The following is a 228,811-nucleotide window of genomic DNA, read 5'->3' on the forward strand; positions in this document are numbered from 1 at the left end:
ACCGTCTCTGGCGGGGCGTTGGGTGCGGGCGTCCTGCATTTTGATGCCCCCCCCACCACGGTGCCCCTCATCCCCCACCGCGGGCCCCCGGCGCTGGGCCGCCCCCCGCTTCTCGCTGCCCACCCACTTATTTCACGGCGTGAACTCCCTTTCGCCGAAAAGACTTTCTCGACTTCACCTCTTGACGGCCGGAATGACAGAGAGCACATTGACCGCGCAAGCGCTGTGAGAGCGCTCTCAAAGAGGCTCTCAAGGCCCCACCCGCGCACCTCACTCCGTACCCGAAGAGGCACCCATGCGTGAAACTTCCGGCACACCTGTCAGACGCGCCCCACTCCGGCGCATCCTCATCGCCGTGGTCAGCACGATCGGTCTGGCGGCCGCCGCCACCGCCGTCACCCTCCCCGCGAACGCGTCCGCCCCCACTCCCCCCGCCGGCTGGTCCCAGGTCTTCCTCGACGACTTCGACGGAGCCGCCGGATCCGGCGTCAACACCGCCAACTGGCAGTACACGACGGGCACGAGCTACCCGGGCGGGCCCGCCAACTTCGGCACCGGCGAGGTCGAGACGATGACCTCCAGCACCAGCAACGTCTCGCTCGACGGCACCGGAAACCTCCGGATCACGCCGCTCCGCGACGCCGCGGGCAACTGGACCTCGGGCCGTATCGAGACGAACCGCTCCGACTTCCAGCCGCCGGCCGGCGGCAAACTGCGCGTCGAGTCCCGCATCCAGATGCCGAACGTGACCGGCGCCGCGGCATCGGGTTACTGGCCCGCGTTCTGGATGCTGGGTGCCCCCTACCGCGGCAACTGGTGGAACTGGCCCGGCGTCGGCGAGCTGGACATCCTGGAGAACGTCCAGGGCATCAACAACGAGTGGGCCACGATGCACTGCGGCACCAGCCCGGGCGGGCCCTGCAACGAGAAGTCCGGCATCGGCGGCCAGAAGGTCTGCGAGGGCACCACCTGCCAGGGCGGCTTCCACACCTACGCCGTCGAGTGGGACAGGTCGACCAGCCCCGAGGAGATGCGCTTCTACCTCGACGGCGTCAACTTCCACACGGTCAGGCAGAGTCAGGTCGACGCGACGACCTGGACCAACGCCACCAACCACGGCTACTACATCATCCTGAACGTCGCGATGGGCGGCGAGTTCCCCGCAGCCTTCGGCGGCGGTCCCGACGCCGGCACGGTTCCGGGCCACCCGCTCGTCGTCGACTACGTCCAGGTCCTTCAGTCCACCGGCGGAGGCGGCACCACCCCGCCTCCCACCACCCCGCCGCCCTCGGGCAACCGTGACGCCTACAGCGCGATCCAGGCCGAGTCGTACGACGGCCAGGCAGGCGTGGGCACCGAGTCGACCACCGACACAGGCGGCGGCCAGAACATCAGCACGCTCGCGAACGGCGACTACGCGCTCTACCAGGGCGTCAACTTCGGTTCCACGGCGGCCAGGCAGTTCTACGGCCGGGTCGCGAGCGGCGCGGCCGGCGGGGTCAGCGGACTCGTCGAGGTACGCCTGGACAGCCGTACGAGCGCATCGATCGGGAGCTTCGCGGTGGGCAACACCGGTGGCTGGCAGGCCTGGCGGACGGTCCCCGCGAACATCGGCTCGGTGACGGGAACCCACGACGTCTATCTGACCTTCACCAGCGGCCAGCCGGCGGACTTCGTGAGCGTCAACTGGTTCGACTTCGGTCACTGACACGGGGGTTGAACCCATGACCACACGCTCCTCGGCCAGGCCGAGCGCACCACGCCCCGAGCTGCGGCGGCTGGTGACGGCCGTCCTGACCGCCCTCGCCACGGTGCTGGTGCTCGGCCTGGCCGGGGAGGTGTCCGCGAAGGCCGCCGCCGACTACACCAAGGGCGTCACCCCGTCCGGCTCCGGCTCCGTCCGGATCTGGTTCGACCCGACCACCCCCGCGTCCCTGGTCGACGTGCACTCCCTGTCGTCCGGCGCCGGCCGGCAGAGCTTCCGGATGACGGACAACGCGGGGATCTGGCAGCAGAACGTCAGCGGCCTGCCGAGCGGCTCCACTCTGGAGTACTGGTTCACGTACAGGATGGGCGGCCCGCTCCACGACACCCCGCACTTCACCTACTCCGTCGGCAGCGACGGAGGGGGTGGCGGTACCGGCAGCCTCCCGATCACCTTCCGGAACAACACCCGTGGCGCGTACGCCGATTCACAGATCCCCGTATCCCCGACACCGCGCTCGGTCAGGTGACACCCGGTCAGCGGTCGTACATGAAGGCCGACGGGACCGTGGCCCACGCGAACCCGCCCACCGGGCTGGCGCTCGGCATCGGTCGGTGATCCACCGGCGGGAACGAGGGGGCGGCCCCGGCGGGTCCGCCCCCTCGCTCAGGCCAGTTCCGCCCTGAACCCCGCCGGACTCGTGTCGGTGTGCTGGTGGAAGAACTTGGAGAAGTTCGCGGAGTCCGGGAAGCCCACGGCGACGCCGATGCGCCCGATGGGCAGGTCCGTGTGGGCCAGCAGCCGCTTGGCCTCCAGGATGACCCGCTTGTCGATGAAGCCCTTCGGGGTCTCGCCGGTGGCCGCGCGGACCGCTCGGACGAGGGTGCGGCGTGAGTAGCCGAGGGCGTCGGCGTACGCGCTGACGCTGTGGTTGGTGGCGAAGCCCTTCTCGACCGCTTCCCGGAACCGGGTGAAGGTGGTGTCGGTCTGTTCGCGGGCCGCTTCGGCGGAGCTGGCCGCGAGGTGGGCGAGCCGGAGCAGGAACGCGGTCAGGGAGTGCCGCAGCACCGAGGTGTGCAGGCTGAGCGGCAGCGTGGTGGTGTCGACGTACTCGCGTTCCAGCTGGGCGAGTGAGTGCTCCAGAGCGGCCAGTTGTTCCGGGCCGGGGCGCAGCAGCGGGGGCTGGTCGTAGCGGTAGAGGCCGGCCGCCTCGACGGTCGCCCGGGGGAGGAAGCCGGGCTGCATGGTCAGCGCGGTGCCTTGGTAGTCGGCGGGGGAGAAGCGGTGGACCTGACCGGGGCGGATCCACAGGATGTCGCCTGCGGAGACCTCGTACTCGGCGAAGTCGATCATGTGCCGGACGGGGCCGGAGTGAAACAGCATGACGACGTGGAAGTCGATGCGGTGTACGCGCTCCAGCAGTGCCTTCGCACGCCAGGTGCGGCCGCTTCCCATCGCGCCGACCTGCATTCCGACGCCGGAGAGGCTCAGATCGACCGGAAAGGGGAAGGTCCTGATCCCGTCGATCTCCTGGCCGGCTCCGCCTTCGCCACCGACACTGCCGCCTTGGGTGCTTCTGTCCGCCATGTCCCTCTCACGTCGGCTCGGTCTCACCGTGGGTGTCCCACTTTCACCGAAGGCTGACACACGGGCACCTTCCCCGGCAAAAGTCAGACTTTTAAGTTTGAAGGCGTCAGAGCAGTTTCCCGCTCTTATCGAGGACTTCTTGAAGATGAGTACGCAGCAGAGCCCGCAGACACCTGCCGGCTTCTCCGACGGATTCGAGTGGACCGAGCTGGACCGGCGTGCCGTCGACACCGCCCGGCTACTGGCGGCCGATGCCGTGCAGCAGGTCGGAAACGGCCACCCCGGCACCGCGATGGCCCTGGCCCCGGCCGCGTACACCCTCTTCCAGAAGGTGCTGCGACATGACCCCGCCGACCCGGAGTGGACCGGCCGCGACCGTTTCGTCCTCTCCCCCGGTCACACCTCGCTGACCCTCTACACCCAGCTCTTCCTTTCAGGTTATGAACTCGAACTCGATGACCTGAAGGCGTTCCGCACCCACGGGTCCAAGACCCCGGGCCACCCGGAGTACGGCCACACGGCGGGCGTCGAGACGACGACAGGGCCGCTCGGCCAGGGCGCTGCCAACGCCGTGGGCATGGCGATGGCCGCCCGCTACGAGCGCGGTCTCTTCGACCCCGAGGCGCCGGAGGGCGAGTCCCCCTTCGACCACACGATCTGGGCGATCGTCTCGGACGGCGACCTGGAGGAGGGCATCTCCGCCGAGGCCTCGTCCCTGGCGGGCCACCAGAAGCTCGGCAACCTCGTCTTCGTCTACGACGACAACCACATCTCCATCGAGGGCGACACGGCGACGGCGTTCTCCGAGGACGTGCTGGGGCGCTACGAGGCGTACGGCTGGCACGTGCAGCGGATCGCGCCCTCGGCCGACGGCGACGTCGACGTGCACGCGCTGCACACGGCGCTCAACTCGGCGCGGGCGGAGACCGCACGCCCCTCCATCATCGCGATGCGCACGATCATCGCCTGGCCCGCGCCGGCCGCGCAGAACACCGAGGCCTCGCACGGCTCGGCGCTCGGCGCCGACGAGATCGCGGCCACCAAGCGCGTCCTCGGCTTCGACCCGGAGAAGACCTTCGAGGTCTCCGACGAGGTCCTCGCCCACGCCCGCCGGGCCCTGGACCGTGGCGCCGAGGCACACACCGCCTGGGACAAGCAGCTCGCCGAGTGGCGCACCGCGCAGCCCGAGCGCGCGAAGCTCTTCGACCGTGTCATGGCCGGTCAGCTGCCCGAGGGCTGGGAGTCCGCGCTGCCGTCCTTCGAGGCGGGCACCTCGGTGGCCACCCGCGCCGCCTCCGGCAAGGTCCTCCAGGCGCTCGGCGGTGTACTCCCCGAGCTGTGGGGCGGTTCCGCCGACCTGGCCGGCTCGAACAACACCACCATCGACAAGACCAGCTCCTTCCTCCCGAAGGGCAACCCGCTGCCGGAGGCCGACCCGTACGGCCGTACCGTCCACTTCGGCATCCGCGAGCACTCGATGGCCGCCGAGATGAACGGCATCGCGCTGCACGGCAACACCCGTATCTACGGCGGTACGTTCCTGGTCTTCTCGGACTACATGCGCAACGCCGTACGCCTCTCCGCGCTGATGCAGCTCCCGGTGACGTACGTGTGGACGCACGACTCGATCGGCCTCGGCGAGGACGGCCCCACCCACCAGCCGGTCGAGCATCTCGCCTCGCTTCGCGCCATCCCCGGCCTGAACATCGTGCGCCCGGCCGACGCCAACGAGACGGTGATCGCCTGGGCCGAGATCCTCAAGCGGCACGCCACCCACCCGGCCCCGCACGGCCTGGCGCTGACCCGCCAGGGCGTGCCGACGTACCCGGCCAACCCCGAGGCGGCGAAGGGCGGTTACGTCCTCCAGGACGCCACGACCAGCGCGCCCGACGTCATCCTCATCGCCACCGGCTCCGAGGTGCAGCTCGCCGTCGCCGCGCGCGAGCAGCTGGAGGCCGAGGGGGTGGGCACGCGGGTGGTGTCGATGCCGTCCGTGGAGTGGTTCGAGGAGCAGTCCCCCGAGTACCGCGCCTCCGTGCTTCCGCCGTCCGTGAGGGCGCGGGTGGCGGTCGAGGCAGGCATCGGCCTGACCTGGTACCGGTACGTCGGTGACGCGGGACGCATCGTCTCACTGGAGCACTTCGGCGCCTCCGCCGACGCCAAGACCCTGTTCGCCGAGTTCGGGTTCACCCCGGACAACGTCGCCGCCGCCGCCAGGGAATCGCTGGCCGCGCTCCGCGGTTGATCCGATCGCACAAAGGAAGATGATCACCGTGACCGAAGCAACCACACCCGCGGCAATCCTGAAGCGCCTCTCCGACGAAGGCGTCTCCATCTGGCTGGACGACCTCTCGCGCAAGCGGATCACGTCCGGCAACCTCGCCGAACTCATCGAGACCAGGCACGTGGTGGGCGTCACCACCAACCCGTCCATCTTCCAGGCCGCCATCGGCTCGGGAGAGGGTTACGAGGAGCAGCTGGCCGACCTCGCCACCCGCGGCGTGACGGTCGACGAGGCCGTCCGCATGATGACGACCGCCGACGTCCGCGCCGCCGCCGACATCCTGCGGCCGGTGTACGACGCGACCGGCGGCCGGGACGGCCGGGTCTCCATCGAGGTGGACCCCCGTCTGGCCCACCGCACCGCCGCGACGATCGCCGAGGCCAAGCAGCTCGCCTGGCTGGTCGACCGCCCGAACGTGATGATCAAGATCCCCGCGACGAAAGCCGGCCTCCCGGCGATCACCGAGGTCATCGGTAGGGGCATCAGCGTCAACGTCACGCTGATCTTCTCCCTGGAGCGCTACCGCGAGGTCATGGATGCCTACCTGGCGGGCCTGGAGAAGGCCCAGGCCGCGGGCATCGACCTCGCGACCATCCACTCCGTCGCCTCCTTCTTCGTCTCCCGCGTCGACAGCGAGATCGACAAGCGCCTCGCGAAGGTCGGCACCGACGAGGCGCTCGCCCTCAAGGGCAGGGCGGCGCTCGCCAACGCCCGGCTCGCGTACGAGGCGTACGAAGAGGTCTTCGCCTCCGCACGCTGGACGGCGCTCGCCCCGTCCGGTGCCCACAAGCAGCGCCCCCTGTGGGCCTCCACGGGCGTGAAGGACCCGGCGTACAAGGACACCCTGTACGTCGACGAGCTGGTCGCACCCGGCACGGTCAACACGATGCCGGAGGCGACCCTCAACGCCACCGCCGACCACGGCGACATCCACGGCGACGCGGTGACCGGCGGTTATGCCCAGGCCCGCGCCGACCTCGCGGCCGTCGAGCGGCTCGGGATCTCCTACGACGAGGTCGTGAAGCAGCTGGAGGACGAGGGCGTCTCGAAGTTCGAGGCAGCCTGGGTGGATCTGCTCGACGCGGTGGCGGCCTCCTTGCGTGGCAAGGGAGTTGAGGGGGAATGACCAAGCATGAAACGCTTCCAGACCGTGCCCCGCAGACTGCGCCCGCCACGCCGAAGGGACCTGGTGACGCGGCCGTGGAACCGGCCGCAGTGAGCGCGGACGAGACCACGGCGACAGACGCGAACGGGACCACCGCCGGGGACGCGGCCGAGACCACTGCTGTGGACCTCGACTGGTCCAACCCCCTCCGTGACCCACGGGACCGTCGCCTCCCCCGTATCGCGGGTCCCTCGGGCCTCGTCATCTTCGGCGTCACCGGTGACCTGTCCCGCAAGAAGCTGATGCCCGCCGTCTACGACCTCGCCAACCGCGGTCTGCTGCCACCGGGCTTCTCGCTCCTCGGGTTCGCCCGTCGCGAGTGGGAGGACCAGGACTTCGCGCAGGTGGTGCACGACTCGGTGCGCGAGCACGCGCGTACGGAGTTCCGCGAGGAGGTCTGGCAGCAGCTCGCCGAGGGCATGCGGTTCATCCCGGGCGACTTCGACGACGACACGGCTTTCAGGCAACTGCGCTCGGCCGTCGACGAGTTGGACTCCTCGCGCGGCACCAGTGGCAACTACGCCTTCTATCTCTCCGTACCGCCGAAGTTCTTCCCCAAGGTCGTCCAGCAGCTCAAGAAGCACGGGCTGGCGGACGCGCCGGAGGGTTCCTGGCGGCGCGCGGTCATCGAGAAGCCGTTCGGGCGCGACCTGGACAGCGCGCGCGAGCTGAACAAGATCCTGCACGAGGTGTTCGACCCGGAGCAGGTCTTCCGCATCGACCACTACCTCGGCAAGGAAACCGTCCAGAACATCCTGGCGCTGCGCTTCGCCAACCAGATGTACGAGCCCATCTGGAACCGGTCGTATGTCGACCACGTCCAGATCACCATGGCCGAGGACATCGGCATCGGTGGCCGGGCGGGGTACTACGACGGCATCGGCTCCGCCCGCGACGTGATCCAGAACCATCTGCTCCAGCTGATGGCGCTGACCGCCATGGAGGAGCCCGCCGCCTTCGACGCCGAGTCGCTGCTCACCGAGAAGCTCAAGGTGTTCAAGGCCGTGAGGCTGCCGGAGGAGCTGGGCGAGCACACCGTGCGCGGGCAGTACGCGGCGAGCTGGCAGGGCGGCGAGCAGGTGCGCGGCTATCTGCAGGAGGACGGCATCGACCCCGGGTCGACGACCGACACCTATGCGGCCGTGCGGCTGGAGGTCGACAACCGCCGCTGGGCGGGCGTCCCCTTCTATCTCAGGACCGGCAAGCGCCTGGGCCGACGGGTGACGGAGATCGCGGTGGTCTTCCAGCGCGCGCCGCACTCCCCCTTCGACTCGACGGCCACCGAGGAGCTCGGCGCGAACGCGATCGTCATCCGTGTCCAGCCCGACGAGGGCATGACCGTGCGCTTCGGATCGAAGGTGCCGGGTACGTCGATGGAGATCCGGGACGTCACGATGGACTTCGCTTACGGCGAGTCGTTCACGGAGTCCAGCCCGGAGGCGTACGAACGTCTGATCCTGGACGTTCTGCTCGGCGACGCCAATCTCTTCCCCCGTCATCAGGAGGTGGAAGAGTCCTGGAAGATCCTCGACCCCATCGAGGGCTACTGGGAGAAGGACGGCAAGCCCGCGCAGTACCCCTCGGGCAGCTGGGGCCCGGGGGAAGCCGACGAGATGCTCGCACGAGACGGACGGAGCTGGCGCAGGCCATGAAGATCGACCTCACCGACACCACGGCAAGCAAGATCAACAAGGCGCTCGTGAAGGGGCGCCGCGCAATCGGCACACCTGCCGTGGGCATGGTCCTCACGATGGTCATCGTGACCGACGAGGAGAACGCGTACGACTCCATCAAGGCGGCCGAGGACGCCTCTCGCGAGCACCCCTCGCGCACCCTGGTCGTCATCAAGCGGGTCGCCCGCACCCCGCGCGACCGCACGCAGTCCCGGCTGGACGCGGAAGTGCGGGTCGGCTCGGACGCGGGCACCGGTGAGACGGTCGTCCTGCGGACGTACGGCGAGGTGACCGACCACGCGGACTCGGTGGTCCTGCCGCTGCTGCTGCCCGACGCGCCGGTCGTCGTCTGGTGGCCGGTGGACGCCCCCGAGGTCCCGGTCAAGGACCCGCTCGGTGCCCTCGCGCAGCGCCGGATCACCGACATGTACGCCGTCGAGAACCCGCTGGGGGCGCTGGAGGCCCGCGCCGCCTCGTACGCGCCGGGCGACACCGACCTGGCGTGGACCCGGCTGACGCCGTGGCGCTCGATGCTGGCCGCCGCGCTCGACCAGTCCCGTACGAAGGTGACCTCGGCGGCGGTCGAGAGCGAGGCCGACAACCCGAGCGCCGAACTGCTGGCCCGCTGGCTGGAGGCCCGCCTCAAGGTCCCGGTCGAGCGTGTCGTCACCGCGGGGCCCGTGGTGACCGCCGTACGGCTCGGCACGAAGAGCGGCGAGGTCGTGATCGACCGCCCCGAGGGCCCGCTGGCCACGCTGACCCTGCCCGGACAGCCTTCCCGCACCCTCGCGCTGAAGGTGCGGCCCACCTCCGAGCTGATCGCCGAGGAGCTGCGCCGCCTCGACGCGGACGAGATGTACGCCATCGCCCTGCGGGGCGAGGGCACCAAGGAGACCTTCCGTCATGTCTGACTCTCCCAAGCTCACGCGGCGCCCCGAGTGGGTGGCCCTGGAGGACCACCGTGCCGGTGCACTCCTGCACCCGCAGCTGCGTGAGCTGTTCGCCGCCGACCCCGCTCGCGCGGAGCGTTACGTCGTACGCGTCGGTGACCTGCGTATCGACTACTCCAAGCACCTGATCACCGACGAGACGCTCGCCCTGCTCCAGGAACTGGCCACCGCCACCGGTGTGTTCGGCCTGCGGGACGCCATGTTCCGCGGCGAGAAGATCAACGTCACCGAGCGGCGGGCCGTCCTGCACACCGCGCTGCGCGCGCCGCGCGACGCGGTCGTCGAGGTCGACGGCGAGAACGTCGTCCCCGCCGTGCACGCGGTCCTCGACAAGATGACCGACTTCGCCGAGCAGGTCCGCTCGGGCAAGTGGACCGGGCACACCGGCCGGCGCATCCGCAATGTCGTCAACATCGGCATCGGCGGCTCCGACCTCGGCCCGGCGATGGCCTACGAGGCGCTGCGCGCCTTCACCGACCGCGAGCTGACGGTCCGCTTCGTCTCGAACGTCGACGGAGCCGATCTGCACGAGGCCGTCCGGGACCTGGACCCGGCGGAGACGCTGTTCATCGTCGCCTCGAAGACCTTCACGACCATCGAGACCATCACCAACGCGACCTCGGCCCGGACCTGGCTGCTCGCCGGTCTCGGGGGCGACTCCGACGCCGTGGCCAAGCACTTCGTCGCACTGTCCACGAACTCCGAGAAGGTCGCGGACTTCGGTATCGACACGGCCAACATGTTCGGGTTCTGGGACTGGGTCGGCGGGCGGTACTCGTTCGACTCGGCGATCGGTCTGTCGCTGATGATCGCGATCGGCCCGGACCGGTTCCGCGAGCTGCTGGACGGGTTCTTCGTGGTCGACGAGCACTTCCGTACGGCGCCGCCGGAGGCCAACGCGCCTTTGCTGCTCGGCCTGTTGGGTGTCTGGTACGGCAACTTCCACGACGCCCAGTCGCACGCGGTGCTGCCGTACTCGCACTACCTGTCCAGGTTCACCGCCTACTTGCAGCAGCTGGACATGGAGTCCAACGGCAAGTCCGTGGACCGGGACGGTCACCCCGTGGAGTGGCAGACCGGTCCGGTGGTGTGGGGCACGCCCGGCACCAACGGGCAGCACGCGTACTACCAGCTCATCCACCAGGGCACGAAGCTGATCCCGGCCGACCTGATCGGGTTCGCCAATCCGGTCGGCGAGCTGAGTGACGAACTCAAGGCCCAGCACGACCTGTTGATGGCCAACCTCTTCGCGCAGGGACAGGCCCTCGCCTTCGGGAAGACCGCCGACGAGGTCCGTGCCGAGGGGGTCCCCGAGGAGCAGGTGGCGCACCGCACCTTCCGCGGCAACCACCCCACCACGACCATTCTGGCAGCCGAGTTGACGCCTTCGGTGCTCGGCCAGCTGATCGCCCTCTACGAGCACAAGGTGTTCGTCCAGGGGGCGATCTGGAACATCGACTCCTTCGACCAGTGGGGCGTCGAGCTCGGCAAGGTCCTCGCCAGGCGCGTGGAGCCCGCCGTCACCGAAGGCGCCGACGTGCCCGGCCTCGATCCCTCCACCGCCGCCCTCGTGGCCGCCTACCGCACTCTCCGGAAGAAGTGAACGACATGCAGCTCGGACTGATCGGCCTCGGTAAAATGGGCGGCAACATGCGCGAGCGGATCCGCCGCGCAGGCCACACCGTCCTCGGATACGACCGCAATCCCGACCTCGCCGACGTGAGCAGTCTCGCCGAACTCGTGAGCAAGCTCGAAGGCCCACGGGTGGTGTGGGTGATGGTCCCGGCGGGTGCCGCGACCCAGTCCACCATCAACGAACTCGCCGCCCTGCTGTCGCCCGGTGACGTCGTCGTGGACGGCGGGAACTCCCGCTGGACGGACGACGAGAAGCACGCCGTCGAACTCGGCATCAAGGGCATCGGCTTCGTCGACGCAGGCGTCTCCGGCGGCGTGTGGGGCCTGGAGAACGGCTACGCCCTGATGGTCGGCGGCGACGCGCAGAACATCGCCAAAGTCCAGCCGATCTTCGACGCCCTCAAGCCCGAGGGCGACGCCGGCTTCGTGCACGCCGGCAAGGTCGGCGCGGGCCACTTCTCCAAGATGGTCCACAACGGCATCGAGTACGCCATGATGCAGGCCTACGCCGAGGGCTGGGAACTCCTGGAGAAGGTCGACTCCGTCACGGATGTACGCGAGGTCTTCCGCTCCTGGCAGGAAGGCACCGTCATCCGCTCCTGGCTGCTCGACCTCGCCGTCAACGCCCTCGACAAGGACGAACACCTGGACAAGCTCCGCGGCTTCGCGGAGGACTCCGGCGAGGGCCGCTGGACCGTCGAGGCGGCCATCGACCACGCGGTGCCGCTCCCCGCGATCACCGCCTCGCTTTTCGCCCGCTTCGCGTCCCGCCAGGACGACTCGCCGCAGATGAAGATGGTCGCGGCACTGCGCAACCAGTTCGGCGGCCACGCCGTCGAGTCGGCGAAGTAACCGTCATGGGGGACCTGTTGCTGGTCCGCCACGGCGAAACCGAGTGGAGCGTGTCGGGCCAACACACCAGCTGGACCGACCTGCCGCTCACCCAGCGCGGTGAGGAACAGGCCAAGTCCCTCGCCCCGCTGTTCGCCGACCGGACCTTCGCGCTCGCGCTCACCAGCCCGCTGGGCCGCGCGATACGCACCGCGGAACTCGCCGGCCTGTACGGGGCCGTACCCGATCCCGATCTGCACGAGTGGGACTACGGCGCGTACGAAGGCGTCACGACCGTCGAGATCCACCGCACCCGGCCCGACTGGTACCTCTGGAACGACGGGGTCCCGACCGGACCCGCGGGGCACCCCGGCGAGTCGCCGGCGGAGGTGGGACGGCGCGCCGACCGCGTACTGCAACGCATCGTCCCGGCGCTCGACGGCGGTGACGTGGTCCTCGTGGCGCACGCCCACTTCCTGCGCGTGCTCACGGCCCGCTACCTGGAGCTGCCGGCCGCGGACGGCCGCCTCTTCCAGCTCGCGACGGGTACGGTCAGCCGGCTCTCCACCGAGCACGACCGTCCCGTGATCGCCGAATGGAACGCCACCGCGGTCGCCACGCCCGTTCACCCGTGAGCAGCTCCGGGACCAGGGCGGAGACGGCACGACGCAGCCGATGAGGTCGATGAGGAGGGGGCCGGGCTCGATACGAGCCCGGCCCCCTTCTCATCCCCGAATGATTGCCTTATGCATACCGCCTTTTGGTTTTTGTATGCATATGTCCTTTTTATGCTGGTAGGAGATCAAGCCTGGCACGCAACAGGACCAGTGCACTCTCGACCGGATCATCGGAGGCCAACGTGACCACCGAACACCAAGTTCGTCCCACCCTCACCACCGAGGCGGGCGCACCCCTGGCGGACAACCAGAACACGGAGACGGCCGGTCCCAGCGGGCCGATGCTGCTCCAGGACCAGCAACTCTTCGAGAAGCTCGCACACTTCAACCGTGAGCGGATCCCGGAGCGCATCGTGCACGCACGCGGCGGCGCCGCGTACGGCACCTTCACACTCACCCGTGACGTCTCGAAGTGGACCCGCGCGAAGTTCCTCTCCGAAGTCGGCAAGCAGACCGAGACCTTCCTGCGTATGTCCACGGTGGCAGGCAACCTCGGCTCGGCGGACGCGGTGCGTGACCCACGCGGTTTCGCGCTGAAGTTCTACACCGAGGAGGGCAACTACGACCTCGTCGGGAACAACACGCCGGTGTTCTTCATCAAGGACGCGAGCAAGTTCCCGGACTTCATCCACACACAGAAGCGCGACCCCTACACGGGATCCCAAGAGGCCGACAACATGTGGGACTTCTGGGGTATGTCGCCGGAGTCGACGCATCAGGTGCTGTGGCTGTTCGGGGACCGGGGGATCCCGGCGTCCTTCCGCCACATGAACGGTTACAGCTCGCACACCTACCAGTGGAACAACGAGGCCGGCGAGATCTTCTGGGTCAAGTACCACTTCAAGACCGACCAGGGCATCAGGAACCTCACGGTGGAGGACGCCGTGGAGGTCGCCGGTCGCGACACCGACTCCCACCAGCGCGACCTGCGCCTGTCGATCGAGCGCGGCGAGTTCCCGTCCTGGACCGTGCAGGTGCAGATCATGCCGGAGGCCGAGGCGGCGCACTACCGCTTCAACCCCTTCGACATGACCAAGGTGTGGCCGCACGCGGACTATCCGCCGATCGAGATCGGCAAGCTGGAGCTCGACCGCAACCCGGACAACGTCTTCGCCGAGGTCGAGCAGGCGATCTTCAGCCCGGCCCACTTTGTCGCCGGCATCGGGCCGTCCCCGGACAAGATGCTCCAGGGCCGTCTTTTCGCCTATGCGGACGCCCAGCGCTACCGCGTCGGCGTCAATGCCGATCTCCTGCCGGTGAACCGCCCGCACGCCACCGATGCGCGGACCTACGGACGCGACGGCGCGCTGTACGACGGTCGCCACGGCGGCGCCAAGAACTACGAGCCGAACAGCTTCGGCGGACCGGTGCAGACCGACCGGCCCCTGTGGTCGCCCACCACGGTCGACGGCTACACCGGCAACCACGAGGCTCCCCCGCACGCCGAGGACAACGACTTCGTGCAGGCCGGCGACCTCTACCGACTGATGCCGGACGACGCGAAGGATCGCCTGGTCACCAATCTCGCGACCGCCATCTCCGGTGTGTCCGCCGAGCGCGACGACATCGTCGACCGGGCGGTCGGCAACTTCGCCCACGCCGACGGCGATCTCGGAAGGCGACTGGAACTCGCGGTGAAGGAACTGCGCGGCCGGCACAACTAGCCTTGCCGTGAAGCCCTTTGCCCCTCAGCCTCGCCGCAAGGCCGTCTGTTCCTGAGCCTTGCCGTAAGACCGCCGTCTGCTCCAGAGCCTCGCCGTGAAGCCCACTGCCCCTCCCGGCCACTGGGACGTCAGTTCAGGCTCTCACCCGCAGCGACCTCGTCACCAGGGCCCGCCCCTCCTTCAGGCGCGCCCTCAGCCCCGGCGGTCACCTCATCCAGCCGACGAACAGCCCCTGCCCGCCAGTCTCATAAGGACGTGAATCATGGCTGCGCATGTTGATTTCCTCCCCCGTTTCCATCTCAACACCGACCGACGCACCGCCCGATCCGCGGCCCACAGCGTCGTCGGCGCCTACCTGGCGGAGTTCACCGGGACCTTCATCCTGGTGTTCGCCATCACCGCGACCGCCACCTCCGCCGGCCTGGCCCAGTCCGTCGCCGGATCGGCCTATGGTTCGCTGGCCATCGTGCTGGTCAACGGGATCGCGCTGGCCGCGCTGGTCGGCGGTCTCGCCCATGTCTCCGGCGCGCATTTCAACCCGGCCGTGACGATCGCGATGGCCGTCGTCCGCAAGTTCTCGTGGCGGCATGTCCCCGGCTACATCGCCGTCCAGATGGCGGGTGGCATCGTCGCCGCCCTCGCCACGTGGGCCATTCGCGGTGACACCGCGCGGACCGTCATGCATCTCGGCGCGACCAACCCGAAGCCGGGTGTGAGCGACGGGCGGGCACTCCTCGTCGAGTTCCTGATCACCTTCATCCTGGTCTTCGTCGTCAGCGCCGCCGCCACCGACAGGCGCTTCCCGGCCCCTGCCGCCCCTCTCGTCATCGGGTTCGCCCTCGCCACCGCGGTCTTCATCGGAGGTCCGACCGACGGCGCGGCCGTCAACCCGGCCCGCGGTCTCGGCCCGATGATCGTGTCCGGTTCCTACGGCGGCTGGTGGGTGGACATCGTCGGCCCGGTACTCGGCGGTGTCGTCGCCGCGGTTCTGTACCAGGCGTTCGTCCGCAAGGGCCACGTCCCCGTGGTCGAGCGAGCACCCCACGACGCCCGTGACCTGGAGTCCCACGCCCACCACCCGGTCCGCTGACCGTCCGACGCGGCGACGGAAAGTAGACGGAAAGTACCCGCGCACCACCAGTCACCGAGGTCCCGCTTGTCCATCCACAGCGGGACCTCGGCACCATGAACACCCGCCGTCCTGTCCCAGCGGTGATCCAGGTCCATCGACGTCTGTCAGAAGTGGGTGGCGATCCCGAAAGCCTGCCGGAGGCGGGCCATGTCGTGACGGTCGTGGTCGGCGGGTTCGTAGCCCTGATGGAAAGCGACCTGCTGCTCGGGCGACAGGCACCGGACCGTGGTCCCCCAGACGGTGCCGGTGACGAAGCACGGGGCGGGGTAGACGAACGGACGTCCCGGGTCGGGCGAGGCCTGCACGGCGGAACCGTCCGCGGCGAAGACCAGCGGGTGCAGATCGATCTCTCGTCCGAGCGGGTCGGTGACCACGAATCGCACGGGGCGCTGATCGAGCGTCTCGACGAATCCCGCAGCTCCCAATGCGGCCACGACGGCCGACTCCTGCTCCCGACGGTGCATCAGGTCCAGATCGCGGTGCGGGCGCGTCTGTTCACCGAGCAGAGCGTCGACGCCCCAGCCGCCGCCGATCCAGATTTCAGCATCCGCCTGCCTCAGCAAAACCAGGACGGACAGTACGTCGTCGGCTGTCATCACTCCGCGCACGTTAGCGGCGACCACCGAACCGGGCGACCGCTTATTCCGCCGCAAGGGCCGCCGTTCCTCCTCGCCACCAACTCCCAGGCGGCCAAAAGGCGTTCGGTGACTCGCGCGTTCCCACCGAGTCCCTCCGGACACGTTGGAGCTCGCGTCGACTACGGTTGCCCGATCACACGAGTGGTGCCCGGCCTTGAGCTGGGCCGACGGGCGCGGGGGGCGGTGTACGGGCGTGGGGCGGGACGGATGGATACGGGTGCCGGTCGGAGACGAGGCGGCCCGGTGGGCCACGCGCGGAAGCGCCAGCCGCGTCCTGTTCGTCGTGCACAACGTCACGTCCGCCACCCGGCTCCTGGACGTCCTCCCCCTGTTCCACGACGACTTCCGGGTGCAGTTGCTGGTGACGTGCACGGAGTCGTCCGCATTCCGCTCGGGTGTCGCCGAGCTGCTCGCCGACACCGCCGTGCCGGTACTGCCCTGGGAGCAGGCCGTGGAGACCCCCGTGTCCCTGGTGATCTCCGCGAGCTTCGGCGGCCAACTCCAGGCGTTTTCCGGCAAGTTGACCGTCTTGTCGCATGGCGTTGGCTATACTAAGAGGCTGGCGATACCGGATACCGGATACCGGATACCGGATACCGGATACCGAGAGCCCGTGCCCTCGCCGGTGTTCGGGATGTCCCGCGAGTGGCTGCTCGCCGAAGACGGGGAACCGGTCGCCGACGCACTCGTTCTGTCGCACCCCGAGCAGTACGAGCGCCTGCGCGTCGCCTGCCCCGAGGCGGCGCCGACGGCCGTGCTCGCCGGGGACCCCTGCCTCGACCGCATCCTGGCGGCCCGGCCCTACCGCGACCGCTTCCGCCGCGCCCTCGGCCTACGCACCGGCCAGCGGCTGATCCTGCTCAACTCCACCTGGAACCCGGAGTCACTCTTCGGGGACGGCGGCGGAGCTGACGTACTCCCCTCGCTGCTGCCGCGGCTGACCGCGGAGTTCCCGGCCGACGAGTACCGCCTCGCGGCCGTGCTCCACCCCAACATCTGGCACGGCCACGGCCCCGGTCAGATCCGTGCCTGGCTCAATCGGGCCCGGCGCGCAGGACTGGCCCTCGTCGACCCGCTGGAGGGCTGGCGCCAGTCCCTGCTCGCGGCGGACGTCGTGATCGGCGACCACGGTTCGGTCACCTACTACGCCGCCGCGCTCGGCACGCCCGTACTCCTCGGCGCCGCACCCTTGGACGGCCTCGATCCGGGCGCGCCCGTGTACGACTTCGTACGGGACGCTCCACGGCTCGACACACGGGCCGAACTACGCCCCCAGGTCGAGTCGTTGCTCGCCACCCACCACGCCCTGCCCGGTCCCGCCGAGTTCGCCAGTTCCATGCCGGGCGAGTCCGCGGCCCGGCTGCGCCGCCTCTTCTACGAGTTCATCGGCATCCCGGAACCCGACGGGCCCGCGCTCCTCGAACCGCTCCCACTTCCGCCGTACGAGCCTCCGTCACGCACCGTGCCCTTGCACGTCCTGACGCGGCTCCTCGGCTCGGGCGAGGTCTCGGTCGTACGCCATGCCGGCCACGACGGTGAACCGGAGGGGGCCTGGGAGGCGCACACGGCCGTACCCGAGGACACTCGCGATCCCGGCCAACTCGCCCTCGCGGATCTCGTGTTCAGGTACGGCGAGGCAGCCGATCCGCGGTTCGGCTCCCCGGCGAAGTGGACCCGGGAGGTGCTCGCCCGGCTCCCGGAGTGCGCGCTCGCCTGCTACGTCACCGGGCCCGACCACTGCACCGTCGGCACCCGCGCCGGGGACCTCCTCCACCTCACCGGCGCACCGTCCGAGGCGGATGCCGACCCTGCCGCGTACGCCTCCGCCCTGCACGCCTGGCTGGCGGCCGGCAAGTCGCTCGGCGAACTGGTCGACCGGGGCATGACCGTGCGCACCGGCCCGACCGTCCATCGCGTACGGATCACTCCCGAAGGATCGCGCACGGATCATTCCTGAAAGATCGTGCTCGGAGCGCTCCTGAAAGATCGCGTACGGGTCAATCCTGAAGGCCCGCAGCGCTGACGCACCGCTCGCGCAGCGTCCGCAGAAGCGCGATGTGATACGCCGCGTTCTCCTTCGCCAGCGCCGTGACCGCCTCGTCGATGAGGGACAGGGCATCCGTGAACTGACCGCCGTCCAGGCGGGTTTCGGCGAGGTCGGTGAGGGCGCGGGCCGTGTTGTACGCCTCGCCGCTCTCCCGGAAGAACCGCAGGGCGCGCTCCAGCCGCTCCCGTGCCTCCTCTCGGCGGCCGAGGCCGCGCAGGGCGCGCCCCCGGTGGCGTTCCAACAGGGCGCGGGCACGCGGCAGATCACCGGCGCCCTCGTCGTCGGGGCCGATGCCGTCGAGGATGCGGTCGGCCTCGTCGAAGGAGTCGTAGGCCTCCTGCCAGCGCCACTGGCGCAGTCGCAGCAGCCCGAGGATCTCGACGGCGGAGGCGTGGCCACGCAGGTGTCCGGCGGCGTGTTCGTCGCGCGCCGCCGCGAGCGCTTCGGGTTCGGCCTCGTCCCAGCGGCGCAACTCGGTCAGCGTGTGGGCGAGTTGGACGTGCAGTGATCCCGCCGTCCGGGTGCCGGGAAAGTGGGCCTCGGCCGTGCGCACGCCGGTCCGGAGGGCGGGCAGGAGGACGTCGTGGTGGCCCGCCTTGAGCTGGAGCGGCCACAGTGCCTGACAGAGTTTCGCGACGGTGTCCCAGTCGTGGAACTCCTCGGCGGCGTACACCGCTTGGACGAGATTGCGGGATTCGGTGGCGAGTGCGGCCACGGCCTCGCCCCGGTCCGCGTACCGGAGCGCGGAGGCGCCGGTCGGGACCCGCCAGCTCTCCGGGAGGGCCGCCTGGGCAGCCCCGACCGCCAGGTGCAGATAGCCCTCGACGGTGCGGGACACGGCGGCCGAGCAGGCGGCGATGCCGTCGGTGGCGGCCGCGGTGGCTTCGGCGTGTGCGCGAACGACGGGGCGGTAGTGGTAGCGGCCGGCGCCGGTGCGCTCCAGCAGCAGCGCGTCGGCGAGTTCCTCCAGGAGCGTGGCCGCCTCGGTCTCCTCGATGTCCGCCGTTCGGGCGGCGGCCGTGGCATCGAAGGCGGGCCAGTCGTAGAGGCCGGTCAGCCGGTAGAGCCGGGCCGCTTCGGGGGGCAGCAGACGGTAGGAGTCGTCGGCCGCGGCGCGCACCGGATCAGCACCGGACAACGGCGGCTCCGCCACCGGGAGTTCGGTGAGACGGGGTGCGGCGGCACGGAGGGCGTAGGGGGAGCCACCGCAACGCTCCAGTACGGCGGGCAGCGCGGCCTTGGCCGCGGCGATCGCGGGTTTGCCGGCCAGCTCGGTGAGCAGCCGTACCGCGTCGCGGCGGGCCAGGGGGCCGATCTGGACCGGCAGGGCGTCGATGCCGGTGAACGGACGGCGGGTGACGACGACCGTGAACACGCCGGGCGCGGGGGCCAGCAGGGGGCGGATCTGCGCGGCGGACTGGGCGTGGTCGAGCACGAGCAGCAGGCGCCGGTCGGCGATGTGCCGTCGGAAGCGGTCCACGCGGTCGTCGGCGGAGGGCGGTATCTCCTCGTCGGGCAGGCCGAGTTGACGCAGCAGTGAGCTCAGGACGGCCCCCGCGTCGGTCACGCCGGGGCCGCGCAGGTCGGCGTAGAGCTGTCCGTCCGGGAAGCGGTCCGCCCGGCGCCAGCCCCAGTGCACGGCCAGTGTGCTGGTGCCCATGCCCTCCCGGCCGTGCAGGAGTGCCACCCGGGGGCTTCCGTCGAAGGCGCGCGCCGCCTCCTTGTCGAGGAGTTTCAAGGCGTCCTGACGGTCCGTGAAGAACCTTGTGGAGGGGGGCAGGCGGGGGTGTGCGGGCCGGGGAGTGGCTCCGGACGTGGGTAGGGCCTGGGCGAACAGGGCCCAGGTGCGGGCAAGTTGCTGATCGCTCCGCAGACGCTCGTGCACCAACTGCGCCACTTCGGTGAGCTGTTCGGCGCTGTTCGGTGCCGTGACCTCCCGCCCCACGATCCGGCGGACCAGTCCCCCGGTCGACTCCCAGGCCCACCTGCCCGCTTCGTTGGCCATTCCCGAGCCGACGGTTCCCAGTACCGCCGTGACGGCCGCCAACGAGATGGGATCCAGCATGCCCGCACTCCCCCGCTTCCGACGCCTCTGCCCAGCTGGGCGCCTTGCACCTCACACCCGTGTCGGGTTCGACCCTACGCGGCGGGCCGTGCGTCCCGGCGGCACAACCAGCCTTTTCCGGCAGCCAAGTTGACCCGCATCCCCTCTCACTCACTCAGCCCCTGGTTCGTCGTTCGCGCCCGGTCCAGCAGCGGGCCGAGCTCCCTGGCCACGGTCGTCAGGGCACGTACGTCCCGCTCGGTCCTGGCGATGAGGACCGCCCCCTCCAAGGCGCTGATCATGAGCGTGGCCAGCGGCTCGGCCCGGTCGCGCGGTACGCCCAGGTCCGTCAGCGCCTCCGCCACCGGGCGGTTCCAGCGGGCGAACGCGGCGGCGGCAGCGCCCCGGGTGGACTCCACGGACTCGGCGCAGTCCACGGTCGCCGCCGCGACGGGGCAGCCCGAGGCGAACCCGGCCGTCCGGAACTCCTCGGTCCACTGCCCCACCATGGCCGCGAACAGACCGCTCGGCGTCGGGTCCGGCAGCTCGGCGAGGAAGCGGGCGACGCGCTTGCCCGCATAGCGACCTGCCCAGTCCACGGCCTCGTTGACCAACTGCTCCTTGCCGCCCGGGAAGTAGTGCTGGAGCGAGCCGCGCGGCGCCCCGGCATGCGCGGCGACCTCCCGCATGCCGGTCGCGGCGACCCCGTCGCGCCGGATGAGCTGCGCCGCGCTGAACACCATCCGCTCGCGCGGCCCGCGCCCGGAACCCACCATCGTCGACCTCCCGCTCCGTCTGCCGTACGCACTGCTCGTACGTACCCGGTTCCACTATGACAGGCGTCATAGCTCCCGCTACTATGACGACTGTCATGGGCAGCAGTGGGGGGCTGGCCCGGCGCGCACGCCGGGCGGAGACGGCGGTGCGGTGTGTACGTGGGTTTCATCGGCCTCGGAACCATGGGGCAGCCCATGGCGCTCAACCTGGCCCGGGCGGCCACCCCTCTCGTCGTCTGGAACCGGACGCCCGCCAGGGCCGAGCCCCTGCGCGCGGCCGGCGCCGAGGTGGCGTCCCGCCCCGCCGAGGTCTTCGAGCGGGCCCGCGTGGTGTTCCTGATGCTGGCGGACGGACCCGCGATCGACGCGGCCCTCGGACGTGGCACCCCAAACTTCGCCGAGCGGATCGCCGGACACACCGTCGTCCACATGGGGACGACCTCACCGGAGTACTCGCGCGAGCTGGAGGCCGAGATCCGCGCGGCGGGCGGTCGGTACGCCGAGGCCCCCGTCTCCGGCTCGCGGGTCCCGGCGGAGGCCGGTCAACTCGTGGCGATGCTCGCCGGTGACCCCGAGGCCGTCGAGGAGGTACGCCCACTGCTCGGGCCGATGACTCAGGAGACGTTCGACTGCGGGCCGGTGCCGAACGCCCTGCTGATGAAGCTCTCGGTGAATCTGTTCCTGATCACCCTGGTCACCGGCCTCAGCGAGGCGTTCCACTTCGCCGACCGCCAGGGCCTGGACCGGAAGCTCTTCCTGGAGGTGCTGGGCGCAGGACCGATGGCCAGCGCCGTCTCCCGGATGAAGGCCCCGAAGCTCCTTGAGCGCGACTTCGCCGTACAGGCCGCGGCTCACAACGTCCTGATGAACAACGAGCTGATCGCCGAGGCCGCCAGAAAGTCCGGCCTGGCCTCCCCGCTCCTCGACGTCTGCCACGCTCTCTTCGAGGAGACCGTGGCACTGGGACACGGCGGGTCCGACATGGCGGCCGTGCTCCACGCGATCGAGGCCCGCACCGACGCCGTGAGCGGGGACGGTTCAGCGTCCGCGGGGGATGCCGTACGCACGCTCCACGTGGAGTCGTAGGACGAGTCGACGGTCACGGACCATGGCGGCCCGGTAGTCGTCCCAGTCGGGGTGCTCACCCTGGACGTCCCGGTAGAGCCGGATGAGTTCCTCGACGGTCTCATCCTGCGGATCACCGGCGACGGGCGTCAGCTCGGCGGTGCCCTCGGCGACCGTGTACGCCCAGCGGTCCTCGCTGGTCACGTGGTACGTGGCCCGCGGATCCCGGCGCAGATTGCGCGTCTTGGCCCGGTCGTCCGTGAGTGAGACCCGGACGATCCGCTCGTCGGGGTAGTAGGCGTGGGCGACGTTCGACAGCTGGGGCCGGCCGTCCTTCTTGAGGGTGACGAGCACCCCGCCCTTGTACTCGGAGAGCAGTTTCACCAGTGCGTCCTGCGTCGCGTCCTGAGTCATGCCTCGATCAACGCTTCGGACCGGGCGGGACATTCCGCGTAGACACTGTCTACGGAATCCTGGTAGACAGTGTCTATGACCAGCGAGGAAGAGGCAGGGCTGCGGGCCCGCCTGATCGAGGCCGGAGTGGACCTGGTGACCAGGGAGGGGGCCCAGGCGCTGTCCCTGCGGGAGATCGCCCGGCGGGCCGGGGTCTCCCACGGAGCTCCGCGCCGCTATTTCCCCACCCACCTGGAGTTGCTGTCCGCCATCGCCCGCCGGGGCTTCACCGAGCTCGGCACGCGGGCGGCGGAGTCGGTCGCCGGCAGCGGGGCGTCGTCACCCCGCACGCAGCTCACGACGCTGGGGCGGGTCTATCTGGACTTCGCGCTGAGCAACCGCGGAATGTACGAGCTGATGTTCCGTCACGACCTGCTGGAGAGCAAGCGGTTGGGGCTCCGCGAGACGAGCCTTCCGCTGTTCGGCGCCCTGGTGGACCTAATCGGCCAGGTGCGTCCCGAGGCCGACGCCCCGGTCGTCGCGGGCGCGTTCTGGGCGAACCTGCACGGGATCGCCCAGCTGTGGAGCTTCGGCAGCCTCCAACTCACCACCGGCGCCGAGGACTTCGTACCCCTTCTGCATGCGGCGCTGGACGCGCACCTCGGGCCCGACCCTCGGTGAACGCACACCCACGTCGTCGGCTCATGCTCGCGAGCAGTGTCACCGGTGCCGTGATCGTCGCCCTGGACGGCACTGTGCTCACCGTCGCGCAGCCCACCTTGCAACGCGATCTGCACGCCACGTTCGCGCAGGTCCAGTGGACGAGCACCGGCTATCTCATCGCGGTGGCAAGCCTGTTGGTGTTCGCGGGCCGGCTCGGGGACCGGTACGGGCACCAACAGGTCTTCGCCGTGGGGATCCTGGGCTTCGGCGCCGCGTCGGCGGGGATCGGGTGCGCAACCGGGATCGGCTGGGTGATCGGACTCCGGGTCGCGCAGGGCGTGTTCGGCGCGCTGCTGCAACCCGCCACGCTGGGGATGCTGCGCACCGCGTACCCCGCCGACCGGCTCGCGATGCCGATCGCGCTGCGCACCAGTGCCATCGGTCTCGCGGCCGTCGCCGGTCCGGTGATCGGCGGGGCACTGGTCACCGCCCTCGGCTGGCGCGCCGTCTTCTTCCTGAACGTCGTGCCCGCGCTGGTCATGGGCGGGTCGGCGCTCGCCGTCCGGGGCCCGGCGCGCGACCGGGCCACCGCGGGCGGGCTCGACATACCCGGGGCCTGCCTGCTGGCGGCGGCCCTGGTGAGTCTCGTACACACGCTGGTCGGGATACCGCAGACCGGCTGGACGACCTCATCCGCGCTCAGGCTGCTCGTGGTCGTGGCCGCGGGAGCCGCGTTCGTACGTCACGAACGGCGCACCACGAGCCCGTTGGTGCCCCACGACGTGCTCGGCTCCGCCACCGTCGGCGCGGCGCTCGGCATATTGGTGGCCGCCTCGGCGGCGATGCTGGGCTCACTCTTCGTCGGCAGCTATTACCTCCAGGAAGTTCTCGACCTGGATCCCCTTCAGACCGGTCTGCGGGCGCTGCCCGGAGCCGTGATGATGGTGCTGGGCGCGCCGGTCGCGGCCGTCCTGCTGCGCCGACAGGGTGCGCGCCGGACGACCCTGGCCGGGATGACCGCCCTGACCGCCGGGGTCCTCCTGCTCTCCCGGCTCGGCCGGGCCTCGACCGCCGTGCCGATCGGCAGCGGATTCCTGCTGCTCGGCGCCGGTTTCGCGACCGTGATGGTCACCGCGACGGCGGTCCTCGTACGGCACGCCTCAGCGGAGTCGGCAGGCGTGGCGGGCGGGCTCCAGCAGACGGCGATGAATGTGGGGCCCACGCTGGGCATCGCGGCGGCGACCCTGCTGATGACCCGCACGACCGGTGTCACCATCGGCCCACCGCTCACGGCACTCGCGGCCGTGTCCGCGCTCGGAACTCTGCTCGCGCTGAGGCTGCCGGGGGCCGCGGGGACGCCGGTGCGCAATCGCAAGGAGTCCACCAACAAGTACGGGGCAGACGACGGTTCGTGAATCCGTAGGGGACCATGAAGCGAGTCAAAACAAGAGCCGCAGCCCGGAGGAGAGCCAAATGGGACATCTGCGACAGGAGGTCGAGCCGCACGAGGCCGGCCTCGATCCGAAGGCGCTTGCCCGTCTCGATCAGCACTTCGCCCACCTGGTGGACGACGGCAGACTCCCCGGGTACCTGGTGTCCGTGTCCCGGCACGGCCGTATCGCGCACCTCACCAGGTACGGCTGCCGCGACCGCGAGGCCGGACTCCCCGTCGAGACCGACACCTTGTGGCGGATGTACTCGATGACGAAGCCGGTCACCTCGGTAGGCGCGCTGATGCTCCTCGAAGAGGGCCGCCTCCGGCTCGACGACCCCGTCGCCGACTTCCTCCCGTCCTTCGCCGAACCACAGGTGTACGTCGACGGATCCGGCCCGGACGCCAGGACCCGCCCGGCCGCACAACCCATCCTCGTCCGGCACCTGTTGACCCAGACGGCGGGTCTGACCTTCGGCTTCTACCACGCGCATCCCGTCGACGCGCTGTACCGGAAGGCCGGACTGGAGTCGTCCGTTCCGGCGGGCGCGGATCTGGCCGAGACCTGCGAGGCGTACGCCCGGCTGCCGCTCCAGTTCGAGCCGGGCACGCAGTGGAACTACTCGGTCGCCACCAATGTCCTCAGCCGCGTCATCGAGGTGGCCTCCGGCCAGGACCTCGACGCGTTCCTGGCCGAGCGGATCTTCGCACCGCTCGGTATGAAGGACGCCGGGTTCTGCGTCACGGACGAGCAGGAGGGCCGGCTGGCCGAGTTGTACGGGGAGGACGACGAAGGCGGGATCACCCCGATCGCCGGGCTGCCCCTGCACGGCCGCCCCCGCTGCGTGTCCGGGAGCGGCGGCATGGTGGCCACCGCCCACGACTACCACCGCTTCATGGAGTTGCTCCGCCTGCGCGGTGAACTCGACGGCATCCGCCTGCTGAAGCCGGAGACGGTGGACCTGATGGTGTCCAACCACCTCCCCGACAACGCCGACCGCCGCACCTTCGGCAGCCCCGTCCACCGGGAACCGGGCAACGCGGGCCTCGGCTTCGGCCTCGGCGTCTCCGTGGTGGTCGATCCGGAGATCACCCTGTCCCCGGCCGGCCAGGGCGCGTACGGCTGGAGCGGCGTGGCCAGTACGACCTTCTGGATCGACCCGGTCAACGACCTGACCGTGCAGTTCCTGACCCAGGTCCGCCCCACCTCCTCCCACTCGATCTTCCGTGAGCTGAAGCGGCTGGTGCAGGAGGCGTTGCTGGACTGAGCGCGCTCACCCCACTCGCCCGGGTCACCCAGCCCGGAACGTGAAGTCCACGCCGTCCTGGGCGAGTTCGGCCAGCCACGTCTCGGACCGCTCCGCCGTCCCGGCGGCCCGGCTGAGGCCCGCCGGGAGCGTGCCGTCGAGGATGTGGCGGACACCGAGGGCCAGGGTGCGGGAGACACAGCGGGCCATGGCGCTCTCGTCGGCGGTGCCCTCCAGGTCGAGGAGGTAACGCCCCGACCAGACCTCCCCCGGGCCCGGGCCGCCGCGTACCTCCAGCGAAACGGCGAGGACGACCCGGTCACGGTCGGCCTCGGTGGTCGGGTAGGCCGCCGCCAACTCCTGTGCGAGGGCGGCGATGCGTCGGTCGTCGCCCGCCTTCAGCTCCTCGAAGACGGCGTCCCAGGCGCGCAGCCAACCGTCGAGGCGCAGGGTGCCACGCACGAAGGTGCCCGGTTTCCAGGCCTCGGGCAGCCCGTACTGGTCCAGGAAGGGAACGCTGTCCCGGTTGGGGTAGACCTCGAAGGTCTCGGCGTCGATCTCGTGGGGGCGGGTCGCCTCCCAGGGGCGGACGGCCGTCGTCACCGCACCGCCCTCGACATAGCGGGCGGGCGAGCGCAGGGCACCCAGCACCCCCGCCGGTGCCCAACTGAAGCGGTACCTGAAGTCGTTGGGCACGGCCGGGATACCACCGCAGTACGAGGTGAGGCTGTACGAGGCGGCCGTATCGGCGCCGATCGCCTGCTGGGCGCGGGCGACCAGACTGTGCGCGAAGAGATGGTCGATGCCCGGGTCGAGCCCACACTCGGTCAGCACCACGACACCCGCCTGATCGGCCGCCGGTACCTGCTCCAGAACCGCGTCCGACACATAGCTGGAGCAGGCGAAGTGAGCGCCGCGCGCGACGCAGGCGGCCAGCAGCGGGGCGTGTTCGGGCGCGGGCAGCATGGAGACGACGATGTCTCCGGGGGCGAGTTCGGCGGTGAGCGCGGGGAGCGTGTAGGCGTGTGGCTCGGCGCGCCCGGTCAGACCCCGGGCGGCCAGGCTCCGTTCGGCACGCTCCTCGGTGCGGTGCCACAGTCGTACGCGGGTGGCGGCGTCGCAGGTCGCGGCGAGACCGCTTCCGGTGGACAGGCCCGCACCGATCCAGTGCACGGTGCCGCTCGCGCGCGTCGCCTCAGTCATCGCCGAACTCCCCATCTCTTGTACCTCGTCAGCCGATTTCACCGGAGGCTCGGTGGAAGCGGTCGAGACCGCGACCCCACGCCCCACCCGTCTCGAAGTCCAGGAGCAGCGGCAGCAGCGCCGCCGAGAAGTCGACGCTCGCCTCGCGCGGCAGCAGCGACGGCAGATTGTCGATGGCGATCAGATCCAGGGCCCCGGGCTGCTCGCGCAGTCGCCGGACGGGATCCGTCCAGTCCGTCGTGGTGTCGTAGATCGGCAGGACGTTCAGGGGCGAGCCGACATCGCAGGTGACATCGCACAGGGTGCGCAGCCGACGGCCGGGCTCGTCGAGGTCCTTGTCGGTGAGGAAGGGCGGGATCGGCCGGGTGGTCAGCACGGTGTTGACCATCAACTCGTGTGCCAGCAGGGCGGGTCGGTCCAGGTCTCGGGTCTCTTCGAGGTCCCAGCAGGTGGGCTCGACCCCGGCCGTCTCCAGCGCGTCCCGCGCGCCCCGGCCGCTGCGGCCCAGGGCGCCGATCACCAGCGCCTTCACCTCCGGTCCTTCTCCGGCCAGTTCCGCGTCCAGTTCCTCCTTGGAGGTGGGCCGCAGCGGGGTCCGGAGCCTGCCCCTGTGATGCAGTACGGCCAGGGCGGCGCCGAGATATCCGGCCCAGTAGCCGAAGGCGGCGAGCCTGCGCCCGTTGTCGTCCACCAGGTATTCGAGGTCGAGCAGGACTCCGCCACCTGCGAGGAACCTGCGCAGCAGGGCTTCGGCTCCGGGCTGCTGCTTGTAGGCGTGCCCGAAGAAGATGTGGCGGTGGGTCAGTGCGGCCGGCTCGTCGGGGAGTTCCTTGAGTCCGAGGACGACCGCGTCCGGCGGCGCCGAGACCCAGGATCCGGTCTCGGCGACACGGCAGCCGGCCTCCTCGTACGCCTCGATCGGGAAGACCCGCTGCGGTGACCGCTCGACGGTGAGGGTCACGCCGCTCTCGACGAGTCGTCGGGCGTCCGTGGGCACGATCGGCGTGCGCCGTTCGGTCGTACGGGTCTCGTGGCGGAGCCACAAATGCAGGGCGTTCATACGCAGTTGATCTCCGGGCGCAGGGCGTCGGCGGCGAAGCGTTCGGCGCTGAGGGGGCTGATGTCGACGAAGGGTACGCGGCCCAGGTACAGGTCGCGGACCACCTCGCCGACCGCCGGTGCCTGGAGGAATCCGTGGCCGGAGAACCCCGTCGCGTACAGGAAGCGCGCGCACGAACCCGCCTCGCCGATCAGTGCGTTGTGGTCCGGTGTCATCTCGTACAGGCCCGCCCAGCCGCCCGTACGGCGGAGGTCGAGCAGGGCGGGGGCGCGTCGCTCCATGGCCTCGCCCAGGCGGGGGATCCAGCGGTCGTGGGTTTCGGTGGCGAAGCCGGGGGTCTCGTCGGGGTCGGACATACCGAGCAGGAGGCCGGGGCCCTCGGTGTGGAAGTAGAGGCTGCTGGTGAAGTCGATGGTCATGGGGAGGTCGGGCGGCAGCCCCGGGACGGGTTCGGTGACGGCGATCTGGCGGCGCAGCGGCTCCACCGGCAGGTCCACGCCCACCATCGCGCCGACGGCCCGCGACCAGGCGCCGGCCGCGCAAACCACCGTGTCGGTCTCGATCCGGCCCCGGCCGGTGAGCACCGCGGTGATCTCCCCGCCACGCAGTTCGATGCCGGTGACCTCGCAGTGCCGCAGCACGGTCGCGCCGTGCCGACGGGCCCCGGCGGCGTAGCCCTGGACGACGGACTCGGGCGTGCAGTGTCCGTCGTCCGGTGAGAAGGCCGCCGCGAGCAGCCCGTCGGTGGTGATCAGGGGCGAGAGCCGGCGCGCCTCGGCCGGGTCGATCATGCGGCTGGGCACGCCGAGGGAGTTCTGGAGCCGTACGCCCGCTTCGAAGGACGCGACCTCTTCGGGTGTGGAGAGCAGGAACAGATAGCCGACCCGGTGCAGTCCGATGTCCTGGCCCGGGTCCTCGCCGAAGCGGGCGAAGGCCTCCAGACTCCGGGCGCCCAGCTGGATGTTGAGCTCGTCGGAGAACTGCGCCCGGACGCCGCCCGCGGCCCGCGAGGTCGACCCGCAGGCCAGTTCGTCGCGCTCGACGAGCACCACGTCGGGTACGCCCGCACGCGCCAGGTGGTAGGCGATGCTCGCGCCCATCACCCCGCCGCCGATGACGACGACGCGCGCCGTCCGGTTCACCGGCGCGCCCCCTTCGCGCGGGCCGCGTGGATGACGGCCCAGGCCGCGGCGGCGTCCTGGATGCCGAGCCCGACGCTGTTGTAGAAGATGATGTCGTCGGGGTGCCTGCGGCCCGGGTGCGTGCCGGTGAGCACGCCGCCGAGCGGAATCAGGTCCCCCGGGGCGAGCCGTCCGTAGCGCAGCGCGTCGACGACCGGACCGGCGTGCTCCGCCGCCGTCGCCGGATCGTCGACGACCACCACCGCGGCCCGCCGCAGGACCGCCGCGTCGACCTCGCTCCTGCTGGGCTCGAAGGAACCGACGCTCACGACCGTGCAGCCCGGCGCCAGCCACTCGCCCCGCACGACGGGCGTACTGCTGAGCGTGCAGGCCGCGACCATCGGCAGCCCCACCACGGCTTCCTCGGCCGTCTCGACCGCCTTGACGGCGACACCCAGTTCGGCGGCGAGGCGGTGCGCCGCGTGCGCCCGGCGACCCGGGTCCGGGCTCCACACTCGTACGGACCGCACATCCCGTACCCGGGCGACTGCCCGCGCGTGGGCCAGGGCCTGCGTGCCGGAGCCGAGCAGACCGAGCTCCGCGCTGTCGGCGCCCGCGAGTACGTCGAAGGCGACGGCGCTCGCCGCGGCGGTGCGCAGGGTCGTCACCGCCGTGCCGTCCATGACCGCCGCGAGCTGCCCGGTGACAGGGTCGAGCGCGTTGATCACCGCGTGGACGGTCGGCAGCCTGACCGCCGCGTTGCCCGGGTTGACGCTGCCGAACTTGGCGACGGCGCCGGTGTCCGCGGACAGCCGTGCGAGGTAGGCGAAGACGACGCTGTCGTCGAAGCGGCTGGGATGCATGATCTTTCCCGGCAGCTCGGCCGTGCCGTCGCCGAGCGCGGTGAAGGCCGCGCGCTGCGAGGCGATCGCCGTATCGGCGTCGAGCAGCTCCCGCACCTGCTCGCGCGACAGATACAGCGGACCTGGGTCGGCAGTGTCCTCAGCGGCGTCGTCTTCTCTCATTCCTCAGTGATAGCCGTCTTTGCCGATCCGCAAAAGATCGCGGTCGACCAAGTGGCCGCCGTTCAGCGGCGGCCCGCCCAGGTGGACGCCGTCCAGGTGCGGGAGGTGGTGGTCCATGCGCTCGCGCTTGGTCAGCAGGTAACTGAGGTTCTCCTCGCACGGCGGGATCAGCAACGGGACCTGCTCGGCGACCCTGATGCCGTGGCGCAGCAGCGCCTCGCGCTTGCGCGGGTTGTTCGACATCAGCCGTACGGACCGCACGCCGAGGTCGTGCAGGATGTCCGCCGCCACCCCGTAGTCGCGGGCGTCCACCGGCAGGCCCTGCGCGAGGTTCGCCTCCACGGTGTCCATGCCCTCCGACTGGAGCTGCATCGCCCGGAGCTTGGCGAGCAGGCCTATGCCCCGGCCCTCGTGGCCCCGGAGGTAGACGAGGATGCCGCGCCCCTCCGCCACGATGGCACGCAGCGCGGCGGCGAGTTGGTCGCCGCATTCGCAGTGCATGGATCCGAAGGCGTCCCCGGTCAGGCATTCCGAATGCAGTCTGGTGAGTGTGTCCCCTGCACCGATGTCGGCCAAGTCGCCGTGCACCAGGGCAACTTGTTCCTCTCCCCGGTCATGGTCGAGGTAACCGACGGCGTGGAAAGCGCCGTAGACGGTGGGCAATGGGGCAATCACGACGCGTTCGACACCTGTGCGGTGGGCATTCCCGCCGAGTGCTCCAGAGTTATCTGTCATGATCTGATTCCTAAGCAGAGTCGAAAGGCCGTGAAAACATGAGTGGTTCGGGAACGCGCTCGACGGTATCCGGTCTGTTGCCGGTTGACACCACGGAGGACGTACGGGCGCGGGGGGCGGGTGTGTCACGGCAGGTCGCCGTGCTTCCCGTCGGCAGCTTCGAACAGCACGGTGCGTTCCTGCCGCTCGCGACGGACACGCTGGTCGCATGTGCCATCGCGCGGGAGGTCGCGGCCGCGTATCCGGTCCATCTCCTTCCTCCGGTGACGATGTCCTGCTCGCACGAGCACGCCGCGTGGCCGGGGACCGTCAGCATCTCTTCCGTCACGCTCCACGCGGTGGTCAGGGACATCGCCGACTCGCTCCGCCGGTCGGGCGTCGACACCTTGGTGGTGGTCAACGGACATGGCGGAAACTACGTACTGGGCAATGTGGTTCAGGAATCGGCGGGCAGCGGTACGCGCATGGCGCTTTTCCCGGCGATGGAGGACTGGGAAACCGCGAGGGAGCGTGCCGGAGTAGAGACCTCGCTGCTCAGCGATATGCACGCGGGGGAAATTGAGACCTCCATTCTTCTGCATGCCCATCCTGAATTGGTCAGGCCTGGATATGAGACCTCCGATTTCCTCGCGGACGACCGTCGGCACCTGCTCACTCTCGGCATGTCGGCCTATACCGAGTCCGGTGTCATCGGCCGGCCCTCGATGGCCAGTGCGGGGAAGGGGAAGGCGCTGCTGGCCGCGCTGACCGAGTCGTTCGGGGCGTACTTCTCCCTGGTGACGTCGGCGAGGCTGCCTTTGGAGGTGGAAGATCCGGAAACCGGGATGACGGAGACCGGTACTACGGAGACCGGGACTTCGGCGGTCGTCGATCGTCGGCATTGATCGTGCCCTCCTGCGCTCTCCTCCCGGGGGCGCCGGAGCGCCGCCGACCACCGGACGACCAGGACGGCCACGCCCGGCAGGCTCGCGACGAAGCTGAGCACTCCGTAGACCACGGCAACAGTCAGGCCCATGCTCGCGCCGAGCCCCGCGGCGCCGAACGCCCAGGCGGTGACGCCCTCCCGCGGGCCCCAGCCGCCGACGTTCAGGGGCAGGCCCATGGCGAGCAGGGCCAGCAGCGCCAACGGCAGCAACTCGGCGGCGGACGCGGTGGATCCGGCGACGCGGGCGGCGAGCAGGAACATGGCCAGGTGACCGGCCATCACCACGACCGACGAGAGCGCGAGGCCGGGCCAGCTCTCCCGGGCGAGCAGGGCGCCGCGCGCTTCGACGAGCGTGGCGCGGAGAGCCGTGAACCGCCGGGAGCGGCTGGGGTTCCGCACCCTGCGCACCGCTCCGAAGGTCACCACTGCGCCCACCGAGGCGATCGCCAGGACCAGGGCCCCGCGGCGCATCTCCGTGAGCACCGGGGAAGGCTGGGTGAGCAGCACCGTCACCCCGACGACCATGAACACGGCCTGGCCCGCGGTCCGTTCGAGGACCACCGCCCGTACGCCGCGACTGATGTCCCCTTCGCTCCGGCCGTGCCGTACGGCGCGGTGCACGTCGCCGAGGATCCCGCCGGGCAGCGCCGCGTTGAGGAACAGGGCGCGGTAGTAGTCCGCGACGGCCGGCACCAGGGGCAGTCGGATCTTCAGCCCGCGCGCCACCAGACACCAACGCCAGGCGCTGAACACCGTGGTGAGCAGCCCGAGCCCGAGCGCGGCGAGCACCGTCACCCCGTCGATCCGCCGCAGCCCGTCCAGAAAGACACCGGTACCGAGCCGCCAGAGCAGCACACCGAGAATCGCGGCACCGGCGACCGTGCCGAGGTGGGTGCGGATCCGGCGGGAGTCGAAGCGGACGGGCCGGGAGTCCGTGCTCACGTCCGCCGCCGCGCTCACAGCGCTCCGCCCGTCGGTCGGGGCAGCGCCAGCACATCGCTGTGGTGGACGACCACCCGCAGCTCGCCCGCGGCGATCGCGGCCACACGGGAGCGCAGATACGGCTCAGCACCGGCGGCGAGGTCGGGGCGCTGCTCGCAGGCCGCGGCGACCCAGCCGCGCAGCCACTCCTCGGTCAGCGCGGCGGTGTCGGGGCCGAGCCGCCACGGGCTCGGGTGGGCGCGGACCGTCGCGCCGTAGCGGGCGAAGGCCTCGCAGGCGGCCGTGATGGAGTCCGGGCCGAGCAGATCACCGCGGCGCTGGTGGGCGTTGAACGCCTCGGTGAACTCGGCGTCGAGCGGGTCGGCCGGTGCGAATTCGACCCGGCCGACGACGGAGAGCGTCAGCAGGGCCGGGACTCCGGCGCCCGCGCACGCCGCCGCGAGGCGGTCGATCTCGTCGCCGGTGAGGACGTCCAGGAGCGCGGACGCGGTCACCAGCGAGGCTCCTGCCAGGGCCTCGGCGGTCAGCCGGCCGATGTCACCGCGCTGGGTGGTGACGGTGACCCGGCTGCCGTCGGCCGCCGCGCGCGGCGCACCCACGGTCGCGAAGTGCAGGAGATAGGGATCCCGGTCGTGCAGGATCCAGTGCTGGCCGCCGTCGAGCCGCGGTGCCAGCCAGCGGCCCATGGACCCCGTGCCGCAGCCGAGGTCGTGAATCACCAGGTCGTCGCCGCGCCCCGGCCGGTTCGCGAGCCGGATGCGCAAGGGGTCGAGCAGGTCGGACGCCCGCGCGGCGGCATCGGCGCCCTCGCGCAACTGCAGCCACTGGGGCGCGTAGCGAGGGGCGTCGTCGGCACCGAACGCGTCGACGCGCTCCCCCGGCGCACCCGCCCGCACCTCGTGCCCGGAGACGTCCGGCAGGTCGGGCACGTCCGGCACCTCCGGCGGAGTGAGAGCCGTACTCATGCCGCCCTCCGGGGTTCCCGCGGCAGCCGTGCCAGGACGCCGGCCAGGGTGCGGGCCGTGGTGGCCCAGCCGTTGAGCGCGGCGCGCCGGCCGCGGGCGGCCGCCTTCAGACGGCGGCGTACGTCGGCCTCGCCGAACCAGCCGCGCAGCTCCGTGGCAAGAGCGGCCGGGTCCTCCGGTGGTACGAGGATCCCGGGCACGCCGCCGTCGGGCGCACGGCCGACCGCCTCGGGAAGCCCGCCGACGTCGGTCGCCAGCACCGGGATGCCGCGCGCGAGCGCCTCGGTGACGGCCATGCCGTACGTCTCGGCGTAGGAGGTGAGGACCATGAGGTCGGCGGCGGCATAGCTGGCGTCGAGTTGCGCGCCCGCCTGCGGTCCCGCCAGGTGCAGTCGGCTGCCGAGGCCGTGCTGCTCGATCAGGGCGCGGATCCGGGCGACGTACGCCGGATCCTGGCCGAGTCCGCCGACCAGGACACAGCTCCAGGGCAGGTCGGTGACGGTCGCGAGGGCCTCGACAAGGCGGTGCTGCCCCTTGCGCGGGGTGACCGCGGCGACGCACAGCAGCCGCGAGACCCCGTCGGTGCCGGAGGCGAGTGGCGCGATGTCGGCGCCGGGCTCGGCGACGTGGACGCGCTCGGGGGCGAGCCCGTGGTGGGCCACGAGCCGGCGCACCGCCCATTCGCTGGTGGCCACGACGGCGGACACGGCCCGCAGCGTCGTACGTTCCCTCGCGTCCAGCTCGGCGGCGACGGCGGGTGCGAGTCCCGTCTCGTCGGCGAGCGGCAGGTGTACGAGGACGGTGAGGGACAGCCGCTCGGCCTCGGGGATGATGATCTCGGGGACGCCGCAGGCCACGAGCCCGTCGAGCAGCACGGTCGTGCCGTCCGGCAGCTCGCTGAGCGTACGGGCGAGTTGCGTACGGGCGGCGGCGCCGGGGCGCGGCCACTCTCCGGGGACGGCGTGCCGGTGGACCTGCCAGCCGAAGCCGGGCAGGTCGAGGCAGAGCCGCCGGTCGTAGGCGTTCCCGCCGCTGGGCGCCGCCGGGTCGTCGACACCGCCCGGCATGACGAAGTGCACGGAGCTCAGGGACATGGGGATGATCTCGGCCTTCTGGAGAGCCGCGTTCTGCACCGGCACGTAGTTCAGGGAAGCCTGGTTCCCGTTCACGGACGCCTGGTCGATGGTCGTGTCGGTCACAGCGCACGCTCGTAACTCGCCCAGGCGATGTGCGACTCGTGCAGGGTGACGGTGATGCCCACGAGCCCGTGAGCGCCCTCGCCCAGTGCCCCGGCGTGCACGCGGTCGGCGAGGCGGTCGGCGATGACCTTGGCCAGGAACTCCGTCGAGGTGTTCGTGTCCTTGAAGACCGGTTCACTGTCGAGGTTGCGGTAGTTCAGGTCGCTCACTACAGCTCCGAGCTCCTGCGTGGCCAGCCCGATGTCGACGACGATGTTGTCGTCGTCCAGCTCGGTACGCCGGAAGGTGGCGTCCACCAGGAACGTCGCCCCGTGCAGGCGCTGCGCGGGTCCGAAGACCTCGCCACGGAAGCTGTGGGCGATCATCAGGTGATCGCGAACGGTGATGCTGAACAACGGACGACCCTCCAGGTGCGGTGCGTCTGATCCCCTGCCGGGACCGTGCCGTGTAGTACGGCTGGTCCGTTCTCCTTGTTCAGCCGCATGTTCCCCTTTCTTCGGAGGTCAGGCAGCTTGTTCCGGACTCAGACCCCGTCGTAGACCACGCGGTGACACAGAGCGGGTATCGAACCGGACGACAATTTCGCCATCACGTCGGGCAGTTCCTCGAATCGGCACTCGCCCGTGACGAGCGCGTCGAAGGCGGGTTCGGCGAGCAGTTCGAGGGCGAGTGCGAACCGGTCGGCGTAGGTGCGGCCCGCTCGGCGCGCCGGGGAGAGGGAGCCCACCTGGCTGCTGCGGATCGTCAGGCGCCGGGAGTGGAAGGCCTCGCCCAGCGGCAGGCTGATCCGCCGGTCGCCGTACCAGCTGAGTTCGATCACGGTGCCTTCCGGGGCGAGGAGTTCCAACGCCCTGGTGAGCCCGGCCTCGGTGGCGCTGGCGTGCACGACGAGGTCGAGGTCGCCCGCCGCGTCCTCGGGAAGCGCGAAGTCAGCGCCGAGTGCCCGTGCGATGTCACCGCGTGCCGGATCAGCGTCGACGAGCTGGACCCGTACGCCGGGGAACCGCGCGAGGAGCGCGGCGACGGAGCAGCCGACCATGCCGCCGCCCACCACGGCGATCCGGTCGCCGATCAGCGGGGCGGCGTCCCACAGGGCGTTCACCGCGGTCTCCACGGTGCCGGCGAGCACGGCGCGCGAGGCGGGCACGGAGTCCGGTACGAGGGTCACGGCGCTCGCGGGGACGACGTAGCGCGTCTGGTGCGGATAGAGGCAGAAGACGGTCCGGCCGAGCAGCTCCGGGGGCCCCTGCTCGACCTGGCCGACGTTGAGGTAGCCGTACTTCACGGGTGCGGGGAAATCGCCGTCCTGGAAGGGTGCGCGCATCGTGGCGTACTGGTTCTCCGGTACGCCGCCGCGGAAGACGAGGGTCTCGGTGCCCCGGCTCACTCCCGAGTAGAGCGTGCGCACCAGCACCTCGTCCTCGGCGGGCTCCGGAAGGACGACTTCCCGTATCTCGCCGTGGCCCGGCGCGCCGAGCCAGAACGCGCTGGCTGTGAGTTTCATGAGCGTCCCCTGAACGATCCGGCAGATCTTCACGTACGGAGCTGTGACAAGCCGCGCACTGTACGCGGCGTTGATCGACTCTGTCATACGGCCGGAGGACTAGCGGTGGCCCTGAACAACACATACGACCTGAGGCTCCCCCAGCAGGAGACCATGGTGGGAGCGGGAGTGCAGCTCCTGGTCCTTGCCCTGCTGGGCTCGGCGATCGGCATGGGCCCTGCGGGCTGGCTGACGGGCCTGGTCTTCGCGATCGCCACCTGGGCAGTGCTGAACCGCGCCCTGCGCCGCTCACGGCCCCGCTCCTTCGGGCCCGCCAACCGCGTCACCCTCGGCCGGGCCATCCTCGTCGGCGGCGTCACCGCCCTGGTCGCCGACTCCTTCCGGAGCTCGCCGCCGGTCACCCTCCTGGTCGGTCTGACGGCGGTCGCCCTGATCCTGGACGGCGTCGACGGCAAGGTCGCCCGCCGTACCGGCACCTCGTCCGCGCTGGGCGCCCGCTTCGACATGGAGGTCGACTCGTTCCTGGTCCTGGTCCTGAGCGTGTACGTCTCCATGTCGCTCGGTCCGTGGGTGATGCTGATCGGCACGATGCGCTACGCCTTCGTGGCGGCGTCCTGGGTGCTGCCGTGGCTGAACGCCCCGCTCTTCCCCAGCATGGCGCGCAAGACGGTCGCCGCCCTACAGGGGATCGTGCTGCTCGTCGCGGCCGCGGGACTGCTGCCGTACGAGGTGATGGCCGGGGCTGTGCTGGTGGCACTCGCGGTGCTGGTCTGGTCGTTCGGGCGCGACATCGGCTGGCTGTGGCGTTCGGGAGCGCAGGGCGAGCGCGCCTTCGAATGAAGCCCGGCAGGCTGGTCCGCCCGCCGGTGACTAGTGTGTGCGGTGCCCACGGCAGGCGGGCGACGGTGGTGAGGAGCTGAGGGGCATGAACGAACGGCCGGCGGGCGGAATGGTCCCGATCAACTCCTCGGTGGCGCATCCCGCGCGGGTCTACAACGCCTGGCTGGGCGGCAAGGACAACTACCCGGCCGACCAGGAGGCCGCCGAGCTGGCCGCCGCCGCCAATCCGGAGATCATCCCCGCGGTCCGCGCCAACCGGGCCTTCCTTGGCCGGGCGGTGCGCGAGCTGGCCGGGGTCGGCATCCGGCAGTTCCTCGACATCGGTACCGGCATACCGGCCGCGGACAACACCCACGAGGTGGCGCAGCGGGTCGATCCCGGCGCCCGGGTGGTGTACGTCGACAACGACCCGGTCGTGCTGGCCCACGCCCGGGCCCTGCTCGTCAGCACCCCGGACGGTGCGACGGACTACCTGAACGCGGACCTGCGCGAGGTGGACCACATCCTCACCGCCGCGCGGGACACGCTCGACCTGTCTCAGCCGGTGGGCCTCATGCTGGTGGCGATCCTGCAGTACATCCCGGACGCCGACGACCCCTACGCCATCGCCCGCCGCCTCCTCGACGCGCTCGCCCCCGGCAGTCACCTGGTCCTCTCCCACCCCGCGTCGGACATCGGGGCGGACGAGGTCGCCGAGTCGATGCGCGTCTACAACGAGCGGGCCGCCGCACACGCCGCCGCGACACCCCGCTCGCACGCCGATGTCACCCGGTTCTTCGACGGTACGGAGCTCCTGGCCCCCGGAGTCGTCCACCTCCCCCAGTGGCGCCCCGGCCCGGACGACGTGCCGCCCGCCGGCGCGCTGCCCATGTGGTGCGGGGTCGGACGCAAGGGACAGGCCTAGGACACGACCGACCGGACCTCGTTGGCCAGCACCCGGCCCGTGTCCACCCGGGGAGAGACCAGCCGGGTGCGGGTGAGGGCGAAGGAGAGGCCGCGCTCGCGATCGGCGAAGGCGATGCTGCCGCCGCTGCCGTGGTGGCCGAAGGACGTGAGTTCACCGGCCATTTCGGGCAAGCCCAGGAAGTAGCCGAGCCCCTTGGCATGCCTGCTGAGCAAGGTCTTGTCCTTGCCCTCGACGGCCACCGCGGAGGCGAGCCGCAGCCGCTCCGGGGTGAACAGCCGTACGCCGTCGACCTCACCGAGGAGCGCGGCGTACATGCGGGCCGCCGCACGCGCGGTGGTCGTACCGTTGGCGGGCAGGTCCGCCAGCAGGCAGTCGCGGCGGTTGGCCAGTTCGGCGGTGGTCCACACGCTGGGGTTCGGTGCGACGAGCCGGACGAAGGGCACCGACGGCGGCAGGCTCGCCAGATACGCCGCCCAGCCGCCCTCCACCAGCGGTGCCGTGCGCGCCAGTTCACTCTCGGGCAGCCCGAAGAAGAGTTCGTCGGCGACGCCGAGCGGCTCGGCGACGTACACACGCAGCGCCTCGGCCGGTGTCAGGCCGGTGATCCGGCGCACGGTCTCACCGAGGATCCAGCCGAACGTCCAGCCGTGGTAGCCGCTGGCGGTGCCGGGCTCCCACAGCGGTTCCTGCGCCGCGACGATCGCGCACATCGTGTCCCAGTCGCACAGCTCGGCCGGGGTGACGGCGGCGGGCAGCTGCGGTACGCCCGTCGCGTGCGTCAGGGCGTGCCGTACGGTCGCGCGGTCCTTGCCGTGGGCCCCGAACTCGGGCCAGTAGTGGGCGATCGGGGTGTCGTAGTCGATCAGTCCGCGGTCAGCGAGGACATGGACGAGGGTCGCGGTGAAGCCCTTGCCGAGCGAGAAGCTGTGGATCAGCGTGTCCGGTGCGAGGACGCTGCCCGTGGAGGCGTCGGCCACACCGGCGCACGCGTCGACGATCAGCTCGCCGTCCAGGTACACCGCCAGCTGGAGACCGTTCTCCTGCCCCGACTCCACGAGCCGTTCGAGGACGGCGCCGACCCGCGCCCGCATCTGTGCACCCACGTCGTCGCGATTCACCTGGGCATCATTGCACCGGGCTTCGCCTCTGTGCGCGACCCTTCCTCGGAGGAGGCACGGGGCGTGCCGGAGACACGCCGGGCGCGCTGGACCGGTACGAGGAGTGCCGCCAGTGCCGCGGCGAGGCAGAGCAGGGCGAGCAGCGTGAATCCGTGGGTGTATCCGGAGGCGTACGGAAGGCCCGAGGGCTGGAGGTGGCCGGTGACCAGGACGCTGGTCACGGCCGCGCCGATGGAGCCGCCGATGGTGCGGATGTTGGCGTTCATCCCGGTCGCGGCGCCGGTCTGCTCGGCCGGGACGCTGCCGACGATCAGGTTGGCCATCGAGGCGAAGGCCAGTCCGATGCCGAGGCCGAAGATGCCCGCCGCGACGGCGACCTGCCACTGCTCGTCGTGCCAGAGGGCGAGGAAGCCGCAGGCCACGGCGCCGAGCGCGGCGCCCGTCGTGAGAAGTTTCTTGGCGCCCAGTACGGGTTCCAGGCGGCCGCTGAGCACACCCGAGCAGAACATCGCGAGGAGCATCGGCAGCATGAGCAGTCCGGCGGCTGTGACGCTGGCGCCGAAGCCGTAACCCGCCGAGCTGGGGGTCTGTACGAAGCCGGGGAGGAAGGACCAGATCGAGTACATGCCCGCGCCGAACAGCAGCGCGGTGGCGTTGGTGGTCCACACGGCGGGCAGCCGCATGATGCGCAGGTCGATCAGCGGGGAGCGGGAGCGTGCCTCGGCCAGCAGCCACAGCGCGAAGAGCAGCACGGCGGCGGCGAACAGCCCGATCACCCGGGCCGACCCCCAGCCCCACTGGCTCGCCTGGCTGAGCGGGAGCAGCAGGGCCACCAGCCAGCCGGAGAGCAGGACCGCGCCCAGCCAGTTGACGCGTCCCTCGGCCCGGCTGGGCGACTCGGGGACGTAGCGCAGGGCGATGAGTGTGGTGACGGCGACGATGCCGACGGGGAGCCAGAACAGCCAGCGGTAGTCGAGCGCGGCCACGATGGGGCCGGCCGCGACCATGCCGACGCCGCCGCCTGCGGCGATCACGGCGGACAGGTTGCTGATGCTGGGGCTGACCTCGGCCGGGGTGAACTCGTCCCGGATGATGCCGAAGGACAACGGGAACAGCGCGCCGCCGATGCCCTGGACGACGCGGGCGACGATCAGCAGGCCGATGGTCGGGGCGAGCGCGGCGAGCAGGCAGCCGATGGTCACGGTCACCAGGACGGCGACGAGGGTGCGTTTCTTGCCGATCAGGTCGCCGACGCGGCCGAGGATCGGGGTGAAGACCGAGGCGGACAGCAGGTAGGCCGTCATCACCCAGGTCGCGGTGGACTGCGAGGTGTGCAGGGCGTGCTGAACGGTCGGCAGGGCCGGTGCGATCAGCGACTGGAGCATGGAGAACACGCCGGCACCGGTCGCGAGGACCGCGAAGGTGAGGCGGGTGGACTTGCTGGGCATCAAAGAGCCTCTCCGAGCAGAACAGAGCGGAGCTGAAGAGCGGAGCCGCATCGCCGCGGGCAGCGGTGGGCATGGCGGCGACCACGTCGAGCGGTCGCCGAAGGACGGTGAGGGCGGGCGGTGCACAGAAGGCAGGGCCCGGTATGCGGTCGAGACGGGGGCGGCGTCGATGATGCGTGCGGCCGCACGCATCCACGCGGAACACACCCCGACTGGTAAAGTGGAGGTACGCCTCCACTGTAGCGGAGGCCCACCTCCGCTTCAACCTCGGACCGCCCCGGGAGGCAGCAGTGACGGCTCAGCCGTTCCCCGTCAGCGAGATCGTCGCGGCCCGGCGCCCGCACCGTAAGGACGCCGCACGCAACTACGACGCCCTATTGGCCGCCGCCCGTGAGGCATTCGCGGAGAACGGCGCCGAGGCCTCTCTGGAGGACATCGCCCGCCGCGCGGGAGTGGGCATCGGCACGCTCTACCGGAACTTCCCCACCCGCCGCCACCTCTTCGAGTGCGTCTACGCGGCCGAGGTGAACGACCTGTGCCGGGTCGCCCAGGACGTCGCCGCACTGGAGCCGTGGGAGGCGCTGGCCTCGTGGCTGCGCCGTTTCGTCGACTACACCGTGACCAAGCGGGCCATCCGCGAGGCGCTCAACAACGAGTCGGAGATCTTCCTGGCCTGCCGCGACTCGATGTACGCGGCGGGCGGCCCACTGTTCGAACGGGCGCAGCAGGCCGGCCAGGCGCGTACCGACATCGCCTTCGACGACATCCTGCGGATGGTCGCCGGAATCACCTCGACGAACTTCCTCGACGACGCCCAGCGCGACCGCGTCCTGGCCGTCGCCCTCGACGGCGTCCGCACCGCCCGCTGACCCGCCCGGCTTCCCGATGGGTACCGCGTCCGGCGCAAACCCCAACTGGCTAGACTGCGCACCCTCGTACACGTGATCGACCACGTGCGAGCCTGCGCTCCCCGAAGGGTTTCGACGCTTGATAGCCATCGAAGATGTCAGCAAGCGATACGCCGACGGCACTGTGGCCATCGATCGCCTGTCACTGCAGATACCGAACCACTCCATCACCGTGCTCGTCGGGCCTTCGGGGTGCGGCAAGACCACCACGCTCCGCATGATCAACCGCATGATCGAGCCCAGCAGCGGCACGATCAGGGTCAACGGCGAGGACATCCGGCACAAGCCGGTCAACGCCCTGCGCCAGTCGATGGGTTACGTCATCCAGAACGCGGGGCTCTTCCAGCACCGCACGATCGTCGACAACATCGCCACGGTGCCGCGACTGCTCGGCTGGTCCAAGCAGCGCTCCCGGGCCCGTGCCGCCGAACTCATGGAACGGGTCGGCCTCGACAAGGACATGGCCCGCCGCTACCCCTACCAGCTCTCCGGAGGCCAGCAGCAACGGGTGGGCGTCGCCCGTGCGTTGGCCGCCGACCCGCCGGTGCTTCTGATGGACGAGCCGTTCTCCGCGGTCGACCCGATCGTCCGCCGGGGCCTCCAGGAGGAGTTGCTCCGTATTCAGGGCGAGTTGGGCAAGGCGATCGTGTTCGTCACCCACGACATGGACGAGGCCATCAGGATCGGCGACCAGGTCGCGGTGTTGCGCACCGGCGGCAGGCTCGCCCAGTTCGCCGCTCCTGACGAGCTGTTGTCCTCGCCCGCCGACTCCTTCGTCGAGGAGTTCCTGGGCGCCGACCGGGGCATCCGCGGTCTGTCCTTCCTCTCCACGCGCGACCTCCCCCTCGACCGCTCCCGGGTCCTCCCGGTCGGCACCGACTGGCAGGAGACCGCCCTGCGCATCGGCAAGGAGGCCCCGGTCCTGGTCACCGACGCGGGTGGCAGGCCGCTGGGCTGGGCCGATCTCACGACGTGGGCCGATGACGTCACATCCCTTGAACCGTACGGGCAGACCTTCGAGACCGGGCGGGACTCGCTGCGGGTGGCCCTGGACCGGGCGGTGCTGTCGCCCACCGGGCAGGCGGTCGCCGTGGACGGCGCGGGGAAGGTGCTGGGCCTCGTCGGGCAGGAGCGGATCGCCGCGGCGATCCGCGCGGCCCGGCAGCAGCGGGCGCTGGACTCGCCAGAGCGTCCTTCGCAGGTGAAGGTCGCGCGATGAACGGCTTCTTCGACATCCCGAGCGACCTCCAGAGCAGCTATCTCGGCCTGATCTCCACGCATATGCAGGAAGCGCTGGTCCCGATGCTCGTCGGCCTCCTGCTGGCGCTGCCGGTCGGCCTGCTGTGCATCCGCTTCAACTGGATCTATCCGCCGGTCCTCTGGTTCACCACGGTGCTGTACGCGATCCCCTCGATCGCCTTCTTCGTGGTGCTCATCGACTACACGGGACTCAGCAAGACGACCGTGATGATCCCGCTGTGCCTCTACAGCCTGGTGATTCTGGTACCGGCGGTCGTCGACGGCGTCCGTTCGGTGCCCGAGGAGACGAACGCCGCCGCCGCGGCGATGGGCATCGGTCCCGTGCGCCGCTACCTCCAGGTCCAACTCCCCATCGCCGTACCGGCGATCATGGCGGGACTGCGGGTGGCGACCGCGTCGAGCATCAGCCTGGTCAGCGTCGGCGCGCTGATCGGCAACGAAGGCGCGCTCGGCAATCTGCTGACCACCGCGATGCTCTACCACCGCCCGCTCCTCGCCGTGAACTCGGTGGTCACCACCGCCGTCCTCGCGGTGCTGGTCGACACCGTGCTCGTCCTGCTGCGGCGCGCGCTCACCCCCTGGCAGCCGCCCACCGGCCGCAGAACCGCACGCCGTACGTCCACGACAGCGGGCGCCGCCCGCATCCCGGAGAGCGTCTCGTGAACGTACTCAACTACATGCAGTCCTTCTTCAGCGACGGGTCGCACTGGCACGGGTACGACGGGATCCCGCAGCGTGTGCGGGAGCACCTTCAGTACACCTCCTCGGCGCTCGCGATCGCCACGGCCGTCGGCCTGCCCATCGGCCTCGTCACCGGACACACCGGCCGCGGCGGCAACGCACTGGCGTTCGTGTCCTCGGGGGCCCGGGCGCTGCCCACCTTCGGCCTGCTGGTGCTGATGTTCGTCTGGCTGGGCCTCGGCATCGTGCCCGTGATGATCCCGCTGGTGGTGCTGGCGATCCCCCCGATCCTCATCACCACCTACGAGGCGATCCGCACCCTGGACCCCTCCCCCGTCGACGCCGCCCGCGGCATGGGCATGTCGGAGGGGAAGATCCTTTTCCGGGTCGAGGTGCCGGCGGCGCTGCCGCTGATCCTCAGCGGTCTGCGCTCGGCGACGATCCAGATCGTGTCGACGGCCACGATCGCCGCCTATGTGGCCCTGGGCGGGGTCGGCCGGTACATCCTGGACGGCCTGTACCAGCGCGACTTCGAGAAGGTGGCCGGCGGCGCCGCCCTCACGGCCATCCTGGCGCTGCTCGTCCTCGCACTGTTCTGGGCGGTGGCCCGGGTGGCGGTGTCCCCGGGGGTGCGCAGGCGCCGTACCGCCTGACGGAGAAGCGAGAGCGGAAAAGCGGAAGGGGCGACGGACGCAGGTCCGTCGCCCCTTCCTCCGTTCACTTCTCCACAGCGGCCAGGGCGTGTTCGAGGACCACGAGGAGCGCGTCGCGTACCGATCCGCGGCTGCGGGCGTCGAAGACGGTGAGCGGTACGTGCTCGCCGACGTCGAGGGCCCACCGTACGTCGTTCAGGTCGTGCTCGACCTTGCCGTCGAAGGCGTTTATGGCCACCGCGAACGGGATCTGGCGGTGCTCGAAGTAGTCGACCGCCGCGTAGCAGTCGTCCAGGCGGCGGGTGTCGACGATGACGAGCCCGCCCAGCGCGCCCTCGATCAGGTCGTCCCACATGAACCCGAAGCGCTCCTGGCCGGGGGTCCCGAACAGGTAGAGCTTCAGGGTCGGGTCGAGGGTGACGCAGCCGAAGTCCATGGCGACGGTGGTCGTCACCTTCTGCGGCGTGTGGGAGAGGTCGTCGACGCCCGCGGCGACCGAGGTGATGGACGCCTCGGTGGTCAGCGGCTCGATTTCGGAAATGGCGCCCACCGTCGTGGTCTTGCCCACGCCGAATCCGCCCGCGATGACCATTTTCACCGGCAGCGGCGGCCGGACACGCCCGGTGTCAGCGCTCACGGATCGCGCCCCGGGAGTCGGGGATAGCTCGGAGACCATCGATAACCCTTCGCAATACGGTGGCGTCGCGGGCGGAGTCGGCCTGCGGTGCGTACAAGGCCAGTTGACCGTCGGCGCGCAGATCGTCGGCGAGCACCCTGATCACATTCAAGTGCATGCGCAGTTTCGCCGCGATCTCCGCCAGCGACTGCGGCTGACGACAGACCGCGATGATGTCGCGGTGCTGGTCGAAGACGAAGGCATCGAGCGCGGCCAGACCCGTGTCGGTCGAGACCACCTGGGTCTCGATCGGCATCGGTGGCACGAGGCTGTCGCCGCCCGCGATCCGTCCCGCCGTCAGCAGGAAGGGCCGGACGACCGACGCGGGAGCCTCCGCCCCCCACGCGGTGTCGTCGTCGCCTGATGGCTCGCCGGCCGTCGTCACGTCCTGATCCCTTCGCCTCGCGGGTCGTCACGGACCGGCGACGTCCTCGTCGACCGTCAACCGTTCGGGGCGATACCCACGGTGTTCTTCAGTTCCATGACCAGTTGAGGGCTCAGGACGGCGCCCGCGCGGTTGGCGAAGAGCGTCATCTCGTACGCGATGTTGCCGAGCTTCGCCTCCTTGGAGGCGACCACGCCGAGCACCGCGCCCGCGCCCAGCGCCGACACGAGGACGTGTCCCTCCTCCAGGTCGATGATGACCTTGTTCAGGCCCCCGAGCCCGTAGTTGCCGGACGCCCCCATGGCGAGGCTGGTGATGCCGGAGACGATCGCCGCGAGCCGCTCCGAGTCGGCCTGGCCGCGCAGTTGGGACACCGCGAGCAGTAGTCCGTCCGAGGAGACGCCGATGACGTCGACGACCCCGGCCGTCTCGGTGGCGAATCGATTGAGCAGCCAATTGAAGTCGGCAGCGGCGGCCTTGACGTCCGTCACCGGTTCCGCGGCTCCGGATTCCGGTTTGCCTGTCCACATGGTCACTTGCTCGTGCCTTCCGGGAATGAGGATCTGTTGCTCTGAGTGGTCTGTTCGGGCGGTGCCCCGAAGCGGTGCGCGCCGAGGTCCATGTCCAGCGCGCTCTCGCTCTGGGCCCGCAGGACCGCTGCCTCGAACTCGTCGAGCTCGGAGCGTGCGGCATCGGGGTCGACGGGCTGCCAGGCGGGCGGCCGTGGCGTCGGCATGGGCTGCTTGGGCAGCCGGGTCGAGGCCGTGGTGGACGACAGGGTCGCACCGCGCACCCGGCGCCGCAGCGAACCGGCGCCTTCGACGGGGTCCGAGGGGGCCGCGCCGGAACCGCCGTTGCCGCGCGGCCGGCCGAGTCCGTTCGTGGGATGGGCCAGGGCGTCCTCGCCGCCGGTTCCCGTCGCGGGTTCGGGCCTGCGCGTGTGACCGGGGAATTCCTCGCCCGGGCGGGCCCGGACCCTGCGGGGCAGCGCCGAGGCGCCGGGCGCCGGCTCCACCGTCGCGGAACGCGGCTCGGGCGGCCCGGAGCGACGGGCGGCCGGCATGATGTGCGGGGCCCGCGTCGCGGCTCCCGTCGGGTCGGCGAGCAGCAGATGCGAGGGCGGGATCGCGACGGTGACGGTGACACCGCCGCCCGGGGTGCGGGACAGCACGACCTCGATGCCCCAGCGCCGGGACAGACCGCCGACCACGAAGAGGCCGAGGACCTCGGTGGGCGCCAGGTCGAGTCGTTCGCGGCGGATCAGCCGGGCGTTCTCCTCGGCCAGCCGCTCGGGGCTCATCCCGAGGCCGTGGTCGATGATCTCGACGAGAGCGCCCCCGGTGGAACCGTGCCGCGGCCGCAGAACCACTTCCACGTTGCTGGAGGCCGGGGAGAACATCACCGCGTTCTCCAGCAGTTCGGCGAGCATCAGCGTCAGGTCGCCGACGATGTCCGGGGCGATGTTGACATCGCCCTCGGCGTGCGGCGTGACGCGCTGGTAGCCCTCGATCTGGCCGAGCGCGGCGCGGACGATGTTGCTGAGCCGCATGGGACCGGTGCTGAGGCCGCCCTCACGGATGCCGGCGAGCAGCATCAGGCTGTCGGCGTTGCGCTGCAGGCGTACGGCGATGTGGTCGATGCGGTAGAGGCGTTCCAGTACCTCGGGGTCCGTCTCACCGCGCTCCACCGAGTCGATCAGCGCGAGTTGACGTGCCGTCAGGTTGCTGACGCGGCGGCCGACGTTGCCGAACATGACGGCGATGTTGCGGCGGCTCACGACCTGGCGTTCCAGCAGGGCGGTCGCGGTGACCTGAACCTGGTTGAAGGCCTCGGCGAGTTCGCCGATCTCGTCGCGGACCGGCACGGGTACGGCGTCCAGGCGCGGCGGGCTCGCGTCCTCGGCGTCGTCGTCCGCGACCCTGGCCAGCTCGGTCCCGGCCGCGGCGGCCACGTGCTGAGCAGCCCCAGTGAGTGCCCGCACGGTCCGCAGCACGGAGCGGCGGACCAGCACGGAGAACAGGAACCAGGACACCAGGGCGAGCACGGTGCCCGAGATCAGCCAGGTCACGCCCCACCAGGCGTCGGTCGACGCCTCGTCGGCCTGGGTGGCGAGTTGTCCGATGAGCGACTGGGTGATCTTCAGTCGGCTCTCGGCCTGGCGCGCGTATGTCGGCTCGGCAGTCAGCGCGTCGGAGAGGGCGACGCGCAGCTCGGCCGGGGTTCCGGCGATCAGCGCACTCGGGTCGACCTGGAGCTGTGCGAAGTGCTGCGCGATGACGCCCTGGTACGGGTTGTGTTCCATCCCGTCGATCGCGGCGGCCTGGTCCGGTCCGGCGAACCGGGTGAACCGGTCGGCCTGGGAGAGGTACTGGTCGTAGTCACCGACGGCGCTGGTGAACTCGATGAGCGCGTTCGCGTCCCCGGTACGGGCCGCGAAGACGCTGGTCTCGAAGGACGCGTGGGCGGTGTCGGCACGCAGCAGCGCATCGAGCAGACTGGCCGCGGAGGTCGAGGACGTTTCGACCTGGCCGAGCCTGAGACCGTTGATGAGGCCGTCGATCACCGATCCGTAGGCCGGGTCGATGTTGTCGGCGGGGATGGGCCCCTGCTCGACCGTCTGGCGGAGGGTGTCCAGGCCGTCCAACTCCCTGAGCACCTGGGCCTCGGCCACGGGCATCCGGTCCCCGAAGGCGGAACGGACCGCGTCTGCCTGGATGTTGACCTTCTGCTGCGCGTCGAGGTACGCGGAGGTGTCGGGCGGGCCGTCGCCGTCGCTTGCGGCCTCGTAGCGCAGGGAGACGAGGAGCGCCTGCCGGTGCTCGGCCTGCACGCTGTCGATGAGCTTGGTGACCTGTGCGCTGTCCCGCACCACTTGGGCGGTGCCGGCGGCGGTGAGGGCCCGGTCGACCTGCGCGTAGATGACGTAGGAGAGCATCGCCGAGACGACCGCGAGCGGCACGATCACCAGGACGTTGAGCTTCCGACGGAAAGGCCAACGGTCAAGGAAGGGCGGAGTCCGGCCTGTTCGGGGGGCCGCTGACGGCTCCTCCAGGACGGCTTTCCTGTGCGCGGGCACCAAACCTCCTTGACTTCATTCCATGGAAGCCCGCTGTCCGGGCTTGGTGAGTTCGGGGTCGCGACAGCGCACTCAGGCCGGCAAGTGGAACAAGGCCCTCGACTCGGCCAACATTAGCGGCTGCCGGAAGCGTTCGGCCATGATCAACCAAACTTCGACAGGCCGAGACGTCGGGTTCATTCACATACTGGTCACATTGTGCCCACGGGATGAAGCCAGCCGGTTTCCAAAGGTGATGGTGAGTTGATCCCGCGGTGACCCTATGGTCTCTGTCAGTGATCAATTCGTGTCTTGACGGTGCGTAAGCAGGGTCGGTTTGATCGTCTGGACCATCGCCGCGCCGTGCGTTTCGGCCGCCATCCCCGCCCGATGCCAAGTCTGGATGACCAACGTGACCTTCGCCCGAAGCACCCGAACGTCCGCAACGTACGCTGTTTCCCTGCTGGTTGTGGCCGTAGCCGTTCTGACGGGCTGCGGCTCCTCCGACGCCAACAGCGCCGACCCCTTGCAGGATGACGCGACCGCCGGCGGGACGGTCGTGGTCGGTTCCAACAACTTCCCCGAGAGCATCCTGCTCGCCGACATCTACGGCGAGGCTCTCAAGTCCAAGGGCATCAACGTCAGTTACAAGCTGAACATCGGTAGCCGTGAGACCACGTACGGGTTGATCAAGAACGGCACGATCACGGTCATGCCCGAATACAACGGCGCTCTGCTGTCGTATCTGAATCCCGACGCGGTTCCGACGTCGACCGAGGACGCCACCAAGCTCATCAATGCCGATCTCGACTCGAAGCTCGCCCTGTTGGAGGCGTCCAAGGCCGAGGACAAGAACGCGATCGGCGTCAACGAACAAACCGCCAAGCAGTACGGACTCACCAGCGCGTCGACGATCGCCGACCTCTCCAACGTGGCATCCGACCTGGTCATCGGCGGGGCGCCGGAGTTCCAGACCCGTCCGCAGAGGCTGCCGGGCCTCAAGTCCGAATACGGCCTCGAATTCAAGTCCTTCAAGGCGCTGGACGCGGGCGGTCCGCTGACGGTCGCGGCCCTCAAGGGAAACAACATCCAGGTCGGGGACATCTTCACGACGGACCCCACGATCAAGGCGAACAAGTTCGTCATCCTCAAGGACCCGAAGAACCTCTTCAGTTTCCAGAACGTGATTCCGCTGACATACAAGAGCGATCTCCCGGCGGAGGGAGTTTCCGTGCTCAACGAGATATCGGCGAAGCTCGACACGGACGTCCTGATCGATCTCAACAGCCAGGTGCAGACCGACAGCATGGACCCGCTGGACGTGGCCAAGGCGTGGCTGTCCTCCGTCGGGCTGTCCTGACCGACGTGCGGTCGGCCGGGCCAATGGAGTCGCCGAACTGTATGCAGTATGCTGACGGCTCCAGCGGCCCAGGCTCGGAGGAGACATGGAAGATCTGGATCCCGAGGTGGTGCTGGGAATGGCTGCCCAGGCACCCGACGGCATAGTGATCATCGACCGCGAAGGGCTGATCCGCTACTGGAACCGTGGGGCGGAGCGCATCTTCGGGTTCACCGCGGGCGAGGTCGCCGGGCGCAGCCTGGACATCATCATCCCCGAGAAGCACCGCCGACGTCACTGGGACGGCTTTGTGACGGCCATGGAGCAGGGGACCAGCCGGTACGGGGATGCGGACCTCCTCGCGGTTCCCGCGCTGGGGGCGGACGGCCGCAAGCTCTCCATCGAGTTCAGCGTCGTGCTGCTGACCGATCCCGACGGCGGCGCGGCGCACTGCGGCGCGGTCATCCGGGACGTCACCGCGCGCCGGGCACGGGAGAAGGAGCGGATGCGCCGTAGCGAGGCAGCCGCGGAACACACCACAGCCTGAAACAGCCTGAGACAGACGCACCACCGAGACACCGGGCCACCGCCGCGACACGCGACGGTGGCCCTCCCGCGTCCTACCCCCGCGCGCCCCCGCACGCCCTGCCTGGGCCCTGCGTACGGCCCTCACCGCCCGCGTCACACGTCAGGGCCCCTGACACCCCGCACCACACGCCGGCCGCCTGCGTACGGTCCTCACGCCCCGCACCACATGCCGGTGCCCTGCGCACGGGTTCTCGCGCGCAGGGCACCGGAGCATTTCAGCGGGGTCAGGTCAGGCGACGACCTTGCCCTCGTGCAGCTTGCGGATGTCGTTGGCGTCGTAGCCGAGGTCTGCGAGCACCTCGTCGGTGTGCTCGCCGAGCAGCGGCGCACCCTCGATCTCGGGCTTGAAGCCGGAGAACTTGATCGGGCTGCCCACCGTCAGGTAGGTGCCGCGCTCCTTCTGCTCGACCTCGACGATCGTGCCGCTCTTGCGCATGTCGGGGTCGGCGGCGAGCTCCTTCATGCTGAGCACCGGGGCGCAGGGCACGTCGAACGTGCGCAGGATGTCGACCGCCTCGTACTTGGTCTTGTCGGCCAGCCACACCTCGATCTCACCGAAGATGTCCATGATGCGCGGCTGGCGGGCCAGGGCGGTGGTGTACTCCGGGTCCTCGGCCCACTCGGGCTTGCCGATGGCCTCGCAGGTACGCACCCAGTTCTGCTCCTGGATGGTGAAGTAGATGTAGGCGTTGGGGTCGGTCTCCCAGCCCTTGCACTTCAGGATCCAGCCCGGCTGGCCGCCGCCGCCGGCGTTGCCGCCACGGGGCACCGCGTCGCCGAACTCGCCGTTCGGGTACTGGGGGTACTCCTCCAGGTAGCCGAGCTTCGCCAGGCGCTGCTGGTCACGGAGCTTGACCCGGGTCAGGTTGAGCACGGCGTCCTGCATGGACACCGATACCTTCTGGCCCAGGCCCGTCGCGTTGCGCTGGATGATCGCGGTGAGCAGGCCGATCAGCAGGTGCATACCGCTGTTGCTGTCGCCGAGGGCCGCGCCGCTGATGGTGGGCGGGCCGTCCCAGAAACCGGTGGTGGACGCGGCGCCGCCGGCGGCCTGGGCGACGTTCTCGTAGACCTTGAGGTCGTTCCACTTCGAGTCGTCGTTGAAGCCCTTGACGGAGCCGAAGATCAGCCGCGGGTTGAGCTCGTGGATGTACTCCCAGCTGAGGCCCATCCGGTCCATGGCGCCCGGCGCGAAGTTCTCGACGAGGATGTCGGCCTCGCGGATCAGCTTCTCCATGACCTCCTTGCCCTCGGGGGCCTTGGTGTTGATGGCCAGCGAGCGCTTGTTGCTGTTCAGCATGGTGAAGTAGAGGGCGTCGAGGTCCGGGATGTCACGGAGCTGACGGCGCGTCACATCTCCGCCGTTGATGCGCTCGACCTTGATGACGTCGGCGCCGAACCAGGCGAGCATCTGTGTACACGCGGGACCGGCCTGGACCCCGGTGAAGTCGATCACCTTGATTCCGGCGAGCGGCTTTTCACTCATGATGTATTCCTTCTCCTGATTGCTCTCGGTGCGAGAGTCGGCTGTGCGGGGGCAGAAGTTCGGGGTGGAGCTTCCGGGTGGAGTGCTCGGGGTCGAGGCGCTCCGTCTCCGAGGGGTGACTCACTTCTTCTTCGGCGTGATGTTGCCGACGGTGATGCCCTTCGGGTTGAGGTGCGCGATGTGGCCGCTCTCGGTGCCGGCCGAGGGGTCGATCACGCAGTCGATGAGCGCGGGGCCGCCCAGGGCCAGCGCCTCCGTGAGAGCGGCGGTGACCTCGGCGGGCGTGGTCGCGCGGTAACCCTTGCCGCCGAACGCCTCGATCATCAGGTCGTGGCGTGCCGAGAGCATCAGGGTGGTCGGCGACGGGGCGTCGTCCAGGGGGTTCACGTCATCGCCGCGGTAGACACCGCCGTTGTTCATGATCACGGTGATCACGGGCAGGTTGTAGCGGCAGATCGTCTCCAGCTCCATGCCGCTGAACCCGAAGGCGCTGTCGCCCTCCACGGCCACGACCGGCTCGCCGCTCTCGACCGCGGCGGCGATCGCGTAGCCCATGCCGATGCCCATGACGCCCCAGGTACCGCTGTCGAGGCGGTGCCGCGGTACGTGCATGTCGATCACGTTGCGCGCGATGTCCAGCGCGTTGGCGCCCTCGTTGACGATGTACGTCTCCGGGCGCTCGACCACGATGTCGCGGATCGCCTTGAGCGCGCCCATGAACTGCATCGGGTGCGGGTCGGCCTTGAGTCGCTCCGCCATCTTGGCGACGTTCTGCGCCGAGCGCGTCGCCAGCTCCTCCCGCCAGGCGGTGGGGGCGGCGATCTGGCCGGGCTTGGTCCGCTCGGCGATCGCGTCGAGCACGGACTCGATGTCTCCGACGAGCGGGGCCGCGATGGGCTGGTTGCTGTCCAGCTCCTTGGGCTCGATGTCGATCTGGATGAACTTCGCGTCGGGGTTCCAGCTCGGTGCTTCGCCGTGGTTCAGCAGCCAGTTGAGGCGGGCGCCGACGAGCACGACGACGTCGGCCTTCTTCAGCGCCAGCGAACGCGCGGTGGCCGCCGACTGCGGGTGGTTGTCGGGCAGCAGGCCCTTGGCCATCGACATCGGTACGTAGGGAATGCCGGTGGACTCGACGAACTCGCGAACCTTGTCGTCCGCCTGCGCGTACGCGGCGCCCTTGCCGAGCATGATCAGCGGCCGCTGTGCCCCCGCCAGCAGCTCGATCGCCCGGTCCACCGCCTCGGGCGCGGGCAGCTGACGCGGAGCGGGGTCGACGAGACGGCTCAGCGTCTTGGCGCCGGCTTCCGCGTCCATGATGGAGCCGAGCACCGCGGCGGGAATGTCGAGGTAGACACCGCCGGGACGCCCGGAGATCGCGGTGCGCAGCGCGCGGGCGATGCCACGGCCGATGTCCTCGACCCGGCTCACCCGGTACGCCGCCTTCACGAACGGCTGCGCCGCGGCGAGCTGGTCCATCTCCTCGTAGTCGCCCTGCTTCAGGTCGACGAGGTGGCGCTCGCTGGAGCCCGAGATCTGGACCATCGGGAAACAGTTCGTGGTGGCGTTCGCCAGCGCGACCAGCCCGTTGAGGAAGCCCGGTGCGGACACCGTCAGTGCGACGCCGGGCTTCTTCGTGAGGTAACCGGCCGCCGCGGCAGCGTGTCCCGCGTTGCTCTCATGGCGGAAGCCGATGTAACGGATGCCCTGCGCCTGCGCGAGGCGGGCCAGGTCGGTGATCGGGATGCCGACCACCCCGTAAATGGTGTCCACGTCGTTCAACTTGAGAGCGTCTACGACCAGGTGGTACCCGTCGGTGAGCTCCGTCGGAACGTCGGCGGTCGCCGCTGTCTCCAGTGTCGAGGGGGCGGTCATGATCCGAGGTCCTCCTTGGGCAGGTCCTGCCAGTGCGGCTTCTCATCTCACCATCCTGACCTGGGCTCCGCGCGTCCAAGACCCATCGACGACCAGCTGATAAACAGCATCTATCGATGGCAGGTGGCAGGCACCTGACCTGCCGGGCAAGCTCTTGATAGACGCCTGCTATCGGCCGTTCGCCAGTGCGTATTGGACGCACACCGCACACCCCCGCAGGCTCGCAGTGGACTGGTACATCAGACGTGGCGCGGGAGGTGGGGTCATGGCCGTTCCGGCAACGGCATCCGTGTGCGACGCGGACCGGTACGGGCCACCCTCGGTGACGGGCCTGGTCGATCTCCTCGACCGGCACGTCCGCGAGCGTCCGCACGCCCGGGCCCTCGTCGTCACCGGGGACCGGGTGCACCTGTCCTACCGCGCTCTCTCGGCCCTGGCCGACGACGTGGCGGCCCGGCTCGGCGCCACCGGGCTGCGGCGCGGCGACGCGATCGGGCTGATCTGCGCCAACAACGCCGAGTTCGTCGTCGCGCTGCTTGGTGCGGCGCGGGCCGGTCTGGTGCTCGCTCCGCTGGACCCGACGCTGCCCGCGACGCAGCTGTCCGACCGGCTCGAAGCACTGGGCGCCCAGGCGCTCCTGCTCGGTCCTTCCGTGAACGACGCCCCGTTGGCCGCCCAGGTGCCCGTCCCGACCTGGCCGCTCCGCGTCATCGCCTCCCGTGCCGGGACGGCGACTGTCGCCCTGGACACGAGCGCGCCTGCCGTACGGGAGGTCCGGGGCGCGGCCGGCGAACTCTCGACGCAGGACGCCCTCGTCCTGTTCACCGCGGGTACCACCGCCCGCGCCAAGATGGTCCCGCTGACGCACGCCAACGTGGCCGCGTCCGTGCAGGGCATCTGCGCCACCTACGAGCTGGGGCCCGGCGACGCGACAGTGGCCGTGATGCCGTTCTTCCACGGCCACGGCCTGTTCGCGGCGCTGCTGGCCACGCTGGCCAGCGGCGGATGCGTACTGCTGCCGGAGCGCGGACGGTTCTCGGCGCACACGTTCTGGGACGACATGCGGGCCGCCGGAGCCACCTGGTTCACCGCGGTCCCGACCATCCACGAAATCCTCCTGGACCGGGCGGGGACCGAGTACCCGGGTCCGCAGACACCGCCGCTGAAGTTCGTCCGCAGTTGCAGTGCGCCTCTCAACACCGCGACGCAGCGGGCACTGGAGCGCACGTTCGGCGCTCCGCTGCTCTCCGCGTACGGGATGACCGAGTCCACGCACCAGGCCACCAGCGAACCGCTGCCGTCGCGCGGGCCGCTGAAGCAAGGGTCGGTCGGCAGGTCCACCGGAGTGGAGCTCCGGGTCGTCGACCCGAGCGGGCGTACGTCCGCGGTCGACACCGAGGGCGAGGTGTGGGTGCAGGGTCCGACCGTCGTCCGCGGCTACCTCGGCAACCCGGGCGAGACGGCACGCAGCTTCACCGACGGCTGGCTGCGCACCGGTGACCTGGGTGTACTGGACAAGGACGGGTATCTGTCCCTCACCGGGCGGATCAAGAACCTCATCAACCGGGGCGGCGAGAAGATCTCGCCCGAGCATGTCGAGGACATCATCGCCGGTTGCCCCGGAGTCACCGAGGCGGCGGTGTTCGCCATCCCCGACGCGGTCTACGGGCAGCGGGTCGGCGCGGCCGTGGTCGTCCGCGAGGGAGAGAGCATCGGGTCCGAGCAGATCCTGCGCTACGCCCGTGACCGGCTGGCGGCCTTCGAGGTGCCCGACCGGCTCGAACTCGTCGCGGCGCTGCCGCACACCGCCAAGGGAGCGCTCGACCGGCTGGCGGTGGAGGCGAAGTACGGGCAGTGAGAGCCGGGCTCAGCGCACGCGGTGCTCGGTGGGCAACGATTCGTTGAAGAAGTCGTCCAGCGCGAGTCCCGTCGCCGCGTTGACGAAGGCCCGGGCGGCGACCGAGCCGGGGGTGGCCGCGTGGATCGCCACCGAGACCTGCGCCCCGGCCTCCGGGTCGATCAGGTGCAGCGCTCTGGTCCGCCCGATCACCGGCATCGCCCGCAGCCACGCGTGGGGCACGATGCTCGCCCACTCGCCGCCGCCCACGTGGGCGTAGAGGGAGGCGATCGAGTCCGTCTCCACCTGCGGAGTCACCACGAACCCCTTGTCCGCGAAGACACTGTCGATGATCTGGCGGATCCGCATGTCGGGCGTGAGCAGCGCGAGCGGCAGCTGGGCCGCGTCCGCCCAGGTCATGGTGGAGGTGGTCTGCGAGGTCAGCTGATCGGCGGAGATCAGCAGCATGTACCGCTCCTGGTACAGGGGGACGACCTGGAGGCCCTCCTGGTCGCCGGGGTCGAAGTGGGCGATCGCCACGTCCAGCTCGTAGTCGCGCAGCTGGCGGTGCAGTTCCTTCGTCGACAGCCGGGAGCGGACCTGCACCTTGGCCAGCGGGTGCGCCGCGCAGAACGCGGCCACGGGAAGCGCCAGGGTGGTCGACGCGGTGGGGTCCGTGCCCAGCCGCAGCGTCCCGGTGATGCCGGACTGTACGGCGGCCACCTCGGCCTTGAACGCGTCCTGCTCGGCGAGGATGCGCTTGGCCCACACGACGAGCCGTTCGCCCTCAGGGGTGAGGCCCTGGTAGTTGTGCCCGCGGTTGATCAGCGTGACGTTCAGCTCGCGCTCCAGCTTGGCGATCGCCGCCGAGAGCGCGGGCTGCGAGACGTAGCAGGACTCCGCCGCCCGGGCGAAGTGCCTCTCCCTGGCCACCGCTACGAAGTACTCCAGCTGACGAAACAGCATGAACGACTCCTCGCTGGTGCCATGTGATCACCCAACCCTACCCAGCCCGAGCGATCACGCCGTCCTCCCGCCCCGCGCCAGCAGGTCGGTGGTGGCGTGGACCGCTCGCAGGGTGGGTGCCTGGGCGCCCGAGATATCGGCCATCTCCACCACCGCGGTCACGATGGCGTCGAGCTCCAGCTGCTTGCCGGCCTCCAGGTCCTGGAGCATCGAGGTCTTGTGGTGCCCCACCCCTTCGGCGCCGCGCAGCCGCTTCTCGATCGAGATGTCGGGCGTGCTGCCGACCCTGGACGCGATGTCGAGGGTCTCCTCCATGAGCAGGGTGACCAGCCGCCGGGTCGGCGGGTGTCCGCAGATGTCGGCCATCGTCGCCCGGGTGAGCGCGCTGATCGGGTTGAAGGCGACGTTGCCCATGAGCTTGATCCAGATGTCGTCGCGCAGGTTCGGCTCCACGGGGCTCTTCAGTCCGCCCGCGACCATGGCCTCGCTCAGGGCCGTACAGCGGTCGGAGACCCCGCCCGCCGGCTCGCCGATGGAGAATCTGGTGCCCTCCAGGTGCCGGATGACGCCGGGGGACTCGATGACCGTGGCGGGGTAGACCACACAGCCGATCGCCCGCTCCGGCGGCAGCACCCGGCTGGTGGCACCGGCGGGGTCGACCGCCTCGATGCGGCGGCCTTCGTAGGGACCGGCGAGTTTGTGGAAGTACCACCACGGAACGCCGTTCTGGCCGGCCACGACCGCGGTCCGTTCGCCGAGCAGTGGGGCGATGAGCGATCCGCTGGACGGGTAGGAGTGCGCCTTCAGCCCCAGGAACACGTAGTCCACGGCGCCGACCTCGGCCGGGTCGTCGGTGGCGTGCGGGTGGGCCACGAAGTCGCCGCGCGGGCTGTTCACCCGGACCCCGTGGGCCCGTATCGCCTTCAGATGCTCACCTCGCGCGATGAGGTGGACCTCGGCGCCACCACGGTGCAGGGCCGCTCCGACATAGGCGCCGATCGCACCTGCTCCGAGGACTGCGATTTTCATGGTGGCTCCTCTCAGCGGGGGACGTGATGAATACTGTATGCAGTATCCTCAAGGGATGTACAGACTCGTGCACGCAGAGCGAGAGGGGCGGTTCTTGTTGGCCGAAGCGAAGGGGGACGGCTCGTGCTGATCGATACGTACGGCCGGATCGCCACCGATCTGCGGGTTTCACTGACCGACCGCTGCAATCTGCGGTGCACCTACTGCATGCCGGAGGAGGGCCTGCAATGGCTGCCCAAGCCCGAGCTGCTCACGGACGACGAGATCGTGCGCATGGTCTCGATCGCCGTGACGGAGCTGGGCGTCACGGAGGTGCGCTTCACCGGCGGCGAGCCCCTGCTCCGGCCCGGCCTGGTGGGTATCGTCGAACGCTGCGCCGCCCTCGACCCGCGCCCCAGGCTCTCCCTCACCACCAACGGCATCGGCCTGGCCCGCACCGCCGAGGCACTGCGCACCGCCGGGCTCGACCGGGTCAACGTCTCACTCGACACCCTGAACCCCGAGGTCTTCCGCACCCTCACCCGCCGCGACCGGCACCACGACGTCATCGCGGGCCTCGCCGCCGCCCACGACGCGGGCCTCACCCCGGTCAAGGTCAACACGGTCCTCCTCCGCGGCGTCAACGACGGCGAGGCCGCCGACCTGCTCGACTGGGCCCTGCGCCACGCCTACGAGCTGCGGTTCATCGAGCAGATGCCGCTCGACGCCCAGCACGGCTGGCAGCGCGAGAACATGGTCACCGCCGCCGAGATCATCGAACGGCTCGCGGCCCGTTTCGCCCTCACCCCCGAGTCCTCCGCGGTTCGCGGCTCCGCGCCCGCCGAGCGCTGGCTGGTCGACGGCGGACCCGCCCGGGTCGGAGTGATCGCCTCCGTCACCCGGCCGTTCTGCCGCGCCTGCGACCGCACCCGGCTCACCGCCGACGGGCAGGTCCGCGACTGTCTGTTCGCCCGCGAGGAGACCGACCTGCGTGCAGTCCTGCGTTCCGGTGCGCCGGACCGGGAGATCGCCGACAGCTGGCGCACCGCGATGCGCGGCAAGAAGCCAGGATCCGGCCTCGACGACCCGTCCTTCCTCCAGCCACAGCGCCCGATGTCCGCGATCGGCGGCTGACACCGCCCGACTGCCCGGGGCCGGAGAGCCACACCGCACTCAATCGCCCGGCACCGGCGGGCCGCACCGCACCCCACTGCCCGGCGCCGGCGGGCCGCACCGGCACCGAGCACCGGTGCGGCCCGCCGTTCACCGCATCAGCCTTACCGCGGCAACCACCAGCGGGTCGAGCCCGTCCGCCCCGGCGTCGACGAACTCGTACAGCCGGTTGCGCATGCGCGGGTCCCAGAACCTGCCCATGTGCCCCGCGATCGCCTCGGCCGCCGCCTCGCCCGTCAGGTGGACGTGGTTCGCCGCGATGTCGTTGGCCATCCGCGACTCCGGTGGCACGGTGCCCGCCATCTCAGTCCACCACCGTGACGAGTTGGTGGTCGTCCTCGGCTTGGTGATCGTCCTCGACGACCTCCGTGTCGCTCTGCCCGAGCGGATGCACGAGGCCGACCTGTACGGCGGTCACCTTGTACTCCGGGCAGTTGGTCGCCCAGTCGGAGTTCTCGGTGGTGACCACGTTGGCACCCGTCACCGGATGATGGAACGTGGTGTAGACGACGCCCGCCGGCATCCGGTCGGAGATCTCCGCGTGCAGCGTCGTCTGCCCGACCCGGCTGGCCAGGGTGACCAGGTCGCCGTCCCTGATGCCGCGGGTCTCGGCATCGTGCGGGTGCAGCTCCAGGATGTCCTCGGGGTGCCAGGCGACATTGCCGGTACGACGGGTCTGCGCGCCCACGTTGTACTGGCTGAGGATGCGGCCCGTGGTGAGGACCAGCGGGAAGCGCCGGGTGCTGCGCTCGTTGGTCGCCACGTAGCTGGTGACCACGAACTTGCCCTTGCCGCGCACGAATTCGTCGACGTGCATGACCGGCGTGCCCTCCGGAGCCGACTCGTTGCACGGCCACTGGACGCTGCCGAGCTTGTCGAGGACCTCGAAGGAGACACCGGTGAAGGTCGGCATGACCGTGGCGATCTCGTCCATGATCTGGCTCGGGTGGTCGTAGGACATCGCGTAGCCCATCGCGGTGGCGATCTCGCTGATGATCTGCCACTCGTGCTTGCCGGTCTTCGGCTTCATCACCGCGCGCACCCGGTTGATCCGGCGCTCGGCGTTGGTGAAGGTGCCGTCCTTCTCCAGGAAGGACGCGCCGGGCAGGAAGACGTGCGCGAACTTGGACGTCTCGTTGAGGAACAGGTCCTGTACGACGACCAGTTCCATCGCTTCGAGCGCGGCGGTGACGTGCTTGAGGTTCGGGTCGGACTGGGCGATGTCCTCGCCGTGCACGAACAGACCCCGGAAGGTGCCGTCGATCGCGGCGTCGAACATGTTCGGAATCCGGAGCCCGGGCTCGGACAGGAGCGTGCCGCCCCAGAGCTTGTCGAACACCTCGCGTACGGCGTCGTCGGAGACGTGCCGGTAGCCGGGCAGCTCGTGCGGGAACGAGCCCATGTCGCACGCGCCCTGCACGTTGTTCTGACCGCGCAGCGGGTTCACGCCGACACCGTCACGGCCGATGTTGCCGCACGCCATCGCCAGGTTGGCCATTCCCATGACCATCGTCGAGCCCTGGCTGTGCTCGGTGACGCCGAGGCCGTAGTAGATGGCCCCGTTGGGTGCCGCCGCGTACAGCCGGGCGGCGGCCCGCAGTTCCTCGGACGGTACGCCGCTGACCTCCTCGGTGGCCTCCGGGCTGTTCTCCGGGCGGGCGACGAACTCGGCCCACTCGGCGAACCCTTCGCACCGCTGCGCCACGAAGGCGAGGTCCGCCAGGCCCTCGGTGACCACGACATGCGCCATGGCGTTGACGACGGCGACGTTCGTGCTCGGCTTGAGCTGGAGGTGGTGCGCGGCCTCGATGTGCGGCGAGCGCACCAGGTCGATACGGCGCGGGTCGACCACGATCAGCTCGGCGCCCTCACGCAGCCGGCGCTTCATCCGGGAGGCGAACACCGGGTGCCCGTCGGTGGGGTTGGCCCCGATCACCATGATGACGTCGGCCTCGGCCACCGAGCGGAAGTCCTGCGTTCCCGCCGACTCGCCGAAGGTCTGCTTGAGTCCGTATCCCGTCGGGGAGTGGCAGACCCGGGCGCAGGTGTCGATGTTGTTGTTGCCGAAGGCCGCGCGCACCATCTTCTGTACGACGTAGACCTCTTCGTTGGTGCAGCGCGAGGAGGAGATGGCGCCGATCGAACTCGGTCCGTACCGGCCCTGGAGTTCGCGCATCTTGGTGGCGACCGTGCCGATGGCCTCTTCCCACTCGACCTCGCGCCACGGGTCGGTGATCTTCTCGCGGACCATGGGCTTGAGCACCCGGTCGGGGTGCGAGGCGTAGCCGAAGGCGAAGCGGCCCTTCACGCAGGAGTGGCCCTCGTTCGCGCCGCCGTCCTTGTGGGGCACCATCCGCACCAGTTCGTCGCCGCGCAGCTCGGCCTTGAAGGAGCAGCCGACACCGCAGTACGCGCAGGTGGTGATCACCGAGCGCGTGGGCATGCCGAGTTCGACGACCGACTTCTCCTGGAGCGTCGAGGTCGGGCAGGCCTGCACGCAGGCCCCGCAGGAGACGCACTCGGAGTCCATGAAGGTCTCGCCGGCGCCGGCCGACACCTTGGACTCGAAGCCGCGCCCCTCGATGGTCAGCGCGAACGTGCCCTGCACCTCGCCGCAGGCCCGCACACAGCGGGAGCAGGCGATGCACTTGGACGGGTCGAAGTCGAAGTAGGGGTTGGAGGTGTCCTTCTCGGCGTCGAGGTGGTTCTCGCCCTCGTAGCCGTAGCGGACCTGCCGCAGCCCGACCACGCCTGCCATGTCCTGCAACTCGCAGTCGCCGTTGGCCGGGCAGGTCAGACAGTCCAGCGGATGGTCGGAGATGTAGAGCTCCATGACGCCCTGGCGGAGCTTCTCCACCTTCGGCGTCTGTGTCCTCACCTGCATGCCGTCCGCGCACGGCGTGGTGCAGGACGCCGGGGTGCCGCGTCGGCCGTCGATCTCCACCACGCACAACCGGCACGAGCCGAACGGCTCGAGGCTGTCGGTGGCGCACAGTTTGGGTATCTCGATCCCGGCCTGCGCGGCGGCGCGCATCACCGACGTGCCCTCCGGGACGGTCACCGGCATCCCGTCGACCTCCACCGAGACAGTCGCCTCGCCGGGCCTCTCCGGGGTACCGAAGTCGGGTTCCTTGAGCAGTGTCATGCCGTGCCCTCCGTCCTCAAGCCGGTCGCGGTTACGGGTTGGATCCCCAGGCTGCGACGGCCGCCGAGGAAGTCGTCAGGGAAATGGGTGATGGCGCTGCGTACGGGCATCGGCGTCAGACCGCCCATGGCGCACAGCGAGCCATCGGTCATCAGGTCGCACAGATCCTCGAGCAACGCCAGGTTCTCGTCCCGGTGTTCACCGGCGACGATCTTGTCGATCACCTCGACACCGCGCACCGAACCGACCCGGCACGGCGTGCACTTGCCGCAAGACTCCTCGGCGCAGAACTCCATCGCGAAGCGCGCCTGGGCGGCCATGTCGACGCTGTCGTCGAACACCACGAGTCCGCCGTGGCCGACCATGGCGCCGGCCGCCGCGAACGCCTCGTAGTCCATCGGCAGGTCGAACATCGTCGTCGGCAGATAGGCGCCGAGCGGGCCGCCGACCTGCACCGTGCGCACCGGGCGCCCGGAGAACGTGCCGCCGCCGTAGTCCTCGACGAGTTCGCCCAGGGTCACGCCGAACGCGGTCTCCACGATGCCGCCGTGCGCGATGTTGCCGCCGAGCTGGAACACCTGGGTGCCGCGGGAGCGTTCGACGCCGAGTTCCTGGTAGGCCTTGGCGCCGTCCGCGAGGACGACGGGCACGGTGGCCAGGGTGAGGACGTTGTTCACGACGGTCGGCTTGCCGAACAGGCCCTCGATCGCGGGGATCGGCGGCTTGGCGCGGACCGTGCCGCGCTTGCCCTCCAGGCTCTCCAGCATGGAGGTCTCCTCCCCGCAGATGTACGCGCCGGCGCCGACGCGGACATGCAGGTCGAAGCCGAGCGCGGAGCCGAGGATGCCCTTGCCGAGCCAGCCGTGCTCGCGGGCGATGCCGATCGCCGCGCGCATCGTGGCCACCGCGTCGGGATACTCCGAGCGGATGTAGAGGTAGCCCTCGCTCGCACCGACCGCGTGGGCGGCGATCGTCATGCCCTCGATGAGCATGAAGGGGTCGCCCTCCATGACCATCCGGTCGGCGAAGGTCCCGCTGTCGCCCTCGTCCGCGTTGCAGCAGACGAACTTGAGCTCGTCCGTACAGCCCAGCACGGTCTTCCACTTGATGCCGGCCGGGAATCCCGCGCCGCCGCGGCCGCGCAGTCCGGAGTCGGTGACCTCGGTGACCACGTCCTCGGGAGCGAGCGCCAGGGCCGCTCGCAGCCCCGCCAGTCCGCCGTGCGCCACGTAGTCCTCGGTCGACAGGGGGTCGGTGACGCCGATCCTGGCGAAGGTGACGCGGGTCTGGCGGGCCAGCCAGGGCAGTTCGTCCACGAGGCCGAGCCGCAGCGGGTGCTCGGCGCCGTCGAGCATGCCTGCGGCGAGGAGACCCTCCAGGTCCGAGGGAGCCACCGGTCCGTAGCCGACGCGGCCCTGCGGGGTCACCACCTCGACCAGCGGTTCCAGCCAGAGCATGCCGCGCGATCCGTTGCGTACGATCTCGATGTCGAAGTCACCGCCGACGGCGGCCAGTTGAAGGGCGTCCGCGACCTCGTCCGCGCCGACGGACCTGGCCGCCGAGTCACGGGGGACGTAGACCTTCGCCGTGGCGTCCGGCTTCGCCCTGGCGTCCGGAGAGTCGTTCATGATGAGACCGCCCCATTGAGGATCGCGCCCAGCTTGGCCGGGCCCACTCGTCCGTGCAGCCTGCCGTTCACCTCTACCGTCGGCCCCAGAGCGCAGTTGCCGAGGCAGAAGACCTGCTCCACGGTCACCGCGCCGTCCGCCGTCGTCTCCCCCAGCGCCAGGCCGGCCTCGCGGGCGTAGCCAATCAGGCTGTTCGCGCCCAGGGCCTGGCAGGCCTCGGCGCGGCAGATCCGTACCGTGGTGCGTCCGGCGGGTTCGCGGCGGAAGTCGTGGTAGAAGGTCACCACTCCGTGGACGTCCGCTCGGGAGAGGTTGAACTCGTCGGCGAGTACCGGTATCGCTTCCTGCGGCACATGGCCCAACTCGGCCTGAACGGCGTGCAGTACGGGCAGCAGCGCGCCACGCTCGCCCCGGTGACGGGCCGCCACCCGCCGCACCACGTTCTCGACCGTCACATCACTCCTGCTGGTCGTCATGATCGCTCTCCAAGAGCCGATAGCGATGCTTGCAGGGGACTGAGACAATACCCCATACAGGCTTCTGTATACAGAACTCGGTCACACTCCACCGCGGGACAGCGGCCGCCATCTTGCATACCAAAACCTGTATGCTGAAGTCGCCGTCGGCAACCCTCTCGGCAACCACCACTTGGCAAAGCCGTCGGCCCCACAGGCCCGGCGACAGAACGGGGCAGGCAATCATGCGCGAGGCACTCAACGCGGCCGCGTCCCGGCGCGTCACCCGCCCGGCGCCGCTGCGCCAGGCCGTCTACGACGCGCTGACCGAACTGATCGTCAGCGGCTCCCTCAAGCCCGGTCAGCATCTCGTCGAGGCCGAGCTCGCCGCACACCTCGGTGTCAGCCGCCAGCCGGTCCGCGAGGCCCTGCAACGGCTCCAGACCAACGGCTGGGTCGACCTCCGTCCCGCCCAGGGCGCCTTCGTACACTCCCCCACCGAGGAGGAGGCCGCCCAGCTCCTCAGTGTCCGTGCGGTCCTTGAGACCTACTCGGCCCAGCTCGCCGCCGGGAACGCCAAGCCCGAGGACATCGAGCGGCTCTGGGAGCTGCAGGAGGAAGGCGTCCAGGCGCTCACCGAGGGTGACGTCGAGCGTCTCGTCTCGGCCAACACCGCACTGCACGCCTTCGTCACCGTCATTGCCGACAACGCCGTACTGTCCGAGCTGATCTCGCTGGTGGGCCAGAAGGTGCGCTGGTACTACACGCCCATCGCCCAGCCCCGCGGCAAGGAAGCCTGGAACGAGCACTCCCAGCTCATCAAGGCCATCGCCAAGGGAGACGCGGACCGCGCGAGCGAGATCATGCGCACCCACACCGAACACACCACCGACTTCTATCGCCGGCAGATCGCCGCCGGGGCCATCCAGGACTGACCCGACGAGCGTCCCCACGGGCCACCCCACGGCCGGACTCAGGACGCCGCGAGGGAGTCGGCGCCCCGGTGGGCGGACCGGAGCGGGACATCGGCCACCGCCGGATGGACGGCCTCGGCACCGACGGCCGCCTGGAGTTCGAGCAGCCACGGCAGGACCGTACGCAGCACGATGTCGAGCCCGCCGCCGTCCCGCCCGAGCATCGCGTCGGCGGGAACCAGCACGGGATCGGCGAACACCGTGGAGGTGGCGCTGCCGCCCGGTCCTCCCCCGTCGGGCCGGGCCGGCACGAACAGGTCCGGGGCATGCGCCGGAACCACCCAGAGCGTCAGCCCGTCGGCCGCGGTGAGCGGCCGGGAGGACCAGACGTAGCTGTCCGCCTCCCCTGCCGCGACCACCTGCTGTTTACGGGCTCGCAGGGCGACCACGTCACCGGAGCGGGCGGCGGTGGAACGCGACGCCCAGAACTCCCCCTGCGCGCCCTGTTCACCAGGGGCGTCCTCGGCCAGGGCGAGGCTGCCGAGATGGCGTCCGGCGGCGACCTCGCCGCGGATCCAGGTGCTGCCGTACGACTCGATGACGGCGACCGCCGCGTAGTGGGACTGGAGCACGGCCGCGGTCGCCGGGCAGACGCGGGCGATCCGCGCCACCACCTCGGCGGCGTCCGACAGACCCGTCCCGCCGCCGCCGAACTCGGTGGAGACGGTGAGCCCCAGCAGTCCGGCGCGGCCGAGGGCCGTCACCGAGGCGCGGGGGAATCTCGCCTTCGTGCCGGTCGCTTCGGCGGTCGGCTCGATGACGGTACTCAGAACTTCAGAGAGAGCGGTGCGGTACGACACGGGGTGACCCCCTCCTCGGGAGCGCGGCTCCACTGGGCAGCGCGTATGATTGCATACAGTATTCTGCATCCGACCAGATGCGCCAGGGGTGCGGAGAGAGCAATTGGCGAACGAGGTGATTTCCGCGATATTCGCGTCACGGGCGGCGCTCAAGATGGCTATTGCATACTAAAGTCAGTATCCCGAAGCCAATGGTTGTGGATCAGCAGTCCAACGCGGATCGGCGACCCAACGGGGATCAGCAGTCCAATGACGGGGAGGGTTCCATGCCCGACACACCCACCGTGACAGCCCGCGGCCCGATCGCCCGGCCCGCGCCGCTGCGCCAGGCCGTCTACGACGCGCTGACCGAACTGATCATCAACGGCTCCCTCAAGCCCGGTCAGCACCTGGTCGAGGCCGAGCTCGCCGACCATCTCGGCGTCAGCCGCCAGCCCATACGCGAGGCGCTGCAACGGCTGCACACCACCGGCTGGGTCGATCTGCGGCCCGCACAGGGCGCCTTCGTGCACTCCCCCACGCCGGAGGAGTGCGCCCAGCTCCTCAGCGTCCGCGGCGTCCTCGAAACGCACTCCGCGCGGGGGGCCGCGGAACACGCCACGCCTCACGACGTCGAGCGCCTGTGGGAACTGCAGCAGGTCGGGCTCACCGCCCTCGCGGCAGGCGACGCCCGCGCCATCGTCGAGGCGAACGCCGCCCTGCACGGCCACATCACGCACCTGTCCCGCAACGCGGTCCTCGCCGAGCTCATCCCCCAGGTCGACCGGCGCGTGCGCTGGTACTACATGCCCATCGCCAGGCCGCGCGGCACGGACGCCTGGAGCGAGCACGCCCAGATCATCCATGCCATCGCCGACGGCGACCCCGAGCGTGCCGAACACCTCATGGGCCGGCACACCCGGAACACCGCCGACTTCTACTGCGCGCAGATCGCCGCGGTGACCGCCCGCCCCACCCGCTGACCGGGGCGAGAGCGGCTCACCGGCCCGGGTGTATCTCGCGCAGCAGCCCTGTCGACACGTCGAAGACGAACCCGCGTACGTCGTCGGTGTGCGGGAGGAACGGCGAGGTGCGCACCCGCTGGATCGACTGGCGCACGTCCTGATCGACGTCCGTGAAGGACTCGACGGCCCACGCCGGCCGCTGCCCGACCTCCATCTCCAGCTCGACCCGGAAGTCCTCGGTCAGGCTCTGCAGCCCGCAGCCGGTGTGGTGGATGAGGACGACACTGCGGGTGCCGAGGGCGCGTTGACTGATCGTCAGAGAGCGGATGGTGTCGTCGGTGACCACACCGCCCGCGTTGCGGACGGTGTGGCAGTCGCCCAGTTCGAGGCCGAGCGCGGCGTGCAGGTCGATCCGGGCGTCCATGCAGGCCACGACGGCGACGCGGAGGACCGGGCGGGCGCCCATACCAGGGTCGACGAATCCGGCGGCGTAGGCGCGGTTGGCCGCCAGGAGCCGGTCGGTCACCGTCCCGCCGTCGGGAGTCGTGGTGGTGGGCTGAGCGAGACGGGTTGCTGGTGTCGACATGCTGAGCTACCTCACTCCGGTCGAGCGCCTGAAGAAGACGATCTGCCTTCAGGCCTGTATACGGTATGAAGTAGCCAGTATTCGTAATCCCGTGGCCCCTTGTCCAGGGTGCGTGCAAGGGTTCAGGCGGCCAGCGCGGGCTCCAGCCGGACGACGACCCCCTTCGACGTGGGGGTGTTGCTGATGTCGGCCACGCTGTCCAGGGGCACCAGCACGTTGGTCTCGGGGTAGTACGCCGCGGCCGAACCGGGGGTGGTCGGATAGGCGACCACCCGGAACTTCTCCGCGCGGCGTTCCACACCGTCGCGCCACACGCTCACCAGGTCCACCTCGCTGCGGTCGGCGAGCCCGAGCGCCTCCAGGTCGACCGGGTTGACGAGGACCACCCGGCGGGCGTTGTGGATGCCCCGGTAGCGGTCGTTCATGGCGTACGGGATGGTGTTCCACTGGTCGTGCGAGCGCAGGGTCTGGAGCAGCAGGTGACCCGCGGGTGCGCTCAGCATCTCGAAGTCGTTGCAGGTGAAGACGGCCTTGCCGCTCGAGGTGGGGAACACGCCGGAGTTCACCGGGTTGGCCAGCCGGAAACCGCCCGGCCGGTCGACCCGGACGCTGAAGTCGTCGAAGCCGGGGACGACCCGGGAGATCCGGTCGCGGATCGTGCCGTAGTCCGCCTCGAACTTCTCCCAGGGGATGGACGGGTTCTCACCCAGGGTCCGCCGTGCCAGCCGGGAGATGATCGCCACCTCGCTGAGCAGGTGCGGTGAGGCCGGGTGCAGGCGGCCCCGGGAGGCGTGTACCTCGCTCATGGAGTCCTCGACGGTGATGAACTGCTCGACGCCACCCTGGATGTCCCGGTCGCTGCGGCCCAGCGTGGGCAGGATCAGCGCGGTGTCGCCGCAGACGGTGTGGGAGCGGTTGAGCTTGGTGGAGATGTGCGCGGTGAGCCGGCAGCGCCGCATCGCCCGCTCGGTGACATCGCTGTCAGGAGTGGCACGGACGAAGTTGCCCGCGACGCCGACGAAGACCTTGGCCTCGCCGTCGCGCATGGCCCGGATGGCGTTCACCGAGTCCAGGCCGTGCGCGGTGGGCGGGGTGAAGGCGAACTCGCGCTCCAGGGCGTCCAGGAAGCTCTGCGGCATCCGTTCCCAGATACCCATGGTCCGGTCGCCCTGCACATTGCTGTGGCCGCGCACCGGGCAGACGCCCGCTCCGGGTTTGCCGATGTTGCCGCGCAGCATGAGGAAGTTGACGACCTCACGGATGGTGGGGACGGCGTGCTTCTGCTGGGTGAGTCCCATCGCCCAGCAGACGATGATGCTCTCCGCGGCGAGGACCCGCTCACCGACGACCTCGATCTCCTCGCGGGTGAGTCCGGTGGCCTCCAGGATGTCGTCCCAGTTGGCCTTGCGGGCCTGCGCGGCGAACGCCTCGAAGCCGATCGTGGAGACGTCGATGAATCCGTGGTCCAGGACCGTTCCGGGATTTGCTTCCTCCGCCTCCAGGATCAGCAGGTTCAGCGCCTGGAAGAGCGCGAGGTCGCCGCCGGGGCGGATCTGGAGGAACTGGTCGGCGATGGCGGTGCCTCGGCCGACGATTCCGCGGGGCTTCTGCGGGTGCTTGAACCGCATCAGTCCGGCCTCGGGCAGCGTGTTCACGGCGACGATGTGGCCGCCGTTGAGCTTGGTCTCCTCCAGCGCGGAGAGCATCCGCGGGTGGTTTGTCCCCGGGTTCTGGCCCACCACGAAGACGAGGTCGGAGTGGTGGATGTCGTCCAGGCTCACGCTGCCCTTGCCGATGCCCAGCGTCTCGTTGAGCGCGGAACCGCTGGACTCGTGGCACATGTTGCTGCAGTCGGGCAGGTTGTTGGTGCCGTACGCCCGGGCGAACAGCTGGAGGAGGAAGGCGGCCTCGTTGTTGAGCCGGCCCGAGGTGTAGAAGAGGGCTTCGTCGGGCGAGTCGAGCAGGCGCAGTTCCTCGGCGAGCAGGCCGAGCGCGTCGTCCCAGCCGATCGGCTCGTAGTGGTCGGAGCCGGGCCGCTTGACCATGGGTTCGGTCAGCCGGCCCTGCTGGTTGAGCCAGTAGTCGGACTTCTTGTCCAGCTCGGACACCGAGTGTTCCCGGAAGAAGTCGGCGGTGACGCGGCGCGAGGTCGCCTCGTCGTTGATGTGCTTGGCGCCGTTCTCGCAGTACTCGTTCTTGGCCCGGTGGCCCGGCGCGGGTTCCGGCCAGGCACAACCGGGGCAGTCGAAGCCCTTGGTCTGGTTGATGTTCAGCAGGGTCAGGGCGGTCCGCCGGACCGAGGTCTGGCCCAGCGAGTACTCGATCGCGTGCGTGACGGCGGGCAGTCCGGTCGCCCAGGTTTTGGGCGGAGTGACTTCCAGCCGGTCTTCCGGGTCCTCGATGGTGCTCATGATCTGGCCTGTGCCTCTCTGCCACTCGCGCGCGCGACGGAGCCGGCGCCACGACGGGAATCGAATTCCCGCTCTAGATCAGCTTCGGCCAGGCCGCGAGAAGTAGTCAAAGAGACATCAACTTCTACGTGATAAACGCCGCCTATCAAGCGGGCGGCACCCCCGTTGACCTGCACGGACGACAATCGTCCGGCGGGCGGAAGTCGGTCAGATCACACCTTGGGCCCTGAGCAGCGGCAGCTCCTCGTGCGAGATGCCGAGCTCCTGGAGGTAGATCTCCTCGTTGTGCTCGCCGAGCAGCGGCGACCGCTCCACCTTGACCGGGGAGTCGGAGAGTTTCAGCGGATTGCCGACCGTGACGTACGAGCCGCGCTCGGGGTGCTCGACCCTGACGACGATCTCGTTGGCGGCGAGCGAGGCGTCCTCGATGATCTCCTTGGTGGACAGGACGGGTCCGCAGGGGATGTGGTGGGCGTTGAGCGCCTCCAGGACCAGCATTTTGGGAAGCGTGCGGGTCCATTCCTCGATCAGCTGGAACATCTTGCCGAGCTTGGGCAGCCGGGCCTCGGGGGTGGCCCACTCGGGGTCCTCGGCCAGCTCGGGCCGGCCGATGAGCTCGCTGATCGGCTTCCAGCCGACGGGCTGCACGATGACGTACACATAGTCGTTGGGGCCGCCCGGCGCGCATCTGACCGCCCAGCCGGGCTGGCCACCGCCGGACGCGTTGCCCGAGCGCGGCACCTCGTCGCCGAAGTCCTCGTTCGGGAACTCCGCGAGCGGGCCGTGCGCGAGCCGCTGCTGATCGCGCAGTTTCACCCGGCAGAGGTTGAGCACGGCGTGCTGCATCGCGACGTTGACCCGCTGGCCGCGGCCGGTGTGGGTGCGCTGGAAGAGGGCGGCGAGGATCCCGGCCACGGCGTGCATACCGGTCCCTGAGTCGCCGATCTGGGCGCCGGTCGCGAGCGGCGGGCCGTCCTCGAAGCCGGTGGTGGACATCGATCCGCCCATGGCCTGGGCGACGACCTCGTACGCCTTGTAGTTGGTGTACGGGCCTTCGCCGAAGCCTTTGATGGACGCGTAGATGATCCGCGGGTTGATCTCGCGGATGCGGTCCCAGCTGAAGCCCATGCGGTCGATGGCGCCCGGCCCGAAGTTCTCGACCATGACGTCGGAGGTCCGGATCAGCTCGGTGAGGATCTCCTTGCCGCGTTCGGTCTTGGTGTTGAGGGTGATGCTGCGCTTGTTGCTGTTGAGCATCGTGAAGTAGAGGGAATCGACGTCCGGGAGGTCGCGCAGCTGCGTGCGCGTGATGTCACCGGTCGGCGCCTCCAGTTTGACCACGTCGGCGCCGAGCCACGCGAGGATCTGCGTCGCGGACGGGCCGGACTGAACGTGCGTCATATCCAGGACGCGCACGCCCTCAAGAGCCTGCGTCATGTTCGCCGCCTCACTTTGTACGTGGTCCGGTTCAGGAGTTCGGAGCACCCATACTGTAGATTGCATACCGTATGGAGTTGCTTCATGGTTGCGGCACACGCGAGGGATGTCCAGAGGGCGTGGACAAGATTTCGCGTCGCTGAAGTGCCTCGACGCCGAAGCTGCGGGCTCTTACTGGCCTGTGTCCGCCGAACCACCCGGCGAGATCAGTCCGGTCTCGTAGGCGAGGACAACAGCCTGTACCCGGTCACGCAGGTCCAGCTTCGACAGGATACGGCCGACGTGCGTCTTGACCGTGGTGGGGCTGAGGAACAGCCGGTCCGCAAGCTCGGCGTTGGTGAGGCCCGTCGCGAGCAGCCGGAGCACTTCCAGTTCACGGGGGGTCAGACCGGAGAGGTCGCGGTGTGAGATGGCCGCCCGGTCCTCCACCCGGTGCGCGAAGCGTTCGATCAACCTGCGGGTGATCGCGGGCGCGAGCAGGGCGTCGCCCGACTGCACCAGGCGTACGGCGGCCACCAGATGCTCGGGGGTGACGTCCTTGAGCAGGAAGCCGCTGGCGCCGGCGGTGAGCGCCGCGTAGACGTAGTGGTCGAGGTCGTACGTCGTGAGGATGATGATCCGGGTCTCCTCCCCCGGTCCCGCGCCGGCGAGGATCCGCCGGGTCGCCTCGATGCCGTCCATCCGCGGCATCCGGATGTCCATGAGGACGACGTCGGGACGAGTGCGCCGGACGGCGGCGACCGCCTCGTCCCCGTCGGCCGCCTCGGCCGTCACCTCGATGCCGTCGGCGGCGAGGATCATCCCGAAGCCCGTCCGCACCAGGGCCTGGTCGTCCGCGATGACGGCGCGCAGCGTTGGCCTGTTCACGTGGTCCGCCACGGGACGCGGGCCTTGATCCGGTATCCGCCGGCGAGGGTCGGCCCGGCCGTGAGTTCACCGCCGTACACCGCGAGGCGCTCGCGCAGCCCGATCAGCCCGCGGCCGTTGCCGTCCGCCGACGGGGAGTCGTGGTCGGTGGGCGGCGAGTCGTGGGCGGCGCCGTTGTCCATGACCTCGATCTCCAGGCAGTCGTCGGCGTAGCCGATCGTGACGAAGGCGTCGGCGCCCGGCGCGTGTTTGATCGTGTTGGTGAGCGCCTCCTGCACCACGCGGTACGCCGCCAGCTCCACCCCGGGCGGCAGCGGGTCCGGCGGCAGGGACACCGCGACGCCGACCGGTGTCCCCGCGGCGCGTACCCGCTCGGTCAGCGCGTCGAGCTGTCCGAGGCCGGGCTGCGGTTCAAGTCCGTCGGCGGGGCTGTCGGCGCGGCCGGTGTCCGGAGCGGCCAACAGGCCCATCACATGCCGGAGTTCGGCCATCGCGGCGCGGCCCCCGGCCTCCACCGCCAGCAGTGCTTCCTTCGACCGCTCCGGCGCCGCGTCCATCACCTTGCGTGCCGCCCCCGCCTGGATCACCATCACGCTCACATTGTGGGTCACGACGTCGTGCAACTCGGCGGCGATCCGGGCGCGTTCCTCCTCGACGGCCCGGCGCATGGTCTCCTCCTGCGCCTTCTGCAGCTCCGTGAACCGGTCACGGCTGGCCGCAAGACGCCGCCGCGAGAAGCGGACGAGGCCGGCCCCCACCCCGGCGACCAGCAGCACGACCGCGGGACTCGACCACCCCGGCAGCATGGGCTCCGCCTCCCGGAAGGCCAGGCCGGCCAGTACGGCGGCGACGACCAGGCCGGCCAGTGCGCCCGCCCGGTAACGGCTGTACATGACCGCGCTGTAGGCGCCGATGACGATGGTGAACACGTTGATCCAGGAGGCGTCGCCGCCGATGGCCAGCGCCGCGGCCATCACCACCGCGAACACGGTCAGCGGATACCTGCGCATGGCCGCCAGCGGCAGCGCCGACAGGACGACCAGGAACCAGGGCACGGACGGGATCTCACCCTTCGCGGGTCGCTCACCGGGGGCGGGCGGCCGCGGCGGGGCCGGGAACCCGTACTCGTCCTTCGAGACGATGCGTACCGGCCCGTCGCCCGGATAGCGCGCCGCCACGATCAGCGCGACGACGGTCAGTACGACCGCCAGCACCACGTCGGCGCGCACCGCCCGCCGTGACAGCGGGGCGGGCTTCGCGTCCGGGCGCAGCGCGCCGCGCAGTTGCTGACGCCATCCGCGCCGGTCCTCCGTCTCCGTCCCCATCAGCACATTGTGTGGCCCTCTCGCCCTGCCCGCGTCCGCCTGCGCGACCAAGTCACTGCCCCGGAGGCGTACTTCGCAGGGATGACCCTGCGGCCGGGTCCTCCGCGGGGAGGGCCGTATGTCGGTGCCACGGCCGACGCGCCCGGTCGGCGCCCGCCCCTACGTTCGCTGAGCCCGGCAACACACCCCTTCACGAGCCCAAGGACGGACGACTCCCATGACCCAGGTGATCCAACTGGAGAGCGTGGCCAAGCGCTACGACAGCTCCGGCACACCCGCGCTCGGACCGCTCACGCTCTCGGTCGAGAAGGGCGAGGCCCTCGCCGTGACGGGCCCCTCGGGCAGCGGCAAGTCCACGCTGCTGAACCTCGTCGCGGGCCTGGACAAGGCGACCGAGGGAACCGTGTCGGTGGCCGGCCGGCGGCTGAACGAACTGAGCGAGCACGCGCTGGCCCGGTTCCGCCGCGAGCAGATCGGCATGGTGTTCCAGTTCTTCAATTTGCTCGACGACCTCACCGTCACCGACAACATCCAGCTCCCCGCCCAACTGGCGGGCAGCGCACGGCGAAAAACGGCGGCCCGTGCCGCTGAGCTCATGGAGGCCCTCGGCATCCAGAAGCACGCCCGCGCCTACCCGGGCCGACTCTCCGGCGGCGAACGCCAGCGGGTCGCGGTCGCCCGGGCGCTGGTCAACCGGCCCGCGCTGCTGCTCGCCGACGAGCCGACCGGCGCCCTCGACACCGCCTCGGGCCAGGACGTACGGGAGCTGCTGGTGGACCTGCACCGGGGCGGCCAGACCATCGTGCTGGTCACGCACGACCTGGCGCTGGCTCAGGCGTGTGCGAGCCGCACCATTCATCTGGTCGACGGCCATCTCGCCCTCGACACCCACGCGGAGGCGGTCCGATGAGCCGCTTCGGCAGCAGATTCGGCACCGGCGCACTCGGCCGGGTCGTACGTTCCGGGGTGGGGCGGCGCCGGGTGCAGACCGTGGTGATCGCCATCGCCACGATGATGGCCGTGGCCTCCGCCGTGGTCGCCGGATCGCTCATGGTCGCCGCGAGCGCGCCCTTCGACCACGCCTTCGCGAAGCAGCACGGTGCGCACCTCACCGCGGAGTTCGACCCGTCCAAGGTGAGCGCTGACCGGCTCAAGGCCACCCGGCAGTTGGACGGAGTCACCGCGAGCGCGGGGCCGTACCCGACCACGGTGATCAACGGGCCGAATGCGCCGACGCTGACCGTCGTCGGCCGGTCCGGGCCCCGGAGCGACGTGGACGACCTGGAGCTCAGGTCGGGCCGGTGGGCGGCGAAGCCGGGCGAGATCGTGCTGTCCGTGGAGTTCGCCGGACCCGCGTTCAAGCTCGGCACCACCCTGCGGACCTCGGACGCCGCGGACGCCGAGACCCTGACGGTGGTCGGACTCGCCGTGTCCGCCAGCAAGACGGCCGACGCGTGGGCGACCCCCGCGCAGGTCAGGGCGCTGGGATCGAAGGACAGCCCGGTCACCAGCCAGATGCTGTACCGCTTCGACGCGGCAGGGACGAAGGCGCAGATCGCCGCAGCCCGCAAGACGCTCGCCGCCGCCGTGCCGTCCGGGGCGCTGATCGGCACCACGTCCTATCTGGACACCAAGCGCGCCGCCGACCAGGGCGCGGCCGCGACCATCCCCTTCCTCCTCGCCTTCGGTGCGCTCGGCATCGTCATGTCGGTGATCATCGTCGGCAGTGTGGTCAGCGGGGCGGTCGGCACCGGCCTGCGCAGGATCGGCATCCTCAAGGCCATCGGCTTCACACCGCTCGAGGTGGTGCGCGCCTACGTCGCCCAGGCGCTGATCCCGGCGGTCGCGGGTATCGCACTGGGGGTCGTCCTCGGAAACCTGCTGGCCGTGCCTTTGCTGGAGGACACCGAGCGGGCGTACGGCAGTGTCTCGCTGACCGTGGCCTGGTGGGTGGACGTCGTGGTGGCGGCCGCCGCGCTGGCCGTCGTCGGGATCGCGGCGCTGGTCCCCGCACTGCGGGCGGGAAGACTGCGTACGGTCGAGGCCATCGCCGTCGGCCGGGCGCCGCGTACGGGGCGCGGACAGTGGGCGCACCGGGCGGCGGGGCGGTTGCCGCTGCCGCGGGCGGTGACCTACGGCCTCGCGAGCCCGTTCGCGCACCCGGTCCGCACCCTCGCGATGCTGCTCGCGGTGGCCTTCGGCACGGTCGCGGCGACGTTCGCGGTGGGGCTGACCCAGTCGCTGACCGCGGTCGGCAATGCGGCGGATCCCGAGGAGAGCGCCGCGGTCACCGTGGTCAGCGGCGGGCCGCGCCCCGGTCCCGGCCAACGTGTCCCCGCGGGGGGCATGCCGGACACCCCTGACGCCGACCCGGCGAAGGTGCGCGCCGCCATCGAGGCCCAGGCGGGCACCGCCTCGTACTACGGCATGACCCAGCCCGAGGTCACCGTCGCCGGGGTCTCCGGCTCGGTCCGGGCCAACCTCTACCAGGGCGATCTGGGCGCGGGCAGCTACGAGATGATCTCCGGGCACTGGATCACCGGTACCGGGCAGGTCGTGGTGCCCACGGGTTTCCTGGAGAGGACCGGCACCGAGATCGGTGACACGGTGCGGGTGACGTACCAGAAGCAGACCAAGACCCTGCGGATCGTCGGCGAGGCCTTCGACACCTCGGACGACGGCATGCACCTCCACGCGGACCTCGCCAACTTCGAGGCGGCGGAGCCCGAGTCGTTCCTCATCGAGGTGAAACCGGGGGTCTCCCCCGCCGAGTACGCCCAGAAACTCACCGCGGAGGTGGAGCCGTTGGGCGCCCAAGTCATGGTCAACTCCGCCTCAGGGGGCGAGAGCATGATCCTCATCCTTGAGGCGATGGCGGTGCTCCTCACCCTGATGCTGGTGTCCGTCGCCGGCCTCGGCGTCCTCAACTCCGCCGTCCTGGACACCCGGGAGCGCGTCCACGACCTGGGCGTCTGCAAGGCGCTCGGCATGTCACCGCGGCAGACCGTGAGCCTCGTGCTCGCCTCGGTGGCCGGGATCGGCGTACTCGGCGGTCTGGTCGGCGTACCGCTCGGATTCGCCCTGCACGGCTTCGTGTTGCCGGTGATGGGGCACTCCGCGGGCACCAATCTGCCGTCGTCGGTCCTCGATGTGTACGAGCCGTGGCAGCTGGTCCTGCTGGGGCTGGCGGGGATCACGATCGCGCTGCTCGGCGCGCTGCTTCCGGCGGGCTGGGCGGCAAGGACGCGGACGGCGACGGCTCTGCGCACGGAGTAGTTAGCGGAGTACCTCATGGAGGCCGAGCCGGTTCCAGCACCAACAGGATGCCGTTCGAGGGTGTCGCCAGGTCCTGTCGTCACATTCCCGTCCGCCTCGCGGGCGACGACGGGAATGTGACGACAGGACCTACGACGGGGCGCCCAGCGTGATGCCCACCGTGGTGGCGGTCTCCCGCAGCGCGGCGAGGACTTTCGCGTCGAGGGGGACTCCGGCGCGGCGTGCCGCGGTTTTCCGCTCGGCCTCCAACTGTCCGGGCAGCACCGGCCGTTCGGTGCCGGACGCCTTCGGCGGGCCGGTGATCTGCGCGGCGAGCTCGGCGACGCGCTGTTCGAAGGCGGCCCGGTTCCCGAACGCGGAGACGGACAGCGCGAGGAAGAAGTGCGCGCAGTCGACGGGCTCCGAGGTGTCGGCGTTCAGGTCGCGGACACCGCTGCCGAAACTCCCGCCGGACAGTACGCCGGTCAGGATGTCCACGACGAGTGCGAGCCCGTACCCCATGTGTCCGGCCGCGGGCAGCAGCAGTCCGGCCAGTGCCTCGACCGGGTCGGCCGACGGCGTCCCCGCACGGTCGCCGGCCCGGGTCCGCGGGATCGGCCCTCCCTGCCGGGCGGCGAGCCGTACCTCGCCGAGTGCCGCTTCGGAGAGGGCCGACGAGAGGAGGATCGGCTCGCCGTTCTCGGTGGGGACGGCGACGGCGAGGGGGTTCTCGCCCAGCACCGCTGCCGTTCCGCCCGGGCCGGGCACGAGCGGGCTGCTGTTGGCCGCGGCGATACCGATGCAGCCCGCGTAGGCGGCCGTGCGCGCATAGCGGTAGGCGCCGCCGAAGTGGAACGCGTGGCATACCGTCACCACTCCGATCCCGTAGGTGCGGGCCTTGAGGACGGCCAGGTCCATCGCCTGGTCACCGGTGAGCCGGCCGAGGGCATGCCCGGCGTCCAGCACCGCGATCGCCCCCATGTCGTGCACCACCTCGGCGCTCTCATGGGTGCCCACGGAACCCTTGCGGAGCCGCTCGGCGTACATGGGTACCAGCATCACGCCGTCGGACGGTGTACCGCGGAGGTCCGCCTCCACCAGGCCCCGGGCCACCGCCGTCGCGGCCCTCGGCCTGAGGCCCGCGGCGGCGAGCACCGAACCGACGGCTTCGACCAGCCAGTCGGGCGAGACAGTCAAACGGGCGCTCATGGGGTCTCCACACGTCGTGACTGAAGACACGTGGTGACTGAAGTTCGTTCCCCACGGTCGGCATCAGCGACCCTCCACGGCCGGCATCCGTGACCGCGATTCCGTGGACGGCAGTGAAGCTGCCAGAAATGTAGGCCCGTGCGAATTGCCCCGCTATCCGCGGAACGCGATTCGCCATCCACTTTCCGCAGAACACGGATCGTCTTCCCGCAGGACACGGTTCGTCAGTCCCCGGAACACGGATCGTCGACCGTTTTCCGCAGGAAGTGGCGTCCTCCGCATCCGATACTCAGTGCCCGCGGAACGCCTCCTCCAGCCACCAGGCCCCGCGGTCACCGACCACTTTGGCGTCGATGAGCAAGGGCGCCGACCGTGGACCGGCCACCCAGTCCTCCACCGCCTTCAGGTCCGCCGACGTGCGCACGGTCACCGCCTCGAAGCCGTATCCCCGGCCCACGGCCGCGATGTCCGTCGGCGGGAACTCGACCGTGTCGAGCGGGTATCCACCGGGCCCGAAGTGGTGCACTTCCGCTCCATAGGCCTCGTCGTCGTAGACGACGACCACCATCGGCAGGCCGAGCCGCCGTACGGTATCGAGTTCGACGGCGCTCATCAGCGCGCCGCCGTCACCGAGCGCGGCCACCGGCAACCGGTCCGGCCGCGCGAGCGCCGCACCGATCGCGGTGGCGAGCCCGAGGCCGATCGACTGGAACGCCTGGGTGAAACAGAGGCCGTTGTGGTCCGGCACCGACAGATACATGCTCGGGTAGCCCATGAAGTTGCCGGAGTCCACGCCGATCACCCGCTCGACGGGAAGGACATCGTCGAGCGCGATACTCAGCGTGCGCGGGTCGATCCGCTCACGGGTGCTCGTGTCGTCGTAGGGCACATCTCGCCAGCGACCGCGTGCGGCGATGGCCGTCCTGATGTCGGCGGTCCGGTATCCCTGACGCCGGCCGCCGCCTCCCGTACCGTCCAGCACGCGTTGCGCCGTGAGCTCCACATCGCCGGTGACGCCGAGTTGTACGTCCCGGTGGGTACCGAGCGCCGACGCCTCGTCGTCGACCTGCACGACGGTCGTGTCCGCGCCGATCAGGCTGCCGTGCCGCATGGTCCACATGTTCAGGGCGCAGCCCCAGCCCACGATCAGGTCGGCCCCCTGGATCAACTCGGCGGCCAACGGCGAGGAGAAGCCGCCGGACACGTCGAGCGACCACGGGTTGCCGTGGAACAGCCCGCGGGCGACGGCCGAGGTCGCGAGCAACGCGCCGTAGTGCTGGGCGAGTTCGGCGACGGCGTCCCGGCCGCCGGGGGTGCGCGCTCCCCGGCCGGCCACGAAGACCGGCCGTCGGGCCCCTTCCAGTACCTCGACCAGTGCTGCCGTGTCGGCTGCCGTCGGCTCGACCGCGGCCCGCGCGGCAGGCGGGGCGGCCAGGTCCAGCGCACCGTCCGGGACATCCAGGGCCTGCACCGGCAAGGGCAGGTTGAGGAGTACGGTCCGTCGTTCGTGCAGCGCACGCCGTACGGCGGCACACGCCTCCTCGACCGCGTCCTCAGGCGAGGTCACCCGGGCCGACAGCGCGCCCACCGCGTGGGCCAACGCCTCCTGGTCGATATGGAAGTTGGACCTCGGCTCGGTGACCTCGGCGGCCAACACCACCAGCGGCGTACGGCTCTTGGCTGCCTCGGTGATACCGGTGAGTGCGTTCGTCAGGCCGGGGCCCTGGTGCACGGTCAGCGCCGCCACCGTGCCGCTCATCCGCGCGTACGCGTCGGCCATCGTGGCCGCGCCGCCCTCGTGGCGCGCGGCGACGAACCGTGCGCCCGCCGCCAACATGCCGTTGGTCAGATGGAAGTTGCCCGACCCGACGACGCCGAAGACACGCTCGACCCCGGCCACCACCAGCGCCCTGCCGACGGCTTCCGCGACCTTCATGACCGCTCCACCAGGGCGAGCACCCGCGCGGGAGCGCCCGACCCCGTGACGATGGGCAGCGGTCCGGCGATGACGACAGCGCCGGTGGGCGGCAGTTCGGCCACGTTCCGCAGCTGGGTCAGCCCGTACTTGCCGCTGCCCATGAGATACGAGTGACAGGGAAAGGCCGGGTCGAAGGAGTGCGCGGCTCCGGCGTCGGTGCCCACCGTCTCCACACCGAGGCCGATGACCGGCGACTCCTGGGCCACCCAGCGGGCGCAGTCCGCTGACAGCCCGGGGGTGTGCGGGCCGTTCTCGTCGGCGTTGAGGAACGGCTCCTGCGCATGCGACCGGGCGTCCCAGCCGGTACGCAACAGCAGCCAGCCGCCGTCCGGCAGCGGTCCGTGCTCGGCCTCCCAGGCCTTCACATGGTCCACCTCGACGAGGAAGTCGGGGTCCTGCGCCGCCTCGGCGGAGAAGTCCATCACCGCGGCGGGTGCGATCAGGCGTCGCGCCGGCACCGACGCCACGTCGCCAAGGTCCTTCCCGGTGGCCCAGTGGTTCGGTGCGTCGAAGTGGGTGCCGGTGTGCTCACCGCTGCGGAAGTTGTTCCAATACCAGGCCGGGCCGCGGTCGTCGTACCGGCTGATCTCCTCCAGTTCGAACACCGCCGTCTGGCCGAATTCGGGAGGCAGTTGGATCACCGGCGTGGCGGCGGAGAGCGGTGAGGTGAGGTCGACGACTTCGACCGACCCGTCCCGCAACGCGGTTACCAGGGCGGCGAGGACGGACGGCACGGGCGGCTCGGGCGGCATGAAATCCTCCTGGGGCGACGACGCAGTCACACGGTTGCCGGTTCACGCGACGGCGTCCAGCGTAGATGCACGTTCCGCTCGGACCCGTCCGCCCGCAACAGCGAAAGCCGCGGCCGTACAGCGTCGGTGCGCGAGGTCGGCGGCTTGCGGCGCCCGGCGCCGAACTGCACCGGCCACTGCGCCGCCTCGCCCCGGTACTCCTGCTCGGCCGCCGCGTGCAAAGTCCAGTGCGGGTCGTAGAGATGGGTGCGGCCGAGGGCGCACAGGTCGGCGCGGCCCGCGAGCAGGATCGAGTTCACGTCGTCGTACGAGGCGATGGCGCCGACCGCGATGACCGCCGTACCGGTGGCGGCGGCGACCTCGTGCCGGATCCGGTCCGCGAACGGTGTCTGGTAGGAGCGGCCGTACGCGGGCCGTTCGTCCTTGGTGACCTGGCCCGAGGAGACGTCGATCGCGTCCGCCCCGTGCGCGATGAAGGCGCGGGCGATCTCGACGGCATCGTGCTCGGTGTTGCCGTCGGGCACCCAGTCGGTCGCGGAGATGCGCACGATCATCGGCCGCCCGGCGGGCCAGGCGGCGCGCACGGCGTCGAACACCTCCAGGGGGAACCGGAGCCGGTTCTCCAGCGAGCCGCCGTACTCGTCAGTGCGCCGGTTCGCGGTCGGCGACAGGAAGGAGGACAGCAAGTAGCCGTGCGCACAGTGGAGTTCGAGCAGGTCGAAGCCCGCCTCGGCGCCACGCCGGGCCGCACCGACGAAGTCGCCGACGATTGCGTCCAGTTCGGCGCGGGTGAGCTCACGGGGAACGGCCGATCGGGCGCCGTACGGCAGCGGTGAGGGTCCGGCGACCTCCCAGTTCCCCTCCGGCAGCGGCTCGTCCATGCCCTCCCACATGAGCCGGGTGGAACCCTTGCGCCCCGCGTGACCGAGCTGGAGGCCGATGCGCGCGGTGCTCCGGTCATGGACGAAGGACACGATCCTCGCCCAGGAGTCGCGCTGTTCGTCGGTCCACAGCCCCCCACAGCCGGGGGTGATCCGGCCCTCCGGCGAGGGGCAGACCATCTCCGTCATCACCAGTCCTGCGCCGCCCATGGCCTTGGAGCCGAGGTGCACGAGATGGAAGTCGCCGGGCACGCCGTCCTCCGCGGAGTACATGTCCATCGGGGAGACGATCACCCGGTTCTTCAGCTCCAACTCCCCCAGCCGGAAAGGCTGGAACATCGCCGGTACGCCACCGTCGCGCCCCTGGGAGGCGGCGAACGCCGCGTCGACCCGGCCGGCGAAGTCCTCGTCGCGGGCACGGAGGTTGTCGTAGGTGATACGACGCGAGCGCGTGAGCAGATTGAAGCAGAACTGGGTCGGCTCCTGGTGGACGTACATGCCGATGTTCTCGAACCACTCCAGCGAGGCCTGCGCCGCCCGCTGGGTGGACTCGACGACGGGCCGCCGCTCGGCCTCGTACGCGGTCAACGCGGTTTCCACGTCCGGGTGTTCGTGCAGGCAGGCGGCGAGGGCGAGCGCGTCCTCCATCGCCAGCTTGGTCCCCGAACCGATCGAGAAGTGCGCGGTGTGCGCGGCGTCGCCGACCAGGACGAGGTTGCCGTGGTGCCAGCGTTCGTTGCGTACGGTGGTGAAGTTGAGCCACTTCGAGTTGTTGGCGAACGCACGGTGACCGGCGAGTTCTTCCGCGAAGAGGTCCCGGATGCGCGCCACGGCCTGCTCGTCGGAGACCCCCGGCGCGAACTCGACCCCCTCGGTGGCGTCGAAGCCGGCGCGGCGCCAGACGTCCTCGTGCATCTCGACGATGAAGGTGGAACCGCTGTCGGAGTAGGGGTAACCGTGGACCTGCATGGTCCCCCACTCGGTCTCCTTGACGAAGAACTGGAAGGCCTCGAAGACCCGGTCGGTGCCGAGCCACATGTACTTGTTGCGGCGGCGGTCCAGAGTGGGGCGGAAGACATCCGAATGGGCCGCCCGGACAAGGGAGTTGGCACCATCGGCGGCGACCACCAGGTCGTGCGAGGCACGCAGCCCTTCGGGGGCGGGTGTCCGGAAGTGCACGGCGACCCCGAGGTCGCGGCAGCGCTCCTGGAGCAGGCGGAGCAGCTCTTTGCGGCTCATGGCGGCAAAGCCCTGGCCGCCCACGGTGTGGCTCTCGCCGCGGAAGTGGATGTCGATGTCGGTCCATCGGGCGAAGTGCCGCGCCATGGCGTCGGCGAACTCGGTGTCGGAGTTCTCGATGCCACCGAGCGTCTCGTCGGAGAAGACCACGCCGAAACCGAAGGTGTCGTCGGGGGCGTTGCGCTCCCAGACGGTGATGTCGTGGGCGGGGTCGAGCTGTTTCATGAGAGCAGCGAGGTAGAGGCCGCCGGGGCCACCGCCGATGATCGCGATCTTCAAGGGGGTTGTTCCTCTCACTGCTCGCCGCCGGGCGCGGGAGGTGCGGTGGGCGCGGCGGCCTGCTGGGGCTGCTGGCCCTCGGCCTGCTCCGCCTGCTCGGCTTCGATGATCCTGCGGAGTGCGAAGCGCTGGAGTTTGCCGCTCGTGTTGCGCGGCAGGGAGTCGCAGAACCGCACGTCGCGCGGGTATTTGTAGGGAGCCAGGACCTGTTTGACGTGGTCCTGGATCTCCTTGGCCTTGGCCTTGTCGCCCGGCACACCGTCGCGGAGCACGACGAAGGCGCACACGACTGAGCCGCGTTCGGTGTCGGGCCTGCCGACGACGGCGCACTCCAGTACGTCGGGGTGAGTGTCGACGGCGGCCTCGACCTCGGGCCCGCCGATGTTGTAGCCCGAGGAGACGATCATGTTGTCGCTGCGGGCCCGGTAGAAGAAGTAGCCGTCCTCGTCCCGGTGGAAGATGTCACCGGTGACGTTCCAGCCGTTCACGACGTAGTCCTTCTGCCGCTCGTCGCCGAGGTAGCGGCAGCCGACCGGACCGATGACGCCCAGCAACCCCGGTTCCCCGGGGCCGAGTTCCGCACCGTCGGGGCCGAGGACGGCCGCGCGGTAACCGGGTACCGGCTTCCCGGTGGCACCGGGCCGGATGTCGTCTCCGGCGGCCGAGATGAAGATGTGCAGCAGCTCGGTGGCGCCGATTCCGTCGATGACCCTGAGTCCGAGCCTGTCGCGCAGCCGCTCCCAGGTGTCCTGGGCGATGTGTTCGCCGGCCGACACTCCGGCCCGCAGCCCGGCGAGCCGCTGTTCCTGCCCGTCGCGCACGATCGCCTTGTACGCGGTGGGCGCCGTGGCGAGCACGGTGATGCCCTCCCGCTCGACGAGCTCCGCGAGTTGCGGCGGGGTGGCGGCCTCGGTCAGCAGGGCGCAGGCGCCGGCCCGCAGCGGGAAGACGACGAGCATGCCGAGGCCGAAGGTGAAGGCGAAGGGGGCGGTGCAGGCGACCAGGTCCTCCGGGAGGAGCTTCAGCGTGTGGCGGCCGAAGGTGTTGTCGATGGACAGGATGTCGCGGTGGAAGTGCATGGTGATCTTCGGAGTGCCGGTGCTGCCGGACGTCGGCCCGAGAAGTGCCACGTCGTCCGCGGCGGTCGCCACGTTGATGAAGTCGCCGGACTTGCCCGCGGCGCGCTCGACGAGATCACCGGGGCCCCTGCCGCCGTACTCCACCACCGCCAGCGACGGCAGGGTGCTGTCCCGGACGGCATGGGCGTCCTCGGCGAAACGGTGGTCCACCAGGGCTATGGACGGCTGCGTCCGCTCGACGATCGGGACGATCTCGCGGGCCCGCAGTGCCGCCATGGTGGTCACGACGACACCACCGGCCTTGAGCACTCCAAGCCAACACGCCACCGCCCAGGGGTTGTTGGGCGCCCGCAGTAGGACACGCTGACCGGGGAGCAGACCCAGGTCCTCGGTCAGCACCTGGGCAACCTGGTTGGCGCGCGTGCGGAGTTGGCCGTACGTCCAGGTCTCCCCTGCCGGGGTACGCAGCGCCGGGCGGTCGGCCCCGTACGTCGACACGGGGAGGTCGATGAGCTCGGTGGCGGCGTTGAGCCGGTCCGGGTAGTGGAGTTCGGGCGTGGTGAACTCGATCGTCGGCCACAGGTGCGCGGGCGGCAGGTGGTCGCGGGCGAAGGTGTCCAGGTGCGCCGAGGTCGAAAGGGACAACGGAGTCGAAGGAGACAACGGAGGAGTCCTTCCGGGAGCCCGCCGACGGGGGCGGCGGATCAGGCGGTGCGGATCATGCCCTCCTGGACAACTGTGGCCAGGTGACGGTGGTCGCGGGTGAAGAAGCGGCCCGTGCCCAGTCCGCGGCCCGCGTCCGCGGCCACCGCTTCCTGGACGTAGAGGAGCCAGCCGCCCACCGGTCCCGGACGGTGGAACCACATGGCGTGGTCGAGGCTGGCGGTGATCAGCCCGGGCTTGGCCCAGGGCAGGTCGAGCACCCGCAGGACGGGTTCGAGGATCGTGTAGTCGCAGACGTAGGCGAGGGCGGCCAGGTCCCGTTGCGCGTCGGTCAGTCCCTCGACGGAACGCAGCGGGTCGAACGGCTTCAGCCACACCGCCTGGTGCGGCAGCTGCTTGCCCTCGACGGTGAGGTAGACGGGTCCTGGCACATGCCGCATGTCGAAGCTGCGGCCGCCGGACCAGTAGGCCTTCGACTCGCCGGTCATCGTGCCGCCGGCGCGCTCCGCGAGGTAGGCCGCCGAGTCGGGCAGCTCCTCGGGATCCGGGACGACCTCGGCGAGTGGCGCCTCGAAGGTGCCGCCGGCCTCGCCCGCGGCGAAGTTGGCGAGGCAGACGTAGAGCGGCTTGCCGTTCTGGTAGCCGCGTACCTGCCGGGTGCTGTAGCCCCGGCCGTCGCGCAGTACTTCCACCTCGTACCGCACGCTCGCCCCGATGTCGGCCGGGCGCAGGAAGTAACTGTGCATCGAGTGCAGCGACTTGCCGTCGTTCACCGACCGCATCGCCGCGGCCGCGGCCTGCGCGACCAGATCACCGCCGTATGCCTTGGGCCACGGGCACGGCTGGGTGACGGCGGTGAAGGCGAGGTCGAAGTGCTCGGGCTCGGCAGGGGTGAGCGCGATGGCCCTGGTGAAGGTTTCCGAGGTGAAGTCGGTGTCCGAGGTGCCGTCGGCGGTAGTCATCGGTCGAGCCAGTCACGCAGGTCGGCGTCGGCGATGTCGGGGAGGTTCACGACGATGTTCTCCGGTGTCCGGGTCGTCATCCACGTCAGCGGTTTCGTCCGCGAGAGGTTGCATTCGACGTGCGGCATGAACGGCGGTACGAAGACCCAGTCGCCCTCTTCCATGTCGACGTAGTCCTCGAACTTCTCGCCGAAGTAGATGCGCGCGCTGCCCGACAGGACGTACCCGCCGGTCTCGGCCTCGCCGTGGTGGTGGGTGACCGAGCGGTAGCCGGGGTCGTTGCTGACCTTGCCGAACCAGAGTCTGGTGGCGGGGGTGTGCTGGATGCTCACGCCCGAGATCCGGACGGCGCCGCCGGAATCCGCGGCGCCCCCGTCCTCGGAGCCGCCGCGGGTCACGACGGGGGCGACGAGACCGCTGGGCAGTCGGTACATCGAGTTGTCGCCTTCGAGGCGGTACTTGCTGAGGTCGGGCTCCACGGAGTCGGCTCCGTTTCGGTTGTCGTGGGACGGGCCGTTTCGGTAGTCGTGACACGGGCGTTGCGGTTGTCGTGACACGGGCGTTGCGGTTGTCGTGACACGGACGTTTCGGTTGTCGTGACACGGACGTTTCGGTTGTCGTGACACGGGCGCTTCGGTAGTCGTGGCACGGGCGTTGCCGTTGTCGTGGCACGGCCGTGGCGGCGTCGGTAACCGGTGCCGCCGGGCTGGTGGGACCGAACACGTCATGTCTCGTATTTTTCACCGTCGTCATTTATTGTCAATACGCATCGCCGGACGGATCGGAACTCGGTCCGAACTCCCCTGGAGGCCCGCCGCATGACTTCACCCGTCGCCGTGAACCCGGCCGCCCTTCCGACGCCCCGCGGCTACTCCCACGGAACCCTCGCGGGAAACACACTCCACCTCGGCGGACAGACCGCTCTCGACGCCGATATGAAGATCGTGCCGGGCGGCATCGTCGAGCAGTTCCGCCAGGCCTTCGGCAACCTCCTGACCACGCTCCGCGAGGTGGGGGGCGAGCCCGGTGACCTGGTCAGCGTGACCATCTACCTCACCGACATCCCCGACTACCAGGCCCACGGCAAGGAGATCGGCGAGGTCTGGCGCGAGCTCGCCGGCCCCGTCTACCCGGCCATGGCCGGCATCGGCTGCACGGCCCTGTGGCAGCCGGAGGCCCTGATCGAGATTCTGGGCGTGGCGGTGATCCCCGAGGAGCGGCTCAGGGCGCCGCGCGGCTGAGCACTGCGCGTCGGCGGTGCCGCCATTCCGCACCCTGGATGACCGCCAGCGCGTGCTCGCCGCGGATGAGCGGTGCGCGCCGGCGGCTCACTGCCTCCGGTGCCGCTATCCAGCCCCGTGGATCACAGCCAGCGCACGCTCCCGCGCCGGCGCGCCCAGCGCCGCGTCCAGCTCGTGGAACATCTCGCCCGCGGTCACCCCGTTCCATCCCGGCGGGAGCAGCGCCAGCGGGAGTCCGGGATCGCGGTAGGGCAGCCGCCGCCACTGGGTGAGCATGGGGATGTACGTCCGGAACGCCTCCGGCGCGGTCGTCCCGGCCGCCGACATCCGATCGCGGACGGGGGCGTAGCGCCGTAGGAAGTCCGCGTACAGCGCGGTGAGTTCGTCCAGGTCCCACCACACGCGGACCTTTGCCCGCAGGTCGCCGAAGGCGAAGTGGTCCCCGGTGAAGAGGTCCACGTACGGAGAGAGTCCACGCCGCTCCAGGGTCCGCCGCGTCTCCCCCGCCAGGTTGCCCGGCGCCACCCACACCCCGGGTGCGGCGGTGCCGAAGCCCAGGCGGGTCAGGCTGGTCCGCAGGGCGTGCCGCTTCTCGCGCTCGGACTCCGGCACCGAGAACACGACCACGAGCCAGCCGTCGTCCTGGACCGCACGGGCCCGCTCGAAGATACGTACATCACCCTCGGCGAGGACTTCCAGGGTCGGCTCCGCGAGGGAGTAGCCCGCCGCGTTCGCGTGCCGCTCGCTGCGGAGTACCCCGCGACGCTTCAGGCGGGAGACCGCGGACCGTACGGCCTGCCCCTCCGCCCCGAGTTCCGCCATGAGCCGCACCACCGACGCGACCGAGAGCCAGTTGTGCTCGCCGCGCGCGTAGAGACCGAAGACCGTGATGATCAGCTGGCCGAGGCGGGTGTCGCCACCGCCCGGGGCGACAGAGGCCGACTGAAGATCCGCTGTCATGCCAGCACCATAGCGCCCGCCATACGCCGGGCCGCTCGGGCGATGCGAACCCGACCCACCCGATGAAACGGTTGCGTTTCTTTTGCCGTGCTGCTTAGCTATGCGTACGGAACGGTTTCGTTTCGATCGGTCAGAGTCGAGGGCCATGGGACTCGGTCAGAGTCGAGGCCAAGGAAGAGGCACCCATGCCCACGGACGCCACCCCCGCCACCCCGATCCGTCGCCCCCGAGTGACACCCGAGCGGGAGATCGAACTGCTGAACGTGGCACTCGACGTGATGCGGGAGGTGGGCTACGAGGCCCTGTCGATGGAAGTCGTCGCGACCCGGGCACGCTGTAGCAAGGCCACGCTCTACCGGCAGTGGAACAGCAAGGCAGGCATGATCGTCGCCGCCCTGCACACCGTGCGCCCGTTGCACTTCGATCGGGTCGACACCGGCACCCTCCGCGGTGACCTGCTGGCCTCGGCCGTCAGGCTGGCGTCCCACGCCGAGAAGGAGACCGCCCTCCTCTCCGGCCTCGGGCACGCCATCCTGACGGACGCCGCCCTCGGCCAGGCGATGCGCACCGCCCTCCTCGAACCCGACGCGGCCCACCTGATGAGCCTCGTCGACCGCGCCGTCGACCGCGGCGAACTGCCCCGGCGCCCCGGCGCCGCCCAGTTCCTCCCGTCGCTGCTGACGGGCGCCGTGATCAGCCGCCCCGCGTTCGAGGGCGTGTTCGCCGACGCCGACTACCTCACCCGGTTCACCGACACGGTCCTCATGCCGGCCCTCCTGAACTCCTGACCCCTTCTCACCCGCGCTTGGAGTTGGATCCTCATGTCACACACCTCGTTGACCGCCGTACCGAGCGGCCCCTCGGCATCCGATGCCGCCGACAAGTCGCACCGCAATCGCTGGTGGATCCTCGCGGTGGTCGGCATCGCCCAGTTGATGGTGGTCCTGGACGCCACCATCGTGAACATCGCCCTGCCCTCGGCACAGCAGGACCTGGGTTTCTCCGACGGAGACCGCCAGTGGGTGGTCACCGCCTACGCCCTCGCCTTCGGCAGCCTGCTGCTCCTCGGCGGACGTATCGCCGACCTCTTCGGCAAGAAGATCACCTTCATGGTGGGCCTGGTCGGATTCGCCGGAGCCTCGGCCCTCGCCGGCGCGGCCGGCACCTTCGAGTTGCTGGTCGCCGCCCGTGCCGGGCAGGGCCTGTTCGGCGCGCTGCTCGCCCCGGCCGCGCTGTCCTTGCTGACCACCACGTTCACCGACGCCAAGGAACGGGCCACGGCGTTCAGCGTCTACGGCGCCATCGCCGGAGCCGGCGGCGCGATCGGTCTGCTCCTGGGCGGGGTGCTCACCGAGTACCTCGACTGGCGCTGGACCCTGTACGTCAACATCATCTTCGCCGGTGTCGCCCTCGTCGGCGCGGCCCTTTTCCTGACCCGCAGCGCCCGGAACAAGAACGTCCAACTCGACGTGCCCGGCACCCTCATGGTCTCCACCGGTCTGTTCAGCGTTGTCTACGGCTTCTCCAACGCCGAGTCCCATGGCTGGGATTCGCCCGGCACCTGGGGCCTGCTGATCGCGGGCGTCGTCCTGCTGGCCGCCTTCACCCTGTGGCAGACCAGGGCCGCCCACCCGCTGCTTCCCCTGCGCGTCCTCGCCGACCGCAACCGCGCCGCGTCCTTCGTCTCCGTCCTCATCATCGGTGCGGGCATGTTCGGGATCTTCCTCTTCCTCACCTACTACTTGCAGCTGACCCTCGGCTTCACCCCGGTCAAGACCGGACTGGCCTTCCTGCCGCTGGTCGGTGGGCTCATGGTCACCACCGCCCTGGCCAACAACGTCCTCGTCCCGCGCATCGGCCCCAAGCCCGTCGTCCCGCTGGGCATGGCCGTGTCCGCCATCGGCCTCGTCTGGATGACCACCCTCGACCTGAACAGCACCTACGCCTCCGAGGTGCTGCCCCAACTGATCGTGATCGGCGCCGGAATGGGCCTGATCATCTCCCCCGCGATGGCCCTGGCCACCCAGGGCGTGGCCACCGAGGACGCGGGCGTCGCCTCCGCCACGGTCAACACCATGCAGCAGATCGGCGGCTCCATCGGCACCGCCCTCCTCACCACCTTCGCCTCCAGCGCCGCCACCGACTACCTCTCCGGCAAGAACCCCGCGGACCCTGCCGTCAACGCCCAAGCGGCCATGGAGAGTTACACCGCCGCCTTCGGCTGGTCGGCCGTCTTCTTCGCCGTCGGCGTGGTCGTCAGCTTCCTCCTCTACCGCCGCGGCGTGACCGAGGTGGACGAGGACGCCGCTCCTGTGGTCCACATGTGACCCACTGGCCGGCCGTGCGTGCGTGCGTGAGCGGCGTACGGCCCAGGACGGACGGTGCCGGGAGGGGACGCCCGGCACCGTCCTTTCGCGTACACCGACCACGCCGCGCGACGGCGGACTCCGGTCCACGCCGGAGTTCGCCGCTCAACGGCTCTCGTCGTCCTGTCACCGCTCGGTCGTAACGTGTCCGCGTGACCTCACACATCCAGTCCTACGCCTACTTACAACCGTCGGCCGTGCACGAGTCGACGGCCGGGCAGCGCACCCTCGCTCTGGAGACCTCCGGCGGAGCCACACCCTCCGGCGAGGCGGCCCATCCGCGGTTCTTCAGCGGTTTCCTGACCGCGCCGGTCGCCGCGGCGGCGGCATAGCTCACGGTCGCCGACGTCGCGGCCACGCGTTACCACCAGCCGGCCTCGCCGTCCTCGCTCGACCCGGTGGTGACGGCCGACGGCGACCGGCTGCGGATGGAGTCCTTCTCCGGCTGCTGCGGCGCCTACGCGCGCCTCGACCTGCTCGCGCCCGCCCTCGACGGCGACGACGTCGGCCACGGCACGACCAACGTCGACATCAACTTCCCGCTCCGTCGGGCGCTCACCAGGCTCGGCGGGCTGGATCCACTGCAACTGGCCGTCGGACCTGATGAGTTGGAGGTCACCACGTTCGACGGCCGGTTCATGGAGAAGCAGGTCCCGCTGCCGGAACGCTGATTACGAGGCTTCGCCGAGGCGTAGGTACCCGCGGCGGGCTTCACCCCGCGCGCCGAGGTCCCCGCCACCGCGGCCGCCTGCCTGCCTGCCTGCCTGCCTGCCTGCCTGCCTGCCTGCCTGCCTGCCTGCGGACGCTGCCATGGCCCACCACCCGCCAGTCAAGTGCCCGTCCGACGGACTGAGTTCAGCAACTCCTACGGCTGGCGCTGAAGCCGATGAGTTGAGTGCGCACCGGCATGTCCGCCGTGGACGGTCCCGCCCGCATGCGGGCGGGACCGTCGTTGCGGCTACCGGACCGGTGTCCCGTCGGACGCCGTGCTCGGTGCCGGGGCGTAACCGGTGGGCCGGGTGGTGAAGACTCCCCGGCCCTGGGTCCGGCTGCGCAGCCGGGTCGCATAGCCGAACAGCTCCGCCAGCGGCACGGTGGCGGCGACCACCACCGCCCCCGCCCGCGCGGTCGAGCCCGAGACCCGGCCGCGCCGCGCGGCCAGGTCGCCGAGCACCCCGCCCACGGCCTCGTCGGGCGCGGTGACCGTCACCTCGGCCACCGGTTCCAGCAGGACCATCGCGGCGGCGCGCAGTGCTTCCCGGAGCGCGAGTCGCCCGGCCGTCCGGAACGCCATCTCCGAAGAGTCCTTCGGATGGGTCGCTCCATCGGTCAGAACGACGCGCAGCCCGACCACCGGGTGACCACCGAGGGGCCCCTCGGCCAGGGCGTCCCGGCATCCCGCCTCCACTGCCCGGACGTACTCCTGCGGCACCCGCCCACCGACGACGGCGGACCGGAACTCGAAGCCCGTCGCGCTGCCACCGGCGTTGTCATGAGCGCCACCCGCGGCGGCGACCTCCAACGGCTCGACGTCGAGCACGACATGGGCGAACTGCCCGGCGCCGCCATCCTGCTTGACGTGCCGGTAGACGAGTCCGGCAACGCCGCGGACAACCGTCTCCCGGTACGCCACCTTCGGCCGGCCGACCCGGACATCCAGCCCGTGGGCGCGCCGGATCTTCTCCACCGCCACCTCCAGATGCAGTTCACCCATGCCCGACAGCACCGTCTGCCCGGTCTCCGGATCGGTCCGGACGACCAGCGACGGATCCTCCTCGACCAGCCGGGTCAACGCCGACACCAAGCGCTCCGTGTCGGCGCTCGCCCCTGCCTCGACCGCGACGGACACGACCGGATCAGCCGTGGTCGGCGGTTCGAGAACCAACGGTGCCCCGGGCGCGCACAGTGTCGCCCCGGCACGGACCGACTTCAGCCCGACCACCGCGACGATGTCCCCGGCCACCGCCCGGTCCAACTGGGCGTGGCGGTCGGCCTGGACGCGCAGGATCCGCCCGATCCGCTCGGTTCGCCGCGCGCCCGCCTCCCACACTGTCTCTCCCTTCCGGATCGTTCCCGAGTACACGCGCAGGTACGTCAGCCGCCCGGTGGCGGTCGCGCTCACCTTGAAAGCCAGTGCCGCGAACGGCGCCGCCGGGTCGGCGGCCCGCTCCTGCTCCGTACCGTCGAAAGTGCCGCGCACGGCGGGCACATCGAGCGGCGAGGGCAGATACGCCGCCACGGCGTCCAACAGCGGCTCGATCCCGCGGTTGCGGTAGGCCGAGCCGCACAGCACCACCACTGCGTCACCGGTACGGGTCAGGTCGCGCAGCGCGCTCGCCAGGGTCTGCGCGGAGACGGTGGACTCCGCGCAGAACTCCTCCAGCGCCACGGGGTGGAGTTCCGCCACCGCTTCCTCCAGCACCCGGCGGCGCCGGTGCGCCTCGTCGAGCAGCGCCTCGGGCACGGGCCCCTCCTCGACCGTGTCACGGCCGTCGGCCCAGACCAACGCCCGCATACGCAGCAGATCCACCACTCCGGTGAACCCGTCCTCCGCGCCGATCGGCAACTGCACGACCAGCGGCGCCGGATGCAGCCGCTCCCGGATCGACGCGACCGCCGAGTCGAGGTCCGCACCGGCGCGGTCCAGCTTGTTGACGAAAGCGATTCGTGGCACCCCGTACCGGTCGGCCTGCCGCCAGACCGACTCACTCTGCGGCTCGACACCGGCGACGGCGTCGAACACCGCGATCGCGCCGTCGAGCACCCGCAGCGAGCGGGTCACCTCGTCGGAGAAGTCGACATGGCCCGGGGTGTCGATCAGATTGATCTGGTGGCCGTCCCAGGCACAGCTGACGGCCGCGGCGAAAATGGTGATCCCACGATCTCGCTCCTGAGAATCGAAGTCGGTGACGGTCGTGCCGTCATGGACCTCACCGCGCTTGTGCGTGGTCCCGGTGAGATACAGGATCCGCTCGGTGACGGTGGTCTTTCCCGCGTCGACGTGAGCGAGGATGCCCAGATTGCGGACGGCGGTCAGCGGGTTGACAGGGTGAGTGGGACGGGTGGGGTCTCGGTGCAGGTCGGTACGCACGGCCCATGGCCTTTCAGAATGATCCGGAACGGGTCGGCGCGATTCCCGGACGAGACAACCTGTGCCCGCGGGCACGCCTGAGGAGGCGCAGCTCACGGGAACGCACGCGCCCGGTTCACTCGGTACCGGGCGGGCAGAGAGGTCAGGTGTTCGTCGCGGGCATCCGGTTCCGGCCGCGCAGCCGGCACCGGACACACGGAGACACGAGGATCACCTCGTACCGTGACGGGGGAACGACAACAGCGGTGCGGTAACGCATGGCCGGTCTCCCCTCGTTCGTCACGGCGCGCGCCACGGAGTGGTGCGGCGCGCGTTGTGTGGCGAGTGTAGGGAACCGGGCGGGGGCGGGGCACCGGGTTTTTCTGCCTCCCGGCCCAGTACCGACCGCCTCTGCGCGCACGCGGTCGCGGACAGTGCGCCGTCGGCGCCGCTCAAGGGCAACGGCTCCATCAGGTAAGGACTACGGGCATCCATGGTCCTCGGTATCGACCCCGCCGCAACCGCGCCACCCTCGAATCCGACTCCTACGGCGACACCCTGACGAACCCCCTGGGCGGTGAGGCCGGCCGAAGGCTGCCGCCTGTGCCAACCCCTGCTCTGACTGCTAGGCCCTGTCGTCAAATTCCCGTCTGCCCCGCGACGCCATGCACGCACTCTCGCCGCACCGGGCGCAGACCCAAGTACGTCCAGTACGAGGGTCCACACCCGGCACGCCGCGAGGCCGCCCTCCGGGCGACGACGGGATTGACGACAGGACCTAGTTGGCACAGGCGGCAGCCGCCTGGATCGCAACGGCAGCTCCGCAGTCTCGCCACGTCAGCTCGTCGCTTACGTGCTGACCCGCGATTGATCTTGGGACGTGTTCGTCTGCGGACCACAGGATGCTGCCTTGGCCGTCGCTGGTCGTAGTGGTCTTGACGGTGTTCTGCCTGCGCTTGCCGGAGACGAAGGCCGCCGGCCGGGACGGCCCGCGTGTGGACGGCGGACTCGCGTCGCCCGTGCCGCCCGGACTCGCAGCGCGCTACCCAGCGCGGGGTGAGTTCCGTGGCCAACTCACCCAGATGTCGGAGCGACAGCCCGCAGAAGGCAGACTGAGACACGGCCGCGCCAGCATGTCTGAGCGTCACACACCAGACAACTTGCGCGGCCGTCTGTACGTCCCCGCACTCACCGACCAAGAACAGTCGCAGGTCGGTTCGTTAGGGTCGGAGGCATGACGACACCCCTTGCCGGCAGTGCCTTCGACTCACTCCGCCTCGACGCCGTGCCCGACCAGGAGGCGTTGCGCCGCGCGTACGAACTCCCCGGCGACGCGGCCGTGCGCAAGCAGATGACCGAACTCACCGAGCACGCCCGGCGGTTGATCGGCTGCTCATCGCTGGTCCTGGTCGCCAGCGCGGATGCCGAGGGCAACTGCGACGTCTCGCCGCGCGGCGGCCCCGCCGGGTTCGTCGCCGTCCTGGACGCACGGACGGTGGCGATTCCGGACGCGACCGGCAACAAGCGTCTGGACACCTTGCAGAACGTCATCGCCACCGGACGGGCCGGGCTGCTGTTCGTCATCCCCGGGCGGACCACCACCCTGCGGGTGAACGGCCGAGCTGTCGTCTCCACCCGCCCGGAGCTGCTGTCGCAGCTGACCGCCGTGGGAAAGCCGCCGGCCAGTGCGCTGGTGCTGGGGATCGAAGAGGTCTACCCGCACTGCCCCAAATCGCTGCTGCGCAGCGGAGCCTGGAAGCCGGAGCAGTGGCTGCCGGCGGACGCCCAGCCGACCTCGGCCGAGGTGACGCTGGCCCAACTGCGGATGCCGGAGCTGACGATCGCCGACATCGAGCAGGTAGAGGCGGACTCGCTGAAGTACCGGTACGAGTAGCGGACCGATCTGCGAGTGAACACCAGCACGCCGAACCCCCAGGCCCGCGCGCCCCAAGATCAATGGCGGTCGGCCCGTTGGCGCCAACGGTTGTAGCGCTGGTCCCAACGCCGGGGTTCGCCCATGCCTGATCGCCGCACCGGCTGAGTACGATCACCGCCCCGCTGCGCTCCTGATCCGCCAGGCCACCTCCCCGTGATACCCCTGCTCGTGGCGCCAACTTCCTCTTCTGGAGGCTTACATGTCGGACGATTCCGCCGCGGTCTTCGAGCGGCTCAGCGTTGTCACCACGCCGAAAGATGCGCGGGTACTTATCCGTACCGCGCATGTCCTGGGCGGGAGTATCGGCGGGCTGCTCGCCGCGCGGGTGCTCGCCGACCACGCCGAGCGAGTCGTGATTGTCGAGCCCGACAGGGCGGAGACGACCGCCGACGGCGAGCCCCGCCCCGGTGTCCCGCAGGGTTACCAGGTCCACACGCTGTTGCCGGGCGGCCGTGCGCAGCTCGAACGCTGGTATCCCGGGATCGTCCAACAAGCCCTCAACGAGGGCGCCGTCCTGTCGGGTCCGCAGCGCGCCACCACTTACCTGGACGACGTGGAGCAGATCGCGACGCCCAACGCGGAGCTGGTCACCAGCAGTCGCCCCTTCCTCGAAGCGCTGATCCGGAGCCACACCCTCAGGTTGCCGAACGTCCACGTGATCACTGGCCGCGTGACTGGCTTGAACTATGCGAGCGGTGCCGTCGGCGCGGTGCGCTACACGGCCGACGGCAAGGAAACGGTCGACACCACTGACTTCGTACTCGACGCCACCGGCCGTAGCAGCAGGCTCTCCGACTGGCTGGACGAGGGTGGGTGGCCTCGGCCACGGATGGAACGACTAAAGGTCGACATCCGCTACTTCACCGCCTGCTTCAAACGCTCCCCCGACTGGACCGGCCCCACCAGCGGCATCAACCGCTACAGCCCGCGCTTCGCGTCGAGAGGGTTGGCCACGGCGGCAGTCAACGCCATTGAGAACCAGAAGTGGGCGCTCATGCTCGCCTACTTCGGGGGCGAGAGCGAGCACCGGGGCCCCGAGAGCTTCTTCAGCCGTTGCCGCGAGCTGCCACCGGTCTACCAGGAGGCGGCTGCCGGTGAGTTGCTCGGCGAGGTGGTCTCGTTCCGCCACCCCGACAGCAGGTGGCGCCACTTCGAGTCCCTCGACCGCTTCCCTGCTCGCCTCGCGGCGGTTGGTGACGCCGTGGCATCGTTCAACCCCGTCTTCGGACAGGGCATTTCATCCGCCGCACTCCACGCATCGTGCCTGTCGGAGTACCTGCGCTCGAAGCCGGACCTCGATGCACCAGCCAGGCACTTCTTCGACCTTCAGCAAGTCGTTGTACGGGCCGCATGGGAGATCTCCACCGCCGCCGACTCCGCCCGGCTGGGCGTCGCCAGGAAGCCGACCACCGTGCAGGAACACCGGCAGGCCTGGGCCATGCAGCAGGTGATGGCCGCGGCCGGCCGCGACGTACAGGTAGCCACCGCATTCCGGGCGGTCAGCTATATGACCGCCCACCCAGCAACACTGTTCGCACCGGAACTGGTGCGCCGGGCAGCAGCAGGCAATGGCGTATCCGGCGAGGAGTTCGTCCGCGCATACGGACTCCGCCTGTAAGGCCGGGCACCGCTGGTTCTGTCCTGGACGTCGAGCGGCATCCGGCATCTCGAAGTGGTCGGCTCACCTGGGCGTCCGTAGTCATCTGTCAGCTGCGCACCATCGCCCACCACCTCGAATCCTGGCGATCCGCCTGACTGGGCCGACCCACGGTGAACGCCGCCTCCGATGTCCGCCGTGAGCCGACTGCGCCGCTCTGCTCCGCCGCTTCCTTGCCGACGGGACCTCACCGCTACGCGAGGTTCTGGATGCTCCGTGCGATTCGGGTGTGGTCACGCAGGACGCCGGCGAGCGCGGGCAGTACGGGTTCCCCCCGCTCCACCAGTACCTGGCCGCCGACCACCGTGGTCCAGGCCCGTGCGGGCCCGCAACGCAGCCAGGCCTCGACGGGATCGCTGAGCGCGCCGGCGAGGGCCACCGGGTGCGCGTCCCAGACCACGAGGTCACCGCAGGCCCCCGGCCGCAGATGGCCCAGCTCCTCCGCCCGCCCGAGGCAGCGCGCCGATCCCCGGGTCGCGATGTCCAGGGCGTCGCGCGCGGTCATCGCGCCCGGCCCGCCCCGATAGCGCCCCAGCAGTAGGGCGCCGCGGGTCTCCATCCAGAGTGAGGCGTGGTCGGTGGAGGCCGAGCCGTCGCAGCCGATCCCCACCGGCAGCCCCAGTTCGCGCATCTCCCGCACCCGGGCGGTACCCCCGCCGATGAGCATGTTGGAGCTGGGGCAGTGTGCGACCCCCACCCCGGCCGCCGCCAGCCGCCGCATCTCCGCGTCGTTCGGGTAGATGCAGTGCGCGACCCAGGTACGGTCGCTCATCCAGCCGGTGGCCTCGAAGTACTCCACGGGCCGGCAGCCGTACATCTCCTGGCAGTACGTGTCCTCGTCCCGGTCCTCCGCCAGATGCGTGTGCAGGCGCACGTCGAGCCGCTCGGCCAGCTCCGCGGTCGCGATCATCAACTCGCGGGTCACCGAGAACGGCGAACACGGTGCGAGCGCCACCTTGATGAGCGCCCCCGGCGAGGGATCGTGGAAGGCTTTCACGAGGCGTTCGCTGTCGGCGAGCACCTCTTCCTCGGACTGGGTGACGCTGCGGGGCGGCAGCCCGCCGTCCTCGACGGAGCGTGTCATCGATCCGCGGGTGGCGTGGAAGCGGAAGCCGATGTCCTGCGCGGCCCTGATCTGCGCGTCCACAAGGCCTGGGCGCGGATGGACGTAGAGATGGTCCATCGAGGTCGTACAGCCGCCCATCAGGAGCTCGGCCATTCCGACGTACGCCGAGACGTATGAGGCCTCTTCGTCCAGCGCCGCCCACAGCGGATACAAGGTGGTCAGCCAGTCGAAGAGAGAGCCGTTGACGGCTGGGGCGAAGGACCGGGTGAGGTTCTGGTAGATGTGATGATGCGTGTTGATCAGCCCCGGCGTCACCAGTCGGCCGGCCGCCGACACCACCTGCGTGGCCTCCGGCTCCGAGCCAGGCGCCCCGACCGCACTCACCCGGCCACCGCTGATGGCGACCCAACCGCCAGGAATCTCCCGCTCGCCGTCCACGACGAGCAGCAGGGCGTCCTTGACCAGCAGATCAACACGTGGGTCCACGGACACGGACAACCTCCGGCAGGCAGCAGCGAGTTCACCAACAGGCGCGCACAACCGCGCGCCGTCAAGCCTAGTGGGGCATGACGTTCACCCCTGCAACCTCGTCAACTTGTCGTGGCCGGTCCCCGGGCTCCGCGCTGCGAACACCCGTCAGGCGCCCGTCCTGCTGGGCCTCTTTTCGCACGTCCCGCAAGGACAGACGTCGGCCGTCGTCGGCGGTGATGTGCCAGAAGGCCATGCCGGTGCACCGCAGGGTGCCGCACACGTGGCGTACGATCTCCCGCCGCGAAGATGGACGCTCGGCGGTCCCCGGACCGCGATTCCGGCCAATCGCCGGAGCGGCCCGCCCCCATCGGAGGGCCGGCGTGGTGCTGACCCGACGGGTGGACCGGCAGGAACTCGCCTCGCCGGTCCACCCCTTGGCTGTACGTCAGCTCTTCTCAAGCATCTGCTTCATCTGCTCGATCTCGGCCGTCTGGGCCGTCACGACAGCGTCCGCGAGCTTCGTGGCGGGACCGTACGTACCGTTGGCCTGTTCGGTCTTCGCCATCTCGATGGCGCCCTCATGGTGCTGGACCATCATCGTGAGGAACATCGTGTCGAACTCGGCGCCCGAGGCCTTGTCCAGCTTGGCCATGTCGTCGCTGCTCATCATGCCGGGCATGGTTGACGACGTGTCGTGCTCCATGCCTGACATGTCGTCGGGAACCGCCTCGCCCCACGACGTGAGCCAGCCGGACATCGTCCTGATCTCCGGGTCCTGCGCCCCCTTGATCTTCGTCGCGAGGTCCTTTACCTCCTGCGAGGAGGCGCGGCTGTCGGCCAGTTCGGCCATGTCGATCGCCTGACGGTGGTGCTGGATCATCTCTGTCGAGAAGGAGACGTCCGCGTCGTTGTGATCGCCGGCCTTGGCCGAGGCCGTCGAGGTCGAGGTGGCGGTCGGGCTGGAGTTGGACTCCATCGAACCCATGTCGTGCCCGCCGCCGGCGCCGTCGCTGCAGGCGGTCAGTACCAGTGCGGCCACAGCGGTGGTGGCGGCGAGGGCGGTACGACAGATGATCGTGCGGTGTGCGGTCATGGTGGAACTCCTGGGATGTGACCGGATCGGTGAAGGGCATGCCTGCGCGCGACGCCGCGCCTCATGGGCGTACGGCGCCACGTGGGCCGCTCTAGATCCGCAGGAGTTGGAGTTCGGACAGGGAGGGGGGTGCCCTGCCTCCGTCGGGCCCGCTGCTCGGCGGTGCGGTGCGTACGTCCGGTACTCCGGCGCAGACCACCACATCAGGCACCAGCACAGGCACCACCGCGGGCGCCCCGGCGACGGACGTGGCGGCACACACCGCGTCCGCGTGATCCGCGTGCCCCGTGCAGCCGCCCTCGTCGTGGTCGCAGATGTCCGGCATCGACGCCATGGCGCCCATGGACGTGGCCGCCGTCGCCCGATGGTGACCGGAGGCAGCGGTGGCCACCGGGACCGGACCAAGGCCGTGCATGCCGAGCAGGCCCAGCAACAGAGCGCTGACGAGCAGCCCGGTGAACCGCAACCTCGGTTGCGGCCCGGCAAGCTGTCCGAAGCACGTCACGCCACCATCGTAAGCACGGGCCCTTCACTCCCCCTCACCCCAGGGGTGACGACAGGCGTCCTAGGATTCCCGTGTATACGTCGAATACTTCGGATACGTCGGCGGGCGAAAGGACATGAGATGGCTGAGGCGTTGGTGCTGGGCGGTGGCGGTGTCGCCGGGATCGCCTGGATGACCGGGCTGCTGGCGGGACTTGCCGATGCGGGTCAGGACGTCACGGGAGCCGACGTGATCGTGGGGACGTCCGCGGGCTCCACCGTCGGTGCGCAGCTGGGGAGCAGGCTGAGCCTGGAGGAGCTGTACGCGCGGCAGGCCGAGCCCGAGCGGCAGACCGCCGAGATCCCTGCCGATGTGGACCTGGAGAGCTTCGGTGCGCAGTTGTTCGCCCTGCTGGAAAGTGCCTCCAGCCTCCCGGACATGAGGCGCGCGGTGGGCAGGTTCGCGCTCGACGCCGAGACCGTCTCGGAGTCGGAGCGGCGTGCGGTGATCGAGTCGCGGCTGCCGTCGCACGAATGGCCGGCTCGTACGCTGAGGTTCGTCGCGGTCGATGCCGAGACCGGGGAGCCGCGAGTGTTCGACAGCTCCTCGGGCGTGAGCCTGGTGGACGCCGTGGCGGCGAGCTGCGCCGTGCCGGGTATCTGGCCGCCCGCGACGGTCCACGGGCGGCGGTACATCGACGGAGGCATCCGCTCCAACGAGAACGCCGACTATGCCGCGGGTGCGACGCAGGTGCTCGTCATCGCACCCCTTGGGACCACCCAACTGTTCCCGAGCGAGAAGCCGCTGGCCAAGGCCATCGAGGAGCTGCGGGCGGCTGGCGCGGGAGTCGCGATGATCGAGCCGGACGAGGCGTCGCGGACAGCGATCGGCGCCAACCCGCTGGACCCGTCCACCCGCACGCCCGCCGCCGAGGCGGGCCGCGCACAGGGCCGCCGGCTGAAGATCGAGTGGAGCAGTCCGGTCTGAGGAGGAAAAGGCCTCAAGACCGGACACCGTCCGTCCACTCCACTAACCCCCGAATTCACGCTCCCCGCCCCCGCCCCGCGCCCGCCCGGTCACAGCGACCGGGCGATGAGCTCCTTCATGACCTCGTTCGCCCCGGCGAGCACCCGCAGCACGCGGTTGTTGGCGTACATGTGGGCGATGGGGTACTCCAGGCAGTAGCCGTAGCCGCCGAAGAGCTGTTGGCAGCGGTCGACGACCTCGCCGGTCCTGTCGGTGATCCAGTACTTGGCCATGGAGGCGGTGGCGGCGTCGAGTTCGCCGCGGAGGTGGCGTTCGATGCAGTCGTCGAGGAAGGTCGCGTTGACGCGCGCGATGGTGGCGCACTCGGCGAGTTCGAAGCGGGTGTTCTGCATGCTGAACAGCGGTTTGCCGAAGGCCTCGCGCTGTTTAGTGTAGTCGAGGGTGACGGCGACGGCCGCCTCGGTGACCGCCTGGGCGATGACTGCGGTGATCAGGCGTTCCTGCGGCAACTGCTCCATCAACTGGTAGAAGCCGAGGCCCTCCTGGCCGCCGAGGACGTTGCCGACGGGGACGCGCAGTTCGTCGAAGAACAACTCGCTGGTGTCCTGGCCCTTTTGGCCGACCTTCTTGATGATGCGTCCGCGGGTGAAGCCGGGAGTGTTGTCGTCGACTTCGGCGACGAGCAGCGATATACCGGCGGCGCCCTTGGAGGTGTCCGTCTTGGCCGCGATGATGATCAGGTCGCACAGATGGCCGTTGGAGATGAAGGTCTTGCTGCCGGAGACGAGGTACTCGTCGCCGACCCGCTCCGCACGGGTGGCGATCGACTGGAGGTCCGAGCCGGCGCCGGGTTCGGTCATGGCGATCGATCCGACCCACTCACCGCTGCACATCCTGCGCAGCCAGGACCTCTTCTGTTCCTCGGTGGCGTACGCGAGCAGGTAGTGCGCGACGATGCCCTCGCTCACGGCGAAGCCCATGCTGTCCGCGCCGCTGCGGATCTGCTCCTGGATCAGAACGGCCAGGTTGGCGAAGGTGCCGCCGCCACCGCCGTACTCCTCCGGGATGGTCATGCCCAGCAGGCCCAACTCGCCCGCGCGGGCGTAGAGCGCCTTGTCCGGGTGGCCCTGCTGGGCGTGCTTCTCCTCGTTGGGCGCGACCTCCTTCTCGAAGTAGGTACGGGCGAGAGCGCGCACCGCTTCGAGTTCGTCGTCGCTCCAGCGGGGTCGGGTGGCGGGCATCAGTTCATCTCCGAGGTGTCGGTACCGGTGCGGGAGCGCCAGGGCAGAAAGTCCGGCTGGTCGCTGCCGGTCAGGCCCTTGAAGGCAGGGGGACGCCGTTCCAGGAACGAGACGACTCCTTCCACCGCGTCGGCGCTGTGCGCACAGCTGGCGATGAGCCGCGAGTCGAGGTCGAAGGCGGGTTCGGGCGAGTCGAGGGCGCTCATGCGATAGAGGGCCTGCCTGATGACGGCGACCGAGACGGGCGCGGTCTTCTGGACGAGTTCGCGGGCAAGCTCGTACGCCTTGTCCAGTACGTCGGCCGAGGGGTGGACGGCGCTGACCAGTCCGGACCTCAGCGCCTCACGGGCGGGGATCAGCCGACCGCTGACCATCCAGTCCAGTGCGCGTCCCATGCCCACCAGTCGGGGCAGGAACCAGGTGGAGCCGCCTTCGGGATAGATGCCGCGGCGGGAGAAGACGAAGCCGAACCTGCTGTCGTCGGCGGCGAGGCGGTAGTCGGCCGGCAGGATCATGGTCGCGCCCACCCCGACCGCGGCACCGCGCACGGCGGCGATGACCGGCTTGTCGCTGCGATACAGCTCACGGGTGACCCGGGTGGCGGGTTCGGTCCACACCGGAGCCGGCGATGACTCGTCGGACTCGGTGACGCCGAGGCCGCCGCCGCTCAGATCCGCTCCGACGCAGAAGTCGTCGCCCGCGCCGGTGAGCACGATGACGCGTACCTCGTCATCGGTGTTGGCGGTCTGCAAGGCGTGAGCTATCTCGTCGGCCATCCGGATCGTGTAGCCGTTGCGGGACTCGGGCCGGTTCAACAGCACCGTCGCGATGCGCCCGCTCACCTCGTAGCCGATCTGCGTGTACTCCATTGTGCTCCTCCGCAGGGCTGATGATGCCCAGCATGGCGAGTTTATTGGCGCAGTGTCAATAGAGCTGAGTGACGACTGCCCGGGACGCCTGCCGTCCGACATGACCGCTGGGGGCAGCGGTTACCGGGTGGCCCTACGGGAGGCGCACAGCGCAGGGAACGTCACGTTGAGCAGATGCAGCAAGGTGTCCGTCAGCAGAACATGCAGGTCACTGCGGCTGAAAGCACCCCGCACGAGCCACTCCCTTGAGGCCGCCCGCATCATGCTGCCGAAGGACCGGATGGCCGCCCTGAGCTCAGCGACGCACTCGTCGGCCTCCGTGAGCCGCGCCGCCTGGATCACCCACTCGGTGGCGATCTCGTCGCCCTGGAAGAGGATCTCGTCGATCTCCGGGTCCCGGCCCGCGGCCTCGCTCCCGATGGCCGTGAGCCACATCGAGGCATTGCGTTCGACCAGGTCGAGCCAGCGGTCGATGAGCACGGTGACGCGCCGCTCGACCGTGGAGTTGGGCAGGTCGTCGGCGATGGGAGAGGGCGCGGTCACCAGCTGGCGTACGACGGCGAGGTACAGGCCCCGCTTGCCCCCGAAGTAGTGGTTGATCAACCCTCGCGCGACCCCGGCCTCGCGGGCGATGTCGGTGGTGGCGACCGCCTCGTAGGGATACTCGCCGAACAGGGCACGGGCCACCTTCATGATCTGGGCCCTGCGCTGGTCCGGCTCCAGTCGCTGTCTCACCCGTGGCTCGACGCTCATGTCAGTCCTCACTGCCTGGGGTGTCAACAAGGCGGGTTCCCTGCGCTGCAGATCAGTGTAGATCGGCCACCCCGGACCGCTTTGTTGCCGTTACGTCAATAGCTGTGTTCGGTTTCTCCCGCCCGGCCTCGGTCCGGCAGCAGGACGGTGAGCATGAGCGGGCGCAGGTCGTCGGCGAGGTACGGACGGGCCATGAAGCGTTTGGTCTGCGCGATGTCGTTGACCAGCGCGAAGGCGGCGTGCACGCGGATGCGGGTCTCCTCGGCCGACCGCTCGGGGGCGACCGCGGCGACCAGATCGACCCAGTACTGGGTGTACGCCTGCTGGAACCGGCGCACCTCCGTGCGGTCCCGGCCCGGCAGGTTGTGGCCCTCCCGGAAGTAGGCGGCGACCAGATCCCGGTGCCCGGTCACCGTGTCGACGTACGACCTGGCGAGCAGGACGAGAGTGGCGCCGGCTTCCAGGTCGGCTCTCTGTGCCTGGAACACGGCCTGCCGCAGGTGCTCGCCGATGCGGTTCGCGACCGTCTGGAGGAGCTCCATCTTGCCGCCGAAGTGGCTGTAGATGCTGGGGCCCGCGATCCCGGCCGCGGCGCCGATCTCCTCCATGGTGACGGCGTGGTAGCCGCGGTCCCAGAACAACCCCGCGGCCACGGCGAGGAGTTGTTCCCTGCGGGAGTCGAGCAGGGCGGCTCTGGGCTGTGACGCCGGTGACCGCCCGTCGTGTTCTCGCGCTGCGGGCATGCCGGCCGCGAGGACGTCCAGCGCGATGGCCGTCAGCAGGTCTTCCAGCGCGGTCTGCGGCAGCCGTACGCGGTGGTCGGAGATGCTGCCGAACACGCTGAGGGCGGACCACGTCAGCAGTTCGGCGTCGCCCTGGCTCAGCTCCGGTCGCCGTTCACCGAGTGCCGCCGCCAGGGGGATCGTCGCCCGCGCCGCGGCCTTGGCGACTTCCTCCCCGTCCGCCGCCGCGAGATGCCGGCCCTCGCGCCGCCACAGGACGCCGAACTCCGGGTGGCCGACGACGAAGGCCGCCAGTTCCGCCTGGGCTGCCGCCAGGCCCTCCGCCGGAGAGACGCCCTCGCGTGCGGTGGCGTCGCCGAGATGCCGCTCCACGATGTCCGCCGCCTGCGCGAGCCCTCCGCACACCAGGTGCGCCAGGATCGCCTGCTTGTTCTTGAAGTGCCGGTAGATGGCGGGGCCGCTGATGCCGGCCGCCGCGGCGATGTCGTTGACCGACACGTTGTGGAACCCCTGCTGCGCGAACATCCCGGCGGCGATCAGCGCCAGCTGGTCGCGTCGGGACGGCCGCTCCGTGGCGGCGGTCCGGGTGCGCTGGCGAGGTGCGGGCGTCGGCATGCGATAGATCCTCTCACCACCCATGGTTAACAGAGCTTAAGAACCCCTGAATGGGCAAAGACCCTTGACAGCAGGAACTTGTGTCAATCAAGTTAATGAGCATTAGGTTGCCTCGATCGAGTGGCGACACAGCGGGACGGCAGCCGGACAACGGCGGGCCCGCAGAGAGAGGACCGTCTCCCTTGACCACTGAAGCCTTTGTCTACGACGCGCTCCGCACCCCCCGGGGCCGGGGCAGGAAGACCGGCTCACTGCACGGGATCAAGCCCGTATCGCTCGTCGTCGGCCTGATCGACGAGATGCGGGAGCGCAATCCCTCCCTGGATCCGCGGCTGATCGAGGACGTCGTCCTCGGCGTCGTCAGTCCGGTCGGCGACCAGGGCTGCGACATCGCCAAGACGGCCGCCCTCGCGGCGGGACTGCCCGACACCACCGCGGGCCTCCAGGTCAACCGGTTCTGCGCGTCCGGCCTGGAAGCCGTCAACCTCGCGGCGCAGAAGGTGCGTTCGGGCTCCGAGGACCTGGTGCTGGCCGGCGGTGTCGAGTCCATGTCCCGGGTGCCCCTGGGCTCCGACGGCGGCGCGTGGCCGCTGGACCCGGCGACCTCGTACGACACCTACTTCGTCCCCCAGGGCGTCAGCGCCGACCTGATCGCGACCATCGAGGGCTTCTCCCGCGAGGACGTGGACCGCTACGCGCTGCGGTCGCAGGCGCGCGCCTCGGCGGCGCGGGAGGCCGGGTACTTCAAGGACTCGGTCGTGCCGGTCCGGGACCAGAACGGTCTGACGGTCCTGGACCACGACGAGTTCGTGCGGCCCGACACCACGCTGGAAGGCCTTGCCGCGCTCACGCCGTCGTTCGAGATGATGGGCCAGGCCGGCGGCTTCGACGCGGTGGCGCTGCAGAAGTACCACTGGGTCGAGAAGATCAACCACGTCCACCACGCCGGCAACTCCTCCGGCATCGTCGACGGCGCCGCGCTGCTGCTCGTCGGCAGCGAAGAGGCCGGCCGGCAGGCGGGCCTCACCCCCCGTGCCCGCATCGTGGCCACCGCGCTCTCCGGCGCGGACTCGACGATCATGCTCACCGGCCCCGTGCCCGCCACCCGCAAGGTGCTGGCCAAGGCCGGTCTGACCGTCGACGACATCGACCTGTTCGAGGTCAACGAGGCCTTCGCCGCCGTGGTCCTGCGCTTCGCCAAGGACCTGGACGTCCCGCTGGACAAGATCAACGTCAACGGCGGTGCGATCGCCCTCGGGCACCCCCTGGGCGCGACCGGCGCCATGATCGTCGGCACGGTGATCGACGAGCTGGAGCGGCGCGGTCAGCGCTACGGACTGTGCACCCTGTGCGTCGGCGGCGGCATGGGCATCGCCACCGTCATCGAGCGGCTCTGACCCCACGACCGCGACCACCGCGACCACCGCGACTGCGACTGCGAACGGCTCCGACCTCGCGACCCGACCGCGAACACCGAACCGCTCCCCGCGCCCGACGGCGACCGCGACGCGAACACCGAACCGCTTCGACCCCGCGCCCCGACCGCGACCACCGAGACGAGAGACATCAAGCAATGACCGAGCAGAAGCACATCCGTTGGGAAGAGGACGCGGACGGCGTCGTCGTCCTCACGATGGACGCCCCCGGGCAGTCGGCCAACACCATGAACCGCGCGTTCATCGAGGACCTCGCCCTGGTCGTGGACCAGCTGGAGGCCGAGAAGGACACGGTCACCGGCGTGGTGATCACCTCCGCGAAGAAGACCTTCTTCGCGGGCGGCGACCTGACGGAACTCATCCGGGCGAGCCCCGAGGACGCCGCCGACGTGCTGGCCTTCGTCACCCGTATCAAGGGCCTGCTGCGCAGGCTGGAGACCCTCGGCAGGCCCGTCGTGGCGGCGATCAACGGCGCCGCGCTGGGCGGCGGTCTCGAGATCGCCCTGTCCTGCCACCACCGGATCGCGCTCGACGCGAAGGGCTCACAGATCGGCCTGCCCGAGGTCGGCCTGGGGCTGCTGCCGGGCGCGGGCGGTGTTGTACGCACCGTGCGGCTGCTCGGTATCACCGACGCCCTGCTCAACGTGCTTCTCCAGGGGCAGCGCCACAAGGTGCGCACCGCCCTGGACCTCGGGCTGCTGCACGAGGTCGTCGACACCCCCGAGGAGCTCCTCGGCCGCGCCAAGGCCTGGATCGCCGACCACCCCGACGCCGTACAGCCGTGGGATGTCAAGGGCTACCGGATCCCCGGCGGCACCCCGTCGAACCCGAAGTTCGCGGCCAACCTCCCGGCCTTCCCCGCCAATCTGCGCAAGCAGCTGCGCGGTGCGCAGTACCCGGCGCCGCGCAACATCATGGCGGCCGCCGTCGAGGGTGCCCAGGTCGACCTCGAGACGGCCTTCCTCATCGAGGGCCGCTACTTCGTACAGCTGGTCACCGGTCAGATCTCGAAGAACATGACCAAGGCCTTCTTCTTCGACCTCCAGCACATCGACAACGGCGGCAGCCGCCCCGAGGGATACGACACCTGGCGGGCGACGAAGGTGGGCGTGCTGGGCGCCGGGATGATGGGCGCCGGGATCGCGTACGTCTGCGCCCGCGGCGGCATGGACGTGGTCCTCAAGGACGTCTCCGCCGAGGCCGCGGAGAAGGGCAAGGCCTACTCGGCCGGTCTGTTCGACAAGGCCGTCAGCCGGGGGCGGACCACCCGCGAGCAGGCCGATGAGATCCTCGCGCGGATCACGCCGACGGCGCGGGCCGAGGATCTGCGCGGCTGCGACCTGGTCATCGAGGCGGTCTTCGAGAGCCCCGAACTCAAGCAGAAGGTCTTCCAGGAGATCGAGGACGTCGTGGAGCCCGGCACGCTGCTCGGCTCCAACACCTCGACGCTGCCCATCACCCAGCTCTCCGAGGGGGTCAAGGACCGGGAGAACTTCATCGGCCTGCACTTCTTCTCCCCCGTCGACAAGATGCCGCTCCTGGAGATCGTCGTCGGTGAGAACACCTCCGACGCCGCGCTCGCGAAGGCGCTCGACATCGCCCGGCAGATCAAGAAGACGCCCATCGTCGTCAACGACAGCCGGGGCTTCTTCACCAGCCGGGTGATCGGCAAGTTCCTGGACGAGGCCGTGGCCATGGTCGGCGAGGGCATCCACCCGGCCTCGGTCGAGCAGGCCGCGCTCCAGGCGGGATATCCGGCCCCGGCCCTTCAGCTGATGGACGAACTGACGCTGACCCTGCCGCGCAAGATCCGCCAGGAGACGATCGCCGGATTCGAAGCCGACGGCGGTACGTGGGTCACACACGGCTCCGAGGCGGTCATCGACCGGTTGATCGACGACCACGACCGCAAGGGACGCTCCAGCGGCGCCGGGTTCTACGCCTACGCGGACGGAAAGCGGACCGGCCTGTGGCCCGGGCTGATCGAGCACTTCACCGAGCCGGGCCACGAGATCCCCTTCGAGGACATGAAGGAGCGGATGCTCTTCGCCGAGGCCATCGACACCGTCAGCTGCTTCGAGGAGGGCGTGTTGCGCTCCGTCCCCGAGGCCAACATCGGGTCGATCTTCGGCATCGGGTTCCCGGGGTGGACGGGCGGCGTCATCCAGTACATCAACCAGTACGAGGGCGGCCCGGCCGGCTTCGTCGCCCGGGCGCGCGACCTCGCGGAGCGGTACGGCGAGCGTTTCGTTCCCCCCGCCTCGCTGGTCGAGAAGGCCGAGAAGGGCGAACTGTTCGGCTGAGCCCGGGTGCACGGTGGTGCACCCGTGTCACAGCGGAGCTGTCCAGGGGCCGTCGGATCGGGTCAGTTTGAACGCGGCGACGGTGACTGCCGCGAGGAGCACGGAGGCGACCAGCAGGGGCAGGGCAGGGGCGCCGTGCAGAGCGGCGGCGGCGCCGGCGAGGGCGCCGGCGAGCATGGCGAGCGCGGAGAGGGTACGCCGTCCCGCCTTGCCGCCGCTGCCTCCGGCGGCCCGGCTGTCGGAGGCGATCCCGGTGATGGTGAGGGTCAGGACGGTCGTGGTCAGGTCCGGGACCGCCAGGGCTCGGGAGGTCGCGTTCTGGACGCCCAGACCGAGCCCGAGGAGCGCGATCAGCACGTAACGGACGACGCCCGCGTACGGAGCGTCGACGGTCTGGGCGATGACGTACGCGATCACGATCAGGAGGGTCTCCACCAGCAGCGCCTGGTGCAGCATCCGCCCGCGGTGGCGGGCCCGGTGCGCGACGCGGCCGCCACACAGGGCGCCGACGGCGAAGGCGCCGAGCGCCACCAGCGGGGCGGCCAGCGAGAATCCGGCGGCGCCCACGATGGCGAAGCCGAAGAACACGACGTTACCGGTCATGTTGGCGACGAAGACATGCCCCAGCAGCAGATAGCTGAAGGCGTCCACCAGGCCGGTCACCACTGTCAGGGCGAGCATCAGCGGCGGCAGCGGACCGTGCCGGTCCCTCATGTCGGGGACCACGGTGGTCCATGCGTCCCGCAGTGCGACAGCCATGACGGAGCTCCGTTCAAGAGGCCCGGGAGTGCGACGTACTCCCGGTGGATCTCTTCCAGAGTCGGCCCGAACCCAGCTCAGGTCCAACATATGGATATGGGCTCAGCGATCTGTTCCACCGATCAATCAGGCGGGCGACGGCTCGTCTACTACGTCCGCATGTCGGTCCACCACGTCGAGGAACGCGGCGGCCGCCGGCGCCAGCCGCTTGCTGTCGTAGACCACGGAGACGTCGTGCACCGCTTCCGCGTCCGACAGACGGAGCGCCCGGGCGCCCTCGGGGAGAACGCCCTGAGGGTAGGGACCCAGGGGGGACCCTGCCGCGAAGACGGACCAGCGGGGTACGACGGTGACGCCGATCCCGCGTGCGGCCAGTCGGACCATGTCGTACACCTGGCCCACCTCGAAGTGCCGCCCAGGTTCCACGCCGGCCCGTGCGAAGGCGGCCTCGACCTGGCCGCGCAGTCCGGTGCCCCGAGCGAACTGGATGAGCTGGTGGCTCTCCGGCAGGTCGGCGAGGCCGATGACGTCCCGGTCCGCCAGGGGGTGGTCGTGCGGCACGATCACCATGAGCGGGTCGCTGCCCAGGAGCCGGTGATCGAGGCCGTCGGGCACCTCGTGCGAACCGAGGCCGACCACGGCGACGTCGAGACCTCCGGACAGTACGGCGGCGGTCATCTCGGAGCTGGGGGCGTTGGCGACGTCGAAGTCGATACCGGGATGGCGGGCGTGGTACTCGGCCATCACCTCGACCATGTCGATCGAGCCGACCAGCGTCTGGACCAGGCCCAGCCGCAGCCGCCCGCGACGCAGCCCCGCCAGCGCGTCGACAGCGGCCTGCGCGTTGTCCACGTCGGCCAGGATGCGCCGGGCCAGCGGTTCGAGCAGTTCACCGGCGGCCGTCAGTCGCACCGAACGACTCGTGCGGCTGAACAGCGCGGCGCCGACGGTCTTCTCCAGGCGGACGATCTGCTGGCTGAGCGCGGACTGCGCGACGTAGCAGTTCGCCGCGGCCTGGGTGAAGTTGCGCGTCTCGGCGACGGCGAGGAAGTACTTCAGATGGCGCAGTTCCATCTCACTTACCGATCGGCCATGGATGAAACGATGTGCTGGACCGATTCATTGTGATGCCCTCACTCCGATTCCGCTTGTCGGATCTTTTCAAGTCCGTCGAGCAGCAGGTCCAGGCCGAACCGGAACTCCTCGCGCAGCGGCACCGAGGTCAGCTCCTCGGCCACGGCTGTCGTCGCCGGGTACACGGCCGGATCCAGCGAGCGGTAGTAGTCCCGCAGCTGCGCCTCGTCCTCGGGGCGCGCGGCTCCCGGGCCGTGCTGCTGGATGGCGAAGCCGATCACGTAGTGGCCGATCGCGGTGAACGCGCGGGCGGCCAGGCCGACCGAGAACCCGTGGCTCAGGAGCAGTCCGAGGGTGCGCTCGCGGTTGAGAAGCCCGTTGGGGCCGACGGGAACCTGTGCCACCAGCAAGGACAGCGCCCCGGGATGTCTGCACAGGGTTTCATAGAAAGCCTCTGCGCCGGCTTCCGCCGCCTCGCGCCACGACGGACCGTCCAGCGCGCCAGGCGGAACGCGTACGTCGCCGAAGATCCGGTCGACCACATGGGTGAGCAGCTCGTCCTTGCCGCCGAAGTGCCGGTAGAGCGTGGCCGTGCCGGATTCCAGGGCGTCGGCGAGCATCCGCAGGGTCAGCGCCTGGACTCCGACCTCGTCGACGAGTTTCAGCGCCATGTCGATGATCCGGCCGGCATCCACGGGTGGCCGCCCACGACGGTAGGTGGGAGCGGGCGGGCGGCTCGCCCACCAGGCGGGGCTGCCGGGAACGGCAGGCACTTCTGAAGCCACGAAATCTTCCCTCCCGTCGAGTCGCCGAGGGCCACCGAAAGCCACCGGAATCATCGAGACATTTACGGAGCCGACGTATCCACAATAGGTTTTTCGGTGCTAGCGTAGCCGTTATGTACTCCAGGACCGCTTCACAGCCGAAGCCGGGCAGCGTCAGGTGAACGCGACGCAGGTGGACCTTTCTCCCCTGGTACGGCTGGACAGGCTGGCGCCGACCCTGGCCGCGGCCCTCCACGACGAGCGCTGGCTCCACCTCGACGCGACGCTGCTGGCCGGCGGAAAGTCCAACCTCACGTTCGAGATCACGAGTGAGGCCGGCTCCGTCGTCCTGCGCCGACCCCCGTCCGGGGCGCTCCTGCCCCGCGCACACGACATGGGACGCGAGGCGCGGGTCCAGCGGGCGCTGAAGGACACGGCCGTCCCGGTCGCCCGCGTTCTCCTGGAGGACTTGGCCGGCGAACTGATCGGTGCACCGTTCTACGTGATGGAGAAGGTGCCCGGACACGTCATCCGCGCTTCCTTCCCGCCGGGGTACGCCGACACGGCCGCGGACCGAACCGCGCTCGCCGACGCTCTGGTCGACGTACTCGTCGCGCTGCACGCGGTCGGTCCCGCCGAGGCCGGCCTCGCGGACTTCGGCAGGCCGACGGGCTTCCTGGAACGGCAGGTACGGCGGTGGCAGGGACAGTGGGCGAAGTCGAAGACGCGTGACGTTCCCGCGCTCGATGAACTCGGCGCCGGTCTCGCAGCGGCGCTCGACAAGGTCGGCGTACCGAGGTCCTCGATCGTGCACGGCGACTTCCGGCTCGACAACTGCCTGCTGGACCTGGCCGATCCGGGCCACGTCGCCGCCGTGCTCGACTGGGAGCTCTCCACGCTCGGCGACCCCATGACGGATCTCGGGCTGCTGCTGTTCTACTGGCGCGAGGCGGGCGAGAGCGTGTCGCCGCTCACGCCGACCGTGACGACCGGAACCGGTTTTCCGGGCCGGGCGTACCTCGCGGAGCGCTACGCGGCGGCGACCGGTGCCCCCTTGGACCACCTCGCCTTCTACGAGGCCTTCGCCCACTTCAAGTTCGCCGTCATCGTGCAGGGGATCGCCGCCCGGGTCGCCGCCGGAGCCATGGCGGGACAGGACTTCGGAAACCTCGACGCCGAGGTGGTCCGGTGCGCCGAAGAGGGCATGGCACGGCTTGGACAGCAGGGACACTGAGAGATTTCGCCGCGTCCCGTGAAGGCGCGGGAGGCGTGCGCCCACCTGTGGACTCGTACGGCAGACCGCTCGTCGGGATCGTCCTAGTGGGCGGAGCGTGCCCTGTGCTCGGCGAGGATGTCGAGCCCGAAGTCGGAGGTCAGGTCCCGCCATACGGAGTGCGCGTGGTTCGCGCCGCGCTGGGTGTTGTCGTACTCGATGAGGACGTGGGGGCCTTGGACCCGGTAGTAGTGCGGCTCACCGTCGTCCGTACTGCCCGCCCAGCCGAAATGCACCTCGTCGAGCACGGACTCGGTCGCGTAGTGCGCGGCGTACGCGTCGGCGAGTGTCTCCGGAGCCCGGCCGGTGTACAGAGCGAGCAGCCGCCGTAGCCCCGCACGCTGGTCGGCGTCCATGTCCCTGGCGCCGAGCCCCTTCGGCGAGCGGGAGATCGCCAGAGCGGCGTGGTCCCTTTCGGTGTACCCGCTGCCTTCCTCCGCGCGCCGGTCGATGTCGTCGACGAGGTCCGCGAGGCTCGGGTCGGCGAACCGTCCACGCCACAGGTCCTGCATGTGCATCATGGTGTCGCCATGAGCGACAGTCGGCCTGTTGCCGGACACGATGTCGGACACGGCTCGTTCATGGAGCAACGCCCGCTGACGCTGCCTGGCACCAAGGGACGCGACCAACTGCCGGGCCGCGTGCTCCAGTCCGTGAAGGGGGCGCAACGATCCGCCCAGGAGTGCGGTCTGCGCGGGGTCGGCGCCCACGAAGCACGGCGTCGTCGACACGACCCTGCCCGCGACGATCAGGTTGTTCAGGGAAATGTGGTGGCCGCCGAATCGCCACGCCCAGACCGGATCGCCGGGTCGGCCGAAGAGTCTGAGCCAGTACAGTCCCGGGTCGCGGCCCCGCTGCCGGCCCCAGCCGACCTGCCAGCCTTCGACCTGGTCCAGGATGTTCTCCAGACCCATCACCGTCGCGACCGTGGCGAATCCCGCCTCGGACAGTCCGGACGCCACCAGCTGCATGGCGAGGCTCTCCTGACGGGGCGTCTGATCCCGGAGGGCAAGACCGCCGTGATCGGTCGGCGTATAGAACCACTTCAGGCGCTCGGCCTCCGCCCCCGGCGTCAGCGGGGAGCCGTGCTGGGCGACGGTCACCTGCTCCGACGTCAGGGAGCACAGCCACGCTGCCGCCGCGGCGGTCATCGCCGCGGCCACCCGTTCGCGCCCCGGGTCCGTGGCACCGGGCACCGGCCTCGACGGGCTCTCAGCCGACACGGGACTGTTCCGTGTCCCCAGGCACCACGTCGTTCCCGGGCGCCCTGTCCTGAGGCACCGCCTCCCCGAGCGCCCTGTCCTCCGACACGTCCAGCATCACCTTGATGGCATTGCCTCTGCGCTCCGCGTAGGTGTCGAAGGCTTCCGCGACATCCTCGAGACCGAAATGGTGGGTCACCAGCTCGGCGGTGCGGAGCCGGCCGCGGCCCGCCAGCGAGACCGCTCTGGCCACCGAGCCGGCCCCCTCGCCCCGGACCGTCTGGATGGAGATGCCGTTCATCACGGCGTGGTTGAGGTCGGCCGTGACCGGCCGGTCGAAGAAGCCCACGAGCACGACCTTGCCGGAGCGCCTGGCCATGCGCAGCGCGTCGTCGACCGCGCTCGGGGCCCCCGAACATTCCAGGACGATGTCGGCGCCCTGTCCCCCGGTTGCGTTGCGGACCGCCAGGACGGCGTCCTCGTCACGGGAGTTGACCGTCAGGTCGGCGCCGAATTTCCTGCCGATCTCCAGCCGGGCATCGCGCGTCCCGGTCAGAACGACCACCTCGGCCCCGAGTTCACGGGCCACTTGCGCCCCCAACAGTCCGATGGGGCCCGGGCCGATCACCGCGACGCTCGCGCCGACGATCAGCGAGCCGAGCACATCGAGGGCGTGCATGACGGTGCCGACCGTGGTGAGGACCACCGCCGAGTCGAAGTCGACGGAGTCCGGGAGCCGGTACAGGGTGGACACATGGTTGAGCGCATATTCGGCGAAGCCGCCGTTGACGGTCATCCCCTGCACTCGATGGCCCTTGCGGCGGTTTCCGTAGTTGAGGCAGTCCGTATACGCCCCGGCCAGGCAGTTGGTACACCGCATGCAGCCCCGGTGGGCCTCGGTGACCACGCGGTCGCCGACCTGGAACTCGTCGACCGCGCTCCCGACGGCCGCGACCACTCCCGCGTACTCGTGGCCGGGTACGAACTGATCGGAGGCGGGTTTGCCGTCGCCGAAGAACTTATGGCTGCGAATCTTGAGGTCCGTTCCGCACAGCGATGCCCTTCGGACGTGTACGAGAACGTCCTCGGGCCCGACCTGTGGGAGGGGCAGCCTGCTGGTCCTGATGACCCCCGGCCCGCCCAGCACCGCGGCCAGCATTGTCTCCGGCAAGGACATGACGTGGCTCCCTTCACGCCCCGGCGGGCATCTCGGCAAGTCTTGGTGAGCTGGGCGTTTCTGTCCAAGAGGTTTCTTTGCCGACTCGTATAGGCACTTCCTATACGAGTCACATAAGCACTGCCTATCGGCGGTGGGGAAAATTCTTATTGGTACCCGCACGCCCGTTGTGCCACAGTCACTGAATCAGGCATTCGCCGAGCGGTCGGGAAACTGGTCCGCCATGTGAGGAGCAGCGCTGTGGATCTGGGGATTGCCGGCAGGACCGCGCTTGTGCTGGGCGGAGGGGGCGGCATCGGAGGTGCGATTGCCCAGATGCTCGCGGAAGAGGGGGCCAAGGTTGCGGTCGCGGACATAAACGCTGCTGCCGCCAAACTTCGTGCCGAGGCCATCACCGACGCGGGCGGACAGGCGTTGGCCCTGGAATGGGATCTCGGAGAACTCGGCGCCATCGAGGGCAATACGAGAGCGATCGAGGAATCCCTCGGGCCCGTGGACATCCTTGTGAACAATACGGGCGGACCGCCACCGTCACCCGTTCTCGGCCAGGATCCCACGGTATGGATCAACTACTTCCAGTCCATGGTCCTCTCCGTGATCGCCATCACCGACAGCGTCGTACCCGGCATGCGGAGCCGGGGCTGGGGGCGCGTCATCACCAGCACCAGCTCCGGCGTCATCGCGCCCATCCCGAACCTGGGCCTGTCGAACGCTCTCCGCGCCGGCCTCCTCGGCTGGTCCAAGACCTTGGCCCGGGAGGTCGCGGCCGACGGTGTGACGTGCAACGTCGTCGTGCCCGGAAGAATAGGGACCCAGCGAACCGAGTTTCTTGACCGCGCCAAGGCCGAGCGCGAAGGAAAGACCGTGGAGCAGGTCTCGGCGGCGAGCCTCGCGACGATTCCGGCAGGCCGCTACGGAAATCCACGCGAATACGCCTCCATGGTCGCCTTTCTCGCGAGTGCCCCGGCCTCCTATGTAACCGGCTCGCTGGTGCGGGTCGACGGTGGCCTCATTGCGAGCCTTTGATCCTCAGTACACTGCCGTAAGGGAGTCCGGACCATGGTGCTGCTGACCCGCGAGGCGAAAGGGGTTTTCGCCATTGTGCCGACTCCTTTCGACAGCGAAGGGAGCGTCGACTTCGACTCGCTCAGTCGCCTTGTGAACTTTTATGAATCGGCTGGTGTCTCCGGTCTGACGCTGCTCGGACAGATGGGCGAAGCGCCCAAACTGACTCACGGCGAAGCGGTGCGGATAGTCACCCATGTCCTGAAAAGGACCAGTCTTCCCGTTGTCGTCGGAGTGTCCGCACCCGGATATGCGGCCATGGGCACACTCACTTCGGACGTCATGGCGGCCGGAGCGGCCGGCGTCATGGCTGCCCCGCCGAACACGCTCCGAACCGATGACCAGATCGTGTCCTATTACCAGGGCATCACCGAGGAAATCGGCGAGGAAGTTCCTCTGGTGATCCAGGACTATCCTCTGTCCTTCTCCGTGGTCATGACTCCCTCGGTCATCGCGCGCATCGCACGCAGCGCACCGGGTTGCGTCATGCTCAAGCACGAGGACTGGCCGGGCCTGGAGAAGATCAGCGCCCTGCGACGGCTCGAAGCTGCCGGGGACATGCCGCGGCTGTCGATCCTGTGCGGCAACGGCGGGCTCTTCCTGGACTTCGAGACCGAGCGTGGCGCGGACGGTGCGATGACGGGTTACTGCTTCCCGGAAATGCTCGTGGAAGTGGTCCGGCGCACGGCGGCAGGAGACCGCGATTCCGCTCACGACATCTTCGACGCGCACCTGCCGCTGCTGCGATACGAACAGCAGCCGGGAATCGGTCTGGCGGTGCGCAAATACGTCATGAAACGGCGCGGACTGCTCACGTCCGACAGCCAGCGCAGCCCGGCACCGGTCCTGTCGGCCACAGCGCGGGAAGAGGTGGACTATCTGCTGTCACGACTGGCACGCGAGGACAGCAGCATCTCCATCACCGTATAAGCCGGAGAAGCCGGAGAAGCCGGAGAAGGGGACCCTCCGTCCATAGGCTCGCTCACCGGGCTGCGCATCCCTCAGATCGGCAGGTCGATGACCGCACATCACCGCAGTCACGGCTGTTCCGAGCAGGCCTCGTGTCAGGTAGCTTGACGGCATGCAGCTGCGCCAGCTGGAATATTTCCTCGCCATCTGGGAGAGCGGTTCGTTCAGCGGAGCCGCAACCAGGCTTTACGTCACCCAGCCGTCGTTGTCGCAGCAGATCCGCATTCTGGAGAAGGAACTCGGCTCCGCACTCCTCGAACGAGGCCGCCACGGCGTAACCCTGACTCCTGCGGGTAGGGCCTTCCTGCCGCAGGCGCAACGCGTGCTCCAGGCAGCCCAGGAAGCCAAGGACGCGGTTCGCCAGGTGACCGAAGGCCGCAGGGGCGATGTGCATGTGCTCACCGTGCGGTCGGTGGCGTCCGGTGTGCTGCCCCCGTCCGCTGCCCGGTGGCACTCCCTGTTCCCCACGACGGTCCTCCGCCTGCATGACTTCTCGCACCGTCGCGACTTGGAGGAAGCCGCTCGCAGCGGGCAGGGTGACCTGGCCGTCGGGCCGCGGCCTTCGGCCTGGGACGGGCCGGCTGTCTCGCTCGGATACGAGCAGATGGTGGTCGTCGGACCGAACGAACACGAGAGCGGCGCGGCCGCGGAACCGGCTGAGCTCGCGTCGGCCGACTGGGTGCTGTACGAGCCCGAGCAGGGCATGAGCGAGGTCGTCGACTGGGTGACGGCCGGCCTCGGCTTCGCTCCTCGGGCGGTTGCCCGGACCGGCCAGGTGTCCGCGGCCCTGCAGTTCGCCATCGAGGGCATCGGAATGGCGGTGGCTCCGGAGAACGCCGTGCCCAGTGCCTGGTCGAAGCATGCGCGGAGGATCGGCTCCGGCTATTTCCGCGAACTCGTGGCCTTCAGCCGGAAGCAGCCGTCCCAGCTTGCGGAGGAGTATCGAACGATGCTCACTTCGGCGGAGCTGCCGCTGGTTGCCGGACATGAACTGCCACCGGACGCGCTCTGCTGCTGAGTTGTCCCTGAAGGCGGCTGTCGCGGCTTGTCACCTCGCCTTCCTGACGAGCTCAAGGCCGTCGAGAAGAAGGTCGAGTCCGAATCGGAACTCCTCGCGCAGAGGGACACCGGTGAGTTCCTCCGCGGCGGCCGCGGTGGCCGGGTAGGCGGCCGGGTCGAGGGACCGGTAGAAATCGAGCAGTTGCGGCCGGTCTTCGGGCCGCGCGGCTCCCGGGCCGTGCTGCTGGATGGCGAAGCCGACCACGTAGTGGCCGATCGCGGTGAACGCGCGGGCGGCGAGATCGACGGGGAAGCCGAAGACAAGGAGGAGTCCGATGATGCGCTCCCGGTTGCGCAGCCCGTTCGGACCGACCGGAACCTGCTCCACCAGCAGCGGCAGCGCATGGGGATGTCTGCACAAGGTGTCGTAGAAAGCCTCGGCCCCCGCCACGGTGGCTTCTCGCCAGGTCAGCCCCTCCAGTGACGCCGGATCCACCCGTACATCACCCAGTATCCGGTCCACCACGTGTACCAGGAGCTCGTCCTTGCTGGCGAAATGCCGGTAGAGAGTGGCCGTACCCGACCCCAGGGCGTCGGCCAGCATCCGCAGGGTCAGCGCTTGGACGCCCACTTCGTCGACGAGTTGCAGCGCCGTGTCGACGACCTTGCCCACGTCCACCGGCGGCCTCCCGCGCCGGTGGACAGGGGTCGGCGGGCGGCTCGCCCACCAGGCCGGACTGCCCGGAACGGCAGATGCCTCTGCGGCCATGGAATCTTCCCCCAATCTCTCCACACGATCTCGACCACGATTACGGAGTCCGCGTAGCCGTAACACAGTTTTCGGTGCTAGCGTAGCCATTATGACCTCCAGCACCACACCCACGATTCCGAGTCACATGCGCTCGGCCCAGGCCGAACGGTTCGGCGCAGCTCAGGACGTCTTCCAAGTGGTCGACGACGCGCCGACCCCCACGCCGGGCGTGGACGAAGTCCTTGTACGGCAGCGTGCCACCTCGGTCAATCCGATCGACTGCCGCAGACGGGGCGGGTACGGCCAGAAGCTGATGAAGCTGCGCGGGCTCACCGGGTTTCCGCTCGTCCTGGGGAACGACATCTCCGGGGACGTCGTGGCAGTCGGCTCCGGGGTCACCGGGCTGAAGGCCGGAGACGCCGTTTTCGGCGCGATGAGGCCCGCGCCACAGGGGACGTACTCCGAATACTGCGTCGTCAAGGCCGACGATGTCGTGGCCAAGCCCGAAGGGCTGTCCTACCGCGAGGCCGCCGCGCTGCCCTACGCCTTCCTGTCCGCGTGGGCCGCGTTGAAGGACGCCGGGTTCCGGCCGGAGAACGCTGCCGGAAAGCGGGTGTTCCTCCAGGGCGGGTCGGGTGGCACGGGTGTGGTCACCCTGCAGATCTGCAAGGCGCTGGGCGCCCATGTGGCCACCACGGCCGGCCCCGCGGGCATCGAACTGTGCGAGAGCCTCGGCGCGGACCAGGTGATCAACTACCGGACGCAGGACTTCGCGGAGCAACTGCGCGACTTCGACTTCGCCGTCTGCCTGGCCGACGACGCCGAGGAGCGGAAGATGCTCGGCATCCTGCGCCGCGGCCCCGGGGCCGGCTACGGCACGCTCGTGCATCCGCTGATGCGCTTCGTCGACGAGAGGGGCCTCTTTCTCGGTGGCGTTCAGGCCGTTGCGACCCTCTTGGGCCGGCGCCTCCGGGAGGCTCTGAGCCGCCGGAGTTACGGCTGGAGCCTGTTCGGTCCCGACCGCGCCGCACTGGAACTGCTGGCCCGCCTGGCCGCCGAGGGCAAGGTGCGCGCCGTCATCGACAAGACGTATCCGCTGAGCGAGATCGCGGCGGCTCAGGAGTACGTCGAGCGTGGACGTTCTAAGGGGAAAGTCGTTGTCGACATCGCATGATCACGTACTGATCGCCGGAGGGGGCGTCGGTGGTCTGACCACCGCTGTGGCCCTCCAGCGTCGCGGCATCCCGTGGACGCTCATCGAGGCGGCGCCCCGGCCCACCGCGATCAACACGAGCATCCTCCTGCAGCCCAACACCGTGCAGGTGCTCAGCGAGCTGAACCTCGGCCGCCAGGTGACCGAGAAGGGGCGCAGGGTCGCCCACACCTCGATCATGTCGGTCACCGGCAAGGTCCTCACCGAGGTGCGGGCCGAGGACGTGGAGGGGACCGTCGGCTCCCCCGCCCTCGGGATCCACCGCGCCGACCTCCACGAGGTGCTCCTCTCCGAGCTCGGCGACGGCAACCTGCTCACCGGTGACCCCGTGATCGGATTCGAGACGGACGCCGATGGGGTGACGGTGCACCTGCGCTCCGGCGAGCGTGTGCGGGGGCGCGGTCTGGTCGCCGCGGACGGCATCGACTCCCTGATCCGGGCGCGCCTGCACGGCGACCCGCCGGCCGTGGGCTCGGGGACAAGCTGCCTGCGCGGGGTCACCGAGGTGGCGGCGGATCGGCCCGACGAGGTTCTCGAATGGTGGGGCTACCGCCTGCAGTTCGGGATCATTCCGCTGCGTGACGGACGCAGCTCCTGGTTCGCGCTGATCCCCACGCCGACGCGCCCGGTGCGGGATCCGGCGGACCGTCTCACGTTCTATCAAAAGCTCTACCGCGAATTCCCCGCTCAGGCGCGGGACTTGCTGGCGGCCACCGAGCCGAAGGACACCATCGAGGTCGAGCTGCGGCAGCGAGAGTGGCGCGGCGGCTCCGGCATCGTGACCCTGCTGGGCGATGCCTCCCATCCGATGCTGCCCAACCTCGGGCAGGGAGCCGGTCAGGCCATCGAGGACGCCGCGGTGGTGGCGCGCCGGCTGGCCGGGACCGCTTCGGTGGCCGATGCCTTCCGGGCCTTCGAAGAGGAACGTCGCGCGCGGGTCGAGTGGATCCAGCGCCAGGCGGTTCGCATGAATCAGCTCGCTTCTGTGCCCTCAGGGCCGCTCAGCACCGCACGGGACGCCGTGCTGCGTGGCCTGCCTGCCCGCATTGAGCACACCTCGGTGATGCGCATGTTCGACGGAGCCCACACATGACAGCTTCCGAGACCCACAGCGATCCCTATGTCGACGAGGAATCCCGTTTCACCTGGATCGACGGAGTGCGAGTGCACTTCAAACGAGAGGGCAGCGGTCCCCCGCTTCTCCTGCTGCACGGCAGCGGTTCCTCACTCCAGGCCTTCGACCCCATCGTCGCCGACCTCAAGACCTCCTGCGAGGTCATCAGGCTCGACCTGCCGGCCTTCGGCCTGACCGGCCCTCGCCCCGACCGGGACTACCGCATCGAGGCCTACGTGTCCTTCGTCGCGGAGTTCCTCTCCGGCCTGGGCCTCGACAAGCTGAACGTGGCAGGGAATTCGCTGGGCGGAAACATCGCCTGGAACCTGGCGGTCGAGCACCCGCAGCTGGTGCAGCGGCTGATCCTGATGAACGCCACCGGATATCCCGAGAAGTCCCTGCCGACGGCGCTGAAGATGGCCCGCAATCCCCTGCTGCGCCCGCTGCTTCGCCGGTGGGCGCCGAGCGGGGCGGCAGAGCAGAACCTGCGTTCCTCCGTCGGCCCGCTCATGGTCGTGGACCAGCCCCTGGTCGACCGGGTCACGGCGATGATGAACCGGCCGGGCAACCGGTCAGCCTTCATCGACTTCGCCAACACCGACCAGGCGGACCGCTCCGGTCACATCACCGAGATCGCCGCCCCGACATTGGTCCTGCGCGGCGACCAGATCGACGGCCAGCACTTCCACCGGGACATCCCCGGAAGTCACGAAGTGGTCCTCGCGGGTGTCGGGCACCTCATGCCCGAAGAGGCCCCGGCTGAAGTCGGCGAAGCCATCCGTTCACATCTGGGGCTCCCCTCCCCGACCACCCAGGAATGAGTCCCGCCCCTTCTCAGGAACGAGTCCCGCACCCTCCCAGGAATTGAGTTCCGCCATGCCCAAGATCTACCGAGCCAGGGGCGAGAACCTCCCCCTGAACCCGGACACCCGCAGCCGTCTGCGGGGAAGCTTCGTCGAGCTGTCCGACGGCATCACGCACTACGAACTCACCGGACCCGACGACGGTGAACTGGTCTTCCTCCTCGGGGGTCTCACCGTCCCGCTGTTCTACTGGGACGGCGTCGTCGAGCATCTGCACCGCCGCGGGCTGCGCACCCTGACCTACAGTGCCTACGGCCGCGGCTACTCGGACCGCGTCGCGGGGCCCTACGACCGTGAACTGTTCGTGCGGCAGGCACACGACCTGGTCAAGGCCCTCGACGTACCGAAGTCCTGGCACACCGTCGGCTCCTCCATGGGCGCGCTCACCGCCCTGGCCCTGCTGCAACGCACCCACGAACAGACGACATCGCTGACCCTGCTGGGCCCGGCGGGATTCACCGAGGGCGACCCCCCGCCCGTACGGCTGGCCACCACGCCGAACGTCGGCCCGTTCCTCGGCAAACACCTCGGCCAATTCCTGCTGCGCGGGCACCTGTCCCACAACGTCCGCACCCCTGCACAGGTACGGGCCCTCACCGACATGGTGTGCGACACCTACCGCTGCGAGGGCTCGATGTACGCCCTCCTCGCCACTCTGCGCGACTACGACTTCCACCGCCAGCAGGATCTCTACCGGCAGGCCGGGCTGCTCGGCACACCCACCCTGCTCCTGTGGGGCGAGGAGGACCAGGTCACCCCGGTCGGCAAACTTCCCGAGGTCAAAGCCCTGCTGAACCCGCAGCTCAGCCAAGTCATCGCCGGATGCGGCCACATGGTGCCCTTCGAGTACCCGGAGAAGACCGCAGTCGACATGGCCGACTTCTTCGCAGGGATCCAGCGCACCCCCACCCCCTGACAGAGCGAGGAACAGCATGGAGAACACAACGATGTGCGCTCTGATGCAGCAGACCATCTCCGAGCACGGGGACGCGGTGGCGCTGCGGGACGCCGACAACAAGTCAGTACTGACCTGGCGCGAGTACGGCGAACGCGTCGAGGCAGTGGCTCGCGGGCTGGCCGCCCGAGGGGTCGAGCGGGGCGACACGGTGGCGCTGATGCTCACCAACCGGCCAGAGTTCCACATAGTCGACGCGGCCGTCATGCACCTGGGCGCCATCCCCTACTCGGTCTACAACACCAGCAGCGCCGAACAGATCTCCTATCTGTTCGCCAACGCCGGCAACAGGCTCGTGGTGTGCGAGGAGCAGTTTCTGAGCACCGCGCGGAAAGCTGCCGAGGGCTCGTCCGTCGAGACGTTCGTGTGCGTGAACATCGACCCAGCCGCAGCGGGCCAGGACGTCGGCGGCCCGGTCCTGTCGCTGGCCGACCTCGAGACGTCAGGCGCCGACGACTTCGACTTCCGTGGCGCCTGGTCCCGCGTGTCCCCCCAGGACGTGCTCACCCTGATCTACACATCGGGAACCACCGGACCGCCCAAGGGTGTTGAGCTCACGCACGCCAACCTCATCTATGTGCTGACGCAGCTTCCCAAGGTCCTGGCCGAATCCACCGGCGGCCGCGTCATCTCGTATCTGCCGGACGCGCACATCGTCAACCGGTTCAGTGCCCACTACGCGCCCATGATGTTCCACACCACCACGGTCACCCTCAACGAACCCAAGCGGCTGCTGGAGGTCCTACAGCAGGTGCGCCCGACCGAGTTCGTCGGCGTACCGATGCTGTGGTACCGCTTCATCGGATCGATCCAGGCCGGCCTGGATCAGCAGTCGGGGCTCAAGGGCGCCCTCGCCCGCTGGGCGCTGCGTACCGGCACGGCCCGGGCGCTGGCCACCTCGCCGGGGCGCGAACGCCCGCTCCGGTCCCGGCTCCCCGAACTGGTCGCGGACCGCCTTGTGCTCGCCAGGATCCGAGGGCAGATCGGGCTGGACCGGGCCGTCAGCGTCGTCACCGGTTCCGCCCCGCTGGATCAGGACGCGATGGTCTTCCTCTTCGCGCTGGGCCTGCCGATCAGCGAGGCCTGGGGCATGTCCGAGACCACCGGTGTCACCACCCTCAACACCGCGTCGAGGCCGCGCCTCGGCACCGTCGGGACTCCCTTGCCAGGCACCGAGATCCAGGTCGCCGAAGACGGCGAGATCCTGGTCCGCAGCCCCGCACTCATGAAGGGGTACCGCGGCGACCCCGCCAGGACGTCGGAGACCGTCGACTCCGACGGCTGGATCCACACAGGGGACGTCGGCAGCGTCGACGCGGACGGTTACGTGACCATCGTCGACCGCAAGAAGGAACTGATCATCAACGCCTCGGGCAAGAACATGTCGCCCGCCAATATCGAGAACGTTCTACAGACCGCCTGCCCGCTCGTCGCGGCCGCCGTCGCCATAGGCGACCGCCGTCCCCATGTCAGCGCGCTGTTGGTCCTCGACCTGGAAGCCGCCAAGGCCTTCGCGGTGCAGCGCGGCCTGGACGATACGTCCGTTGCCGCCCTGGCCGTGTCCCCGGAGGTGAGGGCCGCCGTACAGCAAGGCGTTGATGCCGCCAACGCGCGTCTCTCCCGTGTCGAGCACATCCGCTCGTGGACCATCCTGCCGCACGCCTGGGAACCGGGGGGCGACGAGCTGACGCCCACCCTGAAGCTCAGGCGCCGCTCCATCACCACCAAGTACGCCGCCGAGATCGAGGGGCTCTACAAGACAGGTGACTAGCGGCCATTGACCGGGAGGGCGGATCGGGAGGGCGGCAAACCGCTCTCCCGGTCCGCTGTCCCGGTCCGGACGGGTTCGGTCAGAGGTGGGGGAAGATCTCGGTGTACCCGACGCCGGTCACCGGCGAGCCGCCGATGTTGCCGCTCACGGATACGGAGCCTTCCCAGTAGGCGAGGCCCTGGGTGGACAGGAGGTCGACCTCCTGATTGACCAGGTTCGGTGTGACGGTCAAGCTCCCGCCCGGCACGGTCACCTGCCATCCCGAGCTGTACGTGATGCCCGACGTGGGACTGGTCCATGAGCCCGTGGCCGTGTCACTGAGCTTGGCCGGGTCCAGGTTCGTGGTCCTGCCGAAGGAGTCGACCTGCGTGCCGATGGTCTCGACGATCGCTCCGTCCCGGTCGCGGATGAAGTACAGCATGTACTGCTTCCCGTTGGTCAGCTGGACGCTGAACCAGTCCCAGCCGGCGCCGGTTTCGAAGTCGAACGCACCCCACTGGTGGTCCGACCACGACAGCCCGGTGACCTTCACCGGAACGCCGTGGTCGACGATCGTCCCGCTGGCGAGCAGGGACGTCCATGAGTAGTACTTCGACGTGCCAAGAGGCCCGTACGGGATGGTGCCGCTGTCGCCGTGCAAGGCGGCCGGCTTCGTGGTCTGGAGCTGGAGGTCCAGCGCGTAGTCGGGCAGGGCGGCGTGCAGCTTGCTCTTGCCGGATCCTCCGCTCATCGTCCATTCGCCGGTGTGCAGCGAGAAGGTGCCGGGCGTACTGGGGACCGGATAGGAGTCCTGCCGGCCGTCGTACTGGAACGTGCCCCGGGTGAGATCGGTGATGGCGAAGTGCCCGAAGTACACGGGCACCGGCGCCAGTTCGAGGAACTGGAAGACCACCTGCTCGAATCCGTAGCAGTGCACGCGTCCGGCCGGGTCCACGCCCGAGAGATGCCCGACGTAGTACCACCACTCGTCCGGATCCTGGTGGGGAGCCTCGTCCTTGGGGGTCTGGACGCTGCTCACTCGGTCCGGCGTCGCGGTGGACGATGCGGACGCCTGGCCCGGCGCGGTCGAGCTCGTGCAGGTGCTCGCGGTTCCAGTGCTGTCGGTCGCGGCCTGCACCGGCCCGGTCGCGGTGACCTGCAAGGCCAGAGCGACCACCGCACAGACCGCGAGCCACGGTGTAGCAAGACGAGCACGTACTCCCATGGGTTGCCACCCTCCGGAATCGGATACAGTGAACCCGGAGCGGGAACACTGTTGCCATGGACATTAAGAGTGGCCCAAGACCCGGTCAACCCCTCGCGCACGCCCAACTGGAAGTGGAAAATCCACCCCACTGAGAAGTGGTAAAAGGGGTTTGCGGGCGACCGCGTCGGCCTCGGGGACCACGATCAGGACCAGACACATGTCCCGCCATGGGTACATTGTTCCTGTGACAGGAACACAAGCGCATGAGACGGGCGATGACTGGCAGGACCTGAGGGCCCCGGGCTCGCCGGCCTGGTGGGCTGCCCGCCAGGGCAGGGAGGAGCCGTCCCGACGCCCGCCCATCACGCTGGACCGCATCGTCGCCGGTGCCCTCGCGTTCATCGACCGCGAGGGACTGGCCGCACTGAGCATGCGGAACCTGGCAGCCGAACTACAGACGGGCACGACCACGCTCTACCGGTATGTCGCCGGCAAGGACGAGGTGCTGGTGCTGGTCGCCGACGCGGTGCTGGGCGAGGCACAGCTCCTCCGCCCGGTGGACGGACTGGGGTGGCGCGGGGTCCTGGAGGAACTGGCCCGCTCCATGCGGAGGGTGCTGAGCGCGCACCCGAGCGTCGCCACCCTGCTCGCCACCGCGATCCCGGTCGGCCCGAATTCGCTGCGCGCCAGGGAACTGGCCCTCGGCGTCCTGCGCGAGCGCGGCTTCGACCAGGCTCTGGCGGCCGACGTCTACACCGCGCTGGCCCATCAGGTGTTCGCCTCGGTCCTACAGGAATCGACCAACGACTTCCGCACCGGGGGCCTGGGGGCTTCGAAGAGCCTGACGCTGCGCGACTTCTACCGCTCGTTGCCCGCCGAGCAGTTCCCGCAACTGGTGGAACTCGCCGACGCGCTGACATCACGTACCGGCACGGAGGAGTTCGAGTTCGGACTTCAGTGCTTCCTGGACGGCGTCGAGCTGCGGCTTCGGCGGGCCGCCGAACCGGAGAACTGAGCGCCACCACCGAACGGTTCATCGCTCGTCCTTGTCCGAGGCGTCGGGATGCGCCGAGAGCGTCAGGACGCGCCGAGATAGAGACGTCCGACCTCGGGGCTGTCGAGGAGCTGGTCGGCGGGAGCGGACAGTCTGATGACACCGGCCTCCAGGACGGCTCCGTTCTGGGCGACGGCCAGCCCGGAACGCGCGTTCTGCTCGACGAGCAGGATGGTCCGCCCGTCGCGGCGGAGCTCGTCGAGGATCCCGAAGATCAACCTGCGTGCCCGCGGTTCCAGGCCGATCGACGGCTCGTCGAAGCAGAGAACGGGAGGGTCGAGCATCATGCTCCGGGCGATCTCCACGGTCTTCTGCTCACCGCCGGACAGCGAGCCGGCCAGATCGTGACGGCGTCGGGCGACGATCGGGAAACGCTGCGCGATCTCGCTGGCCCGCCGAGCGACGGCGTCGCGGTCGTGGTTGATGTACGCGCCCATGAGGACGTTGTCCCAGACCGACATGGCCGGAAAGAGGCTGCGTTCCTGGGGCACGTGGGCGACGCCGTGACCGAGCATGGCAGAGGGCGAGCAGCCGGTGACCTTCCGCCCGGCGAGCATGACGTGACCGGCTCGCGGGGCGAGCAGGCCGCTGATGACCCGCAGGACCGTCGACTTGCCGGAGCCGTTCGGCCCGATGAGGCAGGTGATCCGGCCCGCGGGCACGTCGAGGTCGAGACCGCGCAGGATGTCACCCTGGCCATAGCCGGCGACGATGCCGTGCAGCTCCAGCCCTGCGTCCATGGGTCAGTCTCCTAGGTAGGCGTCAAGGACACGGGGGTCGTTCTGGACCTTCTCCGGGGTCGCACATGCGAGGAGGCGGCCGCGGTCCAGCACGATGACGGGATCGCACAGCCGCATCACGAAGCGCATCTCGTGCTCCACGATCAGGAAGGTGACGCCCTGGGCGTGCCGTCGGCGAATGTGCCGCTCCATCGCCTCGACCATGACCGGGTTGACCCCGGCGGTGGGTTCGTCGAGCAGGACGAGGAGCGGCTCGGCCATGAGCACGCCCGCGAACTCGAGCAGTTTGCGTTGTCCGTACGACAACTGTGCGGCGGGCCGGTCGGCATGGGCCGCCAATCCGAACTCGTCGAGCAGCTCCTCGGCACGCAGCCGGTCCGGGCCGGGCACGCGGCGGCGGAGCAGGGCGTGCCAGGGCTGGCTGCGGCTGAGCACGATGTTCTCCAGCACCGAAAGGCCGGGAAAGACCCGCGCCTGCTGGAAGGTGCGGGCGAGGCCGAGCCGCTGAAGACGGCACGGGTCGGGACGGCGAATAGCTCGCCCGCGAAAGGTCAGTCGGCCCGACTCGGCACGCTGGTAGCCGGTGATCACGTTGAACGCCGTTGTCTTTCCGGAGCCGTTGGGTCCGATGAGGGCGCTCACCGACCCTTCGGCGACCTCGAAGCCGCACTCGTCGAGGGCTCGGATTCCTCCGAACGACTTGGTGAGCCCTTCCACCTTGAGCAGCGTGCTCATCCTTGTCCTCCTCGGGTCGAGACGGGGCCCACCGTGGCCCGGTCACGCCGTGCGTGAGCGCGGTACGCCGCTCGGAGCCGCCGCAGGTGCCGGGTGGCCGAGGGGACGATCCCGTCCGGGAGGAGGTAGATGACCAGGAGGAACAGGGCTGCGTACGCGATGAGGTAGAGCTGGCTCGCCCCGTAGCGGTAGGCGAAGTACTGCTGGGCGGGGACGATCAGAGCAGCGCCGACGACCGGGCCCCACAAGGTGCGCCGCCCACCGAGGAACGCCATGAGGACGGCGCCGAGCGAGAGCAACGGATCGAAGGCGAAGGGCGGATACACGTAGGTGATGTAGTACGCCCACACCGCCCCGAAGCCCGCGGTGAGGCCGGCGCTCAGCGCGAAGGCGACCATCTTGACCAGCTCGGTCTGTACGCCGAGCCCTCGGGCGCGGTCTTCGTCGTCGCGTACGGCATTGAGCGCGAGCCCCAGCTTGCTGGTCCGCACCACCCAGCAGACGGCCACGGTCAGGGCGAGCAGGGCGGCCATCGCGTAGTAGAAGGGCCGCTCGAAGGTGGCCACGTCGAACGGCGCGAACGGCACGGGCAGGCCTTCGGAACCCTTCGTCAGACCGCGGACGTTGTAGACCAGCGTCGCGACCATGAACATCACCGTGATGCTCAGCACCGCGAAGGCGGCGGCCCGCGTCCGCAGCAGCAGCCGCGCGATGGGCAGTACCGCCAGGGCGGTGGCGACGACGATCGGGAGGACGAGGAGAAAGGGGCGGTAGCCGCTGCCGACGCCGAGATGCGGGGCGGTGATGGCCATCGCATAGGCGCCGATGCCGAAGAAGGCACCGTGGCCGAGGGCGGGGTAGCCGGCGTAACCACCCAGCAGGTTCCAGGCACAGGCGAGACCCGCGTACATCACCGTGAACACGAGCAGACTGACCTGCCAGTGCCCGGCGAAGACCAGGGGGAGCACGGCGAGGAACACGACGAACGCTGTCGCGCGTGCGGCGCCGGCCGGTTGGATCCGCGGTTCGGTGCTGCGCCGAGCCATCAGGCCGCCCCTCGTAGTCGCTGCCCGAACAAGCCCTGCGGTCGGAAGGTGAGGACGGCGAAGAGGACGACGAGGAAGGAGAAGGAGGACCAGTCCGGTGAGATGTTGACGGCCACGACCGATTCGATGACGCCGAGGATGACCGCGGCCACGATGGTTCCCGGGAAGCTCGCCATTCCGCCGAGCACGCCGATGGCCAGGAGCTTGTTCAACAGGTCGAGTTGACTGTTGCCGCTGAAGGGAATGACCATGCCGAACACGGCTCCGGCTGCCCCCGCCGCGGCCACTCCCAGGCCCATCGCGATGGCCGAGACCCGTTCCACGTCCACGCCGAGCAACCGTGCGGCGTCCGGATTCTGGGTGGTGGCCCGCAGTGCCCGGCCGAACTTGGTGTGCTGGCGGATCAGGTGCAGTGCGCCCAGGACCGCCACCGCGAGGAGGAAGGCGAAGAACCGCACCGCCGGGACCTGGTAGCCGAGGACGGTCCAGGAGTCGTTCGCGTACGAGGTCGCGATCACCCGGGTGTCGGTCTTGTAGAAGAAGTCCAGCACCCCCTGTATCCCGATGCCCAACGCGAAGAGAACGAGCAGGGAGAGTTCGGCGCCGGATCTGCTGAGCCGCCGCAGCAGGACGATGTGGATGGCGCCGCCGAAGACGAACATGGCCGGCACGAGCACCAGGACCGAGAGGAAGGGGTCGAGGCCGAAGTCCTGGAAGAGCGTGTAGCTGAGGTAGGAGCACATGATCGCGAAGATCGCCTGGGCGAAGTTCACGGTGCGGGTGACTCCGAAGATCATCGCCTGACCGCCGGCGAGCAGCGCGTAGACGCCGCCGATCAGGATTCCCACAATGACGGCCTGTACGAAGAGATGCACGACTCACCCGCCCCAGGAGGGCTTGGCGATCGGGTCGGCGAGGGCCTCGTCCGTCGGGTACACCGGCGTGAGCCGGCCGTCGATCCACTGCACGACGATGTTCTGGCCCTGGGGAGCGCCGTACGCGTCCCAGCGGAGGTCGCCCACCAAGGTGGGCCAGGTGCCCTCGTGGAGGGCCGCGATGATGGTCTTGTTGTCGACCTTGTTCTCTCGCTCCGCCACCAGTTCGAGGAGCTGTCCGCAGGCGAACGCCTCGGCCGCGGCGGAGTCGATGTCCTCCGCCTTGCCTCCGTGCTTCTCCGTGTAGGCCTTGATGAAGTCGGGGGTGCCGACCGTCTTGGCGGTCGGGAACCAGTCGCCGGTGCTGAAGATCCCCTCCGCGTTGGCCGCGCCGATCTTCGAGGGGAAGGACGGAGAGTTCGGGCCGCCGGTGAAGAACAGGTATTTCGGTGTCCAGCCGGACTGGACCATGCCCTTGACCTCGGCGACGGCGTCGGGGCCGCCGGTCCCCGAGACGATGAGCTCGGGCTTCTCCTCGACGAGCCTGGTCACGACGGGGCTCAGGTCGACGGTTTCGGCGGAATAGGTCTTGGAGTACACCGTCTTGACACCGGCGCGCTCCAGTCGTTCGCGGATCCGCGCGACGATCGGCGAGGTGAACGGGTTGTCGGCCGTCGGGTAGGCACCTGTCTTGGGCCGTCGGTCCGCGGGCAGCGAGAGAATGTACTCGGCGAAGGCATCGCCGGAGTTCACGATCGGCGCGGGCTGGACGAAGAACAGGTTGCGCATTTTCAGGTCGAATACCTGAGGAGCCCCACCTGACGGTTCGATAAACGCGTAGTCGAAACGTTTCGCGACTCCCGCCGCCGGGATGGTGAGCAGGCTGGAGAAGGGGCCGAACACCAAATCGACGCGATCACGGGTGATCAGGTTCTGGTAGTTGGTGACCGCCTGATTCGGGTTCGACGCATCATCGACGATCTTCAGGCTGACCTTCCGTCCGAGCAGGCCCCCCTTCTCGTTGACCGTGTCGGCCCACAACTCGTAGCCCTTCTTCGCCGGTTCGGCCAGCTCGGCGAAGTCACCCGACAGCGACAGCGACGCCCCGATGACCAACGGCGTGGAGTTGTCCGAACCCTCCCCCTCCGGGGTTGAGTTCGAGCAGGCACACACCATCAACAATGCCGCCGTCAAGCACGCCGACAGGGCTCGACCAGGCCTTTTCACCGTTCTCGCCATGCTCTGCCCGCCATCTTCCAGGTACACCCCTCCCGGAATGGGAACAGTGTTGCCGTGAAGTTACTGCTGTACCCAAACTCGGTCAAGGTTCTCAACAGCCCTTGAAAGGAAGGGTGGTCGGCGGACCCTGGCTCACGTCGGCCACGAGCGGACGGCACTGACGGGTGCGGTCGTCACACTCCGCCGCACGGGGTCGGCAACCGAGACGGCCGCAGGGAACGGGGAGCGCCGGCCCGCCTTCGGCGGTGAATTCCCCTTGCGTTCCTGGGAGTCTCCTTTGAGTTTGCTGAGAATCCCGCACGGCCTCTTGATGCCCTGGAGCTCCCTAGTAGGTTTCTATGGTCCCGTTATCCGGTCCAGATCGACCCACCCGACGGAGGAATATGGCCATGACGCGATTAATCCTTGGCGAAGGCTGGCCCGGACGTCTGTATCAGCGGTCGCCAGGGCCGTTTCCCGGCGAGCGATCGCGCGATATCGCCCAGTTCGGCCTCGCGCCGTTGTCCGGGGCCCGTGGCGCCGCTCCCAGGATCTTCACCATCGGCACGCCCGGTCACAACAATTCGCCTACGCTGTAGGGATGTTCGGTGGTCGACGAAGGTACGTGGCGCGGAGACGCAGTTCTCGTGGAAGGCGTGGACGAGCAGCCTCGTCCGGCGCGGTTCCGGAGGCTGAGCTCGCATTCCGACTTCTGGCGATTACACCTCACCCAAAGATATGCGCTCAGTTCTGCCGAGCAAATCCCGGGCCGCGGAATCACCATTTCCCATGCGGAGATATTGGCAGCGACAGGCGGCCCCACGTCACTCGGCCATGAGGCTTGCTCAGTCCGTTACTGAATCCATTGCTCAGCTCATGACCAAGCCCATTACCAGTCCGTTCCGAATAAGGAGCACGATGTCCTCCCGCGACTCCAATCGACCTGACGACGCCGCGTCCCAGGACCCCAGACCTGGCCGCGTGTGGACGCGCCGGACCCTGTTCCGGGGAACCACCGCCGCCGCCGGGCTGGCCACCGTCGGGGGCGCCCCCGCCTACGCGGCGTCGACCAGCACCGAGGTCTCCGGCGCCGAGGCGGCTCCGGCAGGCGTCACGCTCAAGGTCTTGGTCAACACGCCGCATCTCGCCACGTACAACAACGTCCTGGCCCCCCGTTGGGAGCAGCAGACCGGTGGCAAGCTGGTGGCGACGGCGGTCCCGTACGACCAGTTGATCGCCATGCAGATAGAGGACGCGCAGAGCGGGACCGGCGAGTACGACATCTTCGACTACTTCTATTACGGGCTGGGTTCGCTGGTGGAGGCCGAGGCTCTGGTCGACATCACCGGCTGGATCGCCCAGCACAAGGAACTCAAGACCCGCGACTACCTGCCGTCCATCTACGACCCCTACACCCTCTACGAGGGCCGGCGCTACGGCCTGCCGTTCGACGGCTGCCAGCACCTCGTCTACTACAACACCGAGCTCCTGGACCGGTACGACCTCCAGCCGCCGACGACCTGGGACGAGTACGACGCCGCGGCGAAGAAGATCACCCAGGGCGGCGGTGGCGAGTACTACGGAGCCGCCGTGCAGGCCCAGCCGTCCGCGCTGCTCCTGGGCTGCGCCTTCATCAACCGGCTCGTCGGGTACGGAGGCAGCCTCGTCAGCCCCTCAGGCAGGCCGACCCTCACCACCGACGCCGCGCTGGCCGCCGTCCAGCACCTGATCGACATCAATCAGTACGCGCTGCCCTCACCGCTCACCACCGGATTCTCCACCGCGAACAACGCCTATCTCGCCGGCCAGGTCGCGATGATCGAGACCTGGTCGGGTATGGCCCAGCGTGCCGCCGACCCCGCCCTTTCGAAGATCTCCGACAAGTGGAGCGCGGTCGCCATCCCGGTGGGCGGGAGCAACACGACGCACCGTACGCCGCTCAACAACGGCTATGGGCTCGGCGTCTCGACCGCTTCCAAGCACCAGGCCGAGGCCTTGGCGTTCGCGGCGTGGGCGACGAGCCCTGAAGAGGTGCTCGTACAGGCGACCACGCCGAACAGCGCCATCGACCCCAACCGCACCAGCGTCCTGTACGACCCCTCCTACGCGGCGGCCACTCCGACCGCCTTCGAGCTCATCCGCGACGGCCTGGACGTCCACGCGCCCGTTGCCTGGCCCAAGGACGCCGCCGCTCCGCAGAACCTCCAGCTGCTGTGCGACCAACTCGCCCTGGCCATCTCGGGCGAGCAGACGGCCCGGACGGCTCTGCGGAACGCGCAGGCCTCCTGGGAATGGTGAGCTGAGCGTCGGCCGTCCGACGTGAGAGGGGTCTTCACCGGCGTCAGCCCGTGAAGACCCCTCAGTCGTGTGCCGGTTCGGTCAGCCGACGCCGATGCCGAACAGGTGCGTGTTCACGCTCTTCGGCAGCGTGACCGACGCGATCCGCTTGCCCTCGGGTGCCACGAAGGGCTTGGTGGCGAAGACGTACGCAGGACCGGCATGGCCCGGGTTGCGGTACTCGGTCTTGGCCACCACGGTGTTGTCGAAGACGGGTTGGGAACCGCCACCGGGGTACACCCAGTCGCCGAACGACAGGTCGGTCTGCTCCGTACTGCCGTCGGTGAAGGTGACCGTGGCCGTCGTCCGCACGTCTCCGTAGATCGCCGCGCCCACGAACACCAGCCGTTGTGCGTCCGCGAGGTCGACGGTCTGACCGTCCGCGTAGAGGTGGTCGGGGCGGCCGGCCGGGGAGTCCGGCCAGGTGAGGGTGGTGCCCGAAATCTCCACCTGGGCACCGGGGTTCAGGCCGGCGGCGGCCAGCGCCTGGCGGGAGTAACTGCCGCCGGAGCGGTCGAAGTCGCCCTGCGAGGTGTCGGTGTCGCTGGAGACGGCGGTGGCGTTGTAGGCGGCGGGGAAGCTCCCCTCGGCGGCGACCTGGACGTAGACGGTCTGCTTGACCGCCGGGCCGGTGCCGCCGCGCACGGTCACCGGGATCTCGTAGAACCCGTCGGCCGTGGCCGGCCCCGCGGTGGCGGTGAATTCGACGCTGCCGGAGCCGCTGCTCCTGTCGAGCGTCAGCGTCTTCCTCTCCGCGCTCAGGCTCACTCCGTCCGGTGCCTCGGCGGTCACGGTGAGCTTGCGCTCCTTCCCGCTCAGCCGCTGCCCGTCCACGGTGAAAGTCCCGGACTCGCCGGGCGCGACGGTGACCTGGTTGGGCGAGGCGCTCGCGAGGAAGGGCTCCTCGCCCTGCCGGTACGACGGCGGCGCGGCCTTCGCGGAGGTCGCCCAGGTGGTGTCCTTGGTGTCGCCCAGCTTGAAGTCCAGCCTGGCGCCCTTGCTCACCACGTTCTGCGGCAGATAAGTGCGTTCCCAGTCGGAGCCGTTGAGCTTGAGGTCGTGAACGTACTGGGTGTCCGCGGACGCCCCCGGCGCGCGCAGGTCGAGGGTGTGCCTGCCGGGCAGATCGAGCACCGCGCGCTCGAACAGCGGGCTGTGCACGGTGAGATCGGAGGTGCCGGGCGTCGCGGGATACAGGCCCAGGGCGGCCCACACGTACCAGGCCGACTGCGCGCCCAGGTCGTCGTTGCCGGGCTCGCCGTCCGGCGTGGGTCCGAAGAGCGTGGTGGCGACCTTGCGGACCGTCTCCTGCGTCTTCCACGGCTCGCCGAGGTAGTTGTACGCCCACGGCACGGCGAAGTTGGGCTCGTTGCCGGCCCACATGTAGGGCTCGTTGGGGCCGACGTTGAGCTTGGTCAGGAAGGTGTCGAGCCGGTCGGCCGCCACCTCACGGCCGCCCATGGCGGTGGTCAGACCGGCCATGTTCTGCGGTACGAGCCAGTTGTACTGGGCGGCGTTGCCCTCGTCGAAGCCGCTCTGTCCGATCCCGGAGGTCGGGGCCTGGAAGGCGGGGCCGTCGGGGAAGAGCCCCTCCTCGGTGCGCGGCTGGAGGTAGTCGGTCGACGCGTTGAAGATGTTCTGCCAGTTCTGGCCGCGCCGGGTGAACTCGGCGGCGGTGTCGTCCTCGCCCACGGCCTCGGCGAGCTGCGCGATGGCGAAGTCGTCGATCGACCACTCCAGGGTGATGGAGGCACCGACGCGCTGATGGTCGCCGCGCGCGGAGTCGTTGTTGGGCAGGTAGCCGAGGTCGACGTAACTCTCGATGCCAGGGCGCTCCTTGTACGCGCCGGGCGTCTCGTCCACCGTCGTCGCACCCTTGACGAGGTACTTCAACGCCGTTTCCACGTCGAAGTCACGTGCCCCGTAGGCGTACAACGCGGCCACCAGCGGCACGGAGTTGTCTCCGGTCATCTGGCTGGTGGACTGGTTGGCCATCGGCCAGCGGGGCCACCAGCCGCTCTGTTCGGCGTCGTTGACGAGCGACTGCGCCATGTCGCTCGCCTCCTCGGGAAAGAGCATGGCCTGGAGCGGGGCCAGCGAGCGGTAGGTGTCCCAGTCGGAGAAGTTCGCGTACTGCGTGCGGCCCTTGGGCAGCGTGCGGATCCGGTCGTCGAAGCCGATGTAGCGGCCGTCGACGTCGTTGAAGGTGTTCGGGTGCATCAGCGAGTGGTAGAGCGAGGTGTAGAAGGTCTTGAGCTCACCCTCGTCCCGGCCGGCCACCCGCACCTTGCGCAGCGTGTCGGTCCACTGGTCGCGGGTCTGCTGCGCGACCGCGCCGAGGTCCCAACCGGGTATCTCCGCCGCCATGTTGGCCTGCGCCCCGGCCACGCTCACGTAGCTCATCGCCACCTTCGCCTGTACGGTGCGGTCCTCACCGGTCGCCGTGTCGAAGGTCAGATAGGCGCCGGCCCGCTTCGCGTCCACCGTGTCGCTGCCCGGCTGGACCGTCGAACCGTCCCAGGTGCCGTGCGCGGTGAACGGCTGGTCGAAGGTGATCGAGTAGTACAGCGTGTACGTGTTGGACTTGCCGCAGAAGTGCCCGGTCGTGGCGGAGCCCGTGACCTGGTTGTCGCCGACGATCCTCATGTCGGCCGCGTCGTTCCCACCGAGGCTCGCGCCGCCCTTGACCAGCACCTGGGCGGCGTCCGTGGCCGGGAAGGTGAAGGAGGCGAGCCCGGTCCGGGTCGTCGCGGTCAACTCGGCACGTACGTCGGAGTCCTGCAGCGTCACCGCGTAGTAGCCGGGCTCCGCCTCCTCGGCGTCGTGCGCGTACTTCTCGGTGCGGTCCCAGGGCGCGGAGCCGACGTCGCCCACCACGGGCAGGATCGGCACATCGCCGAAGGCGCTGCATCCGACGGAGGCGTGATCGAGGCTGAAGCCGCGGATCCGGTCGTTGTGGTACTGGTACCCGGCATAGCTGTTCTGGGTGTCGGGCGAGAACTGCATCATGCCGAACGGCGCTGCGGGACCGGGGAAGTTGTTGATCTCGCCGAAGGAACTGCCGCTCAGGCCGGTGCCGATGAACGGATCGACATAGTCGGCGGGGTCGTCGACCAGAGCGGCTGCCCCGGCGATTGTCGACAACGTTGTCGGCGCGGCCTCGGCGGCAGTGGCGAGGCTCACGAACAGTGCCGTCGCGGCGGCAACGGCACTGAGGGGGTGGCGGATTCTTCGACGTCTCACGGGGCGGTCTCCGGGGATGGGGGGCTGCGCGGGGACAGCGCCACTTTCCCGGCGTGATCGTTCCTGAGTCAACCCCTGTGACAGGTGCGACGACGAGGCGACTCGCGCGCATGCCTGCGCGCAGCCGAGGGGCCGTCGGACCGGAGGCCCGGCGCCGCTCCCCGTTTCCGGTCGCAGCTCGCGGCTCCGGTCCGGCCGGATCACTCCTCCCTCTCGCTCCCCCTGCGGGCTTCCTGGATTTGAATCGACATATAGACAGCCTCCCCGGTCGCCACCTCCCCGTGGAGGGGCGGGACTTGATAAGGCATCAACGCCCTCCCGAATTCAACCTATTGACGGTCAGTCAAGTGTTCGCACAGTGATACGATCTGCGCACTTGCGGAGTGGGCAGATGGGTGCAGAACGACATCTCCGACTACGGGGACAGTCCGGGCGGTAACTCCGACGCCGGCAGTCCACCGGTCCACCGCATTGACGCAAATTCAGCAGCTGGCCGTCAGTCGCCTGAAGAGAGTCTTATGACGCATTACATACAGAACCCGAAATTCTGGGCTCTCCTTGTCGTCATCCTTGCCGCAATCGCCGTCATTGTTGTCCAACGCAGGGCGGCACGGGATTCGCGGCGGGAGATCGCAGAGCTCAGAGCTCGCCACTCAGAGCTGGAGAAGGATTACTCGCAATCCATTCTGGATTCCCAGGAACAAGCCCAGGAGCAAGCCCAGGAAGAAATCAGAACTGTTCTCAAGTCCGCCATGCGGACACTCCAGGTAACCGCCGCCGAGCAGCAGAAGATCATCTCTCAGCTGCAGGAGAAGTACGGGGATTCCGTAATTCTCCAGGACCTCCTGGAGATCGACCACACGAACTCACAGTTCGGGCGGCGCGCCCAGTCCATCGCCGTATTGTGCGGCGGCTGGCTGGGGAACCGGCGTGAGGTCGCCTCGGTCTACGACGTGGTCCGCAGTGCGCAGGGGAGGATCCGCCACTTCCGGCGGGTGGACATTCTCTCGCAGGTCGACTTCGGCGTCACCAACCGAGCCGTCGAACCCGTGGCACTGGCTCTCGCGGAACTCCTCGACAACGCAACCAGCTACTCCAGCCCGGACACCGTTGTCGAGATCAACATTCGTACCGTGCCCAAGGGGATCTGCATCGTCGTCGACGACGCCGGTGTCGGTATGAACGACGAGGAGAGGGCCAGGGCCGCAAAACTCCTGTCGAGTGAGCGGGTTTCGGGTGTTTCAGGACTCGGCAACCCTCCGCAGTTCGGTTTCGCCGTGATCGGCGTGCTCTGCGAGCGCTTCGGCTTCGAGGTGTCCGTGGATTCCTCGTCCCCCTACGGGGGCGTGCGGTCGATTCTCCTGCTGCCGCACGAACTGCTCGCCGGCATGCCGGAGCCGAAGGCTCAGCCGCCCGCCGTCCCCGTTGCCACGGTGTCGGGTCCGATCGGAACCGAACCCACCCTGTCCGTGTCCTCGTCCGCCGACGGTCTGCCGAGGCGACGCCGCAAGCGGCCGATGGCCGTCGTGCCGGGCACTCCGACGGCGTCGGGCACCTCGGCCCGCTCCGGCGCGGAGCGGGCAGCGATCTTCGGGGCCTTCCAACGAGGCACGACGTCCGGTCGAGACGCCGATCCGGACACGGCGGATCAGACGAGCGGCACACGTGGTGTAAGCAGCGAAGGACATGAGGTCTCGTGAACGACGATTCTGATCTGGCATGGATGCTCGACAGCGCCCTGGAGATACCCGGGGCCGTGCATGCGGTGCTGATTTCCGCCGATGGTCTGTTGATGACCCGAACAAAGGATCTCGACAGGGACGACGCGGACAGAGTTGCCGCCGCGATGAGCAGCATGCAGTCGTTGAGCCGCGCGCTCGCGTTCTTCTGTGCCCACCCACAGCAGCAGTGGCGGCAGACGCTGGTCGAGTTCGACGGCGGCTGGGTCTTTCTGATCTCCGCCGGACCGGGCGCCTATCTCGCGGTCTCGGCCTCCCCCGACGTCGACATGGCGGACATCACCTTCCGGATGCAGCAGCTCGTCAGCCAGCTGGGCAAGGCGTTGACGACGCCGCCTCGCGCGGACCTCGGCGCCCACTCATGAGGCGGCACGACGAAGGGGAGTTCGAGGCAGGGGAGTTGGTGCGGCCCTACGTCGTCACCAAGGGCCGCGGCCTCCCCGACGAGGCGAAGCTCTCGCTGATCACCCTGGTCACGGCGGTGGCCGACCACCACCAGCGGCCGACCCGGCTCTCTCCCGAGGAGCAGCGGCTGCTGGACATCGCCGCCGTCGGCTATCTGTCGGTCGCCGAGGTCGCGGGGCACACGCAGTTACCCCTGGGAGTCGTGCGGATCGTTCTCTCCTCTCTCATCGAGGGCGGCTATCTCATCGCCCGGCCGCCCGTGGAACGTGCTGCCCTGGCTGACCAACAGATCCTTCAGGAGGTGCTGAATGGTCTCCGTTCAAGGTTTGGATGAACAGGCCTACGTCCGTGACGGGGCGACGCAGACCGCGGTGAAAATCCTGGTCGTCGGGCATTTCGCGGTGGGCAAGACCACCTTCATCGGGTCGATATCGGAGATCGTTCCGCTGTCCACCGAGGAAACGATGACGCGGGCCGCGGAAACGATCGACGACCTCAAGGGCGTCCAGGGCAAGACCACCACGACGGTCGCCATGGACTTCGGCCGCCTGACCATCAGCGATCGCGTCGTCCTCTATCTCTTCGGAACGCCCGGACAGCAGCGTTTCGTTCAGATGTGGGAGGACATGGCCCGGGGCGCCCTGGGAGCGCTGGTGCTGGTCGACCCCGAACGGCTCGCGGATTCCTTCCCCGTGATCGACCTCATCGAGCAGTACGGACTCGACTACGCCATCGCCGTGAACCAGTTCACCGGTGTGCCGGTCCGTGACGAGCACGCGCTGCGCGAGGCACTGGACCTTCTCGACGACACCCCGGTCGTCACCTGCGACGCGCGGGACGAGAAATCGTCGGCCGAAGCACTGATCACCCTCGTCCGCCACTTGCAGGACCGTGCCCTCTAGGAGCAGAGATGGACGCTCAATCCGCCGCACCCGTGCCCCCGCCCGGATGCCCGGCCCACAACTCCGGCGGCCGTGTGCCGCTGTACGGGCCGGAGTTCGCGGCCGATCCGCAGGCGTACTACGAGTTCATGCGCCACTACGGACCGACCGCACCCGTGGAACTCGCTCCGGGCGTGGAGGCGACTCTCGTCACCGACTACTCGTCAGCACTGCAACTGCTGCAGGACTCCGGCTCGTTCCGTAAGGACGCTCGCCGGTGGCGGGCATTCAACGATGGCAAGATCGGCCCGGACAGCCCGGTCCTGCCGCTGTTGGCGTACCGGCCCAACTGCATGTTCACTGACGGCGCCGAGCACCTGCGGCTGCGCCAGGCGGTCACGGACAGCATGGCGCGGGTGGACTCCCGTCGGCTGGCCCGCAGCACCACGCAGGTGTCGGACTATCTCATCGCCCAGTTCAGCGCCCGTGGTTCGGCCGACCTGGTCAGCGACTACGCCAAGCAGTTGCCGCTGTTCGTGTTCAACGAGCTCTTCGGCTGCCCCGCGGAGATCGGCGACCGGGTTCTTTTCGGCATCTCCGGAATGTTCGACGGTGTGAACGCCGAGAAGGCGGCCGAGGTGTTCTTCCAGGCCGTGGGTGAACTGGTGGCGCTCAAGCGGGCCAAGCCAGGTGACGACGTGGCCTCGTGGCTGATGCAGCACGAGGCACGGCTGACCGACGAGGAGATGGTCTATCAGCTGGCTCTGCTCCTGGGAGCGGGAGCCGAACCGCTGCGGAATCTCATCGGCAACACCCTGCACCGGCTCCTCACCAACGACAAGTACGCGCACGACGGCGGACTGATCGGGGAAGCCCTCGAGGACACGCTGTGGGAGAACCCGCCCATGTCGAACTACGCGCCGCACTACCCGGCGTCCGACATGGAGTTCGGCGGAGGGAAGCTGGCGGCGGGGGATCTGGTCCTGGTGAGTTTCGCGGCCGCCAACACCGGTCCGGCGCTCTCGGCCGCGCGTCAGGCGGGCAGCAGTCGGGCCCACTTGGCGTGGAGCGCGGGTCCGCACGCGTGCCCGTCCAAGGACCCCGCGATGCACATCACCGTCACCGCCATCGAGAACCTGCTCAACCGGCTGCCCGACACCCAGCTCACCGTGCCGGAGGACAGCCTGACCTGGCGGCCCGGCCCCTTCAACCGGGCGCTGGCCACACTTCCCACCCGTTTCACTCCGGTTCAGCCGGCGCGGCAGGCGACCGCGCCGTCCCGAACGGAGGCGCCTGCGCGTGACAACGACGCCGCCACGGCCCGCAAGCCGGAACGCTCGGGGTGGAGCGGGTTCCTGTCCTGGTTGCGGGGGTGACGTACCCGGCATCCGTCAACTCCCCATGACCGCATGAACCTTCAACCGCAGGGGTAGTGAGCACGCGGCGTTGGTGTCGGTGATGAAGCAAGGGGTGCGCGGTGTCTCACATATCCGTCGACGCCACTTTCATCCAGCACTTCACCGCGTTGCTCCGCCCGCGGTCGCACATGTCAAGGGAGCGTGCGGACAGACCGGTCCCAGGACCCCAGCGCACAAGCAGCCAGTCAAGGTACCCGCCCTCGCAGGCGGGTACCTTCTTGCGGTCCGCTCCCAGGTGCTGTGCCGCCTCAACACAGCGAAGTCGAGGGGCGCGGCCTCCCGTTCCGCGCGTTCTTTCGGAGGTATGACGTGATTCGCACGGAAGCGGCCTGGGTGCTGTTCGTCGCCGGGCTCATCTTTGTATGGGCCTTGGTTCTCGGGGTCTGGAAATGGCAGCAGATGACCACTTCGGAGAGCGGCGCGGCGCACCCGTACGTCGACATCGCACACAGATCGGCGCTGCTGTACTCATTCGCGACGGGGCTCATCGCGGCGTTCGTCCAGCTGTCCGGCTGGCCGTCCGCGGTGAACGGCACCGCAGCCGCGGCGATACTCCTGCTGTTCATTGTGACGATTGCGAACTATGTCCGGCTCGGATGGCAGGGCGAGACCGACAACCAGATGCGCAACGCACCGCACAGCATGCGCTTCATGCTGGCCGCGCTGATCGTCGGCGAGATCGGCGGCTTCGTCGTCCTCCTGGCCGGCTTCGCCGAAGCCCAGCTGTGATCCCGGACGCGTCGGGCGACGACGGCCTACGACACGACCGGAGGCAGTTTCTGTCCCGACTTGCAAGGTGATGTACACGACAACCGGCAACTCCCCATAACTGCATGACAGTTCAACCGCACGGGTAGTGACCAACGCGGCAGTTGAGTAGCTACCAGACACAGGGGGTGTCGTGTACCACATACCTACCAGCGCCGCGATCACGACCCAACTTCATCAACAGCAAGGCAAAATACCCGCCCCCGCAGGCGGGTATCTTCTTGTGCGCTCCGGCGTACAGCGAGACGAACGGTGACCGCCGTCCGACCCGGCGACCGGAGCGATTCGAGCGCACCGGCGCTCGGCGGGTTCACGGCGGGACAGCTGGTCAAGCTCTGCGACCTCGCGGGCCTGGAGGCGGCCGACGCCGAGATCTACGCGCATGTACTCATCGATGCGCTGGGTGCCCTGGCCGAGCGTCCACTGGACCGGCCGCCGCCCTCGGACAGCTTCCTCTCCGACGATCACACGCCGGTGGAGTTCTCGCTGTCCTTCCTGCCGGGAACGGTCCCGTCACTGCGCCTATTACTGGAACCCGGATGCGGTGCCGCCGGTCTGCGGCAGAACGGGCGCACGGGACTGCGCGTCATCCGCGAGATGGCACAGCGCTGGGACTTCTCCACCGGCCGACTCGACGAGTTGGAGGACCTGTTCTTCCCCTCCTCCGCCGAGGGCCCCTTCGCTCTGTGGTGCGCGCTGGAGCTGCGCCCCGGCGGTGTGCCCAAGGTGAAGGTGTACCTGAACCCCGCGGCGTCCGGACAGGAACGTTCCGCCCGGACAGTGCGGGAGGCGCTGCGCCGACTCGGCCACGAGCAGGCGTTCGCGACCCTGCCGCAGGCGGACGGCTACCCGTTCTTCGCCCTGGACCTGGGCGACTGGGACACCCCCCGGGCGAAGGTCTACCTCCGGCACGACGACCTGTCCGAGGCAGATGCCGGCCGCCTGCCCCGGATGAGCCCGGGCCTCGGATCCGCGGTGGTCCAGGGGTTCTTCCGCACGGCAGCCGGGCTCAAGTCCGGTGACGGGCCGGACGCACGACTCGGCGGCCGGCCCGTCCTGTCCTGTCACGCCTTCACCGAGACGGCGACCGGCCTGCCGAGCGGCTTCACCCTCCACATCCCGGTCAGGGACTACGTCCGCCACGACGGGGAGGCTCTCGCCCGGGCGGTGACCGCACTGTCCCACCACGGCATGGACCCTTCACCGCTCCTCGGGTCACTGGCCGCCGTCACCTCGCGCCGGCCGCGGGACGGTGTGGGGCTGATCGCCTATCTCGCGCTCACCCATCAGCACGGTCGGCCGCCACGGGTGACCACGTACATCTCCTCGGAGGCGTACGCGGTCCGGCCGCCGGTCGTCGTGCTGCCCCATCAAGTCGCAACGGTGCACTGAAGCACTCCGCAACCCACGAAGCTCCTGCCGGACGGCTCACCTCTCAGGGCAAGCCGTCCGGCAGGAGCTTCGCCCAGCCGACTATGCGACGTACGAGCCGTCCTGCTCGTCGCGCAACTCCTGGAGATACGGCACGACGTCGACCTGGATGGAGGAACCCTCGCCCGCCCCGTAGCGGTCGGCGACGCCACGCACGTAGGCGCTGATCTCCTTGTGCATGACCTCCGCGGACGGCAGGTCCACATCGCCGTCGACAATCCGCGCCACCCAGCGCGCCTGGGCTTCCACGAGGCGGGTGATCGCTCCGACGGGGCGGACCAGACCGACGAAGTGCAGGCCGGGGTGATCAGGTGCGACGACTCGCTTGTACAGCTCGACGGCCCCCTCCGGGCCCGTCGGCCATCCATCGGGAAGGAACGGGAAGGCCATGCGGTACCCGGTGCAGTAGACGATCGCGTCGGCCTCTTCGGAGCTTCCGTCGGTGAAGAGAACCCGTCTTCCCTCCATGGACTCGATCGCCGGTCTGGGGATCACCGCGCCATGACGTATTCGGCTGAGAATCTCGTCCGAGATGGTGACGGCCGAGGAGAAGATCCGATGGTCGGGCTCGGGAAGGCCGTAGTCGGTCAGCCTCCCCCGCGCGACGAGCAGCGACTGCTCGACGAAATGACGCTGCTCGGACAAGGACATCCGGGTCCACCACGGGGCGTTGGCTATCTCGTCGAGCGACAGGCCGAAGAGCTGCTTGGGAACGATGTGGAGACCGCGGCGCACCGAGAGCAGGGTCCGTGAGGCGTGCCGGGAGACGTCCGCCGCGATGTCCACCGCCGACGCGCCGAGCCCTACGACGATGACGCGTTGACCGTCGAAGTCGCTGCCGTCACGGTAGTCGATGGAGTGCAGAATCGTTCCGGCGTACGAGTGGGACCCGGCCGGCAGCGGGTCCGGGAAGGCCGGCCTCGTGTTGTGCCCCGAGGCGACGATCACATGTCCGAACCGCCGTGACGTCGATGCTCCGCTCGCGGCCCGGCTGACCACCGTCCACGCGCCGTCGGGATCCTGGCGCACGGACTCCACTTCGGTGCGCGGTTCGATGCGCGGCAGTACGTCGGCCCACTCCGCGTAGGAACGCAGATAGGCGGCGACGTCGCTGTGCCGGGGGTAGAGCGGAAAGGAGTCGGGCATCGGGAAACCGGTGTAACCGGTGAGCTGCTTGGCGGTGTTGAGGTGCAGCGGCAGATAGCCCGGCCCCCGCTCCCCCGCTTGCGGCTGACGCCAGATCCCTCCGACGTCCGGTGCCTTCTCGAGGCAGACGAAATCGACGCCCCTGGCCGCGAGAGCGTGCGCCGTCGCCAGACCCGACAAACCCGCACCGATCACGCACACAGTCACGTTTCCCCCCACAGGACACTTCCCTCCCACCAAGGGACATGAATGCCCAGCCACTTACAGCCCCACACCGATCAAAAAGCGCCACAGTCGGCCGAAGTTGGCCTGCGAGGACCGGAGCCCGAACGTCACGGAACCGTGCCCCGTGTCCCAAGACACAGCCGGTGCACGACACACTGCGCAAGGCCCGCGCGATCAACCGCTGGCGGTGCCCGTCGTCCCCCGGATCTCCAGCGCGGGCGCGGCAAGGTGGACGCGCCCCGGAGCGTCGGGTGTGTCGAAGCGGTCGAGGAGGCAGCGGGCCGCGCGGCGGCCGACCTCGTGGCCGGCGTTGTCGACGGTGGTGAGCCAGACGTGGCGCAGCCGGGAGATGCTCGTGTTGTCGTAGCCGGTGACGGAGAGGTCGCGGGGGACGCTCAGGCCGAGCTCCTCGGCGGCCGACAGCGCGCCGACCGAGGCGATGTCGTTGACGGCGAGGATGGCGGTGGGCCGCCGCGGGCCGCTGAGCAACCGCACCGTGCTGCGGTAGCCGCCCTCCTCGGTCATGTCGCTGGGTTCGACGAGCGCGCCGTCCGCGAGCCCGTGCGCCCGCATCGTCGCCTCGAAGCTCGCCCTGCGCAGCTCGCCGACGGCGCCGTAGCCCGCGATGTGCGCGATCCGGCGGTGGCCGAGGCCGATGAGGTGCTCGGTGATCAGCCGGGCGCCCCGCTCGTCGTCGCCCGCCACCAGGTCGACGCCTGGCGGTACCGGCTCGCGGGCGCCCGCGACGACGACCGGGATGCGCGCGGCGACCGGGCCGAGTGCGGCCGGGTCGGGCAGGGTGCCGACCACGACCAGGCCGTCGACCCGGAGGTCCAGGAAGGGGCCTGCCAGGTCCTGGCCGGTGCGGCGGTTGAGGCGGGCGTCGGCCAGGAGCATGTGCAGGCCGTTGTCGTGGAGCAGGGGGTTCAGGCCGTCCAGGAGGTCCACGAACCACGGGTTGCGCAGGTCGTTCAGGAGGACGCCGACGGTTCGGGTGCGCTGTTCGCTGAGGCTGCGCGCGGCGGCGTTCGGCCGGTAGCCGAGTTCCCGTACGGCCCGCAGCACGGCCTCGCGCTTCTCGGGGCGCACCTGGTCGGAGCCGCGCAGCACCAGGGAGACCAGCGACTTGGAGACACCGGCGTGGTCGGCCACGTCGCGGATCGTCGGCGGTCTCGTATCCGGACTCGTCGGCGGTCTCATCTCTGGACCGTTCCATGCACCACTCGCGCCTGTCAAAGGGTTGACACCAGGAAGAACCCCGCTCAGGGTGGCTTGGGCAGAGAATGGACCGGTCCAAAGAGGGGCTGTCATGGTGGATGCGCTCGGTGTCGCCGTCGTCGGATTCGGCTGGATGGGCCGGGTGCACACCCAGGCGTACGCCCGAGTCCGCCACCACTACCCGCAGTTGGCCCTGCGCCCGGAGCTGGTGACGGTCGCCGAGGACGTCCCGGGCCGCGCCGAGGAGGCCGCCGCGCAGTTCGGGTTCGCCACCGCGGTCCGCGACTGGCGCGAGGTGGCCGCCGATCCGCGCGTCCGGGCGGTGAGCATCACCGCGCCGAACTTCCTGCACCGCGAGATCGGCGTCGCGATGGCCGAGGCCGGCAAGCACCTCTGGATCGAGAAGCCGGTGGGCCTGACGGCGGCGGACGCCCGGGCGGTCGCCGACGCGGTCGCGAAGGCCGGTGTGCAGGGGGCCGTCGGCTTCAACTACCGCAACGCACCTGCCGTGGAAGCCGCCCGCGAGCTGATCGCCTCCGGTGAGCTCGGCACGGTCACCCATGTCCGCGTCCGCCTGTTCAGCGACTACGCGGCGCATCCCGAGGGCGCGCTGACCTGGCGGTACGAGCGGGAGCGCGGCGGCAGCGGAGTGCTGGGCGACCTGGCCTCGCACGGCGCGGATCTGGCCCGCCATCTGCTCGGCGACATCACCTCGCTCACCGCCGACACGGCGGTCTTCGTGCCCGAGCGGGCCCGCCCGACCGGCGCGACCACCGGTCACAGCCGGTCCTCCGGTGGCGACCTGGGCCCGGTCGAGAACGAGGACTACGTCAACTGTCTGCTGCGCTTCGCCTCCGGCGCCCGCGGTGTCCTGGAGGCCTGCCGGGTCTCGGTCGGCGAGCAGAACAACTACGGCTTCGAGGTGCACGGCACCAAGGGCGCGGTGTTCTGGGACTTCCGCCGGATGAACGAGTTGGGCGTCAGCCGCGGTACGACGTATCAGGACCAGCCGGTGAGCACGGTGTATGTCGGGCCTGGCGACGGGGAGTTCGGCGCCTTCCAGCCGGGCGCCGCCAACGCCATGGGCTACGACGACCTGAAGGTGATCGAGGCGTACCGCTTCCTGCGTTCCGTCGCCGAGGGGAAACCGTACGGTGCCACGCTCCGGGACGCCGAGCGCAGTGCGGCCGTACTCGATGCCATGGCGCGGTCGGCACAGAGCCGCTCCTGGGTCAACGTGGCGTCGTCGTAGGCATGTTGTAGGGCGTGACGACCTGGATCGTGGACGGCGGTGTCGGACCGGCGGGTGGCAGGGCGTCGTGGGCCCGCATGACCAGACGGCAGGCCTCGCGCATGTCCTGGCGCAGATCGTGGTGGAGCACGGCGGAGAGGCGGTGTTCGCGCAGCAGCCGGGTGTTGTCGTGGTCGAGGTCGTGGGCGATGAACACGGCGCACTCGCGGCCCAGGTCCGCGAAGGCGCGCAGGGTCGCGATGTTGCCGCCGCCGATCGAGTAGACCGCCCGGATGTCGGGGTCGCGCCGGAGCGCCGCCCGGACGAGGTCGTACTCGGTGGCGTCCAGGCCCTGCCCCTCGGCGATCTCGACGAGGGTCCGCTCCGGGTGCCGGGCGCGCATCGCGCCCCGGAAACCCATCTCGCGCTCCTCCTCGTTGCGGAAGAAGCCGCTGCTGAGGCTGGTCAGCACATTGCCGGGCCGTTCGCCGAGCCACTGGCCCATGAGGTAGGCGGCCGTCGCGCCCGCCGCCCGGTTGTCGATGCCGACGTAGCCGAGCCGGGCGCTCGTGGGCAGGTCGGTGACCAGGGTGACGACGGGGATCCCGGCGGCGACGAGCCGGCCGACGGCGGCGGTCACCTCCGGCACGTCCGGGGCCTTGAGAATCACGCCCTGCGAGCCGCGTCGCGCGATCCGGTCCAGCGTCCCGACCAGTTCCTCCACCGGCCCGGTCTCGCGGAAGTGGAAGCGTGAGCGCACGACCGCAGGGCGCAGGTCGGGCAGCTCGGCCTCCAGGGCGGCCTGTACGGCGGTGGAGAACCGCTCCGGCGTCTGCATCACGATGTCGATCATGAACGTACGGCCGACCAGCCGGACCTGGGTGCGCTGCCGGTCCAGGTCGGCGATGGCCAGGCGGACCTCACGCACGGTGCTGTCCCGCACGCCGCCCCGGCCGTTCAGGACCCGGTCCACGGTGGCCTCGCTCAGACCTGCCTGACGTGCGATTTCCCGGATCGGGAAGGGGTGGCCCATACGACGGCTCCCTGAGGGGTTTTTGATGGGTTCCTGCTGGTTGTTCGATGGGTTTGTCATGACAAGAATGACAGAGCCGCACCGGTCCATGACCCGAGGGGACGACGATGTCCTTCACTTCCGCAGAACGCCGCGCCTGGCTCTCCGAGCAGGACTGCGACCTCGACGCCTTCCGTGCGCTGGTCGAGCGGCCGACCGGCCTCTCCGAGTTTCCGTACGCCTCCTCGGTGCAGCGCAACGTCCTCGTCTACGACGGCGACCGGCTGCGCAAGTCCGGGGCGGCCGGCGAGCGCCGCGAGGTCCAGGCCGAACTGGTCCGGGCCCTCGCCGAGGGGCCCGGCATCGTGGTCCTCCAGGGCGCCTTCCCGGACACCTCGGTCGTCGACCGTACGACCGCGGTGTTCGACGCCCTGATCGCCGAGCAGCGCGCCTCGGGCGCGGGCGCCGGGGACCACTTCGCCAAGCCGGGGGCCAACGACCGGGTGTGGAACGCCCTGGAGAAGGCCGCCCTCCACGACCCGGAGGCGTTCGCCGACTACTACGCGAACGACATCCTGGCCCTGGTGTCCATCGCCTGGCTCGGCCCCGGCTACCAGGTCACCTCGCAGGTCAACGTGGTCCACCCGGGCGGCGCGGCGCAGACCGTGCACCGCGACTACCACCTCGGCTTCCTCACCAACGAGGTCGCCGCCGGCTACCCGGCGCATGTGCACCGCCTCTCCCCCGTGCTCACGCTCCAAGGGGCGGTCGCGCACTGCGACATGCCGGTCGAGTCGGGCCCGACGATGTACCTGCCGCACTCCCAGAAGTACGAGCCGGGCTATCTGGCCTGGCGACTCCCGCAGTTCCAGGCCTACTTCGAGGCCCATCACATCCAACTCCCGCTCGCCAAGGGCGATGCCGCCTTCTTCAACCCCGCGCTCTTCCACGCGGCCGGCACCAACCGCACGGCGGACGTCCGGCGCATGGCCAATCTGCTCCAGGTGTCCTCCGCGTTCGGGCGGGCGATGGAGACGGTGGACCGCGAGGCGGTGACCAACGCCGTTTTCCCCGTGCTGCTGAAGCGCAGGGCCGAGGGCGTGGGCGCGGAGTGGCTGGACACGGTGATCGCGGCCTGCGCCGAGGGCTACCCCTTCCCCACCAACCTCGACAGCGACCCGCCGGTCGACGGCCTGGCGCCGCCCTCGCAGGCGGACCTCGTACGCCGTGCGGTGCGCGAGGGATGGACCCCCCAGGCGCTCCGCGAGGAGCTGCGGGCCGGTGCCGGACGACGCGAGAGCTGAGGAACACCATGGGACTTCTCGACGACAAGGTCGTCCTCGTCAACGGCGGCAGCCAGGGCGTGGGCGCCGCGATCGCCCGCGCCGCGGTGCGCGAGGGCGCGGTGGTGGCCGTCACCGGCCGCCGCCGCGAGCCCGGTGAGGCCCTGGTGGCCGAGCTGACCGAGGCGGGCGGCAAGGCGATGTTCGTACGCGCCGACCTGGCGGACGCCGAGCAGGCGAAGGCGTCCGCGGCCGAGGTGATCGCCGCACACGGCCGGGTGGACTGCCTGGTGAACTCCGCCGGGCTCACCTCGCGCGGCACGCTGCTCGACACCACGCCCGAGCTGTTCGACCAGCACATCGCGATCAACCTGAAGGCGCCGTTCTTCGCGATGCAGGCGGTGGTCGCGGACATGGTGGCGCGCAGGGCGCCCGGCACGGTCGTCAACATCATCACGTCCTCGGCGCACGGCGGGCAGCCCTTCCTCGCGCCGTACGTCGCCGCGAAGGCCGGGCTGATCGGACTGACCCGCAACGCCGCGCACGCGCACCGCTTCGACCGGGTCCGGATCAACGGGCTGAACATCGGCTGGACCGCGACCGAGGGCGAGGACGCGACCCAGCGGGCCTTCCACGGCGCCGGTGACAACTGGCTCGAACAGGCCGCCGAACGGCTCCCGATGGGCAAGCTCGGCCAGCCGGACGAGATCGCCGACTTCGTGGTGTTCCTGCTGTCCGACCGGTCCGGGGTGGTCACCGGTTCGGTCATCGACTGGGACCAGAACGTCCTCGGCGGACTCGACTAGACCCCCCTCCGCTCGTACCACCTCTAAGGAGTTGCACGACCATGCGCATCGGAATCCTCGGCCTCGGCCGCATCGGCGCCTTCCACGCCGAGACCCTCTCCGGACTCGACGCGGTCGAGTCCCTCGTAGTGGCCGACCCGTTCACGGAGGCCGCGAAGAAGGCCGCCGAGCGGTTCGGCGCCGAGGTCGCGGACTCCCCCGAGGCCGTCCTGGCCGCCGGGGTGGACGGTGTCGTGATCGCCGCGGCGACGGACGCCCACCCGGGCCTGATCCTCGCCGCCGTCGAGGCAGGCATCCCCGTCTTCTGCGAGAAGCCCGTCGCCAGGACCATGCGCGAGGGCGTCGAGGTACTCAGGGCCGTCCAGGGCAGCGAGGTGCCGATCCAGATCGGCTACAACCGCCGCTTCGACGCCGGCTTCGTGGCCGCGCGAGCCGCCGTCCGGTCCGGCGAACTGGGCAAGCTGCACACCGTACGGTCGACCACGCTGGACCCGGCGCCGCCGCCGGCCGCGTACATCGCCGCGTCCGGAGGCATCTTCCGCGACTGTTCCGTCCACGACTTCGACATCATCCGCTGGGTGACCGGCCGGGAGGTGACCGAGGTGTACGCGGTGGGCGGCAACCGGGGTGCCGAGTACATCAGGGAGGCGGGCGACGCCGACACCACCGGCGCGATCCTCACGCTGGACGACGGCACCGTCGCGGTGGTCTCCAACTCCCGCCACAACGGCCGGGGTCACGACGTCCGCATGGAGATCCACGGCTTCAAGGACACCATCGCCGTGGGGCTTGAGGACAGGCTCCCGCTGCGTTCGGTCGAGCCCGGCGTGACCTTCCCGGCCGGCACGCCGTACGACTTCTTCATGGACCGCTTCGGTGCCGCCTACCGGGCCGAACTCACCGCGTTCACCGAGGTCGTGGCAGGCACCCGGCCCTCCCCGTGCACGGTCGCCGACGCGCTGGAGGCCGGCTGGATCGCCGACGCCTGCACCCTTTCCCTGCACGAGCACCGCCCCGTCACGGTCCAGGAGGTACGGGAGGCCTGAGGGGGCTGAAGTCGGCGGCGCCGCGTACACCGACCCCGGTGTACGCGGCGCCGCCGTCGTCAGGCGCCGCAGGAACGCAGGAACTTGCGGGTGCGCTCCGCGACGGGGAACGGCCTGTCCGGCTCGCACGGGTACATGTCCTGCTCGACGATCGCGAACAGCTGCACGCCCAGCCGCTGCGCGGCGATCAGCACCGGCTCCAACTCCGGTACGCCGGACGGCGGTTCGCACATCACTCCGCGCGCCACGGCGGGCCCGAAGGGAACCTCGTTCGCCCGTACGTCCGCAAGGATCTCCGGGTCGACCTGCTTGAGGTGGAGATAGCCGATGCGTTCGCCGTAGGTCTCGATCAGCTTGACGCTGTCGCCGCCGCAGTAGGCGTAGTGCCCGGTGTCCAGGCAGAGGTTGACCAGTTCGGAGTCGGTCGAGTCGAGGAAGCGCTCGACGTGGTCCTCGGTGTCGATGTGGGTGTCGGCGTGCGGATGCACGACGATGTCGAGGCCGTACGTCTCCTTGACCTCGTGCCCGAGACGTTCCATGCCCTTGGTGAGGTGGGCCCACTGCGTGCCGGTCAGCTCCGGCGGCTCCAGGATCTCGGCGGTCTTGTCGTCCCGCCAGAAGGAGGGGATGACGACGAGGTGCTTGGCGCCCATCGCCCGGGTGAGCTCGGCCACTTGGCTCACGTGCTCCCAGGTGGAGTCCCAGACGGCGGGCCCGCGGTGCAGGCCGGTGAAGACGGTGCCCGCGGAGACCTTCAGCTCGCGCCGGGCGATCTCGTCGGTGAGCCGGGCCGGGTCGCTCGGGAGATAACCGTAGGGGCCCAGCTCGATCCAGGAGTAGCCGGCCTCGGCGACCTCATCCAGGAAGCGCTGCCACGGCACCTGTTGGGGGTCCTCGGGGAACCAGACGCCCCAGGAGTCGGGTGCGGAGCCGACCCGGATGCGGTCCAGGAAGGGACGGTCGGGCATGTCAGGAGGTCCCTTCGGGCGAAGCGGTCACCGGAGCCTTGAGGTCCCTCTCCTCGGGGAGACCCTCCACGTCGACACCGCGGACCTGGGCCAACTCATTCTTGAGGGCGACGAGTTCGGTGCCGCCGGCCATGTGGTTGGTCAGCTCGTCGAGGGTGATCTCGTTGCGCTCCGCGCTGAGTTCCAGGGTGCCCAGGCGCAGCACGCTGAAGTGATCGCCGACCATGTAGGCGTGGTGCGGGTTGTGGGTGATGAAGATGACGCCGAGACCGCGGTCGCGGGCTGCGGCGATGTACTTCAGGACGACACCGGACTGCTTGACGCCGAGGGCGGCCGTCGGCTCGTCCAGGATCAGCACGCGGGCGCCGAAGTAGACGGCACGGGCGATGGCGACACACTGGCGCTGACCGCCGGAGAGGGTGCCGATGGGCTGTTCCAGGTCGTCCAGGACGATGCCCATGTTGCGCAGCTCCTCGTCCGCGGTCTTCTTCATCCTCTCGATGTCGAGGCGGCGGATCGGCCAGGGGCCCTTGGTCATCTCGGAGCCGAGGAAGAAGTTCCGCCACACCGGCATCAACGGGACGGTGGCCAGGTCCTGGTAGACGGTGGCGATACCACGGTCGAGGGCCTGGCGCGGGGTGGAGAAGTGCACCGGTTCGCCGTCGACGAGGAACTCGCCCTCGGTGTGCTGGTGCAGCCCGGAGATGATTTTGATCAGGGTGGACTTGCCGGCGCCGTTGTCGCCAAGCACGCAGGTGACCTGGCTGGGGCGGACGGTGAGGTCGACGCCGTGCAGGGCGCGGATGTTGCCGTACGACTTGCCCGCGTTGCGCAGCTCCACGAGAGGGGCCTCGCCCTGGGGGACGGTGTCCTTGAGGATGGCGCCGTGGGTGCCGGGTGCGTTGTTGGTCATAGGGGTCACCTCCGGGTCGCTGTGCGCTGGACCCACAGATTGATCAGGACGGCGCCGAGCAGCATCACGCCGAGGAACGCCTTGAACCAGTCGGGGTTCCAGCCGGCATAGACGATGCCCTGCTGCACCATGCCGAACATGAACGCGCCGAAGACCGGACCGATCGCGGAGCCCGCGCCGCCGGTCAGCAGACAGCCGCCGATGACGGCCGCGGAGATGTAGATCAGCTCCTGGCCGACTCCCTCGCCCGACTGGACGGTGTTGAAGGAGAACAGCTGGTGCATGCCGATGAACCACGCTCCGAAGCCGACCAGCATGAACAGCGAGATCTTGGTGAAGGCCACCGGCACACCGACGGCCCGCGCGGACTCCTTGTTGCCGCCGACCGCGAAGACCCAGTTGCCGTACTTGGTGCGCAGCAGCACCCAGGTGGCGATGGCCGCGAAGAGCAGCCACCAGAAGATCGTGATCTTCACCTGGACGCCACCGATGTCGAAGCTCGACGCGAAGACCTTCTTGGCCTGGTCGAAGCCGTCCATGGTGCTGATGTCGTCGGTCGCCACATTGCCGGTGACCAGCTTGGTGACCGCCAGGTTGACGCCTTGCAGGATCAGGAAGCTGCCCAGGGTGACCAGGAAGCTGGGCAGTCCGGTCTTGACCACCAGCCAGCCGTTGAGGAAGCCGATCCCCAGCGAAACGACCAGCGCGGCGATCACACCGACCCATACGTTCATGGTCAGTTGGTAGCTGAGCATGCTCGCGGTGAGCGCGGAGGTGATCACCGCGACGCCGGCCGACAGGTCGAACTCCCCGCCGATCATCAGCAGGGCCACCGGCAGCGCCATGATGCCGATCGTCGACGACTGGTACAGGACGTTCGCCATGGAGTTGGCCTCGCGCACCGGCGGCGCGGAGATCAGGAAGAACACGTAGACCGCGGCGGCACCCAGGAAGACACCGACCTCTGGACGGGCCAACAGCCTGAGGGCCAGGGGGCGTTGCGCGGTCCGGCCGTCGCTCTGCCTGGGGCCGGAGGCCGGCGGTGTGTTCACCGCCGGCTCGGCATGCCGGGTCATGCTCATCACCGGGTCCCGTTGGCGGCGAACTTGGCGACGCTGTCGACATTGGTCTTGTCGACGAAGGCGGGGCCGGTCAGCACGGGCTGCTCACCGCCACCGCTGTAGTTGCCGTTGTTCTTGTAGAGCCACAGCGAGTCCACCGCCAGGTAGCCCTGGAGGTAGGGCTGCTGGTCCACGGCGAACTGGATGGTGCCCGCGCTGATGGCGGTCGTCAGGTCCTTGTTGAGGTCGAAGGTGGCGATCTTCGCCTGGCTGCCCGCGTCGGACACCGACTGCACCGCGGTGAGCGCGAACGGGGCGCCCAGCGTGACCACGTAGTCGATGGCCTTGTCCTGGGTGAGCTTGGCGGTGATCGTCGACTTCACGGACGGCATGTCGGTGCCGTTCACGTTCAGCGTCTCGGTGGTTCCGCTGAAGGTCTTCTTCACACCGTCGCAGCGCTGGGTCAGGCCGATGTTGCCCTGTTCCTGGATGACACAGACGACCTTCTTGGCGCCTTCCGAGTTCAGCTTGCTGCCCAGCGCCTCGCCGGCCACGGTCTCGTCCTGGCCGAAGAACTCCAGCAGGCCGAGGCTCTTCCAGTCGCTGACACCGGAGTTGAGGCCGACCACGGGTATGTTCGCGGACTTCGCCTTGCCCAGGACGTCCTTCATCGCGTCGGGCTTGGCGAGGGTGATCGCGATGCCGTCGACCTTCTGGTCGATGGCGTTCTGGACCAGGCTGGCCTGGTTGCCCGCGTTCGGGTCGGCCGAGTAGACGAGATCGATGTTGTCCTTGGCGGCAGCGGCCTCGGCGCCCTTGCGGACGATGTCCCAGAACGTGTCGCCGGGCGCCTGGTGCGTGACCAGGGCGACCGTCATACGGGGAGTGGTGGCCTGACCCGCGGAGGCGCCGCCGGCGCTCTCCTCGGACTTCTTGCCGCCCGAGCTGCTGGAGCAACCAGCGAGGGTCAGGGCCGCTGCCGCGGCCACGGCTACGAAGGGGGCCATTCTGCGGAAGCGGGTCTGAGAAGAGCGGTCCATCTTTCCTGCACCTCACTGTGCTATGGGGGAAAGGGAGCAGAGATCACAAGGATCCGGGGGCCCGGATCTGCGGAGATCCGGGTCTTTTGCCGCGAAAAACGGCTGTCGTGTTGGGACGGAATCCAATCCCTGGGCGCGTCCGCTGTCAATACTTTGTTAAGACATCATTTCACAAGCAGGTCCGAATGTAAGTACAAACTATTGACAGCGTCCCCCTCCGCGACCTACACCTGGTAGGCGGCAGGCCCGCTGGGACCCGCCCCCTCCCCCAGATCGAGGAGCGTCGCGCATGGCCGAGTCAGCCCAGTCCTTCGATCTGATCACGATGGGCCGCATCGGGGTGGATCTCTACCCGCTACAGACAGGCGTGCCCCTGGAGCGGGTGGAGACCTTCGGGAAGTTCCTCGGCGGTTCGGCCACCAACGTGGCGGTCGCGGCCGCCCGGCTCGGCCGTACCACCGCGGTGATCACCCGCACCGGCGACGACCCCTTCGGCGTCTATCTCCACGAGGCGCTCAGGGAGTTCGGCGTGGACGACCGCTGGGTCACGCCGGTCGCCGAGTACCCGACCCCGGTCACGTTCTGCGAGATCTTCCCGCCGGACGACTTCCCGCTGTACTTCTACCGCCGGCCCAAGGCTCCCGACCTGGAGATCCACACCGGCGAGCTGGACTTCTTCGCGATCCGCGCGGCCCGCGTCTTCTGGATCACCGGCACCGGCCTGAGCGAGGAGCCGAGCCGCTCGGCCACGCTCGCCGCGCTCAAGGCGCGCGACAGGGCGGGCACCACGGTCTTCGACCTCGACTGGCGCCCGATGTTCTGGCGGGACCCGGCGGAGGCTCGCCCGTACTACGCCGAAGCGCTGCGTCACGCGACCGTCGCGGTCGGCAACCTCGACGAGTGCGAGATCGCCACCGGCGTCCGCGAACCGCGCGCCTGCGCCCAGGCGTTGCTCGACGCGGGCGTGGAACTCGCCGTCGTCAAGCAGGGTCCCAAGGGCGTCCTGGCCATGCACCGCGACGGCACGACCGCCGAGGTGCCACCGGTCCCGGTCGAGGTGCTCAACGGCCTCGGCGCGGGCGACGCGTTCGGCGGCTCACTGTGCCACGGGCTGCTGTCCGGCTGGGAGTTGGAGACCACCATGCGGTACGCCAACGCGGCCGGCGCTCTCGTCGCCTCCCGGCTCGCCTGCTCCTCCGCGATGCCGACCGGGTCCGAGGTCGAGGACCTCCTCGTAAGCGCCGGAGTAGATGCCGGAGTAGGTGCCGGAGTAAGCGCCCGCGCAGGCGCCCGAGTGAGCGGCTGAGCACGCCGTGGAGTTCGCGGCCGACCGAGCCACCCCTGAACGGAGCTTCTCTTGAGCATCAGCATCCCCGACCTGGTCACGGTCAGAGCCCGGCATCCGGAGGCCGTCGCCGAGGCGGCCGCCCGACGGGTGCGCCGTCCGCTGCTCGGTGACAGCGGCCGGCTGATGATCGTGGCCGCCGACCATCCGGCGCGCGGCGCCCTAGGCGTCGGCGACCGCCGCAGTGCCATGGCGAACCGGGCCGATCTGCTGGAGCGCCTGTGCGTCGCGCTGTCCCGGCCGGGCGTCGACGGAGTGCTGGCCACCGCCGACATCCTGGAGGACCTGCTGCTGCTCGGGGTCCTGGACGGCAAGGTCGTGATGGGCTCGATGAACCGCGGCGGCCTGTCGGGCGCCAGCTTCGAGATGGACGACCGGTTCACCGGCCACCGGGCCCAGGACATCGCCCGGCTCCGCTTCGACGCGGGCAAGCTGCTGCTCCGTATCGACTACGCCGACGCGGGCTCGCTGACCACCCTGGAGTCCACCGCGCGCGCCATCGACGACATGGCGGCGGCCCAACTCCCCCTGTTCGTCGAGCCGTTCATCTCCCGCAGGATCGACGGCGCGGTCCGCAACGACCTGTCCGCCGAGGCCGTCATCCGCTCGATCGCCATCGCCTCGGGCCTGGGCGGCACCTCCGCCTACACCTGGCTGAAGCTCCCCGTCACCCACGACCCCGACGACATGGCCGAGGTCCTGGAGACGTCGACCCTGCCCGCCGTCCTCCTCGGCGGCGAGGTCGGGGACGACCAGGAGGGCGCGTACGAACGCTGGCGCAAGGCACTGCGCCTGCCAACCGTCCAGGGCATGGTCGTCGGCCGCTCCCTGCTGTACCCCGCCGAGGGCAGCGTGGAGACGGCCGTGGACACGGCCGTGAGCCTGTTGTGAACCGGAGGCACACGATGACCAGTGCATATCACCTTCCCGCCGGAAAGGCCCTGGGTGGCCCCTACGTCGTGGACGTCACCCCCGAGTCCGCGGACTGGGGCTACTCCAGCCTGCGCGTCCTGGAGTTGCCGCCGGGCGGCGGGCACACCTTCGACACCGGCGACAGCGAGTGGATCGTGCTGCCGCTGAGCGGCGCCTGCACCGTCGCCACCGACGACGACTTCGGTCACGAGACCTTCCAACTCCACGGCCGGAAGAGCGTGTTCACCGCCGTCAGCGACTTCGCATACGTCCCACGCGATGCCCGTACGACGATCTCGTCGACCGGCGGCGGACGCTTCGCCCTCACCGGCGCGCGCTGCACCCGCCGCCTGCCCGCCCGCTACGGACCGGCCTCGGCGGTGCCGGTGGAGCTGCGCGGCACCGGCAGCAGCTCCCGCCAGGTCAACAACTTCGGCGCGGCAGGCGTCTTCGAGTGCGACAAGCTGATCGCCGTCGAGGTGATCACGCCGGGCGGCAACTGGTCGTCGTTCCCGCCGCACAAGCACGACGAACACCGCCCCGGCGAGGAGTCCGTCCTCGAAGAGATCTACTACTTCGAGTTCTCCGACCACGAGGGCACGCCCGGGCTCGGCTACCAGCGCGTCTCCCCGTCCGGGCAGGGCCGTCACACGGACGTGCTGGCCGAAGTGCGCGGCGGAGACGTCGTGTTGATCCCCGACGGCTGGCACGGGCCCTCGATGGCGGTGCCCGGCCACCACATGTACTACCTCAACGTCATGGCGGGTCCCGAGGACGACCGCGCCTGGCTGATCTGCGACCACCCCGACCACGCCTGGGTCCGCGACACCTGGGCCGAGCAGCCCGTCGACCCCCGTCTTCCCCTCTACACGGCACCGGAGAAGTCCTGATGAGCACCCCCATCCGCCGCCTGACCGTCGCCCAGGCCCTGGTGCGCTTCCTATCGGTCCAGTACACCGAGCGCGACGGCGTACGGCACCGGCTGATCGCCGGTACCTGGGGCATCTTCGGCCACGGCAATGTGGCGGGCATCGGCCAGGCACTCCTGGAGGCGGGTGAGGAGGCGATGCCGTACCACCAGGGCCGCAACGAGCAGGCCATGGTGCACGCGGCGGTCGGCTACGCCCGCCACCTCGACCGGCTGTCCGCGCAGGCGGTCACCACGTCCATCGGACCGGGCGCCACCAACCTCGTCACGGGCGCCGCGCTGGCCACGATCAACCGCCTGCCGGTCCTTCTCCTCCCCGGCGACTACTTCGCCACCCGCGCCGCCGACCCGCTCCTCCAGCAGCTGGAGCACCCGGTCGAGGCGGACCTGTCGGTCAACGACACGCTGCGTCCGGTGTCCCGCTACTTCGACCGGATCACGCGCCCCGAGGCCCTGATCCCCTCCGCTCTGAACGCCATGCGCGTCCTCGCCGACCCCGTCGAGACGGGAGCCGTAACTCTCGCCCTGCCGCAGGACGTTCAGGCCGAGGCCCACGACTGGCCCGAGGAGTTCTTCGCCGAGCGCGTCTGGCACGTACGGCGGCCCGCGCCCGACCCGTTCGAGCTGGCGGAGGCGGTGGCGGCGATCCGGGCCGCCGAACGCCCGCTGATCGTCGCGGGCGGCGGGGTCCACCACAGCCGCGCCGAGGAGGCGCTGAAGGCGCTGGTGGACGCCACCGGCATCCCGGTCGCGTCGACCCAGGCGGGCAAGGGCTCGCTCCGCCACGACCACCCCGCCGACCTGGGCGGCATCGGCCACACCGGAACCGCGGTCAGTGACGACATCGCGCGCACGGCGGACCTGGTGATCGGCGTCGGCACCCGCTACACCGACTTCACCACGGCTTCCGGCACCCTTTTCCAGAACCCGGATGTCCGCTTCGTCAACCTCAACATCACCGCGTTCGACGCTCACAAGCTGGCGGCGCGGACGCTGGTCTGCGACGCGAGGGCGGGGCTCACGGCGTTGACGCAGGCACTGTCCGGCCACCGTGTGAACTCGGTTTACGAGGCCGAGTACCGCGCCGGCAAGGACCGCTGGGAACAAGTTGTCGACGCCGCTTTCACCGCCGCCGACGAGAACGCCGTACCGACCCAGACCCAACTGCTCGGCGCTCTCGACGCGATCGTGGGCGACGACGACGTGGTGATCAACGCGGCCGGTTCACTCCCCGGCGACCTGCACAAGCTGTGGCGGGCGCGCAGCCCGCGCCAGTACCACCTGGAGTACGGCTACTCCTGCATGGGCTACGAGATCCCGGCCGGCATCGGGGTCCAGCAGGCCGCCCCCGACACGCCGGTCTGGTCGCTGGTCGGCGACGGCACCTATCTGATGATGCCGACCGAGATCGTCACCGCCGTCCAGGAGCGTCTGCCGGTCAACGTGGTCCTGATCCAGAACCACGGCTACGCCTCCATCGGCGGCCTCTCCGAGTCGGTCGGCGGCGAACGTTTCGGCACCGCCTACCGCTACCGCGCCGCCGACGGCACCTTCTCCGGCGCCCCGCTCCCGGTCGACCTCGCCGCCAACGCGGCCAGCCTCGGCATGGACGTACTGCGCGCCAAGACGGTGCGCGAACTGCGCGAGGCGCTCGCCACGGCCCGCGCCTCCGACCGGCCGACCTGCGTGTACGTCGAGACGGACACCGCCACACCGACCGCTCCCCCGGCCGAGGCCTGGTGGGACGTCCCCGTGGCCGAGGTGGCGTCCCGCGAGGCCGCGACGAGCGCCCGCTCGGCCTACGACCGCCAGGTCGCCGACCGCCGCCGCCACCTCTGAACTCCCCTCCCCCGAAAGGCTTTTGCACCATGAAGACCATCACCCACTGGATCGACGGCAAGCCCGTCGAGAGCACGTCGGGCCGCTTCGGACCCGTATACGACCCGGCCACCGGCGCCCAGGAGAAGCAGGTCGGCTTCGCGACCGTGGACGAGGTGGACACCGCCGTGGCCTCGGCGAAGGCCGCGTTCGAGAGCTGGGGCACGGCCTCGATCGCCCGGCGGACGGCGATCCTGTTCAAGTACCGCGAGCTGCTGGACGCGCACCGCGACGAGATCGCCGAGCTGATCACCGCCGAGCACGGCAAGGTGCACTCGGACGCGCTCGGCGAGGTCGCGCGCGGTATGGAGATCGTGGAGCTGGCCTGCGGGATCAGCGTGCAGTTGAAGGGCGAGTTGTCCACGCAGGTGTCGACCCGCGTCGATGTGGCCTCGATCCGCCAGCCGTTGGGCGTGGTCGCGGGGATCACACCGTTCAACTTCCCGGCCATGGTGCCGATGTGGATGTTCCCGATCGCCATCGCGTGCGGCAACACCTTCGTACTGAAGCCCAGCGAGAAGGACCCCTCGGCGTCCTTCCGGCTGGCCGAACTGGCCTCCGAAGCGGGCCTGCCGGACGGCGTGCTGAACGTCGTACAGGGTGACAAGGTGGCCGTCGATCGCCTGCTGGAACACCCGGACATCGAGGCCGTCTCCTTTGTCGGCTCGACCCCGATCGCAAAGTACATCCAGCTCAGGGCAGTTGAGCACGGCAAGCGCGTGCAGGCTCTGGGCGGCGCCAAGAACCACATGCTGGTCCTGCCCGACGCCGACCTGGACTTCGCCGCCGACCAGGCGATCAACGCGGCCTACGGCTCGGCGGGCGAGCGCTGCATGGCCGTGTCGGTCGTGGTCGCGGTGGGCGGCACCGGTGACGAGCTGGTCGCCAAGATCGCCGAGCGCGCCGGAAAGCTGCGCATCGGTCCCGGCAACGACCCGGCCTCCGAGATGGGCCCGCTGATCACCCGCGAGCACCGCGACAAGGTGGCGTCGTACGTCGCGTCGGCCGCCGAGCAGGGTGCGCAGGTCGTGGTCGACGGCACCGGCTTCTCGGTCGACGGCCACGAGGACGGCTTCTTCCTCGGCGTCTCCCTCCTGGACAAGGTGCCGCTGACCGCGGACGCGTACCGCGACGAGATCTTCGGGCCGGTGCTCGTCGTCGTCCGCACGGAGTCGTACGACGAGGCCATCAAGCTGATCAACGACTCCCGTTGGGGCAACGGCACCGCGATCTTCACCCGCGACGGCGGCGCGGCCCGCCGCTTCCAGCTGGAGGTCAAGGCGGGCATGGTCGGCGTGAACGTGCCGATCCCGGTCCCCGTCGGCTACCACTCCTTCGGCGGCTGGAAGGACTCCCTCTTCGGCGACCTGCATGTGTACGGCAACGACGGCGTCGCCTTCTACACCCAGGGCAAGGTGATCACCACGCGCTGGCCGGACCCGTCGGACGCCGGGATCAACCTCGGCTTCCCCAGCCATTCCTGACCCCACGACGATTCGAGAGGACGGAGCCCCCGTGGCCGCGATCCGTGACCGCTCCCGTGCCGTGACCGCCCCCGCGCTCGACGCCGTGAACTTCGCCCTGAACCGCAGCAGTCCGGTGCCCTTGTACTACCAGCTCGCGCAACAACTGGAGGCGGCGATCGAGCACGGGTCCCTCGCCCCGGGAAACCTCCTGGGCAACGAGATCGACCTCTCGGCGCGTCTGGGCCTGTCCCGGCCCACGGTCCGCCAGGCGATCCAGTCCCTCGTCGACAAGGGCCTGCTGGTGCGCCGGCGGGGGGTCGGCACGCAGGTGGTGCACAGCCAGGTCAAGCGGCCACTGGAGCTCAGCAGCCTCTACGACGACCTGGAGTCGGCCGGGCAGGGCCCCTCCACCCAGGTGGTGCGCAACGAGGGCGTGCCCGCGACCGCCGATGTCGCGGCCGCCCTCGGCGTCGCGGAGGGCAGCGAGGTCACGCTCCTGGAGCGGCTGCGCTCCACGCACGGCCAGCCCATGGCCCTCCTCTGCAACTACCTGCCCGCGCAGCTCCTCGAACTCGACACCAGCCGACTGGAGTCGACCGGCCTGTACCGGATGATGCGCAGCGCCGGCATCACCCTGCACAGCGCCCGCCAGACCATCGGCGCCCGCTCGGCCACCGCCGAGGAGGCCGCCCGCCTCGACGAGAAGGAGGGGGCGGCCCTGCTCACCATGCAGCGCACGGCGTACGACGACACGGGCCGCGCGGTCGAGTACGGGACGCACATCTACCGCGCGTCCCGGTACACCTTCGACTTCCAGTTGCTGGTCAGAAGCTGACGTACGAGGTATCGGCCGCTCCCTTGTCCAGCAATCCTTCGGGTTGTGGGGATTCCGGTGGTCTTCGGCCTGGTCAGCGGCCGACGGCGGCGTCCCCGCGGAACGCCCCGGCCACCACTGGGACCAGCTGTCGCGCGATCTGCTCGGCGGACATGGTGGCCAGCTCGGCGCCGATGGGTGCCAGCGCGAGCCAGTTCAGCAGGCCGGCTGCGCATCGCGTACGGAAGATCAGTTCCTGCTCGTCGACTCCGGGAAGGTTGGGTGTCAGCACCCGGAGGGCCTCCCGGCGACTCTGGTCGAACTTGCCGGTCAGCCGCTCCCACCCCTGGGGCGGATCGATGCCGACGCGCGCCACGGTCCGCATCACCGCCAGGTCCTGCCCACCGGCCGCCAGCGCGCGCACCATCGGCCCGGCGAAGGCTCCCGCCACCTCCCGCAGCGTCGCCGTGGAGCCAAGGGAACCGAGTGCCAGGATCTGCGCGTCCAGATAGCTTTCCAACGCGTGCTCGATCGCCGAGTCGCACAGCGCCTTCAGCGACCCGAAGTGGTAACTCACCGCTGCGACGTTGGCTCCGGCGCGAGCCGTGATCTCGCGGAGTGTCACGCCCTCCTGGCCTCGCTGCGCGAGCAGCTCCAGGGCGGCCGACTGCAAACCGTCCCGCGTACGCTGACCGGCCTCTCGGCGCAGGTCCGTCTTGTCCTCTCGCATCACAGAATGTATTCAAGCAGCCGATTGAGTTCATTGTCAATCAGCCGCCTCGCGGATCGAGACTGAACTCGGCCGACCCCGACCCCAGGGGCACGCGGCGCCATCAGACAACTCAAACATCTGCTTGACATCCCGCACTGCCGTTCATAAATTAAAGCGAGCGTTTGATTTACTAAGGAAGCGCGAGGGACCGTTGCGACGGGTCTCAGATCCTGGGAACCAACCTGGAGGAACACGACATGAAGTTGCTCAGCCGGAAGACGATCACCGCCACGGCCGCTATAGCGATCCTGGGCGGTCTTTCCATCGCCGCTGCGCCGACACAGGCCGCAGGCCCTGCCGCCGGCAGCACCGCGGCCGTCGCGGACCTGAGTCCTGGCGACCTGTCAAAGCTGCCGCTCACGGACCGCCACCTGACCAAGAAGGAGCGGGCCAACCTCGCAGTCGTCCTGCGCGCCTACCACGTGGCGGAGGGCGACAGCCTGGACGTCGACGCGTTCGTCAACAGCTTCGCCAAGGACGGCGTCTTCAACGACGTGGTCGCCGGCCAGTCCTATCGGGGCGATGCCCTCGGCGGCGTTCCGACCTACATGGCCAACCTCTTCCCCGATGTCCACCGCGACCTCAAGCGCATCACCGTGAACGGTGACGTGGTCAGCATCGAGCTGTCGATCCAAGGCACGTTCGAAGGGCCCCTCCAGTCGCCGGCGGGCACCGTCAAGCCGACCGGCGCGAGGGTCGACGCGCCGACCGCCGACTTCTGGTACCTGCACAACGGCAAGGTCGAGAAGTTCAACTGCTTCGTCGGGTACTCGGCCATGTACGCCCAGATGGGCGTGAACTTCGACTGGGCGTCGGCGGTCGAGAAGCCCTGAGGTCGCTCCCGGGCGGGTGATGCCCGCCGCTACCGGCCGCGCATCGCCCGCCGGGACCGGTCGGGGCAGGTTCCACCGGTCCTCGAACCTCACTTGGGGTGCGAAGAACCGGCACAGCTGCTTCAACTTCCGCATCAACCACGTGAGATCTCGCGGTGGTTCGGAACACGTCGATGTCGGCTCGCCTCGACTCAGGTGCTGAATGCCCTGAGGACCAGCTGGCTGTAGCGGCGCCAGACCGCCGGATCGCGGATTTCCATGGCGACCAGCTGGCGGGTGTAGCCGCCGAAGAGGACCCGGAAGTCCTCGATGGTGACGTCCGGACCGATCCCGCCCTGTTCCCTCGCGGCGACCAGCAAGGCTTCGATGCCGGTCATGATGTTGCTGTTGAGCTCCTCGGAGCTCTCGGGGACGACGTCCGCCAGTACCCGGTCGCCGGCGAGCCGCTCTGCCATGTCGCCCAAAAGAGCGCTCAGCGCCGGGTAGGCGTCAGACTCCGCCAGCGCCTGTGCGATCCGGTGTTCCATCCACCGCAGCTGGTACTCGGCGACGGCCTCGATCAGGTCGGCCTTCGTCGCGTAGCTGCGGTAGACCGTGGCCTTCCCCACGCCCGCCCGCCTCGCGACCTCCGGCACCGTGGCCGCAAGACCGCGCTCGGCGAAGACCTCCAGCGCCGCAGTGATGATCTTCTCGTGGTTGCGACGGGCGTCGGCACGCCGTGCGGACCAGTCGTCATCGAGAGACACGGGCAGGGTGGACGGTGACTGCGGCATACGGTCAGTCTCCCCGACCTGCCCCAGTGCTGGTCACCACAGCGGACGGGGCGATGTCCGCCACCGGCTCGGCCTGGTCGGCACGGGTGCGCGGGATCAGGAGGGCCGCGGCTCCCGCGACGGCCGCCGCGACCGCCCCGATGGCGAATGCCTCACCGAAGGCGTGATCCGTGGGAAGCAGCATCCCGGCGGTGACGCTGCCCGCCAGGAGCGTGGCGGCCACCTGCGAACCGATCGACGAACCGAGCGAGCGGATCAGGGCGTTGACTCCGGTCGCCTGCCCTGTCATGGAGCGCGGCACGGCCCCCACGATCAGGTTGGGCATCGCCGCCATGGCCATACCGATACCAGCGAAGACGATCATGGAGTAGATCACGATGGTGGTGACGGAGCCGTGCTCGGCGGCCAGCAGTCCCAGACCGGCCGCGGCGGTCAGCATGCCGAGGGCGAGCGGGACCTTACCGCCGGCCTTCGCCGAAAGCTTCCCGCAGACGGCCCCGGCCACGAGCATCATCAGGCAGGCCGGCAGGAGCAGCAGTCCCGCGTGGGTCGCGTCCATACCGAGACCGTAGCCGGACGCCTTGGGGGTCTCCGCGAGCTGCGGGATGAGGACGAAGGCTCCGAACATGGCGAAGCCGGCCAGTACCGTGGCGATGTTGGTGGCGAGCACCGGCGGACGGCCGAGCACCGACATGTCCACCAGCGGCTCTCGGACGCGCTGTTCGAACAGGCCGAAGAGCACCAGGACGAGGAGACCCGCGGCGATGAGGCCCAGGACGCGGGCGTCCGTCCAGCCCCAGTCGGCGGTCTTGGTGAGGGCGATCAGCGGAGCCGTCACACCAACGGCCAGCAGCACGGCACCGGCGTAGTCGACCTTGCCCTTGACGTGGTGGTTGCCCGCAGGCAGGGTCCGTACGCCCAGCATCGCCAGCCCAGCCATGATCGCGCCGGACCAGAAGATCCACTGATACGAGGCGTGGTCGATCAGCAGACCGCCCAGCAGCAGACCCGCTCCGGCGCCGATACCCGCGATCGCCGAGATCAGCCCGAGCGCCCCCGCCCTTCGGTTCGGCGGGAAGTCGTCGCTGATGATGCCGAAGCAGAGCGGGAATATGCCGCCGCCGGCTCCTTGGAGCACACGGGCCGCGACGACAAGCCAGATATTGCCGACCACCGCGGCCAGCACGGCGCCGACACCGAAGAGCACCAGCGCGATGAGCAGCATGCGCCGCTTGCCGAACATGTCACCGAGCCGGCCGATCACGGGCGTCAGGATCGCCGCCGACACCAGATAGCCCGTCAGCACCCATGTCACGCTCGCCGAACTGGCATGCAGCGCCTCCGTCATCCCGGTCATGGCCGGAACCACAGCCGTCTGGGCGAGCGCATAAGCCGTGGCCGCCAGCGCCAGGACCAGAAGTGAGCCTTTCGGGGGGCTCTGCACGTCGACACTCATCTCGTATCTCTCCACCCACAACGAGCAATCGGACCCATGGGTCCACTTACTCGACCGAGAGTAGCTCGAACCGGCCCCACGGGTCCACTTGCGCGGCGGGGGCTGCCTCCTCACCTGGCAGCGCCTTCATCACCTCCGCGGGCGAGGTGCAGTTCGGTCTGCTGCGGTTCCCCGAGCTCAACTCCTCGGTCGACACCGAACGGCAGGAGATCGTCCGCCACCGCGAAGTACACCTCGGCTTCGCCGCCCAGACGGAGCGCGGCCCGGTCGTACCCGTCGTACGCGACGCCCATCACCTGTCCACCGCGGAGCTCGCCGACGAACTGGCACGGTTGACCGCCCTCGCCAGGGCCGGGCGTCTGCCGCCCAAACTGCTGACCGGCGGCGCCTTCACCCTCAACAACTACGGCGTGTTCGGGGTGGACGGCTCGACGCCCATCAACCACCCTGAGGCCGCGATACTCGGCGTCGGCCGCATCGTGGACAAACCATGGGTGGTCGACGGCGAGCTCGCCGTGCGCAAGATCGGACAGCTCTCGTTCGGCTTTGACCACCGGCAGGTCGCCGAGGCCATGTCTGCGACGGCGGCGTCGCCGGAGGCGATGGCGCACGGCCGCCGGTGGCCGCGCATGACGTACCGGTCCGCACAAAAAAATCGTCCGGGTCGAAGTGAATCTCGACCCGAACGACCTTGGATTTCAATGTGTGTCCGAGGGGGGACTTGAACCCCCACACCCGATAAAGGGTACTAGCACCTCAAGCTAGCGCGTCTGCCATTCCGCCACCCGGACTGGATGTCTGCCACCTGGACGGGGGTGTTCCCCGCGGCGACATGCACAACAATACCAAGGTTTCGGAGCACCTTTCACCTGCATATCCGGGCTGTCAGGGCGGATACGCGGGCCCGGGCGGAGGTGCCGTACGGGTCTCGCAATGAGTAACGCGGGGACTACTCAGGAGTCGGCGGGCGGCGTCCGATCATGGACGCCGCCCGCGCCGTCCTCACCTCACGGCATGAGGTGGTAGTCGGGGAAGTTGCCCGGCAGCCGCTCCCCCGCCGGTCCCTGCGTCACCGCGCGCACCAGCAGCTCCCCGCCCACGAACGCGCCGCGCCACGACGCGCCGAAGCCGCCGAAGAGCTCGTCGCGGTCGCCGCGGGAGCGGGGCTTGCCGTGACCGACCTTGAACGCCCGGATCTGCGGTGCCAGCCGGTCGTACGTCGACTTGTCGTCCGTGGACAGGGTGGCGACCAGTGCGCCGTTGGACGCGTTCATGGCGGCGAGCAGTTCGGCCTCGGTGTCGACCAGGACGATGGTGTCGACCGGGCCGAAGGGTTCCGCGTGGTGCAGCGGCGAGGACGGGGGCGGGTTGAGGATCGTGACGGGATGGACGTACGCCGAGGTGTCCTGGCCGGGCAGGAAGCGCGCGTCGGACAGGTTGCCGCGGTGCAGCGGGACGGCGCCACGGTCGATGGCCTCGGCGACCTGGTCGTGGAGGTCCTTGGCCTTGGCCGCGTTGATCACGGGTCCGAAGTCCAGGGACGGGAACGGGTCGTCGGGGTGCTCGACCGCGAGCGGGTGGCCGATACGCAGGGTGCGGACCGCCGGAAGGTAGGCGTCCAGGAACTCGTCGAACAGGGAGCGCTGGACTACGAAGCGCGGGTAGGCGGTGCAGCGCTGCTTGCCGTAGTCGAAGAGCTTGGGGATGACCGCGGTCAGTGCGTCCCAGTCCGAGTTGTTCCAGATGCCCCAGGTGTTCAGCCCCTCCTGCTCCAGGACGTGCCGCTTGCCCAGGTCGGCGACGGCGGTCGCCACCGCCGCGCCCGTGTCGCGGCCGCCGACGAAGGAGACGCAGCCGATCTCGGGCGCACGGACGAGGGCCTCGGACAGCTCGCGTCCGCTGCCGCTGACGAGGGTGACGGGGATCCCTTCGCGTACGGCGAGCGCGCTGGCCAGGGTGAGACAGGCGACGCCGCCGTCGGTCGGGGTCTTGGCGATGACCGCGTTGCCGGCCAGTGCCTGTACCAGCATTGCGTGAACGAGCACGCTCATCGGGTAGTTCCAGCTCGCGATGTTGGACACGGGCCCCTCCAGCGGGGTCCTGCCCTCCACCATGGGCTCGATGCCGTCGACGTACCAGCGCACGCCGTCGATGGCCCGGTCCACATCGGCCTGGGCGAGCCGCCAGGGCTTGCCTATCTCCCAGACCAGCAGGAGCGCGAGCAGTTCGCGGTGCTCGGTCAGCGCGTCGAGGGTCGCCGCGACGCGGGCCCGGCGCTCCGCGAGGGGAACGTGGCGCCAGGCACGGTGCTGGTCGAGCGAGGCGCGTACGGCCTGCTGGGCGGTGGCGCCGTCCAGGCGCGGCGGGCCCGCGATGGGGCTGCCGTCGACGGGACTGATGGCGGGCAGCGCCCGGCCGTCCGCCTGCCAGCCGGGGCCCCAGAGGTTGAGAACCCGGTCGTCCTGGAAGGCCTCCGGCGCCACCCGGAGGCAGCGCTGCCAGGCGTCGTTCCAGGACGTACCGGCCTTCAGGACGAGGTTGGTGGTGTTGAGGGTGGTGGTCATCGGATGTCTCCGCTCTCGGTGCACAGTCGGGGGCGGGGGGCCTGACTTCTGCCGAACGGCAGGAAGCTCGGGCCCGCGCGAGCAGGTGTCGCGTACGTACGGAGTGACTGTGAGACAGCTGTGTCCGTACGGAGGAACGTAGTGAGGCCGTAGTGTCTCCGGCAGTCACCTCACGTCAACTATGAATGACGTCACGTTCCGTTTCGAGCTGGTTGAGTACCAATCTTGCCGTCTCGGTCGGGGTGCTGCCCACGCGCACTCCGACCGCCTCCAGGGCCTTCTTCTTCGCCTGGGCGGTGCCCGACGAACCGGAGACGATGGCGCCCGCGTGCCCCATGGTCTTTCCTTCAGGGGCGGTGAATCCGGCGATGTAGCCGACGACGGGCTTGGTGATGTGGTCGCGGATGTACGCGGCCGCCCGTTCCTCGGCGTCGCCGCCGATCTCCCCGATGAGAACGATCAGTTCCGTGTCGGGGTCTTCCTGGAAGGCCGCCAGGCAGTCGATGTGGGTGGTGCCGACGACGGGGTCGCCGCCGATGCCGACACAGGTCGAGAAGCCGACGTCTCTCAGCTCGTACATGAGCTGGTAGGTGAGGGTGCCGGACTTGGAGACCAGGCCGATGCGGCCGGGCTTGGTGATGTCGGCGGGGATGATGCCCGCGTTCGACTCGCCGGGACTGATCAGGCCGGGACAGTTGGGGCCGATGACGCGTGTGCCCTTGGTGGCGGCGTACGCGTTGAAGACCACGGAGTCGTGGACCGGGATGCCCTCGGTGATGACGACGGCGAGTCCGATCCCGGCGTCCGCGGCCTCCAGTACGGCCGCTTTGGCGAAGGCCGGTGGGACGAAGACGACGCTCACGTCCGCTCCGGTGGCCTCGATGCCTTCGCGCACCGACCCGAACACGGGTACGGCACGGTCGTCGAAGTCGACGGTCCGGCCCGCCTTGCGGGGGTTGACGCCGCCGACGATGTCGGTGCCGGCCGAGAGCATGCGCCGGGTGTGCTTCATACCCTCGGCGCCGGTCATGCCCTGGACGAGGACCTTGGATTCCTTGCTGAGAAAGATGGCCATGTCCACGTCCTTCAGGCGGCGTTGGCGAGTTGGGCGGCGCGGCGCGCGGCGCCGTCCATGGTGGTGGCCTGCTGCACCAGGGGGTGGGCGCGGTCATCGAGGATGGCGCGACCGCGTACGGCGTTGTTGCCGTCGAGGCGGACCACCAGCGGCTTGGTGAGGTGGACGGTGTCCAGGGCCTGCACGATGCCGTCGGCGACCGCGTCGCAGGCGGTGATCCCGCCGAAGACGTTGACGAAGACGGACTTCACGTCCGGGTCGGAGAGGATCACGGACAGGCCGTCGGCCATGATCTGGGCGGATGCTCCGCCGCCGATGTCGAGGAAGTTCGCCGGGCGGGCGCCGCAGCCGGCGACCACGTCGAGCGTTGACATGACCAGACCCGCGCCATTGCCGATGACGCCGACCTCGCCGTCGAGCTTGACGTAGTTGAGGCCCTTGGCGGCGGCCGCCGCCTCCAGCGGATCATCGTGCCCGGCGTCCTGCTCGCCCCAACGCGCCTGCCTGAAGCGGGCGTTGTCATCGAGGGTGACCTTGCCGTCCAGGGCCAGAAGCTGCCCCTTGGAAGTGCGGACGAGGGGGTTCACCTCGACGAGGACGGCGTCCTCGCGAATCAGCACCTGCCACAGCCGAACCAGCACGTCAACCGCCTGTGGTGGTAGCCCTGCTACCTGGATAATTTCGGTCGCCTTTGCGGACGTGACGCCTTCCGCAGGGTCGATCGGAATGCGCGCTACCGCTTCTGGCCTGGTCGCGGCCACTTCTTCGATCTCCATGCCGCCCTCGGCGGAGGCAATCGCGATGAATTGTCCGGCTGCCCTGTCGAGGACGTAGGAGACGTAGAACTCGCTCTCGATGTCCACGAGTTGGGCCAGCATCACCGTGCGGACCGTGTGACCCTTGATGTCCATTCCGAGGATCTGACGGGCCGTCACCTCGGCTGCGGCCGGGTCCGCGGCGACTTTCACCCCGCCCGCCTTGCCACGCCCGCCGATCTTCACCTGGGCCTTTACCACCACATTGCCACCCAGTCGACGGGCGATCTCGCGCGCCTCCCTGGGTGAGTCCGTGACCTCGGCCCGCGGTACCACGATGCCGTGTTCCTCGAAGAGTGCCCGCGCCTGGTGTTCGTACAGGTCCATCATCAGGCTCCTGTCTTAAAAGTGGTGCACGCCCCCTGGACATCACCCATCGGATGCGGGATAACAATCTTCATACAGTATCCGTCGACTGTATGCAATGTGCCAAGCAGGGCTCACACCCTGCGACGCCAGGGCGCTGGAACCAACGGACAAGTGAGGTGACCTGTGACAACGAAGGCTCTCGAAGGCATCCGAGTCCTCGACATGACACATGTGCAGTCCGGTCCCTCGGCGACCCAGCTGCTGGCCTGGCTCGGTGCGGACGTCCTCAAACTGGAGGCGCCAACCGGTGACATCACGCGTAGACAACTTCGCGACCTCCCGGACGTCGACTCCCTCTACTTCACGATGCTCAACAGCAACAAGCGCAGCATCACCCTCAACACCAAGACCGAACGCGGCAAGGAGATCCTCACCGAGCTGATCAGCCGCTGCGACGTCATGGTCGAGAACTTCGGGCCCGGTGCCATCGACCGCATGGGCTTCAGCTGGGACCGCATCCGCGAGATCAACCCGCGTATCGTCTACGCGTCCATCAAAGGCTTCGGCGAAGGCCCGTACACCAACTACAAGGCGTACGAGGTCGTCGCCCAGGCCATGGGCGGATCGATGTCCACCACCGGCTTCGAGGACGGCCCGCCGCTCGCGACCGGCGCCCAGATCGGCGACTCGGGCACCGGCATTCACGCCGTGGCCGGGATCCTCGCGGCGCTGTTCCAACGGGAGAACACCGGCCGCGGCCAGCGGGTCAATGTGGCCATGCAGCATGCTGTGCTCAACCTCTGCCGGGTGAAGCTGCGCGATCAGCAGCGCCTGGCCCATGGTCCACTCTCCGAATATCCCAACGAGGACTTCGGCGACGAGGTTCCCAGGTCGGGAAACGCCTCCGGCGGCGGCCAGCCCGGCTGGGCGGTCAGATGCGCCCCCGGCGGCCCCAACGACTATGTGTACGTGATCGTCCAGCCCGTCGGCTGGAAGCCGATCACCGCACTCCTGGGCCGGCCCGAGCTGGCCGAGGACCCCGAGTGGGCCACCCCCGAGGCCCGGCTGCCCAAGCTGGAGAAGATGTTCCAGCTGATCGAGGAGTGGACCAGCACCCTCCCCAAGATGGAGGTGCTGGAGCGGCTCAACGCCCACCACATCCCCTGCGGCCCGATTCTGTCCACGAAGGAGATCATCGAGGACGCCTCGCTGGTCGCCAACGAGATGGTCGTACGCGTGCCGCACCCCGAGCGGGGCGAGTTCGTGACCGTGGGCAGCCCACTGAAGCTTTCCGACTCCCCCGTCGACGTGACCAGCCCGCCGCTGCTCGGCGAGCACAACGAAGAGGTCTACGTCGGCGAACTCGGCCTCGGGCACGAGGAGCTCCACCTCCTCAGGTCGAGCGGGGTGATCTGACGTGACCACCGACGCGTACGGGATCGCGGTCATCCATGAGATGACCGTCCCGGACTACCAGCGGGAGGCAGGCGCCTCCCCGTACACGACCGAGAAGCCCGTGGCCGCACCCGGCGCGCAGTACCGCCGGGTACGGGCGGCAGGGCTGTTGGGGGGCGGGTTCATGACCTAAGCCCGCGCGGGGGACCCACGGTGCGCGTTGGCCACCCCCGTGACCCGTAAGCGCACGAAAGGCATTTGGCAGGGGGCGCTGTCCAGATCTTTCGACGCAAGGGGTGCTTGAACAATGACAACCACCGACTTCTCAAAGCCCGTTCCATACCGGGAGGTGAAGGACACCAACGGCCGCCGGTACCGCATCGGGGAGACCGACCGCGACATCATGGGGCGACCACGATGGACCATGGTGCTCTTCCCATGGATGGGCATGCTGGGCATCAGCTCCTCGGAGTACGCGTTCACCTCGGCCGAGGACACGCTGCACGAGGCACACCTGTGGAACAGCGGGCACATCTTCTGGCTGATGGGCGTCTGGATCTTCTTCCAGGCAGCCGTCGCCTTCCCGGCCGGGCAACTCCGTGAGAGCGGAAGGCTGCCCGCGCGGTACGCCATGTTCCTCGGCGCGCTCGGCACGCTGCTGGGCTATGTCTCGCTCGCGTACGCACCGCACGTGATCGTCGCGTACATCGGGTTCGGCATGTTCAGCGGCATCGGAGCCGGTCTCGTCTACGCGACCTCCGTGAACATGGTCGGCAAGTGGTATCCGGAGCGCAAGGGCGGCAAGACCGGCCTGGTCAACGGCGGTTTCGCCTATGGCTCGGTGCCCTTCGTGTTCCTGTTCACGTCCTACTTGGACCTGAGCAACTACAAGACCGTCCTGGTGGCCGTCGGTGTGGTCTGCTGCACCGTCGTCGCCTTCGCGGGCTGGTTCTTCAAGGACCCGCCCAAGGGCTGGTGGCCGGCGCACGCTGACCCCCTGAAGGTCTCGGAGGACCCGAGGGTCCGTAAGGCGCTGGCGAAGAACCCGCCGGCGGTGAAGCAGTACGTCCCGAGGGAGGCAGTACGTACACCTCTGCTCTGGATGATGTGGTTCTGCCTGCTGTGCACGGCCGGAATCAACATCTTCGGTATCGCATTCCAGGTGCCGTTCGGCAAGGACATGGGCTTCGCGGGCGGGATCGTGGCCACGGCGATGTCCCTGAAGGCCATTGTCAACGGCACCGGACGCGGCATCATCGGCTGGATATCCGACCAGGTCGGCCGGCGCAAGACACTGATCATCGTGTGTCTGGTGCTGGGCACCGCCCAGTTCGGTGTGCTGATCTCCGGCCAGATGGGAAGCATGCCGTTCTTCCTGTTCTGCTCCATGGTCTCCGGATTCGGCGGCGGCGCGATCTTCCCGCTGTTCGCGGCCATGACGGCTGACTACTTCGGCGAGGACAACAACGCCTCCAACTACGGAATCGTCTACAGCTCGAAGCTGGTCTCGGGCCTCGTGGGCTCAGGCGTGGGCGCACTCGTCGTCGACGCGTGGGACTACGAAGGTGCCTTCGTGATAGCCGGATCCATCGGTCTGATGTCCGCCGTGCTGGCGACGTTCCTCAAATCTCCGGGCAGGCCCAAGCCACAAGATGCCCGGCGCATAGTTCCCAACCCGCAACCGCTTGGCGAGGAGATGGCGTAATGACGGCGGAACCAATCGCCGCGAAAGACTCGTCGGACAACCCCGACGCCTCGAACCGCGCATACCGTGAAGTCACCGATTCCCGGGGCCGTGTCTACCGGATCGGCGAAACGGACCGGGACATCCTGGGCCACTCACGCAAGTTCATGGTGTACCTGCCATGGATAGCCATGATGGCGATCAGCGTATTCGAGTACGCGTACGGATCGGCCGAGGACACCCTGTCCCATGGACACGGTTGGACCCAGAGCAACACGTTCTGGATTCTCAGCGTCTGGATCTTTTTCCAGGCAGGTATTGCCTTCCCCGCGGGCTGGATGCGGGAGAAGGGGATACTGACGGCCCGCAGCGCCATGTACATAGGGTCCGTCATGTGTCTGCTGGGCTTCCTGGCCCTCTCGCACCTGAGCAACGTCGTCCTGGCCATCCTGGGCTTCGGCGTCATCGGGGGCGTCGGGTCCGGCCTGGTGTACGCGACCTGCATCAACATGGTCGGTAAGTGGTTCCCCGAGCGACGTGGTGCGAAGACAGGATTCGTCAACGGCGGATTCGCGTACGGCTCCCTGCCGTTCATCTTCATCTTCAACTACGCGTTCGACACGGCCAACTACCACCGTGTGCTGGACCTCATCGGTATCTACATCATGGTCGTGGTGGTGGCGACGGCGTTCTTCTTCAAGGACCCGCCGAAGAACTGGTGGCCGGCGGACATCGACCCGCTGACCTACGGCAGCACCACGAAGGGCGCGGCCAGTCTCGCCAAGAACCCTCCCGCGGTGAAGCAGTACACACCCAAGGAGGCCATCAGGACCGGGATGCTCCCCCTGATGTGGATCGCACTCGTCATGAGCGCGGGCGTGTCGATCTTCGGGATCTCGTTCCAGGTCGACTTCGCCAAGGAGGTGGGCTTCGGCCCCCTGGTGGCGGCGTCGTCGATGGGCGTCATGGCCGTCATCAACGGCATCGGCCGCGGAGTGGTGGGCTGGCTGTCCGACACCTTGGGCCGTAAGCAGACCCTGGTGTCCGTCATCGTCATCCTGGGGCTCGCGCAGTTCGGCGTGATCTGGGCCGGTGACATCAAGAGCGAGTGGCTGTTCCTGGTCTTCGCCTTCCTCTCCGGGTTCGGCGGCGGGGCCTTCTATCCGCTGTTCGCGGCTCTCACGCCGGACTACTTCGGCGAGAACTACAACGCCACCAACTACGGGCTGGTGTACAGCGGCAAGCTGATCAGTGGCCTGTTCGGTGGTGGTCTCGGCTCGATGGTGGTCGCCGCCTGGGGTTACAACGGCGCCTACGCGCTGGCCGGCAGCATCTCCATGGTGGCGGCGGCAATAGCACTGCTCCTGCGCCAGCCGGGGCAGAACCGCACGGTGAAGGTATCCGCGCCACAGCCGCAACCGGTGGGCTGAGCAAGAAGGTTCCGGTCGGCTGAGCACGTACCGACCGGCTGAGCAAGGCAGTCCTGACAACGGGCGGCCCTCCCCACGTTCTGACTCGCGGGGAGGGCCGCCCGTCCGTGTTGGGCGTGGGGCCACTACCTGCGCCTCTTGCGGAGGGCCGCGAGGTTGTCGTAGCCGGTCTTCGCATACGTCAGTGACTGCGCGAGGTCGGTGGAGCTCGGGGCGTTGTCCTGCTCGACCATCGGGTTGTGGTAGTTCCTCTCGCCGACGCGCGAGAAGAACGTGGTGTAGTCGATGACGCCGGTCCCGAACGGCACCATGTCGTAGCCCATGCCGTTGGTGGTGTTGACGGTGCCGTCCTTCGCGTGGAACAGCGGGTAGCGCTTGTTGTTGCGGACGACGAGACCCGCGGGGTCGAAGACCTTCTCCTGGTTGGAGCCGTCGTGGGCGGTGTAGGTGTGGAACTTGTACTGGGCGACGTGCGCCCAGAAGATGTCCATCTCGAGCCAGACGAGTTTCGGGTCCGTGACCTTCAGGAAGTACTCCAGCTTGCGGATGCCGGAGCTTCGGGTGGGGTTGCCCTGGGCGTCGAGCGGGCCTCCGTCGAGCAGGAATCCGTACGCCGCGTCGTGGTTGTGGGTGTACAGCTTGACGCCCTCACGGCGGGCGATCGCGCCGAGCGCGTTCCATTTGTCGCCCGCCACGTCCCAGTCGGCCCGGTAGGCGCTGCCGGTGGGGTCGCCGCCGGTGCCCATGTGGGCGAGGCCCAGGATGTTGGCGATCTCCAAGTGCCGCTTGAAGGTGTCGAGGTCGGGTGTCGTGAGCGGCCAGGACGGGGGTATGTAGCCGTGGTTGCCCTGTGCCCGCAGTCCGTAGTCGTCGAGCCAGGAGCGCAGCAGCTTTGCGCCCGCCACGGACTCCAGGTTGGCGCCGCCCGGGGAGTTGGCGTGCTGGCCGTATCCGGCGAACTCCACCTGCCGGTAGCCGTACCGCGAGAGCTCTTTGAAGACCTCGCGGAAACCGGAGGGCAGATCGGTGGTGAGGGGGTCACGGCCGGTGGCGTCACGGACGGTGTAGAGGATGATGCCGCGCCTGTTCGCGGGGACGAGGACCTCACCAAGGTGACCGCCCCCTCCCCCGCTCTGGGCCAGGGCCGGCGAGGCGCCGAAGACGGGTGCGGCGATCGCCGCGGTCGCGACGGCGGTGCAGGTGCTCAGGAAGCTGCGACGGCCGACGCCGAGAGTGCGGCGCAGGGCCTCGTCGGTGCCGTCGGCTCTGTCGGTTCCGGAGGTGTGCTGAAGGTCGGTCACGGGTGCCTCTTCTCCTGTTGTTGCAGGTCAGATGCGTGCGGGTTGCTTCGCGGCACGCGTTGTCAGTGGCGCGTGCTTCACTTTCCGTAGTTGCTCGTCACGTCTTGTCACGACTCGTCATGCGAGGCCGGCCAGGGTGAGGAGCAGGGATTTCACTTCGGTGGCCGCGACGCGGCCGGTGACTGTGCGGGGGGTGGAGCAGATGATGAGCGGACCGTCGTCGTCGCTCATGGGGAGACGGCCGTGGCTGCCTCGAATAGGTGCCGGGTCCAGGGGCACGACCGCCATGCGGTAGCGCATGCCGAGCTTCTTGCGGGCCAGCGCGCCCGCCGCCTTGACCTTCACATAGGGGTCGAGGGGGTCCATGAAGAGTTCGACCGGGTCGTAGCCGGGTTTGCGGTGGATCTCGACGAGCTGCGCGAAGTCGGGCGCGCGTGCGTCGTCGAGCCAGTAGTAGTACGTGAACCAGGCGTCCGGCTCCGCAACGGCGACGAGTTCGCCCGAGCGTGGGTGGTCGAGGTGATGGCTCTTCTTGCCCTCGTCGTCGAGGAGTTGCTCGATGCCGGGCAGATCGGCGAGTGCCGCTTTTGTGGCCTCCAGGTCCTCCGGGCGGCGCACGTAGACATGGGCGATCTGGTGGTCGGCGACCGCGAAGGCACGGGAGGCCATCGGGTCGAGGTACTCCATGCCGTCCTGCGTGTGCACTTCGAGGAGTCCGGCGCGGCGCAGGGCGCGGTTGATGTCGACGGGGCGGCTCACGCGGGTGATGCCGTACTCGGAGAGCGCGACGACGGTTCGGCCTTCGGCCTTGGCGTCGTCGAGAAGGGGGGCCATGGCCGCGTCGAGGTCCGCGGCCGCCTGGAGGGAGCGCGGGTCGTCGGGGCCGAAGCGCTGGAGGTCGTAGTCGAGGTGAGGGAGGTAGCAGAGGGTCAGGTCGGGGTGCCGGGTGCGGATGATGTGGCGGGTCGCGTCGATGATCCAGCGGCTGGAGACGAGGTCCGCGGCGGGACCCCAGAAGTGGAACAGCGGGAACACGCCGAGCTTCTCGGTGAGTTCGTCGCGCAGGGCCGGGGGCCTGGTGTAGCAGTCGGGTTCCTTGCGGCCGTCGGCGTAGTAGACGGGACGAGGGGTGACAGTGAAATCGGTGTCGGCGCCCATGGCGAACCACCAGCAGATATTGGCGACGGTGTAGCCGGGGTGCGCGCGGCGGGCGGCGTCCCACAGCTTGTCGCCGGAGACGAGGCCGTTGTGCTGACGCCACAGAAGTACGTCGCCCAGCTCGCGGAAGTACCAGCCGTTGCCGACGATCCCGTGCTCGGAGGGGTGGGTGCCGGTGAGGAAGGTCGACTGGGCGGCGCAGGTGACGGCGGGCAGGACGGTGCCGAGAGGGGCACGGGAGCCGGACTGGCCGAGCGCTTTGAGGTGGGGCATGTGGTCGAGAAGACGGGGGGTGAGGCCGACGACGTCCAGGACGAGGAGCGGGGTGGGGCGGCCGGTGCGCTCCGGTGAGGGGCTCACGGGTGCTGTGTTCACGGCAGCTCCTTGAGGCCGAGGTCGGTCAACAGGTCGCGGGCGAGGGTGAGTTCGGCGGCGATGCCGTCGGCCAACTGGGCTCGTCCGCGGGGACGCAGTTCGGGCGGGAGGGTCTGCCAGGTGTAGGTCTCGACCTCCAGATGGTGGGTGAGCGGGTGCGGGCCGCCGACGAGGCGGGTCAGGGCGGCGCGGAGTACGGGGAGTGTGGAGGTGAGGGGCGTGGCGGGGGCCGCGTGCAGTGGGACGTGGAAGTGGGCGCGCCAGGGTGAGGCGTCGGGCAGGGCGTCGCCTGCGAGGGCCTCGCCCAGATCGTCGGTGCCGCGCAGGCCGGCGGCCGTCCGGGTGCGGGTCTGGTGCAGGAAGCGGGGTTCGTCGAAGGCGGCGAGGGCTGCGCGGACTTCGGGGAGATGGGGGTGTTCGGCGTGCAGGGCGGCTGAGAGCTGGGACTTGACGACGGGGACGCGGGCATCCGCGAGGGCGTCCAGTGCGGTGTCCGGGTCTTCGAAGGAGGTGGCGAGGTGGCAGGTGTCGACGCAGATGCCGATGCGGTGGTGGCCGATGGCGGTGAGCGGGGCGATGGCGTCGTGCGTGGTCTCGACGGTGCAGCCGGGTTCCGGCTCCAGGCCGATGCGGATGGAGCGGCCGGTGAGTTCGTCGAGGGCGTCGAGTCGTTCGGCGAGCGTGGTCAGCGCGGTGTGGGCCGTTGCCGCCCGTTCGTCGTCGTACGCGGTGCGCCAGGCCAGCGGCAGGGTGGAGATGGTGCCTTCGGTGACGTCGTCGGGAAGCAGCTGGGCGAGGACGCGGGCCAGCGCGGTGGTGTGGGCGAGGCGTTCCGGGTCGGCCCAGTCCGGCTGGTAGACGCGGTACTTGACCTCTTCCGCGCCGAAGCCCTCGTACGGGAAGCCGTTGAGGGTGACGACTTCGAGCCCGCGACGGTCGAGTTCGGTGCGCAGTCCGCGCAGTGCGGACGGGTCGGTGACCAGGGCGTGGGCGGCGTCCCTGGCGAGCCACAGGCCGATGCCGAGACGGTCGCGGCCGAGGCGCCGGCGGACGGGTTCGCAGTGGTCGCGGAGCTGGGCGAGGACACCGTCGAGGGTTTCGGCCGGGTGGACGTTGGTGCAGTAGGCGAGGTGGACGGTCGAGCCGTCGGGGTGGCGGAAGCGCATCGTTCACTCCCCGCCACGGAGGATGGAGTTGCCTTCGTGGGTGGCGTCCGGGGACGCGAGGTCGAGGTTCAGCCGGCCGCTGAGCCCGTAGAAAGCCACGGGGTTGCGCCACAGCACCCGGTCGACCTCGTCGTCGGTGAATCCGGCCGCCAGCAGGGCGTCACCGACCCGGCGGGTCTTGAGGGGATCGCTTCTCCCCCAGTCCGCGGCCGAGTTGACCAGCACCTTCTCCGGTCCGTACGCCCGCAGGATCGCGACCATCCGTTCCTCGTCCATCTTGGTGTCGGGATAGACGGAGAAGCCCAGCCAGCAGCCGCTGTCCTTGGCCTCTTTGACGGTGGTCTCGTTGAGGTGGTCGATCAGGACGTGGTCCGGGGGCAGTGCGGACTCCCGGACCACGTCCAGGGTGCGGCGCAGGCCGGCCAGTTTGTCGCGGTGCGGGGTGTGCACGAGCGCGGGCAGCTCGTGGTCGGCGGCGAGCTGGAGCTGGGCGGCCAGGGCGGTGTCCTCGGCGGGGGTCATCGAGTCGTAGCCGATCTCGCCGACGGCCACGACCTGGTCCTTGACGAGATAGCGGGGCAGTTCGTCCAGGACAGGGACGCAGCGGGGGTCGTTCGCCTCCTTGGGGTTGAGGGCGAGCGTGCAGTGGTGGGCGATGCCGTACTGGGCGGCGCGGAAGGGTTCCCAGCCGAGGAGGGAGTCGAAGTAGTCGAGGAAGGAGGTGGGAGAGGTGCGGGGCTGGCCGAGCCAGAAGGAGGGTTCGACGACGGCGCGGACGCCCGCGGCGTGCATGGCCTCGTAGTCGTCGGTGGTCCGTGACGTCATGTGGATGTGGGGGTCGAAGATGCGCATCAGGACTCCTTGCCGGGCGTGCCGGATGTCCGGCGCGAGCCGGAGCTGCCGGACGTGCCAGTGGGGGTGGCCGTGGGGTCGGTCAGGGTCAGGACGCGGTACAGGTCCTCGGGTACGGGACGGCCCGCGGCGGTGCGTTCGTCGGCGTAGTCGGCGAGCATCCGGGCGAGTTCGGCGTCGGCGCGGGCGCGCCGGGGCAGCTCGGCCACCTCCTCGACGGGGACACCGGTGAACAGGCACTTCAGCACGGCGTGGCGCCAGTTGTGGGCGTCGAGGTGGCGGGCGGCGTACGGGCCGACGGCGGCGGCGACGAGCCGGGTGTCGTTGGTGCGCAGCGCGTCCTCGACGAGGGGCAGGGCGTCGGGCCCCGTCACCAGGTGGGGCAGCGCGTGCAGGACGGCTCGGCGTTCTGCGGCGGTGCCCTGGCGGTAGACGCGGGCGAGGGCGTTCATGTCGGCGCGGGCGGCGTGCAGGAGGAGTACGCGGGCGGCGTCGGCGTACTCGGGTCCGCACCGGCGGCCGGCTTCGGCTATCCGTAGCTCCCAGACGGAGATGGGGCCGTGGGCGCCGGGGTGGGCGGCGGCCTCGTCGAGTGCCTGATCCAGCCAGGCGCGGGCGGCTCCGCCGAGGTGGGTGTTCAGGCGGGCGTACAACTCGGCGACGACGGGAGGGGTGGTGTCGCTCGCCGGGGCGTGGTGGCTGGGATGCGGGTGGTTCACGGGATTCTCCCTTCGCGGCTGTGGGGGGTCTCCCGGGCCGCGCGGTGGAGGAATGGGAGGGACTGTTCGGCGAAGTGGGGGCCCGCGTGGGAGTGGCGGGGCAGTTCGACGACGGTGAGGGCCTGGTAGCCGGTGGCGGCCAGGGCTTCCAGTACGGGCGGGAAGTCGATCTCCCCCTCCCCGAAGGGGAGGTGTTCGTGGACGCCGCGCCGCATGTCCTCGATCTGGACATGGCGCAGCCAGGGGGCGGCGGCGCGTACGCAGTCGGCGGGTGAGAGGGGTTCGAGGCACTGGCAGTGGCCGATGTCGAGGGTGAGACCGAGGGCGGCCGGGTCGCCGAGTGCCAGGCGGAGACGGTGGAACTCGGCGAGGGAGGAGAGCAGGTGGCCTGGCTCGGGTTCGACGGCGAGGGGGACTCCGGTGTGGGTGGCGGCGTCCAGCACGGGGGCGATTGCCTCGGCGAAGCGTTTCCAGGCGGTGTCCTCGTCCGTGTCGGCCGGAGTGACCCCGCTGAAGCAGTGCACGGCGTGGGCGCCGAGGTCCGCTGCCACCCGCACGGCCCGAGTGAGCAGGTCCACGCGGCGGGCACGGTCCTCCGGATCCGGGTCGAGGAGGGACGGGCCGTGCTTGCGCCGCGGGTCGAGGACATAGCGGGCACCGGTCTCCACGGTGACCGTGAGGCCGAGCTCATCCAGTCTGCGGGCCACCTTGGCGGTGCGGGTGCCGAGTTCCGGGGCGAGCGGGTCGAGGTGCATGTGGTCGAGGGTCAGGCCGACGCCGTCGTAGCCGAGGTCGGCGAGGAGAGCGAGGGCGTCGTCGAGACGGAGGTCGGAGAGGCCGTTGGTTCCGTAACCGAAGCGGAGGGGGCGGGGGGTCGCCGGGGTGGGATCGGTGCCCTGGGGCGAGGTCGGGTACGGGCGGGCGTTTGGGAGCGGGGTCGGGAGGGGGCCACCGCTTGGGGGCGAGGTTGAGTGCGGGCCTGGACCCGGGGGCGAGGTCGGGTACGGGCCGGGACTCGGGGGCGAGGTCGGGTACGGGCCGGGACTCGGGGGCGAGGTCGGGTGGGGGCCGGGACTCGGGGGCGAGGTCGGGTGGGGGTCCTGATGCGCGGTCCGGTGGGGGTTTGGGGTCATGTGACGCTCACCTTCCTTGCGAACTTGCGGGCCGCTGGGGCGAGTGCGGCCGTCAGGAGGGCGGTGACGGGTGCGCCCGCGCGGGCGGCCAGGGCGGCCTGGAGGGGGATCATGGCGCGGATTCCGCCGCCGACGGCTCGCTGGGTGAGCGGGGGTGAGGGGTTGAGCGCGGCGTGGAAGAGGGGGCGGGCGGAGGTCACGGCGTAGACGAGGGTGAGGGCTCCGCGGAGGGCGGCTTCTGCAGGGTGCCGGGATGGGCCGGAGCCGGGTGCTGCTCGGTTGGGGGTGAGCCAGGGAGCGCCGAGGGGAACTCGGCCGTGCTTCAGGACCGGGGCCTCGACGGGTGGTCGGCCAAACGTTGGCTCCGACGCGTCAACACGCCCTGGGGGCAGGGCTGTCGGGGTGCCCGCAGCGTCCTGCGGTCTTACGGCCATGGGGCGGCGTCCCTGCTGTCCTGCGACTCCCCGGTCGCTCAGCAGCACCCAGGCCAGCGCGCCCGTTGTGGCCAGCGCGGCCAGCGGCGCAGCCGACGAACCACCTTGCGTCTCCCCTCGGGACACCACTGTCACCGCGAGGGTGTGGGTGGCCAGGGTGAGGGCGGAGGGGAGGGCCTGGCGGACGGCGGTACGGCGAGGGGCGTTCGGGCCGGGGAGAGATGCCGTGGTCTGGGTGGTGGCGCCGGTGGTGGTCGCGCCGAGGAGTACGTCCAGGCCTCGGGCGGTGGCCATGGCCGCCGGGCCCGCAGGGGTCTGTTTGAGCGCGAGGTCGTACGCCCAGATGGTGGCCGCGAGGGGTACGGCGACCGCGAGCGAGCGGCCACCCGCTCGGGCTGCCAGGGCGAGACCCGCCGCCGTCAGCGCTCCGGCCGCCGCGAGCGCCGCGGCCGGGTGGATGCGGCCGGAGGGCAGCGGGCGGTGCGGACGGTCCACGGCGTCCTCGGCGCGGTCGGCCCAGTCGTTGAGGGCCATGCCGGCCTCGTACAGGCAGAGGGAGGAACCGATGGCGAGCAGAGTGCGGGAGTTGGGGCGGGCCCCCACCGCTGCGGCGCCCGTGAGCGCGTCTCCGGGGACGGTGAAGAGGGCGGGCAGGCGCAGCAGTTCGGCCCAGGCTCGGGCGCCGGCCCTGGCTCTGGTACCGGCCCTGGCTCTGGCTCTGGCTCTGGCACCAGCGCTGGCCGTGGTACCAGCGCTGACGTCACCGCTGGCGTCAGCACCGGTGTCGCCACTGGCCCCGGCCCCGGCCCCGGCCCCGGCACCATCCCTGGCCTCGGCACTGACGTCGCGACCGTCGTCGGCACCGGCACTCGCACCTGTACCGGCACCGGCACCGGCTCGCGCCGACGTTCCGGCACCCCCCGTCCGGCGCCTTCGCGGCGCGCCCGACTTACCCAAGGCACCCGAGGGATCGGAAGCACCCGAAGCACCGATCCTCAACGGCCCGCCCGCCGCGAACGCGAACACCAACGCCACACCACCCGACGCCAACCTCAAAGCCGAACCACCCGGCCCGAGCGGTGCACCGGACCCGGGCGACGACCCACCCGTCCCGCGTACCTCTCCAGACCCGAGCCGCGCACCGGACGTGGGCGACCCGCCCGCCCCGCGCACCTCACCCGCCCCCAACAACCCCAGCCACCGCACCACCCGCCCCCTCACAGCGCCTCCCCCGAGGATTCGCCCAGCGGCCCCGCCAGCCGTCCCGCCAGGCGGGCCAGCGCCGCGTACTGCTCCCCCAGCCCCGCGGGCGCCACCCCCACCGGATCCTTGAAGTAGAAGGCCAGCTCGCTCAACGGGCCGGAGAGGCCGATGTCGTGGGCGCGGGAGACGATCCGGGCGAGGTCGAGGATCAGTGGGGCGGCGAGGGCGGAGTCGCAGCCCTGCCAGGTGGTCTGGAGGATCATGCGGGTGCCGAGGAAGCCGTCGAAGGCGATGTGGTCCCAGGCGGTCTTCCAGTCGCCGAGGGCGGGCACGTCGTCGATGTGGACCTCGCCCTGCGGGGCGGCGCCCAGCGTGTCGGCCAGCACCCGCTCCTTGCCGGCGTTCTTGGCCGCGGCGGCGGCCGGGTCGGCGAGGGAGGCGCCGTCGCCCCCGCCGAGGAGGTTCGTGCCGGACCAGGCCCGCACCGTCAGGGCGCGCTGGGCGAACATCGGGCCCAGCACGGAGCGGAGCAGGGTCTGGCCGGTCTTGCCGTCGCGGCCCGCGTAGGGCAGGCCGCCGGCCTCGGCCCGGGATGCCAGCGCCGGGTGGTGCAGGCCCGTGGAGGGGGTGAAGTTCACATAGGGGCAGCCGGCGCGCAGGGCAGCGGCCGCATACAGGGAACTCGGCGGCAGTGCGTCACCGGTGGGCGCGGGCTCCGTGGAGGCCACGTTCACCACGACCGCCCGGGCCAGGCCACATCGCCGTACGAAATCCCGCATGTCCGCGGCGAAGGCCTCGATGAGCTCGGCGGGTTCCCGGGTGTCGCCGGGGCCGGGGCCGCCGGGGCGGATCTCCCGGTCGGCGGCGGCCAGTTCGGCCCGCACCGCCGACGGGAGGCCGTACGGCAGGACGCCCCCGGCGGCCAGCGCCTCCGCACGCTTGGGCAGCGGGCAGTCGACCGTGTCGTGACCGCCGAAGACAAGAGAGGACAACGAGGGCAGGTCGCAGGCGGCGAACAGGCCGGTCTCGGTGACCATGCCCGTCGGGGCGTGCAGGCCCCCGGTGACAGCCGCGCAACCCGCGACGACGGTGGTGGCGACGGAGCCGCGTGCTCCGATCAGCCACACCCCCACCCGGGGTTCCGAAAGGACCCTGGGTTCGGAAAGGGACCCGGACATGGGCAGCCTCCTTGTCGTACGTCAACCACGGAGAACAGGAGAAGGAGCACAGGAGCAGAAGCAGAAGCAGGAGCGGGAGCAGGAGTGGAGAAGGGTCGAGACGGCGGGCGGGAGTACGGCGTGTCCCGCCCGCCGCCGCTCAGTTGCCCTTCACGGGCAGTTCCTTGATCCGGATGTCGCGGAAGGACACCTCGTCGTCGGATCCGTGGTTCTGGATCCCGACGTGCCCGTCGCGCAGGCTCCGGGCCGGATCGGTGTTGGTGAAGTCGTTGATCCGCACGCCGTTGAGCCAGACGCGGAGCCGTTCGCCCTCCACGCGGATCTCGTACGTGTTCCACTCGCCGGGCGGGTTCAGCGCGCGGTCGCGCTTCTTGAGCTCGGCGGACTGGAAGCCGTACACGGATCCCGTGGTCTTCTCGGGCACGTCCGTGGCATCGATCTGGACCTCATAGCCGTTGTTCACGGCCGACCACGGGTCGTCGGAGGCCGGAAAGCCCACGAAGACACCGGAGTTGTCGTCGCCGGACACCTTCCAGTCCAGCTTCAGCGAGTACGAACCAAAGCCGGGACCGAAGCCGGAACCGGCATCGGAACCGGCACCGAAGACGGGACCGGAACCCGCGGAAGGAGCACCCGCGTACCAGAGCATCCCCAGCCCGCCGCTCGATGTCAGCGTGCCGTCCTCGCTCAGCGAGAACGAGCCCGGCCCCGCCTGCTGCCAGGCCGACAGCGACTCGGCGGTGCCGTCGAACAGCGGCCGGTAGCCGTTCTCCGGGCGGCAGTCGGCCTGGGCGTCGCCGACGGCGTACCGGATTCCGCCCAACAGGTGCTGACGGAGGGCGGGTTCGGCGTACGACTCCTTGGTGTGGCCGGCCCCGGTGTAGAAGGCGCGGCCGCCCTGGTACTCCTGGCACCAGGCGATCGGATGGTCGCCGCTCATCGTGCCGCCGGTGTACGAGGACTCGTCGAGCGAGGCCAGGACGTGAGCGTGTTCCCGTGGGTTGGAGCGGTAGTTGTACCACTCGTCGGTACGGTTCCACGCTCGCGCCAGTTCCGAGGTCGCCGGGTGTGCCCGGTCCTCGACGTCGACCGTCGCGGGCTGGATCGCCGGGTGCGACTGGAAGTACGCCCCGGCGAGACCGCCGTAGAAGGCCCAGTCGTACTCGGTGTCGGCGGCAGCGTGGACACCCACATAGCCGCCGCCCCGCTTGATGTACCGCTCGAAGGCGCCCTGTTGGGCGTCGTCGAGGACGTCGCCCGTGGTGGAGAGGAAGACGACGGCGTCATAGCGGGCGAGGTTGCGGGAGGTGAAGGCTCCGGCGTCCTCGGTCGCGTCGACGGAGAAGCCGTCAGTCGCGCCCAACTCCCTTACGGCCGCTATCCCTTCGGGTATCGAGTCGTGCCGGAAGCCGGCGGTCTTGGAGAAGACCAGGACCCGTGTCTCATCGGCTCCCTTCGACGCGGCCGGTCCCGACACGCAGCCGATGAGCACGGCAGCCGCCGCGGCGGACGTCATCACTCGCGCTGGTGCGCGCATCACAGCAACACCTCTTCAGCCGCTCGTCGTGAAGGTGAAGTCGTCCAGGTCGTACAGCGCGCCGTTTCCGCTGCTCCCCTTGAAGACGAGGTAGAGCGAGGTCGTGCCGCGTGGTGCGCGGGACAGGTCGGCGCTGACGTCCTGGAAGGTGTCCCAGCCGCCGGTCACCGGCACGGTGGCCTTGCCCAGCAGCCGGCCGGTCGGAGAGCCCGCGCGGACTTCGAGGGTGCCGCCCGCGCCGGCCGACGCGACCCGCGCCGTGATCTTCTGGGCGTTGCTGAGCACGTACGGCGTGAACGAGATCCAGTCGCCGTTGTCGACGTCCCCGACGACCTCGCCGCCGTGGGCGGTGGACTTCGAGTAGACCGTCACCCCCGAGGACGTGCCGAAGTGCTCGGCCTGGCGGTGCTTGGGCTGGACGACATGCTGGTCGTGGCTGGTCAGCGGAGCCTGGCCGCCGCCACCGGCGTCGGTGTACTCGGCGTCGAAGACCCCGAAGATATTGGCATCGTCGTCGTGGCCGTCGCCCGCGCCGGTCGCGATGGTGCCGGTGCAGCCGTTGGCCGAGGTCAACACATGGCCGTGACTGTCGTGGCCGAGGATGAAGTTGACCTTCACCTTGGCGCAGTCGATCGCCCTGCCGTCCTCCGGGTCGGTGACCTTCACCTTGAACGGAACGGAGTCGCCGAAGTTGAACAGCTGTCCGTCCTGCGGCAGTTGGAGTGTCACCGTGGGCGCGGTGTTGCCGACCACGATCTGCACGCTCGAACTTCCCGTCCGGCCGTCCGGGTCCTTGGCGGTCAGAGTCGCCGTGTAGGTGCCGTTGGTCTTGTATTTGTACGTCGGGTTCGCCGCGGTCGAGGTGCCGCCGTCGCCGAAGTCCCAGCTGTACGTGAGGGCGTCGCCGTCCGCGTCGGTCGAACCGGCCGAGGAGAAGGTCACCTTCAGCTTCGCCTGTCCCGAGGTGCGGTCGGCGGTGGCCTGCGCGACCGGGGAGTGCCCGTCGGTGGCGTTCTCGATCCGGTAGAGGCCCGAGTGCTCGTCGCCGCCGAACCAGGCGGTGCCGTAGTCGAGGACGTACAGCGCTCCGTCAGGTCCGAACGCCATGTCCATCACCTGGGTGCCCGTCCAGGGGATGTCGTTGATGGACTGCACGGCGCCGCTCGCGTCCGATTCGATCCGCTTGATCCAGCGGCGGCCGAACTCGCCCGCGAAGAAGTCGCCGTCGTAGGCCTCCGGGAACTTCACCGGCGAGTCGAGCGAGGCGTCGTAGTGGTAGACCGGGCCGCCCATCGGGGACTCCGAGCCGCTGCCGAACTCCGGGACGGACGCGCCGTCGTAGGGGATCCAGGCGGCCTGGGCCGGGGGCAGGTCGGTGAGACCGGTGTTGTGGGGCGAGGTGTTCTTGGGGGCGGCGCAGTCGAAGGCCGCGCCCGAGGTGCCGGTGGCGAAGTCGTAGTCCACGTAGGCGTCGTTGTCACCGGTGCAGTACGGCCAGCCGAAGTTTCCGGGGGCGGTGACGCGGGCGAACTCGACCTGTCCTGCGGGGCCGCGCGTCGGGTCGGCGGCACCGGCGTCCGGGCCGTACTCACCGACGTACAGGATGCCCGTCGCCTTGTCGACGCTGAAGCGGAACGGGTTGCGGAAGCCCATCGCGTAGATCTCGGGGCGTGTCCTGTCGGTGCCGGGGGCGAAGAGGTTACCGTCCGGGATGGCGTACGAGCCGTCGGCGTTCACCTTGATGCGAAGGATCTTGCCGCGCAGGTCGTTGGTGTTGCCGGCGGAACGCTGGGCGTCGAAGGCCGGGTTGCGGTCGGCGCGCTCGTCGATGGGCGTGAAGCCCTGCGACTGGAAGGGGTTGGAGTCGTCGCCGGTCGACAGGTAGAGGTTGCCGGCCGCGTCGAAGTCGATGTCGCCGCCGACGTGGCAGCAGATGCCCCGGGAGGCCTGGACGTCGAGGATCTTCGTCTCACTCGCGTTGTTCAGGGTGCCGTCTGCGTTCAGGACGAACCGCGAGAGGCGGTTCACGCCGTCGAAGGGTGCGAAGTCGGCGGCCGTGCCGGTCTCGGGGGCGTCGCCCGCCGGGGTGTTCAGCGGGGGCGCGTAGTAGAGGTAGAGGAATCGGTTCTGCGCGAACCCGGGGTCGAGGCCGACGCCCTGTAGGCCCTCCTCGTCGTGCGAGTACACGTCGATCTTGCCCGCGAGTTTCGTGTTGCCCGCGCTGTCGGTGAGTCGCAGTTCGCCGTCGCGCGAGGTGTGCAGGACCGAGCGGTCCGGGAGCACCGCCAGCGACATCGGCTCGCCGACCTCGGGCTCCCCCTTGGCGAGGGTGACCTGCTGGAAGTCCTCGGCAGCGGCGGCGACTTCGGTGGGGCCGGCGACGGCTGCGCCGGCCGAGGGCGAGGTGAGGGTGAGAGACGCGGCCGCCAGGATCGCGCCGCTCAGCAGGGCGAGTGCGCCACGAAGTCTCGGACGTCTGGTGTGCCTTCTGTTCTTCCTGTTACTGGCCTTACTGGCGTACGGGTGCACGAAATGCCTCCATGAAGGGGCTGGTCGTACGGGCGGGTGCCGCGGTGCGGCGATACGCCGGGGTGCGCCGTCACCCCGGAACCTTGAGAGATGTGCGATGTGAACCGCGCGACGTGAAGACCGCGCGAGGTGAACTGGGCTGTGCGGCCTAGTCGTTGCCTCCGAACGCCGCGTCGAACGAAGCCGACGGCGGCTCGAAGTCGTAGGCCTTGAGGCGGGTCAGGGCCTCCGGTGCGCCCTGTAGCCGGTCCATCCCGGCGTCCTCCCACTCCACGGAGATGGGACCCGTGTAGTCGATGGAGCGCAGCATGCGGAACACGTCCTCCCAGGGGACATCGCCGTGGCCCGCGGAGACGAAGTCCCAGCCACGCCGCGGGTCGCCCCAGGGCAGGTGCGAGCCGAGGCGGCCGTTGCGGCCGTCGAGCCGCTTGCGGGCCTCCTTGCAGTCGACGTGGTAGATCCGGTCGCGGAAGTCGTAGAGGAAACCGACCGGGTCGAGGTCCTGCCACACGAAGTGCGAGGGGTCGAAGTTGAGGCCGAAGGCGGGACGGTGGCCAACCGCCTCCAGTGCCTTGTGAGTTGTCCAGTAGTCGTACGCGATCTCGCTCGGGTGGACCTCGTGCGCGAACCGCACGCCCTGCGCGTCGAAGACGTCCAGGATCGGGTTCCAGCGTTCGGCGAAGTCCTCGTATCCGCGCTCGATCATCGACTCGGGCGCGGGCGGGAACATCGCGACCAGGTGCCAGATGGCGGAACCGGTGAAGCCGATGACCGTGTCGACGCCGAAGGCGGCCGCCGCACGGGCGGTGTCGGCGATCTCGGCGGCGGCCCGCTGCCGTACGCCCTCGCCCTCGCCGTCGCCCCAGATGCGTGCGGGCAGGATGCCCTTGTGGCGTTCGTCGATGATGGCGTCGCACACGGCCTGGCCGACCAGGTGGTTGGAGATCGCCCAGCACTTGAGGCCGTACTTGTCCAGGAGTGCGCGCCGGGAGTCGAGGTAGGACGGGTCGGCGAGCGCCTTGTCGACCTCGAAGTGGTCGCCCCAGCAGGCGAGTTCGAGTCCGTCGTAGCCGAAGTCGCGGGCGAGACGGCAGACTTCTTCGAGGGGCAGGTCGGCCCACTGGCCGGTGAAGAGTGTGAAGGTACGCGGCATGGTTAAAGGCCTCCTCGAACCGCTATGGGCGTATGGACGGTTATCGGTGTGTAGACGGAGTTCTTCTCGGCGCTCTCCTCCACCGCCGCCAGCACGCGCTGCACCTGCAGCCCGTCGGCGAAGGACGGCACGGGACGGTGTCCGGCCGCGATGGCCTGCACCAGATCGCGGGCCTGGTGCACGAAACTGTGCTCGTAGCCGAGGCCGTGGCCCGGCGGCCACCAGGCGTCCAGGTAGGGGTGGTCGGGTTCGGTGACGAGGATGCGGCGGAAGCCCGCGTGTGTGCCGGGTTCGGTGTGGTCGTGGTAGGAGAGTTCGTTGAGGCGTTCCAGGTCGAAGGCCAACGAGCCGTGCTCGCCGTTGAGTTCGATGCGCAGCGCGTTCTTGCGGCCGGTCGCGAACCGGGTGGCCTCGAAGGAGGCGAGGGCGCCGGAGGCGAAGCGGCCGGTGAAGAGGGCGGCGTCGTCGACGGTGACCGTGCCGAGGCCGCCGCCGGCTTCCGAGGCCGCCGACAGGCCGCTCGTCGTCCCGCCGGGCAGCGGCCGCTCCCGTACGAACGTCTCGGTGAGCGCGGAGACCCCGACGACCGGCTCCCCCGCCAGATACTGCGCGAGGTCGATGATGTGCGCGCCCAGATCCCCGAGCGCGCCGGAGCCCGCGATTTCCTTGCGGAGTCGCCAGGTGAGCGGGAACTCCGGGTCCACCAGCCAGTCCTGGAGGTACACCACCCGCACGTGCCGCAGGGCGCCCAGCCGCCCCTCGGCGACGATCGAGCGGGCGAACGTCGTCGCGGGCAACCGGCGGTAGTTGAAGCCGACCATGGCCAACTGCCCGCGCCGCTCGGCCGCTTCGGCGGCCTCCGTCATCGCCTCCGCCTCGGCGACCGTGTTCGCGAGAGGCTTCTCGCACAGCACGTGCTTGCCGGCCTCCAGGGCGGCGATGGCGATCTCGGCGTGGGTGTCGCCGGGGCTGCAGATGTCGACGAGGTCGACGTCGTCCCGGGCGATCAGGGCACGCCAGTCGGTCTCGGCCGCCGCCCAGCCCTGCCGGTCCGCCATGGCCCGGACGGCTTCGCCGTCACGGCCGCAGACGGCGGCGAGGACCGGTCGGCGCGGCAGGTCGAAGGCGTGGCCCACGGTGCGCCAGCCCTGTGAGTGGGCGGCGCCCATGAAGGCGTATCCGACCATGCCCACGCCCAATGGCGGCTTCGCGGCTTCGGCGTCCACCGGCGCCCCGGCGGTTGCCTCGGCCTCGTCGCCCTGGTGCGGCTGTCCCATGCGGATGTCCTCCTCGTGGTCGTGACACGGTGGGGGGTAGGGCTGTCCGACGGTCGGCGGATCAGGCCGGAGGGTCTCGACGGCGTCTCACAGGCCCAGACCCCGCGCCTCCGGCATGATCCGCCGGCCAGTCCCCTGGGGCCTGATCCGTGGGCCGGGCCTCGACAGCCTGATCCGTGGCCCGGGCCCCTGCCTGCCGGCCGGCCGCCTCACTTGAAGCCGGTGGCCATGTACTGGCCGACGTTCTCCTTGTCGACGACGGCCGAGTAGAGGGTCAGTGAGGCGGGGATCTCGAACTCGGAGAGGCCGCCGATGCCCTTGCTCTGGCCGAGCGCGCGGGCGAGGTCGATGGCGGAGGCGGCCATGGTCGGCGGGTAGAGGACGGTGGCCTTGAGGACGCCGTCGTCCGCCTCGATGGCCTGCATGGCGGAGAGCGCACCGGCGCCGCCGACCATCAGGAAGTCGTCCCGGCCGGCCTGCTCGATGGCGCGCAGGGCGCCGACTCCCTGGTCGTCGTCGTGGTTCCACAGCGCGTCGAAGTCCGACTGGGCCTGTAGGAGTTGGGCCATCTTCGCCTGCCCCGACTCGACGGTGAACTCGGCGGCCTGCCGGGCGACCTTCTTGATGTTCGGGTAGTTCTTCAGGGCCGCGTCGAAGCCCTGGGTGCGCTGCTGGGTGAGCTCCAGGTTGTCGAGCCCGGCGAGTTCGATGACCTTGGCGCCCTGCTTGTCCTTGAGCTTCTCGCCGATGTAGTTGCCGGCGTTGAGGCCCATGCCGTAATTGTCGCCGCCTATCCAACAGCGGTACGCCTGTGGGGAGTTGAAGATCCGGTCGAGGTTGACGACCGGGATCCCCGCACGCATGGCCTGTAGACCCACCTGGGTGAGCGCCTTGCCGTCGGCGGGCAGGATGACCAGGACGTCGACCTTCTTGTTGATGAGGGTCTGGATCTGGCCGATCTGCGCCGCGGTGTCGTTGGAGCCCTCGGTGATCTCCAGCGTCACGTCCGAGTACTTCTTGGCGCGGTTCTTGGCGTTGTCGTTGATCGCGTTGAGCCAGCCGTGGTCGGCCTGTGGCCCGGCGAAACCGATCGTCACCTCTTTGCCGGGGGTGTCGGAGGCGGCCGGCTGGTCGTTCGCCGCGGGGTCGTCGCCGGACTCGTTGCTGGTGCACCCGGCGAGCAGGACACCGGCCCCGACGGCGGCGGTCCCGAAGAGCAGTCCCCTGCGGCTCGTGAGCTCTGGCATGGCGGTGGACCCTTCCCTCAAGTCGTGCTTGCGGTACGGCGCTGGACGAGCACGGCGGCCACGATGATCGCGCCCTTGGCGATCTGCTGGACGTCGCTCTGCAGGTTGTTGAGCGCGAAGATGTTGGTGATCGTGGTGAAGATCAGGACGCCCAGCACCGAGCCGACGATGGTGCCGCGGCCCCCGCTGAGCAGCGTGCCGCCGATGATCGCGGCCGCGATGGCGTCGAGTTCGTAGAGGTTTCCGTTGGTGTTCTGGCCCGAGCCGGACAGGATGATCAGCAGGAAAGCGGCGATGCCGCAGCACAGTCCGGAGAGCAGATACAGGTACAGCCGCTGCCGTCGTACGTCGATGCCCGCGAGCCGGGCCGCCTCCGCGTTGCCGCCGACCGCGACCGTGCGGCGGCCGAAGGTGGTGCGGTTGAGCAGCAGCCAGCCGATGATCGTGACGACGGCGAAAACCATGACGAGCGGCGGTATGCCGAGCACGTACGAGTCGCGCTCGCCGAGCTTCAGGATGCTGTCGATGCTGACGATCTGGGTCTTTCCGTCGGTGATCTGGAGTGCCAGTCCGCGGGCCGAGGCGAGCATCGCCAGCGTCGCGATGAACGGCACCATCGCGCCGTAGGCGATGAGGAGTCCGTTGACCAGACCGCAGCCGACGCCGACGAGCACGGCCGTGAAGAGGACGCCCGCGAAGCCGAAGTCCTGGGTGGCGACCGTCGTCGCCCACACCGAGGAGAGGGCGACGATCGCGCCGACCGACAGGTCGATGCCGCCCGAGGTGATGACGAAGGTCATGCCGACGGTGACGACGCCGATCACCGAGGCCTGGGTGAGGACGAGTTGGAGGTTGCGGGTGTCGAGGAACTCGTCGGGTTTGGTGATGCCGCCGATGATGATCAGGGCGGCAAGGACCCCGAGGAGGGAGAGCGTACGGACGTCGGCGCGGGCCGCGACCGTCCGCCACGGGCTGGTCCGGTCCACCGGCGAGACCTTGCGGGTGTCACCGGGCCTGGGAGGTGACGCTGGCTGCGTCATGACGTTGACGTTCCTTCCATGACGAGGTCGAGGACGCGGTGTTCGTCGAGCTCCCGGGCCGGGGCCGTGTGGACGACCCTCCCCTCACGCAGGACGAGCACCCGGTCGGCGAGGCCGAGCACTTCGGGTACTTCGCTGGAGACCAGCAGAACGGCGAGGCCCTCGTCGGCCAGCCGCCGGATGACGGCGTAGAGCTCGGCGCGGGCACCGACGTCAACGCCTCGGGTCGGCTCGTCGAGCAGCAACACCCGGCAACCGCGCAGCAGCCAGCGCGCGAGGACCGCCTTCTGCTGGTTGCCGCCGGACAGCGTCCGGATCGGGACGGACGGGTTGTCGGGGCGCAGGGACAGCTCGCGGGTCGCCGCCCGTGCCGCGCCGCGTTCGGCGCCGCGGTCGATCCAACCGCCGCGTGAGAAGCGGGACATGGACGACACCGACACGTTGCGGGTGACGGACTCCAGCATCAGCAGGGCCTGCGCCTTGCGTTCCTCGGGCGCGAGCCCTAGCCCGGCGCGTACGGCGGCGCGCACACTGCCGGGTCGCAACACCCGCCCGTCGACGATGACGTGACCTTGCGTCGCCTTGCGCGCCCCGTAGATCGTCTCCAGGATCTCGGAGCGTCCGGAGCCCACGAGCCCGGCCAGTCCGACGATCTCGCCGGGGCGCAGGTCGAGGTCGAGGGGTTCGAACTCCCCCGCACGGGCGAGGCCTTGGACTCGGAGCAGGGGTTCCCCTGGCGGCCGGGTCGTGGGCCGGTCCGGGAAGACGTACTCGACATTGCGCCCCGTCATCAGCGCCACCACCTCGCGCGTCGGCGTGGACTTCGCGGGCAGCCCGCCCGCCACCGCACGCCCGTCCTTCAGTACGGTCACGCGGTCGCCGATGCGGCGGATCTCCTCCAGACGGTGCGAGATGTAGACGACGGCGACGCCGTCCGCGGTGAGGTCCCCGACGATGCGGAAGAGGTTGTCGACCTCGTCGGGGTCGAGGGCCGCGGACGGCTCGTCCATGACGATGAGCCGTACGTCGTGGGAGAGCGCCCGCGCCATGGAGACGATCTGCTGCTGGGCGGCCGACAGCTCACCCACGAGCCGTGCCGGATCGATCTCGGAGTGCCCAAGTCGCTTGAGGAGAGCGGCGGTCGACTCCTTCGCCGCCTTTCCCCGTACGACGAAACCGGCGGCCGTGGGTTCATGTCCGAGGTGCACGTTCTCGGCCACCGACAGGCCCTCCACCAGGTCGAGTTCCTGGTAGATGGTGGCGATGCCCAGGCGCATGGCGGCGATCGGAGACCGCAGGGTCACGTGGTCGCCGCGCCAGCTGATGGTGCCGTCGTCGGGCTGGTGGGCGCCGGCCAGGACCTTGATCAGCGTGGATTTTCCGGCGCCGTTCTGGCCGAGCAGACAGTGCACCTCGCCGGCCTGGACGTCGAGGTCGACGCCGTCGAGGGCCCGGACTCCGGGGAACGATTTGGTGATGCCGGACATGGTGAGCAGCGGTGGTTCTGGTGCCATGACGGTTCCCCTTGGCAGGCGTGCGGGCCGGTTGCAGGGCGGTGCGCGTGCGGAGCAGGCGGCGGGTTTCGGGCAGAGCAGAGCAGGGCGCTGTACGGGTGAGGTGACTCGCGGCCGAACGGGCCGCGGCCTTACGCGGGTGAGAACAGGTGGTCGCTGATGAGCCGGGCTCCGCCGATGACTCCGGCGGTGGGGCCCAACTCTCCCAGCACGATGGGGAGGTTGCCGGTCGCCAGGGGCAGCGACTGGCGGTAGACCTGGGTACGGATCGCGGCGAGCAGGGTGTGGCCGAGACCCGTCACCCCACCGCCGATCACCACCAGGCCCGGATTGAAGAAGCTGACAAGGCCGGCGATGACCTGGCCGGTACGGTTGCCGCCCTCGCGGATCAGGTCGAGCGCGGTGGCGTCACCCGCGGCGGCCGCGGCGGCGACATCGATCGCGCTCAGGCTGCCGTTCGCCTCAAGACGGGTCGCGAGGTCCGTCGAAAGTCCCTGCTGGGCGGCGTCCGTGGCATCGCGGGCGAGCGCGGCGCCGCTGAAGTGGGCTTCCAGGCAGCCCCGGTTGCCGCAGGCGCACGGGCGGCCGTCGGGCACGGCCTGGATATGCCCGATGTCGCCCGCGCTTCCTGTCGTACCGCGGTAGACCTCGCCGCCGACGACGATGCCGCAACCGATACCGGTACCGATCTTGACGCAGAGGAAGTCGCCCACGGAGCGTGCGACGCCCGCGTGCTGCTCTCCCATGGCCATCAGGTTCACGTCGTTGTCGACCATGACCGGGCAGCCGAGATCCTGGCTGAGCGCCTCCCGGACCGGGAATCCGTCCCAGCCGGGCATGATCGGCGGGGCGACGGGGATGCCCTCGGGGAACCGGACGGGTCCCGGTACGCCGATTCCGGCGCCGTCGAACCCCTCCGCCAGCCCCGAGGCCCTCAACTTGGCCGCCATGGCGAGGACTTGTTCGAAGACCGCGACCGGACCCTCACGTACGTCCATGGGCTGGTTGATATGCCCGAGGACTTCCAGCTCGGCGTTGGTGACGGCCACGTCGATCGAGGTCGCGCCGATGTCGACGCCAAGGAAGCGCAGCGCTGGTGCGAGCCGGATGTTGTGGGAGCGACGGCCACCTCGGGAGGCGGCGAGTCCGTCGGCGACCACGAGCCCGGTCTCCAGGAGCCGGTCCACCTCGACGGCCAGCTTCGACCGCGAGAGGTCGACCTGATCACCCAGCTGGGCACGGGAGTTGGGGCCGCCGTCACGCAACAGCCGCAGCAGCCGCGCCTGGTGTGCGTTGGCGGGTCGTGCCGTCATACGTCTCACGAGCCCCTCCCGCCTCAACTGGCTTGCGTCCACCGGTTCCGGTCACTTCACCGGGCCTGCTTTCGAGTGGAACGTAGCAGCGGCTGCCTGAGGTGGGAAGAAGTCACGCAGAGATTGCCGTCAACTTTCTCCACTGACAGGACAAAGAAGCGTATGCGGGCACGCAAAACGGGCCACAGCCGAGGCTGTGACCCGCACTTCCGGCGTCCTGGACGCGGCCGGAGCTACTTTCCGGTGGCCTGGATGCGGACGGACCTACTTTCTGGTGCCCTGGACGCGGCCGGAGCTACTACTTCTCCCGCTCGTGGTACATCTTCCGGGTGTGCTCCGTGTGGGTGCGCATGACCGCCGTGGCGCGCTGCTCGTCACGGTCCGCTATCGCCGCTATCAGCTCACGGTGCTCGATCCAGGACTGGCGGCCGCGCTGCCGGGCGATCGGCGTGTAGTACCAGCGGACGCGCCGGTCGACCTGTGCGGCCAGCTCGGCGAGGACGGTGTTGCCCGCGAGTTCCATGACCGTCGCGTGGAGCCGGGCGTTCGTCGCGACCGCGGTGTCCACGTCGTCGGCGGCGACCGCGCGCTCACCCTCCGCGCACAGCGCTTCGAGGATGGTGATGGCCTCGGCACCGGCGTTGGCGGCGGCGAGCCGGGCGGCCTCGGCCTCCAGGAGCGTACGGACCGTCAGGAGCTGGTCCGCCTCCTCCTCCGTCGGCTCGTGCACGAACGCACCCTGGGCGGGCCGCAGATCGACCCATCCCTCGGTGCTGAGCCGCTGCAGTGCCTCGCGCACGGGCTGCCGGGACACCCCGAGGTGCCCGGCGAGTTCGCTCTCGACGAGGTGCTGGCCCGGCGCCAGGGCGCGGGTGGTGATGAGTTCGAGCAGCGCTTCGTAGACACGGTCGCGCAACGGGCCGGGCCGTTCGAGCTTGGGCACCGCTCCCTGCGGCAGTCCTGTCGACAACATCACGGTCCCCTCCTGGGCAGCGTTGTCGCTGCATTGCGAAAGGCAATTATGAATTGTCTTTCGCCTACAGTCTACGGCGCACAAAGGCCAGCAGGCACAGGAGTTGGGCCAGTCACACCATGATGACGGAGCTGTTCACGGGCAACGGACGACCTGTCCGGCGTACGACAGGTTCCCACCGAAGCCGAACAGCAGGACGGGGTCCCCCTTGGAGAACTCCCCGCGCTCCACGAGCTTGGAGAAGGCAAGCGGAATACTCGCCGCCGACGTGTTCCCCGATTCGACGACATCACGTGCGACGACGGCGTTGACCGCGCCGATCTTCTCGGCCAGCGGCTCGATGATGCGCAGGTTCGCCTGGTGCAGGACGAGCCCGGCGAGGTCCTCGGGGGCGAGTCCCGCGCGTTCGCAGGCCTTGCGGGCGATGGCCGGGAGCTGGGTCGTCGCCCAGCGGTAGACGCTCTGCCCCTCCTGCGCGAAGCGCGAGGGCGTCCCCTCGATGCGCACCGCGTTGCCCATCTCGGGTACCGAGCCCCACAGCACCGGGCCGATCCCCGGTTCGTCGGACGCCTCGACCACGGCGGCCCCCGCCCCGTCGCCGACGAGCACACAGGTCGTACGGTCGCTCCAGTCCGCCACGTCGGACATCTTGTCGGCGCCGATGACCAGTGCCCGGGTCGCGGCGCCCGCGCGTACGGTGTGGTCCGCGGTGGCCAGCGCGTGGGTGAAGCCCGCGCAGACGACGTTGATGTCCATCGCGGCCGGCGAGGGGATGCCTAGCCGGTTGGCGACGCGGGCGGCCATGTTCGGGGAGCGGTCGACGGCCGTGGAGGTGGCGACCAGGACCAGGTCGATGTCGCTCGGCGTCAGGCCCGCTGCGGCGAGCGCCTTGGCGGCGGCGTGCGCGGCCAGCTCGTCGACGGGCTCGTCGGGCCCGGCGATGTGCCGTGTGCGGATGCCCACCCGGCTTCTGATCCACTCGTCGCTGGTGTCGACCAGTTCCGCCAGGTCCTCATTGGTGAGTACCTTGGCGGGCTGGTAGTGACCGACGGCGGCGATCCGTGAGCCGTTCATGGGTGGGTCCCCCTCGTTGCCTTGGGTAGCGGGATCCTCCAGTCTGATCAGTGACCCATGGGTACGACGGCAAGTGATGCCACAGGATTGCGGCGCCGGCGTTGTCGGCTTCTGTCAGCCCTCCGGTCCGCCCGAACGGTCATCCCGTGAACAGCTGAGTCGCCTTCTGTACGAGTTCGTACACCCCGTAGACGAGCGGCGCACCCACCCAGAGCCAGGCAAAGGCGATCAGCGCACGCCGGTCGGGCGGGCTGTCGCTGGTCGCGTCAGGCGGACTGCTGCTGGACATCGGTGGCCTCCCCGGGTGCGGGAATGTGGTGCCGGACATGGACGGGTCGTACGAGTTCGTTGGCCACGAAGCCGACGGCGAGCAGGCCGATCATGATCAGGAACGACAGGCCGTAGAGCGAGGAGCCGGACTTGCCCGCCGCCTCCTGCCGGTCGGCGATCCAGTTCACGATCAGCGGACCGAGCACACCCGCCGTGGACCAGGCGGTGAGCAGCCGGCCGTGGATCGCGCCGACCTGGTAGGTGCCGAAGAGGTCCTTCAGATAGGCGGGGATGGTCGCGAAGCCGCCGCCGTAGAAGGAGAGGATCACCAGCGCGCAGAGGATGAAGAGCGGCTTGGACGAGTCGCCGAACCAGGCGATGGTCCCGTACATCAGCGCGCCCACGCCGAGATAGACGCGGTAGATGTTCTTGCGTCCGATCAGGTCGGAGGTCGAGGACCAGCCGATCCGGCCCGCCATGTTGGCCGCGGAGAGCAGCGCGACGAATCCGGCGGCGGCCGAGACGGACACCGGTGTGGAGGTGTCCGCGAAGAAGTCCGTGATCATCGGGGCGGCCTTCTCCAGGATGCCGATGCCCGCGGTCACGTTCATGCAGAGGATCACCCACAGGCACCAGAACTGCGGTGTGCGTACGGCGCTCCGGGCCGAGACCTGCACTCCGTCGAGAGAGCTGGGGCCGGCCGCGACGGGCTTCTCGGAGCGCGGCACGCGGACCAGCAGCACGCCGAGCGACATGAAGACGGCGTACGTCAGCCCGTGCACCAGGAAGGCGAGCGCGATTCCGGAGGAGTCGGAGCCGAAGGACTCCAGCATCTGCGCGGACCACGGCGAGGCGATCAGCGCACCGCCGCCGAAGCCCATGATCGCGATGCCGGTGGCCATGCCGGGCCTGTCCGGGAACCACTTGATCAGGGTCGAGACGGGCGAGATGTAGCCGATGCCGAGGCCGATACCACCGACGAATCCATAGCCGAACACGATCAGCCAGTACTGCTCGGTGGCGGCGCCGAGTGCGGCGATCAGGAAGCCGGAGGAGAAGCAGACGAGGGCGACGGTCATCGCCCAGCGCGGCCCGTTGCGCTCCACGAGCGTGCCGCCGAACGCGGCGGACAGGCCCAGCATGACGATGCCGAGCTGGAAGGGCAGCGCGCTCTGGGTACCACTGAGGCCGAGCGCGGATTCGAGCGGCGGTTTGAAGACGCTCCAGGCGTAGGCCTGGCCGATGGAAAGGTGGACGGACAGGGCCGCCGGCGGGACGAGCCAGCGGCTCCAGCCGGGGGGTGCGACAGGGGGACTCATGATCCCAAACGATAGGAAGCGGTTGCTCATTGGGGAAGCCGGGCGACAGAAACTCGCCGACGGTATGCGATGAGCGGTAACCCTGACGCGACGAACGGCGACCGGGGCCCGGCGAAAGGTTCACGCCACCGTGATCGCGCCATCGGTCCAAGTGCGCGCGAACTCCGGCCCGACACGGCTGAGGAGCCGCGCAAAAGCCGTGCAAAGGCAGCGTTGTCGGCCCCCCACGTGCCGTCCCAGCCCTTGCCGCCCATCATTCCATCCTGTAGACAATATTTCGTCGACAGAGTTCGGCAGTTCCTCGGTACCCTCGACCGAACGGAGCGCCACACAGTGAAAGTCGCAGTTCTGGGCGCCGGTGCGATCGGCGCCTACGTCGGCGCCGCGCTGCACCGCGCAGGCGCCGATGTGCACCTCGTCGCCCGTGGACCGCATCTCGCGGCCATGAGGCAGCACGGAGTCCGCGTGCTCAGCCCCCGCGGTGACTTCACCGCGCGTGCCCACGCCACCGACGACCCGGCCGACATCGGTCCGGTCGACTACGTCTTCCTGGGTCTCAAAGCCAACTCGTATGCGGCGTGCGGGCCGCTGATCGAGCCACTGCTGCACGACAAGACAGCGGTTATCGCCGCTCAGAACGGCATCCCCTGGTGGTACTTCCACCAGCACGGCGGGCCGCACGACGGCCACCGTGTCGAGAGTGTGGACCCCGACGGCGCGGTCAGTGCGGTGCTCGCGCCCGAACGGGCCATCGGATGCGTGGTATATGCCGCAACAGAGCTGGAAGGGCCGGGAGTTGTCCGCCACCTCGAGGGCACCCGGTTCTCCATCGGCGAGCCCGACCGGTCGACCTCCGAGCGCTGTCGGGCGTTCAGTGAGGCCATGCGGGAGGGCGGGCTCAAGTGCCCGGTCGAGCAGGACCTGCGCAACGACATCTGGCTCAAGCTGCTCGGCAACATCTCCTTCAACCCGATCAGCGCGCTGTCCCGGGCGACGATGCGGCAGATGTGCCTGCACGGCGGCACACGCAAGGTCATCGAGATCATGATGGCCGAGACACTCGCGGTCGCCGAGGCCCTCGGCTGCAAGGTGGGCATCTCCATCGAGCGGCGGCTGGCCGGTGCGGAGCGTGTCGGCGACCACCGCACCTCCACGCTCCAGGACCTGGAGCGCGGCAAACCGCTCGAACTCGACGTGCTGCTGGCGGCCGTCGTGGAGCTGGCGGAGATCACCGGGGTCCCGGTGCCGACACTCCGTACCGTCCACGCCATCTCGGATCTGCTCGCGCTGCGGACCGCCGCATGAGGAGACCCGAACCGCAGCTCCACACCAGGGCCGCACGTCCACCGGTCCTGGACGTCGGCAGCGACATCGCGCTGGCCCACGCGGTCGGCCGCGAGATCATCCACACGGACCTCGCCGACCGGGCCTTCATCGAGCGCGCGACGAGCGGTTTCGAGGAGTACAGACAGCTGGTCGAACCATGGACCGCCTCGCTGGCCGCGAAGGTGACGGGCGTACCGGTCTCCGCCGTACGGCAGTTGGCGCAGTCGTACGCCCGGCAGGACCGGGCGCCCGGCGGCGCCGAGCAGCACGACGGCTCGGAGCACGCACGGGCGCTGGCCAACCTGTCGCTGCTGACGGGGCACTCGGACGTGGGCGGCGGTCGCCGGACGGCCTTCGAGCTCGTCCGGCACGACCCGCCCGTCGACCTGACGGACGAGCGGTACCCGATCCGGCTCACCACCGGTCGCCGGCTCGGCAGCGCCGGGCGCGGCGGCGGTGGCGCGCCGCCACGGCACCGGAGCGGGTACGTCGAACTGTGCCCGGAGGACGCCGAGCGCTACGGCGTGGTCGTCGGCGAGCAGGTCCGGGTCTCCTCGCGGCAGGGCTCGGTGGTGGCACCGGTATGGGTCGACATCGAGCTGCGCCCCGGACTGGCCTTCATGGCGGCCACGCACGTACCCGACGAGGTGGACACCGGCCTGCTGGCGACCGGGGCGAACAGTCCCATCGCCGGCACGGCGGAATTCACGGCGTCGGCGATCCGGATCGAGCGGCTGCCGGCCGTGACCGGGCGGCCGGCGGACGAGGGGGTGGGGTGCGCCGCCCCCTGATCGCGCGGGTGCAGGACAATGGCTGGGTGAAGGTCACCCAGCCGTACGACGGTCCGGCGGCTCACGGCAACCTCCACGGCAAGGGCCGCTCAGGCCACCAGTACGTACAGAACCGGGGCTGATCAACATGGGACGAGTGACGGAACGACGCAAGGTGCTCCGTATCCGCGACGGGGTGGTCTCCACCCGGCCGGACACACTCGTCGCCGAGGAACCCCTGGAGATCCGGCTCAACGGCAAACCGCTCGCCATCACGATGCGCACCCCCGGTGACGACTTCGCGCTGGCGGCGGGCTTCCTCGTCAGCGAGGGGGTGCTGGGCCGGGCGGACGAGCTCACCAACATCGTGTACTGCGCCGGCGCCACGGTGGACGGCTCCAACACGTACAACATCGTCGACGTGCGGACGGCGCCGGGCCTGGTGATGCCCGACATCACGCTCGAACGCAATGTGTACACGACGTCCTCCTGCGGTCTGTGCGGCAAGGCGAGCCTGGACGCGGTCCGTACGACGGCCCGCTGGACGATCCACGACACTCCCCCGGTACGGCTGGAGCCCGAACTCCTCGCCCGCCTCCCCGACCGGCTGCGGGCGGCGCAGCAGGTCTTCGACCGGACCGGGGGTCTACACGCGGCGGCGCTCTTCACCGAGGAGGGCGAGCTCGTCGACGTACGGGAGGACGTGGGCCGGCACAACGCGGTCGACAAGCTGGTCGGCCGCGCCCTGCAGAACGGCACGCTGCCGCTGTCCCGGACCGTTCTGCTGGTCTCGGGGCGGGCCTCCTTCGAACTGGCGCAGAAGGCGGTGATGGCGGGCATTCCGGTGCTCGCGGCGGTCTCGGCCCCGTCGTCCCTCGCGGTCGACCTGGCCGCGGAGACGGGCCTGACGCTGGTCGGGTTCCTGCGTGGTTCCTCCATGAACGTGTACGCGGGCGAGCACCGCATCGCCCTGCAGGCCGCGGCCGCCCAGGGCTGACCGGCTCGCCCGCGTCACGGCGGCGGGGCCTCTACCGGCGGGGAGCGCCCCCTGCGCCGGAGAGGCCCCGCCTCAGCCCCGCCTTCACTCCTACCCCTGGGTGAACCGCACCTCCGACGAGGTCACCACCGTGCCCAGGCGCGGGAAGTTCAGGCCGACCGCCGCCTCGTGCTCGGGAGCGGTGAGGGCGGCCATCGCGTCCTCGACGAAGACGAGTTCGTAGCCGAGGTCGCCGGCCGCGCGGGCGGTGGACTCGACGCCCAGGTTGGTGGCGACGCCGCCGAACACCACGGTGGTGACGGCGCGTTCACGCAGGCGCTCGTCGAGTCCGGTGCCCTGGAAGGCGCCGATCGTCCGCTTCACGATCTCCACGTCACCCTCCGCCGCAAGCCCGGCGACCAGTTCGCTGCCGGGCGGCTGCCGGGGAATCCCGGGCCGCTCCACCCGGACGAGCACGACCAGCGCGCCCACCGTGCGGAACGCCGCCGCCAACTCCTCGGCCACGGCGGCGACTTCGGTCCCCTTGCGAGGTTCCAGGGGCAGCCCGACGATACGGTCCATCAGATCGACGAGCACGAGGGCCGTGTGTGCGGGGTCGAGAGCGAGTCGGGGTTCGGCTTCGGGTGCGTTCATGACGGAACGTTAGCCCGGGTCAGCCGTCCGTACCGGAAATCCGGATCAACAAGCCCATGAACTGCTCCCGCTCGGCCGCCGAGAGCGAGGCGAGCAGCTCGTCGTTCGCCTCGCGCGCGGCCTTCTCGCAGCGCTTCAGGAGGCGGCGCCCCTCCTCGGTGATCGACACCGCGTTCCTGCGGCGGTCCGTGAGGTCCGGTTCCCGGACGACCAGGCCGGCGGACTGCAGGTCGTTGAGGACGCCGACCAGGTCCTTGGGGTCGAGCCGGATACGGCGCCCCAGCTCCGCCTGGGCGACGGGCCCGAGGTCCGAGACGGCGGAGAGCGCCACGTGGTGCCACATCTTCATGCCCTCGGCGGCCAGCGCCTCGCCGACGAGCGCGCGGCCATGGGCGGCCGCCCGGCCGAGGAGCCAGCTGGGGAGCGCACGAATGGCGGACAGAGACGCAGACACACAAGCATCCTATCCAATAATCATTGGACATCCCAATGATTCTCTGGATATCGTTGGGGCTCCCAATGAATCAATGCCCTCAGGAGGACGCTGCGTGACCGCACCGCGGAGCAATAACGGCACAGCGATACCCCTGTCCTGACACCTCGCCACCAGATGTCCGGACGTATGAAGGGCAGGGCCGCACCATGCCGTCGAGTCTCCGCGCTCGTCTCAGATCGACCGTCACCGTCGTGCTCACCACCGCCTCGCTGCTCGCGCTGCCGGTCCCGGCCGGAGCCCAATCGGCCGCGGCGGCAGGCGAGTTCGAGCAGCAGGTACTCTTCAAGGCCCCGCAGGATCCCGGCTACGCCTGCTTCCGGATCCCCGCCGTCGTACGGACGGCGAAGGGCACACTGCTGGCGTTCGCCGAGGGGCGGGTCCTCAACTGCGGAGACGCGGCCGACATCGACATCGTGGTCAAGCGGTCCACCGACGACGGACGCACCTGGGGCCCCCTCCAGGTCGTCAACGACGGCGACGGCGACACCCACGGCAACCCGGCGCCCGTCGTGGACCAGGAGACCGGCCGCATCCTGCTGGCCGAGACCTACAACCCGGGCCGGGCGGACAGCGCGAACTGCGCCGTCCCCTGCGAGCGCACCCCGCACATGCAGCACAGCGACGACGACGGCCTCACCTGGTCGCAGCCGCGCGACCTGAGCGACGAGCTCCTGCCGGCGCACTGGAACTCCTGGTACGCCACCGGTCCCGTGCACGGCATCCAGCTGACCGCCGGCGCGCACGTGGGACGCCTCGTCTTCGGCGTCAACACCGAAACGTGGGAGGGAAACCGGCCCACCACCAACCACGCCGCGCTGATCACCAGTGACGACGGCGGCGACCACTGGGCCATCGGCGCGACGGACTCGTGGCCCATCGCCGACGACGGGACCTTCCGCCAGAAGCCGTCCGAGGTCGCGCTCACGGAACGCGCGGACGGGTCCGTCCTGGTCAGCGGGCGCGAGCAGGACGGCGCCGACCTCGGACACCGCACCCAGGCCGTCAGCACCGACGGCGGCAGCACCTTCGCGGCGCCCTTCAAGGACATCCCGGATCTCTACGCACCCCAGGTCCAGGGTTCCCTGCTGCGCCTGGGCGAGCGGCTGCTGCTCGCCTGCCCCGGCGACCCGGACCGCCGCCGGACGATGATGATCCGCTCCTCGTACGACAACGGGGCCACCTGGGAGAGCGTGGACCGCGGCACGGTCGTCACGACGGACTGGTCCGGCTACTCGGACATGGTGGCGATCGGCTCCGGAACCGTGGGCCTGCTGTACGAGGGCGGCGCCGTCGACGCACGCGACGAGATCCGCTTCGCCCGCTTCACCGAGGACTGGCTGACCCCGAGCCGCGGTGCGGACCCGACGACGGCCGACCTGGCACCGGGCGCCGAGCCGGCCGCCGTCCTCGGGGGTGCCCAGGAGACGCCGAGCGGGTTCGGCGGCGCGCTCCAGTTCGACGGCGCCGACGACGCCGTACGACTTCCCTACCGGGACCAACTCCCGCTCGGCAGCAAGGCCTTCACCGCCTCCCTGTGGTTCCGCTACACGGCCACCACTGGTGAACAGCCGCTGCTGTGGATGGGCGGGTCCGGCAACTCGCAGCCGCAGGTGTGGCTGCGCGGCGAGCCCGAGTCCGGCCGCATCACGGGGCTGATCACCACCCGGGACGGCGCGGCGCCCCCGACCACGACGTCCGTGCACACCATGGGCGCGTACAACGACGGACAGTGGCACCATCTGGCGCTGCGCCGCGGCGCAGGGCAACTGACGCTGTTCATCGACGGTACGGCGCTCAGCACGGCGGACCTGCCCGGATCGGTCAGCCGGAACTCGCCGTTCGGGGTGCACGTCGGCCAACGGATGGACGGCCGGGCGCATTTCACCGGCGCGATCGACGAAGTCCGGCTCGAAGCGCGGGCGTTGACCGTCGACGAGCTGACCGACCTGCGCACCGACAACTTCCTCCCTGTGACGCAGGACACCGTGCTGTGGCTGCCCATGGACCACGTGAGCGGCGGCCGCTAACGTCCCGTGCGTGCCGGACGACGCAGGAGCACGACGCCAGAACGCGACCGGGCTCGGCATCCTGCTCGCCCTGGTCTGCGCCGCCGTACTGCTGACCGTCCTCCCGGACGACGACCGGGAGGACGACGACGCGTGCACGGCTCGTACGCTCACGTCCTGGACCGCCGAGGAGCGGCTCACGGACGAGTTCGCCCGGTACGGGGACGACGCCTCGCGCGTCGACGACTGGACCGGCGGCGACGGCACGCACTCGGTGCGGCTGCCGGACGGGCGGCTGCTGTGGCTGTTCTCGGACACCTATCTGGGTCAGGTGTACGCGCCGCCGAACCCGGTGGGCGAGTCCTTCACCTGGCGCGACGCCGCGACTCCGCTGGTGCGCAACTCGGCCGTGGTGATGTCGGAGTCCGGACGCCTGGAGACCACGCTCCCCGCGCCCGTCTTCCCCGACCCGGCGCCGCAGCAGTGGCGCTGGCCGGTCGCGGCCCACGTCGAGCCGCGCTCCCCCGGCTCCTCCGAGCAGGTGGTGCGCGTCCTGCTGTGGACCCGTACGGCGGGCCAGGCCCCGTGGATCTACGGGGTGCCCACGGCCACCGAGGTCGCCACGCTCTCCCTGCCGGATCTGCGGCTCGAAGGCATCACGACGGTCCTGGACCAGAGTTCCGTCGCGGATCCCTCGCGGCGCGTGCTGTTCGGCACCACGACGGTCGACGCGGGCGAGTGGACGTACGTCTTCGGCGGCGACGACGGACAGGCCGCCTCCCGGCCCGCCTCGAAGGCGTACGTGGCACGCGTGCCGCGCGGCGGGCTCGCCGAGCCGGGGGCCTGGGAGTACTGGGACGGTGAGCGCTGGGCGGTGCGGGCGGCTCCGCGGCCGGTCCTCGGGGATGGGCAGCGCACCGGTGTGGGCAGTGCGTTCAGCGTGGTGCGTGACGACGGGACGTATGTGCTGTTCACGATGGCCGCGGGCGCCGCGGGCCTGACCACGGTGACGTCCTACTGGGCGTGCGCGCCGACGGGCCCCTGGCACGGGCCCACCCGGAGCTTCAGTCCGCAGCTCCCCCAGGGCGAGGTGGCGGCGTACAACCCGCAGGTGCACGTGGAGTTGGGTGACGAGGACCGTCTCGTGCTGAGCTACGACGTCAACTGGCTGGACGTGACGGGAGCTTCGGCGCAGGCGAACCTCAGCCGGAACGTGTCGCTGTACCGGCCACGATTCGTGACGCTGCGGCTGGAGTCCGCTCCCTGACCACCTCGGGATCGCGCGAGCGCCGCTTGGCGATCATCGCGCACACCATCAACTGCATCTGGTGGAAGAGCATCAGCGGCAGCACGGCGAGCGAGGCCTGCGCGCCGAACAGCACGCCGGCCATGGGGAGTCCGGAGGCGAGGGACTTCTTGGACCCGGCGAACTGGATGGTGATCCGGTCCTCCCGGTTGAAGCCCAGCGCCTTCGCGCCGTACCAGGTGACCGTGAGCATCACGGCGAGCAGCACGGCCTCGACCACCAGGAGCCCGGCCAGCCGCAATGCGCTGACCTGGTGCCAGATGCCGTGCACCATGCCCTCGCTGAACGCCGCATAGACGACCAGGAGGATCGAGCCGCGGTCGACGTATCCGAGGAACTTCTTGTGCCGCGCGATGAAGGTGCCGATCCAGCGCCGCAGCACCTGTCCGGCCATGAACGGCACGAGCAGCTGGAACACGATCTCGACGATCGAGTCGGCGGAGAAGCCGCCGCTGCCGCCGAGCAGCGAGGCCGCGAGCAGCGGCGTGACCACGATGCCGGCCAGCGAGGAGAAGGAGCCCGCGCAGATCGCGGCGGGCACGTTGCCGCGTGCCATCGAGGTGAAGGCGATCGACGACTGGACGGTCGAGGGGACGAGCGTGAGGAAGAGCAGGCCCTGGTAGAGCGGGTCGGTCAGGAACACCGGTTCGAGGCTGCGGGCGGCGAGACCGAGCAGCGGGAACGCCACGAAGGTGCAGACGAGAACGACGGTGTGCAGCCGCCAGTGGCGCAGTCCGTCGATCGCCTCGCGGGTGGAGAGGCGGGCTCCGTAGAGGAAGAAGAGGAAGGCGATGGCGGCCGTCGACGCACCCGAGGCGACGTCGGCTCCCGTACCCCGCGCGGGGAGCAGTGCGGCGAGGCCCACTGTTCCGAGCAGCATCAGGATGTACGGGTCAATGGGCATCCAAGCCGGCCACTTCAGGCGTCTCACGGTTCTCCACTGCTCGTTCTGTGCGCGGTTCAGTACGTCATTGTCTGAAGTCGGTCGTCCCCTCTCCATGATCCTCTCCTGAGGCGCAATCGGGAATCCCTCATACCGCTCTGACTGTCATCACGTTTCGCGATAACCTCTGGACCATGTACGACCCGTCCCAGCTGCGTACCTTCCTCGCGGTGGCGCAAACGCTGAGCTTCACCCAGGCCGCCCGGCGTCTGGGGCTGCGCCAGTCCACGGTCAGCCAGCACGTACGCCGCCTGGAGGACGCCACCGGACGGCAGTTGTTCACGCGCGACACGCACTCCGTGGAGCTCACGGAGGACGGCGAGGCGATGCTCGGTTTCGCCCGCCGGCTGCTGGACGTGCAGGAGCAGGCGACGGCGTTCTTCACGGGGACCCGGCTGCGCGGCCGGCTGCGCTTCGGCGCCTCCGAGGACTTCGTCCTCACCCGCCTCACGGAGATCCTGGAGAGCTTCCGGTACGACCATCCCGAGGTGGATCTGGAGCTGACCGTCGAACTGTCCGGCACGCTCCACGAACAGCTCGCGGCGGGGAAGCTCGACCTGGTGCTGGCGAAGCGGCGGCCCGAGGACCCGCGCGGCGAACTCGTCCGGCACGACCGCCTGGTGTGGATCGGCGCGGAACGCCTCCGCCTGGACCCCGACCGCCCGGTTCCGCTGATCGTCTACCCGCCGCCGGGCATCACCCGGGCTCTGGCGCTGGAAGCCCTGGAACGCCAGGGCCGGTCGTGGCGCGTCGCCTGCACGAGCGGCAGCCTCAACGGCCTCATCGCGGCGGCCCGGGCGGGACTGGGCGTCATGGCCCACTCAAGGGGACTCATCCCACCGGGGCTGGTCCGGATCCCGGAGCGGGCGGGACTACCGGAGCTGGGCGAGGTCGACTTCGTCCTGTTGCACGGGCGGCGCAGGAGGGCGGCGCAGGGCGCGGCGGACGCGCTGGGGACGGCGATCCTCGGGGGCGGGGACCGACTGCGGCGGGCCTAACGTGACGGACCCGTGTACGTGAGCTGCTTCACCCGGCGCAGGAACGGCGTCGTCTCGACGTGCCGGACGCCTTCGAGGCCCCCGAGTCTGCCGCTGAGGTAGGAGTAGAGGTCGGCGGTGTCGCGGGCAACGGCGGTGACGACGATGTTCGAGGAGCCCGCCGTGGCCGAGGCGAAGGCGATCTCGGGATGGGTGGCCAGGGCCTGCCCGACGGTGTGGAGGGCGGCGGGGGCGGCGGTGATCCACAGGATGGACGCGAGCGGGTAGCCGAGGACCTCGGAGTGGTACTCCACGTCGATGAACACCGCACCCGAGGCGAGCAGCCCGGCCAGACGGCGCTTGACAGCGGACTCGGAGAGGCCGGTGGCCCTTTGGAGTTCGGGGTAGGTGGCGCGCCCGTCGCGTTCGAGGGCGGCGATCAGGGGTTCGTCCTCCGGGACGATCCGGACCGGCCCCGAGGACACCGGCGCCTCGGGGCGCAGCGCGGCGGTCTGCTCGTCCGTGAGCGCCCCGAACTTGGCCGCCCAGCCCGACGGTCCGCCGTAGAAGCGGTGCAGCAGCTGGTGGGCGCGGATCTCCAGCATGCTCGGGGTGCGCGGCAGCTTGCCCAGCAACAGCTCGTCGTGGTCACCGGGATGGCGCGGGCGCGTGATGCAGACCACCTCGGTGCCGCCCGAAGCGAGCCCGATCCAGGCGGTGTCGGGGCGCTTGGCGAGCGCGTCCGCGATGATCCCGGCGCTGTGAGGGGCACAGCGCAGCCGCAGGATCCACTGGTCCTGACCCAGCCGTTCGGCATCGCGTACGGCGACCACGCGGAGCCCGCCCTCGGCGCGCAGCCTGCGGAAGCGCCGTGCGACGGTCTGGTCGGAGACACCGAGCACCGTCGCGATCCGGCTGAAGGGAGCGCGGCCGTCCAACTCCAGGGCGGACAGCAGCTGCAGATCCAGCAGGTCGAAGGTGTCGGATTCCAAGTCCATCAGGACCACTCCTGTCGGATTCCGGCGCTCCGGCGTTCACGGCCACCGCGATCGTCCGGCACGGGCCCATCGTACGGAGGCATACGCATCGGGAACACAGGGGAGTTGAGGACATGCGCACATGGGGACCGCTCACGGCGGTGTGCCTGGGGACGTTCATGTTGTTGCTGGACGTGACGATCGCGATCGTGGCGCTGCCGGACATGGCGCGGGCGCTGCACGCGTCGCTGGGTGAGTTGCAGTGGGTGATCGACGGCTATGCGCTCGCGCTCGCCGCACTGCTGCTGGGGGCAGGCGCGGCGGCCGACATTCTGGGGCGGCGCCGGGTGCATGTGGCGGGCGTCGTGCTGTTCGCGGTGGCGTCGCTGCTGTGCGGGCTGGCGTCGGGGCCCGGGATGCTGGTGGCAGCGCGCGCCTTGCAGGGGGTGGGCGCGGCGGCGATGCTCGCGACGACCCTGCCGCTGCTCGGCTCGGTCTACCAGGGGCGGCAGCGGTCGGCGGCGCTCGGTGTGTGGGGAGCCGTGAGCGGCGGCGCCGCGGCGGTCGGTCCGGTGCTCGGCGGGGTGCTCACCGAGGGGCCCGGATGGCGGTGGATCTTCTTCGTCAATCTGCCGGTGAGCGTGGCGTCGGTGTGGCTGACGCTGCGGGTGGTGCCGGAGTCGCGTGGTCCGCGCGGGATGACCATCGACTGGGCGGGCACGGTGGCGTTCGCGTGCTTCGCGGGGGCGACGACCTACGGGGTGGTGCGGGCCGGGGCGGACGGCTGGACGTCGGCGGTTCCGGCAGGCTCGTTCGTCCTCGCGGCACTGGCCCTGGTCGCCTTCGTGCTCGTGGAGCGGCGGGTGGCCCATCCGCTGCTCGATCTCTCGTTGCTGCGCAAGCCGGCGTTCGTGGGCGTGATGGCGGGTGCGCTCGCCTTCAACGGGGTCGCCTTCGGCGTGCTCGCGTACACCTCGATCTGGATGCAGACGGTGCTGGGCATGAGCGCGGTGCGCGGCGGGCTCGCGCTGCTGCCGCTGACGGGGGCGTCCGTGGTGGTCGCCATCCTCGCCGGGAAACTGCTGCACGGGGTTCCGGCGGGGCTCACCATAGGCGGCGGACTGCTGCTGATCGGCTCGGGCACGTTCTGCCAGGCCGTCCTGGACGCCGGCGCGAGCTGGACGGCGCTGGTGCCGGGACTGGTCCTGGTGGGGATCGGCACCGGGTTCGTCGCTCCTGCCATCGCGGGTGCCGCGCTCGCCGCGGTACCGCCCGAGCGGGCGGGCATGGCGGGCGGCGCGGTCAACACGGCCCGCCAGCTCGGGTACGCGCTCGGGGTCGCCGTGTTCGGCACCGTGCTGACCTCCCGTATGCAGGACACGCTGTCGCACGACGCGGCCCACACGCTGGCGGGCGGCGGCGCCGGGGCGCTGCGCGGCGCGCTGTCCGAAAACACCCTGCGGGCCGCGTACGCGGCGGGGCTCAACTCGGCTTCGGTGGCTGCGGGGGTGACCGGAGTGATCGCCGGTGCGCTGGTCCTGGTGCTGGTGCGGACACCGCGGGCCGTGACGGGCAGGGCCGGGGCGCCGGTGGAGCAGCAGCCGACCGGGGCGCCCCGCGGATGACGGTGGGGCGCCTCTCCCGCTGACAGTGAGTGACACTCGCGGGCCGGAAGGGGGACCTCCACATCTGATATCCGGTGCGGTAAGGGTCGTACAGATTCGGTGGAGATTGCGGGACGGAAACCTACGGAACCGTAAAAGTTTCCGTCCGGCCCTTCCCCATGTGCGGGCATTTCCGCGACATGTGTGGGCATTTCCGCGACTGACCAGTAGGTATGCCTTACCTCTCCGCACTGCGACCCCCCTCCCGCCCCGCCTCACGGTGAGGTAGCTTTCACGGCGCCGTGCGGAGCACCACTAGGAGCGGGATTGCGCGAGTTCACCAACCCTCCGTTGGCGTCGGCGCCGCCGGTGGGCGGTTTGGCCGACGTCGTCTTCGACCATGCCCAGGAGGACCCGCTCCACATCGCCCTCGGCCGCAAGGACGAGCAGGGGCAATGGCGTGATGTGACCGCCGCCGAGTTCCGCGACGAGGTGCTCGCACTGGCCAAGGGGCTGCTCGCCCACGGCATCCGGTTCGGGGACCGGGTCGCGATCATGTGCCGTACCCGCTACGAGTGGACGCTCTTCGACTACGCGCTCTGGACCATCGGCGCCCAGGTCGTACCCATCTACTCCACCTCCTCGGCCGAGCAGGTCTTCTGGATGCTGTACGACGCACAGGTGTCGGCCGTCATGGTGGAGCACGAGGACCACGCGATGACGATCGCCACCGTCGTCGAGCGGCTGCCGCAGCTGCACAAGCTGTGGCAGCTCGACGTGGGCGCGGTGCACGAGCTGTACGAGGCGGGCGCGCACATCGACGACGAGGTGGTGCACCGGCACCGGCGTGCGGTCACGCCCGAGTCGGTCGCGACGATCATCTACACCTCGGGCACCACCGGGCGCCCCAAGGGCTGTCTCATCTCCCACGCGAACTTCATGTTCGAGGCGGACACCGTCATCGAGCGCTGGGAGCCGGTCTTCCACTCCAAACGGGGCGACGAGGCGGCCACCCTGCTGTTCCTGCCGCTCGCGCATGTCTTCGGACGCATGGTGCAGGTCGCCGCGATCCGCGGGCGGGTCAAGTTCGGACACCAGCCGCAGCTGAACGCGGCGGCCCTGCTGCCGGACCTGGCCGCCTTCCGGCCGACGTTCTTCCTCGCGGTCCCGTACATCTTCGAGAAGGTCTTCAACGCGGCCCGCCGCAAGGCCGAGAAGGAAGGCAGATCGGGCCCCTTCGAGAAGGCCGTCGACGTCGCCGTGCGGTACGCGGAGGCGATCGAGGCAAAGGCCTGGGGCATCGGACCCGGCCCCTCGGCAAGCCTGCGCATGCAGCACCAGGTCTTCGACAAGCTCGTCTACTCCAAGGTGCGGGCCGCGATGGGCGGCCGGGTGAAGCACGCCATGTCGGGCGGTTCGGCGATGGACCGACGGCTCGGGCTGTTCTTCGCGGGCGCGGGCGTCTTCATCTACGAGGGGTACGGGCTCACCGAGTCCACGGCGGCCGCCACCGCCAACCCGCCCGAGCGCACCCGGTTCGGCACCGTCGGGCAGGCCATCCCCGGCACCACCGTGCACATTGCGGACGACGGCGAGATCTGGCTGCGCGGCGACAACGTCTTCCAGGGCTATCTGAACGACCACAAGGCCACCGACGCCACCCTTCAGGACGGCTGGCTCGCCACCGGCGACCTGGGCTCGCTCGACGAGGACGGCTACCTCACCATCACCGGGCGCAAGAAGGAGATCCTGGTGACCTCCGGCGGCAAGAGCGTCTCGCCGGGGGTGCTGGAGGAGCGCGTACGCGACCATCCGCTGGTCGCCCAGTGCATCGTCGTCGGCAACGACCGCCCCTACATCGCCGCGCTCGTCACCCTCGACTCCGAGTCCGTCGAGCACTGGCTCCAGATGCGCGGCAAGGCGAAGATGACCGCCGCCGACCTCGTGCGCGACCCCGACCTGGAGACCGAGGTGCGGCGCGCGGTGGTCGCCGCGAACACGCTGGTGTCGCAGGCCGAGTCGATCCGTACGTTCCGGATACTGGCCCACCAGTTCACCGAGGAGCACGGGCTGCTGACGCCCTCGCTGAAGCTGAAGCGGAAGGCGATCGAGGACGCGTACGCGACGGAGGTCGAGGCGCTGTACAAGGCGTGAGCCTCCTTGGGCCGCGTCCTGCTCGACGGCACGGACATCACGCGCCGCCCCATCCGGCGCGGCGGCGGGGGCGGTCCGGTGGCAGATCCGCCGGCCAGGAATGCGGCACGGCCCGTGATCGTTGACGATGGTGGTATCACCCGACGACTGAAGGATCGAGAGCTCGTGAGCAAGGTCCCCCCGATCATCCTGAACAACGGCGTCGAGATGCCGCAGCTTGGTTTCGGCGTTTGGCAGGTGCCGGACGACGAGGCGGAGCGGACGGTCACCACCGCGCTGGAGGCCGGGTACCGCAGCATCGACACTGCCGCGATCTACGGCAATGAAGAGGGCACCGGCAAGGCGATCAACACCTCCGGAGTCGCCCGTGAGGATCTCTTCGTCACCACCAAGCTGTGGAACGACGACCAGGGGTACGACTCGACCCTGCGTGCGTTCGACACGTCCCTGGAGAAGCTCGGCCTGGAGTACGTGGATCTGTATCTGATCCACTGGCCGATGCCGGCCAGCGGCAAGTACATCGACACGTACAAGGCCTTCGAGAAGATCCTCGCCGACGGCCGGGCCAAGTCCATCGGCGTCTCCAACTTCCTCCCGGAGCACCTGGAGGCGCTGATCGCGGCGACGTCCGTCATCCCCGCCGTCAACCAGATCGAACTGCACCCGCAGCTCCAGCAGTTGGCGACGCGTGAGTACCACGCGGAGCAGGGCATCGCCACCGAGGCCTGGTCCCCGCTCGGCTCGGGCAAGGGCCTCCTCGAAGTGCCGGCGATCGTCGCCGTCGCCCAGAAGCACGGCCGCACCCCGGCCCAGATCGTGCTGCGCTGGCACCTCCAGCTGGGGAACGTCGTGATCCCCAAGTCCGTGACCCCGTCCCGGATCAAGGAGAACATCGACATCTTCGACTTCTCCCTGGACGCCGAGGACATCGCGGCGATCTCCGCCCTGAACGAGGACCGGCGTCTGGGTTGGGACCCGGCGGAGGTCAACTGAGCCCGACCCGCACGGACCACGGCGCCGGCCCGGACGCGCAGCACGCGTCCGGGCCGGCGTCGTCGCTGTCAGACCGGCTTGTCAGACCGGCTGCCCGATCGGCCGCACCACCACCGTGTTCACATCGACGCCTTCCGGCTGCCGGATCGCCCAGACGATCGACTCGGCGAGCTGGTCCGCGGTCAGCAGATGGCCGGGCGGCAGGCTGCCGTAGCTGTCCCAGAAGGGGGTCTCCACCCGCCCGGGCGAGATCAGGGTCACGCCGACCCCGAACTCGGTGACCTGCCGCCGGGTGTTCTCGGCGAGCCCGGTCACGGCCCACTTCGTCGCCCCGTAGATGTTCCCGGGGCCGTGCACGTGGCCCGCGACGCTGCCGACCAGCACGATCCGGCCCCGCGTCTCCTTGAGGGCGTCGATGGAGGCCCTGATCAGCAGCGCGGGACCCAGCACGTTGGTCAGCACCATCTCGGGCCATCCGGCGGGGTCGCCCTCGGCGACGGTGTCATGGGTGGCGAAGCCGGCGTTGGCGATGACGGTGTCGAGCCGCCCGAACTCCTTGAGCGTCACCTCGACCGCCGCCTGCACGTGGTCGTACTCGGCCGCGTTCCCCGCGATCGTCAACAGGCCCGCGGGGCGCCCGAGTTCCTCGGCGAAGCCGCGCAGCCGCTCCTCACCCCGCCCGGTGACCGTCACCCGGTGCCCGGCGTCGAGAAGCCTCCGCGCGAGCGCGGCGCCGATACCGCTGCCGCCACCGGTGATGAGCGCTACTGGTGAGTCGGTCATGGTTACCCCCATACGTTTCCCATGCGGTCAGGCGAACGCCGGGAGTCCATCATTTGGAGCGCTCTCGAAGTCAAGCGGCTTCGGCCCTGTCCGCCGCTGTCGGCGCCGGCGGGAAAATCCGTTGCACCCCCGGACGGCGTCGACGGACAGTGGATCCATGACCATGACCATGCCCACCCCACCGTCCAGCCTGACCGTGCGCCCGGCGACGCTCGATGACGCGACGGCGGTGTGCGCGCTGCTCAATGAGATCGACCTGCTGGAGATCGGTCGCGCCGACACCGAACTGCCGGAGATCCAGACGGACTTGAAGCACCCCGAGATAGACCTGGAGCGCGACTCCTGGCTGCTGTTCGACGGTGGAAGGCTGATCGGATACGGCCTGCTGTGGGACGAGTCCGGCGGCGAGCGGATCGACATGGACCACTACACGCTGCCCGACCGGCCGTACGGGTCCCAGCACTTGTTCGACCTGATGGAGGCCCGGGCCGCCGAGCACGCCGCCGCCAACGGGGCGGCACGAGCAGTGGTGCACCTGCACCTGAACACCGCCCCCACCACGGACCTGCGGGCGCTGCGCGGACGGGGCTGGCGTCCGGTCCGCCGTTACAACGTGATGGCACGTCAGCTGTCGGGCACCACCGACCTGTTGCCTGCCCCTCCGCCCGGTGTGACCCTGCGCCCGTGTCTGACCGAGCCGGACCGCCGACGCGCCCACGCTCTGCTTCAGGAAGCCTTCGCCGAACACTTCGACTTCCAGCCGCGCACCTACAAGCAGTGGCTGGACGACATCGACGCCGAGCATGCCGACTGGTCACTGATCTGGATCGCACACCTCGACGGCCTCGGGGACACGGCGGCGCTGCGCAGTCACGACAACCGCGCCTCGATGGCGTGGATCGCCAGCATCGGCGTCGTCCGCAAGGCCCGGGGCCAGGGCCTTGGCAGCTACCTGCTGCGCCACGCCTTCGGGCACTACGCGGCGCGGGGCCGCGACCGCATCGGCCTCGGCGTGGACACGGACAACAGCACGGGCGCGCTCGCACTGTACGAACGGCACGGCATGACTCTCGACTTCGCCGTCGACACCTGGGAGCTGATCCGCCCGATCCACCCGGCCTGACCGGTCAGACCGATCCACCCGGGCCTGCCGGTCAGACCGGCCTGACCGGTCAGACCGAGCGCTTCGCCACCCTGTCCGGGGACGAGATGCCGCGAGACGCCCGCCGAGGGCTACTCCGGCTTCACTGCCACGTACACGGTGTGCGCCGTCAGCAGGAACGCGTCCGGGCGGTGGTGCACGCTCGCCTTGTCGTCCGGGTCGAGAAGCCGGTCGAGGGTGGCGAGATCGTCGGCGTCGAGATGCTCGCCGAGGCCCTCGCGGCGATGGGTGAGGACGGCGACGACGAAGGCGCGGGCGTCGTCCGTGAGGGGGGCGGGCAGGTCGAGGAGGAACGTGCGGGTGGCGGTGTGGCGCAGCCCGACGGCGTTCATCAGAGCGGGCCAGTCCTCCGTCTCCGTCACCGCTCCGGGCAGCTCGGCCCGCATCCTGGCGAACCACTCCTCCTGGATCGCGTCGATACGGGACTGCAGGCCGGGGCGGCCGATCCCGATGTCGCGCGGGAAGTAGCGCGCGGGCAGCCCGCCTTCCAGCAGGGCCAGTACGCCGCCGGGTGCGAGCGCCCGTGCGAAACCCGCGAGCGCGGCCCGCTGGTCGCCGACGTGGTGCAGAGACCTGCTGGCCCACAGCAGGTCAGCGGGGTACTCCAGGTCGTCCAGTCCGTCGTCGAGCTCGGTCCGCAGGGTGCTGAAGCGGTCGGCGACACCGAGCCCGTCGGCACGCTCCCGGGCCCGCTCCAGGAGGGGTTCCACCGCGTCCACGGCGACGACCCGCGCCTGCGGAAAGGTGCCGGCGAGAAGACAGGAGACGACGCCGGGCCCGCTGCCCGCGTCCACGACCATCTCGGGCTCGGGCTGCAACTCCCCCAGCCAGGCCGCCACGCTCGCGTAGAGCGGGGAGGACAACTCGGCCTCCTGTTCCAGGTAGGGGAGCATCTTGGCGAAGTCCATGTGCGCGTGGTCGTGCGCCGGGTGGCCCTCATGCGTCTGCTCGTGGTCGTGTGCCATGTTCCAAGCCTCTCGTCCGGGTATGGCCAGCCTGCTCCGCCGCTCCCGGAAACGGCTACTAGCGTTGCGCAAACAGCAAAATCCTGGCGGCGCAGGAGCGGTACGCCGGGGCCGGCCCAAGCCGCCCCGCCCCGTTGGATCACGGGCTACGAGGTGCCGTACCTCTCGGCCAGTTCGGCGGCCGTCCGGGCGATCCGCTCACGCAGCTCGGCCGGTGCCAGGACCTCGATGTCCGTGCCCAGCCGGAGGAACTCGCCGTGCGCGTGGTCGATGGACTCGATCGGCACGGTGGCCTGCATCCAACCGTCCTTGTCCGGGCGGCCGTTGGTCTCGACGGCACGGGCGAGCTGCCCGCCGAGCGTGGCTGCCTGCCGTACCCGGACCACCGCCTCCGAGCGGAACAGCCGATCGTGGAAGTCGCGTTGGTACGCCGTCCAGTACGCCGCCAGGTCGAAGGCCTCCGGCCGGGTGAACTCCCCTTCTCCTAAAGCCAGTTCGAGGATCTGGTCGACCCGGAACGTACGCGGGCCCGGCCCCGCGACGACATACCAGCGGCCCGCCTTCAGAACGAGGCCGTACGGCTCCAGGCGGCGCTCCACGTCGGTCGGCTCGCGCCAGCGGCGGTACCGGATGTGCAGGACACGGCGGTTCCAGACGGCGTCGGCGACGGCAGGGAGGTACGGGGTCTCGTCGGCGTCCGCGTACCAGCCCGGCGCGTCCAGGTGGAAGCGGCTGCTGATCCGGTCGGCGTGCGCGAGCAACTCGCCGGGGAGAGCCGCACGGACCTTCAGCTGGGCGGCGGCGAGGACCGAACCGAGGCCGAGCTCGGCGGCGGGTCCGGGGACGCCCGCGAGGAACAGGGCCTCGGCCTCCCCCTCGGTGAGGCCGGTGAGCCGGAGGCGGTAGCCGTCGAGGAGCTGGTAGCCGCCGGCGTGCCCGGCGTCCCCGTACAGCGGCACGCCCGCCGTGTGCAGCGCGTCCACGTCCCGGTACACGGTCCGCACCGACACCTCCAGCTCCTCGGCGAGCTGGGCGGCGGTCATCCGGCCGCGTGTCTGGAGGAGCAGGAGGATCGAGACGAGCCGCGCTGATTTCACCCCGCCAGAATCCCAGACTTCACTGACAGTAGGTGTCAGTGGAGCGGGCCTAGCTTGCTGGTATGGCCTTCAGGGAGAAACTGCTGACCGTTCCGCCGCCGATCGCGGTCGCGGGACGGCACGTCAAGCGCTATCACGTCACCACCGACCCGGCCGGCATCGCGCCCGACGTCGAGAAGGCGGCGTACGCGCTGCTGCCGCACCTGTTCCCGGAGCCGGACGACACCCCGCCCGCGACCTTCGTCGTGCTGCACCGGGGCGGCGACGACGGCGCGTACCTCAACGCCTACAGCTGGGTGTGGGACAACGTCCTGCACTTCCGGGGCGCGTCGGCGGGCCAGCCGGTCCTGGGCTGCCCGGACCGGGACCCGACCCACTTCGTCACGCCCGACCTCCCCTGGATCGGCTGCGTCTGGGAGCTGCCGCCGATCCTGCACGAACGCGACGCCTGGGTACGGCACATGCTCGCGCCGAACACCCCTGACCTGGACGCCTATCTGACGGACACGCTTCCCGAGGGCACGACCGGAGACCGCTCATGAGCACCGCGCACGACTTCGACTTCCTCCACGGCGAGTGGGACATCCATCACCGCCGTCGTACCGACTTCCTCGACGCCGACAGCGACTGGGAGGAGTTCCCGGCCACGCACCGCTGCTGGAGCCTGTTCGACGGCGCCGCCGACATCGACGAGATGGACGTGCCGGGTCAGGGCTGGAAAGGGCTCACCCTGCGGCTCTTCGACCCTTCGGCCCGCGTGTGGTCACTGAACTGGTCCTCCAGCCGCACCGGGAGGCTCTTCCCGCCGGTGACCGGACGGTTCGGGCCCGACGGGCGGGGCCGGTTCCACGGGGACGACACACATGACGGCAAGGACGTGCGGGTGCGGTATGTGTGGTCGGGGATCTCCGCCACCACTGCACGCTGGGAGCAGGCCTTCTCCGTGGACGGGGAGGGCACCTGGGTGACCAACTGGGTCATGGACTTCACCCGGCGGACTTCGGCCTCCTGAAGGCCAGCAGGGTGAACTCCGGTTCGGTACGCGGGACTTCCTGGTCGGGGAGGGCCTCAAGGCGGGCGATGAACTGCTCGGTCAAGGGGCCGTCCGGCGCCAGCTGGGTGAACCAGCCGCGGCGCAGGTCGGCCGTCGTGCCGCGGGGGCTGCGGCCCTGGCCGTGGCCCCGGAACCGGGCCCGGCCCGCCGGGAGGAGTCCATGCTCCACGGCGTACGACGCGACGCGCTCGGCCCGGTCCTGGGCCGGGCGGCGCGGGCGCGGAGCGAGTACGGCGTCGATGTCGCTGCCGACGTCGTGCGCGGCGGCCTTGTCGACGGTGGTGACGTACACCCCGCCGGGTCGCAGCACCCGCGCGCACTCGGCGACGACGGCCCGCGCGTCCCCGGGGCCGTCCACCAGATGGAGCAGCCACACAGTGGTCACGGCGTCGAACTCGCCGTCGGGGAACGGCAGTCGGCGGCTGTCGGCGAGGGCCACGGTGCCCGGCATCCGGGCCGCCGCCAGCCGCGCCATGCCGTAGGCGGCGTCCACTCCCGTCACCCGCAGTCCCGGCCGCCCGGCTGCCAGGCGCCGGGTCACGCTCCCGGTCCCGCAGGCGACGTCGAGCAGGGTGCGCGCGGTTTCGGGGACGAGGCCGAGTACGGCGTCGGCAGCCGCCAGGGCCCTCGGCTCACCGCCGCGTGTGCTGTCGTACGCCTCGGCTTCCTTGTCGTAGTCCAGCATGCGGGTCAGCGCGCACCGTGCCCGGGAGCCAGTTCCTCCACCCTGCGGGCGAGTTGGAAGTCGAGCTCGGTGACCGCGCCGCCGACGCTGTGGGTGTTCACGGTGAGGGCGACGGTGTTGTAGCCGAGGGTGAGGTCGGAGTGGTGGTCGAGTTCGTCCTGCACCTGCGCGATGTGCACGACCAGAGCGGTCGCCGCGAAGTGCGAGCCGAGCCGGTAGGTACGGGCGAGCCGGTCGCCGTCCAGGGACCAGCCCGGCAGGTCCGCCAGTTGCTCCTCGATCTCCTTCTGCGCCAGCGGTTCGACAGGCATGACCTGGGCTCCATTCGTACGACGTGAGGGTGCGCGCGGGACTCTTCCTCAGCGTGCCACAGTCCCCGGAACTCGGCCCCGGCCGAGCTCCCGGTGGACGCGCTCAGGCCCGTACGCACTCCGCCGCGAAGTCGTCCGCCAGGACGGTGATCGTGGCGCGTCCCTCGATCCGCTCCAGCCATTCGTGCGGCAGGCCGTGGTCGCCGTGCAGGGCACCGAGGAGGTTGCCGCAGAGGGAGCCGGTGGAGTCGCTGTCGCCGGAGTGGTTGACGGAGAGGAGGAGGGCGTCGGTCACCCTGGGGGTGGCGAGGGCGCTGTAGACGCCGATGGCCAGGGCCTCCTCGGCGATCCAGCCGGCGCCGAGGGATTCGAGCTTCTCGGCGCTCGGGTCGCCTTCGGCGGCCAGGTCGAGGGCCCTGTTCAGGGCGGCCGTCGTCTCCTCGTGGCCGGGGTGACGGGCCAGCAGCCGCAGCGTGCGCAGGACGGCGCCCTCCAGGGAGTCCCCGGAGACCAGGTGCGTGACGATCGCGGCGAGGGCGCCGGAGGCGTAGTAGCCCGTGGGGTGGCCGTGGGTCATCTGGGCGCAGCGGGCGGCCATGCCGAACGCGGTCCCGGCCGATGTCCTGGTCAGGCCGAAGGGTGCCGAGCGCATGACCGCGCCGCAGCCCTTGGAGTCGGAGTTGACCGGTCCTGGCGGGCCGAGCTCGGCCCCCGGATCGGGGACGTGGTCCTCCTGCTGAAGTCCGGAGAGGCAGGCGTTGCCGGGCGCCCGTCGCGCGTACAGCCAGCTCTGCGCGGCGAGTCCGCCCTGGACGTCACTGCCGGGCCCGGCCTTGAGCTGCGTGTCCAGCCACCGCCCGTACGCCCACCGCACCAGCCGGGACCAGCCGCCCCCGATGCCCTTGAGCCGCTCGCGCGTGTGCGCCTGCTGGATGCCCTCCACCGTGAACAGGGTCATCTGTGTGTCGTCGCTGACGCGCCCCACGACGCCCTCGCCGTCGGGCACAAGGCCGATCACCCCGCGGGGCCCGTGGGCGGCGCGGATCCGTTCCAGCGAGTCGAACTCGACGGGATAGCCCAGCGCGTCCCCGGTCGCCCCGCCCAGCAGACAGCCGCGTACCCGTGCCCGGTAGACCGCCTCGGCCTCCGGGCTCAGCCGCCCGTTCCCCATCTCGTTCACGCATCACTCCTCGACTACGGTCCTCGTATGAGCATTGTCGCGTCGGGTGCCTCCCCGCTTCCGAGTACCCCCGACGGCAAGGGCGTCGGCCCGCTGCTGCGCGGCTGGCGGGAGCAGCGGCGGGTGAGTCAGCTGGAGCTGGCGCTGCGGGCCGGTTCGTCGTCGCGGCACATCAGCTTCATCGAGACGGGCCGCTCCCGGCCGAGCGAGGAGATGGTGCTGCGGCTCGCCGAGCACCTGGAGGTCCCCGTCCGGGAACGCAACGCGCTGCTGCTCGCCGCGGGGTTTGCGCCCCACTACGCGGAGACCCCGCTCGACGACCCGGCGATGGACGCCCTGCGCGAGGGCATGGAACGGCTGATCCAGGGCTACGAGCCGTATCCCGCGCTGGTGGTCGACGCCACGTACAACGTCCTCGCCGCGAACCAGGGCATCGCCATGCTCCTGGACGGCATCCCCGAGGCCCTGCTCGCGCCCCCGCTGAACGCGATGCGTCTCACCCTTCACCCGGAGGGCATGGCGCCGCGCATCCGCAACCTCCGTGCCTGGCGGGGCCATCTGCTCGCCCAGATGGAACGGCAGGTCGCGCTCAGCCGCTCCGAGCCGCTGCGCGCGCTGTACGAGGAGGTGGTCGCGTACCCGGTCCCGGGCCCCGGCCCGGAGGACGAACCCTTCGACGCCGTCCCTTGTTTCGCGCTGCCGATGCGGATCGAGCACGACGGTCAGATCCTGTCCTTCGTCTCCTCCATCTCGACCTTCAACACCCCGATGGACGTGACGGTCTCCGAGCTGGCCATCGAGACGTTCCTCCCGGCGGACCCGGCAACGGCCAAGTACCTTCGGAGTCCGGTTTCCTGACGCGAGGCAAGGGTGACCCGGCCGACCCTGTGAGGCTCAGGGGGGAACATGACACACTGCGCGTGTACTTCGGCGCTTGGGGAGGCGTGGCGTGAGTGAGCGGCGGCCCGCGCCCACCGTGGGGCAGGTGGTTCTGGGGCGGAGACTCCAGGAGTTGCGGGAGAGAGCGGGACTGAAGCGGGAGGAGGCCGCGCGCGTGCTGCGCGTGGCCCCGGCGACCGTGCGGCGGATGGAGATGGCCGAGGTCGCGCTCAAAATCCCGTACGTACAGGTGCTGTTGACGACCTACGGGGTGGCCCCCGACGAAGTGGCCGCCTTCATAGGGCTTGCCGAGGAGGCGAACCGACCCGGGTGGTGGCAGCGGTTCCACGACGTGCTGCCGGAGTGGTTCAGCATGTACGTCAGCCTGGAGGGCGCCGCCCGGCTGATCCGCTCCTACGAACCGCACTTCGTGCCCGGGCTGTTGCAGACCGAGGACTACGCGCGGGCCGTGCTGGAGGCGGGGACGGTCGGGCAGACGGGTCCGGAGGCCATCGAGCGGCATGTGGCACTGCGTATGAAGCGGCAGGGGCTGCTCACCGGCGAGAACCCGCCGCATCTCTGGGTGATCATGGACGAGACGGCGCTGCGGCGTCCCGTGAGCATCGACAGCAAGGTCATGCGCGACCAGGTGGACCGGCTTCTGGAAGAGGCCGAGCTCGATCACATCACGCTCCAGGTCGCCGAGTTCGCCAGCGGCCCGCACCCGGGGACGTACACGTCCTTCGCGCTGTTCCGCTTCGCGGAGCCGGAGCTGCCCGACATGGTCTACAGCGAGTACCTGTCCGGTGCCCTCTACCTCGACTCACGCATCGAGGTGGCCCTGCACCTGGAGGTCCTGGACCACATGACGGCCCACGCGGCCTCCGCCCAGCGCACCAAGCAGATCCTCCAGGAGTTCCGGGCGAGGTTCTGAGCTGCGAGAACGTACCCCCTGGTCGCTGGATCCACTGAAGAATCCCTTGACGAATCCGTTGATGAATCCGTTGATGAATCCGTTGAAGAACCGCTACCGAGGAGCACCGTTGTGACCGGAAGTGACGCCGAGTCGATCCGTATCGACACCAGCCGACCGCATCCCGCGCGGGTGTACGACTGGTGGCTGGGCGGCAAGGACAACTACCAGGTGGACGAGGAACTGGCCCGCAGGATCCTCGGCGTGGACGAGGCCGCGGTGCGCAGTGCGCGCTCCAACCGCCGGTTCATGCACCGGGCCACCCGGGTCGCCGCCCGGGCCGGGATACGTCAGTTCCTGGACATCGGCACGGGCATTCCCACCGAGCCCAACCTCCACCAGGTCGCCCAGGAGGTCGCCCCGGAGTCGAGGGTGGTCTACGCCGACAACGACCCGATCGTCCTACGGCACGCAGAGGCGCTGCTACAGGGCACCGACGAGGGCTCCACCGAGTACGTGCACGCCGACGTCCGGGACCCCGACAGCATCCTGGGGCTGGCCGCCGAGTACCTGGACCTCGACCGGCCCGTCGCACTGTCGCTGGTCGCGCTCACCCACTACCTCGACGACGCTCCCGACGGCGACGACGTGTACGGCCTGGTCAGCAGGTACGTCACCGCCCTCGCCCCCGGCAGTTTCGTGGTCCTTTCCCAGGTCACCCCGGACCTCAGCGCCGAGACCATCGGGAAGGTCGCGGCACTCTTCCGGGAGAGCGGCACCCCCTTCCACCCGCGCACCCACGCCGAGTTCTCCCGCTTCCTCGACGGTCTTGAGCTGCTGGAGCCGGGTGTGGTCCCGGCCGTCGACTGGCGGCCGGAGCCGGTGGACGTGGCCGCGAAGGCGGAGGGCATCGTGCCCCTGTACGCGGGGGTCGCCCGCAAGTCCTGACCCGAAGTAAGCCGTGAGCGGGTGCCCCCGGGCTTACTTCGGGTCGGGGGCGAGCAAGGGAGCCTTCAGCGAGCCGCCCTGACGGCGGTCGGGTACTCCGGTCGGCAGCCGGGCCGGCGGCCCCGGTCGCCGTCCATGGGCGATCCACCTATGTTGGGGCGGGGGTACCTGGAGGCCGTCTTGGACCACTCGCCCGAAACCACGTCCGCGCCCGAGCCCGAGCCGGGCATTCAGGCCGCGCCGCCCGGCACCGATGTGCCGCAGGCGGGTGGCGGCAGTCACGAGCACCGGTGGCTGATCCTCGCGGTGGTCGGTATCGCGCAGCTCATGGTCGTCCTCGACGCGACGATCGTGAACATCGCTCTGCCGTCCGCGCAGAAGGACCTGGGATTCACCAACGGCAACCGGCAGTGGGTCGTCACCGCGTACGCGCTCGCCTTCGGCAGCCTGCTGCTGCTCGGCGGTCGCATCGCGGACCTGGTGGGCCGCAAGGCCGTGTTCCTCGCCGGGCTCGCGGGCTTCGCCCTGGCCTCCGCGCTCGGCGGTACCGCGACCAGTTTCGGGATGCTGGTGGGGGCCCGTGCCCTACAGGGGCTGTTCGGCGCGTTGCTCGCGCCGGCCGCGCTCTCGCTCCTCACGACGACGTTCACGGATCCGCGCGAGCGCGCCAAGGCGTTCGGGATCTACGGTGCGATCGCGGGCGCGGGCGGCGCGGTGGGGCTGCTGCTCGGCGGCGTACTCACCGAGTATCTGGACTGGCGCTGGTGCCTGTACGTGAACGTCTTCTTCGCCGCAGTGGCCATGATCGGCGGGGCACGGCTCCTGCACGCCGGAAAGCCCGCGGACCGGCCGAAGCTGGATGTGCCGGGCACGCTCCTGGTGTCGGCCGGGTTGTTCTGCATCGTCTACGGGTTCTCGAACGCGGAGACGTCCTCGTGGAGCGACGTGAAGACATGGGGCTTCCTCGTCGTCGGTGGGGTCCTCCTGGTCGGATTCGCCTGGTGGGAGACGCGGGCCGAACACCCCCTGCTGCCGCTGCGCGTGGTCCTGGACCGCAACCGCGGGGCGTCGTACCTCGCGATGTTCATCGCCGGTGCCGGCATGTTCGGCGTCTTCCTGTTCCTGACGTACTACCTCCAGGAGATCCTGGACTACTCGCCGATCAAGACAGGGCTGGCGTTCCTTCCCATGGTCGCCGTGATGGTGGTCATGTCCGTGGTCACGACCAACTACCTGGTGCCGAAGCTCGGGCCGAAACCGATCGTGCCGCTCGGCATGGCCCTCGCCTCGGCCGGGATGGCCTGGCTGACCGCGCTCGGTCTCGGCAGCAACTACGCCCAGCACGTGCTGCCGCCGCTCCTGATGGCCGGTCTCGGCCTCGGCATGATCTTCGCCACGGCGATGAACCTGGCCACATCCGGCGTCGCCGCGCGCGATGCGGGCGTGGCCTCCGCGATGGTCAACACCAGCCAGCAGGTGGGCGGTTCGATCGGCACGGCCCTGCTCAACACCCTCGCCACGAGCGCCGCGACGAACTACCTCGTCGGCAAACAGCCCACGGCACAGGTGCAGGCGCAGGCCTCGATGGAGAGCTACTCGACGGCGTACTGGTGGTCGGCAGGGTTCTTCGCGATCGGGTTCGTCGTGACGCTGGCGCTCTACCGGCGCGGGGTGCCCACGCAGCAGGCCGAGAGCCAGGCGGTGCACATGTAGTGCGGCCGATCCTGGCCCGTGCCCCGCTACTTGAGGGCGCGCTTGTCCGCCTTCAGGCTCTCGGTGAGCTTGATGGTGATGAACTCGTTGTTGTCGGCCTTACCGGGCGTACGGCCGGAGGAGAACGGGAAGTTGTTGTCGTTCAGGACCGCCAGCGTCCGGTTGTCCAGGAGGACCACGTCCTCGATCGTGGTGAACGGGAAGGTGAAGGTCTCGCCGAAGCCGCCGAGGCCCTTCGGGTTCGCGATGTTCATCAGGTCGGCCACGAGGGTCTTGTCCATGACCCCGTCGCCGTTGCGGTCGCGGGTGTCGGCGAGGTAGATCCGCTTGAACGTGGCGTCGGCGCCCTGGCCGCCGTCACGCTCGATGACCAGGAAGCGGTTCCTGTCGACGGCGATGGCGTCACCGATGGCGTTGGAGGGCGACTCCAGGCGGTAGGTGAAACGCTTCCCGGTGTAGTCCCGGCTCTTCAGGTCGAACTCGCTGAAGCGCAGGTCTCCGGGGGTGTCACCGTTGACCGTGCCTTCGAGGAGCGGGTACAGGTGACGGCCGTCGACCGCGCGGACCATGCCCTCGAAACCCTTGCTGCTGGCGGTGGTCGGCTGGGCGCCGTTCAGATACGGGTTCTCCGGCGCCTGCACTCCGTCGAGCGAGATCGGGGCTTCGAGAAGCTTGCCGGTGGAGGAGAAGTGCAGCAGGAACGGGCCGAACTCGTCGCCCAGCCAGTACGAGCCGTCGTACGCCCGCACGATGGACTCGACGTCGAAGTCGGCGCCGGTCAGCACCCGGTCGGTCCGGGTGAGCGGGAACGGCACCTTGTGGAACGGGTCGCTGAGGTTGAAGCCGCCCAGGACCTCGACCTTGCCGGTCTTCGTGTCCGGCTCGACGCGGTGGACGCGCAGCAGGAAGTCGGCGCTGTTGGCCTTGTTGCCGTATCCGTTGTCGGACAGCACGTCGTAACTGCCGTCGTGGCGGTTGACGGCGCCGCTGAAGCCCTGGACGGGCTGGTCGGCGAACGGCCCGGTGATGCCGTTGAACGGACCCGCCCCGATGGCCGAGCCGGACGGCTCGCTGTCCGGGACGAACGTCTGGGCCGGAAGCGAG

The 228,811-nt window shown here is 69.8% G+C and carries 194 protein-coding genes, 1 tRNA gene and 5 pseudogenes (1 of these 200 cut by a window edge); 91 read left to right on the top strand and 109 right to left on the bottom strand.

The genetic code is table 11. The features are described 5' to 3' along the window. Positions 1–295: 295 nt before the first annotated feature. Both ACIPC1_RS23320 and ACIPC1_RS23325 read left to right on the top strand, forming a co-directional pair. Entirely contained in the window at positions 296–1,708 is a 1,413-nt protein-coding gene (locus ACIPC1_RS23320) for a glycoside hydrolase family 16 protein (RefSeq protein ID WP_402519897.1), read from the top strand. A 16-nt stretch (positions 1,709–1,724) separates the two neighbouring features. Next, positions 1,725–2,234 (top strand): hypothetical protein, encoded by a 510-nt coding sequence (locus ACIPC1_RS23325; RefSeq protein ID WP_402519899.1) that lies wholly within the window; start codon positions 1,725–1,727, stop codon positions 2,232–2,234. A gap of 137 nt (positions 2,235–2,371) precedes the next feature. Here the strand turns inward: ACIPC1_RS23325 and ACIPC1_RS23330 are convergent, their stop codons facing one another. Further along, positions 2,372–3,292 (bottom strand): AraC family transcriptional regulator, encoded by a 921-nt coding sequence (locus ACIPC1_RS23330; protein WP_402519901.1) that lies wholly within the window; start codon positions 3,290–3,292, stop codon positions 2,372–2,374. A gap of 145 nt (positions 3,293–3,437) precedes the next feature. Between ACIPC1_RS23330 and tkt the strand changes: the two genes are divergently transcribed. From tkt to ACIPC1_RS23375, 9 genes are all read left to right on the top strand, one after another. Next, entirely contained in the window at positions 3,438–5,537 is a 2,100-nt protein-coding gene (gene tkt, locus ACIPC1_RS23335; protein ID WP_402519903.1) for a transketolase, read from the top strand. A gap of 19 nt (positions 5,538–5,556) precedes the next feature. Further along, positions 5,557–6,702 carry a transaldolase gene (gene tal / locus ACIPC1_RS23340; RefSeq protein WP_402519905.1) on the top strand — a complete coding sequence of 382 codons (1,146 nt, stop codon included), beginning with the start codon at positions 5,557–5,559 and terminating at the stop codon, positions 6,700–6,702. 161 nt (positions 6,703–6,863) lie between these two features. Beyond that, positions 6,864–8,393, top strand: a complete 1,530-nt coding sequence (zwf, locus tag ACIPC1_RS23345) for a glucose-6-phosphate dehydrogenase (protein WP_402520574.1) — start codon at positions 6,864–6,866, stop codon at positions 8,391–8,393. Beyond that, positions 8,390–9,325 carry a glucose-6-phosphate dehydrogenase assembly protein OpcA gene (opcA, locus tag ACIPC1_RS23350; protein ID WP_402519907.1) on the top strand — a complete coding sequence of 312 codons (936 nt, stop codon included), beginning with the start codon at positions 8,390–8,392 and terminating at the stop codon, positions 9,323–9,325. The genes zwf and opcA overlap by 4 nt, the downstream gene beginning before the upstream one ends. Then, positions 9,318–10,967: a glucose-6-phosphate isomerase gene (pgi, locus tag ACIPC1_RS23355; RefSeq protein ID WP_402519909.1), complete on the top strand. Its 1,650-nt coding sequence runs from the start codon at positions 9,318–9,320 to the stop codon at positions 10,965–10,967. The genes opcA and pgi overlap by 8 nt, the downstream gene beginning before the upstream one ends. A gap of 5 nt (positions 10,968–10,972) precedes the next feature. Further along, entirely contained in the window at positions 10,973–11,851 is an 879-nt protein-coding gene (gene gnd / locus ACIPC1_RS23360; protein WP_402519911.1) for a phosphogluconate dehydrogenase (NAD(+)-dependent, decarboxylating), read from the top strand. Positions 11,852–11,856: 5 nt separating this feature from the next. Next, positions 11,857–12,465 carry a histidine phosphatase family protein gene (locus ACIPC1_RS23365; RefSeq protein ID WP_402519913.1) on the top strand — a complete coding sequence of 203 codons (609 nt, stop codon included), beginning with the start codon at positions 11,857–11,859 and terminating at the stop codon, positions 12,463–12,465. Between the two features lie 224 nt (positions 12,466–12,689). Further along, positions 12,690–14,171, top strand: coding sequence for a catalase (locus ACIPC1_RS23370; RefSeq protein WP_402519915.1), 1,482 nt, complete (start codon positions 12,690–12,692; stop codon positions 14,169–14,171). 262 nt (positions 14,172–14,433) lie between these two features. Then, positions 14,434–15,261: an MIP/aquaporin family protein gene (locus ACIPC1_RS23375; RefSeq protein WP_402519917.1), complete on the top strand. Its 828-nt coding sequence runs from the start codon at positions 14,434–14,436 to the stop codon at positions 15,259–15,261. A gap of 146 nt (positions 15,262–15,407) precedes the next feature. Here ACIPC1_RS23375 and ACIPC1_RS23380 read toward each other — a convergent pair whose 3' ends face one another. Continuing rightward, on the bottom strand, positions 15,408–15,899 hold the full coding sequence (locus ACIPC1_RS23380; protein WP_402520576.1) for a nucleotidyltransferase domain-containing protein: 492 nt from the start codon (positions 15,897–15,899) through the stop codon (positions 15,408–15,410). A 259-nt stretch (positions 15,900–16,158) separates the two neighbouring features. Between ACIPC1_RS23380 and ACIPC1_RS23385 the strand changes: the two genes are divergently transcribed. Continuing rightward, entirely contained in the window at positions 16,159–17,898 is a 1,740-nt protein-coding gene (locus ACIPC1_RS23385; protein ID WP_402519919.1) for a hypothetical protein, read from the top strand. 40 nt (positions 17,899–17,938) lie between these two features. On the opposite strand, the gene ACIPC1_RS23390 is transcribed toward ACIPC1_RS23385, so the two are convergent. Together ACIPC1_RS23390 and ACIPC1_RS23395 are read right to left on the bottom strand one after the other, a co-directional pair. After that, positions 17,939–20,053 (bottom strand): tetratricopeptide repeat protein, encoded by a 2,115-nt coding sequence (locus tag ACIPC1_RS23390; protein WP_402519921.1) that lies wholly within the window; start codon positions 20,051–20,053, stop codon positions 17,939–17,941. 146 nt (positions 20,054–20,199) lie between these two features. After that, a complete protein-coding gene (locus tag ACIPC1_RS23395) occupies positions 20,200–20,808 on the bottom strand; it encodes a TetR/AcrR family transcriptional regulator (RefSeq protein ID WP_402519923.1) in 609 nt (202 codons plus the stop codon). Positions 20,809–20,961: 153 nt separating this feature from the next. Here ACIPC1_RS23395 and ACIPC1_RS23400 point away from each other — a divergent pair, with 153 nt between their 5' ends. Further along, complete coding sequence (locus tag ACIPC1_RS23400; protein ID WP_402519925.1) at positions 20,962–21,894, top strand: NAD(P)-dependent oxidoreductase; 933 nt, start codon at positions 20,962–20,964, stop codon at positions 21,892–21,894. On the opposite strand, the gene ACIPC1_RS23405 is transcribed toward ACIPC1_RS23400, so the two are convergent. Next, positions 21,847–22,287 (bottom strand): PPOX class F420-dependent oxidoreductase, encoded by a 441-nt coding sequence (locus ACIPC1_RS23405; RefSeq protein ID WP_402519927.1) that lies wholly within the window; start codon positions 22,285–22,287, stop codon positions 21,847–21,849. The two genes, ACIPC1_RS23400 and ACIPC1_RS23405, sit on opposite strands and share 48 nt — an antisense overlap. Positions 22,288–22,362: 75 nt before the next feature. On the opposite strand from ACIPC1_RS23405, the gene ACIPC1_RS23410 reads away from it, so the two are divergent. Genes ACIPC1_RS23410 through ACIPC1_RS23420 form a run of 3 tightly spaced genes read left to right on the top strand, consistent with a single transcriptional unit; the run spans position 22,363 to position 25,629 of the window. Then, positions 22,363–22,947: a TetR/AcrR family transcriptional regulator gene (locus ACIPC1_RS23410; protein WP_402519929.1), complete on the top strand. Its 585-nt coding sequence runs from the start codon at positions 22,363–22,365 to the stop codon at positions 22,945–22,947. A gap of 23 nt (positions 22,948–22,970) precedes the next feature. Beyond that, the gene (locus ACIPC1_RS23415) at positions 22,971–24,344 is read left to right on the top strand and encodes an MFS transporter (protein WP_402519931.1); all 1,374 of its coding nucleotides are present in this window, start codon (positions 22,971–22,973) and stop codon (positions 24,342–24,344) included. 58 nt (positions 24,345–24,402) lie between these two features. Then, positions 24,403–25,629: a serine hydrolase domain-containing protein gene (locus ACIPC1_RS23420; RefSeq protein ID WP_402519933.1), complete on the top strand. Its 1,227-nt coding sequence runs from the start codon at positions 24,403–24,405 to the stop codon at positions 25,627–25,629. Positions 25,630–25,653: 24 nt separating this feature from the next. Here the strand turns inward: ACIPC1_RS23420 and ACIPC1_RS23425 are convergent, their stop codons facing one another. The 5 genes from ACIPC1_RS23425 to ribA are packed head-to-tail and all read right to left on the bottom strand — an operon-like array spanning position 25,654 to position 30,752. Beyond that, positions 25,654–26,811, bottom strand: coding sequence for a saccharopine dehydrogenase family protein (locus tag ACIPC1_RS23425; RefSeq protein WP_402519935.1), 1,158 nt, complete (start codon positions 26,809–26,811; stop codon positions 25,654–25,656). Positions 26,812–26,839: 28 nt separating this feature from the next. Then, complete coding sequence (locus ACIPC1_RS23430; RefSeq protein WP_402519937.1) at positions 26,840–27,871, bottom strand: saccharopine dehydrogenase; 1,032 nt, start codon at positions 27,869–27,871, stop codon at positions 26,840–26,842. After that, complete coding sequence (locus tag ACIPC1_RS23435; RefSeq protein WP_402519939.1) at positions 27,868–29,013, bottom strand: NAD(P)/FAD-dependent oxidoreductase; 1,146 nt, start codon at positions 29,011–29,013, stop codon at positions 27,868–27,870. The genes ACIPC1_RS23430 and ACIPC1_RS23435 overlap by 4 nt, the downstream gene beginning before the upstream one ends. Then, positions 29,010–30,017 carry an ornithine cyclodeaminase family protein gene (locus ACIPC1_RS23440; protein ID WP_402519941.1) on the bottom strand — a complete coding sequence of 336 codons (1,008 nt, stop codon included), beginning with the start codon at positions 30,015–30,017 and terminating at the stop codon, positions 29,010–29,012. Before ACIPC1_RS23440 ends, ACIPC1_RS23435 begins: the two co-directional genes overlap by 4 nt. Before the next feature lie 3 nt (positions 30,018–30,020). After that, entirely contained in the window at positions 30,021–30,752 is a 732-nt protein-coding gene (ribA, locus tag ACIPC1_RS23445; RefSeq protein WP_402519943.1) for a GTP cyclohydrolase II, read from the bottom strand. A 38-nt stretch (positions 30,753–30,790) separates the two neighbouring features. Here ribA and ACIPC1_RS23450 point away from each other — a divergent pair, with 38 nt between their 5' ends. Next, a complete protein-coding gene (locus ACIPC1_RS23450) occupies positions 30,791–31,636 on the top strand; it encodes a creatininase family protein (RefSeq protein ID WP_402519945.1) in 846 nt (281 codons plus the stop codon). 131 nt (positions 31,637–31,767) lie between these two features. Here the strand turns inward: ACIPC1_RS23450 and ACIPC1_RS23455 are convergent. From ACIPC1_RS23455 to ACIPC1_RS23475, 5 genes and pseudogenes are all read right to left on the bottom strand, one after another. Further along, positions 31,768–32,637, bottom strand: a pseudogene (locus ACIPC1_RS23455) (lysylphosphatidylglycerol synthase transmembrane domain-containing protein); the annotation flags it as partial. Then, on the bottom strand, positions 32,634–33,584 hold the full coding sequence (locus tag ACIPC1_RS23460) for a class I SAM-dependent methyltransferase (RefSeq protein WP_402519947.1): 951 nt from the start codon (positions 33,582–33,584) through the stop codon (positions 32,634–32,636). The pseudogene ACIPC1_RS23455 and the gene ACIPC1_RS23460, both read right to left, overlap by 4 nt. Further along, positions 33,581–34,783: a glycosyltransferase family 4 protein gene (locus ACIPC1_RS23465; RefSeq protein WP_402519949.1), complete on the bottom strand. Its 1,203-nt coding sequence runs from the start codon at positions 34,781–34,783 to the stop codon at positions 33,581–33,583. The genes ACIPC1_RS23460 and ACIPC1_RS23465 overlap by 4 nt, the downstream gene beginning before the upstream one ends. Beyond that, positions 34,780–35,178, bottom strand: a complete 399-nt coding sequence (locus ACIPC1_RS23470) for a 6-pyruvoyl tetrahydropterin synthase family protein (protein WP_384386542.1) — start codon at positions 35,176–35,178, stop codon at positions 34,780–34,782. The genes ACIPC1_RS23465 and ACIPC1_RS23470 overlap by 4 nt, the downstream gene beginning before the upstream one ends. 128 nt (positions 35,179–35,306) lie before the next feature. Continuing rightward, positions 35,307–36,287: a zinc-binding alcohol dehydrogenase gene (locus ACIPC1_RS23475; RefSeq protein WP_402519952.1), complete on the bottom strand. Its 981-nt coding sequence runs from the start codon at positions 36,285–36,287 to the stop codon at positions 35,307–35,309. A 105-nt stretch (positions 36,288–36,392) separates the two neighbouring features. Here ACIPC1_RS23475 and ACIPC1_RS23480 point away from each other — a divergent pair, with 105 nt between their 5' ends. Together ACIPC1_RS23480 and ACIPC1_RS23485 are read left to right on the top strand one after the other, a co-directional pair. Next, on the top strand, positions 36,393–37,127 hold the full coding sequence (locus ACIPC1_RS23480; protein WP_402519954.1) for a CDP-alcohol phosphatidyltransferase family protein: 735 nt from the start codon (positions 36,393–36,395) through the stop codon (positions 37,125–37,127). An 85-nt stretch (positions 37,128–37,212) separates the two neighbouring features. Beyond that, complete coding sequence (locus tag ACIPC1_RS23485) at positions 37,213–38,031, top strand: SAM-dependent methyltransferase (protein WP_402519956.1); 819 nt, start codon at positions 37,213–37,215, stop codon at positions 38,029–38,031. On the opposite strand, the gene ACIPC1_RS23490 is transcribed toward ACIPC1_RS23485, so the two are convergent. Beyond that, a complete protein-coding gene (locus ACIPC1_RS23490) occupies positions 38,028–39,152 on the bottom strand; it encodes a serine hydrolase domain-containing protein (RefSeq protein WP_402519958.1) in 1,125 nt (374 codons plus the stop codon). The two genes, ACIPC1_RS23485 and ACIPC1_RS23490, sit on opposite strands and share 4 nt — an antisense overlap. Beyond that, positions 39,149–40,600, bottom strand: a complete 1,452-nt coding sequence (locus ACIPC1_RS23495; RefSeq protein WP_402519960.1) for an MFS transporter — start codon at positions 40,598–40,600, stop codon at positions 39,149–39,151. The genes ACIPC1_RS23490 and ACIPC1_RS23495 overlap by 4 nt, the downstream gene beginning before the upstream one ends. Positions 40,601–40,890: 290 nt before the next feature. On the opposite strand from ACIPC1_RS23495, the gene ACIPC1_RS23500 reads away from it, so the two are divergent. The 4 genes from ACIPC1_RS23500 (at position 40,891) to ACIPC1_RS23515 (ending at position 44,102) form a co-directional block, all read left to right on the top strand. Beyond that, on the top strand, positions 40,891–41,469 hold the full coding sequence (locus ACIPC1_RS23500) for a TetR/AcrR family transcriptional regulator (protein ID WP_402519962.1): 579 nt from the start codon (positions 40,891–40,893) through the stop codon (positions 41,467–41,469). A 118-nt stretch (positions 41,470–41,587) separates the two neighbouring features. Beyond that, complete coding sequence (locus tag ACIPC1_RS23505) at positions 41,588–42,727, top strand: ABC transporter ATP-binding protein (RefSeq protein WP_402519964.1); 1,140 nt, start codon at positions 41,588–41,590, stop codon at positions 42,725–42,727. After that, positions 42,724–43,431 carry an ABC transporter permease gene (locus ACIPC1_RS23510; protein ID WP_402519966.1) on the top strand — a complete coding sequence of 236 codons (708 nt, stop codon included), beginning with the start codon at positions 42,724–42,726 and terminating at the stop codon, positions 43,429–43,431. Before ACIPC1_RS23505 ends, ACIPC1_RS23510 begins: the two co-directional genes overlap by 4 nt. Beyond that, the gene (locus ACIPC1_RS23515; protein WP_402519968.1) at positions 43,428–44,102 is read left to right on the top strand and encodes an ABC transporter permease; all 675 of its coding nucleotides are present in this window, start codon (positions 43,428–43,430) and stop codon (positions 44,100–44,102) included. Before ACIPC1_RS23510 ends, ACIPC1_RS23515 begins: the two co-directional genes overlap by 4 nt. Before the next feature lie 64 nt (positions 44,103–44,166). On the opposite strand, the gene ACIPC1_RS23520 is transcribed toward ACIPC1_RS23515, so the two are convergent. Genes ACIPC1_RS23520 through ACIPC1_RS23535 form a run of 4 tightly spaced genes read right to left on the bottom strand, consistent with a single transcriptional unit; the run spans position 44,167 to position 48,239 of the window. Then, on the bottom strand, positions 44,167–44,778 hold the full coding sequence (locus ACIPC1_RS23520; protein WP_402519970.1) for a GTP-binding protein: 612 nt from the start codon (positions 44,776–44,778) through the stop codon (positions 44,167–44,169). Further along, on the bottom strand, positions 44,729–45,163 hold the full coding sequence (locus ACIPC1_RS23525) for a DUF742 domain-containing protein (protein ID WP_402519972.1): 435 nt from the start codon (positions 45,161–45,163) through the stop codon (positions 44,729–44,731). Before ACIPC1_RS23525 ends, ACIPC1_RS23520 begins: the two co-directional genes overlap by 50 nt. A 56-nt stretch (positions 45,164–45,219) precedes the next feature. Beyond that, positions 45,220–45,693: a roadblock/LC7 domain-containing protein gene (locus ACIPC1_RS23530; RefSeq protein WP_384386605.1), complete on the bottom strand. Its 474-nt coding sequence runs from the start codon at positions 45,691–45,693 to the stop codon at positions 45,220–45,222. A 2-nt stretch (positions 45,694–45,695) separates the two neighbouring features. Further along, positions 45,696–48,239: an ATP-binding protein gene (locus ACIPC1_RS23535; protein ID WP_402519974.1), complete on the bottom strand. Its 2,544-nt coding sequence runs from the start codon at positions 48,237–48,239 to the stop codon at positions 45,696–45,698. A gap of 382 nt (positions 48,240–48,621) precedes the next feature. On the opposite strand from ACIPC1_RS23535, the gene ACIPC1_RS23540 reads away from it, so the two are divergent. Both ACIPC1_RS23540 and ACIPC1_RS23545 read left to right on the top strand, forming a co-directional pair. Beyond that, positions 48,622–49,578 carry an ABC transporter substrate-binding protein gene (locus ACIPC1_RS23540; RefSeq protein WP_402519976.1) on the top strand — a complete coding sequence of 319 codons (957 nt, stop codon included), beginning with the start codon at positions 48,622–48,624 and terminating at the stop codon, positions 49,576–49,578. An 85-nt stretch (positions 49,579–49,663) separates the two neighbouring features. Next, the gene (locus ACIPC1_RS23545) at positions 49,664–50,104 is read left to right on the top strand and encodes a PAS domain-containing protein (protein ID WP_402519978.1); all 441 of its coding nucleotides are present in this window, start codon (positions 49,664–49,666) and stop codon (positions 50,102–50,104) included. A 270-nt stretch (positions 50,105–50,374) separates the two neighbouring features. Here ACIPC1_RS23545 and frc (ACIPC1_RS23550) read toward each other — a convergent pair whose 3' ends face one another. After that, positions 50,375–51,631, bottom strand: a complete 1,257-nt coding sequence (gene frc, locus ACIPC1_RS23550; RefSeq protein ID WP_384386499.1) for a formyl-CoA transferase — start codon at positions 51,629–51,631, stop codon at positions 50,375–50,377. Positions 51,632–51,751: 120 nt separating this feature from the next. After that, a complete protein-coding gene (gene oxc, locus ACIPC1_RS23555; protein ID WP_402519980.1) occupies positions 51,752–53,503 on the bottom strand; it encodes an oxalyl-CoA decarboxylase in 1,752 nt (583 codons plus the stop codon). A gap of 265 nt (positions 53,504–53,768) precedes the next feature. Here oxc and ACIPC1_RS23560 point away from each other — a divergent pair, with 265 nt between their 5' ends. Further along, positions 53,769–55,361 (top strand): FadD7 family fatty acid--CoA ligase, encoded by a 1,593-nt coding sequence (locus ACIPC1_RS23560; RefSeq protein ID WP_402519982.1) that lies wholly within the window; start codon positions 53,769–53,771, stop codon positions 55,359–55,361. Between the two features lie 9 nt (positions 55,362–55,370). On the opposite strand, the gene ACIPC1_RS23565 is transcribed toward ACIPC1_RS23560, so the two are convergent. Further along, positions 55,371–56,306, bottom strand: coding sequence for a LysR family transcriptional regulator (locus tag ACIPC1_RS23565; RefSeq protein ID WP_384386489.1), 936 nt, complete (start codon positions 56,304–56,306; stop codon positions 55,371–55,373). A 54-nt stretch (positions 56,307–56,360) separates the two neighbouring features. Beyond that, entirely contained in the window at positions 56,361–57,335 is a 975-nt protein-coding gene (locus ACIPC1_RS23570; RefSeq protein ID WP_384386486.1) for a 2-dehydropantoate 2-reductase, read from the bottom strand. 123 nt (positions 57,336–57,458) lie between these two features. Here ACIPC1_RS23570 and moaA point away from each other — a divergent pair, with 123 nt between their 5' ends. Further along, positions 57,459–58,448 carry a GTP 3',8-cyclase MoaA gene (moaA, locus tag ACIPC1_RS23575; RefSeq protein ID WP_402519984.1) on the top strand — a complete coding sequence of 330 codons (990 nt, stop codon included), beginning with the start codon at positions 57,459–57,461 and terminating at the stop codon, positions 58,446–58,448. Between the two features lie 129 nt (positions 58,449–58,577). Here the strand turns inward: moaA and ACIPC1_RS23580 are convergent, their stop codons facing one another. The 4 genes from ACIPC1_RS23580 to ACIPC1_RS23595 are packed head-to-tail and all read right to left on the bottom strand — an operon-like array spanning position 58,578 to position 63,736. Beyond that, complete coding sequence (locus tag ACIPC1_RS23580) at positions 58,578–58,790, bottom strand: formate dehydrogenase subunit delta (protein ID WP_402519986.1); 213 nt, start codon at positions 58,788–58,790, stop codon at positions 58,578–58,580. 1 nt (position 58,791) lies between these two features. After that, entirely contained in the window at positions 58,792–61,632 is a 2,841-nt protein-coding gene (gene fdhF, locus ACIPC1_RS23585; RefSeq protein WP_384386478.1) for a formate dehydrogenase subunit alpha, read from the bottom strand. After that, positions 61,629–63,260 carry a formate dehydrogenase beta subunit gene (locus ACIPC1_RS23590; protein WP_402519989.1) on the bottom strand — a complete coding sequence of 544 codons (1,632 nt, stop codon included), beginning with the start codon at positions 63,258–63,260 and terminating at the stop codon, positions 61,629–61,631. The genes fdhF and ACIPC1_RS23590 overlap by 4 nt, the downstream gene beginning before the upstream one ends. Beyond that, the gene (locus tag ACIPC1_RS23595; protein ID WP_402519991.1) at positions 63,257–63,736 is read right to left on the bottom strand and encodes an NAD(P)H-dependent oxidoreductase subunit E; all 480 of its coding nucleotides are present in this window, start codon (positions 63,734–63,736) and stop codon (positions 63,257–63,259) included. Before ACIPC1_RS23595 ends, ACIPC1_RS23590 begins: the two co-directional genes overlap by 4 nt. A 224-nt stretch (positions 63,737–63,960) precedes the next feature. Here ACIPC1_RS23595 and ACIPC1_RS23600 point away from each other — a divergent pair, with 224 nt between their 5' ends. After that, a complete protein-coding gene (locus ACIPC1_RS23600; RefSeq protein ID WP_384386470.1) occupies positions 63,961–64,650 on the top strand; it encodes a GntR family transcriptional regulator in 690 nt (229 codons plus the stop codon). 38 nt (positions 64,651–64,688) lie between these two features. On the opposite strand, the gene ACIPC1_RS23605 is transcribed toward ACIPC1_RS23600, so the two are convergent. Further along, the gene (locus tag ACIPC1_RS23605; RefSeq protein WP_402519994.1) at positions 64,689–65,489 is read right to left on the bottom strand and encodes an acyl-CoA dehydrogenase family protein; all 801 of its coding nucleotides are present in this window, start codon (positions 65,487–65,489) and stop codon (positions 64,689–64,691) included. Positions 65,490–65,755: 266 nt separating this feature from the next. On the opposite strand from ACIPC1_RS23605, the gene ACIPC1_RS23610 reads away from it, so the two are divergent. Further along, positions 65,756–66,451, top strand: coding sequence for a GntR family transcriptional regulator (locus tag ACIPC1_RS23610; protein ID WP_402519996.1), 696 nt, complete (start codon positions 65,756–65,758; stop codon positions 66,449–66,451). A gap of 16 nt (positions 66,452–66,467) precedes the next feature. Here ACIPC1_RS23610 and ACIPC1_RS23615 read toward each other — a convergent pair whose 3' ends face one another. From ACIPC1_RS23615 to ACIPC1_RS23635, 5 genes are all read right to left on the bottom strand, one after another. Continuing rightward, positions 66,468–67,019 carry a beta-class carbonic anhydrase gene (locus tag ACIPC1_RS23615; protein ID WP_402519998.1) on the bottom strand — a complete coding sequence of 184 codons (552 nt, stop codon included), beginning with the start codon at positions 67,017–67,019 and terminating at the stop codon, positions 66,468–66,470. A 122-nt stretch (positions 67,020–67,141) separates the two neighbouring features. Beyond that, the gene (locus ACIPC1_RS23620) at positions 67,142–69,430 is read right to left on the bottom strand and encodes an FdhF/YdeP family oxidoreductase (RefSeq protein WP_402520000.1); all 2,289 of its coding nucleotides are present in this window, start codon (positions 69,428–69,430) and stop codon (positions 67,142–67,144) included. Positions 69,431–69,637: 207 nt separating this feature from the next. Then, on the bottom strand, positions 69,638–70,867 hold the full coding sequence (frc, locus tag ACIPC1_RS23625; protein WP_402520002.1) for a formyl-CoA transferase: 1,230 nt from the start codon (positions 70,865–70,867) through the stop codon (positions 69,638–69,640). 171 nt (positions 70,868–71,038) lie between these two features. Further along, complete coding sequence (locus tag ACIPC1_RS23630) at positions 71,039–71,746, bottom strand: response regulator (protein ID WP_402520004.1); 708 nt, start codon at positions 71,744–71,746, stop codon at positions 71,039–71,041. Further along, positions 71,731–73,059 carry a sensor histidine kinase gene (locus ACIPC1_RS23635; RefSeq protein ID WP_402520006.1) on the bottom strand — a complete coding sequence of 443 codons (1,329 nt, stop codon included), beginning with the start codon at positions 73,057–73,059 and terminating at the stop codon, positions 71,731–71,733. Before ACIPC1_RS23635 ends, ACIPC1_RS23630 begins: the two co-directional genes overlap by 16 nt. Before the next feature lie 217 nt (positions 73,060–73,276). Here ACIPC1_RS23635 and ACIPC1_RS23640 point away from each other — a divergent pair, with 217 nt between their 5' ends. Next, positions 73,277–73,969: an ABC transporter ATP-binding protein gene (locus ACIPC1_RS23640; protein ID WP_402520008.1), complete on the top strand. Its 693-nt coding sequence runs from the start codon at positions 73,277–73,279 to the stop codon at positions 73,967–73,969. Next, positions 73,966–76,335 (top strand): FtsX-like permease family protein, encoded by a 2,370-nt coding sequence (locus ACIPC1_RS23645; protein ID WP_402520010.1) that lies wholly within the window; start codon positions 73,966–73,968, stop codon positions 76,333–76,335. Before ACIPC1_RS23640 ends, ACIPC1_RS23645 begins: the two co-directional genes overlap by 4 nt. 129 nt (positions 76,336–76,464) lie before the next feature. Here ACIPC1_RS23645 and ACIPC1_RS23650 read toward each other — a convergent pair whose 3' ends face one another. The 7 genes from ACIPC1_RS23650 to ACIPC1_RS23680 all read right to left on the bottom strand — a co-directional run bounded on the left by ACIPC1_RS23650 (position 76,465) and on the right by ACIPC1_RS23680 (position 85,835). Next, positions 76,465–77,523 carry an Ldh family oxidoreductase gene (locus tag ACIPC1_RS23650; RefSeq protein WP_402520012.1) on the bottom strand — a complete coding sequence of 353 codons (1,059 nt, stop codon included), beginning with the start codon at positions 77,521–77,523 and terminating at the stop codon, positions 76,465–76,467. A 289-nt stretch (positions 77,524–77,812) separates the two neighbouring features. Further along, the gene (locus ACIPC1_RS23655) at positions 77,813–79,459 is read right to left on the bottom strand and encodes a thiamine pyrophosphate-binding protein (protein ID WP_402520014.1); all 1,647 of its coding nucleotides are present in this window, start codon (positions 79,457–79,459) and stop codon (positions 77,813–77,815) included. Beyond that, on the bottom strand, positions 79,456–80,253 hold the full coding sequence (locus ACIPC1_RS23660; protein WP_402520016.1) for a cyclase family protein: 798 nt from the start codon (positions 80,251–80,253) through the stop codon (positions 79,456–79,458). Before ACIPC1_RS23660 ends, ACIPC1_RS23655 begins: the two co-directional genes overlap by 4 nt. Before the next feature lie 26 nt (positions 80,254–80,279). After that, entirely contained in the window at positions 80,280–82,652 is a 2,373-nt protein-coding gene (locus ACIPC1_RS23665; RefSeq protein ID WP_402520018.1) for a bifunctional salicylyl-CoA 5-hydroxylase/oxidoreductase, read from the bottom strand. 14 nt (positions 82,653–82,666) lie between these two features. Beyond that, the gene (locus ACIPC1_RS23670; RefSeq protein WP_402520578.1) at positions 82,667–84,376 is read right to left on the bottom strand and encodes an AMP-binding protein; all 1,710 of its coding nucleotides are present in this window, start codon (positions 84,374–84,376) and stop codon (positions 82,667–82,669) included. Positions 84,377–84,435: 59 nt separating this feature from the next. Continuing rightward, positions 84,436–85,356 carry an acyl-CoA thioesterase gene (locus ACIPC1_RS23675; RefSeq protein ID WP_402520020.1) on the bottom strand — a complete coding sequence of 307 codons (921 nt, stop codon included), beginning with the start codon at positions 85,354–85,356 and terminating at the stop codon, positions 84,436–84,438. Next, complete coding sequence (locus ACIPC1_RS23680; protein WP_402520022.1) at positions 85,353–85,835, bottom strand: cupin domain-containing protein; 483 nt, start codon at positions 85,833–85,835, stop codon at positions 85,353–85,355. The genes ACIPC1_RS23675 and ACIPC1_RS23680 overlap by 4 nt, the downstream gene beginning before the upstream one ends. 339 nt (positions 85,836–86,174) lie before the next feature. Between ACIPC1_RS23680 and ACIPC1_RS23685 the strand changes: the two genes are divergently transcribed. After that, positions 86,175–86,597, top strand: a complete 423-nt coding sequence (locus ACIPC1_RS23685; protein ID WP_402520024.1) for a RidA family protein — start codon at positions 86,175–86,177, stop codon at positions 86,595–86,597. A gap of 105 nt (positions 86,598–86,702) precedes the next feature. On the opposite strand, the gene ACIPC1_RS23690 is transcribed toward ACIPC1_RS23685, so the two are convergent. Then, positions 86,703–87,557 carry a PaaX family transcriptional regulator C-terminal domain-containing protein gene (locus ACIPC1_RS23690; protein WP_402520026.1) on the bottom strand — a complete coding sequence of 285 codons (855 nt, stop codon included), beginning with the start codon at positions 87,555–87,557 and terminating at the stop codon, positions 86,703–86,705. Positions 87,558–87,742: 185 nt separating this feature from the next. Here ACIPC1_RS23690 and ACIPC1_RS23695 point away from each other — a divergent pair, with 185 nt between their 5' ends. The 3 genes and pseudogenes from ACIPC1_RS23695 to ACIPC1_RS23705 all read left to right on the top strand — a co-directional run. Continuing rightward, complete coding sequence (locus tag ACIPC1_RS23695; protein ID WP_402520028.1) at positions 87,743–88,345, top strand: TetR/AcrR family transcriptional regulator; 603 nt, start codon at positions 87,743–87,745, stop codon at positions 88,343–88,345. A gap of 33 nt (positions 88,346–88,378) precedes the next feature. After that, complete coding sequence (locus tag ACIPC1_RS23700) at positions 88,379–89,884, top strand: MFS transporter (RefSeq protein ID WP_402520030.1); 1,506 nt, start codon at positions 88,379–88,381, stop codon at positions 89,882–89,884. A gap of 191 nt (positions 89,885–90,075) precedes the next feature. After that, a pseudogene (locus ACIPC1_RS23705) lies at positions 90,076–90,693 on the top strand (SWIM zinc finger family protein); the annotation flags it as partial. Positions 90,694–90,881: 188 nt separating this feature from the next. On the opposite strand, the gene fusA reads toward ACIPC1_RS23705, so the two are convergent. Continuing rightward, positions 90,882–93,014: an elongation factor G gene (fusA, locus tag ACIPC1_RS23710; protein ID WP_402520032.1), complete on the bottom strand. Its 2,133-nt coding sequence runs from the start codon at positions 93,012–93,014 to the stop codon at positions 90,882–90,884. A gap of 1,213 nt (positions 93,015–94,227) precedes the next feature. On the opposite strand from fusA, the gene ACIPC1_RS23715 reads away from it, so the two are divergent. Together ACIPC1_RS23715 and ACIPC1_RS23720 are read left to right on the top strand one after the other, a co-directional pair. Then, a complete protein-coding gene (locus ACIPC1_RS23715; protein ID WP_402520034.1) occupies positions 94,228–94,887 on the top strand; it encodes an MSMEG_1061 family FMN-dependent PPOX-type flavoprotein in 660 nt (219 codons plus the stop codon). Between the two features lie 241 nt (positions 94,888–95,128). Then, a complete protein-coding gene (locus ACIPC1_RS23720) occupies positions 95,129–96,547 on the top strand; it encodes an FAD-dependent oxidoreductase (protein WP_402520036.1) in 1,419 nt (472 codons plus the stop codon). 232 nt (positions 96,548–96,779) lie between these two features. On the opposite strand, the gene ACIPC1_RS23725 is transcribed toward ACIPC1_RS23720, so the two are convergent. The 3 genes from ACIPC1_RS23725 to ACIPC1_RS23735 all read right to left on the bottom strand — a co-directional run bounded on the left by ACIPC1_RS23725 (position 96,780) and on the right by ACIPC1_RS23735 (position 99,721). Next, positions 96,780–98,138, bottom strand: a complete 1,359-nt coding sequence (locus ACIPC1_RS23725; protein ID WP_402520038.1) for an 8-oxoguanine deaminase — start codon at positions 98,136–98,138, stop codon at positions 96,780–96,782. Between the two features lie 430 nt (positions 98,139–98,568). Next, positions 98,569–99,216 carry a DUF305 domain-containing protein gene (locus ACIPC1_RS23730; protein WP_402520040.1) on the bottom strand — a complete coding sequence of 216 codons (648 nt, stop codon included), beginning with the start codon at positions 99,214–99,216 and terminating at the stop codon, positions 98,569–98,571. Positions 99,217–99,307: 91 nt separating this feature from the next. After that, positions 99,308–99,721 (bottom strand): DUF6153 family protein, encoded by a 414-nt coding sequence (locus ACIPC1_RS23735; RefSeq protein ID WP_384386423.1) that lies wholly within the window; start codon positions 99,719–99,721, stop codon positions 99,308–99,310. Positions 99,722–99,841: 120 nt separating this feature from the next. Between ACIPC1_RS23735 and ACIPC1_RS23740 the strand changes: the two genes are divergently transcribed. Then, entirely contained in the window at positions 99,842–100,687 is an 846-nt protein-coding gene (locus tag ACIPC1_RS23740) for a patatin-like phospholipase family protein (RefSeq protein ID WP_402520043.1), read from the top strand. An 89-nt stretch (positions 100,688–100,776) separates the two neighbouring features. Here the strand turns inward: ACIPC1_RS23740 and ACIPC1_RS23745 are convergent, their stop codons facing one another. The 4 genes from ACIPC1_RS23745 to ACIPC1_RS23760 form a co-directional block, all read right to left on the bottom strand. Continuing rightward, positions 100,777–101,928: an acyl-CoA dehydrogenase family protein gene (locus tag ACIPC1_RS23745; RefSeq protein ID WP_402520045.1), complete on the bottom strand. Its 1,152-nt coding sequence runs from the start codon at positions 101,926–101,928 to the stop codon at positions 100,777–100,779. Next, a complete protein-coding gene (locus ACIPC1_RS23750; RefSeq protein ID WP_402520047.1) occupies positions 101,928–102,797 on the bottom strand; it encodes an enoyl-CoA hydratase-related protein in 870 nt (289 codons plus the stop codon). Before ACIPC1_RS23750 ends, ACIPC1_RS23745 begins: the two co-directional genes overlap by 1 nt. Positions 102,798–102,917: 120 nt before the next feature. Further along, positions 102,918–103,550: a TetR/AcrR family transcriptional regulator gene (locus ACIPC1_RS23755; RefSeq protein WP_402520049.1), complete on the bottom strand. Its 633-nt coding sequence runs from the start codon at positions 103,548–103,550 to the stop codon at positions 102,918–102,920. 95 nt (positions 103,551–103,645) lie between these two features. Then, positions 103,646–104,908: a TetR/AcrR family transcriptional regulator gene (locus tag ACIPC1_RS23760; RefSeq protein ID WP_402520051.1), complete on the bottom strand. Its 1,263-nt coding sequence runs from the start codon at positions 104,906–104,908 to the stop codon at positions 103,646–103,648. A gap of 182 nt (positions 104,909–105,090) precedes the next feature. On the opposite strand from ACIPC1_RS23760, the gene ACIPC1_RS23765 reads away from it, so the two are divergent. Both ACIPC1_RS23765 and ACIPC1_RS23770 read left to right on the top strand, forming a co-directional pair. Further along, complete coding sequence (locus ACIPC1_RS23765; protein ID WP_402520053.1) at positions 105,091–106,305, top strand: acetyl-CoA C-acetyltransferase; 1,215 nt, start codon at positions 105,091–105,093, stop codon at positions 106,303–106,305. A 176-nt stretch (positions 106,306–106,481) separates the two neighbouring features. After that, the gene (locus ACIPC1_RS23770) at positions 106,482–108,647 is read left to right on the top strand and encodes a 3-hydroxyacyl-CoA dehydrogenase NAD-binding domain-containing protein (RefSeq protein ID WP_402520055.1); all 2,166 of its coding nucleotides are present in this window, start codon (positions 106,482–106,484) and stop codon (positions 108,645–108,647) included. A gap of 27 nt (positions 108,648–108,674) precedes the next feature. On the opposite strand, the gene ACIPC1_RS23775 is transcribed toward ACIPC1_RS23770, so the two are convergent. From ACIPC1_RS23775 to ACIPC1_RS23785, 3 genes are all read right to left on the bottom strand, one after another. Further along, positions 108,675–109,406 (bottom strand): YoaK family protein, encoded by a 732-nt coding sequence (locus ACIPC1_RS23775; protein WP_402520057.1) that lies wholly within the window; start codon positions 109,404–109,406, stop codon positions 108,675–108,677. Positions 109,407–109,532: 126 nt separating this feature from the next. Continuing rightward, positions 109,533–110,480, bottom strand: a complete 948-nt coding sequence (locus tag ACIPC1_RS23780) for a LysR family transcriptional regulator (RefSeq protein WP_402520059.1) — start codon at positions 110,478–110,480, stop codon at positions 109,533–109,535. Positions 110,481–110,539: 59 nt separating this feature from the next. After that, the gene (locus ACIPC1_RS23785) at positions 110,540–111,265 is read right to left on the bottom strand and encodes a TetR/AcrR family transcriptional regulator (RefSeq protein WP_402520061.1); all 726 of its coding nucleotides are present in this window, start codon (positions 111,263–111,265) and stop codon (positions 110,540–110,542) included. 172 nt (positions 111,266–111,437) lie between these two features. Between ACIPC1_RS23785 and ACIPC1_RS23790 the strand changes: the two genes are divergently transcribed. Beyond that, positions 111,438–112,478 carry a phosphotransferase family protein gene (locus tag ACIPC1_RS23790; RefSeq protein ID WP_402520063.1) on the top strand — a complete coding sequence of 347 codons (1,041 nt, stop codon included), beginning with the start codon at positions 111,438–111,440 and terminating at the stop codon, positions 112,476–112,478. 83 nt (positions 112,479–112,561) lie between these two features. On the opposite strand, the gene ACIPC1_RS23795 is transcribed toward ACIPC1_RS23790, so the two are convergent. Beyond that, complete coding sequence (locus tag ACIPC1_RS23795; RefSeq protein ID WP_402520065.1) at positions 112,562–113,740, bottom strand: DUF3500 domain-containing protein; 1,179 nt, start codon at positions 113,738–113,740, stop codon at positions 112,562–112,564. Continuing rightward, entirely contained in the window at positions 113,730–114,896 is a 1,167-nt protein-coding gene (locus ACIPC1_RS23800; RefSeq protein ID WP_402520067.1) for a zinc-binding dehydrogenase, read from the bottom strand. Before ACIPC1_RS23800 ends, ACIPC1_RS23795 begins: the two co-directional genes overlap by 11 nt. Before the next feature lie 240 nt (positions 114,897–115,136). Between ACIPC1_RS23800 and ACIPC1_RS23805 the strand changes: the two genes are divergently transcribed. The 3 genes from ACIPC1_RS23805 (at position 115,137) to ACIPC1_RS23815 (ending at position 117,948) form a co-directional block, all read left to right on the top strand. Beyond that, positions 115,137–115,922, top strand: coding sequence for an SDR family oxidoreductase (locus ACIPC1_RS23805; protein WP_402520069.1), 786 nt, complete (start codon positions 115,137–115,139; stop codon positions 115,920–115,922). A 33-nt stretch (positions 115,923–115,955) separates the two neighbouring features. Continuing rightward, a complete protein-coding gene (locus ACIPC1_RS23810; RefSeq protein WP_402520071.1) occupies positions 115,956–116,891 on the top strand; it encodes a dihydrodipicolinate synthase family protein in 936 nt (311 codons plus the stop codon). 151 nt (positions 116,892–117,042) lie between these two features. Then, positions 117,043–117,948, top strand: a complete 906-nt coding sequence (locus tag ACIPC1_RS23815; RefSeq protein ID WP_402520073.1) for a LysR family transcriptional regulator — start codon at positions 117,043–117,045, stop codon at positions 117,946–117,948. A 30-nt stretch (positions 117,949–117,978) separates the two neighbouring features. Here the strand turns inward: ACIPC1_RS23815 and ACIPC1_RS23820 are convergent, their stop codons facing one another. After that, on the bottom strand, positions 117,979–118,608 hold the full coding sequence (locus ACIPC1_RS23820; RefSeq protein WP_402520075.1) for a TetR/AcrR family transcriptional regulator: 630 nt from the start codon (positions 118,606–118,608) through the stop codon (positions 117,979–117,981). A 181-nt stretch (positions 118,609–118,789) separates the two neighbouring features. Here ACIPC1_RS23820 and ACIPC1_RS23825 point away from each other — a divergent pair, with 181 nt between their 5' ends. The 5 genes from ACIPC1_RS23825 to ACIPC1_RS23845 are packed head-to-tail and all read left to right on the top strand — an operon-like array spanning position 118,790 to position 124,596. Continuing rightward, the gene (locus ACIPC1_RS23825; protein WP_402520077.1) at positions 118,790–119,854 is read left to right on the top strand and encodes a zinc-binding dehydrogenase; all 1,065 of its coding nucleotides are present in this window, start codon (positions 118,790–118,792) and stop codon (positions 119,852–119,854) included. Beyond that, a complete protein-coding gene (locus ACIPC1_RS23830; protein ID WP_402520079.1) occupies positions 119,838–120,986 on the top strand; it encodes an FAD-dependent monooxygenase in 1,149 nt (382 codons plus the stop codon). The genes ACIPC1_RS23825 and ACIPC1_RS23830 overlap by 17 nt, the downstream gene beginning before the upstream one ends. Next, positions 120,983–121,828 carry an alpha/beta fold hydrolase gene (locus ACIPC1_RS23835; protein ID WP_402520081.1) on the top strand — a complete coding sequence of 282 codons (846 nt, stop codon included), beginning with the start codon at positions 120,983–120,985 and terminating at the stop codon, positions 121,826–121,828. Before ACIPC1_RS23830 ends, ACIPC1_RS23835 begins: the two co-directional genes overlap by 4 nt. 55 nt (positions 121,829–121,883) lie before the next feature. Next, positions 121,884–122,786, top strand: a complete 903-nt coding sequence (locus ACIPC1_RS23840; RefSeq protein ID WP_402520083.1) for an alpha/beta fold hydrolase — start codon at positions 121,884–121,886, stop codon at positions 122,784–122,786. A gap of 16 nt (positions 122,787–122,802) precedes the next feature. Further along, positions 122,803–124,596: an AMP-dependent synthetase/ligase gene (locus ACIPC1_RS23845; protein ID WP_402520085.1), complete on the top strand. Its 1,794-nt coding sequence runs from the start codon at positions 122,803–122,805 to the stop codon at positions 124,594–124,596. Positions 124,597–124,675: 79 nt separating this feature from the next. Here ACIPC1_RS23845 and ACIPC1_RS23850 read toward each other — a convergent pair whose 3' ends face one another. Continuing rightward, the gene (locus ACIPC1_RS23850) at positions 124,676–125,800 is read right to left on the bottom strand and encodes a lipocalin family protein (protein ID WP_402520087.1); all 1,125 of its coding nucleotides are present in this window, start codon (positions 125,798–125,800) and stop codon (positions 124,676–124,678) included. A gap of 226 nt (positions 125,801–126,026) precedes the next feature. On the opposite strand from ACIPC1_RS23850, the gene ACIPC1_RS23855 reads away from it, so the two are divergent. Next, positions 126,027–126,797 (top strand): TetR/AcrR family transcriptional regulator C-terminal domain-containing protein, encoded by a 771-nt coding sequence (locus ACIPC1_RS23855; protein ID WP_402520089.1) that lies wholly within the window; start codon positions 126,027–126,029, stop codon positions 126,795–126,797. 62 nt (positions 126,798–126,859) lie between these two features. Here ACIPC1_RS23855 and ACIPC1_RS23860 read toward each other — a convergent pair whose 3' ends face one another. Genes ACIPC1_RS23860 through ACIPC1_RS23880 form a run of 5 tightly spaced genes read right to left on the bottom strand, consistent with a single transcriptional unit; the run spans position 126,860 to position 131,348 of the window. Then, positions 126,860–127,576 carry an ABC transporter ATP-binding protein gene (locus tag ACIPC1_RS23860; RefSeq protein ID WP_402520091.1) on the bottom strand — a complete coding sequence of 239 codons (717 nt, stop codon included), beginning with the start codon at positions 127,574–127,576 and terminating at the stop codon, positions 126,860–126,862. A 3-nt stretch (positions 127,577–127,579) separates the two neighbouring features. Then, a complete protein-coding gene (locus ACIPC1_RS23865) occupies positions 127,580–128,311 on the bottom strand; it encodes an ABC transporter ATP-binding protein (protein ID WP_402520093.1) in 732 nt (243 codons plus the stop codon). Beyond that, positions 128,308–129,357, bottom strand: a complete 1,050-nt coding sequence (locus ACIPC1_RS23870; protein WP_402520095.1) for a branched-chain amino acid ABC transporter permease — start codon at positions 129,355–129,357, stop codon at positions 128,308–128,310. Before ACIPC1_RS23870 ends, ACIPC1_RS23865 begins: the two co-directional genes overlap by 4 nt. Then, on the bottom strand, positions 129,357–130,232 hold the full coding sequence (locus ACIPC1_RS23875) for a branched-chain amino acid ABC transporter permease (protein WP_402520097.1): 876 nt from the start codon (positions 130,230–130,232) through the stop codon (positions 129,357–129,359). Before ACIPC1_RS23875 ends, ACIPC1_RS23870 begins: the two co-directional genes overlap by 1 nt. Positions 130,233–130,235: 3 nt before the next feature. Beyond that, positions 130,236–131,348, bottom strand: a complete 1,113-nt coding sequence (locus ACIPC1_RS23880) for an amino acid ABC transporter substrate-binding protein (protein ID WP_402520099.1) — start codon at positions 131,346–131,348, stop codon at positions 130,236–130,238. A gap of 1,020 nt (positions 131,349–132,368) precedes the next feature. Here ACIPC1_RS23880 and ACIPC1_RS23885 point away from each other — a divergent pair. Beyond that, a complete protein-coding gene (locus tag ACIPC1_RS23885) occupies positions 132,369–133,748 on the top strand; it encodes an extracellular solute-binding protein (RefSeq protein ID WP_402520101.1) in 1,380 nt (459 codons plus the stop codon). An 81-nt stretch (positions 133,749–133,829) separates the two neighbouring features. Here ACIPC1_RS23885 and ACIPC1_RS23890 read toward each other — a convergent pair whose 3' ends face one another. Beyond that, complete coding sequence (locus ACIPC1_RS23890; protein WP_402520103.1) at positions 133,830–137,030, bottom strand: GH92 family glycosyl hydrolase; 3,201 nt, start codon at positions 137,028–137,030, stop codon at positions 133,830–133,832. 518 nt (positions 137,031–137,548) lie between these two features. Between ACIPC1_RS23890 and ACIPC1_RS23895 the strand changes: the two genes are divergently transcribed. From ACIPC1_RS23895 to ACIPC1_RS23925, 7 genes are all read left to right on the top strand, one after another. Then, on the top strand, positions 137,549–138,730 hold the full coding sequence (locus tag ACIPC1_RS23895) for an ATP-binding protein (RefSeq protein ID WP_402520580.1): 1,182 nt from the start codon (positions 137,549–137,551) through the stop codon (positions 138,728–138,730). Continuing rightward, positions 138,727–139,134: a roadblock/LC7 domain-containing protein gene (locus ACIPC1_RS23900; protein ID WP_402520105.1), complete on the top strand. Its 408-nt coding sequence runs from the start codon at positions 138,727–138,729 to the stop codon at positions 139,132–139,134. Before ACIPC1_RS23895 ends, ACIPC1_RS23900 begins: the two co-directional genes overlap by 4 nt. Next, positions 139,131–139,508 (top strand): DUF742 domain-containing protein, encoded by a 378-nt coding sequence (locus ACIPC1_RS23905; protein ID WP_402520107.1) that lies wholly within the window; start codon positions 139,131–139,133, stop codon positions 139,506–139,508. The genes ACIPC1_RS23900 and ACIPC1_RS23905 overlap by 4 nt, the downstream gene beginning before the upstream one ends. Next, positions 139,483–140,076: a GTP-binding protein gene (locus ACIPC1_RS23910; RefSeq protein ID WP_402520109.1), complete on the top strand. Its 594-nt coding sequence runs from the start codon at positions 139,483–139,485 to the stop codon at positions 140,074–140,076. The genes ACIPC1_RS23905 and ACIPC1_RS23910 overlap by 26 nt, the downstream gene beginning before the upstream one ends. Before the next feature lie 8 nt (positions 140,077–140,084). Beyond that, positions 140,085–141,431, top strand: a complete 1,347-nt coding sequence (locus ACIPC1_RS23915) for a cytochrome P450 (protein ID WP_402520111.1) — start codon at positions 140,085–140,087, stop codon at positions 141,429–141,431. A 351-nt stretch (positions 141,432–141,782) separates the two neighbouring features. Beyond that, complete coding sequence (locus tag ACIPC1_RS23920) at positions 141,783–142,202, top strand: hypothetical protein (protein WP_402520113.1); 420 nt, start codon at positions 141,783–141,785, stop codon at positions 142,200–142,202. Between the two features lie 291 nt (positions 142,203–142,493). Continuing rightward, complete coding sequence (locus ACIPC1_RS23925) at positions 142,494–143,633, top strand: tryptophan dimethylallyltransferase family protein (RefSeq protein WP_402520115.1); 1,140 nt, start codon at positions 142,494–142,496, stop codon at positions 143,631–143,633. Positions 143,634–143,714: 81 nt separating this feature from the next. Here the strand turns inward: ACIPC1_RS23925 and ACIPC1_RS23930 are convergent, their stop codons facing one another. Further along, positions 143,715–145,025, bottom strand: a complete 1,311-nt coding sequence (locus ACIPC1_RS23930; protein WP_402520117.1) for a flavin-containing monooxygenase — start codon at positions 145,023–145,025, stop codon at positions 143,715–143,717. Positions 145,026–145,217: 192 nt separating this feature from the next. Continuing rightward, on the bottom strand, positions 145,218–146,243 hold the full coding sequence (locus tag ACIPC1_RS23935) for a LacI family DNA-binding transcriptional regulator (protein ID WP_402520119.1): 1,026 nt from the start codon (positions 146,241–146,243) through the stop codon (positions 145,218–145,220). Positions 146,244–146,352: 109 nt separating this feature from the next. On the opposite strand from ACIPC1_RS23935, the gene ACIPC1_RS23940 reads away from it, so the two are divergent. Then, the gene (locus ACIPC1_RS23940) at positions 146,353–147,513 is read left to right on the top strand and encodes a Gfo/Idh/MocA family protein (RefSeq protein ID WP_402520121.1); all 1,161 of its coding nucleotides are present in this window, start codon (positions 146,353–146,355) and stop codon (positions 147,511–147,513) included. Here ACIPC1_RS23940 and ACIPC1_RS23945 read toward each other — a convergent pair. After that, entirely contained in the window at positions 147,494–148,525 is a 1,032-nt protein-coding gene (locus tag ACIPC1_RS23945) for a LacI family DNA-binding transcriptional regulator (RefSeq protein WP_402520123.1), read from the bottom strand. The two genes, ACIPC1_RS23940 and ACIPC1_RS23945, sit on opposite strands and share 20 nt — an antisense overlap. Before the next feature lie 107 nt (positions 148,526–148,632). Here ACIPC1_RS23945 and ACIPC1_RS23950 point away from each other — a divergent pair, with 107 nt between their 5' ends. Genes ACIPC1_RS23950 through ACIPC1_RS23960 form a run of 3 tightly spaced genes read left to right on the top strand, consistent with a single transcriptional unit; the run spans position 148,633 to position 151,639 of the window. Then, positions 148,633–149,808 (top strand): phytanoyl-CoA dioxygenase family protein, encoded by a 1,176-nt coding sequence (locus ACIPC1_RS23950; protein WP_402520125.1) that lies wholly within the window; start codon positions 148,633–148,635, stop codon positions 149,806–149,808. 8 nt (positions 149,809–149,816) lie between these two features. After that, positions 149,817–150,593 carry an SDR family oxidoreductase gene (locus tag ACIPC1_RS23955; protein ID WP_402520127.1) on the top strand — a complete coding sequence of 259 codons (777 nt, stop codon included), beginning with the start codon at positions 149,817–149,819 and terminating at the stop codon, positions 150,591–150,593. A gap of 41 nt (positions 150,594–150,634) precedes the next feature. Further along, positions 150,635–151,639: a Gfo/Idh/MocA family oxidoreductase gene (locus ACIPC1_RS23960; RefSeq protein ID WP_402520129.1), complete on the top strand. Its 1,005-nt coding sequence runs from the start codon at positions 150,635–150,637 to the stop codon at positions 151,637–151,639. Positions 151,640–151,698: 59 nt separating this feature from the next. On the opposite strand, the gene ACIPC1_RS23965 is transcribed toward ACIPC1_RS23960, so the two are convergent. The 4 genes from ACIPC1_RS23965 to ACIPC1_RS23980 are packed head-to-tail and all read right to left on the bottom strand — an operon-like array spanning position 151,699 to position 155,621. Further along, the gene (locus ACIPC1_RS23965; RefSeq protein ID WP_402520131.1) at positions 151,699–152,607 is read right to left on the bottom strand and encodes a sugar phosphate isomerase/epimerase family protein; all 909 of its coding nucleotides are present in this window, start codon (positions 152,605–152,607) and stop codon (positions 151,699–151,701) included. A 1-nt stretch (position 152,608) separates the two neighbouring features. After that, positions 152,609–153,520: an ATP-binding cassette domain-containing protein gene (locus ACIPC1_RS23970; protein ID WP_402520133.1), complete on the bottom strand. Its 912-nt coding sequence runs from the start codon at positions 153,518–153,520 to the stop codon at positions 152,609–152,611. 5 nt (positions 153,521–153,525) lie between these two features. After that, positions 153,526–154,602 (bottom strand): ABC transporter permease, encoded by a 1,077-nt coding sequence (locus tag ACIPC1_RS23975; protein ID WP_402520135.1) that lies wholly within the window; start codon positions 154,600–154,602, stop codon positions 153,526–153,528. Then, entirely contained in the window at positions 154,602–155,621 is a 1,020-nt protein-coding gene (locus tag ACIPC1_RS23980; RefSeq protein ID WP_402520137.1) for a sugar ABC transporter substrate-binding protein, read from the bottom strand. The genes ACIPC1_RS23975 and ACIPC1_RS23980 overlap by 1 nt, the downstream gene beginning before the upstream one ends. A 289-nt stretch (positions 155,622–155,910) precedes the next feature. Here ACIPC1_RS23980 and iolC point away from each other — a divergent pair, with 289 nt between their 5' ends. The 6 genes from iolC to ACIPC1_RS24010 are packed head-to-tail and all read left to right on the top strand — an operon-like array spanning position 155,911 to position 162,985. After that, positions 155,911–156,927 carry a 5-dehydro-2-deoxygluconokinase gene (gene iolC / locus ACIPC1_RS23985; RefSeq protein WP_402520139.1) on the top strand — a complete coding sequence of 339 codons (1,017 nt, stop codon included), beginning with the start codon at positions 155,911–155,913 and terminating at the stop codon, positions 156,925–156,927. A 51-nt stretch (positions 156,928–156,978) separates the two neighbouring features. Next, the gene (locus ACIPC1_RS23990) at positions 156,979–157,857 is read left to right on the top strand and encodes a deoxyribose-phosphate aldolase (protein ID WP_402520141.1); all 879 of its coding nucleotides are present in this window, start codon (positions 156,979–156,981) and stop codon (positions 157,855–157,857) included. A 14-nt stretch (positions 157,858–157,871) separates the two neighbouring features. Beyond that, positions 157,872–158,768, top strand: a complete 897-nt coding sequence (gene iolB, locus ACIPC1_RS23995; RefSeq protein WP_402520143.1) for a 5-deoxy-glucuronate isomerase — start codon at positions 157,872–157,874, stop codon at positions 158,766–158,768. After that, complete coding sequence (gene iolD, locus ACIPC1_RS24000; RefSeq protein WP_402520145.1) at positions 158,768–160,645, top strand: 3D-(3,5/4)-trihydroxycyclohexane-1,2-dione acylhydrolase (decyclizing); 1,878 nt, start codon at positions 158,768–158,770, stop codon at positions 160,643–160,645. Before iolB ends, iolD begins: the two co-directional genes overlap by 1 nt. A 29-nt stretch (positions 160,646–160,674) precedes the next feature. Further along, positions 160,675–162,168: a CoA-acylating methylmalonate-semialdehyde dehydrogenase gene (locus tag ACIPC1_RS24005; RefSeq protein ID WP_402520147.1), complete on the top strand. Its 1,494-nt coding sequence runs from the start codon at positions 160,675–160,677 to the stop codon at positions 162,166–162,168. Positions 162,169–162,199: 31 nt separating this feature from the next. Then, a complete protein-coding gene (locus tag ACIPC1_RS24010; protein ID WP_402520149.1) occupies positions 162,200–162,985 on the top strand; it encodes a GntR family transcriptional regulator in 786 nt (261 codons plus the stop codon). A gap of 73 nt (positions 162,986–163,058) precedes the next feature. On the opposite strand, the gene ACIPC1_RS24015 is transcribed toward ACIPC1_RS24010, so the two are convergent. Beyond that, positions 163,059–163,694 carry a TetR/AcrR family transcriptional regulator gene (locus ACIPC1_RS24015; RefSeq protein ID WP_402520151.1) on the bottom strand — a complete coding sequence of 212 codons (636 nt, stop codon included), beginning with the start codon at positions 163,692–163,694 and terminating at the stop codon, positions 163,059–163,061. Positions 163,695–163,933: 239 nt separating this feature from the next. Between ACIPC1_RS24015 and ACIPC1_RS24020 the strand changes: the two genes are divergently transcribed. After that, complete coding sequence (locus ACIPC1_RS24020; RefSeq protein ID WP_402520153.1) at positions 163,934–164,569, top strand: nuclear transport factor 2 family protein; 636 nt, start codon at positions 163,934–163,936, stop codon at positions 164,567–164,569. Between the two features lie 191 nt (positions 164,570–164,760). Here ACIPC1_RS24020 and ACIPC1_RS24025 read toward each other — a convergent pair whose 3' ends face one another. Together ACIPC1_RS24025 and ACIPC1_RS24030 are read right to left on the bottom strand one after the other, a co-directional pair. Continuing rightward, a complete protein-coding gene (locus tag ACIPC1_RS24025) occupies positions 164,761–165,342 on the bottom strand; it encodes a TetR/AcrR family transcriptional regulator (protein WP_402520155.1) in 582 nt (193 codons plus the stop codon). 4 nt (positions 165,343–165,346) lie between these two features. Then, positions 165,347–166,798, bottom strand: a complete 1,452-nt coding sequence (locus ACIPC1_RS24030) for an MFS transporter (protein WP_402520157.1) — start codon at positions 166,796–166,798, stop codon at positions 165,347–165,349. Positions 166,799–166,956: 158 nt separating this feature from the next. On the opposite strand from ACIPC1_RS24030, the pseudogene ACIPC1_RS24035 reads away from it, so the two are divergent. After that, positions 166,957–167,471 (top strand): annotated as a pseudogene (locus tag ACIPC1_RS24035) (2-oxo acid dehydrogenase subunit E2); the annotation flags it as partial. A gap of 33 nt (positions 167,472–167,504) precedes the next feature. Here the strand turns inward: ACIPC1_RS24035 and ACIPC1_RS24040 are convergent. The 4 genes from ACIPC1_RS24040 to sucC all read right to left on the bottom strand — a co-directional run bounded on the left by ACIPC1_RS24040 (position 167,505) and on the right by sucC (position 171,579). Further along, a tRNA-Leu gene (locus ACIPC1_RS24040) sits at positions 167,505–167,589 on the bottom strand. Between the two features lie 216 nt (positions 167,590–167,805). Further along, positions 167,806–169,362 (bottom strand): aldehyde dehydrogenase family protein, encoded by a 1,557-nt coding sequence (locus ACIPC1_RS24045; RefSeq protein WP_402520160.1) that lies wholly within the window; start codon positions 169,360–169,362, stop codon positions 167,806–167,808. A gap of 175 nt (positions 169,363–169,537) precedes the next feature. Next, the gene (sucD, locus tag ACIPC1_RS24050) at positions 169,538–170,437 is read right to left on the bottom strand and encodes a succinate--CoA ligase subunit alpha (RefSeq protein ID WP_402520162.1); all 900 of its coding nucleotides are present in this window, start codon (positions 170,435–170,437) and stop codon (positions 169,538–169,540) included. Between the two features lie 11 nt (positions 170,438–170,448). After that, positions 170,449–171,579 (bottom strand): ADP-forming succinate--CoA ligase subunit beta, encoded by a 1,131-nt coding sequence (sucC, locus tag ACIPC1_RS24055; protein ID WP_402520582.1) that lies wholly within the window; start codon positions 171,577–171,579, stop codon positions 170,449–170,451. A gap of 165 nt (positions 171,580–171,744) precedes the next feature. On the opposite strand from sucC, the gene frc (ACIPC1_RS24060) reads away from it, so the two are divergent. The 4 genes and pseudogenes from frc (ACIPC1_RS24060) to ACIPC1_RS24075 all read left to right on the top strand — a co-directional run bounded on the left by frc (ACIPC1_RS24060) (position 171,745) and on the right by ACIPC1_RS24075 (position 176,070). After that, the gene (gene frc, locus ACIPC1_RS24060) at positions 171,745–172,977 is read left to right on the top strand and encodes a formyl-CoA transferase (protein WP_402520164.1); all 1,233 of its coding nucleotides are present in this window, start codon (positions 171,745–171,747) and stop codon (positions 172,975–172,977) included. 55 nt (positions 172,978–173,032) lie between these two features. Continuing rightward, positions 173,033–173,149 (top strand): annotated as a pseudogene (locus ACIPC1_RS24065) (hypothetical protein); the annotation flags it as partial. Between the two features lie 114 nt (positions 173,150–173,263). After that, the gene (locus ACIPC1_RS24070; protein WP_402520166.1) at positions 173,264–174,661 is read left to right on the top strand and encodes an OFA family MFS transporter; all 1,398 of its coding nucleotides are present in this window, start codon (positions 173,264–173,266) and stop codon (positions 174,659–174,661) included. Next, the gene (locus ACIPC1_RS24075; protein ID WP_402520168.1) at positions 174,661–176,070 is read left to right on the top strand and encodes an OFA family MFS transporter; all 1,410 of its coding nucleotides are present in this window, start codon (positions 174,661–174,663) and stop codon (positions 176,068–176,070) included. Before ACIPC1_RS24070 ends, ACIPC1_RS24075 begins: the two co-directional genes overlap by 1 nt. 125 nt (positions 176,071–176,195) lie before the next feature. On the opposite strand, the gene ACIPC1_RS24080 is transcribed toward ACIPC1_RS24075, so the two are convergent. From ACIPC1_RS24080 to ACIPC1_RS24175, 20 genes are all read right to left on the bottom strand, one after another. Beyond that, positions 176,196–177,371 carry a sugar phosphate isomerase/epimerase family protein gene (locus ACIPC1_RS24080; RefSeq protein ID WP_402520170.1) on the bottom strand — a complete coding sequence of 392 codons (1,176 nt, stop codon included), beginning with the start codon at positions 177,369–177,371 and terminating at the stop codon, positions 176,196–176,198. 117 nt (positions 177,372–177,488) lie between these two features. Beyond that, positions 177,489–178,904, bottom strand: a complete 1,416-nt coding sequence (locus tag ACIPC1_RS24085; RefSeq protein WP_402520172.1) for a nucleotide pyrophosphatase/phosphodiesterase family protein — start codon at positions 178,902–178,904, stop codon at positions 177,489–177,491. Next, a complete protein-coding gene (gene eboE / locus ACIPC1_RS24090; RefSeq protein WP_402520174.1) occupies positions 178,901–180,070 on the bottom strand; it encodes a metabolite traffic protein EboE in 1,170 nt (389 codons plus the stop codon). Before eboE ends, ACIPC1_RS24085 begins: the two co-directional genes overlap by 4 nt. Positions 180,071–180,073: 3 nt before the next feature. Next, positions 180,074–180,922: a TatD family hydrolase gene (locus ACIPC1_RS24095; protein ID WP_384391677.1), complete on the bottom strand. Its 849-nt coding sequence runs from the start codon at positions 180,920–180,922 to the stop codon at positions 180,074–180,076. After that, the gene (locus ACIPC1_RS24100; protein WP_402520177.1) at positions 180,922–181,641 is read right to left on the bottom strand and encodes an EboA domain-containing protein; all 720 of its coding nucleotides are present in this window, start codon (positions 181,639–181,641) and stop codon (positions 180,922–180,924) included. Before ACIPC1_RS24100 ends, ACIPC1_RS24095 begins: the two co-directional genes overlap by 1 nt. Continuing rightward, positions 181,638–182,774 carry a TIM barrel protein gene (locus tag ACIPC1_RS24105; protein ID WP_402520179.1) on the bottom strand — a complete coding sequence of 379 codons (1,137 nt, stop codon included), beginning with the start codon at positions 182,772–182,774 and terminating at the stop codon, positions 181,638–181,640. The genes ACIPC1_RS24100 and ACIPC1_RS24105 overlap by 4 nt, the downstream gene beginning before the upstream one ends. Next, entirely contained in the window at positions 182,771–183,871 is a 1,101-nt protein-coding gene (locus ACIPC1_RS24110) for an SCO3242 family prenyltransferase (RefSeq protein WP_402520584.1), read from the bottom strand. Before ACIPC1_RS24110 ends, ACIPC1_RS24105 begins: the two co-directional genes overlap by 4 nt. Before the next feature lie 554 nt (positions 183,872–184,425). Continuing rightward, positions 184,426–185,589, bottom strand: coding sequence for an inositol-3-phosphate synthase (locus tag ACIPC1_RS24115; RefSeq protein WP_402520181.1), 1,164 nt, complete (start codon positions 185,587–185,589; stop codon positions 184,426–184,428). A gap of 139 nt (positions 185,590–185,728) precedes the next feature. Beyond that, complete coding sequence (locus ACIPC1_RS24120) at positions 185,729–187,126, bottom strand: ThuA domain-containing protein (protein ID WP_402520183.1); 1,398 nt, start codon at positions 187,124–187,126, stop codon at positions 185,729–185,731. Between the two features lie 15 nt (positions 187,127–187,141). After that, complete coding sequence (locus ACIPC1_RS24125; protein WP_402520185.1) at positions 187,142–189,655, bottom strand: PQQ-dependent sugar dehydrogenase; 2,514 nt, start codon at positions 189,653–189,655, stop codon at positions 187,142–187,144. Positions 189,656–189,803: 148 nt separating this feature from the next. Next, entirely contained in the window at positions 189,804–190,808 is a 1,005-nt protein-coding gene (locus tag ACIPC1_RS24130; RefSeq protein WP_402520187.1) for a sugar phosphate isomerase/epimerase family protein, read from the bottom strand. A gap of 2 nt (positions 190,809–190,810) precedes the next feature. Then, positions 190,811–192,085, bottom strand: a complete 1,275-nt coding sequence (locus tag ACIPC1_RS24135) for a Gfo/Idh/MocA family protein (protein ID WP_402520189.1) — start codon at positions 192,083–192,085, stop codon at positions 190,811–190,813. Between the two features lie 209 nt (positions 192,086–192,294). Next, positions 192,295–193,332, bottom strand: a complete 1,038-nt coding sequence (locus ACIPC1_RS24140) for a substrate-binding domain-containing protein (RefSeq protein ID WP_402520191.1) — start codon at positions 193,330–193,332, stop codon at positions 192,295–192,297. 17 nt (positions 193,333–193,349) lie between these two features. Then, positions 193,350–194,372, bottom strand: a complete 1,023-nt coding sequence (locus ACIPC1_RS24145) for an ABC transporter permease (RefSeq protein ID WP_402520193.1) — start codon at positions 194,370–194,372, stop codon at positions 193,350–193,352. Continuing rightward, positions 194,369–195,886, bottom strand: coding sequence for a sugar ABC transporter ATP-binding protein (locus ACIPC1_RS24150; protein ID WP_402520195.1), 1,518 nt, complete (start codon positions 195,884–195,886; stop codon positions 194,369–194,371). The genes ACIPC1_RS24145 and ACIPC1_RS24150 overlap by 4 nt, the downstream gene beginning before the upstream one ends. A 131-nt stretch (positions 195,887–196,017) precedes the next feature. After that, entirely contained in the window at positions 196,018–197,199 is a 1,182-nt protein-coding gene (locus ACIPC1_RS24155; protein ID WP_384391948.1) for an ROK family protein, read from the bottom strand. Between the two features lie 298 nt (positions 197,200–197,497). Further along, on the bottom strand, positions 197,498–198,172 hold the full coding sequence (locus tag ACIPC1_RS24160; protein ID WP_384391901.1) for a GntR family transcriptional regulator: 675 nt from the start codon (positions 198,170–198,172) through the stop codon (positions 197,498–197,500). Positions 198,173–198,307: 135 nt separating this feature from the next. Then, complete coding sequence (locus ACIPC1_RS24165; protein ID WP_402520197.1) at positions 198,308–199,246, bottom strand: beta-ketoacyl-ACP synthase III; 939 nt, start codon at positions 199,244–199,246, stop codon at positions 198,308–198,310. A 139-nt stretch (positions 199,247–199,385) separates the two neighbouring features. Then, positions 199,386–199,535, bottom strand: a complete 150-nt coding sequence (locus tag ACIPC1_RS24170; protein ID WP_402520199.1) for a hypothetical protein — start codon at positions 199,533–199,535, stop codon at positions 199,386–199,388. Then, positions 199,513–200,835, bottom strand: coding sequence for an OFA family MFS transporter (locus tag ACIPC1_RS24175; RefSeq protein WP_402520202.1), 1,323 nt, complete (start codon positions 200,833–200,835; stop codon positions 199,513–199,515). The genes ACIPC1_RS24170 and ACIPC1_RS24175 overlap by 23 nt, the downstream gene beginning before the upstream one ends. A gap of 333 nt (positions 200,836–201,168) precedes the next feature. Between ACIPC1_RS24175 and ACIPC1_RS24180 the strand changes: the two genes are divergently transcribed. The 4 genes and pseudogenes from ACIPC1_RS24180 to fdhD all read left to right on the top strand — a co-directional run bounded on the left by ACIPC1_RS24180 (position 201,169) and on the right by fdhD (position 203,928). Next, entirely contained in the window at positions 201,169–202,140 is a 972-nt protein-coding gene (locus tag ACIPC1_RS24180; RefSeq protein WP_402520204.1) for a 2-dehydropantoate 2-reductase, read from the top strand. A gap of 47 nt (positions 202,141–202,187) precedes the next feature. Further along, positions 202,188–202,952 (top strand): annotated as a pseudogene (locus tag ACIPC1_RS24185) (molybdopterin dinucleotide binding domain-containing protein); the annotation flags it as partial. Continuing rightward, positions 202,937–203,074, top strand: coding sequence for a hypothetical protein (locus ACIPC1_RS24190; protein WP_402520206.1), 138 nt, complete (start codon positions 202,937–202,939; stop codon positions 203,072–203,074). The pseudogene ACIPC1_RS24185 and the gene ACIPC1_RS24190, both read left to right, overlap by 16 nt. 5 nt (positions 203,075–203,079) lie before the next feature. Beyond that, a complete protein-coding gene (fdhD, locus tag ACIPC1_RS24195) occupies positions 203,080–203,928 on the top strand; it encodes a formate dehydrogenase accessory sulfurtransferase FdhD (RefSeq protein ID WP_402520208.1) in 849 nt (282 codons plus the stop codon). 90 nt (positions 203,929–204,018) lie between these two features. Here fdhD and ACIPC1_RS24200 read toward each other — a convergent pair whose 3' ends face one another. Together ACIPC1_RS24200 and ACIPC1_RS24205 are read right to left on the bottom strand one after the other, a co-directional pair. Continuing rightward, complete coding sequence (locus ACIPC1_RS24200; RefSeq protein WP_402520210.1) at positions 204,019–204,561, bottom strand: isochorismatase family protein; 543 nt, start codon at positions 204,559–204,561, stop codon at positions 204,019–204,021. A 19-nt stretch (positions 204,562–204,580) separates the two neighbouring features. Further along, positions 204,581–205,015 (bottom strand): MarR family winged helix-turn-helix transcriptional regulator, encoded by a 435-nt coding sequence (locus ACIPC1_RS24205; protein ID WP_402520212.1) that lies wholly within the window; start codon positions 205,013–205,015, stop codon positions 204,581–204,583. Between the two features lie 188 nt (positions 205,016–205,203). Between ACIPC1_RS24205 and ACIPC1_RS24210 the strand changes: the two genes are divergently transcribed. Both ACIPC1_RS24210 and ACIPC1_RS24215 read left to right on the top strand, forming a co-directional pair. Beyond that, complete coding sequence (locus tag ACIPC1_RS24210; RefSeq protein WP_402520214.1) at positions 205,204–207,084, top strand: exo-alpha-sialidase; 1,881 nt, start codon at positions 205,204–205,206, stop codon at positions 207,082–207,084. A 10-nt stretch (positions 207,085–207,094) separates the two neighbouring features. After that, positions 207,095–208,330 carry a DUF4185 domain-containing protein gene (locus ACIPC1_RS24215; protein WP_402520216.1) on the top strand — a complete coding sequence of 412 codons (1,236 nt, stop codon included), beginning with the start codon at positions 207,095–207,097 and terminating at the stop codon, positions 208,328–208,330. Here the strand turns inward: ACIPC1_RS24215 and ACIPC1_RS24220 are convergent. Beyond that, complete coding sequence (locus ACIPC1_RS24220) at positions 208,266–209,273, bottom strand: bile acid:sodium symporter family protein (RefSeq protein WP_402520218.1); 1,008 nt, start codon at positions 209,271–209,273, stop codon at positions 208,266–208,268. The genes ACIPC1_RS24215 and ACIPC1_RS24220 overlap by 65 nt on opposite strands. Positions 209,274–209,446: 173 nt before the next feature. Between ACIPC1_RS24220 and ACIPC1_RS24225 the strand changes: the two genes are divergently transcribed. Beyond that, positions 209,447–210,310 carry a LysR substrate-binding domain-containing protein gene (locus ACIPC1_RS24225; protein ID WP_402520220.1) on the top strand — a complete coding sequence of 288 codons (864 nt, stop codon included), beginning with the start codon at positions 209,447–209,449 and terminating at the stop codon, positions 210,308–210,310. On the opposite strand, the gene ACIPC1_RS24230 is transcribed toward ACIPC1_RS24225, so the two are convergent. Continuing rightward, on the bottom strand, positions 210,307–211,287 hold the full coding sequence (locus ACIPC1_RS24230) for an Lrp/AsnC family transcriptional regulator (protein ID WP_402520222.1): 981 nt from the start codon (positions 211,285–211,287) through the stop codon (positions 210,307–210,309). The genes ACIPC1_RS24225 and ACIPC1_RS24230 overlap by 4 nt on opposite strands. 113 nt (positions 211,288–211,400) lie before the next feature. Here ACIPC1_RS24230 and ACIPC1_RS24235 point away from each other — a divergent pair, with 113 nt between their 5' ends. The 3 genes from ACIPC1_RS24235 (at position 211,401) to ACIPC1_RS24245 (ending at position 216,017) form a co-directional block, all read left to right on the top strand. After that, positions 211,401–212,891, top strand: a complete 1,491-nt coding sequence (locus tag ACIPC1_RS24235) for an MFS transporter (RefSeq protein ID WP_402520224.1) — start codon at positions 211,401–211,403, stop codon at positions 212,889–212,891. Positions 212,892–213,197: 306 nt separating this feature from the next. Beyond that, positions 213,198–215,024 (top strand): AMP-dependent synthetase/ligase, encoded by a 1,827-nt coding sequence (locus tag ACIPC1_RS24240; protein WP_402520226.1) that lies wholly within the window; start codon positions 213,198–213,200, stop codon positions 215,022–215,024. A gap of 207 nt (positions 215,025–215,231) precedes the next feature. Then, positions 215,232–216,017: an aldo/keto reductase gene (locus tag ACIPC1_RS24245; RefSeq protein WP_402520587.1), complete on the top strand. Its 786-nt coding sequence runs from the start codon at positions 215,232–215,234 to the stop codon at positions 216,015–216,017. An 81-nt stretch (positions 216,018–216,098) separates the two neighbouring features. Here ACIPC1_RS24245 and ACIPC1_RS24250 read toward each other — a convergent pair whose 3' ends face one another. Then, positions 216,099–216,800 (bottom strand): SDR family oxidoreductase, encoded by a 702-nt coding sequence (locus ACIPC1_RS24250; protein ID WP_402520228.1) that lies wholly within the window; start codon positions 216,798–216,800, stop codon positions 216,099–216,101. Positions 216,801–216,957: 157 nt separating this feature from the next. Here ACIPC1_RS24250 and ACIPC1_RS24255 point away from each other — a divergent pair, with 157 nt between their 5' ends. Further along, positions 216,958–217,923: a GNAT family N-acetyltransferase gene (locus ACIPC1_RS24255; RefSeq protein WP_402520230.1), complete on the top strand. Its 966-nt coding sequence runs from the start codon at positions 216,958–216,960 to the stop codon at positions 217,921–217,923. Positions 217,924–218,033: 110 nt separating this feature from the next. Here ACIPC1_RS24255 and ACIPC1_RS24260 read toward each other — a convergent pair whose 3' ends face one another. Together ACIPC1_RS24260 and ACIPC1_RS24265 are read right to left on the bottom strand one after the other, a co-directional pair. Continuing rightward, positions 218,034–218,927, bottom strand: coding sequence for a class I SAM-dependent methyltransferase (locus ACIPC1_RS24260; RefSeq protein WP_402520233.1), 894 nt, complete (start codon positions 218,925–218,927; stop codon positions 218,034–218,036). Between the two features lie 146 nt (positions 218,928–219,073). Next, complete coding sequence (locus ACIPC1_RS24265) at positions 219,074–220,024, bottom strand: helix-turn-helix transcriptional regulator (protein ID WP_402520235.1); 951 nt, start codon at positions 220,022–220,024, stop codon at positions 219,074–219,076. A 62-nt stretch (positions 220,025–220,086) separates the two neighbouring features. Between ACIPC1_RS24265 and ACIPC1_RS24270 the strand changes: the two genes are divergently transcribed. Both ACIPC1_RS24270 and ACIPC1_RS24275 read left to right on the top strand, forming a co-directional pair. After that, positions 220,087–220,566 carry a hypothetical protein gene (locus ACIPC1_RS24270; protein ID WP_402520237.1) on the top strand — a complete coding sequence of 160 codons (480 nt, stop codon included), beginning with the start codon at positions 220,087–220,089 and terminating at the stop codon, positions 220,564–220,566. Beyond that, positions 220,563–221,036 (top strand): hypothetical protein, encoded by a 474-nt coding sequence (locus ACIPC1_RS24275; RefSeq protein WP_402520239.1) that lies wholly within the window; start codon positions 220,563–220,565, stop codon positions 221,034–221,036. The genes ACIPC1_RS24270 and ACIPC1_RS24275 overlap by 4 nt, the downstream gene beginning before the upstream one ends. Here ACIPC1_RS24275 and ACIPC1_RS24280 read toward each other — a convergent pair. The 3 genes from ACIPC1_RS24280 to ACIPC1_RS24290 form a co-directional block, all read right to left on the bottom strand. Then, positions 221,011–221,763, bottom strand: a complete 753-nt coding sequence (locus ACIPC1_RS24280; protein WP_402520241.1) for a class I SAM-dependent methyltransferase — start codon at positions 221,761–221,763, stop codon at positions 221,011–221,013. The two genes, ACIPC1_RS24275 and ACIPC1_RS24280, sit on opposite strands and share 26 nt — an antisense overlap. 5 nt (positions 221,764–221,768) lie before the next feature. Beyond that, entirely contained in the window at positions 221,769–222,074 is a 306-nt protein-coding gene (locus ACIPC1_RS24285) for a 4a-hydroxytetrahydrobiopterin dehydratase (protein ID WP_384387231.1), read from the bottom strand. Positions 222,075–222,177: 103 nt separating this feature from the next. After that, positions 222,178–223,245, bottom strand: coding sequence for an ADP-ribosylglycohydrolase family protein (locus tag ACIPC1_RS24290; RefSeq protein ID WP_402520589.1), 1,068 nt, complete (start codon positions 223,243–223,245; stop codon positions 222,178–222,180). A 36-nt stretch (positions 223,246–223,281) separates the two neighbouring features. On the opposite strand from ACIPC1_RS24290, the gene ACIPC1_RS24295 reads away from it, so the two are divergent. From ACIPC1_RS24295 to ACIPC1_RS24310, 4 genes are all read left to right on the top strand, one after another. After that, positions 223,282–224,112 carry a helix-turn-helix domain-containing protein gene (locus ACIPC1_RS24295; RefSeq protein ID WP_402520244.1) on the top strand — a complete coding sequence of 277 codons (831 nt, stop codon included), beginning with the start codon at positions 223,282–223,284 and terminating at the stop codon, positions 224,110–224,112. A gap of 91 nt (positions 224,113–224,203) precedes the next feature. Then, on the top strand, positions 224,204–225,067 hold the full coding sequence (locus ACIPC1_RS24300) for a helix-turn-helix domain-containing protein (protein ID WP_402520246.1): 864 nt from the start codon (positions 224,204–224,206) through the stop codon (positions 225,065–225,067). A 111-nt stretch (positions 225,068–225,178) separates the two neighbouring features. After that, a complete protein-coding gene (locus ACIPC1_RS24305; protein ID WP_402520248.1) occupies positions 225,179–225,994 on the top strand; it encodes an SAM-dependent methyltransferase in 816 nt (271 codons plus the stop codon). A 150-nt stretch (positions 225,995–226,144) separates the two neighbouring features. Then, positions 226,145–227,707: an MFS transporter gene (locus ACIPC1_RS24310; RefSeq protein ID WP_402520591.1), complete on the top strand. Its 1,563-nt coding sequence runs from the start codon at positions 226,145–226,147 to the stop codon at positions 227,705–227,707. Between the two features lie 26 nt (positions 227,708–227,733). Here the strand turns inward: ACIPC1_RS24310 and ACIPC1_RS24315 are convergent, their stop codons facing one another. Continuing rightward, positions 227,734–228,811: the 3' portion of an esterase-like activity of phytase family protein gene (locus tag ACIPC1_RS24315; RefSeq protein ID WP_402520250.1), read on the bottom strand. 158 nt of this gene lie beyond the right edge of the window; only the last 1,078 of its 1,236 coding nucleotides appear in the window; the start codon falls outside the window, past its right edge — the gene reads right to left on this strand; it ends in the stop codon at positions 227,734–227,736.

This window comes from Streptomyces sp. NPDC087263, assembly GCF_044744645.1.
Taxonomy (GTDB): Bacteria; Actinomycetota; Actinomycetes; order Streptomycetales; family Streptomycetaceae; genus Streptomyces.

What these genes read in the sequence shown, in the direction of transcription:
- ACIPC1_RS23600 (WP_384386470.1), top strand. Translation starts at nt 63,961, where the DNA reads ATGCGCGAGGCACTCAACGCGGCCGCGTCCCGGCGCGTCACCCGCCCG.
- ACIPC1_RS23485 (WP_402519956.1), top strand. Translation starts at nt 37,213, where the DNA reads ATGAACGAACGGCCGGCGGGCGGAATGGTCCCGATCAACTCCTCGGTG.
- ACIPC1_RS24310 (WP_402520591.1), top strand. Translation starts at nt 226,145, where the DNA reads ATGTTGGGGCGGGGGTACCTGGAGGCCGTCTTGGACCACTCGCCCGAA.
- ACIPC1_RS23800 (WP_402520067.1), bottom strand. Translation starts at nt 114,896, where the DNA reads ATGTCCTTGCCGGAGACAATGCTGGCCGCGGTGCTGGGCGGGCCGGGG.
- ACIPC1_RS24210 (WP_402520214.1), top strand. Translation starts at nt 205,204, where the DNA reads ATGCCGTCGAGTCTCCGCGCTCGTCTCAGATCGACCGTCACCGTCGTG.
- ACIPC1_RS23640 (WP_402520008.1), top strand. Translation starts at nt 73,277, where the DNA reads ATGACCCAGGTGATCCAACTGGAGAGCGTGGCCAAGCGCTACGACAGC.
- frc (WP_384386499.1), bottom strand. Translation starts at nt 51,631, where the DNA reads ATGAGTGAAAAGCCGCTCGCCGGAATCAAGGTGATCGACTTCACCGGG.
- ACIPC1_RS24235 (WP_402520224.1), top strand. Translation starts at nt 211,401, where the DNA reads ATGCGCACATGGGGACCGCTCACGGCGGTGTGCCTGGGGACGTTCATG.
- fdhF (WP_384386478.1), bottom strand. Translation starts at nt 61,632, where the DNA reads ATGACACTGCTCAAGGAACCCGACTTCGGTACCCCGGAGAGGCCCGGC.
- ACIPC1_RS24255 (WP_402520230.1), top strand. Translation starts at nt 216,958, where the DNA reads ATGACCATGACCATGCCCACCCCACCGTCCAGCCTGACCGTGCGCCCG.
- eboE (WP_402520174.1), bottom strand. Translation starts at nt 180,070, where the DNA reads ATGCGCTTCCGCCACCCCGACGGCTCGACCGTCCACCTCGCCTACTGC.
- ACIPC1_RS24150 (WP_402520195.1), bottom strand. Translation starts at nt 195,886, where the DNA reads ATGGCACCAGAACCACCGCTGCTCACCATGTCCGGCATCACCAAATCG.
- sucD (WP_402520162.1), bottom strand. Translation starts at nt 170,437, where the DNA reads ATGGCCATCTTTCTCAGCAAGGAATCCAAGGTCCTCGTCCAGGGCATG.
- ACIPC1_RS23540 (WP_402519976.1), top strand. Translation starts at nt 48,622, where the DNA reads ATGACCAACGTGACCTTCGCCCGAAGCACCCGAACGTCCGCAACGTAC.
- ACIPC1_RS24280 (WP_402520241.1), bottom strand. Translation starts at nt 221,763, where the DNA reads ATGCTGGACTACGACAAGGAAGCCGAGGCGTACGACAGCACACGCGGC.
- ACIPC1_RS23965 (WP_402520131.1), bottom strand. Translation starts at nt 152,607, where the DNA reads ATGCCCGACCGTCCCTTCCTGGACCGCATCCGGGTCGGCTCCGCACCC.
- ACIPC1_RS23425 (WP_402519935.1), bottom strand. Translation starts at nt 26,811, where the DNA reads ATGACTGAGGCGACGCGCGCGAGCGGCACCGTGCACTGGATCGGTGCG.
- ACIPC1_RS23560 (WP_402519982.1), top strand. Translation starts at nt 53,769, where the DNA reads ATGGCCGTTCCGGCAACGGCATCCGTGTGCGACGCGGACCGGTACGGG.
- ribA (WP_402519943.1), bottom strand. Translation starts at nt 30,752, where the DNA reads ATGACAGATAACTCTGGAGCACTCGGCGGGAATGCCCACCGCACAGGT.
- gnd (WP_402519911.1), top strand. Translation starts at nt 10,973, where the DNA reads ATGCAGCTCGGACTGATCGGCCTCGGTAAAATGGGCGGCAACATGCGC.
- ACIPC1_RS24135 (WP_402520189.1), bottom strand. Translation starts at nt 192,085, where the DNA reads ATGGGACAGCCGCACCAGGGCGACGAGGCCGAGGCAACCGCCGGGGCG.
- ACIPC1_RS24075 (WP_402520168.1), top strand. Translation starts at nt 174,661, where the DNA reads ATGACGGCGGAACCAATCGCCGCGAAAGACTCGTCGGACAACCCCGAC.
- ACIPC1_RS23615 (WP_402519998.1), bottom strand. Translation starts at nt 67,019, where the DNA reads ATGTCGACACCAGCAACCCGTCTCGCTCAGCCCACCACCACGACTCCC.
- ACIPC1_RS24175 (WP_402520202.1), bottom strand. Translation starts at nt 200,835, where the DNA reads ATGAGTCCCCCTGTCGCACCCCCCGGCTGGAGCCGCTGGCTCGTCCCG.
- ACIPC1_RS23635 (WP_402520006.1), bottom strand. Translation starts at nt 73,059, where the DNA reads ATGGGGACGGAGACGGAGGACCGGCGCGGATGGCGTCAGCAACTGCGC.
- ACIPC1_RS23410 (WP_402519929.1), top strand. Translation starts at nt 22,363, where the DNA reads ATGACCAGCGAGGAAGAGGCAGGGCTGCGGGCCCGCCTGATCGAGGCC.
- ACIPC1_RS24020 (WP_402520153.1), top strand. Translation starts at nt 163,934, where the DNA reads ATGAAGTTGCTCAGCCGGAAGACGATCACCGCCACGGCCGCTATAGCG.
- ACIPC1_RS23450 (WP_402519945.1), top strand. Translation starts at nt 30,791, where the DNA reads ATGAGTGGTTCGGGAACGCGCTCGACGGTATCCGGTCTGTTGCCGGTT.
- ACIPC1_RS24250 (WP_402520228.1), bottom strand. Translation starts at nt 216,800, where the DNA reads ATGACCGACTCACCAGTAGCGCTCATCACCGGTGGCGGCAGCGGTATC.
- ACIPC1_RS23910 (WP_402520109.1), top strand. Translation starts at nt 139,483, where the DNA reads ATGGTCTCCGTTCAAGGTTTGGATGAACAGGCCTACGTCCGTGACGGG.
- ACIPC1_RS24245 (WP_402520587.1), top strand. Translation starts at nt 215,232, where the DNA reads ATGCCGCAGCTTGGTTTCGGCGTTTGGCAGGTGCCGGACGACGAGGCG.
- ACIPC1_RS23915 (WP_402520111.1), top strand. Translation starts at nt 140,085, where the DNA reads ATGGACGCTCAATCCGCCGCACCCGTGCCCCCGCCCGGATGCCCGGCC.
- oxc (WP_402519980.1), bottom strand. Translation starts at nt 53,503, where the DNA reads ATGACCGCCCCCTCGACACTGGAGACAGCGGCGACCGCCGACGTTCCG.
- ACIPC1_RS23595 (WP_402519991.1), bottom strand. Translation starts at nt 63,736, where the DNA reads ATGACGACCAGCAGGAGTGATGTGACGGTCGAGAACGTGGTGCGGCGG.
- ACIPC1_RS23610 (WP_402519996.1), top strand. Translation starts at nt 65,756, where the DNA reads ATGCCCGACACACCCACCGTGACAGCCCGCGGCCCGATCGCCCGGCCC.
- ACIPC1_RS23895 (WP_402520580.1), top strand. Translation starts at nt 137,549, where the DNA reads ATGACGCATTACATACAGAACCCGAAATTCTGGGCTCTCCTTGTCGTC.
- ACIPC1_RS24270 (WP_402520237.1), top strand. Translation starts at nt 220,087, where the DNA reads ATGGCCTTCAGGGAGAAACTGCTGACCGTTCCGCCGCCGATCGCGGTC.
- ACIPC1_RS23960 (WP_402520129.1), top strand. Translation starts at nt 150,635, where the DNA reads ATGCGCATCGGAATCCTCGGCCTCGGCCGCATCGGCGCCTTCCACGCC.
- ACIPC1_RS23660 (WP_402520016.1), bottom strand. Translation starts at nt 80,253, where the DNA reads ATGCCGCCCGAGCCGCCCGTGCCGTCCGTCCTCGCCGCCCTGGTAACC.
- ACIPC1_RS23495 (WP_402519960.1), bottom strand. Translation starts at nt 40,600, where the DNA reads ATGCCCAGCAAGTCCACCCGCCTCACCTTCGCGGTCCTCGCGACCGGT.
- ACIPC1_RS24120 (WP_402520183.1), bottom strand. Translation starts at nt 187,126, where the DNA reads ATGCGCGCACCAGCGCGAGTGATGACGTCCGCCGCGGCGGCTGCCGTG.
- ACIPC1_RS23655 (WP_402520014.1), bottom strand. Translation starts at nt 79,459, where the DNA reads ATGAAGGTCGCGGAAGCCGTCGGCAGGGCGCTGGTGGTGGCCGGGGTC.
- ACIPC1_RS23545 (WP_402519978.1), top strand. Translation starts at nt 49,664, where the DNA reads ATGGAAGATCTGGATCCCGAGGTGGTGCTGGGAATGGCTGCCCAGGCA.
- ACIPC1_RS24005 (WP_402520147.1), top strand. Translation starts at nt 160,675, where the DNA reads ATGAAGACCATCACCCACTGGATCGACGGCAAGCCCGTCGAGAGCACG.
- ACIPC1_RS23460 (WP_402519947.1), bottom strand. Translation starts at nt 33,584, where the DNA reads ATGAGTACGGCTCTCACTCCGCCGGAGGTGCCGGACGTGCCCGACCTG.
- ACIPC1_RS24145 (WP_402520193.1), bottom strand. Translation starts at nt 194,372, where the DNA reads ATGACGCAGCCAGCGTCACCTCCCAGGCCCGGTGACACCCGCAAGGTC.
- ACIPC1_RS23770 (WP_402520055.1), top strand. Translation starts at nt 106,482, where the DNA reads ATGACCGAGCAGAAGCACATCCGTTGGGAAGAGGACGCGGACGGCGTC.
- ACIPC1_RS23715 (WP_402520034.1), top strand. Translation starts at nt 94,228, where the DNA reads ATGACGACACCCCTTGCCGGCAGTGCCTTCGACTCACTCCGCCTCGAC.
- ACIPC1_RS23845 (WP_402520085.1), top strand. Translation starts at nt 122,803, where the DNA reads ATGGAGAACACAACGATGTGCGCTCTGATGCAGCAGACCATCTCCGAG.
- ACIPC1_RS24140 (WP_402520191.1), bottom strand. Translation starts at nt 193,332, where the DNA reads ATGCCAGAGCTCACGAGCCGCAGGGGACTGCTCTTCGGGACCGCCGCC.
- fdhD (WP_402520208.1), top strand. Translation starts at nt 203,080, where the DNA reads ATGGGACGAGTGACGGAACGACGCAAGGTGCTCCGTATCCGCGACGGG.
- ACIPC1_RS23395 (WP_402519923.1), bottom strand. Translation starts at nt 20,808, where the DNA reads ATGGTGGGTTCCGGGCGCGGGCCGCGCGAGCGGATGGTGTTCAGCGCG.
- pgi (WP_402519909.1), top strand. Translation starts at nt 9,318, where the DNA reads ATGTCTGACTCTCCCAAGCTCACGCGGCGCCCCGAGTGGGTGGCCCTG.
- ACIPC1_RS23905 (WP_402520107.1), top strand. Translation starts at nt 139,131, where the DNA reads ATGAGGCGGCACGACGAAGGGGAGTTCGAGGCAGGGGAGTTGGTGCGG.
- iolB (WP_402520143.1), top strand. Translation starts at nt 157,872, where the DNA reads ATGACCAGTGCATATCACCTTCCCGCCGGAAAGGCCCTGGGTGGCCCC.
- ACIPC1_RS23870 (WP_402520095.1), bottom strand. Translation starts at nt 129,357, where the DNA reads ATGGCTCGGCGCAGCACCGAACCGCGGATCCAACCGGCCGGCGCCGCA.
- ACIPC1_RS23415 (WP_402519931.1), top strand. Translation starts at nt 22,971, where the DNA reads ATGCTCGCGAGCAGTGTCACCGGTGCCGTGATCGTCGCCCTGGACGGC.
- ACIPC1_RS24130 (WP_402520187.1), bottom strand. Translation starts at nt 190,808, where the DNA reads ATGCCGCGTACCTTCACACTCTTCACCGGCCAGTGGGCCGACCTGCCC.
- ACIPC1_RS24170 (WP_402520199.1), bottom strand. Translation starts at nt 199,535, where the DNA reads ATGTCCAGCAGCAGTCCGCCTGACGCGACCAGCGACAGCCCGCCCGAC.
- ACIPC1_RS24220 (WP_402520218.1), bottom strand. Translation starts at nt 209,273, where the DNA reads ATGCCCATTGACCCGTACATCCTGATGCTGCTCGGAACAGTGGGCCTC.
- ACIPC1_RS23530 (WP_384386605.1), bottom strand. Translation starts at nt 45,693, where the DNA reads ATGTGGACAGGCAAACCGGAATCCGGAGCCGCGGAACCGGTGACGGAC.
- ACIPC1_RS23825 (WP_402520077.1), top strand. Translation starts at nt 118,790, where the DNA reads ATGACCTCCAGCACCACACCCACGATTCCGAGTCACATGCGCTCGGCC.
- ACIPC1_RS23570 (WP_384386486.1), bottom strand. Translation starts at nt 57,335, where the DNA reads ATGAAAATCGCAGTCCTCGGAGCAGGTGCGATCGGCGCCTATGTCGGA.
- ACIPC1_RS23645 (WP_402520010.1), top strand. Translation starts at nt 73,966, where the DNA reads ATGAGCCGCTTCGGCAGCAGATTCGGCACCGGCGCACTCGGCCGGGTC.
- ACIPC1_RS24260 (WP_402520233.1), bottom strand. Translation starts at nt 218,927, where the DNA reads ATGGCACACGACCACGAGCAGACGCATGAGGGCCACCCGGCGCACGAC.
- ACIPC1_RS23580 (WP_402519986.1), bottom strand. Translation starts at nt 58,790, where the DNA reads ATGGCGGGCACCGTGCCACCGGAGTCGCGGATGGCCAACGACATCGCG.
- ACIPC1_RS23740 (WP_402520043.1), top strand. Translation starts at nt 99,842, where the DNA reads ATGGCTGAGGCGTTGGTGCTGGGCGGTGGCGGTGTCGCCGGGATCGCC.
- ACIPC1_RS23755 (WP_402520049.1), bottom strand. Translation starts at nt 103,550, where the DNA reads ATGAGCGTCGAGCCACGGGTGAGACAGCGACTGGAGCCGGACCAGCGC.
- ACIPC1_RS24200 (WP_402520210.1), bottom strand. Translation starts at nt 204,561, where the DNA reads ATGAACGCACCCGAAGCCGAACCCCGACTCGCTCTCGACCCCGCACAC.
- ACIPC1_RS23330 (WP_402519901.1), bottom strand. Translation starts at nt 3,292, where the DNA reads ATGGCGGACAGAAGCACCCAAGGCGGCAGTGTCGGTGGCGAAGGCGGA.
- ACIPC1_RS23940 (WP_402520121.1), top strand. Translation starts at nt 146,353, where the DNA reads ATGGTGGATGCGCTCGGTGTCGCCGTCGTCGGATTCGGCTGGATGGGC.
- ACIPC1_RS23980 (WP_402520137.1), bottom strand. Translation starts at nt 155,621, where the DNA reads ATGGACCGCTCTTCTCAGACCCGCTTCCGCAGAATGGCCCCCTTCGTA.
- ACIPC1_RS24225 (WP_402520220.1), top strand. Translation starts at nt 209,447, where the DNA reads ATGTACGACCCGTCCCAGCTGCGTACCTTCCTCGCGGTGGCGCAAACG.
- ACIPC1_RS23325 (WP_402519899.1), top strand. Translation starts at nt 1,725, where the DNA reads ATGACCACACGCTCCTCGGCCAGGCCGAGCGCACCACGCCCCGAGCTG.
- ACIPC1_RS24290 (WP_402520589.1), bottom strand. Translation starts at nt 223,245, where the DNA reads ATGGGGAACGGGCGGCTGAGCCCGGAGGCCGAGGCGGTCTACCGGGCA.
- iolC (WP_402520139.1), top strand. Translation starts at nt 155,911, where the DNA reads ATGGCCGAGTCAGCCCAGTCCTTCGATCTGATCACGATGGGCCGCATC.
- ACIPC1_RS23685 (WP_402520024.1), top strand. Translation starts at nt 86,175, where the DNA reads ATGACTTCACCCGTCGCCGTGAACCCGGCCGCCCTTCCGACGCCCCGC.
- ACIPC1_RS23970 (WP_402520133.1), bottom strand. Translation starts at nt 153,520, where the DNA reads ATGACCAACAACGCACCCGGCACCCACGGCGCCATCCTCAAGGACACC.
- ACIPC1_RS23885 (WP_402520101.1), top strand. Translation starts at nt 132,369, where the DNA reads ATGTCCTCCCGCGACTCCAATCGACCTGACGACGCCGCGTCCCAGGAC.
- ACIPC1_RS23565 (WP_384386489.1), bottom strand. Translation starts at nt 56,306, where the DNA reads ATGCTGTTTCGTCAGCTGGAGTACTTCGTAGCGGTGGCCAGGGAGAGG.
- ACIPC1_RS23420 (WP_402519933.1), top strand. Translation starts at nt 24,403, where the DNA reads ATGGGACATCTGCGACAGGAGGTCGAGCCGCACGAGGCCGGCCTCGAT.
- ACIPC1_RS24160 (WP_384391901.1), bottom strand. Translation starts at nt 198,172, where the DNA reads ATGTTGTCGACAGGACTGCCGCAGGGAGCGGTGCCCAAGCTCGAACGG.
- opcA (WP_402519907.1), top strand. Translation starts at nt 8,390, where the DNA reads ATGAAGATCGACCTCACCGACACCACGGCAAGCAAGATCAACAAGGCG.
- ACIPC1_RS23760 (WP_402520051.1), bottom strand. Translation starts at nt 104,908, where the DNA reads ATGCCGACGCCCGCACCTCGCCAGCGCACCCGGACCGCCGCCACGGAG.
- ACIPC1_RS23690 (WP_402520026.1), bottom strand. Translation starts at nt 87,557, where the DNA reads ATGACAGCGGATCTTCAGTCGGCCTCTGTCGCCCCGGGCGGTGGCGAC.
- ACIPC1_RS24070 (WP_402520166.1), top strand. Translation starts at nt 173,264, where the DNA reads ATGACAACCACCGACTTCTCAAAGCCCGTTCCATACCGGGAGGTGAAG.
- ACIPC1_RS24230 (WP_402520222.1), bottom strand. Translation starts at nt 211,287, where the DNA reads ATGGACTTGGAATCCGACACCTTCGACCTGCTGGATCTGCAGCTGCTG.
- ACIPC1_RS23510 (WP_402519966.1), top strand. Translation starts at nt 42,724, where the DNA reads ATGAACGGCTTCTTCGACATCCCGAGCGACCTCCAGAGCAGCTATCTC.
- ACIPC1_RS23405 (WP_402519927.1), bottom strand. Translation starts at nt 22,287, where the DNA reads ATGACTCAGGACGCGACGCAGGACGCACTGGTGAAACTGCTCTCCGAG.
- ACIPC1_RS23860 (WP_402520091.1), bottom strand. Translation starts at nt 127,576, where the DNA reads ATGGACGCAGGGCTGGAGCTGCACGGCATCGTCGCCGGCTATGGCCAG.
- ACIPC1_RS23440 (WP_402519941.1), bottom strand. Translation starts at nt 30,017, where the DNA reads ATGAGAGAAGACGACGCCGCTGAGGACACTGCCGACCCAGGTCCGCTG.
- ACIPC1_RS23695 (WP_402520028.1), top strand. Translation starts at nt 87,743, where the DNA reads ATGCCCACGGACGCCACCCCCGCCACCCCGATCCGTCGCCCCCGAGTG.
- ACIPC1_RS24105 (WP_402520179.1), bottom strand. Translation starts at nt 182,774, where the DNA reads ATGACCCCAAACCCCCACCGGACCGCGCATCAGGACCCCCACCCGACC.
- ACIPC1_RS24115 (WP_402520181.1), bottom strand. Translation starts at nt 185,589, where the DNA reads ATGTCCGGGTCCCTTTCCGAACCCAGGGTCCTTTCGGAACCCCGGGTG.
- ACIPC1_RS24275 (WP_402520239.1), top strand. Translation starts at nt 220,563, where the DNA reads ATGAGCACCGCGCACGACTTCGACTTCCTCCACGGCGAGTGGGACATC.
- ACIPC1_RS24285 (WP_384387231.1), bottom strand. Translation starts at nt 222,074, where the DNA reads ATGCCTGTCGAACCGCTGGCGCAGAAGGAGATCGAGGAGCAACTGGCG.
- ACIPC1_RS23775 (WP_402520057.1), bottom strand. Translation starts at nt 109,406, where the DNA reads ATGGCTGTCGCACTGCGGGACGCATGGACCACCGTGGTCCCCGACATG.
- ACIPC1_RS23945 (WP_402520123.1), bottom strand. Translation starts at nt 148,525, where the DNA reads ATGGGCCACCCCTTCCCGATCCGGGAAATCGCACGTCAGGCAGGTCTG.
- tkt (WP_402519903.1), top strand. Translation starts at nt 3,438, where the DNA reads ATGAGTACGCAGCAGAGCCCGCAGACACCTGCCGGCTTCTCCGACGGA.
- ACIPC1_RS23730 (WP_402520040.1), bottom strand. Translation starts at nt 99,216, where the DNA reads ATGACCGCACACCGCACGATCATCTGTCGTACCGCCCTCGCCGCCACC.
- ACIPC1_RS23840 (WP_402520083.1), top strand. Translation starts at nt 121,884, where the DNA reads ATGCCCAAGATCTACCGAGCCAGGGGCGAGAACCTCCCCCTGAACCCG.
- ACIPC1_RS24030 (WP_402520157.1), bottom strand. Translation starts at nt 166,798, where the DNA reads ATGAGTGTCGACGTGCAGAGCCCCCCGAAAGGCTCACTTCTGGTCCTG.
- tal (WP_402519905.1), top strand. Translation starts at nt 5,557, where the DNA reads ATGATCACCGTGACCGAAGCAACCACACCCGCGGCAATCCTGAAGCGC.
- ACIPC1_RS24025 (WP_402520155.1), bottom strand. Translation starts at nt 165,342, where the DNA reads ATGCCGCAGTCACCGTCCACCCTGCCCGTGTCTCTCGATGACGACTGG.
- ACIPC1_RS23810 (WP_402520071.1), top strand. Translation starts at nt 115,956, where the DNA reads ATGGTGCTGCTGACCCGCGAGGCGAAAGGGGTTTTCGCCATTGTGCCG.
- ACIPC1_RS24045 (WP_402520160.1), bottom strand. Translation starts at nt 169,362, where the DNA reads ATGACCACCACCCTCAACACCACCAACCTCGTCCTGAAGGCCGGTACG.
- ACIPC1_RS24295 (WP_402520244.1), top strand. Translation starts at nt 223,282, where the DNA reads ATGAGCATTGTCGCGTCGGGTGCCTCCCCGCTTCCGAGTACCCCCGAC.
- iolD (WP_402520145.1), top strand. Translation starts at nt 158,768, where the DNA reads ATGAGCACCCCCATCCGCCGCCTGACCGTCGCCCAGGCCCTGGTGCGC.
- ACIPC1_RS23650 (WP_402520012.1), bottom strand. Translation starts at nt 77,523, where the DNA reads ATGAGCGCCCGTTTGACTGTCTCGCCCGACTGGCTGGTCGAAGCCGTC.
- ACIPC1_RS23475 (WP_402519952.1), bottom strand. Translation starts at nt 36,287, where the DNA reads ATGAAACTCACAGCCAGCGCGTTCTGGCTCGGCGCGCCGGGCCACGGC.
- ACIPC1_RS23620 (WP_402520000.1), bottom strand. Translation starts at nt 69,430, where the DNA reads ATGAGCACCATCGAGGACCCGGAAGACCGGCTGGAAGTCACTCCGCCC.
- ACIPC1_RS23975 (WP_402520135.1), bottom strand. Translation starts at nt 154,602, where the DNA reads ATGAGCATGACCCGGCATGCCGAGCCGGCGGTGAACACACCGCCGGCC.
- ACIPC1_RS23835 (WP_402520081.1), top strand. Translation starts at nt 120,983, where the DNA reads ATGACAGCTTCCGAGACCCACAGCGATCCCTATGTCGACGAGGAATCC.
- sucC (WP_402520582.1), bottom strand. Translation starts at nt 171,579, where the DNA reads ATGGACCTGTACGAACACCAGGCGCGGGCACTCTTCGAGGAACACGGC.
- ACIPC1_RS23590 (WP_402519989.1), bottom strand. Translation starts at nt 63,260, where the DNA reads ATGAACGACTCTCCGGACGCCAGGGCGAAGCCGGACGCCACGGCGAAG.
- ACIPC1_RS23675 (WP_402520020.1), bottom strand. Translation starts at nt 85,356, where the DNA reads ATGACTACCGCCGACGGCACCTCGGACACCGACTTCACCTCGGAAACC.
- ACIPC1_RS23380 (WP_402520576.1), bottom strand. Translation starts at nt 15,899, where the DNA reads ATGACAGCCGACGACGTACTGTCCGTCCTGGTTTTGCTGAGGCAGGCG.
- ACIPC1_RS23430 (WP_402519937.1), bottom strand. Translation starts at nt 27,871, where the DNA reads ATGAACGCCCTGCATTTGTGGCTCCGCCACGAGACCCGTACGACCGAA.
- ACIPC1_RS23390 (WP_402519921.1), bottom strand. Translation starts at nt 20,053, where the DNA reads ATGCTGGATCCCATCTCGTTGGCGGCCGTCACGGCGGTACTGGGAACC.
- ACIPC1_RS23750 (WP_402520047.1), bottom strand. Translation starts at nt 102,797, where the DNA reads ATGGAGTACACGCAGATCGGCTACGAGGTGAGCGGGCGCATCGCGACG.
- ACIPC1_RS23865 (WP_402520093.1), bottom strand. Translation starts at nt 128,311, where the DNA reads ATGAGCACGCTGCTCAAGGTGGAAGGGCTCACCAAGTCGTTCGGAGGA.
- ACIPC1_RS23950 (WP_402520125.1), top strand. Translation starts at nt 148,633, where the DNA reads ATGTCCTTCACTTCCGCAGAACGCCGCGCCTGGCTCTCCGAGCAGGAC.
- ACIPC1_RS23320 (WP_402519897.1), top strand. Translation starts at nt 296, where the DNA reads ATGCGTGAAACTTCCGGCACACCTGTCAGACGCGCCCCACTCCGGCGC.
- frc (WP_402520002.1), bottom strand. Translation starts at nt 70,867, where the DNA reads ATGACGCAGGCTCTTGAGGGCGTGCGCGTCCTGGATATGACGCACGTT.
- ACIPC1_RS23365 (WP_402519913.1), top strand. Translation starts at nt 11,857, where the DNA reads ATGGGGGACCTGTTGCTGGTCCGCCACGGCGAAACCGAGTGGAGCGTG.
- ACIPC1_RS23955 (WP_402520127.1), top strand. Translation starts at nt 149,817, where the DNA reads ATGGGACTTCTCGACGACAAGGTCGTCCTCGTCAACGGCGGCAGCCAG.
- ACIPC1_RS23700 (WP_402520030.1), top strand. Translation starts at nt 88,379, where the DNA reads ATGTCACACACCTCGTTGACCGCCGTACCGAGCGGCCCCTCGGCATCC.
- ACIPC1_RS24155 (WP_384391948.1), bottom strand. Translation starts at nt 197,199, where the DNA reads ATGACGGCACGACCCGCCAACGCACACCAGGCGCGGCTGCTGCGGCTG.
- ACIPC1_RS23375 (WP_402519917.1), top strand. Translation starts at nt 14,434, where the DNA reads ATGGCTGCGCATGTTGATTTCCTCCCCCGTTTCCATCTCAACACCGAC.
- ACIPC1_RS24165 (WP_402520197.1), bottom strand. Translation starts at nt 199,246, where the DNA reads ATGAACGGCTCACGGATCGCCGCCGTCGGTCACTACCAGCCCGCCAAG.
- ACIPC1_RS23935 (WP_402520119.1), bottom strand. Translation starts at nt 146,243, where the DNA reads ATGAGACCGCCGACGAGTCCGGATACGAGACCGCCGACGATCCGCGAC.
- ACIPC1_RS23850 (WP_402520087.1), bottom strand. Translation starts at nt 125,800, where the DNA reads ATGGGAGTACGTGCTCGTCTTGCTACACCGTGGCTCGCGGTCTGTGCG.
- ACIPC1_RS23520 (WP_402519970.1), bottom strand. Translation starts at nt 44,778, where the DNA reads ATGGTCTCCGAGCTATCCCCGACTCCCGGGGCGCGATCCGTGAGCGCT.
- ACIPC1_RS23720 (WP_402520036.1), top strand. Translation starts at nt 95,129, where the DNA reads ATGTCGGACGATTCCGCCGCGGTCTTCGAGCGGCTCAGCGTTGTCACC.
- ACIPC1_RS24095 (WP_384391677.1), bottom strand. Translation starts at nt 180,922, where the DNA reads ATGCGCATCTTCGACCCCCACATCCACATGACGTCACGGACCACCGAC.
- ACIPC1_RS23815 (WP_402520073.1), top strand. Translation starts at nt 117,043, where the DNA reads ATGCAGCTGCGCCAGCTGGAATATTTCCTCGCCATCTGGGAGAGCGGT.
- ACIPC1_RS23780 (WP_402520059.1), bottom strand. Translation starts at nt 110,480, where the DNA reads ATGGAACTGCGCCATCTGAAGTACTTCCTCGCCGTCGCCGAGACGCGC.
- ACIPC1_RS23745 (WP_402520045.1), bottom strand. Translation starts at nt 101,928, where the DNA reads ATGCCCGCCACCCGACCCCGCTGGAGCGACGACGAACTCGAAGCGGTG.
- ACIPC1_RS24015 (WP_402520151.1), bottom strand. Translation starts at nt 163,694, where the DNA reads ATGCGAGAGGACAAGACGGACCTGCGCCGAGAGGCCGGTCAGCGTACG.